171 protein-coding genes, 2 tRNA genes and 5 pseudogenes (1 of these 178 cut by a window edge) are annotated in these 163,739 nt (G+C 58.1%); 73 read left to right on the top strand and 105 right to left on the bottom strand.

Going from position 1 to position 163,739, the window contains the following annotated elements:
* Positions 1 to 923: 923 nt before the first annotated feature.
* From DFS28_RS13725 to DFS28_RS13680, 10 genes are all read left to right on the top strand, one after another.
* Positions 924 to 1,367 carry a CopD family copper resistance protein gene (locus tag DFS28_RS13725; protein WP_111450254.1) on the top strand — a complete coding sequence of 148 codons (444 nt, stop codon included), beginning with the start codon at positions 924 to 926 and terminating at the stop codon, positions 1,365 to 1,367.
* Between the two features lie 107 nt (positions 1,368 to 1,474).
* Positions 1,475 to 2,821, top strand: a complete 1,347-nt coding sequence (locus DFS28_RS13720; RefSeq protein WP_111450236.1) for a coproporphyrinogen III oxidase — start codon at positions 1,475 to 1,477, stop codon at positions 2,819 to 2,821.
* A gap of 21 nt (positions 2,822 to 2,842) precedes the next feature.
* Entirely contained in the window at positions 2,843 to 4,231 is a 1,389-nt protein-coding gene (hemN, locus tag DFS28_RS13715) for an oxygen-independent coproporphyrinogen III oxidase (RefSeq protein ID WP_111450235.1), read from the top strand.
* Between the two features lie 99 nt (positions 4,232 to 4,330).
* Positions 4,331 to 6,511, top strand: a complete 2,181-nt coding sequence (gene nosR / locus DFS28_RS13710; protein WP_178082210.1) for a transcriptional regulator NosR — start codon at positions 4,331 to 4,333, stop codon at positions 6,509 to 6,511.
* 53 nt (positions 6,512 to 6,564) lie between these two features.
* Positions 6,565 to 8,487 carry a TAT-dependent nitrous-oxide reductase gene (nosZ, locus tag DFS28_RS13705; protein WP_371922174.1) on the top strand — a complete coding sequence of 641 codons (1,923 nt, stop codon included), beginning with the start codon at positions 6,565 to 6,567 and terminating at the stop codon, positions 8,485 to 8,487.
* A gap of 27 nt (positions 8,488 to 8,514) precedes the next feature.
* Positions 8,515 to 9,804, top strand: coding sequence for a nitrous oxide reductase family maturation protein NosD (locus tag DFS28_RS13700; protein WP_111450232.1), 1,290 nt, complete (start codon positions 8,515 to 8,517; stop codon positions 9,802 to 9,804).
* Entirely contained in the window at positions 9,801 to 10,724 is a 924-nt protein-coding gene (locus DFS28_RS13695; RefSeq protein WP_111450231.1) for an ABC transporter ATP-binding protein, read from the top strand. Before DFS28_RS13700 ends, DFS28_RS13695 begins: the two co-directional genes overlap by 4 nt.
* Entirely contained in the window at positions 10,721 to 11,551 is an 831-nt protein-coding gene (locus tag DFS28_RS13690; protein WP_111450230.1) for an ABC transporter permease, read from the top strand. Before DFS28_RS13695 ends, DFS28_RS13690 begins: the two co-directional genes overlap by 4 nt.
* Positions 11,552 to 11,584: 33 nt before the next feature.
* A complete protein-coding gene (locus DFS28_RS13685; protein WP_111450229.1) occupies positions 11,585 to 12,088 on the top strand; it encodes a nitrous oxide reductase accessory protein NosL in 504 nt (167 codons plus the stop codon).
* A 109-nt stretch (positions 12,089 to 12,197) separates the two neighbouring features.
* Positions 12,198 to 12,941 carry an SDR family NAD(P)-dependent oxidoreductase gene (locus tag DFS28_RS13680; protein ID WP_111450228.1) on the top strand — a complete coding sequence of 248 codons (744 nt, stop codon included), beginning with the start codon at positions 12,198 to 12,200 and terminating at the stop codon, positions 12,939 to 12,941.
* Between the two features lie 210 nt (positions 12,942 to 13,151).
* Here DFS28_RS13680 and DFS28_RS13670 read toward each other — a convergent pair whose 3' ends face one another.
* The 11 genes from DFS28_RS13670 to nirS all read right to left on the bottom strand — a co-directional run bounded on the left by DFS28_RS13670 (position 13,152) and on the right by nirS (position 22,067).
* Complete coding sequence (locus DFS28_RS13670; RefSeq protein ID WP_111450226.1) at positions 13,152 to 14,645, bottom strand: cytochrome D1 domain-containing protein; 1,494 nt, start codon at positions 14,643 to 14,645, stop codon at positions 13,152 to 13,154.
* Positions 14,642 to 15,481 carry a uroporphyrinogen-III C-methyltransferase gene (cobA, locus tag DFS28_RS13665; RefSeq protein ID WP_111450225.1) on the bottom strand — a complete coding sequence of 280 codons (840 nt, stop codon included), beginning with the start codon at positions 15,479 to 15,481 and terminating at the stop codon, positions 14,642 to 14,644. The genes DFS28_RS13670 and cobA overlap by 4 nt, the downstream gene beginning before the upstream one ends.
* Positions 15,482 to 15,551: 70 nt before the next feature.
* Positions 15,552 to 16,730 (bottom strand): heme d1 biosynthesis radical SAM protein NirJ, encoded by a 1,179-nt coding sequence (gene nirJ / locus DFS28_RS13660; RefSeq protein ID WP_111450224.1) that lies wholly within the window; start codon positions 16,728 to 16,730, stop codon positions 15,552 to 15,554.
* A gap of 25 nt (positions 16,731 to 16,755) precedes the next feature.
* Positions 16,756 to 17,259 carry an Lrp/AsnC family transcriptional regulator gene (locus DFS28_RS13655; protein WP_111450223.1) on the bottom strand — a complete coding sequence of 168 codons (504 nt, stop codon included), beginning with the start codon at positions 17,257 to 17,259 and terminating at the stop codon, positions 16,756 to 16,758.
* A complete protein-coding gene (locus DFS28_RS13650; protein WP_111450222.1) occupies positions 17,234 to 17,677 on the bottom strand; it encodes an Lrp/AsnC family transcriptional regulator in 444 nt (147 codons plus the stop codon). Before DFS28_RS13650 ends, DFS28_RS13655 begins: the two co-directional genes overlap by 26 nt.
* On the bottom strand, positions 17,670 to 18,185 hold the full coding sequence (locus tag DFS28_RS13645) for an Lrp/AsnC family transcriptional regulator (RefSeq protein ID WP_111450221.1): 516 nt from the start codon (positions 18,183 to 18,185) through the stop codon (positions 17,670 to 17,672). The genes DFS28_RS13650 and DFS28_RS13645 overlap by 8 nt, the downstream gene beginning before the upstream one ends.
* Positions 18,182 to 18,640, bottom strand: coding sequence for an Lrp/AsnC family transcriptional regulator (locus tag DFS28_RS13640; protein ID WP_111450220.1), 459 nt, complete (start codon positions 18,638 to 18,640; stop codon positions 18,182 to 18,184). The genes DFS28_RS13645 and DFS28_RS13640 overlap by 4 nt, the downstream gene beginning before the upstream one ends.
* 1 nt (position 18,641) lies before the next feature.
* Positions 18,642 to 19,820: a cytochrome D1 domain-containing protein gene (locus DFS28_RS13635; protein WP_111450219.1), complete on the bottom strand. Its 1,179-nt coding sequence runs from the start codon at positions 19,818 to 19,820 to the stop codon at positions 18,642 to 18,644.
* Positions 19,817 to 20,140: a cytochrome c gene (locus DFS28_RS13630; protein WP_111450218.1), complete on the bottom strand. Its 324-nt coding sequence runs from the start codon at positions 20,138 to 20,140 to the stop codon at positions 19,817 to 19,819. Before DFS28_RS13630 ends, DFS28_RS13635 begins: the two co-directional genes overlap by 4 nt.
* 19 nt (positions 20,141 to 20,159) lie before the next feature.
* On the bottom strand, positions 20,160 to 20,474 hold the full coding sequence (locus tag DFS28_RS13625; RefSeq protein ID WP_008156292.1) for a c-type cytochrome: 315 nt from the start codon (positions 20,472 to 20,474) through the stop codon (positions 20,160 to 20,162).
* Positions 20,475 to 20,498: 24 nt separating this feature from the next.
* Positions 20,499 to 22,067 (bottom strand): nitrite reductase, encoded by a 1,569-nt coding sequence (nirS, locus tag DFS28_RS13620; RefSeq protein WP_256596882.1) that lies wholly within the window; start codon positions 22,065 to 22,067, stop codon positions 20,499 to 20,501.
* Positions 22,068 to 22,386: 319 nt separating this feature from the next.
* On the opposite strand from nirS, the gene DFS28_RS13615 reads away from it, so the two are divergent.
* The 6 genes from DFS28_RS13615 (at position 22,387) to DFS28_RS13590 (ending at position 28,039) form a co-directional block, all read left to right on the top strand.
* Positions 22,387 to 23,190, top strand: a complete 804-nt coding sequence (locus DFS28_RS13615) for a CbbQ/NirQ/NorQ/GpvN family protein (RefSeq protein WP_111450216.1) — start codon at positions 22,387 to 22,389, stop codon at positions 23,188 to 23,190.
* Entirely contained in the window at positions 23,174 to 23,761 is a 588-nt protein-coding gene (locus DFS28_RS13610; protein ID WP_111450215.1) for a cytochrome c oxidase subunit 3 family protein, read from the top strand. The genes DFS28_RS13615 and DFS28_RS13610 overlap by 17 nt, the downstream gene beginning before the upstream one ends.
* A 10-nt stretch (positions 23,762 to 23,771) precedes the next feature.
* Positions 23,772 to 24,029, top strand: a complete 258-nt coding sequence (locus DFS28_RS13605; protein ID WP_111450214.1) for a cytochrome C oxidase subunit IV family protein — start codon at positions 23,772 to 23,774, stop codon at positions 24,027 to 24,029.
* A gap of 218 nt (positions 24,030 to 24,247) precedes the next feature.
* On the top strand, positions 24,248 to 24,688 hold the full coding sequence (locus tag DFS28_RS13600; RefSeq protein WP_111450213.1) for a cytochrome c: 441 nt from the start codon (positions 24,248 to 24,250) through the stop codon (positions 24,686 to 24,688).
* Positions 24,689 to 24,691: 3 nt separating this feature from the next.
* The gene (locus tag DFS28_RS13595; RefSeq protein ID WP_111450212.1) at positions 24,692 to 26,119 is read left to right on the top strand and encodes a cbb3-type cytochrome c oxidase subunit I; all 1,428 of its coding nucleotides are present in this window, start codon (positions 24,692 to 24,694) and stop codon (positions 26,117 to 26,119) included.
* Positions 26,120 to 26,197: 78 nt separating this feature from the next.
* The gene (locus DFS28_RS13590) at positions 26,198 to 28,039 is read left to right on the top strand and encodes a nitric oxide reductase activation protein NorD (RefSeq protein WP_111450253.1); all 1,842 of its coding nucleotides are present in this window, start codon (positions 26,198 to 26,200) and stop codon (positions 28,037 to 28,039) included.
* 204 nt (positions 28,040 to 28,243) lie between these two features.
* On the opposite strand, the gene DFS28_RS13585 is transcribed toward DFS28_RS13590, so the two are convergent.
* The gene (locus DFS28_RS13585; protein WP_111450252.1) at positions 28,244 to 28,432 is read right to left on the bottom strand and encodes a protein DnrP; all 189 of its coding nucleotides are present in this window, start codon (positions 28,430 to 28,432) and stop codon (positions 28,244 to 28,246) included.
* Between the two features lie 5 nt (positions 28,433 to 28,437).
* On the bottom strand, positions 28,438 to 29,121 hold the full coding sequence (locus DFS28_RS13580; protein WP_008156275.1) for a Crp/Fnr family transcriptional regulator: 684 nt from the start codon (positions 29,119 to 29,121) through the stop codon (positions 28,438 to 28,440).
* 587 nt (positions 29,122 to 29,708) lie between these two features.
* On the opposite strand from DFS28_RS13580, the gene DFS28_RS13575 reads away from it, so the two are divergent.
* Both DFS28_RS13575 and DFS28_RS13570 read left to right on the top strand, forming a co-directional pair.
* On the top strand, positions 29,709 to 30,899 hold the full coding sequence (locus tag DFS28_RS13575) for an NnrS family protein (protein WP_111450211.1): 1,191 nt from the start codon (positions 29,709 to 29,711) through the stop codon (positions 30,897 to 30,899).
* A gap of 25 nt (positions 30,900 to 30,924) precedes the next feature.
* A complete protein-coding gene (locus DFS28_RS13570) occupies positions 30,925 to 31,365 on the top strand; it encodes a CopD family copper resistance protein (protein ID WP_111450210.1) in 441 nt (146 codons plus the stop codon).
* 75 nt (positions 31,366 to 31,440) lie between these two features.
* Here the strand turns inward: DFS28_RS13570 and ytfE are convergent, their stop codons facing one another.
* Positions 31,441 to 32,115 (bottom strand): iron-sulfur cluster repair protein YtfE, encoded by a 675-nt coding sequence (ytfE, locus tag DFS28_RS13565; RefSeq protein ID WP_111450209.1) that lies wholly within the window; start codon positions 32,113 to 32,115, stop codon positions 31,441 to 31,443.
* A 156-nt stretch (positions 32,116 to 32,271) separates the two neighbouring features.
* On the opposite strand from ytfE, the gene norR reads away from it, so the two are divergent.
* The 7 genes from norR (at position 32,272) to DFS28_RS13530 (ending at position 39,013) form a co-directional block, all read left to right on the top strand.
* Positions 32,272 to 33,801 carry a nitric oxide reductase transcriptional regulator NorR gene (gene norR, locus DFS28_RS13560; protein WP_111450208.1) on the top strand — a complete coding sequence of 510 codons (1,530 nt, stop codon included), beginning with the start codon at positions 32,272 to 32,274 and terminating at the stop codon, positions 33,799 to 33,801.
* A gap of 89 nt (positions 33,802 to 33,890) precedes the next feature.
* Positions 33,891 to 34,538, top strand: a complete 648-nt coding sequence (gene pdxH / locus DFS28_RS13555) for a pyridoxamine 5'-phosphate oxidase (RefSeq protein ID WP_111450207.1) — start codon at positions 33,891 to 33,893, stop codon at positions 34,536 to 34,538.
* Between the two features lie 251 nt (positions 34,539 to 34,789).
* Positions 34,790 to 35,344 carry a molybdenum cofactor biosynthesis protein B gene (gene moaB, locus DFS28_RS13550; RefSeq protein WP_111450206.1) on the top strand — a complete coding sequence of 185 codons (555 nt, stop codon included), beginning with the start codon at positions 34,790 to 34,792 and terminating at the stop codon, positions 35,342 to 35,344.
* Positions 35,341 to 36,576, top strand: coding sequence for a gephyrin-like molybdotransferase Glp (gene glp, locus DFS28_RS13545; protein ID WP_111450205.1), 1,236 nt, complete (start codon positions 35,341 to 35,343; stop codon positions 36,574 to 36,576). The genes moaB and glp overlap by 4 nt, the downstream gene beginning before the upstream one ends.
* 76 nt (positions 36,577 to 36,652) lie before the next feature.
* Positions 36,653 to 37,648: a peptidase U32 family protein gene (locus DFS28_RS13540; protein WP_111450204.1), complete on the top strand. Its 996-nt coding sequence runs from the start codon at positions 36,653 to 36,655 to the stop codon at positions 37,646 to 37,648.
* A gap of 10 nt (positions 37,649 to 37,658) precedes the next feature.
* Positions 37,659 to 38,549 (top strand): U32 family peptidase, encoded by an 891-nt coding sequence (locus tag DFS28_RS13535; protein ID WP_111450203.1) that lies wholly within the window; start codon positions 37,659 to 37,661, stop codon positions 38,547 to 38,549.
* On the top strand, positions 38,543 to 39,013 hold the full coding sequence (locus DFS28_RS13530; RefSeq protein ID WP_111450202.1) for an SCP2 domain-containing protein: 471 nt from the start codon (positions 38,543 to 38,545) through the stop codon (positions 39,011 to 39,013). The genes DFS28_RS13535 and DFS28_RS13530 overlap by 7 nt, the downstream gene beginning before the upstream one ends.
* Before the next feature lie 886 nt (positions 39,014 to 39,899).
* On the opposite strand, the gene DFS28_RS13525 is transcribed toward DFS28_RS13530, so the two are convergent.
* The 4 genes from DFS28_RS13525 to DFS28_RS13510 all read right to left on the bottom strand — a co-directional run bounded on the left by DFS28_RS13525 (position 39,900) and on the right by DFS28_RS13510 (position 43,580).
* Positions 39,900 to 40,298 (bottom strand): putative zinc-binding protein, encoded by a 399-nt coding sequence (locus tag DFS28_RS13525; protein WP_111450201.1) that lies wholly within the window; start codon positions 40,296 to 40,298, stop codon positions 39,900 to 39,902.
* Between the two features lie 74 nt (positions 40,299 to 40,372).
* A complete protein-coding gene (locus tag DFS28_RS13520) occupies positions 40,373 to 41,047 on the bottom strand; it encodes a Crp/Fnr family transcriptional regulator (protein WP_111450200.1) in 675 nt (224 codons plus the stop codon).
* Between the two features lie 86 nt (positions 41,048 to 41,133).
* Positions 41,134 to 41,781, bottom strand: coding sequence for a two-component system response regulator NarL (gene narL / locus DFS28_RS13515; RefSeq protein ID WP_111450199.1), 648 nt, complete (start codon positions 41,779 to 41,781; stop codon positions 41,134 to 41,136).
* A complete protein-coding gene (locus DFS28_RS13510; protein WP_111450198.1) occupies positions 41,778 to 43,580 on the bottom strand; it encodes a HAMP domain-containing protein in 1,803 nt (600 codons plus the stop codon). The genes narL and DFS28_RS13510 overlap by 4 nt, the downstream gene beginning before the upstream one ends.
* A 305-nt stretch (positions 43,581 to 43,885) precedes the next feature.
* Here DFS28_RS13510 and DFS28_RS13505 point away from each other — a divergent pair, with 305 nt between their 5' ends.
* The 13 genes and pseudogenes from DFS28_RS13505 to DFS28_RS13450 all read left to right on the top strand — a co-directional run bounded on the left by DFS28_RS13505 (position 43,886) and on the right by DFS28_RS13450 (position 60,250).
* Positions 43,886 to 45,190: a nitrate/nitrite transporter gene (locus DFS28_RS13505; RefSeq protein WP_111450197.1), complete on the top strand. Its 1,305-nt coding sequence runs from the start codon at positions 43,886 to 43,888 to the stop codon at positions 45,188 to 45,190.
* On the top strand, positions 45,168 to 46,565 hold the full coding sequence (locus DFS28_RS13500; RefSeq protein ID WP_111450196.1) for a NarK family nitrate/nitrite MFS transporter: 1,398 nt from the start codon (positions 45,168 to 45,170) through the stop codon (positions 46,563 to 46,565). The genes DFS28_RS13505 and DFS28_RS13500 overlap by 23 nt, the downstream gene beginning before the upstream one ends.
* Positions 46,566 to 46,634: 69 nt before the next feature.
* Positions 46,635 to 50,408: a nitrate reductase subunit alpha gene (locus tag DFS28_RS13495; protein WP_111450195.1), complete on the top strand. Its 3,774-nt coding sequence runs from the start codon at positions 46,635 to 46,637 to the stop codon at positions 50,406 to 50,408.
* Position 50,409: 1 nt separating this feature from the next.
* Positions 50,410 to 51,948 (top strand): nitrate reductase subunit beta, encoded by a 1,539-nt coding sequence (gene narH / locus DFS28_RS13490; RefSeq protein ID WP_033059086.1) that lies wholly within the window; start codon positions 50,410 to 50,412, stop codon positions 51,946 to 51,948.
* 2 nt (positions 51,949 to 51,950) lie between these two features.
* Complete coding sequence (gene narJ / locus DFS28_RS13485; RefSeq protein WP_111450194.1) at positions 51,951 to 52,706, top strand: nitrate reductase molybdenum cofactor assembly chaperone; 756 nt, start codon at positions 51,951 to 51,953, stop codon at positions 52,704 to 52,706.
* On the top strand, positions 52,699 to 53,379 hold the full coding sequence (narI, locus tag DFS28_RS13480; RefSeq protein WP_111450193.1) for a respiratory nitrate reductase subunit gamma: 681 nt from the start codon (positions 52,699 to 52,701) through the stop codon (positions 53,377 to 53,379). Before narJ ends, narI begins: the two co-directional genes overlap by 8 nt.
* A 10-nt stretch (positions 53,380 to 53,389) precedes the next feature.
* The gene (locus DFS28_RS13475; RefSeq protein ID WP_111450192.1) at positions 53,390 to 54,349 is read left to right on the top strand and encodes a peptidylprolyl isomerase; all 960 of its coding nucleotides are present in this window, start codon (positions 53,390 to 53,392) and stop codon (positions 54,347 to 54,349) included.
* 25 nt (positions 54,350 to 54,374) lie between these two features.
* On the top strand, positions 54,375 to 55,367 hold the full coding sequence (moaA, locus tag DFS28_RS13470) for a GTP 3',8-cyclase MoaA (RefSeq protein ID WP_111450191.1): 993 nt from the start codon (positions 54,375 to 54,377) through the stop codon (positions 55,365 to 55,367).
* Positions 55,368 to 55,628: 261 nt separating this feature from the next.
* Positions 55,629 to 57,644 carry a ribonucleoside triphosphate reductase gene (locus tag DFS28_RS13465; RefSeq protein WP_111450190.1) on the top strand — a complete coding sequence of 672 codons (2,016 nt, stop codon included), beginning with the start codon at positions 55,629 to 55,631 and terminating at the stop codon, positions 57,642 to 57,644.
* Between the two features lie 32 nt (positions 57,645 to 57,676).
* Positions 57,677 to 57,844 carry an anaerobic ribonucleoside-triphosphate reductase gene (gene nrdD / locus DFS28_RS13460; RefSeq protein WP_008153595.1) on the top strand — a complete coding sequence of 56 codons (168 nt, stop codon included), beginning with the start codon at positions 57,677 to 57,679 and terminating at the stop codon, positions 57,842 to 57,844.
* Positions 57,841 to 58,536 carry an anaerobic ribonucleoside-triphosphate reductase activating protein gene (locus DFS28_RS13455; RefSeq protein WP_111450189.1) on the top strand — a complete coding sequence of 232 codons (696 nt, stop codon included), beginning with the start codon at positions 57,841 to 57,843 and terminating at the stop codon, positions 58,534 to 58,536. Before nrdD ends, DFS28_RS13455 begins: the two co-directional genes overlap by 4 nt.
* A gap of 94 nt (positions 58,537 to 58,630) precedes the next feature.
* Positions 58,631 to 59,158, top strand: a pseudogene (locus tag DFS28_RS31195) (MCP four helix bundle domain-containing protein); the annotation flags it as partial.
* A gap of 30 nt (positions 59,159 to 59,188) precedes the next feature.
* Positions 59,189 to 60,250, top strand: a complete 1,062-nt coding sequence (locus tag DFS28_RS13450; RefSeq protein WP_371922173.1) for a methyl-accepting chemotaxis protein — start codon at positions 59,189 to 59,191, stop codon at positions 60,248 to 60,250.
* A gap of 30 nt (positions 60,251 to 60,280) precedes the next feature.
* Here the strand turns inward: DFS28_RS13450 and DFS28_RS13445 are convergent, their stop codons facing one another.
* The 5 genes from DFS28_RS13445 to DFS28_RS13425 all read right to left on the bottom strand — a co-directional run bounded on the left by DFS28_RS13445 (position 60,281) and on the right by DFS28_RS13425 (position 63,829).
* Positions 60,281 to 61,660 carry a 4Fe-4S binding protein gene (locus DFS28_RS13445; RefSeq protein WP_111450187.1) on the bottom strand — a complete coding sequence of 460 codons (1,380 nt, stop codon included), beginning with the start codon at positions 61,658 to 61,660 and terminating at the stop codon, positions 60,281 to 60,283.
* Positions 61,648 to 62,502 (bottom strand): FTR1 family protein, encoded by an 855-nt coding sequence (locus DFS28_RS13440; protein ID WP_111450186.1) that lies wholly within the window; start codon positions 62,500 to 62,502, stop codon positions 61,648 to 61,650. Before DFS28_RS13440 ends, DFS28_RS13445 begins: the two co-directional genes overlap by 13 nt.
* 22 nt (positions 62,503 to 62,524) lie before the next feature.
* Entirely contained in the window at positions 62,525 to 62,857 is a 333-nt protein-coding gene (locus DFS28_RS13435; RefSeq protein ID WP_008153600.1) for a cupredoxin domain-containing protein, read from the bottom strand.
* Positions 62,858 to 63,388: an iron transporter gene (locus tag DFS28_RS13430; protein WP_111450185.1), complete on the bottom strand. Its 531-nt coding sequence runs from the start codon at positions 63,386 to 63,388 to the stop codon at positions 62,858 to 62,860.
* A gap of 93 nt (positions 63,389 to 63,481) precedes the next feature.
* A complete protein-coding gene (locus DFS28_RS13425) occupies positions 63,482 to 63,829 on the bottom strand; it encodes a hypothetical protein (protein WP_111450184.1) in 348 nt (115 codons plus the stop codon).
* 172 nt (positions 63,830 to 64,001) lie between these two features.
* Between DFS28_RS13425 and DFS28_RS13420 the strand changes: the two genes are divergently transcribed.
* The 3 genes from DFS28_RS13420 (at position 64,002) to DFS28_RS13410 (ending at position 64,782) form a co-directional block, all read left to right on the top strand.
* Positions 64,002 to 64,223, top strand: a complete 222-nt coding sequence (locus DFS28_RS13420; protein ID WP_111450183.1) for a DUF3079 domain-containing protein — start codon at positions 64,002 to 64,004, stop codon at positions 64,221 to 64,223.
* Between the two features lie 203 nt (positions 64,224 to 64,426).
* Positions 64,427 to 64,500: transfer RNA gene (locus DFS28_RS13415), tRNA-Cys, on the top strand.
* A 195-nt stretch (positions 64,501 to 64,695) separates the two neighbouring features.
* A tRNA-Leu gene (locus DFS28_RS13410) sits at positions 64,696 to 64,782 on the top strand.
* 94 nt (positions 64,783 to 64,876) lie between these two features.
* Here the strand turns inward: DFS28_RS13410 and xerC are convergent.
* The 6 genes from xerC to DFS28_RS13380 form a co-directional block, all read right to left on the bottom strand.
* On the bottom strand, positions 64,877 to 65,911 hold the full coding sequence (xerC, locus tag DFS28_RS13405) for a tyrosine recombinase XerC (protein ID WP_111450182.1): 1,035 nt from the start codon (positions 65,909 to 65,911) through the stop codon (positions 64,877 to 64,879).
* Positions 65,912 to 66,124, bottom strand: a complete 213-nt coding sequence (locus DFS28_RS13400; protein WP_111450181.1) for a DUF4224 domain-containing protein — start codon at positions 66,122 to 66,124, stop codon at positions 65,912 to 65,914.
* A 61-nt stretch (positions 66,125 to 66,185) separates the two neighbouring features.
* Entirely contained in the window at positions 66,186 to 68,906 is a 2,721-nt protein-coding gene (locus tag DFS28_RS13395) for a toprim domain-containing protein (RefSeq protein WP_178082208.1), read from the bottom strand.
* Between the two features lie 86 nt (positions 68,907 to 68,992).
* Complete coding sequence (locus DFS28_RS13390) at positions 68,993 to 69,256, bottom strand: hypothetical protein (RefSeq protein ID WP_111450180.1); 264 nt, start codon at positions 69,254 to 69,256, stop codon at positions 68,993 to 68,995.
* Entirely contained in the window at positions 69,253 to 69,543 is a 291-nt protein-coding gene (locus tag DFS28_RS13385; protein WP_111450179.1) for an ogr/Delta-like zinc finger family protein, read from the bottom strand. The genes DFS28_RS13390 and DFS28_RS13385 overlap by 4 nt, the downstream gene beginning before the upstream one ends.
* Before the next feature lie 49 nt (positions 69,544 to 69,592).
* Positions 69,593 to 69,790, bottom strand: coding sequence for a DNA-binding protein (locus DFS28_RS13380; protein WP_111450250.1), 198 nt, complete (start codon positions 69,788 to 69,790; stop codon positions 69,593 to 69,595).
* A gap of 114 nt (positions 69,791 to 69,904) precedes the next feature.
* Here DFS28_RS13380 and DFS28_RS13375 point away from each other — a divergent pair, with 114 nt between their 5' ends.
* Positions 69,905 to 70,240, top strand: a complete 336-nt coding sequence (locus DFS28_RS13375; protein ID WP_256596879.1) for a helix-turn-helix domain-containing protein — start codon at positions 69,905 to 69,907, stop codon at positions 70,238 to 70,240.
* Between the two features lie 396 nt (positions 70,241 to 70,636).
* Here DFS28_RS13375 and DFS28_RS13370 read toward each other — a convergent pair whose 3' ends face one another.
* The 3 genes from DFS28_RS13370 to DFS28_RS13360 are packed head-to-tail and all read right to left on the bottom strand — an operon-like array spanning position 70,637 to position 72,325.
* Entirely contained in the window at positions 70,637 to 71,002 is a 366-nt protein-coding gene (locus DFS28_RS13370) for a hypothetical protein (protein ID WP_111450178.1), read from the bottom strand.
* On the bottom strand, positions 70,987 to 71,769 hold the full coding sequence (locus tag DFS28_RS13365) for a hypothetical protein (protein WP_111450177.1): 783 nt from the start codon (positions 71,767 to 71,769) through the stop codon (positions 70,987 to 70,989). The genes DFS28_RS13370 and DFS28_RS13365 overlap by 16 nt, the downstream gene beginning before the upstream one ends.
* Positions 71,770 to 71,779: 10 nt before the next feature.
* Positions 71,780 to 72,325 carry a PAAR domain-containing protein gene (locus DFS28_RS13360; protein ID WP_111450176.1) on the bottom strand — a complete coding sequence of 182 codons (546 nt, stop codon included), beginning with the start codon at positions 72,323 to 72,325 and terminating at the stop codon, positions 71,780 to 71,782.
* Positions 72,326 to 72,440: 115 nt separating this feature from the next.
* On the opposite strand from DFS28_RS13360, the gene DFS28_RS13355 reads away from it, so the two are divergent.
* Positions 72,441 to 72,728 (top strand): hypothetical protein, encoded by a 288-nt coding sequence (locus tag DFS28_RS13355; protein WP_111450175.1) that lies wholly within the window; start codon positions 72,441 to 72,443, stop codon positions 72,726 to 72,728.
* A 94-nt stretch (positions 72,729 to 72,822) separates the two neighbouring features.
* Here the strand turns inward: DFS28_RS13355 and DFS28_RS13350 are convergent, their stop codons facing one another.
* Positions 72,823 to 73,116 (bottom strand): DUF3077 domain-containing protein, encoded by a 294-nt coding sequence (locus DFS28_RS13350; protein WP_111450174.1) that lies wholly within the window; start codon positions 73,114 to 73,116, stop codon positions 72,823 to 72,825.
* 488 nt (positions 73,117 to 73,604) lie between these two features.
* On the opposite strand from DFS28_RS13350, the pseudogene DFS28_RS13345 reads away from it, so the two are divergent.
* The 3 genes and pseudogenes from DFS28_RS13345 to DFS28_RS30860 all read left to right on the top strand — a co-directional run.
* Positions 73,605 to 73,799 (top strand): annotated as a pseudogene (locus tag DFS28_RS13345) (type II toxin-antitoxin system HicB family antitoxin); the annotation flags it as partial.
* A 943-nt stretch (positions 73,800 to 74,742) separates the two neighbouring features.
* Positions 74,743 to 74,994 (top strand): hypothetical protein, encoded by a 252-nt coding sequence (locus DFS28_RS13340; RefSeq protein WP_111450172.1) that lies wholly within the window; start codon positions 74,743 to 74,745, stop codon positions 74,992 to 74,994.
* Positions 74,995 to 75,002: 8 nt separating this feature from the next.
* Positions 75,003 to 75,299 (top strand): hypothetical protein, encoded by a 297-nt coding sequence (locus DFS28_RS30860; RefSeq protein WP_111450171.1) that lies wholly within the window; start codon positions 75,003 to 75,005, stop codon positions 75,297 to 75,299.
* A 135-nt stretch (positions 75,300 to 75,434) separates the two neighbouring features.
* On the opposite strand, the gene DFS28_RS13330 is transcribed toward DFS28_RS30860, so the two are convergent.
* From DFS28_RS13330 to DFS28_RS13205, 26 genes are all read right to left on the bottom strand, one after another.
* Positions 75,435 to 76,628: a hypothetical protein gene (locus DFS28_RS13330; protein ID WP_132834036.1), complete on the bottom strand. Its 1,194-nt coding sequence runs from the start codon at positions 76,626 to 76,628 to the stop codon at positions 75,435 to 75,437.
* Positions 76,629 to 76,664: 36 nt separating this feature from the next.
* Positions 76,665 to 77,516, bottom strand: coding sequence for a DNA cytosine methyltransferase (locus DFS28_RS13325; RefSeq protein WP_111450169.1), 852 nt, complete (start codon positions 77,514 to 77,516; stop codon positions 76,665 to 76,667).
* Complete coding sequence (locus DFS28_RS13320) at positions 77,477 to 77,677, bottom strand: Com family DNA-binding transcriptional regulator (RefSeq protein ID WP_111450168.1); 201 nt, start codon at positions 77,675 to 77,677, stop codon at positions 77,477 to 77,479. The genes DFS28_RS13325 and DFS28_RS13320 overlap by 40 nt, the downstream gene beginning before the upstream one ends.
* Before the next feature lie 39 nt (positions 77,678 to 77,716).
* Positions 77,717 to 78,985 (bottom strand): phage late control D family protein, encoded by a 1,269-nt coding sequence (locus DFS28_RS13315; protein WP_111450167.1) that lies wholly within the window; start codon positions 78,983 to 78,985, stop codon positions 77,717 to 77,719.
* Positions 78,982 to 79,422 carry a phage tail protein gene (locus DFS28_RS13310; RefSeq protein WP_111450166.1) on the bottom strand — a complete coding sequence of 147 codons (441 nt, stop codon included), beginning with the start codon at positions 79,420 to 79,422 and terminating at the stop codon, positions 78,982 to 78,984. The genes DFS28_RS13315 and DFS28_RS13310 overlap by 4 nt, the downstream gene beginning before the upstream one ends.
* Positions 79,423 to 79,427: 5 nt before the next feature.
* Positions 79,428 to 81,980, bottom strand: a complete 2,553-nt coding sequence (locus DFS28_RS13305) for a phage tail tape measure protein (RefSeq protein WP_111450165.1) — start codon at positions 81,978 to 81,980, stop codon at positions 79,428 to 79,430.
* The gene (locus DFS28_RS13300) at positions 81,970 to 82,089 is read right to left on the bottom strand and encodes a GpE family phage tail protein (protein WP_111450164.1); all 120 of its coding nucleotides are present in this window, start codon (positions 82,087 to 82,089) and stop codon (positions 81,970 to 81,972) included. The genes DFS28_RS13305 and DFS28_RS13300 overlap by 11 nt, the downstream gene beginning before the upstream one ends.
* Before the next feature lie 8 nt (positions 82,090 to 82,097).
* Positions 82,098 to 82,418 carry a phage tail assembly protein gene (locus tag DFS28_RS13295; RefSeq protein WP_111450163.1) on the bottom strand — a complete coding sequence of 107 codons (321 nt, stop codon included), beginning with the start codon at positions 82,416 to 82,418 and terminating at the stop codon, positions 82,098 to 82,100.
* A 27-nt stretch (positions 82,419 to 82,445) separates the two neighbouring features.
* Positions 82,446 to 82,961: a phage major tail tube protein gene (locus tag DFS28_RS13290; protein WP_111450162.1), complete on the bottom strand. Its 516-nt coding sequence runs from the start codon at positions 82,959 to 82,961 to the stop codon at positions 82,446 to 82,448.
* Between the two features lie 15 nt (positions 82,962 to 82,976).
* Complete coding sequence (locus DFS28_RS13285) at positions 82,977 to 84,146, bottom strand: phage tail sheath protein (protein ID WP_111450161.1); 1,170 nt, start codon at positions 84,144 to 84,146, stop codon at positions 82,977 to 82,979.
* 119 nt (positions 84,147 to 84,265) lie between these two features.
* Positions 84,266 to 84,826, bottom strand: a complete 561-nt coding sequence (locus DFS28_RS13280) for a tail fiber assembly protein (protein WP_111450160.1) — start codon at positions 84,824 to 84,826, stop codon at positions 84,266 to 84,268.
* Positions 84,827 to 84,834: 8 nt separating this feature from the next.
* A complete protein-coding gene (locus DFS28_RS13275) occupies positions 84,835 to 86,184 on the bottom strand; it encodes a phage tail protein (protein WP_111450159.1) in 1,350 nt (449 codons plus the stop codon).
* Positions 86,177 to 86,800 (bottom strand): phage tail protein I, encoded by a 624-nt coding sequence (locus DFS28_RS13270; protein ID WP_111450158.1) that lies wholly within the window; start codon positions 86,798 to 86,800, stop codon positions 86,177 to 86,179. Before DFS28_RS13270 ends, DFS28_RS13275 begins: the two co-directional genes overlap by 8 nt.
* A complete protein-coding gene (locus tag DFS28_RS13265; RefSeq protein WP_111450157.1) occupies positions 86,793 to 87,710 on the bottom strand; it encodes a baseplate assembly protein in 918 nt (305 codons plus the stop codon). The genes DFS28_RS13270 and DFS28_RS13265 overlap by 8 nt, the downstream gene beginning before the upstream one ends.
* Positions 87,707 to 88,051 carry a GPW/gp25 family protein gene (locus DFS28_RS13260; protein WP_111450156.1) on the bottom strand — a complete coding sequence of 115 codons (345 nt, stop codon included), beginning with the start codon at positions 88,049 to 88,051 and terminating at the stop codon, positions 87,707 to 87,709. The genes DFS28_RS13265 and DFS28_RS13260 overlap by 4 nt, the downstream gene beginning before the upstream one ends.
* A complete protein-coding gene (locus DFS28_RS13255) occupies positions 88,048 to 88,620 on the bottom strand; it encodes a phage baseplate assembly protein V (protein ID WP_111450155.1) in 573 nt (190 codons plus the stop codon). The genes DFS28_RS13260 and DFS28_RS13255 overlap by 4 nt, the downstream gene beginning before the upstream one ends.
* Before the next feature lie 148 nt (positions 88,621 to 88,768).
* A complete protein-coding gene (locus DFS28_RS13250; protein ID WP_111450154.1) occupies positions 88,769 to 90,469 on the bottom strand; it encodes an AAA family ATPase in 1,701 nt (566 codons plus the stop codon).
* Between the two features lie 84 nt (positions 90,470 to 90,553).
* A complete protein-coding gene (locus DFS28_RS13245) occupies positions 90,554 to 91,012 on the bottom strand; it encodes a phage virion morphogenesis protein (RefSeq protein ID WP_111450248.1) in 459 nt (152 codons plus the stop codon).
* Complete coding sequence (locus tag DFS28_RS13240) at positions 91,009 to 91,485, bottom strand: phage tail protein (protein WP_111450153.1); 477 nt, start codon at positions 91,483 to 91,485, stop codon at positions 91,009 to 91,011. The genes DFS28_RS13245 and DFS28_RS13240 overlap by 4 nt, the downstream gene beginning before the upstream one ends.
* A gap of 45 nt (positions 91,486 to 91,530) precedes the next feature.
* Entirely contained in the window at positions 91,531 to 92,373 is an 843-nt protein-coding gene (locus DFS28_RS13235; RefSeq protein ID WP_111450152.1) for an N-acetylmuramidase family protein, read from the bottom strand.
* Entirely contained in the window at positions 92,370 to 92,684 is a 315-nt protein-coding gene (locus tag DFS28_RS13230; protein ID WP_111450151.1) for a phage holin, lambda family, read from the bottom strand. Before DFS28_RS13230 ends, DFS28_RS13235 begins: the two co-directional genes overlap by 4 nt.
* A gap of 37 nt (positions 92,685 to 92,721) precedes the next feature.
* A complete protein-coding gene (locus DFS28_RS13225) occupies positions 92,722 to 92,934 on the bottom strand; it encodes a tail protein X (protein ID WP_111450150.1) in 213 nt (70 codons plus the stop codon).
* Positions 92,934 to 93,395, bottom strand: coding sequence for a head completion/stabilization protein (locus DFS28_RS13220; RefSeq protein WP_111450149.1), 462 nt, complete (start codon positions 93,393 to 93,395; stop codon positions 92,934 to 92,936). Before DFS28_RS13220 ends, DFS28_RS13225 begins: the two co-directional genes overlap by 1 nt.
* A 103-nt stretch (positions 93,396 to 93,498) precedes the next feature.
* Positions 93,499 to 94,197: a terminase endonuclease subunit gene (locus DFS28_RS13215; RefSeq protein ID WP_111450148.1), complete on the bottom strand. Its 699-nt coding sequence runs from the start codon at positions 94,195 to 94,197 to the stop codon at positions 93,499 to 93,501.
* Between the two features lie 11 nt (positions 94,198 to 94,208).
* Complete coding sequence (locus tag DFS28_RS13210; RefSeq protein ID WP_111450147.1) at positions 94,209 to 95,219, bottom strand: phage major capsid protein, P2 family; 1,011 nt, start codon at positions 95,217 to 95,219, stop codon at positions 94,209 to 94,211.
* Between the two features lie 17 nt (positions 95,220 to 95,236).
* Positions 95,237 to 96,067: a GPO family capsid scaffolding protein gene (locus DFS28_RS13205; protein WP_111450146.1), complete on the bottom strand. Its 831-nt coding sequence runs from the start codon at positions 96,065 to 96,067 to the stop codon at positions 95,237 to 95,239.
* Positions 96,068 to 96,206: 139 nt separating this feature from the next.
* Between DFS28_RS13205 and DFS28_RS13200 the strand changes: the two genes are divergently transcribed.
* Positions 96,207 to 97,964 (top strand): terminase ATPase subunit family protein, encoded by a 1,758-nt coding sequence (locus DFS28_RS13200; protein WP_111450247.1) that lies wholly within the window; start codon positions 96,207 to 96,209, stop codon positions 97,962 to 97,964.
* On the top strand, positions 97,964 to 98,983 hold the full coding sequence (locus DFS28_RS13195) for a phage portal protein (protein WP_111450145.1): 1,020 nt from the start codon (positions 97,964 to 97,966) through the stop codon (positions 98,981 to 98,983). The genes DFS28_RS13200 and DFS28_RS13195 overlap by 1 nt, the downstream gene beginning before the upstream one ends.
* A 23-nt stretch (positions 98,984 to 99,006) precedes the next feature.
* Here the strand turns inward: DFS28_RS13195 and DFS28_RS13190 are convergent, their stop codons facing one another.
* Positions 99,007 to 100,083 (bottom strand): RelA/SpoT domain-containing protein, encoded by a 1,077-nt coding sequence (locus DFS28_RS13190; RefSeq protein WP_111450144.1) that lies wholly within the window; start codon positions 100,081 to 100,083, stop codon positions 99,007 to 99,009.
* 625 nt (positions 100,084 to 100,708) lie between these two features.
* Between DFS28_RS13190 and DFS28_RS13185 the strand changes: the two genes are divergently transcribed.
* On the top strand, positions 100,709 to 101,257 hold the full coding sequence (locus DFS28_RS13185) for a hypothetical protein (RefSeq protein WP_111450143.1): 549 nt from the start codon (positions 100,709 to 100,711) through the stop codon (positions 101,255 to 101,257).
* Between the two features lie 564 nt (positions 101,258 to 101,821).
* Here DFS28_RS13185 and DFS28_RS13180 read toward each other — a convergent pair.
* The 4 genes from DFS28_RS13180 to DFS28_RS31190 form a co-directional block, all read right to left on the bottom strand.
* Complete coding sequence (locus DFS28_RS13180) at positions 101,822 to 103,051, bottom strand: HEPN domain-containing protein (RefSeq protein WP_111450142.1); 1,230 nt, start codon at positions 103,049 to 103,051, stop codon at positions 101,822 to 101,824.
* A gap of 126 nt (positions 103,052 to 103,177) precedes the next feature.
* Complete coding sequence (locus DFS28_RS13175; protein WP_111450141.1) at positions 103,178 to 104,005, bottom strand: hypothetical protein; 828 nt, start codon at positions 104,003 to 104,005, stop codon at positions 103,178 to 103,180.
* A 455-nt stretch (positions 104,006 to 104,460) separates the two neighbouring features.
* Positions 104,461 to 105,642: a DUF4236 domain-containing protein gene (locus tag DFS28_RS13170; RefSeq protein WP_111450140.1), complete on the bottom strand. Its 1,182-nt coding sequence runs from the start codon at positions 105,640 to 105,642 to the stop codon at positions 104,461 to 104,463.
* Positions 105,643 to 105,840: 198 nt separating this feature from the next.
* Positions 105,841 to 106,152 carry a hypothetical protein gene (locus DFS28_RS31190; RefSeq protein WP_306109812.1) on the bottom strand — a complete coding sequence of 104 codons (312 nt, stop codon included), beginning with the start codon at positions 106,150 to 106,152 and terminating at the stop codon, positions 105,841 to 105,843.
* Between the two features lie 84 nt (positions 106,153 to 106,236).
* On the opposite strand from DFS28_RS31190, the gene DFS28_RS13160 reads away from it, so the two are divergent.
* Entirely contained in the window at positions 106,237 to 106,491 is a 255-nt protein-coding gene (locus tag DFS28_RS13160; RefSeq protein WP_111450139.1) for a hypothetical protein, read from the top strand.
* A gap of 92 nt (positions 106,492 to 106,583) precedes the next feature.
* Positions 106,584 to 106,829, top strand: coding sequence for a hypothetical protein (locus tag DFS28_RS30420; RefSeq protein ID WP_132834035.1), 246 nt, complete (start codon positions 106,584 to 106,586; stop codon positions 106,827 to 106,829).
* A 39-nt stretch (positions 106,830 to 106,868) separates the two neighbouring features.
* On the opposite strand, the gene DFS28_RS13155 is transcribed toward DFS28_RS30420, so the two are convergent.
* The 4 genes and pseudogenes from DFS28_RS13155 to DFS28_RS13140 form a co-directional block, all read right to left on the bottom strand.
* Positions 106,869 to 107,774 (bottom strand): amino acid ABC transporter substrate-binding protein, encoded by a 906-nt coding sequence (locus DFS28_RS13155; protein WP_111450138.1) that lies wholly within the window; start codon positions 107,772 to 107,774, stop codon positions 106,869 to 106,871.
* Between the two features lie 48 nt (positions 107,775 to 107,822).
* Positions 107,823 to 109,163 (bottom strand): putrescine-ornithine antiporter, encoded by a 1,341-nt coding sequence (gene potE / locus DFS28_RS13150; protein WP_111450137.1) that lies wholly within the window; start codon positions 109,161 to 109,163, stop codon positions 107,823 to 107,825.
* Positions 109,164 to 109,280: 117 nt separating this feature from the next.
* Entirely contained in the window at positions 109,281 to 109,412 is a 132-nt protein-coding gene (locus DFS28_RS30525) for a hypothetical protein (RefSeq protein ID WP_158539683.1), read from the bottom strand.
* An 11-nt stretch (positions 109,413 to 109,423) separates the two neighbouring features.
* A pseudogene (locus tag DFS28_RS13140) lies at positions 109,424 to 109,687 on the bottom strand (ornithine decarboxylase); the annotation flags it as partial.
* A 476-nt stretch (positions 109,688 to 110,163) separates the two neighbouring features.
* Here DFS28_RS13140 and DFS28_RS13135 point away from each other — a divergent pair.
* Positions 110,164 to 110,361 carry a hypothetical protein gene (locus tag DFS28_RS13135; protein WP_111450136.1) on the top strand — a complete coding sequence of 66 codons (198 nt, stop codon included), beginning with the start codon at positions 110,164 to 110,166 and terminating at the stop codon, positions 110,359 to 110,361.
* Between the two features lie 183 nt (positions 110,362 to 110,544).
* Here the strand turns inward: DFS28_RS13135 and DFS28_RS13130 are convergent, their stop codons facing one another.
* The 3 genes from DFS28_RS13130 to DFS28_RS13120 all read right to left on the bottom strand — a co-directional run bounded on the left by DFS28_RS13130 (position 110,545) and on the right by DFS28_RS13120 (position 112,498).
* Positions 110,545 to 111,294, bottom strand: coding sequence for an SOS response-associated peptidase family protein (locus tag DFS28_RS13130; protein WP_111450135.1), 750 nt, complete (start codon positions 111,292 to 111,294; stop codon positions 110,545 to 110,547).
* Positions 111,295 to 111,388: 94 nt separating this feature from the next.
* On the bottom strand, positions 111,389 to 112,165 hold the full coding sequence (locus DFS28_RS13125; protein ID WP_111450134.1) for a hypothetical protein: 777 nt from the start codon (positions 112,163 to 112,165) through the stop codon (positions 111,389 to 111,391).
* 123 nt (positions 112,166 to 112,288) lie between these two features.
* The gene (locus DFS28_RS13120; RefSeq protein WP_111450133.1) at positions 112,289 to 112,498 is read right to left on the bottom strand and encodes a hypothetical protein; all 210 of its coding nucleotides are present in this window, start codon (positions 112,496 to 112,498) and stop codon (positions 112,289 to 112,291) included.
* Positions 112,499 to 112,664: 166 nt separating this feature from the next.
* Here DFS28_RS13120 and DFS28_RS13115 point away from each other — a divergent pair.
* A pseudogene (locus DFS28_RS13115) lies at positions 112,665 to 112,886 on the top strand (TetR/AcrR family transcriptional regulator); the annotation flags it as partial.
* On the opposite strand, the gene DFS28_RS13110 reads toward DFS28_RS13115, so the two are convergent.
* From DFS28_RS13110 to DFS28_RS13070, 8 genes are all read right to left on the bottom strand, one after another.
* On the bottom strand, positions 112,883 to 113,167 hold the full coding sequence (locus tag DFS28_RS13110; protein ID WP_111450132.1) for a hypothetical protein: 285 nt from the start codon (positions 113,165 to 113,167) through the stop codon (positions 112,883 to 112,885). The pseudogene DFS28_RS13115 and the gene DFS28_RS13110 overlap by 4 nt on opposite strands.
* Positions 113,168 to 113,479: 312 nt before the next feature.
* Complete coding sequence (locus DFS28_RS13105) at positions 113,480 to 113,710, bottom strand: hypothetical protein (protein WP_007946177.1); 231 nt, start codon at positions 113,708 to 113,710, stop codon at positions 113,480 to 113,482.
* Positions 113,711 to 113,836: 126 nt separating this feature from the next.
* The gene (locus tag DFS28_RS30855) at positions 113,837 to 114,058 is read right to left on the bottom strand and encodes a hypothetical protein (protein WP_111450131.1); all 222 of its coding nucleotides are present in this window, start codon (positions 114,056 to 114,058) and stop codon (positions 113,837 to 113,839) included.
* A gap of 72 nt (positions 114,059 to 114,130) precedes the next feature.
* Positions 114,131 to 115,171, bottom strand: coding sequence for a DNA topoisomerase IB (locus DFS28_RS13095; protein WP_111450130.1), 1,041 nt, complete (start codon positions 115,169 to 115,171; stop codon positions 114,131 to 114,133).
* Positions 115,172 to 115,246: 75 nt separating this feature from the next.
* Positions 115,247 to 116,326 (bottom strand): molybdenum ABC transporter ATP-binding protein, encoded by a 1,080-nt coding sequence (gene modC, locus DFS28_RS13090; RefSeq protein ID WP_111450129.1) that lies wholly within the window; start codon positions 116,324 to 116,326, stop codon positions 115,247 to 115,249.
* A 3-nt stretch (positions 116,327 to 116,329) separates the two neighbouring features.
* Entirely contained in the window at positions 116,330 to 117,010 is a 681-nt protein-coding gene (gene modB, locus DFS28_RS13085; protein ID WP_111450128.1) for a molybdate ABC transporter permease subunit, read from the bottom strand.
* The gene (gene modA / locus DFS28_RS13080; protein ID WP_111450127.1) at positions 117,011 to 117,778 is read right to left on the bottom strand and encodes a molybdate ABC transporter substrate-binding protein; all 768 of its coding nucleotides are present in this window, start codon (positions 117,776 to 117,778) and stop codon (positions 117,011 to 117,013) included. It abuts the gene before it with no gap.
* A gap of 234 nt (positions 117,779 to 118,012) precedes the next feature.
* The gene (locus DFS28_RS13070; protein WP_111450125.1) at positions 118,013 to 119,077 is read right to left on the bottom strand and encodes a nitronate monooxygenase family protein; all 1,065 of its coding nucleotides are present in this window, start codon (positions 119,075 to 119,077) and stop codon (positions 118,013 to 118,015) included.
* Between the two features lie 189 nt (positions 119,078 to 119,266).
* Between DFS28_RS13070 and DFS28_RS13065 the strand changes: the two genes are divergently transcribed.
* Both DFS28_RS13065 and DFS28_RS13060 read left to right on the top strand, forming a co-directional pair.
* Positions 119,267 to 120,250 carry an MDR family oxidoreductase gene (locus DFS28_RS13065; RefSeq protein WP_111450124.1) on the top strand — a complete coding sequence of 328 codons (984 nt, stop codon included), beginning with the start codon at positions 119,267 to 119,269 and terminating at the stop codon, positions 120,248 to 120,250.
* 52 nt (positions 120,251 to 120,302) lie between these two features.
* Positions 120,303 to 120,791: a GyrI-like domain-containing protein gene (locus DFS28_RS13060; protein WP_111450123.1), complete on the top strand. Its 489-nt coding sequence runs from the start codon at positions 120,303 to 120,305 to the stop codon at positions 120,789 to 120,791.
* On the opposite strand, the gene ada is transcribed toward DFS28_RS13060, so the two are convergent.
* The 6 genes from ada to DFS28_RS13035 form a co-directional block, all read right to left on the bottom strand.
* Entirely contained in the window at positions 120,755 to 121,828 is a 1,074-nt protein-coding gene (gene ada / locus DFS28_RS13055) for a bifunctional DNA-binding transcriptional regulator/O6-methylguanine-DNA methyltransferase Ada (RefSeq protein ID WP_111450122.1), read from the bottom strand. The genes DFS28_RS13060 and ada overlap by 37 nt on opposite strands.
* 85 nt (positions 121,829 to 121,913) lie before the next feature.
* Positions 121,914 to 122,579, bottom strand: a complete 666-nt coding sequence (gene alkB, locus DFS28_RS13050) for a DNA oxidative demethylase AlkB (RefSeq protein ID WP_111450121.1) — start codon at positions 122,577 to 122,579, stop codon at positions 121,914 to 121,916.
* A 4-nt stretch (positions 122,580 to 122,583) separates the two neighbouring features.
* Positions 122,584 to 123,288 (bottom strand): 2OG-Fe(II) oxygenase, encoded by a 705-nt coding sequence (locus DFS28_RS13045; protein ID WP_111450120.1) that lies wholly within the window; start codon positions 123,286 to 123,288, stop codon positions 122,584 to 122,586.
* The gene (locus DFS28_RS13040; protein WP_111450119.1) at positions 123,285 to 123,791 is read right to left on the bottom strand and encodes a methylated-DNA--[protein]-cysteine S-methyltransferase; all 507 of its coding nucleotides are present in this window, start codon (positions 123,789 to 123,791) and stop codon (positions 123,285 to 123,287) included. The genes DFS28_RS13045 and DFS28_RS13040 overlap by 4 nt, the downstream gene beginning before the upstream one ends.
* Positions 123,792 to 123,917: 126 nt before the next feature.
* Positions 123,918 to 124,094 carry a hypothetical protein gene (locus DFS28_RS30515; RefSeq protein WP_158539679.1) on the bottom strand — a complete coding sequence of 59 codons (177 nt, stop codon included), beginning with the start codon at positions 124,092 to 124,094 and terminating at the stop codon, positions 123,918 to 123,920.
* 29 nt (positions 124,095 to 124,123) lie between these two features.
* A complete protein-coding gene (locus tag DFS28_RS13035) occupies positions 124,124 to 124,426 on the bottom strand; it encodes a DUF1883 domain-containing protein (RefSeq protein ID WP_024164534.1) in 303 nt (100 codons plus the stop codon).
* Positions 124,427 to 124,638: 212 nt separating this feature from the next.
* Here DFS28_RS13035 and DFS28_RS13030 point away from each other — a divergent pair, with 212 nt between their 5' ends.
* Together DFS28_RS13030 and DFS28_RS13025 are read left to right on the top strand one after the other, a co-directional pair.
* On the top strand, positions 124,639 to 124,995 hold the full coding sequence (locus DFS28_RS13030) for a hypothetical protein (protein WP_111450118.1): 357 nt from the start codon (positions 124,639 to 124,641) through the stop codon (positions 124,993 to 124,995).
* Positions 124,996 to 125,066: 71 nt separating this feature from the next.
* A complete protein-coding gene (locus DFS28_RS13025) occupies positions 125,067 to 125,297 on the top strand; it encodes a hypothetical protein (protein ID WP_111450117.1) in 231 nt (76 codons plus the stop codon).
* 11 nt (positions 125,298 to 125,308) lie between these two features.
* Here DFS28_RS13025 and DFS28_RS13020 read toward each other — a convergent pair whose 3' ends face one another.
* Together DFS28_RS13020 and DFS28_RS13015 are read right to left on the bottom strand one after the other, a co-directional pair.
* Positions 125,309 to 125,590 carry a hypothetical protein gene (locus DFS28_RS13020; protein ID WP_111450245.1) on the bottom strand — a complete coding sequence of 94 codons (282 nt, stop codon included), beginning with the start codon at positions 125,588 to 125,590 and terminating at the stop codon, positions 125,309 to 125,311.
* A gap of 139 nt (positions 125,591 to 125,729) precedes the next feature.
* Positions 125,730 to 125,918, bottom strand: a complete 189-nt coding sequence (locus DFS28_RS13015; RefSeq protein WP_111450116.1) for a hypothetical protein — start codon at positions 125,916 to 125,918, stop codon at positions 125,730 to 125,732.
* Positions 125,919 to 126,178: 260 nt separating this feature from the next.
* Here DFS28_RS13015 and galU point away from each other — a divergent pair, with 260 nt between their 5' ends.
* Together galU and gorA are read left to right on the top strand one after the other, a co-directional pair.
* Complete coding sequence (galU, locus tag DFS28_RS13010; RefSeq protein WP_074876936.1) at positions 126,179 to 127,018, top strand: UTP--glucose-1-phosphate uridylyltransferase GalU; 840 nt, start codon at positions 126,179 to 126,181, stop codon at positions 127,016 to 127,018.
* A gap of 129 nt (positions 127,019 to 127,147) precedes the next feature.
* Positions 127,148 to 128,506, top strand: coding sequence for a glutathione-disulfide reductase (gorA, locus tag DFS28_RS13005; protein ID WP_111450115.1), 1,359 nt, complete (start codon positions 127,148 to 127,150; stop codon positions 128,504 to 128,506).
* Here the strand turns inward: gorA and DFS28_RS13000 are convergent.
* Positions 128,503 to 129,522 carry a DNA-binding protein gene (locus DFS28_RS13000; RefSeq protein ID WP_111450114.1) on the bottom strand — a complete coding sequence of 340 codons (1,020 nt, stop codon included), beginning with the start codon at positions 129,520 to 129,522 and terminating at the stop codon, positions 128,503 to 128,505. The two genes, gorA and DFS28_RS13000, sit on opposite strands and share 4 nt — an antisense overlap.
* A gap of 178 nt (positions 129,523 to 129,700) precedes the next feature.
* Between DFS28_RS13000 and DFS28_RS12995 the strand changes: the two genes are divergently transcribed.
* From DFS28_RS12995 to ahpF, 3 genes are all read left to right on the top strand, one after another.
* A complete protein-coding gene (locus DFS28_RS12995) occupies positions 129,701 to 130,645 on the top strand; it encodes a site-specific integrase (protein ID WP_111450113.1) in 945 nt (314 codons plus the stop codon).
* 145 nt (positions 130,646 to 130,790) lie between these two features.
* On the top strand, positions 130,791 to 131,354 hold the full coding sequence (ahpC, locus tag DFS28_RS12990) for an alkyl hydroperoxide reductase subunit C (RefSeq protein WP_008155117.1): 564 nt from the start codon (positions 130,791 to 130,793) through the stop codon (positions 131,352 to 131,354).
* 123 nt (positions 131,355 to 131,477) lie between these two features.
* A complete protein-coding gene (gene ahpF / locus DFS28_RS12985) occupies positions 131,478 to 133,040 on the top strand; it encodes an alkyl hydroperoxide reductase subunit F (RefSeq protein ID WP_111450112.1) in 1,563 nt (520 codons plus the stop codon).
* 192 nt (positions 133,041 to 133,232) lie between these two features.
* Here the strand turns inward: ahpF and gloA are convergent, their stop codons facing one another.
* On the bottom strand, positions 133,233 to 133,754 hold the full coding sequence (gloA, locus tag DFS28_RS12975) for a lactoylglutathione lyase (protein ID WP_033055156.1): 522 nt from the start codon (positions 133,752 to 133,754) through the stop codon (positions 133,233 to 133,235).
* 166 nt (positions 133,755 to 133,920) lie between these two features.
* Between gloA and DFS28_RS12970 the strand changes: the two genes are divergently transcribed.
* Positions 133,921 to 134,424 (top strand): DUF4946 domain-containing protein, encoded by a 504-nt coding sequence (locus tag DFS28_RS12970; RefSeq protein WP_371922172.1) that lies wholly within the window; start codon positions 133,921 to 133,923, stop codon positions 134,422 to 134,424.
* A 174-nt stretch (positions 134,425 to 134,598) separates the two neighbouring features.
* Here DFS28_RS12970 and DFS28_RS12965 read toward each other — a convergent pair whose 3' ends face one another.
* Together DFS28_RS12965 and DFS28_RS12960 are read right to left on the bottom strand one after the other, a co-directional pair.
* Entirely contained in the window at positions 134,599 to 134,961 is a 363-nt protein-coding gene (locus DFS28_RS12965; protein ID WP_008155126.1) for a histone-like nucleoid-structuring protein, MvaT/MvaU family, read from the bottom strand.
* A 404-nt stretch (positions 134,962 to 135,365) separates the two neighbouring features.
* Entirely contained in the window at positions 135,366 to 136,238 is an 873-nt protein-coding gene (locus DFS28_RS12960; protein WP_111450109.1) for a LysR family transcriptional regulator, read from the bottom strand.
* A gap of 79 nt (positions 136,239 to 136,317) precedes the next feature.
* On the opposite strand from DFS28_RS12960, the gene DFS28_RS12955 reads away from it, so the two are divergent.
* Both DFS28_RS12955 and hppD read left to right on the top strand, forming a co-directional pair.
* On the top strand, positions 136,318 to 137,262 hold the full coding sequence (locus DFS28_RS12955) for a DMT family transporter (RefSeq protein WP_111450108.1): 945 nt from the start codon (positions 136,318 to 136,320) through the stop codon (positions 137,260 to 137,262).
* Between the two features lie 252 nt (positions 137,263 to 137,514).
* Positions 137,515 to 138,591 carry a 4-hydroxyphenylpyruvate dioxygenase gene (hppD, locus tag DFS28_RS12950; protein WP_111450107.1) on the top strand — a complete coding sequence of 359 codons (1,077 nt, stop codon included), beginning with the start codon at positions 137,515 to 137,517 and terminating at the stop codon, positions 138,589 to 138,591.
* 63 nt (positions 138,592 to 138,654) lie between these two features.
* On the opposite strand, the gene rarD is transcribed toward hppD, so the two are convergent.
* The 3 genes from rarD to DFS28_RS12930 form a co-directional block, all read right to left on the bottom strand.
* A complete protein-coding gene (rarD, locus tag DFS28_RS12945) occupies positions 138,655 to 139,542 on the bottom strand; it encodes an EamA family transporter RarD (protein ID WP_111450106.1) in 888 nt (295 codons plus the stop codon).
* A gap of 234 nt (positions 139,543 to 139,776) precedes the next feature.
* Positions 139,777 to 140,790 (bottom strand): aldo/keto reductase, encoded by a 1,014-nt coding sequence (locus tag DFS28_RS12935; RefSeq protein ID WP_111450105.1) that lies wholly within the window; start codon positions 140,788 to 140,790, stop codon positions 139,777 to 139,779.
* A 211-nt stretch (positions 140,791 to 141,001) separates the two neighbouring features.
* Complete coding sequence (locus DFS28_RS12930) at positions 141,002 to 142,312, bottom strand: MFS transporter (RefSeq protein WP_111450104.1); 1,311 nt, start codon at positions 142,310 to 142,312, stop codon at positions 141,002 to 141,004.
* Between the two features lie 169 nt (positions 142,313 to 142,481).
* Here DFS28_RS12930 and DFS28_RS12925 point away from each other — a divergent pair, with 169 nt between their 5' ends.
* From DFS28_RS12925 to DFS28_RS31180, 4 genes and pseudogenes are all read left to right on the top strand, one after another.
* Positions 142,482 to 143,612: a sugar diacid recognition domain-containing protein gene (locus DFS28_RS12925; protein WP_111450103.1), complete on the top strand. Its 1,131-nt coding sequence runs from the start codon at positions 142,482 to 142,484 to the stop codon at positions 143,610 to 143,612.
* Positions 143,613 to 143,786: 174 nt separating this feature from the next.
* Complete coding sequence (locus tag DFS28_RS12920) at positions 143,787 to 144,929, top strand: glycerate kinase (RefSeq protein ID WP_111450102.1); 1,143 nt, start codon at positions 143,787 to 143,789, stop codon at positions 144,927 to 144,929.
* Positions 144,930 to 145,267: 338 nt separating this feature from the next.
* A pseudogene (locus tag DFS28_RS31185) lies at positions 145,268 to 146,068 on the top strand (MCP four helix bundle domain-containing protein); the annotation flags it as partial.
* Complete coding sequence (locus DFS28_RS31180) at positions 146,063 to 146,926, top strand: methyl-accepting chemotaxis protein (protein WP_371922171.1); 864 nt, start codon at positions 146,063 to 146,065, stop codon at positions 146,924 to 146,926. The pseudogene DFS28_RS31185 and the gene DFS28_RS31180, both read left to right, overlap by 6 nt.
* 83 nt (positions 146,927 to 147,009) lie before the next feature.
* Here the strand turns inward: DFS28_RS31180 and DFS28_RS12910 are convergent, their stop codons facing one another.
* Positions 147,010 to 147,762: a hypothetical protein gene (locus DFS28_RS12910; protein WP_111450100.1), complete on the bottom strand. Its 753-nt coding sequence runs from the start codon at positions 147,760 to 147,762 to the stop codon at positions 147,010 to 147,012.
* 190 nt (positions 147,763 to 147,952) lie between these two features.
* On the opposite strand from DFS28_RS12910, the gene DFS28_RS12905 reads away from it, so the two are divergent.
* A complete protein-coding gene (locus DFS28_RS12905) occupies positions 147,953 to 149,140 on the top strand; it encodes a pyridoxal phosphate-dependent aminotransferase (RefSeq protein ID WP_111450099.1) in 1,188 nt (395 codons plus the stop codon).
* A gap of 123 nt (positions 149,141 to 149,263) precedes the next feature.
* Here the strand turns inward: DFS28_RS12905 and DFS28_RS12900 are convergent, their stop codons facing one another.
* The 5 genes from DFS28_RS12900 to DFS28_RS12880 form a co-directional block, all read right to left on the bottom strand.
* Positions 149,264 to 150,241: a D-glycerate dehydrogenase gene (locus DFS28_RS12900; RefSeq protein ID WP_111450244.1), complete on the bottom strand. Its 978-nt coding sequence runs from the start codon at positions 150,239 to 150,241 to the stop codon at positions 149,264 to 149,266.
* Between the two features lie 21 nt (positions 150,242 to 150,262).
* Positions 150,263 to 151,561 (bottom strand): MFS transporter, encoded by a 1,299-nt coding sequence (locus DFS28_RS12895; RefSeq protein WP_111450098.1) that lies wholly within the window; start codon positions 151,559 to 151,561, stop codon positions 150,263 to 150,265.
* Positions 151,562 to 151,606: 45 nt separating this feature from the next.
* Positions 151,607 to 152,671 carry a sugar kinase gene (locus DFS28_RS12890; RefSeq protein WP_111450097.1) on the bottom strand — a complete coding sequence of 355 codons (1,065 nt, stop codon included), beginning with the start codon at positions 152,669 to 152,671 and terminating at the stop codon, positions 151,607 to 151,609.
* Complete coding sequence (locus DFS28_RS12885; protein WP_111450096.1) at positions 152,664 to 153,446, bottom strand: sugar phosphate isomerase/epimerase; 783 nt, start codon at positions 153,444 to 153,446, stop codon at positions 152,664 to 152,666. The genes DFS28_RS12890 and DFS28_RS12885 overlap by 8 nt, the downstream gene beginning before the upstream one ends.
* Before the next feature lie 156 nt (positions 153,447 to 153,602).
* Positions 153,603 to 154,628, bottom strand: a complete 1,026-nt coding sequence (locus DFS28_RS12880; protein ID WP_111450095.1) for a LacI family DNA-binding transcriptional regulator — start codon at positions 154,626 to 154,628, stop codon at positions 153,603 to 153,605.
* Positions 154,629 to 154,872: 244 nt separating this feature from the next.
* Here DFS28_RS12880 and DFS28_RS12875 point away from each other — a divergent pair, with 244 nt between their 5' ends.
* From DFS28_RS12875 to DFS28_RS12865, 3 genes are all read left to right on the top strand, one after another.
* Positions 154,873 to 155,706 (top strand): hypothetical protein, encoded by an 834-nt coding sequence (locus DFS28_RS12875; RefSeq protein WP_111450094.1) that lies wholly within the window; start codon positions 154,873 to 154,875, stop codon positions 155,704 to 155,706.
* A gap of 76 nt (positions 155,707 to 155,782) precedes the next feature.
* The gene (locus DFS28_RS12870) at positions 155,783 to 157,810 is read left to right on the top strand and encodes a hypothetical protein (RefSeq protein WP_111450093.1); all 2,028 of its coding nucleotides are present in this window, start codon (positions 155,783 to 155,785) and stop codon (positions 157,808 to 157,810) included.
* Positions 157,811 to 158,072: 262 nt separating this feature from the next.
* Positions 158,073 to 160,217 carry an autotransporter outer membrane beta-barrel domain-containing protein gene (locus DFS28_RS12865; protein WP_158539677.1) on the top strand — a complete coding sequence of 715 codons (2,145 nt, stop codon included), beginning with the start codon at positions 158,073 to 158,075 and terminating at the stop codon, positions 160,215 to 160,217.
* 63 nt (positions 160,218 to 160,280) lie between these two features.
* Here DFS28_RS12865 and DFS28_RS12860 read toward each other — a convergent pair whose 3' ends face one another.
* From DFS28_RS12860 to DFS28_RS12840, 5 genes are all read right to left on the bottom strand, one after another.
* On the bottom strand, positions 160,281 to 160,748 hold the full coding sequence (locus tag DFS28_RS12860) for a hypothetical protein (RefSeq protein ID WP_132834034.1): 468 nt from the start codon (positions 160,746 to 160,748) through the stop codon (positions 160,281 to 160,283).
* A gap of 171 nt (positions 160,749 to 160,919) precedes the next feature.
* On the bottom strand, positions 160,920 to 161,537 hold the full coding sequence (locus tag DFS28_RS12855; protein ID WP_111450090.1) for a LysE family translocator: 618 nt from the start codon (positions 161,535 to 161,537) through the stop codon (positions 160,920 to 160,922).
* A 51-nt stretch (positions 161,538 to 161,588) separates the two neighbouring features.
* Positions 161,589 to 162,428, bottom strand: a complete 840-nt coding sequence (locus DFS28_RS12850) for an AraC family transcriptional regulator (RefSeq protein ID WP_111450089.1) — start codon at positions 162,426 to 162,428, stop codon at positions 161,589 to 161,591.
* Between the two features lie 76 nt (positions 162,429 to 162,504).
* Entirely contained in the window at positions 162,505 to 163,146 is a 642-nt protein-coding gene (locus DFS28_RS12845; RefSeq protein ID WP_111450088.1) for a DUF1345 domain-containing protein, read from the bottom strand.
* Positions 163,147 to 163,323: 177 nt separating this feature from the next.
* On the bottom strand, positions 163,324 to 163,739 hold the end of the coding sequence (locus DFS28_RS12840) for an efflux RND transporter permease subunit (RefSeq protein ID WP_111450087.1). Its footprint extends 2,683 nt past the window's final position; only the last 416 of its 3,099 coding nucleotides appear in the window; its start codon lies off the right edge, out of view — the gene reads right to left on this strand; it ends in the stop codon at positions 163,324 to 163,326.

The following is a 163,739-nucleotide window of genomic DNA, read 5'->3' as shown; positions in this document are numbered from 1 at the left end:
TTGCTCAAACCGCGCTAGAACTTCTGCCCACATCGTTTTCGTCACCCTGACTGGAATTTTGGGAGAGTTTAAACGAAGACCTTGAAAGGGCTGGCCCTTACGGCGGGTCACTTGGAAGAGCGCCAAGTAACCAAACGCTTTTGCCCCTGACGTACGGTGCCTCGCTATGGCTCGGCATACCCTCGCTCCGGTCCTGCTCCGTGGGCCCGCCGCCATCGGCCATCCATGGCCGGGGGCGGCTACCGCGGCATCCTTGCCGCGGTGCCCACTGCGCAGAACCTGCGCTCGGCCTTCCGACGGGGCAGATCAAGATCAAAAGCAAAAGCCAAAGCCAAAGCAAAGCAAAGCAACGGCCCGGCGTTGTACCTGTGGGAGCGAGCCTGCTCGCGAAAAACGTCCGGACACCGCGTTCATTCAGACAGCACGCGTAATCGTTCACATCTTTCGCGAGCAGGCTCGCTCCCACAGGGGAAATGCGTACGCTTGAAGAGGCAGGCCGGCCGGTAGGCCGCCTCGCGGTGCTTTTGCGGTACTCGCCCCCTCGAGAGGCCGAGTGGAGGTTCTGCGCAGTGGGCAACCCGGCATGGATGCCGGGTTAGCCGCCCCCGGCCATGGATGGCCGATGGCGGCGGGCCCACGGAGCAGGACCGGAGCGAGGGCATGCCGAGCCACAGCGAGGCACCGAACGACAGGGGCAAGAGCCCTTGGTTACTTGGGGCTTTTCCAAGTGACCCGCCGTAAGGGCGGAACCCTAAGCCGCCGTGACCGCAGAAACGGATATGCCCACGAGGGTTTTGCCGCTTTCTTGATCAGTGTCAACCGCATAACCAGACAGCCTCTGTAGTCTCCAGAGACCGACAGCCAGTGCGCTCACCCCAATGTTCGCCGTAGCGCCGGTTGCCTTGACCCAAGGCGAAAACACCATGATCTATCCGCTGATTCTGACCTTGCATCTGTTTGCCGCGCTGATCTTCATCGGCACGGTGTTCTTCGAAGTCTTGTTCCTGGAAAGCATCCGCAAACAGCTACCCGCCAGGGTGATGCTGCTGGTGGAGCAGGGTATCGGCCGCCGGGCCCGCTCGCTGATGCCGTGGGTGCTGCTGGTGTTGTTCGGTGCCGGGCTGGGCATGGTCTGGTTGCGCTACTTGCCAGCCCTGGCCTCACCACTGTCCTCATCGTTCGGCACCTTACTGGCGTTGAAAATCGCAGTGGCCGTGAGTGTGCTGCTGCATTTCCTCGGCGCCATGTTTCTATTCAAAAGCGGCCGAATGAGCCCGCGATACCTGCACTTCATCCACGCCAGCCTGTTCTGCCACATGATCGTTATCGTGCTGCTGGCCAAGGGCATGTTTTACCTGACGTGGTAATCGGGCCTGACCTCGTGCAGACACTTTGCTTGCGCTTGACGCAAATCAAGGAGCATTGATGGTTAAACCCGGAGACTGACAGTCCGCAGCCAGTCTCGGAGACCGCCATGCTCGATTTATTTCACAACCCAGGCGAGTTGATCGCTCGGTGCGATCAAGGCGTGCTTGACCCTAACTGTCATGCCGACACGCAAAAATTTCATCACGGTATCGGCTCTCTGGACCTGCTTCGTGCATTGCGCGTCAGCCGCCAGAAGTGCCGTCCGCTGTCCCTGAACGTGCAACTGCCTTCCAGCCTCAAGCCGTCTTCCTGTTCCCCGCGCGATATCACCGGCGAGCACAACGGTATCGAGCAGTACCTTCAGCATCTGGAGCGGGAAATCGACCTCGTCGGTTGTCACCTCGGTGCAGAGCAACGGGTCGAGCAGTTTCATCTGGGCGGCGGAACACCCGCGCCTGCCCATCTGGAACGGCTGATGAGTCATCTGCGTGGCCGGTTCAACTTTCTTGAACACGAAGGCGGCGACTACAGTGCCGAGGTCGACCTTCACCACACCGACTGGGCGACCATGGGGTTGCTGCGCGACCAGGGTTTCAATCATGTGAGCATCGGCGTTCCGGATATCGACGCCGACTGTGACAGGTCGGTGGCCTGCTACCAGAACCCGGCGCCGATCCAGTCGCTGATGGATGCCGCGCGCACCTTTGGTTTTCGATCCATCAACGTCGACCTGGGTTTTGGTCATGCCTGGCAGACGCCAGACAGTTTTGCGCTGAAGCTGGCGAGCATTATTGAACTGGAGCCGGATCGGCTGATGGTGTTCGATTATGCCCGGCCACCACGGCGCTATCGGCCGGTGCTCGGTGACAAAATCAGAGCGCTGTGCAGCCAGGACGATAAAGGCGCGATGCGCCAGATCTGCTTCGATCAACTGCTTGGTGCGGGTTATCACTACATCGGTCTGGGGCAGTTTGTCCGGCCTGATGATGATCTGGCTGTTGCCCAGGAGCGCGGCCGGTTGCGCCGTACCTGTGAGGGTTTCTCCCGTCACGGCTATTGCGATCATATTGGATTCGGTTTGGGCGCCATCAGCCAGATCGACGAGTTGTACACGCAAAACACCGATGAGATTGAACGCTATCAGCAGCAACTGGACATGAAGCAATTGCCGACGTGTCGAGGCTGGCGCTTCGAGGCAGGGGATCAGATCCGGCAAATGGTCATGGAACGTCTGGCCTGTGATCAGGAACTGGATATCCGCGCTATCGAGCGGCGCTACGGGCTGGTTTTTTCCAAGTACTTCTCCTCTGTCTGGCCGTTGCTGGAGCAATTGAGTCGAGACGGGTTGATTGAATTGTCAGACCGTTTCATCAGCATCCTTCCCGCCGGTCGGCCGGAAGTGGATGCCATCTGCAACCTGTTTGAAAAGGATTTGGGCGGTGCGAAGCATTAACCCCATGCGAGTTGATCGATCATGAACACGACATTTGATTTCAATCGCGCCCTGGTCGAAAAGTACGACCGCCCGGGGCCGCGTTATACCTCTTACCCCACGGCGCCGCAGTTTCATCAGGCGTTTGCCGTTGATGACTATCAGCGTGCCGCCCGCGACAGCAATCAGGTGGCCGCGCCGAAACCGTTGTCGGTGTACATCCACATCCCGTTCTGCAAAAGCCTTTGTTACTACTGCGCCTGCAACAAAATCATTACCCAGAAAACCCATCGCGCCGTCGAGTACCTGACGTACCTCAAGCGTGAAATCGCAATGCAGGCGGCCTTGTTCGACAGCACCCGCAAACTCACCCAGTTGCACTTGGGGGGCGGCACGCCGACCTATTTGACCAGCGAGCAGCTGGCCGACCTGATGGACTGCCTGCACCAGGCGTTCAACATGGATGACAGCGATAACCATGAGTTCTCCATCGAGGTCGACCCACGGACCATCAGCACCGAGCAGATTCAGTCATTGCGCCAATTGGGCTTCAATCGCCTGAGCTTCGGCGTGCAGGATTTCGACCCCGACGTGCAGGCAGCGGTGAATCGCCAGCAAAGTGAAGAGCAGATTTATGCGCTGGTCGCGGCGGCGCGTGAGGCGCACTTCAAGTCGATCAGCGTCGACCTGATCTACGGCCTGCCACTGCAAACCGTGCAGAGTTTCGACGTCACCCTCAGCAAGATCATCGCGCTGCGTCCGGACCGGATTGCCGCCTACAGCTACGCGCACTTGCCGGAGATGGTTCGCGCGCAACGGCTGATTCGCCCCGCCGACATGCCGCCACCAGAGCGCAAGCTGGAACTGCTCGAGCTGACCATCCGCCGCCTGACCGAGGCCGGTTACGTCTATATTGGCATGGATCATTTCGCCTTGCCGGATGACGAACTGGCGCTGGCCCGGGCCAATGGCACCCTGCAGCGTAACTTTCAGGGCTATTCCACCCATGCCGACTGCGATTTGATCGGCCTTGGGGTGTCGTCGATCGGCAAGGTCGGCGACAGCTACAGCCAAAGCGTCAAGGAACTTTCGCAGTACTACGCCCGTATCGATCAAGGGCTGTTGCCGGTGCATCGCGGTTACCGCTTGAACGCCGACGACCTGCTGCGCCGCGAGGTGATCAGCGACCTGATGTGCCATGGCCGTATCGCGTTCGACCAGTATGAAGCGCGTCATGGCATTCGCTTCACCGAGTATTTTGCCGAGGCGCTGGCGCAGCTGGGCGAGCATGTGCGCGATGGATTGCTGCAGATTCACCGCGACGAATTGGTGCTGTTGCCACAAGGGCATTTGATGATGCGCAGTGCCGCGATGGCGTTCGACGCCTATCTGGGCGGTGAACAAAAAGGCCAGTTTTCTCGCACGGTCTGAGAATACGAGCCCTCTATGGACTCAAGTTGATCTCAATCAAGGGCAGGGGGCGCAACGCTCCCTAACATGACCGCAAGCCCCTTTAAAATCAGCGAGCACATGACAATCCATCAGCCTTCGATACTCGGCAACCTGCGCGCCTGGGGTGTCGGTCTGGTGGTCATGCTGACGCTGATGCTCGCCACCTTCGAGGGGGCGCAGGCCAAGCAGTACGGCGACATTGAGCAGCAGCGCATCGAAAAAACCTTCCCTCAGACCGATTCCGTTTCCGCCCCCGAAGGGCGGTTCAAGGTGCGCACGCTGTCCGCCGCCGGCAAAGTCATCGGTTATGTGTTCCAGAGCCTGGACGTGGTGGATATTCCGGCTTACTCGGGCAAACCGATCAACACCCAGGTGATCCTCGATACTGCCGGCGTGATTCAGGATGCCTATGTGCTGGAACACCACGAGCCAATTCTGCTGATTGGCATTCCTGAGGCAAAACTTCACGGCTTCAGCGCCAAGTACAAAGGCGTCAAGGTCAGCCAGCGGGTCGTCGTCGGCCATTCCAGTGATCCGAATGCGGTCACTGTCGATGCCATCGCCGGCGCAACGGTCACGGCCATGGTGGTCAACGAGATCATCATGCGCGCCGCTCATGATGTGGCTGTCTCACTCAAGCTGATTGAAGACACGGGGGGTGTGGCACGCAAGCCCGCCACCGTGCGGCTGGACTTGTTCGAGCCCGCCACCTGGGAGCAACTGACCGGCAACGGTGCCATCCGCCGCTTGAACCTGACCCGTGGTCAGGTCGATGCCGCCTTCAAGGGCACCGACGCCGAAGGCGTGGAAAACGCCGCCGCCGATCAGGTGGATGAGACCTTTATCGAGCTCTACACCGCCGACCTGAATCCGCCGACCATCGGCCGTGCGCTGCTGGGCGACAACCAATATCGCTTCCTCATGCAAGACCTCAAGCCTGGCGAGCAAGCCATCGCGGTGCTGGGTCGCGGTCTGTTTTCCTATAAAGGCTCGGGGTATGTGCGCGGCGGGATTTTCGATCGGGTGCAATTGCGCCAGTTCGGCAACGTCATCAGCTTCCGCGACATGGACCATCAGCGGCTCTCGGATGTGTTTGCCAAAGGCATGCCCGAGTTCACTGAGATGTCTATTTTCATTGTGCGCGAACCGGCGAAGTTCGATCCGGGATCGCCTTGGTCTCTGGAATTATTGGTACGTCGCCAGACCGGCCCGGTCAGTGGCACGTTCAGCAGCTTCGAACTGGCCTATCAATTACCCGAGCCCTACCTTGAGCGCCCACTGCCCAGCGCCGAAGAACTGGCGGCCCTCGAGGAAGCCAGTCGGCCAATGTGGTTGAACATCTGGTATCAGAAATCCTTTCAGATCACCGTGCTCGGCACCGCATTGCTACTGCTGACGGCCATCCTGTTCCTGCAAGACAAGTTCACCCGCCGCCCGCATTTTCTGCACTGGCTGCGCCGCGGTTATCTGGTCTTTACCGTGGTGTTTATCGGCTGGTATGCCCTGGGGCAGCTGTCGGTGGTCAACGTCCTGACCTTTACCCATGCGCTGTTCGACCATTTTCGCTGGGAGCTGTTTCTCACCGATCCGCTGATCTTCATGCTCTGGGTCTTCGCCGCCGCGAGCATTCTGCTGTGGGGCCGTGGCGTGTTCTGCGGCTGGCTGTGCCCGTTTGGCGCCTTGCAAGAGTTGATCAACGAGGCCGCGCGCAAGCTGAAGATCCCTCAATACGAATTGCCCTTCGCGGTGCATGAGCGCTTGTGGGCGATCAAATACATCATTTTGCTGCTGCTGTTCGGCATCTCCCTGGAGTCGATGTCCACCGCCGAACTGTTCGCCGAGGTGGAACCGTTCAAGACCGCCATCACCCTCAGGTTCGACCGCCAGTGGTGGTTCGTGCTCTACGCGGTGGCGCTGCTGGTCATCAACCTCTTCACGCGCAAAGTCTATTGCCGCTACATCTGCCCGCTGGGTGCTGCGCTGGCGATCCCGAGCAAATTTCGCCTGTTCGACTGGCTCAAACGCCGCAAGGAGTGCGGCACGCCTTGCCAGCTGTGCGCCAAGGAATGCGAGATCCAGGCGATTCATCCTGATGGCCGGATCAATGCCAACGAGTGCCACTACTGCCTCGATTGCCAGATGACGTACCAGAACGACAACAAATGCCCGCCGCTGATCAACAAGCGCAAGAAGCGTGGCAAAGCGGCGCCCGCTGCTGTGCAACTGATACCTGTCGTGGAAGTGACCGCTCTGGAATGAACCCCGCGAGCGCTTGTCCGCAGTGACCGTTTTTATCCCTTCAAGGAAAACACCTGATGAACGACACAGAGTCCAAAAAAACCACTGAAGTGCCGGAATCGACCGGCCTCAGTCGTCGCGGCTTCCTGGGCACCAGTGCGGTGACCGGCGCGGTACTGGCCGGTGCCACGGCCCTTGGTGGTGCAGTGTTCACCCGTGAGACCTGGGCGGCTGCGGCCAAGGACGCGCAGTCGAAAATCCACGTCGGGCCGGGCGAACTGGACCAGTACTACGGTTTCTGGAGCGGCGGCCATCAGGGCGAAGTGCGGATCATGGGCATTCCGTCGATGCGCGAGTTGTTGCGCATTCCGGTGTTCAACGTCGATTCCGCCACCGGCTGGGGCCTGACCAACGAAAGCAAACGGATCATGGGCGACAGCGCGCACTTCCAGAATGGCGACTGTCACCACCCGCATTTGTCGATGACCGACGGCAAGTACGACGGCAAATACCTGTTCATCAATGACAAGGCCAACAGCCGCGTTGCGCGTATCCGTCTGGACATCATGAAGTGCGACAAGATGCTCACCGTGCCCAATGTGCAGGCGGTTCACGGGTTGCGCCTGCAGAAAGTACCGCACACCAAGTACGTGTTCGCCAACGCCGAATTCGTCATTCCACACCCCAATGACGGCAGCACCTTCGACCTGCAAGACAAGAACAGCTACACCATGTTCAACGCCATCGATGCCGAGAAAATGGAGATGGCGTTCCAGGTCATCGTCGACGGCAACCTGGACAACACCGACGCCGACTACACCGGCAAATACGCGGCGTCGACCTGCTACAACTCGGAGAAGGCCTACGACCTGGGCGGCATGATGCGCAACGAGCGCGACTGGGTGGTGGTGTTCAACATCCCGCGCATCGAAGCGGCGATCAAGGCCGGCAAGTTCATCACCCTCGACGGCTCGAAAGTGCCGGTGGTCGACGGTCGTAAAACCGATGGCAAGGACAGCGCGTTCACCCGATACATCCCCACGCCGAAGAACCCCCACGGCCTCAATACCTCGCCCGATGGCAAATACTTCATTGCCAACGGCAAGCTTTCGCCGACCTGCACCATCATTGCCATCGCCAAGCTTGACGATCTGTTCGACGACAAATTCAAGGACCCGCGTGACGTGGTGGTCGGTGAGCCCGAGCTCGGTCTGGGCCCGCTGCACACCACTTACGACGGCCGCGGCAATGCCTACACCACGCTGTTTATCGACAGCCAGGTGGTGAAGTGGAACGTGGAAGAAGCCATTCGCGCCTACACCGGCGAAAAGGTCAACTACATCAAGCAGAAACTTGACGTGCAATACCAGCCGGGCCACAACCACGCCTCGCTGACCGAAACCAGTGAGGCCGACGGCCAGTGGCTGGTGGTGCTCAGCAAGTTTTCCAAAGACCGCTTCCTGCCGACCGGCCCGCTGCACCCGGAAAACGATCAGTTGATCGATATCTCCGGCGATGAAATGAAACTGGTGCACGACGGCCCGGCCTTCGCCGAACCCCACGACTGCGTCATGGCCCGCCGCGACCAGATCAAGACCAAGAAGATCTGGGACCGCAACGACCCGTTTTTTGCCGAAACCGTGGTCATCGCTGCGAAGGACGGGATCAAGCTGGAGACCGACAACAAGGTCATCCGCGACGGTAACAAAGTCCGTGTCTACATGACTTCGATGGCCCCGGCCTATGGCCTGCCAGAGTTCACCGTCAAACAGGGCAACGAGGTCACGGTGACCATCACCAACATCGACCAGATTGAAGACGTGACCCACGGCTTCGTGATGACCAACCATGGCGCCAGCATGGAAATCAGCCCGCAGCAGACCTCATCGATCACCTTCGTCGCCGACAAGCCGGGGTTGCACTGGTACTACTGCAGCTGGTTCTGCCATGCGCTGCACATGGAAATGGTCGGCCGCATGAAGGTCGAGAAGGCCTGACCGTTGCCCATCGACAGGAGCGAAGCAATGACTGAGAGCAAGGGCAACCCGGTGAAGGTCATTGCGCTTGCGCTCCTGCTCATGTCTGGCAGCGTGCTGGCGGTGCAACCCGTCACCACGCTGCCGTTGACGGTGGACGCCGATCAACGCTGGCACCTGCCGGCCGGGGAATACCGTGGCTCGTTCAGCGTCGATCAACCGATGCAGATTGTCTGCGAGCCGGGCGCGGTATTTCAGGGGGAGGGGCAGGGCAACGGTCTGATCATCAGTGCGCCGGATGTCGGCATCGAAGGCTGCACGTTTCTGGACTGGGGGCACGACCTCACCGCCATGAATGCGGCGGTGTTTATCCAGCCCAAGGCCCATGGCGCGGTGATTAAAGGCAATCGCCTGCAAGGCCAAGGGTTCGGTATCTGGGTCGACGGTACGCAGGAGGTGAGCCTGATCGACAACCGCATTCAGGGTGATCCGACGATGCGCTCTCAGGATCGCGGCAACGGCATTCATCTGTATGCCGTGCATGGCGCCAAGGTTATTGGCAATCAGGTGCGCGACACCCGCGATGGCATTTACATCGACACCTCCAACGGCAACCTGCTGCAAGGCAATACCCTGGAAGACCTGCGCTACGGCGTGCATTACATGTTCGCCAACGATAACCAGTTGATCGGCAACACCACCCGCCGCACCCGCACCGGCTACGCCTTGATGCAAAGCCGCAAGCTCATGGTGATCGGCAATCGCTCCGAACAGGATCAGAACTACGGGATCCTGATGAACTACATCACCTATTCAACCTTGCGTGACAACTTCGTCACTGACGTGCGCGACGGCTCGACCGGCGACAGCATGATCACTGGTGCCGAGGGCAAGGCGCTGTTCATCTACAACTCGCTGTTCAACAGCATCGAACACAACCACTTCGAGCACAGCGCCGTGGGTATTCATCTCACCGCCGGCTCGGAAGACAACCGCATCGCCGACAACGCTTTTGTCGGCAACCAGCGGCAGGTCAAGTACGTCGCCACTCGCTTGCAGGAATGGTCGGTGGATGGCCGGGGCAATTACTGGAGCGATTACCTGGGCTGGGACCGCAACAACGATGGCCTCGGCGATATCGCCTACGAACCCAACGACAACGTCGACCGTCTGCTGTGGCTGTACCCGCAGGTGCGGCTGTTGATGAACAGCCCCGGTATCGAGTTGCTGCGCTGGGTGCAACGGGCCTTTCCGGTGATGAAATCGCCGGGGGTGCTCGACAGTCATCCGCTGATGAAGTCATCCCCTCAAACCCTGACCCAGGAGCCCACCTCATGAACGTCATCGACATCGAAGGCGTCAGCCAGCGCTATGGGCATGCCACCGTGTTGCATCAGCTCAACCTCAGCCTCGCTGAAGGCGAAGTGCTGGGTTTGTTCGGGCATAACGGTGCGGGCAAGACCACCAGCATGAAACTGGTGCTTGGCCTGCTCCAGCCCAGCGAAGGGCAGGTCAGGGTGTTCGGCCGTTTGCCCAGCGATCCCCACGTGCGGCGCCTGCTTGGTTATCTGCCGGAAAACGTGACGTTTTACCCGCAACTGAGCGGTGTTGAGACCTTGCGCCATTTCGCGCGACTCAAAGGCGCCGCGTCCGCTCAGGTGGACGTGCTGCTGGAGGAAGTCGGCCTGGCCGGTGCGGCGTATCGACGGGTCAAGACCTACTCCAAAGGCATGCGCCAACGCTTGGGGCTGGCACAAGCGCTGCTCGGCGAACCGCGTTTGTTGCTGCTCGACGAACCTACGGTCGGCCTCGATCCCATCGCCACCCAAGACCTTTATCGCTTGCTCGATCGCCTGCGCAGCCAGGGCACCAGCATCATTCTGTGTTCCCACGTATTGCCGGGCGTCGAGGCGCATATCAACCGCGCCGCAATTCTGACCCAGGGCCGCCTGCTGGCCCTTGGCAGTCTCCACAGTTTGCGCGAGGAAGCCGGGTTGCCGACGCTGATCCGCGCCAACGGCTTGAAGCACGTCGGGCCCTTGCAGCAACGCTGGAACAACGCCGGGCACGTCACCGAACGCTGGGGCGTCGAAGGCCTTGAAGTGGCCGCGCTCAATGGCAACAAGCTTGGGCTGTTGCGCCAACTGCTTAATGAAGACGAACCGGCCGACGTGGAAATCCATCAGCCGTCCCTGGAAGATATTTACCGCTACTACATGAGCCGGGCCGGTGCGGCGCCGATCGGGGAGGCCGTATGAACGCTGTCTGGAACATGGCCCGCAAGGAATTCAGCGACGGTCTGCGCAATCGCTGGTTGTTGGCGATCAGTGTTTTATTCGCGGTGCTGGCCATCGGCATCGCCTGGCTGGGCGCCGCGGCCTCCGGGCAACTGGGTTTCACCTCGGTGCCGGCCACCATCGCCAGCCTCGCCAGTCTGGCGACGTTTTTGATGCCGTTGATTGCGTTGCTGCTGGCCTATGACGCCATCGTCGGCGAGGACGAGAGCGGCACGTTGCTGCTGTTGCTGACGTACCCGTTGGGTCGCGGGCAGATTCTGCTTGGCAAGTTTGTCGGCCACGGGTTGATCCTGGCGTTGGCGACATTGATCGGTTTCGGCTGCGCCATGCTCGCCATCGCGGTGCTGGTGGACGATGTCGAACTGAGCCTGTTGCTCTGGGCCTTTGGCCGGTTCATGGCGTCGTCGACATTGCTGGGCTGGGGGTTTCTGGGGTTGGCCTATGTGCTGAGCAGCGTATCGGCGGAGAAATCCACGGCGGCCGGGCTGGCGCTGGGTGTCTGGTTCTTCTTCGTGCTGGTGTTCGACCTGGCACTACTGGCGCTGTTGGTACTCAGCGAAGGCCAGTTCAATCCCAAAGTCCTGCCCTGGTTGCTGCTGCTCAATCCGGCCGACATCTATCGCCTGATCAATCTCTCCGGTTTTGAGCCTGGCGCCGGTACCACGGGTGTGCTGACGCTGGGCAGCGATTTGCCGATGCCGGGCTCGATGCTCTGGCTGTGCCTGTTGCTGTGGGTGGCGGTGCCATTGGGTTCGGCCTGGCTGTTGTTTCGTCGCCGGGCGACATGAATTTTTACTTTGGTTTTTTGGGAGTAGTTGACGATGAATGCGTTTTATCTGACGACGATGCGCGCGGTGGCGGGCCTGATGATGTGTCTGTTGCTGACGGCCTGCGACAACCCGGCGCAGGCCACCTACAGCAGCGCCGCCACAGCCTTTCATCCCAGTGATGAATGCCATGTCTGCGGGATGATCATCAACGGATTCCCCGGGCCCAAGGGCGAAGTGGTCGAGCGGGCCGGGGTCAAGAAGTTCTGCTCCACGGCGGAAATGATCGGTTGGTGGTTGCAGCCGGAAAATCATCATGGCGATGCAAAACTGTATGTCCACGACATGGGCCGCAGCCCGTGGAACGCGCCGGATGACGCTCACCTGATCGATGCCAAGGACGCGTTCTACGTGGTCGGCACCCAACTCAAGGGCGCCATGGGCGTGGTGCTGGCGTCGTTCTCCAGCCGCGAGGCCGCTGAGAAGCTTGCCGCTGAACAGGGCGGTCGCTTGCTGCGGTTCAGCGAGATCACTCCGGCGCTGTTGCAGCAGCACTGACGCCGTCGAAAAATCCTGATCGCCGTCAAGTCGTTTTTTCTTCTCCTGTTCAAAGATAGGGCTGGCAATGTCCCCAGTGCTTGGCATCCGCGATGCCCAGGAGTAAATGATGAAAACCGAGTTTCAGGATCGTTTGGCGGTGGTCACGGGTGCCAGCTCCGGGATTGGCCTGGCACTGTGCGCCGCGCTGTTACCGCGCGGGGTCAAGGTGCTGGCGATGTCTCGGACCCTCGGTGAGTTGCCGGCATTGCAGCAGATCTACGGGGAACGGTTGCAGTGGTTTGCCGGGGATGTCACGAGTCAGCAAGACCTGCGGGAATTGTCCGAGCGGGCTGCGGCGATGGGCCCCGTGGACTATCTGGTGCCTAACGCGGGTATTGCCGAGATGGCTGACAGTCTGGATATGGCGGCCTTCCAGCGTCAGTGGGCGGTTAATGGTGCCGGGGCGTTGAATACCCTGGCGGCGTTGCGGGGGGAGTTGGCGAACCCGGCTTCGGTGGTGTTTGTCGGGAGTTTTCTGACCGGTTCGAGTTTTCCGGGGTTGGCTGCGTGCATTGCCAGCAAGGCTGCGCTGGCGGCTCAGGCGAGGACGCTGGCAGTGGAGTTTGCGAGTTTTGATGTGCGCATTAATCTGGTTTCGCCCGGGCCGACTGCGACCTCGATGTGGGATCACTTGGGGTTGAGCGAGGGGGAGCTTGGCGATGTTGCCGACACGCTTGGTAAACGTCTGTTGCCGGGGCATTTTCTTGATGCGGCGGCGGTGGCTAATGTGATTGTCTTTCAGCTGTCGCAGGGTGCTCGGGGTGTTTATGGCCAGGACTGGAAGGTTGATAACGGTTACACCTTGGGTTGAAGTTCGTTCGGGGTACATATCCGTTGCTGCGGTAACGGTCGCACCTGGCAAAAATCCAAATGTGGGAGCGGGCTTGCTCGCGAAGGCGGACTGGCATCCACCATTGATGTCGATTGACACGGCCCCTTCGCGAGCAAGCCCGCTCCCACAGGGGGAGTGCGTACGGTTGAAGAGGCAGATCGGCCGGTAGGCCGCCTCGCCACCCAAGGCCTAATGCGAAGTCCCCTCGGCAAACTCAATCTTGTTCCCCACGTTGTACTTCCCCGAAGGCTTGTTCATCGGAATACGTTTGATCTCCTCAAGCGTGTTGCTGTCGTAAACGATCAGCGCCCCGTCGGTGGCCCAGATGCTCAGCAGCAAGTAGCGGCCATCCCGGGTGAACTCAACATGAGCGGCAGTTTTCCCGGGCATCGGGCGCAGCGTGTGGGCAATTTCCAGCGTCTGCTTGTCAATCAAGTGGATCGCATCGTTATCAGGCCCAAAGAACACATCGCTCCAGGCATACCGTGAATTAACGTGACTGCGCATGAAAAACCCCGGCCCCAGGGTCGGGATTTCCTTGATCAGTTTCCAGGTCTTGAAGTCGATGACCGAGATCAGTCCCTTGCTGATGTTCGGTGTGGCGAACACCCACTCACCGTTGCGTTTCCAATAAGTCCCCGAGCCCAAATGCGGCATCCCCGGCAGCGGGATGTCGGTGATCACCTTGCCGCTGTCGAGGTCGATCACCTGACCGCCCTGGGCCTTGCGCGACGTCGCCAGCAGCTGTTTGTAGTCCGGCGAAAAAGAGAAGTCGTCGAGAACATCCCCGGCCGGGATCCGTCGTGGTTTGAAATCGGGTGTGCCAGCCAAGGACAGTTCCCAGACTTCCTTCACGTCCTTGAGCGCCACGATGAAGCTGTCCCGCGGCGGGGCGGAGTAAACCGCGCTGACCCGTGAGGCGGTACCGTCCTGGCCGATCGTGGGAATGGTTTTGACCAACGATAGATCGCGGGCATCGAGCACCACCACATTGCCGGGCAAATAGTTACCCACCAACACCCAGCGTCCATCCTTGCTCACCGCCAGGTTGCGGGTATTGAGACCGGCGCGGACCTCGGCGATCAGCTTCAGGTTGTGCAAGTCATACAGGCTGATCCAGCCGTCACGGGAGGCGAAGTAGACGAAGCGTCCGTCCGGCGAAAACTTCGGCCCGCCGTGCACGGCGAAGTGCGAAGCAAACCGCGCCAGCACCTCAAAGCGGTCACCGTCGAGGATGTCGATGTGATGGTCGCCGGCTTCCACCACCACGAACAGGTTCAGCGGGTCGGCGCCATGCTGGGGCGTGGTGGGCAATTTGCTGAGGTCCGCGAGCATCGAGTGACTGCCGAGAATGTCGTCATTGCTCCAGGTGGGCGGAGTGGCGGGCGGTTGCTGAAGGTAGTCCACCAGCGCTCCGATCTGCGCGGGGCTGAACACGTTGGCATAGCCAGCCATCTGGCTCGCGGGGCGACCGCTCTGGATCACGCTGCGAATTTCATCGGGTTTGATCCGGCTGAGACTCTCCGGCAACAACGCCGGCCCAGCACCGCCGAGACGGTTAATGCCGTGACAGCTCTGGCAATGCTGCTGATAGTTTTCCGCGGCGTGTTCAAGTGTCGGAACCGCTGCGCCGGCCTGGGCCGCAGTGATCCATAACAGGTGGGCAAGGAGCATGCGCCTCATATCGCCACCTTGGCGTGGCGTTGCAGTGCTTGCGCCGGGTAAAGCCGCGCCGGGTATTCCAGTTGTTCTGCGGCGAACAGATCGACCACGGTGCCGATCACCGTCAGTGTCGGAATGCCCGGTGGACAATCCAGCGCCAGGGTTGGCAATTGGTGCAACTTGCCACGGGCGACGTGCTGGTCGGGCCGCGTGCCGTTGCTGATCAGCGCCGCCGGCGTATCGGCCGGCAGCCCGGCTTCGATCAAGCGCTGGGCGATGATCCCCAGGTTCGACAAGCCCATGTAGAACACCAAGGTCTGGCTACTGTCGGCGAGGCTGCTCCAGGGCAGCGACAACTCGCCATCGCGTTGCAAATGGCCGGTGATGAACCGGCAGGAATTGACCAGGTCGCGGTGGGTCAACGGTATGCCTGCATAAGCGCTGCAGCCGGAAGCAGCGGTAATGCCTGGCACCACCTGGCAATCGATGCCGCGTTTGAGCAGGTGCTCCAGCTCTTCGGCGCCGCGACCAAAGATGAACGGGTCGCCGCCCTTGAGCCGGACCACGCGCTGCCCTTGATCGGCAAGATCGGCCAGCAGTTCGTTGATCTGTTCCTGGGGCAGGCTGTGGCAGCCGCTGGCCTTGCCGACGTAATGGCGGGCGCAGGTCAGGGGAATCAAGGTCAGCAGTTCGGGGCTGATCAGCCGGTCGTACACCACGGCGTCGGCCTGCATCAACAGGCTCCAGGCGCGCAGGGTCAGCAGACGGGGATCGCCGGGACCTGCGCCGACCAGGGCTACTTCGCCCGGTCGGAACGGGGACTCAAGTGTGGCCGGTATAGCAATCGATGGAGGCATGGGACGTCCTTGGTGCTTCATCAGGTTGGCCGGCCCCAGTCTGTGTCAGGTGGTTGGCCGGACGGGCTATTCAGTGGGTGATGCAAGGGATGGTCGTCACCGGCGGCACGCCGATTTCGTCATCGCTGAGGTGGCAGCCGGGGTCCTGGCCCCACAAATCACCCTCGGCCCAGGCGCGCGTGCGGGTGTTGCCGTTGCAGATGGGCAACCAGCGGCATTGCGCGCAACGGCCACCGACGGCGCGGGGATGTTCGCGCAGGCGCAGCAGCAGGGCATCCGGCTGATCCAGCCACAACGTGCGGAACGGCGTGCGCCGGACATTGCCCACCGAGTGCTGCCACCAGTAGGTGTCCGGGTGCACTTCGCCGGTGTTGTCGATGTTAGCGATGCCGCTGCCGGAGGCGTTGCCACCCCAGGCACGGAGCATGTTTTCCAGGCGTGGGTAATGCTCGGGAAGACGAAGGGCTGCCCATTGCAGCAGCAGAATGGCGTCGGCATCGTTGTTGCCGCTGACAAAATCGCTGTCGCGACCCTGTTGGATGTCTTCCCAGGCGCGCTCAAAGATCAGCGTCATGGCCTCACGGCTCATCTGCTGGTGTGCGTCGAGTTTGCGACTGCGTTTGCCGCGACCGCTGTAGTTGAGGTGCGACAGGTAAAACTTCTGCACGTCGTACTCGCGCATCAGCGCCAGCAGTTGGGGCAACTGCGGATGGTTTTCCTGGGTCAGGGTGGTGCGCAGCCCGACGCGAATGCCCTGTTCGCGACAGAGTCGGATCGCCTGCATGGAACGGGCGAAGCTGCCCTTGAGTTGGCGGAAGGCGTCATGGGTGGCTTCCAGGCCATCGATGCTGATCCCGACGTAGTCGAAATTCGCCGCGCTGATCTGCGCGATATTGTGCTCATCGATCAGCGTGCCGTTGGTGGACAACGCCACAAAGAACCCCTTGGTCCGGGCGTAGGCGCTGAGCACAAACAGATCCTCGCGCAACAGCGGTTCGCCACCGGAAAGAATCAACACTTTGACGCCGGCATCGTGCAAATCGTCGATCACAGTCAGCGCGGCGGCCGTATCCAGTTCGTCGCGAAAGACGCTGTCGGCCGAGGTGGCGTAGCAATGTTTGCAGGTCAGGTTGCAGCGCCTGAGCAAGTTCCAGATCACCACCGGCGCCCGATTGCTACCCGGTGGACTGGTTCTGGGCGCAGGCGCCTGGCCGGCCAGCGCACGCAGGTATTGGCTGATCCTCAACATGCCACTCTCCTTGAGTCAGGTGTGTTCAGCGTGAAGCGGGCGGCAAGCGCAAGCCGGTTTTCTTCAGGATGCGGCTGCTCACCAGCATCTCGTCGGCCCCACAGGCGTCACCCAACAGATAGCGCAGGTGCTCGCGGTAGCGGTTGATTTCATCACCGCTGCGGCCATGCACCATGGCGAACAGGTTGTAGCGCCAGTCGGCTCGGCGTGGGCGGCGATAGCAATGGCTGACGAAGGGTTGCGCGCCGATCAGCGCGCCGAGGCGCGGCATGTCGGTGTCGCGCACATCCCAGACCGTCATGCCGTTGTGGCGATAGCCGAGGCGGTAGTGATTGGGCACGGCGGCGATCCGCCGAATCGCGCCCTCGGCCTGTAGTCGCTTGAGCAGGTCCAGGGTGGCGTCGATGTTCAGCCCCAGCTGTTCGGCGAGCCACGCCCATGGGTCTTCCAGCAACGGCAGACCCGCCTGGGTCAACACGATCAGGCGCTGGATAAGGGTGTCTTCAGGCCGGGAAATACAGACCGACATGGTAGGTCTCCTCTTTGGGCAGGTTGAGCAGCGGCAAACCAGTCAGGGTCTCGATGCGCTGCAGCGTCTCGGCAATGTCTTGTTCGGACGCGCAGCCGAGCACGAACCACATGTTCCAGGCGTGTTCGCGTCGATAGTTGTGCGCCACTTCAGGCAGGCCCTGCAGTTGCTCGGCGACCTCTTCAAAACGTTCTTCCGGCACCGCCAGGGCGGCGAGGGTAAAGGCGCCGCCCAGGCGTTCGATGTCGAACATCGGGCCGAAGCGCGTGAGCACGCCGTCAGCGAGCAGGGCATGCAGTCGCTCGAGCAGTTCCGTGCTGCTGCTCTGCAATTCGGCAGCCAATACCCGCCAAGGCTGGCGCACCAGTGGCAGGCCCAGTTGCAAGCGATTGATCAGGCGACGGTCGAGGTCATCCATGGGTCGGTGCTCCTGTGCGCGAAGGCGCAAAGCGGCCGCCGCACTGCTTGAAGACCTGGGTGCTGAACAGCAATTGATGGGGCAGGTCGCTCAGCAGATGCTCTTCAAGCAATGCCTGAATCTGCGCCTCCACCTGCTCACGTTGACGCCCGTGCACCATGCAAAACAGGTTGTACCGCCACTGCGGCAAACGCCGGGGCCGTTGATAGCAGAGGTTAATGCCGGGCGCTTGCCCCAGGCGCTGGCCGACTTCGTCGATCAGCGCATCGGGAACATCCAGCACCAGCATGGCGTTGGCGGTAAAGCCCAGCGCGCGGTGGTGCAGCACCAGGCCGATACGGCGAAACAGCCCTTGCTCGCTCCACTGGCGCATTTGTTCGAGCACCTGGTTTTCGTCAGCGTTTATCCGTTCGGCGAGGGCCTGATAGGGGCGCGCTACCAGCGGCAACCCGCCTTCGAGGTGCCGGCGCAACGCCAGCGCTTGTTGGGGGCTCAATCCGGGCTTCATGATTGTTCTCCCAGGGCAAAACCGAGGTCGATGCGGTAGGCGGTCAACATCGGCAGGTCCAGCGGCATGAGGCCGGTGTCGTTCTCCAGTTCTTCGAGTACGCGGTCGATGTGTTGGCGATCAGGGGCGGTCAGCACAAACCACAGGTTGTAGAAATGCTCCCGTGCGTAATTGTGATTGACCTCCGGGTACTGACTGACGCGCTCGGCTACCTGTTGCAGGCGTTCGGCGGGCACGGCGAGGGCGGCGAGGGTGCTGGCCCCGGCGCGGCTGTGTTCGAACACCGGGCCGATGCGTGAGAGGGTGCCGGCCTGATCCATTTCTTCCAGGCAGGCCATCACTTGCGATTCGCGGCAACCGATAATCCGCGCCATCTCTTTGTACGGTGACGGGCACAGCGGCATGCCGTGCTGAAAGCGGTCGATGAGTTGGCGGCTGAGCAGCTCAAGGTTCATTTCAATACCCCATTTTCTGCGCGCGACTGCTGAAGAAGATGCCGCTTGGCGCACTGGCAGGCAGGGTGCTCAGCAGCTTCAGGCTGTACGGATCCCAGACTTGAACCTGATTGCCGTCGCGTAACGACAGCCACAGTTGGTCACCGCGCGCGGTGAATTCCATGTGCAGCACCGCCGGTCCTGGCTTCAGATCCGCGACCACGGCATGGGTTTCGGTGTCGATGACCTGCACCCGATCGTTGTCCGGGTAGGCGAAGTTGACCCACAGCTGCCGACCGTCCGGGCGCGAGGTGACGAATATCGGTTGGCCGGCGACCGGGATGACTGCGGTCTGCTGCCAGGTGCGTGAATCCATCACCAACACTTGATGCCGGCCAACGGCGGGCACGAAGGCCTGGTTGTCGGCGACGGCCCAGCCTTCCAGGTGCGGCATCTTGTAGACCGGCAGTTTCGCCTGGCCGCGTCCATAGTCGCCGAGGACGCGCTGTACCCCGCGCTCGGGATGCCAGAGGTCGAGTTGGGCCATGCCGTCTTCGCCGAACAGGCCGGCCATGTAATAGCGGCCGTCCGGGGTGATCAGGGCGTCGTAGGGTTGCGAGCCAATACCGGTGAAACGGCTGATTTGCGGGGTGCCGCCCTGACTGAAATCGGCGGTCCAGATCTCGCCGGTATCGAACAGACTGAAGACAAAACGTTGCCCCGGCGCGTCGACCAATCCAACCACCCGCGAGCGCTTGCTGCCATCAGCGAGCGGAGTGGCCGGAATATCCGCCACCTGTTGCAGGGTGTCGGCATCGAACACCTTGACCCCGCCGGGCACGTAGTTGGACACGGCGATCAACTTGCCGTCCTGACTGATGGCGCCGCCAATGCTGTTGCCGCCCTGAATGACGCGATGGTCAATACGCCGGGTCAGCAAATCGATTTTGCTCAGCCCGCCGTCGCGCCCGAACACATAGGCGTAGCGTTGATCCCGTGAGAACACCACCGAGGCATGGGAAAGGTCGCCGAAACCCTCGAGTCGGGCCAGCGCGGTGTGGGTGTCGCTTTCAATGATTTGCACGCTACCGGTGGCGCGCTCCACGACCACGCCCAAGTCGCCGGTGCCACGCAAGGGAGGCTGAACGCAAGCGGACAACAACAGCCCGGTTGCCGCAGACAGCAGGATTGTACGGATCATGAGGCGGGATATCCCTGGAGGAGAAGATCGACCAGCCAACGGATGTCACCGGGGCTGAGCAACGGCGCCCAACTAGGCATCGCGGTGCCGGGCCGGCCTTGGGTGACGGTGGCAATCAGGCTGTCCCGTGACTTGCCGGCCAGCGCCGCGCGTGTCAATTCCGGGCCTAGCCCACCGGTGAGGTGCAGCCCATGGCAGGCGCCGCAGTCCTGGGTCAGCAGGTGTTCGAGTTGCGCCTGACGCTGGGCGTCCGGCGCCGCAACCGCGGTTGCGCAAATGAGGAGGAGGGCCGCCAGAATCACAGCGTGTCGATAAACCATCGTGACGCCCTCCAGGCGGTTATTTGAGTGTCAGTACCCAGGTCGCGAGAATTTTTGCTTCTTCTTCAGTCACCGGATTGGCCGGCATTGGCATCGGGCCCCAATTGCCTTGTGTACCGTTCTTGATGTGGCTCGCGAGGGTGTCCACAGCTCCGGGTACGCTAGCGTTCTTGGCTGCTACATCCTTGAGCGCCGGGCCGACAATTTTGGTGTCGATGGAGTGGCAGGCTGCGCAGGGTTTGCTCTTGAACAGCTCCAGCGCGTCTTGGGCCATGGCCGGCTGCACACTCAGCGCAGCAGTCAGGGCGAACAGTGAGAACAGAGTGTTTTTCATGGTGTTTCCTTGCATTGATGGAGCTCAATAGATGTCGTGTTGGGTGTTGTAGACATTGAACTTCCCGGTGGGTGTGATCAGTCGTTTGTCCTTTATGACTGATTTGAGCTTCAGTGTTTTGTCGTCGATCACTACCAGCGCCGATTCCTCTGTCTGACCGCTCCAGACGGAGAACCAGACCTCATCGCCGGCCTTGTTGTATTCCGGCTGCACAACGCGCATGGCGCCTTGCTTGATGCCGGCGTATTCGGCGATGGGCAGCACGGTGTAACCGGCGTCGAGTTTGTCGAGGTTGAACACCGCCACCGATTGGCTGAGCTTGGCGTCCGGGTTGAGGGTGGTGTCGACATACAGGTGGCGAGACTTGGGATGGGTTTTGATAAACAGCGAGCCACCGCCCTGGCCCTTGAGCGAGGCGACCTGTTTCCAAGCGTATTGCGGGTGTTTGGCCGGGTCGGTGCCGATCAGCGAGATGCCGTCATCACCCAGGTGGCTGGTGGCCCAGACCGGGCCGTAGGTCGGGTGGTTGAAGTTGGCGCCGCGACCCGGGTGAGGGGTTTTGCCGACGTCCACCAGCGCGGTCAACTTGCGCTCCTTGGAGTCGATCACGGCGACTTTGTTGGAGTTGTTGGCGGCGGTCATGAAGTAGCGGTGCGTGCTGTCCCAGCCACCGTCATGCAGGAAGGGTGCAGCGTCGATGTAGGTGACGGTGAGGTTTTTGATGTCCTGGTAATTGACCAGCATGACCTTGCCGGTTTCCTTGACGTTGACGATGAACTCCGGCCATTCGTGGGAAGCGATGATCGCCGCGACCCGGGGTTCGGGGTGGTATTCCTGCTTGTCGACGGTCATGCCGCGGGTCGAAACGATCTGTTTCGGCTCCAGGGTTTCGCCATCCATGATGGTGAATTGCGGCGGCCAGTAAGAACCGGCGATGGTGTATTTGTCTTCGTAGCCTTTGAATTTGGAGGTCTCGACCGAGCGTGCCTCGATGCCCACTTTGATTTCGGCGACCTTGGTCGGCTCGACCGGCCACAGGTCGATCATGTCGATCCGGGCGTCTCGACCAATCACCAGCAGGTAGCGACCTGAGGCGGAGATCCGCGAGATGTGCACCGCGTAACCGGTCTCGATCAGTTTGACGATCTTCTTGCTGTCGCCATCGATCAGGGCGATCTTGCCGTCATCGCGCAACGTCACCGAGAACAGGTTCGGCAGGTTGAGTTTGCTCAGCTGCTTCTTCGGACGGTCCTCGGGTTTGACCAGCACCTTCCAGGTTTTCAGCGTCTCGGCCATGCCCCATTCCGGTGGCGTCGGCGGCGTGTGCTGAATGAACTTGGCCATGACCGTGATCTGATCCTTGGTCAGCGCATTGGACGTCCCCCAGTTCGGCATGCCCGCCGGGGAGCCGTAGGTAATCAAGGCTTCCAGATACGGTTGCCCGCGCGACTGGGTGATGTCTGGCGTCAATGGTTTGCCCGTCGCCCCTTTGCGCAGCACACCGTGGCAGCCTGCGCAGCGCTGGAAGTAGATTTCCTTGGACGAGTCGAATTCGGCCTGGCTCATGTCCGGAGCACCAGCAGTTTTGACCATGGGCGGGGTGGCCGCGACGGCGGGCTCTTCAGCGCTGGCGGTATGACTCACCGCTAGGGCCAGTGACGAACACAATGTGGCGAGGGTCAGGGCAAACGTTTTTCTATTGCTGATCAGCATTCCATTTCTCCTCAGGCAAGACCTTTGCGATGTGCTGAAACGGCAGCGCAGAACGCAGGTTCTTAGTGCCGTGCAAGGCTATGCCCGAGCAGGCCAATGTTCGCTTGACGACGATCAAGTTTGCCGGCCATCTCACTTGCCAGGTTGTCGCAGGGGCCCGTAGCGTGTTCGTTGAATCCGCTTTTGGAACAGGCAGCCCATGGACCGTACCCAGTCTTGCGAACACCCGACCGAACCCTTCTACCAACCGCTGAATAATGAGGAGGCGCTGTTCGAACAAGCCTGGCGACACGGCATGCCGGTGCTGATCAAAGGCCCGACGGGCTGCGGCAAGACCCGTTTCGTCCAGCACATGGCCCATCGGCTGAAACTGCCGCTGTACACCGTGGCGTGCCATGACGACTTGAGCGCGGCGGATCTGATCGGCCGTCACTTGATCGGTGCCCAGGGCACCTGGTGGCAGGACGGACCGCTGACCCGAGCGGTGCGTGAAGGCGGCATTTGTTATCTGGACGAAGTGGTCGAGGCGCGTCAGGACACCGTGGTGGTGTTGCACCCGTTGGCCGATGATCGTCGTGAGCTGTTCCTGGAACGCACCGGCGAAGTATTGAAAGCGCCACCGTCCTTCATGCTCGTGGTGTCTTACAACCCCGGTTACCAGAACCTGCTCAAAGGCATGAAGCCCAGCACCCGCCAACGCTTTGTGGCGATGCGTTTCGGCTATCCGCCGGTGGCCGATGAGGAACGCATCGTTGCCCGAGAAGCGCAGGTGGACAGCGCGCTGGCGGCGCAAGTGGTGCGGCTGGGGCAGGCGCTGCGCCGGCTCGATCAACATGATCTGGAGGAGGTCGCCTCAACGCGACTACTGATTTTCACGGCGCGGATGATCCGCTCCGGCATGAGCCCGCGTGAGGCCTGCATGGCCTGCCTGGCCGAGCCGCTGAGCGACGATCCGCTGACCGTTGCCGCGCTGATGGACGTGGTTGATGTCCACTTCGGCTGAGTCCACGGGCGTTTCGCAACGCCACTTGCCAGGCGATCTGGCGATGTGGTTTTTCATTCTGGCTGAGCTGTCGGTGTTCGCCATCCTGATCCTGGTGTTCGCCGTGACCCAGGCGCTCAAGCCGCAGATGTTCAGTGAAAGCCGTCTATTGCTGAACACCTCCACCGGTCTGGCGATGACCCTGAGCCTGCTCACTGCGGGCCTGTTCGCCGCGCTGGCGCAGGAGCAAGTCAGGCGCTCACGGTCCCGCCACGGCGCCGTCTTCCTGCTGATGGCGTTGCTCGCTGCCAGTGTCTACGTGGTGTTGAAGCTCACGGAATACCGGCACTTGCTGGGCTCGGGGCTGGGCATGGAGCACAACACTTTTTTCACCCTCTACTGGATTCTCACCGGTTTTCATTTTCTGCATGTAGTGCTCGGCATGGTCATTCTCGGGTGGCTGGCCGAGCGCTGTCGCCGTGGCCTGTACGACGCCAACACGCGCAGCGGGTTTGAATCCGGCGTGCTCTATTGGCACATGGTCGATCTGATCTGGGTCATGTTGTTTCCGCTGGTCTACGTGCTGAGTTGACGAGGTTCTCATGTCTGTTTCCAGGGTATTGCTCGTCTGTTGGGCGGCGCTCGCGACGTTAAGCGTATGCACGGTGGCGTTGGCCCACGTTGGCGCGACATCGCTGCTGACAATGGCCATCTTGCTGGTGGCGGTGGGCAAGGCGTGGCTGATCACCGACGGCTTCATGGAGATGCGCCACGCGCCGCGGCTGTGGCGCCGGTTGATGGTGAGCTGGGCGCTGGTGTTGGCGGTGGTGATCGGGATGACACTGATGTCGTTCCGCTGAAGGAATACTCATGTGGGAGCGGGCTTGCTCGCGAAGGCGGTGTGTCAGGCACATCAATTGCGACTGACACACCGCCTTCGCGAGCAAGCCCGCTCCCACATTTGATTTGCGTCGTCGGCAATACCCGACCAAAACCATCTGCCTTTCTTGATCGCCATCAAGCAGGTTTCAACCCTTCGCTTCCTATCATGGACGGGCCAAGCAAAGAGGAAGCGACCATGTCAGAGACCTTCACCAAAGGCATGGCCAGGAATATCTACTTCGGGGGAAGCATCTTCTTCTTCCTGATATTCCTGGCCTTGACCTATCACACGGAACAGACCTTTCCGGCCCGCAGCAATGAAGCGCAGCTAACCGAATCAGTGGTGCGCGGCAAGTTGGTCTGGGAGCAAAACAATTGCATCGGCTGCCACACTCTGCTGGGCGAGGGCGCCTACTTCGCGCCTGAGCTGGGCAATGTGTTTCAGCGGCGCGGCGGGGAGGCGGGCTTCAAACCCTTCTTGCATGCCTGGATGAAAATGCAGCCACTGGGCGTACCGGGCCGACGCGCGATGCCGCAGTTCAAGTTGAGTGACCAGGAGGTGGATGACATCGCCGAGTTCCTCAAATGGAGCTCGAAAATCAACACCAATGGCTGGCCGCCAAACAAGGAGGGCTAAGCGATGAGCATTGCTAATCCGCATCTGAAATTCGCCTCGCAAGCCGTGGCCAAACCGTACTTCGTGTTTGCCTTGATCCTGTTTCTCGGTCAGGTGCTGTTCGGTTTGATCATGGGCCTGCAATACGTGATAGGGGACTTTCTGTTCCCGATCATTCCCTTCAACGTGGCGCGGATGGTGCACACCAACCTGCTGATCGTCTGGCTGCTGTTCGGGTTCATGGGCGCCGCCTACTACCTGATTCCGGAAGAGGCCGACCGCGAACTGCACAGTCCGAAACTGGCGATCATCCTGTTTTGGGTATTCGCCGCCGCTGGCGTGCTGACGATCCTGGGCTACCTGCTGGTGCCGTATGCCGGCCTGGCCAAGCTGACCCACAACGAGCTGCTGCCGACCATGGGACGAGAGTTCCTGGAACAGCCGACCATCACCAAGATGGGCATTGTGGTGGTGTGCCTGGGCTTCCTCTACAACATCGGCATGACCTTGCTCAAAGGTCGCAAGACCACCGTCAGCATGGTGATGATGACCGGATTGATCGGGCTCGCGGTGTTCTTCCTGTTCTCCTTCTACAACCCCGGCAACCTGGCCCGCGACAAGTTCTACTGGTGGTGGGTGGTGCATCTTTGGGTAGAAGGCGTGTGGGAACTGATCATGGGTTCGATGCTCGCTTTTGTCCTGATCAAGATCACCGGTGTAGACCGGGAAGTCGTGGAGAAATGGCTGTATGTGATCATCGCCATGGCGCTGATTACCGGGATCATCGGTACCGGTCACCACTTCTTCTGGATCGGTGCGCCCGAGGTCTGGTTGTGGGTCGGCTCGATCTTCTCGGCACTCGAACCGCTACCGTTCTTGGCCATGGTGATCTTCGCCTTCAGCATGGTGAAGAACCGTCGCCGGCAACACCCGAACCGCGCCGCCACGCTGTGGGCCAAGGGCACTACGGTCACCGCGTTCTTCGGTGCAGGCGTCTGGGGTTTTCTGCACACCCTGGCACCGGTCAACTTCTACACCCATGGATCGCAACTGACGGCTGCTCACGGTCACCTGGCCTTCTACGGTGCTTACGCGATGATCGTGATGACCTTGATCAGCTACGCCATGCCGCGATTGCGCGGGTTGGGTGAAGCGGCTGACGAGCGTTCGCAGACCTACGAAATCTGGGGCTTCTGGTTGATGACCCTGTCGATGGTGATGATCACGCTGTTCCTCACTGCTGCGGGTGTCGTGCAGGTCTACCTGCAACGCTGGCAGGTCGATGGAGTCGCGCTGCCATTTATGGCCACGGTGGAACATCTGCAAGTGTTGTTCTGGGCTCGTCTGGGTGCCGGTCTCGGGTTCTTCGCCGGGCTCGCGTGTTACCTGTTCAGCTTCAAGCAGCGTGGCCGCGCAGCCTTGCGCGCCCCGGCTGCGGTGGTTCCGTCATGAGCCGCTGTAACGGCTAGAAAAGGTCGGCCCGGCTGATACAGCGGGCCGTTTTTTTGCTTTACAAAAAGGGCAATGACCATGGCCTTTACCGTCGAATTGGAAGAGTGGGTCGGCAGCGTCTGGCATCGCTTCATCACCCGGCGCGCAAGCCCGGACTTCCCCGAAGCACGGGTCGAGCTGGCCAGTCAGCAACGACCGCTGGCGCTGCTGTTTCGCGCCATGGGCGGCGCCAGTGGCATTGGTGTCGAAGCCGCCAGCGACCGCGACCTGCTGTTGCGACGCAACGTGCTGCAGCAGATCGCCGGCACCTGCAAGCAAGTGCCCTTGGCGTGGTGCGACGAGGCGAACCTGCGTCTGCCGTCGAGCCTGGCGGTGTTTCCTGAAGTCGCGCTGAACGAGGAACTCTATCGTTGGCTCGCATTGTTGGCGGCCCAGGCCGGCCAGATGCGGCACTGGGGGCGGGACAATCAACGCTGGACGCAACAGCTGTTGCGGCGCTATCCCGCGTTGCGTGCCCGGTACAAACGTTTGGTTGATGCCCATCTGCAACTACGCCCGGATCCGGCGACATTGAACCCCGGCGAAGCGGCGCTGGAACGAGCGTTATGCCAGGCGCTACGCGAGCCGGGCAGTGTCGAACATTTTCCCCGCAGCGAACGGGCCGCGTGGCCGCTGCCATTGTGGCTGTACCCACCGCAAAACCTCGCCAGCCCGCAGGCAGCCGACCTCGGTGACGAGTCGGAAGAATCGCTGACGACCCCGCCCGGTGAGCAGAAAGGGGGAAGTAAACGCGCCAAGCGGATTGATGAAGGCAGCCGCGACGGCGGGTTGTTGATCGTGCGCCTGGAGAACCTGTTCAGCTGGACCGAACACGTCGACCTGGATCGCTGGTCAGACGACAGCGAAGACCCTGACGCGGCCAGAGTCGCCGAGGACCTCGACGAGCTGAGCCTGTCGCGCACCCGTCTGCGCAAGGGCGGCGGCCTCAAGCTGCACCTGGATTTGCCACCGGCCGATGTCGACGATATTCCCCTGGGCGAGGGCATCAAGCTGCCGGAGTGGGATTACCGCAAACAGCAGATGCAGGACAGCTTCGTCAACCTGCAAATGATGGTGCCCCGCGACTGCGAGGCGCAGCCATTGCCGCCACGGCTGAAGGCCTCGGCGCACCGTCTGCGCCGCCAGTTCGAGCACCTGCGCAACGACCGCCAATGGTTACGCCAGCAACCTCAAGGGTCTGAACTGGACATGCAGGCCTGGCTGGATTTTCACGTTGAACGCGAGCATGGCCAGTGTGCGGAACGCGGTCTGTTCATGGAACAACGGCAGACGCGCCGCGACCTGGCGTGCCTGTTGCTGGCCGACGTGTCGATGTCCACCGACGCGCACTTGAACGATGAACATCGGGTGATTGATGTGATCCGCGACAGCTTGCTGCTGTTCGGCGAAACCCTGTCGGTGCTGGGTGATGATTTCGCCCTGTACGGGTTTTCCTCACTGCGTCGTCATCAAGTGCGCATGCAGGAACTCAAGTCCTTCACCCAGCGTTATGACGACAACACCCGTGGTCGCATTCAAGGGCTCAAACCGGGTTATTACACCCGCATGGGCGCCGCCATCCGCCACGCCACCCAACTGCTGGGCAAGAGCAAACGCCGCAGCAAACTGTTGCTGCTGCTCACGGATGGCAAACCGAATGATCTGGATCTGTATGAGGGCCGCTACGGCGTTGAAGACACCCGCGAAGCGGTGCTGGAGGCGCGGCGTCAGGGGTTGACGCCGTTCTGTATCACGATTGACCGCGAGGCCGGGGATTACCTGCCGTACATGTTCGGCGCCAATGGCTACACCTTGATCCGCCAGCCCGAACAACTACCCCTGCGCTTGCCGCAGTTGTATCGCCAGCTGACCCAGCCGTGATCTCCTTGGTCACCTGGGTCCTGTAGCTGTCTTGTGGTGAGGGGATTTATCCCCGTTGGGCTGCGAAGCGGCCCCTGTTTTTTTCCAGCCACACCGCGTCCAATGGATTACGACGGCTTCGCCGCCGAACGGGGATAAATCCCCTCACCACAGCGCCACAGCACCACAGGCTCGGCAGCTGCTACAGGGGAGATTTGCGGGGGATCAGGCGTTGCGCGGTAGCCAGAAAAACATCGTCACGCAGAAGATCGTCAGGCCAATACAGAACCACATGAATTGGCGCAGCCGGCGTTCCCCCGCCTGTGCCGCCAATGCCGGCAGGGGCATGCCGCATTGGCGGCACTCGGTTTCTTGTGCGGGGTTGGTGTGTTGGCAATACAAACAGACGGGCATGGCACTCACTCGAACTGTTCCAGGCGCAGACGATCGAGAATGGCGATCTGGCGGCCGTCCTGGGTGATGATGTTTTCATCGATCAGGCGACGGATGATCCGCGAAAAGGTTTCCGGCTGGATCGACAGATGCCCGGCAATCAGTTGCTTGGCCATCGGCAGCTCGAATTGGCTGTCAACGGTTTGCTGGCGCACCAGTTGCGTCAGCAGATAGCGCACGACCCGGTGGGTAGCGTTTTTCAGCGACAGGGTTTCGATTTCGTTGACCCGTTGATGCAGGCGAACGCAGAGCTTGCCGAGCAGCGCAAAGGTCAGTCGGCTATTGCTCTGCAGCAGGCGCATGTAGGTGTTGTTGGATAACCGATAGAGCTGAGTCGGGCAGATGGCTTCGGCCGAGGCCACATAGTTCGGGGTGTCCATCAGCATCATCGCCTCGGCGAAGGTTTGCCGATCGCCGATCACCTCAAACACTTTCTCCTGCCCATCCGGTGTCAGGCGGTAGATTTTCACCGCGCCGGCAATCACGAAATAGAACGAGTCTGCCGGTTCACCCTGGCGGAACAACGGTTCGCCCTTGTCGATGCTCAACAAGTGGCTGGTACTCATCAGTTCATCCAGCTGTTCTTCGTTCAACGGCTCGAACAAGTGATGACTGCGCAGAATCTGGTGATGGACACGATGAAGCACCATAAGAATTCATCCTGAAGATTGAGGAGGGGATAGCGATCAAGTCAAACGAGGCCCAGCGAGACGCCGCTGGCCAACGCCAGAACCGAGGTCAGCACCACAAACCAGGCCAGTGGCTGGATGACTTTTTTCATGACGACTCCTGGGGATCGAGAGGGACCAAGGTTTTTTTGATTGCTGAAAGCGTGAGCAAGACGCGGGCCATGCCTGGAGGCCTTTGTTTATTGGGGGTGTCAGAAATCAGGGTAAAAAAGACCACAAGGTTTAGGGTTCAAATAACCCTTAAATGGTCATTTGTACCCTGATCCAAACACCCTTGTGGGAGCGAGCCGGCTCCGGGCGGCGTTCCGACGATAGCGGCGGGTCAGTCGACATTGATGCTGAATGTTCCGCTGTCATCGCGAGCAGGCTCGCTCCCACAAGGACAAACGCCCTCGCCTCAGAAATACGAGAAAGCTGCAGGGCACGCCCCTTGCACACTTGATCTGCGACAAAGGCAATTGATCGCCAATACCCGATCATTGCCCCCGGACTTACCTCGACGCATGTGGATTGGCGTCAGGTCAGCAGCAAGGTAAAGGAGTGGCTTTATGCAAGTGCTTGACCGCCGTAAAGCGATGGCCATCGCGCCGCTGTTACGTTTGGCCTTTCGGCCATTTTTCCTCGCCGGCTGCCTGTTGGCAGTGCTGGTCATTCCGCTCTGGCTGGCCGCCTTCAGTGGTGCGCTGTCCGGTTGGCTGCCGGCGGGTGGGTGGCTGGGCTGGCATCGACACGAATTGCTGTTCGGGTTCGGCCTGGCGATCATCGCGGGTTTTCTGCTGACAGCGGTGCAGACCTGGACCGGTCGTCCCGGCCTCAGCGGGCGACCACTGGCCGCGCTGGCGCTGCTGTGGTTGTTGGCGCGCGTGGCCTGGCTGGTCAATGCGCCGTTGCCGGTGCTCGCCGTGCTGGAATTGGCGTTCCCGCTGGCGGTGGCCGCGCTCATGGGTTTCACCTTGTGGAAGGTGCGGCAGAAACGTAACTACCCGATTGCGGTGGTGCTGTTGTTGTTAGCGGCGGCCGACGGGTTGTCCCTGTACGGCCTCATCGAAGGTCATGAAGGCTGGCAGCGTCAAGGCGTGCTGACCGGCCTCTGGCTGGTGGCGGCGATGATGGGCTTGATCGGTGGGCGCGTCATTCCGTTCTTCATCCAGCGCGGCCTCGGCAAGGTCGATGGCGTGACCCCTTGGCCGTGGCTGGATTGGCTGCTGCTGATTGGCTCACCGCTGGTGGCGTTGTTATATGCCGCCGGACCTGCGCTTGACCCCAATCTCTGGGTCGGCCTGTTATTCGCCGTGTTGGCCGCCGGGCATCTGGTGCGTCTGGTTCGCTGGCATGATCGCGCCCTCTGGCACGTGCCGTTGCTGTGGTCGTTGTACCTGGCGTATGCCTGGTTGGCGGTGGCCTGTCTTGCAATGGCGCTGTGGCATTTCGGTGTGCCGATCAATCCGAGTCTGGCGGTGCATTGCCTGACCATCGGCGCCATGGGCGGCCTGGTGCTGGCGATGATCGCGCGGGTCAGCCTGGGCCACACCGGCCGAGCGCTGGAGCCGCCGTCGGGCATGACCCTGGCATTCATTTTGCTCAACCTGGCGTGTCTGAGCCGGGTCGTGTTGATCCTGTTCTTTCCCCTGCCTGCGTTGTGGCTGGCCGGTCTGTGTTGGGTGCTGGCGTTCGCGCTGTACGCCTGGCGCTACGGGCCGATGCTGCTGCGGGCCCGGGTGGACGGCCATCCAGGCTAAGCAAGCGAACTGACGGAGGCTGCCAGTGTTATATCCCTTTTTACTGGTCACCCACTTGCTGGCGGCGATTGCCTTCATCGGCACGCTGTTTTTCGAGGTGGTGATCTGGCACAACGCCCGCCAGCAAGTGGCGGTTACCGCGCAAACGGGCGCCGATCAAGCGATTGCAGTGCGTTCGCGCAAGGTGCTGCATGGCGTGGTGTTGCTGTTGTATGGCGCCGGCATCAGCCTGGCGTGGCAACACCGTGGCGTATTGAGTCAGCCGCTGGCCAGCAGTTTTGGCACGTTGCTGAGCCTGAAGATCATCCTGGCCCTGAGCATCATCGGCCATTACTTCCTGCTGGCGTACTGGCTGAAAAGCGCACGCCTGACCACGACTCGCGCCAGCTGGATTCGCCGCAGCATCCTCGGGCACATGGTGTTGATCGTGATCCTGGCCAAGGCCATGTTCTATTGGCACGGTTGATCGCCCGCCGTCCCTGACAGACAAAACCCGCGTCAACCGGAGGGCTGGCGCGGGTTGGGTGTGAGCGACAATCGATCAGTGACGACGGTTCAAGGCGTTAACAAACAACACGTTGTTTTCCAGATGGATGTGTTGCATCAGGTCATCACGAAACTCCACCAGCCCACGATACAGGGCACGCCAGGTGTTACAGGCATCGGCCGGCGGGGTGATGTTGTTGGTCAGCGCGAGCAGCTTTTCGAGGGCTTCGCCATGTTGATCATGTTCAAAGCGCAGCACCTGGATCGGCGGCGCGGCCTGAGGGCCGATGCCCTGTTGCAGCATCGGGAACAGCACTTGTTCTTCCTTGAGCATGTGGCCTTCGAGTTCTTGTTGCATGTCGGTCAGCAGATCGGCCAGGCCGTTGGGGCAGGTGCTGCGCGCACCGTGGACCTGCTCGACGCGACGGGCCAGGCGGATCAGTTCCGGCAGTTGCTCGCGATGGCGGGCGTGATAGCGCGCCAGAAGGTGGGCGATCAACAGCTCCGACGGTTCGCTGCGCCAGTCGTGCTGGGTTTCGCCGGTGTCTTGCAGCCGGTGCAGCGCATCGGCGATCAGCACCGGATCGAGGTCTTTGCCAGCGGCCGCTTCGCGCAGGCTTTTATGCCCGCCACAACAGAAGTCCAGTTTGAAGGTGTGAAAGATCCGCGTGGCGCCGGGAATATCGCAAGCCAGTTGGCCGAGGCTTTGTTCCAGTAGGGTCAGGCTCATCAGGGGGTTCCTTGTTTGGATTTCAACGGTTCCCCAGACTTATTGCACCCGGCATGCCATCTTTAACGTATTGAAAAATAGAGCTTTATTTTTAGTTGTGGTGATAGACACCCGGACGCTTTAGGGTGAATCCAACCATAGAGGGTAAAAACTACCATGCTGCGTGAAAGCCTGGCGGCCGACCTGATTGTCGAGTTGCCCAATGCTGTGCGGTTGCAACGATTGGTCCAGACCTTGCGCGAATACTTCAACAGTGGCGCCGTGGGATTGCTGCGTCTGGATGATGACAGCCTCAGGCCGGTCGCGACGGTGGGGCTGGTGCATGAAGCGTTGGGCCGTCGGTTTGTCATCGCCCAGCATCCGCGGCTAGCGGCGATCATGGCGTCGCGCGAACCCACCTGGTTCGAGCCCGACAGTCGCTTGCCGGACCCCTATGACGGCTTGCTCGACAATCACGCCGGCGAACCGATGCCCGTACACGACTGCATGGGCGTGAGCCTGTACGTGGAGGGTCGGATCTGGGGCGCGATCACCCTTGATGCGTTGCACGCCGGGACTTTCGACAGCCGTGCGCGAGAAGAACTCAAGCGCTGCACCTTGCAGATCGAAGCCGCTGTGCGAGTCACCCGGCTCGAGCAGGAAAACCGCAGCCTGCGCTTGTCCCGCAGCGATATTCAAGACGTGCGCAGGCCCGCTGATGAAGGCGAAATCCTCGGGCAGAGCGAGGTGCTGCATCTGTTGCTCAATGAACTGGACGTGCTGGCCGATTCCGAGCTGCCGGTGTTGCTGCTGGGCGAGACGGGCGTCGGCAAAGAGCTGTTCGCCCGGCGCTTGCATCGTCTGTCGCGCCGCAGTCATAAGCCGCTGGTGCAGGTCAACTGCGCGGCTTTGCCGGAGTCTCTGGCAGAGAGTGAATTGTTCGGCCATGTCAAAGGCGCGTTTTCCGGCGCCACCAGTGACCGTGCCGGGCGTTTCGATGCGGCCAACGGTGGCACGCTGTTTCTCGATGAAGTCGGTGAATTGCCATTAGCCGTGCAAGCGAAGTTGCTGCGCACCCTGCAGAACGGTGAGATCCAGCGCCTCGGCGCCGACAAGCCGTTGCATGTCGATGTGCGCATCATCGCCGCGACCAACCGGCACCTGCCGGACAGCATCCGCGACGGCTTGTTTCGGGCCGATCTGTATCACCGACTCTCGGTGTACCCGGTGCCGATTCCACCGCTGCGCGAGCGGGGTAATGACGTGTTGATGCTGGCCGGGCATTTCCTTGAACTCAATCGGGCACGACTCGGTTTGCGCGGTTTGCGTCTGTCACCGGCGGCTGAGCGTGCGCTGCTGACGTACAGCTGGCCGGGCAACGTGCGCGAGCTGGAACATGTGATCAGCCGGGCCGCGTTGAAACAGCTCAGTCGCGGCACCAGTCGTACGCTGATCATGACCCTGGAACCCGAGATTCTGGACCTCGACAGTGCCATGGGCGGGCAGGGCGCGGTCGTCGAAAGTCCCCTGGACGTGACGGCTGATGAGCCGTTCCAGCCCCTGGGTGAAGCGGTCGATGATTACCAGCGCAAGAAAATCCTCCAGGCCTTGAGCCTGTCCGGGGAGAACTGGGCCAGCGCCGCGCGGATTCTGGAAGTCGACCCCAGCAACCTGCACAAACTGGCTCGGCGTCTGCGCCTTAAATAAGGCTGGGCGTGCTAAGTGTTGATGGTGATCAAGGTGCTGTTGCGCAGTGTGTCGCACACTGGGCAGAACCCTTTTTGGAGATCACCGTCATGCCCCTTTCCCTGGCACAGATGCGCCGCAACTACACCCTTTTTGGCCTGCAAGACGACTCGGCGCTGGAGGACCCGATAGCGATGTTCCGGCAATGGCTGCAACTGGCCCGCGACACCGAGCGCGCGCCTGTCGAAGCCAACAGCATGGTGTTGGCGACGGTCGACAGTGAAGGGCGCCCGCACGCCCGGGTCCTACTGCTCAAGGGTTTGAGCGATGAAGGCTTCACATTCTTCGGTAATTACCAGAGCGACAAAGGCCAGCAACTGGCGGCCAACCCGCATGCCGCCATGACCTTTTTCTGGCCGGGGCTGGAGCGTCAGATACGTATCGAAGGCCAGGTCTCCAGGCTCGACCCGATGCTGTCGGATGCGTACTTCGATTCCCGCTCACAGGACAGTCGCCTGGGCGCCTGGGCTTCACCGCAAAGCCGGCCGTTGGCCAACCGGGCCGAGCTTGAATCGCTGTTGCTACAAACCACCCAACGTTTTGCCGGCAAGACCGTGCCGCGGCCCGAGCATTGGGGCGGCTACTGCTTGCGCCCTGAGCGTCTGGAGTTCTGGCAGGGCCGTGCGGACCGCTTGCATGATCGTCTCGATTACCGGTTGTGCGATGGCGCATGGCAACGCAATCGCCTGGCACCTTGAGCCCCACTGCGCAGGTCATGTAGCGACGCAGATCAACCGTGGGAGCGGGCTTGCTCGCGAAGGCGGTGTGTCAGGCAACATCAATGGTGACTGACACACCGCCTTCGCGAGCAGGCTCGCTCCCACAGGTTTTTGTGTGGCCAGCACAATCTTCATCTGTCCCTGTGGAGGTACCTCCTTGGAGGAATAGGCTCACCGGGGATTCCGGTTCAGGCTTTATCCCATACCCTCATTCACGGGAAGGCTTGGATATGGCCCATCTGGCGCAACGCACGTTTGAACCCCTGAACATCGCCGTGCTGACCATCAGCGATACGCGCACCTTTGACACCGACACCTCGGGGCAGACCCTGACGGATTTGCTGCAAACGGCCGGGCATGTATTGATTGACCGTGACCTGGTCAAGGACGACATTTATCAGATCCGCGCCAAGGTCTCTCACTGGATCGCAGACCCTCAGGTTCAAGTGATACTGATGACCGGTGGCACCGGTTTCACCGCGCGTGACAACACACCGCAAGCAGTCTTGCCATTGCTGGACAAACACGTGGAAGGCTTCGGTGAACTGTTCCGTCAGGTGTCCCTGGCGGAAATCGGCATGTCCAGTCTGCAGTCACGGGCGCTGGCCGGGATGAGCAATGGCGTGCTGGTGTGCTGCGTTCCGGGCTCGCCCGGCGCGTGTCGAACCGCCTGGAACCAGATCCTGCTCGAGCAATTGGACAGCCGCACCGGCCCGTGCAATTTCGCCCCGCATTTGAAGCCGCAAGGGCAACAGGTCATCGACGCCTGCGAGCCACGCTCATGACCGGCCGGGTGTGCGACCTCGGTAATCTGATGCCGGTGGACGAGGCCATCAGCCGTTTGCTGGATCAGGCACCGCCGCCGCCCCTGGCGCAAAAGATCGGTCTGGATCAAGCCTTGGGTCGGGTGCTGGCGGCGGACATTCATTCCCCCGTCAACCTGCCGGCCTGGGACAACAGTGCGATGGACGGTTACGCCCTCAGAGCCGCTGACCTGCCAGCGGACGGTGGCTACTTGCCGATTGGCGGACGAATTGCGGCGGGTGATCCGGCGTGCTCGCCGTTGCTCGCGCAGCAGGCGGTACAGATTTTTACCGGCGCACCATTGCCGCCGGGTGCCGACACGGTGGTGCCGCAGGAACGCTGCCGGATCGATGGCGAGCGCGTCTGGTTTCCGTCCGTAAGCGTTGGCGATCACGTGCGCAAGGAAGGCGAGGAGGTTCGCCGGGGAGATCTGTTGCTCCAGGCCGGTAAACGCCTGCGTGCGCAAGAAGTGGGATTGCTGGCCGGCGCTGGCATCGCGCGGGTCGAGGTTTATCGACCGTTGCAGGTGTGCTTGCTCAGCAGCGGCAATGAACTGCGTGAACCCGGCGATCCATTGGCGCCGGGGCAGATTTACAACAGTAATCGTTACTGCCTCGCGGCGTTGTTGAGCGGTTGGGGCGTCGAGGTGCACGACTATGGCGTGATGGCCGATGAGTTGGCCGCCAGCCGGCACGCCTTGAGCCTGGCGTCCTCGGAATGCGACCTGTTGTTGAGTTCCGGTGGCGTCTCGGTCGGTGAGGAAGATCACCTCAAACAGGCCATCGAGGAACTCGGTAGCCTGGATTTCTGGCGGCTGGCGATTCAGCCGGGTAAACCGCTGGCCTTCGGCGAAGTGGCCGGCAAACCGTGGATCGGCATGCCGGGCAATCCTTCAGCGGCGCTGATTACCGCGTTGGTGGTGGTGCGTCCGTTCTTGCTCAGGGCCCAGGGCGTGAAAGACGTGTTGCCGGTGCCAATGGCCGTGCCCGCCGGGTTCGACTGGTTGCAGCGCAACAAGCGTCGGCAGTACCTGCGGGCTCGACTGACCCCGGGTGCTGACGGCCAGTTGAGCGTGGAACTGCACCCTCAGCAAAGCTCGGCGATGTTGACCGCCGCGTGTTGGGCCGATGGGCTGGCGGTGATCGAGTGCGAACAGCAAGTGCTCAAGCACGACAACGTGATGTTCCTGTCCTTCGCCGACCTGATGCATTGATCGTAATTGATTGTCGTCAAGGCTCTGCCTGCCGGTCTCGCTAGACTGGCAGCGCGTTTTTCCATGAGGATTACCCATGCAACTGGTCTGCCCGGCAGGGAATCTGCCTGCGCTAAAAGCGGCGGTACGCGAAGGTGCCGATGCCGTTTATGTCGGCTTTCGCGATGACACCAATGCCCGGCATTTCGCGGGGCTGAACATGGACGACAAACAGTTCGACGCGGCGGTCGCTCACATCCGCCAGCATCAACGCAAACTCTACGTCGCGGTCAACACCTACCCGCAACCCAAGGGCTGGGAACGCTGGCAGCGGGCGGTCGATCGTGCCGCCGATTTCGGCGTGGATGCGCTGATCGCCGCCGACCCCGGGGTACTCAACTACGCCAGCCAGCGTCACCCGCAACTGGCGTTGCACCTGTCGGTACAAGGCTCGGCAACCCATGCCGCGGCGCTGGAGTTTTATGCGCAGCGCTACGGCATTCGTCGCGCGGTGCTGCCGCGGGTGTTGTCCTTGGCGCAGGTGCGCCAGGTTGCCGCGAGCAGCCCGGTGCCCATCGAAGTCTTTGGTTTCGGCAGCTTGTGCATCATGGCCGAAGGGCGCTGCCATCTGTCTTCCTACATTACCGGCGAGTCGCCGAACCTGCGCGGCGTTTGCTCACCGGCCAAAGCGGTGCGCTGGAGCGACGACGCCGACGGCTTAAGCGCGCGGCTCAGTGAAGTGCTGATCGACCGCTACACCCCCGATGAACCCGCCGGTTACCCGACCCTGTGCAAAGGCCGTTTCCTGGTCGGCGGTAAACGCTTTCATGCACTGGAAGAACCCACCAGCCTCGACACCCTGGACTTGCTGCCGGAATTGACGGCCATCGGCGTCGAGGCGGTCAAAATCGAGGGCCGGCAACGCAGCCCGGCCTATGTCGAACAAGTCACCCGCGTCTGGCGCGCGGCACTGGATGCCCATCGTGGCTCGCCGGGCAGTTTTCGGGTCAAGGAGGAATGGCGCAAGGTGTTGGCCGGTTTGTCCGAAGGCAGCCAGACCACCCTGGGTGCTTACCATCGATCATGGCAATGAGGGAGTCGACATGAAGCTCAGCCTTGGACCGGTCCTGTTTTATTGGGACAAAGAGCAACTCAGCAACTTTTACGCCGAGATGTCGGCCTTGCCCCTGGATGTGATTTACCTGGGGGAAACCGTGTGTTCTAAACGCCGGGCCTTTTCACTGGATCAATGGCTGGGGCTGGGGCGCGAGTTGCAGGAATGCAGCCAGGCGCAGTTGGTGATCTCCAGCCTGACGCTGATCGAAGCGGCTTCCGAACTCTCCAGCCTTCGCCGGCTCTGCGACAACGGCCAATTGTTGGTGGAAGCCAACGACATGGGCGCGGTGCAGTTTCTGGCCGAGCGCAAGTTGCCGTTCGTGGGCGGCCCGGCGCTGAATGTGTACAACGGTCATACGCTCGCGCAACTGCTGGACTGCGGGATGACCCGTTGGGTGCCGCCGGTGGAATGCTCGGCAGCGCTGATTGGCGATGTGCTCGATCAAGTGCGCGAACTGGGCCGTGAGGTGCCGGAAGTCGAGATCTTTGCTTATGGGCATTTGCCGTTGGCCTATTCCGCACGCTGCTTCACGGCCCGGGCGGAAAACCTGCCCAAGGACGACTGCCGGTTTTGCTGCCTCAACTACCCTGATGGCCTGCCGCTGACCAGTCAGGAAGGGCAGGCGCTGTTCACCATTAACGGTATTCAAACGATGTCAGCGGAGGTGACCAATCTGCTGGCGGATTACACCGGGCTGGTGGCCTGTGGCGCCGATCTGTTGCGTCTGAGCCCTCGCGCTCAGGGCATGGCCGAGGTGATCGCGGCCTATCAACGGGTTCGTCTGGGCGAGACACCGCCGCTGTTCGTCGACGGTTGCAATGGCTACTGGCATGGCCAGGCCGGCATGTTGCGCGTCGAGGAGGTCGGCCTGTGTTGAATCGTAAGAAGTGGTTGTTGAAAGGTGCCGACCGGTTGTTGCCATTGGTGCGCCGGGTGCCTTTTGCGGTGCAGCGCCTGGCGTTGCAGCAGGCGCTCAATCGCTGCCTCGCCGGACCGTTGCGCGATGGCGAGTTTGAAGTGTTGCGTGGGCGTTGGTTGTGTTTGCGGATTCCGGACCTGGGGTTGTCGTGGTTCCTGACGTTGACGCGTGACGGGTTGCGAATTGCTGAACGCGCCACGGCGCATGTAACCATCAGCGGTAACTGGCGCGAGTTTTTGTTGTTGGCGAGTCGTCAGGAAGATCCGGACACGTTGTTCTTTCGCCGGCGTTTGGTGATTGAGGGGGATACGGAGTTGGGGTTGGCGTTGAAGAACCTGATCGACAGTCTGGATCCTGATGTGTTGCCTGTGTGGTTGTGGCGCAATCTGGAGCGGGCGGGGAAGGGGTTGGCTGCGGGGTAATCGACATCGCTGCGATGGCGGCCGGTTAGCCGTATTTTTGGTCGGGGTACATATCCATTCCTGCGGTAACGGCGACTTAGGGTTCCGCCCTTACGGCGGGTCACTTTGGAAAAGCGCCAAAGTAACCAAAACGCTTTGGCCCCTGACGTACGGCCCTTCGCTTAGGCTCAGGGTACCCTCGCTCCGGTCCTGCTCCGTGGGCCCGCCGCCATCGGCCATCCATGGCCGGGGGCGGCTACCGCGGCATCCTTGCCGCGGTGCCCACTGCGCAGAACCTGCGCTCGGCCTTCCGACGGGGCAGATCAAGATCAAAAGCCAGATCAAAAGCCAAAGCGAGGCGGCCTGATAGCCGACCTGATGTCTGTCATGGTCATCGGCGGTGGACCTCTATGTCATGCCCGCCAAAAATCCAACTGTGGGAGCCTGCTCGCGAAGGCGGACTTACATTCAACATTGATGTCGACTGACAGGGCCTCATCGCGAGCAGGCTCGCTCCCACAGGGGGAATGCGCACGCTTAAAGAGACAGGCCGGCCGGTAGGCCGCCTCGCGGTGCTTTTGCGGTACTCGCCCCTATATCGAGAGGCTGAGTGGAGGTTCTGCGCAGTGGGCAACCCGGCATGGATGCCGGGTTAGCCGCCCCCGGCCATGGATGGCCGATGGCGGCGGGCCCACGGAGCAGGACCGGAGCGAGGCACCGAACGACAGGGGCAATAGCCCTTGGTTACTTGGGGCTTTTCCAAGTGACCCGCCGTAAGGGCGGAACCATCGGTTGCCGTTACCGCAACAATGGATATGTACTCCGACCAAAATCATAGGTCAGCGGTCAGCGGTCAGTGCGCTTTCGCGAGCAAGCCCGCTCCCACAGTTTTGATTTTCGTTGTCCCTTAGGCCATCGTTTCCTGCCGGCTTTCATGCTGCCGAGCATCACTGGCAATCAACTGCCTGATCTGTTCAAACAACTCATCACTCTCTGCCTCAGTGCAATCCTCGCCATAACGCTTACGCAACCCATAATGGCTAAGAATCAAATGCACATCCGCATGCAGATCATGCTGCTTCAGGCAATTTTCAACACATTGCAAGGGACACCCATCCAACGCAAAAATCCGCCGCCCCGAGCGTGCCTTGTTGACCAGCGCCGCCACATGCCCGCCGACCCCGACGATGCAGGACATTTCCGCCAGGCCGCTGCGATCCAGCCGCACGGCCAGGGTGTTGGCCAGTTGGGCGACGTTGGAGCAGCCTGAGCAGGAGTAAATCAGAGGCAAGGTTGAACGGGACATGAGCGCTCTCCATGGATGGACTTCTTCAGTGTGCAAGGCTGGTGGCATTGCGCATTGACTGCGGTCAATTCCGTCTATTGGAAGGCCGCGAGATCCTCTTCGGCGAGGATGCTGATGTTGCGTCGTTCCATGGCGATCAGGCCGCCGTCCACCAGTCGGTGCAAGATCCGCGAAAAGGTTTCCGGCTGGATGCCCAGCTTCGAAGCCACCAGGCGTTTGGACACCTGCAACACAATCAAGCCGCTGACCGGATTGCGTTCCTGGAGCAGAAAATTGATCACCCGCCGGCTCGCACTGGCCATGGTCAAGGTGTCGATGTCCCGCAGACGCAGGTGCAAGTGGACGCTCATGCTCGCGAGGATCGCCAGGCAAACTTTTGGCTGGTCTTCCAGGGCGTTGCGGTAATGGCTGCCCTCGATACTCACCAGCACGCTGTCCTTCAGCGCCGTGGCGCTCACCGGGTAGAGGCGGGCCTGGCTGAACAGTAAGGCTTCGGCAAAGGTCTGGCCCGGCTGGATGATCTCCACCAGGTTTTCCTGACCTTCGCCGGTCAGCCGGTACAACTTGATCTGGCCGCTGACCAGCAGGAAAAAGCGCTTGGCCGGATCGCCTTGGTGCATGAGTGTGCTGTGACAGGCCAGGCGCTTGAGCATCGCCAGGCCGCAGACTTCCTCGAAGATTTTCTCCGGTAACTGGCTGAACAGATGGTGACGACGCAACGATAAAACGATGGAAGGGTGGGTCAGCATGGCGTACCTCCGCTGACGCTCATAGTAGAGAGCGCCGGCCCGATGACCTATGCCTCTGCCGGCCTACCTCCAAAGAGGCATGCCCGTCATCCGGCATTGCGCAGATGCTCCATGGCCCACACCGCCGCCTCGACCCGCGAGCGCAAGCCGAGTTTGTGCAGCAGGTTTTTCACGTGAACCTTGACCGTGCCTTCGGTGATGCCCAGCTTGTGCCCGATGACCTTGTTGCTGAAACCGCTGGCGATGGTTTTCAGCACCTGGCGTTCACGCTCGGTCAGTTCCACCACGGTCTGGCGCTGCGGTGAGCGCAGTGCCTGGGCCATGACCTGGGTCAGCCCCGGGCTGATCACCAATTCGCCGTTCAAGGCATTGCGGATGTACTGAATCAACAGCTCGGGCTCCATGTCCTTGAGCAGGTAGCCGTCGGCATCCAGACGCAGTGCGTCGCGAATATCGTCTTCGGCGTCCGATACCGTAAACAGCAGCACCTTGCCGGTGTAGTGCATCGCCCGTAATTGGCGCAGGGTTTCAATGCCATTCATCAGCGGCATGTTGTTGTCGAGCAACACCAGGTCCGGTTGCAGCGGCTCGATCAGAGCGAGTGCTTCTTCACCGTTATTGGCTTCGCCGACGATCAGGAAATCATCTTCGAGTTCGAGCATCTGGCGGATGCCGTGACGCATCATCGGGTGGTCGTCGACCAGCAGGATGGTGTGTTGCAGGGACGGGTTCATGTGACGCTACCTTCTGTTTTCTGCCCGAGAAACTCCGGTTGGAATTCCAGTTGGACGCGGGTGCCTTGCGGCTCCCTGGAGACTATTTCGAGTTGGCCGCGCAAGCTGCGGGCGCGCTCATCCATGATTTTCAGGCCGTGGTGTTCGCGTTGGTCGACGTTGCCGCTGAAGCCACGCCCGTCGTCTTCGACGATGAGCCTGACGGTTTCACCGGCCTGACGCAGTTGCAGCCAGGCGTTCTGCGCGTGGGCATGGCGCAGGCAGTTGGAGAGCGCCTCGCGGGTGATCTGCAAAATGTGGATTTGCTCGCTGGCCGATAACTGAAAGGCCAGCGCGTCGACGTGCAGGTGCACCTGGAATTCGCCGCGACGGGAGAATTCCTCGGCGGTGTCCTTGAGTTCCTGCACCAGTCCCGCATCGTGAATCTGCAAGCGAAAAGTGGTCAGCAACTCGCGTAACTGGCGGTAGGCATTGTTCAGCCCCTCGCGCAGTTCGGCGGTGACGTTTTCCAGGGTTTCGACCGGTTCGCCACGGCGCATCAGAGTCTGCAGGCGGCTGACTTGCAGCTTCATATAGGACAAGGCCTGGGCCAGTGAGTCGTGCAGCTCGCGGGCAATGATCGTGCGCTCGTCGAGCAGCAGCAGGCGATGATCCTGTTCCCGTTGGCGCTTGAGCGACAGCGAGGTGCCAATCAGGTTGGCCAGGGCCTGGATCAGTTGGGTTTCCCAGGCTTGCGTCGGGTGCCCGTCGACAAAGTGCGCCTTGAGTTCACCCAGTTCACTGCCCTGATTGCTGATGCTGAAGGTTTGTGGACTGGCTTTATGGTGCTTCTGGCACGTGGCGCAATCGCTGCTGGCGCAGACTTCGCGGATGTTCGCGCCATGCAGGGCGAGCAACTGCTGGGCCGGTGCCTGCATTTGTCCTTGCAGGCACAGCGACAGACGCAAGCCGGGCAAGCGTTGCTGGAAGCGCCGGATCAACTCATCCAGGCCTTCGGCATTGGCCAGGCGTGTGGCCAGGCTTCGACTGCTTTGGTACAGCAACTCGAGGGCGGCATTGGCTTGTTGCAGGTTCAGGGTTTTTTGCTGGACCTGACTCTCAAGGGTGCGATGCGAATCTTCGATCGTCTCGGCCATGGCGTTGAAGCTCATGGCCAACTGGCCCAGTTCGTCCTGGGACTGATGATTGACCCGCACCTTGAAATCGCCGCGCCGAAAGCGCTGGGTCGCGTCCACCAACTCTTTCAAGGGCATGACGACCCCGTACTGCAATTCGTAGAGCCCAATCAGCAGGACGAACAGGGTGGTGAACAAAGCCAGGCCCTGGATCACCTGTTGCCAGCCTTGCTTCTGTTCGCTTTGGCGCTGCAACAGGTTGACGAACTGGTTCAGTTGTTCAATGAAGGGTAGGGCCTGGACCTGAAAATAGGCGGCGTCGCCGCGTTCCAGTGCCGGGCGCAAATCCTCGTTCCATTGCTGCTGGATTTGCCCGTAGCTGATTTGCAGCGCAGTGGTCGGGCCATCTTCCAGCACCGCCTTGAGTGATTGGCTGGTGAGACGGGTTTGCAGGCTGTCGGTGATGGCGATGATTTCTGAGGGCGTTGCACCCGCCGCCAGTTTCCAGCTCAGGTGGTAGGTCTCCATGCGCACCGAGCCTGCGGTGTTGATGGCGGCCGCATCGCCCTGGCTGAACCAGGCGATCAACCCGGCGCTCAACGAACTGGCGAGGGCGAGCACGGCGATCAGGATCACCGCCAGCCCGGCGCGAGCGGGCAGGGAGCTGCGCAACCAGCGGACCATCAGCGCAGGTCCCGGAAGACATCAGGAAAACAGAACACGTGGAGCTCCAGGAAGGGGTTTTGCCGCCGATCCCGGGCGCGCTACCTCTAAAGAGTTGTCGACTGATCCTTGTCAGCAAAAACCTTGGCAGAAAACCTCAAGACGCTGATAAACCAACGGTTTTAGGGTTTTCCTGCACTACCTCCTTAGAGGTAGACCGCGCAAGCATAGGCCTATGCCCCCTTGGGCTTCGTTGACATGGATCAAGTTTTTGCGGGGTTGGCCTCTCTAGTCTGCCGCCATGGCTAACTGACTGGAGAGCATTTGTGAACCAACCCCGTGTACGACAAGGCCTGGTGCTGGGCATGAGCACATTGGCCTTCACTGTCTGTTTCATGGTCTGGATGATGTTTGCCGTGCTCGGGGTGCCGATCAAGGACCTTCTCCAGCTCAACGAAACCCAATTCGGCCTGCTGGCTGCGACCCCGGTCCTGACCGGTTCGCTGGTGCGGTTGCCGCTGGGCCTACTGACCGACCGCTTTGGCGGGCGCAGCGTGTTCTTCCTGTTGATGCTGGCCTGCGTGACGCCGCTGTACCTGATCAGTCACGCCACCGCCTACTGGCAGTTCCTGGTGCTGGGCTTGTTCGTCGGCCTGGCCGGCGGCTCGTTCTCGGTCGGGATTGCCTACGTCGCCAAATGGTTCGACAAAGAGAATCAGGGCTTTGCGATGGGCATCTTCGGCGCCGGTAACGCCGGGGCCGCGGTCACCAAGTTTCTCGCCCCGGCGCTGATCGCTGCCGGCAGTTGGCAGCTGGTGCCGAAAGTCTTCAGCGCGATCCTCTTTATTACGGCGCTGTTGTTCTGGTTCCTCAGCGCTGAAAACAAGGACCACCGCAGTGCCACCGGCGCCACCTTGCGTGAGCAATTGAGCTCGCTGAAGGACCCGGCGGTGTGGCGCTACTGCCAGTACTACTCGATCGTCTTCGGTGGTTATGTCGCCCTCGCACTGTGGATGACCAAGTACTACGTGCAGGAATACGGTTTCAGCCTGCAAAGCGCGGCGCTGCTGGCGGCCTGTTTTTCCCTGCCCGGTGGCGTGCTGCGTGCGGTCGGCGGCTGGATGTCGGATCGCTGGGGTGCGCAGAGCGTGACCTGGTGGGTGTTGTGGGTCAGCTGGATCTGCCTGTTCCTGCTTTCGTATCCCCAGACCCAACTGCAAGTGCAGACCATCGACGGCCCGGTGGATTTCCACATCGGCCTGAGCCCCGCGCTGTTCACCGTGCTGCTGTTCGTCATGGGCATCGCCTTCGCGTTCGGCAAGGCCTCGGTCTTCAAATACATCGCCAACGACTACCCGAAAAACATGGGGGCGGTGTCCGGCATCGTCGGCCTCGCCGGTGGCCTGGGCGGTTTCGTGTTGCCGATCCTGTTCGGCGCCCTGGTGGACCTCACCGGCGTGCGCTCTTCCTGCTTCATGTTGATGTACGGCGTGGTCTGGGTCTCCCTCACCTGGATGTACTTCAGCGAAATACGCAAAAGCCCGGTGCTGGGTAAAGCGCCGCGGCTGACCCCGTCCCCGATTTCCAGCATTGCCCTAGGAGAAGAACATGTCCGTTCTGCAAAAGCCTGACAAAGGCCCGGTCATTCATGACTGGCGCCCCGAGGACCCAGCATTCTGGGGAAGTAGCGGCAAACAGACCGCCACGCGCAACTTGTGGATTTCCATTCCTGCGCTGCTGCTGGCCTTTGCGGTGTGGATGGTCTGGAGCACGGTGATCGTGCGTTTGAACGCCATCGGCTTCACCTTCACCACCGACCAGCTGTTCTGGCTGGCGGCGTTGCCGGGCCTGTCCGGGGCGACGTTGCGCGTCTTCTATTCCTTTATGGTGCCGATCTTTGGTGGCCGTCGCTGGACGGCCCTGAGCACCGCATCGCTGTTGTTGCCCTCGATCTGGATGGGCTTCGCCGTGCAGGACCCTAGCACCTCCTACAGCGTGTTCGTGTTGATTGCCTTGCTCTGCGGTTTCGGTGGCGGCAACTTTGCCTCGAGCATGTCCAACATCAGCTTCTTCTATCCCAAGTCGCAGCAGGGCACGGCCCTTGGCCTCAACGCCGGGCTGGGTAACCTGGGCGTTTCGGTGATGCAGTTCTGTGTGCCGCTGGTGATTACCTTCGGTGTGTTCGGCTTCATGGGCGGCTCGCCGCAAGCACTGCCGGACGGCGGTCAATTGTGGTTGCAGAACGCCGGCTTCATCTGGGTGCCGTTTATTGTCCTGGTGACGGTGCTGGCCTGGTTCGGCATGAATGACCTGTCCAGTGCCCGCGCTTCCTTCAGCGAGCAGGCCGTCATCTTCAAGCGCAAACACAACTGGCTGATGTGCTGGTTGTACCTGGCGACTTTCGGTTCGTTCATCGGTTTCTCCGCCGCGTTTCCGCTGCTGATCAAAACCTCGTTCCCGGATGTCATCGCCTTGAAATTCGCCTTCCTCGGCCCGTTGGTGGGTGCGCTGGTACGCCCATTGGGCGGCTGGCTGGCGGACAAGCTCGGTGGCGCGAAGGTGACCTTGTGGAACTTCATGTTGATGATCGTGATGGTCTTCGGTGTTCTGCACTTTCTGCCGCAAAGCGGCCAGGGCGGCAACTTCTACGGCTTCCTCGGTCTGTTCATGCTGCTGTTCATTACCACAGGCATCGGCAACGGCTCCACCTTCCGCATGATCCCGGTGATCTTCCGCACCCAGCACGAAAAAGCTTCCGCCGGAAAACCACCCGCCGTGCGTGAACAAGCGCTGAAAAATGCCGGCAAAGAGTCAGCCGCCGTCCTGGGCTTCAGTTCAGCCATGGGCGCCTTCGGTGCGTTCTTCATTCCCAAATCCTTCGGCTCTTCGATGGCCCTGACCGGCGGCCCGGAGATGGCTTTCTACATGTTCGTCGTCTTTTACCTGAGCTGCATCGTGGTGACCTGGTGGTGGTACGCGCGCAAAGGCGCCGCGACACCCTGCTGAGACGACCCGAATCCAACCATTGCGTGGGCGGGGCACAGACTCCGCGACAAAGCCTGAGAGGACTACACCGTGAGTCATTTACTGGATCAATTGCGGTTTTTCAACCGCAAGCAAAACGAGTTTTCCGACGGTCATGGAGAGACCCGCAAAGAGTCTCGCGACTGGGAGAACGTCTACCGTTCGCGCTGGCAGTACGACAAGATCGTGCGTTCCACCCACGGGGTGAACTGCACCGGGTCCTGCTCGTGGAAGATCTACGTCAAGAACGGCCTGATCACCTGGGAAACCCAGCAGACCGACTATCCGCGTACCCGTAATGATCTGCCGAACCATGAGCCCCGTGGCTGCCCGCGTGGTGCCAGTTACAGCTGGTACATCTACAGCGCCAACCGGCTCAAGTACCCGAAAATCCGCAAGCCGTTGCTCAAGCTCTGGCGCGATGCGCGGCAAACCATGGCGCCGGTGGAAGCCTGGGCCAGCATCGTCGAGGACAAGGTCAAGGCCGACTCCTATAAAAGCAAGCGAGGCATGGGTGGCTTCATTCGTTCCAACTGGGAAGAAGTCAACGAGATCATTGCGGCGGCCAACGTCTATACGATCAAGCAATACGGCCCTGACCGGATCGTCGGTTTCTCGCCGATCCCGGCCATGTCGATGGTCAGCTACGCCGCAGGCTCGCGTTACCTGTCGCTGATCGGCGGCGCCTGCCTGAGTTTCTACGATTGGTACTGCGACCTGCCACCGGCCTCGCCGATGGTCTGGGGCGAGCAGACCGACGTGCCGGAATCGGCCGACTGGTACAACTCCAACTACATCATTGCCTGGGGCTCCAACGTCCCGCAGACCCGTACCCCCGACGCGCACTTCTTTACCGAAGTCCGTTACAAGGGCACCAAGACCGTCGCGATCACTCCGGATTACTCGGAAGTCGCCAAGCTCACTGACCTGTGGCTGAACCCTAAGCAAGGCACCGATGCGGCGCTGGCCCAGGCGTTCAACCATGTGATCTTCAAAGAGTTCCACCTGGACAAACCGAGCGCCTATTTCACCGACTACGCCAAGCGCTTCACCGATTTGCCGGTGCTGGTGCTGCTCAAGCAAATGGTCGACAAGGCACCGGGCGCCGGTTACCAGCCAGACCGCTTCCTGCGCGCCAGTGACCTGACCGACAACCTCGGCCAGGAAAACAACCCGGAATGGAAAACCATCGCCCTCGATGTCAGCGGCGAACTGGTGTCCCCTCAGGGTTCCATTGGTTATCGCTGGGGCGAGAAGGGCAAGTGGAACATCCTGCCTCGTGAAGGCGGCGAAGGCCGTGAGATCGATCTGAAGCTGAGCCTGATCGGTCATGACGTGGTCGAAGTGGCCTTCCCGTATTTTGCCGGCGAGTCCCACGAGCACTTCCAGCACGTGGCCGGCGATGCCGTGCAATACCGCCGCGTGCCGGTGCACAACGTGGTGCTGGCAGACGGCAGCGTGGCCAAAGTCGCCACCGTGTTCGACCTGTCGGCCGCCAACCTGGCGATCGATCGCGGCCTCGGTGGCGAAAACGTGGCCAAGGATTACGACGACGCCTCGGTGCCTGGCACCCCGGCATGGCAAGAGCAGATCACCGGCGTCAGCCGTGAGAAAGCCATCCAGATTGCCCGTGAGTTCGCCGACAACGCCGACAAGACCAAGGGCCGCTCGATGATCATCGTCGGCGCGGCGATGAACCACTGGTACCACATGGACATGAACTACCGCGGGCTGATCAACATGCTCATGCTCTGCGGGTGTGTCGGTCAGACCGGTGGCGGTTGGGCGCACTATGTCGGTCAGGAAAAACTCCGTCCGCAGTGCGGCTGGCTGCCCCTGGCATTCGGCCTGGACTGGAACCGTCCGCCTCGCCAAATGAACGGCACCAGCTTCTTCTATGCCCACAGTTCGCAGTGGCGCCACGAGAAGATGAGCATGCACGACGTGCTCTCGCCATTGGCCGATAAATCGCAATTCCCTGAGCATGCCCTGGACTACAACATCCGCGCTGAACGCGCCGGCTGGTTGCCCAGCGCTCCGCAACTCAACACTAACCCTTTGCACATTTGCCGCGACGCTGCTGCGGCCGGCATGGACCCGAAAGACTACGTGGTCAAGTCGCTGCAGGACGGTTCGCTGCGTTTCTCCTGCGAACAGCCGGACAGCCCGGTCAACTTCCCGCGCAACATGTTCATCTGGCGTTCCAACCTGCTGGGCTCCTCGGGCAAGGGCCACGAGTACATGCTCAAGTACCTGCTCGGCACCAAAAACGGTGTGATGAACGAAGACATCGGCCAGGTCGGCGATTGCAAACCCGAAGAAGCCGAATGGGTGGACGAGGGCGCCATCGGCAAGCTCGATCTGGTCACCACGCTGGACTTCCGCATGTCTTCGACCTGCGTCTATTCCGACATCGTGTTGCCGACCGCAACCTGGTACGAAAAAGACGACATGAACACCTCGGACATGCACCCGTTCATTCACCCGTTGTCGGCCGCCATCGACCCGGCGTGGGAATCGCGTTCCGACTGGGAAATCTACAAAGGCATCGCCAAGGCGTTTTCCAGCATGTCCGAAGGGCACCTGGGCGTTGAGAAGGACCTGGTGACCATCCCGTTGATGCACGACAGCGTCGGCGAACTGGCCCAACCGTTTGGCGGCACCGATTGGAAAAGCGCTGGTGTGGCACCGGAGCCGGGCAAAAACGCGCCGAACCTGCACGTGGTGGAGCGTGACTACCCGAACATCTACAAGCAGTTCTCGTCCCTGGGGCCATTGCTGGAGAAAAACGGCAACGGCGGCAAAGGCATCAACTGGAACACCGAAGACGAAGTGAAATTCCTCGGTGAACTCAATCACAAAGAAGGCGATGCCGGTATCAGCCAGGGTCGGCCGAAAATCGACACGGCCATCGACGCCGCTGAAGTGATTCTGTCCCTGGCACCGGAAACCAACGGCCAGGTCGCCGTCAAGGCCTGGGCCGCACTGTCGGAATTCACCGGCATCGACCACAGCCACCTGGCGCTGTCCAAGGCCCACGAGGCCATCCGTTTCCGCGACATCCAGGCACAGCCGCGCAAGATCATTTCCAGCCCGACCTGGTCGGGGCTCGAAGACGATCACGTCAGCTACAACGCCGGCTACACCAACGTTCACGAAGGCATCCCATGGCGCACCATCACCGGTCGTCAGCAGTTCTACCAGGATCACCCGTGGATGCAGGCGTTCGGCGAGCAACTGATGAGTTATCGGCCGCCGGTCAACACTCGCACCATCGAAGGGGTGAAAGGCAAGCGCAGTAACGGCCACAAGGAAATCGTCCTGAACTGGATCACCCCGCACCAGAAGTGGGGCATCCACAGCACCTACAGCGATAACCTGCTGATGCTCACCCTCAGCCGCGGCGGGCCGATTGTCTGGCTCTCGGAGAACGACGCGAAAAGCGCCGGCATCGAGGACAACGACTGGATCGAGTGCTTCAACGTCAACGGTGCGCTGACCGCCCGTGCGGTGGTCAGCCAACGGGTCAAGGACGGCATGGTGATGATGTATCACGCACAGGAACGGATCGTGAACGTGCCCGGTTCGGAAACCACCAAGACCCGTGGCGGCCATCACAACTCGGTCACCCGCGTCGTGCTCAAGCCGACCCACATGATCGGCGGCTATGCCCAGCAAGCCTACGGTTTCAACTATTACGGCACGGTCGGTTGCAACCGCGACGAATTCGTCGTGGTGCGCAAAATGTCCAAAGTCGACTGGCTCGATGGTTCAAGTGGCGATGACCTGCCACGTCCGCTGCCGACCGATATTGAGGAGAACTGAGATGAAGATTCGCTCACAAATCGGCATGGTTCTGAACCTGGACAAATGCATCGGTTGCCACACCTGCTCGATCACCTGCAAAAACGTCTGGACCAGCCGCGAAGGCATGGAATACGCCTGGTTCAACAACGTCGAATCGAAACCCGGGATCGGCTACCCGAAAGAATGGGAAAACCAGGACAAGTGGAAGGGCGGCTGGATCCGCAATGCCAACGGCACGATCAACCCGCGCATCGGCGGTAAATTCCGCGTGTTGGCGAACATTTTCGCCAACCCGGACCTCCCGAGCCTCGACGACTACTACGAACCGTTCGACTTCGATTACCAGCACCTGCACACCGCACCGCTGGGCGAGCATCAACCCACCGCGCGCCCGCGTTCGCTGATCTCCGGCAAGCGCATGGAAAAAATCGAGTGGGGCCCGAACTGGGAAGAGATCCTCGGCACCGAATTCGCCAAGCGTCGCAAGGACAAGAACTTCGACAAGATTCAGGCGGACATTTACGGCGAGTACGAAAACACCTTCATGATGTATTTGCCGCGCCTGTGCGAGCACTGCCTCAACCCGACGTGCGCAGCGGCTTGCCCGAGCGGGGCGATCTACAAGCGTGAAGAAGACGGCATCGTCCTGATCGACCAGGAGAAATGCCGTGGCTGGCGGATGTGCATCAGCGGCTGCCCGTACAAGAAGATCTATTTCAATTGGAAGAGCGGCAAGTCCGAGAAATGCATCTTCTGCTACCCGCGTATCGAAGCCGGGATGCCGACCGTTTGCGCGGAAACCTGCGTTGGGCGCATCCGTTACCTCGGCGTGCTGCTGTATGACGCCGACCGCATCAGCGAAGTGGCGAGCACCGCCAATGAGCAGGACCTGTACGAGAAACAGCTGGAGATCTTCCTCGATCCAAATGACCCGGCGGTGATCCGTCAGGCTCTGGCCGATGGTGTACCGCAGTCGGTGATCGATTCAGCCCAGCGTTCGCCGGTCTACAAAATGGCCGTGGACTGGAAACTCGCACTGCCGCTGCACCCGGAATACCGCACCTTGCCGATGGTTTGGTACGTACCGCCGCTGTCGCCGATCCAGAACGCCGCCACTGCCGGCACCGTCGGCATGAACGGGGTGATCCCGGACGTCGACAGCCTGCGTATTCCACTGAAGTACCTGGCCAACCTGCTGACGGCGGGCGATGAAAAACCGGTCAAGCGTGCGCTTAAACGCTTGCTGGCGATGCGCGCCTACAAACGTTCCGAGCAAGTCGACGGGGTTCAGGACCTGCAAGTACTCAAGGATGTTGGCTTGAGCGTGGCCCAGGTCGAGGAGATGTATCGCTACCTGGCGATCGCCAACTATGAAGACCGCTTTGTGGTGCCGAGCGCGCACCGTGAAGACGCCATGAGCGACGCCTTCGCCGAGCGCTCGGGCTGCGGTTTCAGTTTCGGCAGCGGCTGTAGTGGCAGCTCCGACACCAACATGTTCGGTGCGAAGAAAGCCAACCGCCGCGACATTCTGAAAACCGTCCAGTTGTGGGAGGAATGAGCATGCAAATTCTCAAAGTGATTTCGCTGCTGCTCGATTACCCGACCGAGACGCTGATTGGCGGTCGCGATGAACTGGAGCAAGCGATCATCCAGTCACGGGAAATCAGCCCGAAGCAGCGCGGTGCGTTGTTCGAGTTGCTTGAACTGATCTGCGCCAATGACCTGATGGACGGGCAGGAGCACTACGGTGCGCTGTTCGGCCGGGGGCGCTCGCTGTCGCTGCTGTTGTTCGAACATGTGCACGGTGAATCCCGTGACCGTGGCCAGGCCATGGTCGACATGATGGCGCAATACGAAGAAGCCGGTTTTGCCATCGGCGTCAAAGAGCTGCCCGATTACATCCCGCTGTACCTGGAGTTCCTCTCCACCCGCGAAGACATCGAGGCCCGCGAGGGCCTGGCGGATGTTTCGCACTTGCTGGCCTTGCTCGCGGCACGTCTGGACGAGCGTGAAAGCGCCTATGCCAGCTGCTTCCGGGCGCTGCTGCAAATTGCCGGGGCCGAGCCGCATCAGGCGGTCGCCGACCTGCGGGCGCAGGTCGCGGCGGAACCTCGCGACGACTCCCTCGAAGCCCTCGACAAGATCTGGGAAGAGGAGGCCGTGGACTTCCTCCAGGCCGAACAGCAGGACCGTTGCAGTTCACTGCCTAGCGCACCGGGCAAGGCCCGTGAGGAAAGCGCAGTGCCATTGCACTGGGTGGATTTTCAGCATGAAGGGCTGGCCGCCGTGCCAGCCAAGGAGGTAGGCAATGTCTAAATGGAACCTGTTGTTGTTCGGGGTCTATCCCTATGTCGCCCTGGCGATTTGCCTGATTGGCAGCTGGGCGCGCTTCGATCTGTCGCAGTACACCTGGAAAGCGGGCTCCAGCCAGATGCTCAATCAGCGCGGCATGCGCGTGGCGAGCAACTTCTTCCACATCGGTGTGCTGTTCGTACTGGCCGGACACTTTGTCGGCCTACTGACACCAGCGTCGATTTATCACCACGTGATCAGCACCGAGAACAAGCAGTTGTTGGCAATGGTTTCCGGTGGGCTCTTCGGTCTGCTGTGCCTGATCGGCCTGCTGATGCTGGTTAACCGCCGGCTCAGTGATCCTCGGGTCCGTGCCACTTCCAGTCCTTCGGACATCCTGGTGCTGCTGGTGCTGCTGGCGCAATTGCTGCTCGGTCTGCTGACCATCGTCGCGTCCACCAGCCACATGGACGGCTCGGTGATGGTGATGCTCGCCGATTGGGCGCAGAACACCGTGCTGTTGCGTCCGGTGGAAGCAGCGGCGGCCATCGCGCCGGTCGGGCTGATCTACAAGTTGCACGTGTTTCTCGGCTTGACCCTGTTTGTGCTGTTCCCCTTCACCCGTCTCGTACACATGATCAGCGCACCGATCTGGTACTTGGGGCGTCGTTATCAAATCGTTCGTCAGAAGTACTGAGGAGACAATCATGTCAGGTGGATGTGGATGTGGTGGCGGTAACGGGGGCAGCGGTGGCTGCGGTTCTTCAAAAAAAGCCGAGGTCGTTCTCGACATCGCGCCGGTCGCACAGGCGCAGTTTGAAGCGCTGCCGGTTGAGCCTGCGGGGGCCGATGACGCCCCGGCGCAGTTGATCGCCAGCAGTGAACAGGAGTGGCCGATCATCAGCGTCAACGAGGTGTCGATCACCCCGGAGGCGATGGCCCAGGAGCTGCAATATCACCCGGCCGAAAGCCGCGAGGAGGCGGTCTTCCTGGCCGCCCGCGCGCTGGTGACCCGCGAGTTGTTGCAGCAGCGCATCACCGAACTCGGTGTGTCGCTGGAGATCGGCGCCGGTGAGAACGAAGAAGAAGCGGCCACGCGTTTGTTGCTCGAACGTGAGGTGAAAGTGCCGCAGTGCGACGAGGAATCGAGCCTGCGTTACTACGAAAACAATCGCGGGCGCTTCCACAGCGCGCCGTTGCTGGCAGTGCGGCACATCCTGCTCGAATGTGCACCGGACGATGTCGAGGCCCGGGAGCTGGCGCAGGGGCAGGCCGAAGTCCTGTTGCAGCAACTGGATGAATTCCCCGGCAGTTTCGCCGAGCTGGCCGTGAAATATTCGGCCTGCCCGTCGAAGGCTCAGGGTGGTTCTTTGGGACAGATCAGCAAGGGCCAGACCGTGCCCGAACTGGAGCGTCAGTTGTTCACCCTGGCACCGGGCCTGGCCAGCAAACCGCTGGAAAGTCGCTACGGCTGGCATGTGATCAGTGTCGATCAGCGAATCGAAGGCATGCCGTTGCCCTATGAAGTGGTGTCGACGGCAATCCGCACGCAGTTGCAGCAAGGCGTGTGGCAGAAAGCGCTGGTGCAGTACCTGCAAACCCTGATCGGTGCAGCCGATATTCGTGGCATCCACTTGCAGGGCGCCGACTCACCGCTGGTGCAGTGAGCCTCGAGGCAAACCGGGAGAAGTGATGAACGCTGTGATGCAGGATGGTTTTGGGCGGCAGATCGATTATCTGCGGATGTCGGTGACGGACCGCTGTGATTTTCGCTGTGTGTATTGCATGGCGAAAAACATGACGTTCCTGCCGCGTCAGCAGGTGCTCACGCTGGAGGAATTGCAGCGCTTGGCGACGCTGTTCGTCGGCCTGGGGGTACGCAAAATCCGCCTGACCGGTGGCGAGCCGCTGATCCGCCCTGGCATTGTCGGACTGTGCCGCAACATCGCCGCGTTGCCCGGTTTGCGTGAGCTGGTGATGACCAGCAACGGCTCGCAACTGGGCCGTCTGGCCCGGCCGTTGGTCGACGCCGGGGTCAAGCGGATGAACATCAGCCTCGATAGCCTGGACGGGCAGAAGTTTCGGGCGATCACCCGCAACGGCGATCTCGACCAGGTGCTCAACGGCATCGAAGCGGCGCGGGACGCAGGGTTTGAGCGGATCAAGCTCAACTGCGTGGTGATGAAGGGGCGCAACTTCGATGAAGTCCCGGCGTTGGTGCAGTACGCGATTGATCAGCGCATCGATATCAGCTTCATCGAAGAAATGCCCTTGGGCGACGTCGGTCGTTCCCGGGGCGAATCGTTCTGTTCCAGCGACGAAGTGCGCACGCTGATCGCCAGCCAGCATCGCTTGCTCGACAGCACCGAAAACAGCGGCGGACCGGCGCGCTACGTGCGTCTGGAACGCCATCCCGAGACGCGCATTGGTTTCATTTCGCCCAATAGTCATAACTTTTGTGGCAGCTGCAATCGGGTGCGGATGACCGTGGAAGGGAAGCTGTTGCTGTGTCTGGGGCAGGACGATGCGCTGGATTTAAGAGGATTGCTGAGGCGATATCCGTTGGATGATCTACCGGTGATCAACGCAGTGCAGAAGGCCTTGCGCGGCAAACCACTGCGCCATGATTTCAGTCCAGACGGGGAGGTACAGATTGTGCGGTTTATGAACATGAGTGGTGGTTGAACTGATCTTTAAAACACAGCAAATCCAATGTGGGAGCGGGCTTGCTCGCGAAGGCGGAGTGTCAGTCAACATCAATGTTGACTGACACTCCGCCTTCGCGAGCAAGCCCGCTCCCACATTAGATCTTCGCCGAAATCCGGCATTTTTTTTGCCGGCAAATCTTGATATCGATCAATTGCAGATCAGCACTTTGTCCGTAGCCTTCACTGCATGTTGTGGTTTAAAGCTTATTAAAGTCTATATGTAGTGTCTGGAGGCCAAATGCAGAGCACGCTGATCGCAGTAGGATGTAACCGCTTGCACAAACGCGATGGCAGTCAGGTCGCCTTCGATGCCGACAAAATCCGTCAGGCATTGATCGCCGCCGGCAAGGCGACGGGGGAGTACGGCGAGGTTGAGGTTGAAGGCTTGCTTCAGGCGGTATTGGCCAGGCTGGAAGGGGTGCCGAGGCTGCATGTCGAGCAAATCCAGGACCGTGTCGAGCGGGTGTTGATGGACGCCGGTTTTTTCCTCGCCATGCGCGCCTATATCGTCTACCGCGAACAGCACGGGCGCTTGCGCCGCGACCGCCGAACCATGGTCGAAGTGGCGACCTCGATGAACGAATACCTGGACCGTGAAGACTGGCGGGTCCAGGCCAACGCCAATCAGGGGTATTCCCTGGGTGGTCTGGTGTTGAACGTGTCGGGCAAAGTCACCGCCAATTACTGGCTGGACGAGGTGTACAGCGAGGCCATCGGCCAGGCTCACCGCGAGGCGGATTTGCATGTACATGACCTGGACATGCTCGCCGGTTACTGCGCGGGCTGGTCGCTGCGCACCCTGTTGCACGAAGGGCTCAACGGTGTGCCCGGGCGTGTTGAAGCTGGTCCGCCGAAGCACTTGAGCAGTGCCCTCGGGCAGATGGTGAATTTCCTAGGCACCCTGCAAAACGAATGGGCCGGTGCCCAGGCGTTCAGCTCGTTCGACACCTACCTGGCGCCCTATGTGCGCAAGGATCAGCTGAGTTTTCAGGAGGTGCGCCAGGCGATCCAGGAGTTCATCTACAACCTCAACGTGCCGTCACGCTGGGGCACCCAGACGCCGTTCACCAACCTGACCTTCGACTGGGTGTGCCCACAGGATTTGCGTGAGCAGATACCCGTTATCGGCGGTGAGGAAATGCCGTTTGCCTATGGCGACCTGCAAGTCGAAATGGAGCTGCTCAATCGCGCCTACATCGAAGTGATGCAGGCCGGCGATGCGAAAGGGCGGGTGTTCACCTTTCCGATCCCCACCTACAACATCACCCACGACTTTCCGTGGGACAGTGAAAACGCCGATCGCCTGTTCGAGATGACTGCGCGTTACGGCCTGCCGTATTTCCAGAACTTCCTCAATTCGGACCTGCAACCCAATCAGGTGCGCTCGATGTGCTGCCGTTTGCAGCTGGATGTCCGCGAGTTGCTCAAACGTGGCGGTGGCTTGTTCGGCTCGGCGGAACAGACCGGATCGCTCGGCGTCGTCACCATCAACTGCGCGCGGCTGGGCTATGTGTTCAAGGGGGATACCAGCGGTTTGCTGCAGCGCCTGGACACGCTGATGGAACTGGCGATGGAAAGCCTGGAGGTCAAGCGCAAGGTGATCCAGCACCACATGGATGCCGGTTTGTACCCGTACACCAAGCGCTACCTCGGAACCCTGCGTAACCATTTCTCGACCATCGGCCTCAACGGCATGCATGAAATGCTGCGCAATTTCACCGGTGACGAGGAGGGTATGCACACCGAGCACGGCCGGCAGTTTGCCCTGAAGATGCTTGATCATGTGCGTGCCACGTTGCTGCGATTTCAGGAAGAAACCGGCCACATGTACAACCTGGAAGCGACGCCCGCCGAGGGCACGACCTACCGCTTCGCCAAGGAAGATCTCAAGCGCTATCCCGACATCCTCCAGGCTGGCAGCGCGCAAGCGCCGTATTACACCAACTCCTCGCAACTGCCGGTGGGCTACACCGAAGACCCCTTCGAGGCGCTGGAACTTCAAGACGAACTCCAATGCAAGTACACCGGCGGCACGGTCTTGCACCTGTACATGGCTGAGCGGATTTCCTCGACCGAGGCCTGCAAGCAACTGGTGCGCAAAGCCCTTGGCCGCTTCCGCCTGCCGTACCTGACCGTGACCCCGACGTTCTCCATCTGCCCGGTGCACGGCTATCTGGATGGCGAGCATGAGTTCTGCCCCAAGTGCGACGAGGTCCTGCTGCTGCAAGAGCAGAAGCTCGGCACCGTTCATTGATTTCGATCCACTCAACTGCAAGGAGCTTCACCATGACTGCATCGCAAACATTGCCCCAGGCTCAACGTCAACGCTGCGAAGTCTGGACCCGGGTAATGGGCTATCACCGCCCTGTGTCGGCGTTCAATCCGGGCAAACAGTCGGAGCACCGCGAGCGCGTGCACTTTACTGAAGGCGCGGCACTGGCCGGGCGCCAATGAGTCGAACGCTTCGGGTCGGGGGCATGGTACCCCTGACCACTATCGACTATCCGGGACAGCTCGCCTGCGTGCTGTTTTGCCAGGGTTGCGCCTGGCGTTGTCGTTACTGCCATAACCCGCAGTTGATCCCGCCTCGTGGCACAGACGAGGTGGATTGGCGGCGGGTGTTGGCGTTTCTGCAACGGCGTCAGGACCTGCTCGATGCGGTGGTGTTCAGCGGTGGTGAGCCGACCTTGCAGGACGGTTTACTCGCCGCCATGGATGAGGTGCGGGCGATGGGATTTCGCATCGGTTTGCACAGCGCCGGGATCAAGCCTGCTGCATTTGCCAAGGCGCTGACCGGGGCCGATTGGGTCGGTTTCGATGTCAAGGCGTTGCCCGAGGATTGCCAGGCGATCACTCGGGTCGAAGGCAGCGGAACCGCCAACTGGCGCAGTCTTGAGCATTTGCTGGCCAGCGGTGTCGACTACGAATGTCGCACCACCGTGCATTGGCATCTGTTCGAGCCGGCGCGACTGCTGATCCTCGCCAAGCGCTTGAGTGAACTCGGCGTCAAACGCTTCGCTGTGCAGTTGGTCCGCACTGAGCGGATGTTTGATCCGCTGTTGCCAAGCGTCTCGGCACAAGCCTTGCTTCCGGACCTATGGGAGGCCATGCGCGAGTTGTTTCCAGCCTTCGTGTTACGGGGTTAACCGAGGCTGAGGTTTAACGTTCAACAGGGACATCCACCATTAGGTTTTCAAATGCGCTGCCCATCTGGCAGGTATCAAACGGGGAACATTTGATATGGCCAAATTAACCACAGCACAACGTATCGTCATCGGCTTTGCCATCGCGCCGCTGGCGCTGATGGGCATGGCGTTTTACGCGTTGCACGACCTGGCAACGCTCAAGGATCAGGCGGTAGTGATCGTCAAGCAGGACTGGCCGAAGATCGATCCGATCATGGTCATTGCCACCGGCGTGCGCGATAACGCCAGGAACACCCGGGATTTGTTGATCGATAAAGACAATCAGCAAGTGCAGCAGTCAATCGACACCACCAAGAAGCGGATTACCCAGGCGCTCGAAACGCTTGAACCGTTGTTCTATTTGCCAGAGGGCAAAACCGCTTATGCCGCGTTGAAGAAGAATCGCGAAGCCTACGTGGCGGCGTTCACTCAAGTGCAGGTGTTGATCCGGCAAGGGGCCTTCGATGACGCCATGGCACAGCTGAAACAAAAGGTCGTGCCGGCCGAACGCGAGGTTTATGGCAGCCTGGATCAGTTGATGGCTCTGCAAGGCAAAATATTCGCCGACCGGGAACAGTCGGCGCAGGCACTGTACAGCGATGCCCGGCGCAATATGCTCGGGTTGTTTTTGTTCTGTGTGGCGCTGGTCATCGCCGCGGCGGTGATCGTCACGCGCAGTGTGACCCGGCCATTGGGCGGCGAGCCGGACGATGCCGCACGGTTTTTGAGTCAGATCGCTCAGGGCGACCTGACGATTCAGGTGCCCGTTAGCTCAAGTGCCGGTGGCAGCGTGATGATGAACATGCATCAGATGCAGCAAAGTCTGAATGCCATGGTCAAGCACATCGCGACTTCGGTGGACCAGGTCGCCAGTTCCTCCGAAGAGCTGAGTGCGGTCAGCAGCCAGACCAGCAGCAACCTGCAATTGCAGGGGCTGGAGATCGAGCAGGCAGCCACCGCAGTGAACCAGATGACCGCGGCGGTCGATGAAGTAGCGCGCAATGCGGTGAGCACCTCCGAGGCCTCGCGGCAGTCCGAGCAAACCGCGCAGCGCGGGCGTGAACAGGTTCAGGAAACCGTGGTTTCAATCGGCGCACTGGCCGATGGCGTCACCGACACCTCACAGCGCATCGAGCAACTGGCGGGCCGGGTGCAGGACATCAGCAAGGTGCTGGAGGTGATTCGCAGCATCGCCGAGCAGACCAATTTGCTGGCCCTCAACGCGGCCATTGAAGCGGCCCGTGCCGGGGATGCCGGACGCGGTTTTGCCGTGGTCGCCGATGAAGTGCGCGCCCTGGCGCATCGCACGCAAGAGTCCACCCAGGAAATCGAGCAGATGATTGGCAACATTCGTCTTGATACCGGCCATGCAGTGACGGCCATGCAAAGCAGCAGCAACCTGGTTCGAGCCACCCTGGAAGTGGCGCAACGCTCGGGGGATGCATTGGACGAAATCACCCGATCAATCTCGCAGATCAACGAGCGCAACATGATGATTGCCAGCGCCACGGAAGAGCAGGCATTGGTGGCGCGGGAGGTGGATCGCAATCTGATGGGGATTCGCAACTTGTCCGAGCAGGTCTTGCTGGGTGCCCAACATACTCACACTGCGGGTCACGATTTGGCGCAGATGGCCGGGGCGCTGCACCAGACAGTGGCGCGCTTTAAGGTCTAGTTGATCCGGTGGGTGGTTGTGTCGGGGGGCTCAGTTCCAGCCCCAGAATTGCAACCACCAGCCGAACCCTACCAAGCTGATGGCGAGTAACAGGCAAGTGCTGCCAGCGTAGCGACGAACCTGGGAAAGGCCTTCGCGATCCAGCCGTTTCCATCCCAGCAACAGGCTCCAGCCCATCGCGGCCAGTAACAAACAGGCCCTGGCCGGTTGTACCCACTCCAGCAACAGCCCTTCATAGCGCAGCAATTTCACCGTTGTGGCCGACAGCCCGAGAAACAACCCCGCACCACCCAAGGGCGTGAGTGTCAGCGCCAGGGGCCAATACAGTGCAGGATCTTGCGCCAGTCGAGCCGTCAGGCGCAGAAGAATCATCAGCGCCGTGCCCAACACCATCGAACTCAAACTCAGATAAACGACGATGCTGAAACCGTCGAGCCAGCTGAAGCTGTCGTTGAGCTGCGGGTAATGGGTGAGCAACCACCAGGGTGCGTTGTCCTGCAGGGCCCAGAGTTGGTCGTGCTCGATTAGCCATTGGGCGAGGGTTTGTTTGAGGGCGACGAACCATGGGCTGACCGTCCACTGAAACGCGCCCATGGCCAGGCCAATCACGCCGAACAGCAGTAAGCGCGCATCCCACGGTGACAGCGTCTGCGCCGTTGCGTGAAGAACCTCTTGGTTGCTGGAGCGAGCGATCAGCTGAACAGCGCCGCGTTGTCCGCTGCAGCGTCCGCAGGCATGACAGTCACTGGCGCCTTGCATGCGACGGATATCGAGCAAGGGCGCGCAGTTGGGCGGCGGCAGGCGCGGTGCGGTGTTGTCCATCCAGCGTTGTTCGTCGACTTGAAAATGCACGGGAGCCAGGCGGGCGAGCAGGGCGAAGACGCCGCTGACCGGGCACAGGTAACGGCACCAGACGCGTTTGCCCCGGGCGAACAGCAACCCGACGGCGACCGCGGCGACGGTCGAGCCACCCAGAATCAACAACGCCGCCTGGGCGTAGTCGTAGACGCTGATCAACTGGCCGTAGAGGGTCGTCAGGCAGAACGCCAGGGTTGGCCAGCCGCCCCAGCGCAGCCAGCGCGGCACACCCAAGCCTTTGCCGTAATGGCTGGCCCATTCGCTGAGTGAGCCTTCCGGACAGAGAACGCCACACCAGAGTCGTCCGAACAGCACAATCGACAGCAGCACGAACGGCCACCAGATCCCCCAAAACAAAAACTGCGCGAACAGGGTCAGGTTATTGAGCATCCGTGCCTGGCTGTCCGGCAGCGGCAACACCGCCGGTACCACCAACAGCAACGCGTAGAACAGTACAACGGCCCATTGCACGGCACGAATGACACGTGCATGGCGACGCATGCCGTCGCCCAGGCGTTGGAGTAAACGATTGTGGCGACTCAGCTCAGGCATGGGACTTTTTCCGCTGCGCGTTGACGCAGCCAACCGCCGACGGCCAGCCAGTAACCGGCTAGCACCAGTAACGTCATGCCGCTGGGCGTCGCGCGATAACCGGCAAAACCGGCAAGGAAACCACCCAATCCATGGCTGTCGCTGAGTAATGCGCTGCTGTCCCAAAGCGCATCGCCAACGAGGCTGTACATCACTTCCGGCAAATCCATGGAAAGTAATTGACCGCCGATTCGCTCGGTGCCGCTGACTAGCAATGCCGCGCCGAGCACCAGCAAAACAGCTTCGCTGATAGCAAAGAATCGCTGCCACGAAATGAACCGGCGACTGCTGTGCAGCAAGGCAATGGTCAGCGCCGACAGTACCAGCCCCATGGCGCCGCCAAAGGCAAACAAACCGAGCTGCGGACCTCGTAACTGAGCGCCAGCGCCATAGAGAAAGACCACCGTTTCACTGCCTTCGCGGCTGACGGCGAGCATGGCCAGGAGTAACAGACCTGCGCCACCTTGCCGGGCCAGGTGGCTATCGGCGTGTCGTTGCAAATCGTGCTTGAGCGTGCGCCCGTGGTGGTGCATCCAGCCGACCATTTGCACGATCAGCAGGCTTGCCACCAGCGCGAGTGCGGCCTGGAACCATTCACTGGCCGAGCCGCTCATGGCCTCACCGGCAAACAGAATCAACACCGCCAGCAGGCCCGAAAGCATCAGCCCCAGCACGACGCCTGCCCACAAGTACTTCGCCAGTCGATCTCCCTGAGGCTGTTGGCTGACCCAGGCCTGGAGAATGCCGATCACCAGCAGCGCCTCAACGCTTTCGCGCCAGACAATGAACATTGATTGATTCATGAAAACTCCGTGTTTGAACGGGTTATTTCGCGAGGATGCCGCCTTCGGGCAGTTGCGGATTGAACTCGTCGAAGAAGGGGTAGTGGCCGGGCCTGAGGGGGTGAATGACGACGAAGGTTGTCACGCCCGGCGACAGCACTTTTTCAACCCGTAATGGCGTGCTCTCAAATTCGGCTGGGCCTTGACCGATATTTTTCAGGATGATCTTGAAGCGCTGACCGGCTGGAACCTCCAGCAAGGCAGGGGAGAAGTGGCCATCGCGCAGGCTCAGTTCATAGCTCGGTAATTCGGCATAGGCTGTGAGCGGCGCAACTGCTCCGGCAAGCATCAGCCAGGCGATCTGCAGGCGCTTCATTCAATAGCCGCCTTTTTTACCGATACCGGCGTAGATGAACTCGTAGTGCAATTCGCAGCGTTCAAACCAGGGGGCTACGCCGGTTTCCTTATCGGTATGGCGGCCAAGGGAACCATGACCGCCGGGCGGCAGGACGGTGAAGGTCAGCTGATATTTGCCTGGACCGAGCAGCTTTACATTGTCGCCATAGTGCGGGCCGTCATTGGCGACCATGGCGTGGAAATCGCCTTTGAGTTCGTTCTCGTTGCCCTGTTTTTTCAGGTTGAACGAGACATTGAGGTAAGGCACGAAACTGCCTTCCTGAAAGCCCAGTCGATTGTCCGCCGTGGCACGAATGTCGGCTTCCAGATGCACATCGGAATCCGCGGTGGCCCGCATCATTCCGGCAGGTGCCATCTCGATCGGCTGCAAATACACCGCCCCGACTTCCAGCCCCGGACACAGTTGAGGTTCCCCGATCGGGTATTCCTTGGCCTGGGCCAACGGAGTGAGCAAGAGCAGGGCGAGTGACAGCGAAAAGGTCGTACGCATGATGTCTTCCTGGGCACTAACGAGTAAGAACCCGAGTGTAGGAAGCTTTCCTGCGAATAATAATGATTGTTATCAAGTTTTCAGCGATTAAGCCTATGACTGGGAGCGCTTTCTAAACCGCTCGGCGCGGTCGACGCAGTCGTTCATCTGCGCAGCGGCGTGAATTGTCAGAGGATGCTGGGTGAAACCGGGCCGGGGTGAAATGTAGGCGGCCATTTCGCGGGCGATGGTTAACTGTTGATCCGAACCTTGCGTCAGTAACGCAATGACCAGGTTTTCCAGGGCAATTACGCGGACACGAAGGTGGACCAGTTCTGCATTGGTCAATTCGGGTGGAGAGGAAAATGCTTCTGCATCGAGTGATATTTGCGCGCCCTCATCATCCCAGGTCGACAATCGAACAGGGCTTTGTTCTCCGGCAGGTGTTTTTTTACCAGGCATAAGAAGCATCTCCAAGTGTTTTTATATGGCTGCCCAAGGGCCGGAAAAACGCTATGACGTAACCGATTTCCCGGCAGGGCAAAGCTTAGCCGTACCTTGATCCGTATCAAGGTCACCTTTGCGCGAGGGATGTAGGTTGGAGGCACATCCTAGCGACAAACCGGGGATCGACATGGCCAAGAATTTTCCCATCAGCCCCAAGCATCCCGAGCGCATTTGCTGGGGCTGCGACAGATACTGTCCAGCCAACTCCCTGGCGTGCGGCAATGGCTCCGACAGGACAATGCATCCGGCCGAAATGATCGGAGACGATTGGTATCTGCATGGCGACTGGGGCATTGAACCGTTGATCGCGGTAGAAGACGTGACAGACGAACCCGGCCTAAAGGGCTGAGCACCCCCTTTAAACATAGAAACCACCTGACGGAATTTTTTTTGAAATCAAGGGGTTGCCAGCCTCGGGAAATCAGTACATAATTCACGCCATCGAAAGCACTGACCGCTGAAAAAGCTCAATGTTTTCAAGGAGTTAGATCACGAATCTTACTCCAAGTTTGTACGCGTTTGATGTTGTGCTACATGACATCAGATGTTTGAGGCCGAGTAGCAAAATGGTTATGCAGTGGATTGCAAATCCACCTACGCCGGTTCGATTCCGACCTCGGCCTCCACTTTAAACGAGCTCCGTAGATCTATGATTTACGGAGCTTTTTTATTTGCACTGTCCTGCAAGATTTAGTCTTGAAAAGGCCAGTCGCAAACTTGCTTCACCGGAGCGGGATGTATATATTTCCCCCTCTGCTGCACAGGCGTCAGAACTGCCAGATCGTTATTTGACAGTCTTCAGACTGCTTCACCGCGCTACCGCCCGAATGGCGAAACTGGTAGACGCATGGGACTTAAAATCCCCCGCTCGTAAGGGCGTGCCGGTTCGATTCCGGCTTCGGGCACCATGAATATCAAGGGCTTGCGTGAGATACCTCATGCAAGCCCTTATTTCTTTGCTCCGCAAAAACCAATCTCTGCTCCGCAATTCGTTATCGTTGGTCATTTCGTAGGCGTGACTTTCATGCCTTTGCGCATTCGAATGTACTGCTCTGTCATACCGACGGTGGTGTGCCCAAGTTGATCGCGGGCTGCCCGTATATTGCCTGTCGATTCCTCCTTGTCCGTCGCCGCCTTTGCCCGCAAATCGCGCATCTGAAAGTCAGCTTTTGGAATGCCAGCGGCCTCCCGCGCATCATCAAATCGTTTTCTGAGCATGCTGGTTGTCATCGGCTGACCGTTTTCCATTACAACAAGTCGAGTTGATCGAATCTTGTAACCAGCTTTGCGGGCCATAATCCGGGCGATTACAACTTTCAATTCGCCGACTATCTCAATGCGCCGTTTCACGCTGGTTTTCCCTTGTCGAACCGAAAGCTGCCCATCACGAATGTCCCGCTCGTCCATCTTTAAAGTATCGGCAACCCTTTGTGCTGTGAGATAGAAAAGATCCAGGGCATCTTTCAGCGGTTGCTCTGCGTGCTGATAGACCTTTAATAGAAGGTCATCCTCGACATAAACATCCCGCCCTGTCTCTTTGTTTCCTTTTATCCCTGAGCAAGGGTTTGCCAGTGCGGTGTAACCGCTCTGACGCGCGAAATTCCAGATTGAGCTGAGCAGCGCCTTTTCACGATTTGCCCGGACAGGGGCAGTTTTTGAGCGGTACCGCAGATACTGCCTTACATGCTGAGGCTCAATTGCCTCAAGCGGGGCAGGTGGATCGTTGAAGAAAACGAGCAACTGCTTCAATTCTCGCGCATTGTCTTTCTGGGTCGCGGAAGCCTTCGTCGGTACGACTTCCTTCATATAGAGATTTGCCACATATTCGAAAGTGAGTACTGTTTTCGCCAACTCAACCGAGACCCGGGATTTCTCGAGTTTGGCGTATTCGAAGATGGCTAATCCGTAATCAGACCCGAGTGGAATCTCCCTACGAGGCTTTGATCCGGTGTCGTAGTAGTAATAAACAACTCCACTACGCTGTTTGCGCTGCCTTAAGCGAGCGATGCTGCCCGGGTTTGATGGCTTACGACCCATTTATAATGCTTTCCTTGGCTGCCAGGTGGCGGGCGCCACTGATTGGTTCTGTTTGCTGTCGATCAATGCGGCTGTAGTGACACACGGCCATCCATTTCGTTTGATCGTGTGGCGGATGCCGTTATTGCCCAATACAGCCAATTGACCGGCTTTCGTCCGTGCAGCGGTCAGCTCACAGACCTGATCGTGCGTCAAAAACTCAATACTGCTCACACCTCGCCTCCTTGGCTCTTTGCGTGTCGTGGGTGCATGGTCGTGCGCTATTTGCCCGGTGTCAGGCTCTTTTAAATATCCAGCAGCGCACGGTGGTTGGTTTCTTGAGCATTGGGTTGTTCGCCGCCTGCGAAGCGCGAACGGCGCTGTAAATGGCTTTATTGATCTCCTGCAACTTGTGGCTGCGGCTATCGACCAGCAACGCGCGCAACGTCTTGAGGTCGGTAAGGTTCTGTCGATGCTCACCCGCTTTCTCTGCAAGCTCGTTCAGATTGATAGCGATAAGTGTCGGGTCGGCGCTGTGATTGACCTGCGGACCTTCGCCCAGGCTTTCGAGGTATTCGTAGACCTCCCAAAACTCGGCAACCAGAGGATGGTCAGCGCTGATCGCGGATTGCCGCTCCAAGGCCATGGCAGTGAGTTGCTGGTGAGTCGTCACTACCTGGTTCTCATCCAGTGGGCAGATCAGGCACAGACAATCGACCAGGGCCATCATCTGGCTGTGGTTTTTGATGATCCGCTCAACACGGATTTCCTTGAGCTTGCGTAGGCGTTGTTCGTGCACCAGCACGCGCTCAGCGAATTTCGCCATGACTTGTGGTTCTGCGCGAACCGCCAGCACCAGAAAATGGCTTAGTTGTTCAACCGGGATCACGTTGAGGTTGTCAGCGGCTGCACGGGTTTCGGTGGTGACTTCCGGCCGCGCAAAATGTGATTTGATAATCCGGGTCAGGATGGCCTCAGACGCACTGACATCGGCATTCTGGCTGATGGCAATGACTCCGCGAAACGGCGGTTCATACGTTTCGTTACCGCTGGTTTTCATGCCCTTGGTGCCGAGCGTGCCGCCACCGAAGAAGTCTTTCAGCTCATCCCAGTCGAAGCTCTTGGCGTGTGCTTTGTCCGGCTCGTTACGGTCGCCCTCGATCAGCACCACCGGCATGTTCGACACCTGGCCCATGGCTCGCTGCCGACCGGCGCGGGTCGATTTTGACGGGTCGAATCCTTCGTGTTCTCGGCCCAACAATTTCCACAGAAAGGTCAGCAGCGTGGTTTTGCCGGCGCCGGCTTCGCCCGTGACTTCCAGAAACGGAAAGGATTTGTACTTGGCCCGTATCTGCTCGGCGAACAGCGAGCCAAACCAGAACGCCAGGGCAACGATTCCTTTGGCGCCAAAACACAGCCAGAGCATCGGCAGCCAGTCGGTTCGGTACTGCTTGTGATCCCGCTGAATATGCATCTTGATCGACTTCTGCAGCGTCTTGAGCCGCAGCTTTCCAAACTCGAAGAAGTCCTCCTTGTTCACCTCGCAAACCAGCCCATTGCGCATGGCCACATCACCGAATACATAAGCGCCGTATTCCTTGCTGTAACCCACGTAATCAATCGTCTCGACGGTTTTCAGGCCGTACAACTGGTCCTTTAGGATCTTGTCGAGCTGCTTGCCGCTTCCGGTGAATACCGCACCGGCGGCCATGCTCAGCAGGCGTTTTTTAAACTCGCTGGCCGCAGCCACCTGGCCACCGGTGAAGGTGTTTTTGACGCTGCCGCCGTCATGCGGGAAGTCGATGCGGTAGTAGTACCAGGACTCATCGGTGACGTCGTTGCGTTGGAAGTACAAAGCTTGGGGATAGCAGTTCGCAATCTCCACGACGCCACCGCACTGACGTAATGCTTTGGCCCGGCGCTGCTTATCACTGAGCTGTTGGTCCTCATGGCGCTCGGAGGTGTCCAGCGCCTGCATGGCTTTGTTGAATTTATCCAAGTCCATCTTGAACCAGTAAAGGCGGTTCTCGTACCCGAAGTGAAACTCATGGCTTTCACGCCATTCGTACATCAATACGCCTTTCTCGGCGGCGCTTTCGGCGATCAGTAGCGCGCCGTGGTGGCGTGCGGTCCGGAGGTCTTGTTCGACTTGCTCGGTGCGTTGCTCGCCGTCTTCGATAAATTGCCAACGCTGATGCAGGTCGTTCCAATCGATTTTACGGTTGTCGGGTTGCGGGATCTGCGCCGCGTCGCAGGTGTAACCCAAAGCGCGGGCTTCGCGGACCCAACGCTTGGTGTAGCGATGAGCGCCGGGTTCGTTATCCAGCGCCCAAACCAGTTTGGGGAGCTTTCCGCCTCGGTGGCGAGAGAGTTCTTTGAGTGACGTTTCGGGGAATACGTTGGAGGACATCGCCGACACGGCCGCGATGCCGTGATGGGCCAGGGCGATCGCATCGAAGATGCCTTCGACAATCCACAGCTCTTTGACCTCAAGCAACTCAACACAGGGCGGGCACCACCAGGTCCCTCGGTAACTTTCACCCGGTTGGAACCGGGCTTTCATCTTGCCGAAACGGTGAGGCCGATCGATCAACCGTTCCCAGTAACCGCCCTGATCAAGCGCAAAACGTACCGTCGCGCTGGCGGCATTCAATTCATCTGAGTAGTACGTCTCCTGGGTGAACCAGCCTTGGATCAACTCAAACCGAAAACCCCGGGCAAACTCCAGGTAGGCGCGGGCGGTCGCAGCGGGGAACTGATCGGAGGAGGGTGCGCGCTTGCTCCAGTCGTCGAACAGGTCCTCATAAATCTCCTTCAGGTGCCAACGCTGCCCACACTTACTCTCGCGACCACAAATGATCAGCCAAGGATTGGAGTGGCGGGTGTACAGTTCTTTTTTGCCGCAGGCGGGGCATTTGCCGCCGCGCATGTAATCGGTACTGAGGCGCCGCTTCAACCCATAATCGGCCGTAAGCCGTTGCAACACATCAGCGCGAAGCGCGTTAGAAAGCTCCATTGTCACTAAACCCTCAGAGACCTCGAATTTTGAGCGCACCTCACCCATACCCATCGCGGCATGGGGTGAGGTGTGTTGGGCGGGGGTTACAGCGTTCGGGCTAAATCGAAATCGATTGCGTCGAGCGGGAGTGGCTGATGCTCGTCGCCTTGAAGTTCACTCCACGCCAGGTGCACCAGCTTCGTCGCGAGGCTGGCCGGCACTTCAAGAGCGACGATCAAGTGACGTACGCCGTTTTCGAATAACTGCTCGGAGTCAGCCAAATGCTCTGCCCGATGTCGCAGTAGGTAGGCCCGGGCCGCGTGCTGCATGCAGGTGCGGTAGTCATGAGAGTTGTGGGAGGGTGTCATGGCGCTGTCTCCAGTCCTTGGTTCGGCAGTAGTTCCAGCTGATCGCTGGCTTGTTTCATGGCTTCACGACGCAACGCTGTGTCAGCCAGCGGGAGCTTGACGGTAGGGTTGGCCATACCGCTGGGGCTCATCTCATGAGTCATTTCGAATTCAGCGCGTACCGACCAGCCGCAGGCTTCATTGGTGCATTGCAGGTAAGCGACGCGCAGAAAAATGTGGGTCCCTTCGCTGGTGCGTATCCGCATTCGGGAAAGGCAGTGAGGGCAAACCAGTTTGTAAGTGCTCACTAAGTGCATCCTTGCGCTGTGCTGACAACGTGGTTGAGGGGGTGCCCCGTCAATCGACAGTGCCTTCCTTGATGCCCAGCAACACCGCGGCACGATGTGCCTGACCGCGCCGTCCCTTCTTCCGGCCATTGAGCAAATCACTGACTAGGTTGCTGTTCAGTTCGTGCTGGCGGGAGAACTCGGCGAGGCTAATACCTTTTCGATCAAGTGCTGCTCGGGCTTGCTCGGGTGTAAGGGTGGCGGGCATAGTGTCCATTCGTTGGCATCCGTGGTTATTTGGCGCCATTATGCCCAAACAATTTGGCCTGTAAAGGGTGAAAGCTTGAAAAGTTGTGCATCTAAAGAAGACTTGGACGTTAGCGTGGGTGACCGCCTGCGCGAGGAAAGGACGCTGCTAGGCCTCAATCAAGATGCCTTTGCGCAGCTCGGCGGCATCACCCGCAACACCCAAGGCAGCTATGAAAAAGGCGAGCGAAACCCTGATTCCGTCTATCTTTCGGCCGTGGCCAAGGCTGGGGTAGATGTGCTGTACGTCTTGACGGGCGGGCGTTTGCTGCGCGCTGTTGAAGGGCTGGATGAGGCCGAAGAACAGTTGATTCAGCAATTCCGGACGCTGTCTGATTATGACCAAAAAGCTGTGCATCGCATCGTCGGTGCGATGTCCGAAGTCACCAGCCTTTCAAACGCCAAGAAATAACTCGTGGCTATTTAGAACATTCGTTACGACGGATTTCATTTGGATTTTCTGCACTCCTAAGTAACGTTACGCCCGTAATGCACTTAACGGAGTAATGGGCATATTGGATCAAGAAGAAGAGAACATTCGCGGGGATATGACCACCAGCGAAAATTCTGAGCTAACACAAGATGAGTTGATGCTTCTTACATGGTATAGAAAACTATCCTACATAGACCGTGGTTATATTCTGCACATCGTACAGGCACTGGCGGGCGTGCTCCGATTGTAGCGATGATCGGCAAAGATTTTGGTCACAAATTCTTAGTGAAACTCAGCCACACTAAAGGGAACCCGGCTAGTGCCGGGTTCTTTTCTGAACAGCAGCGTCAACCGGCTTCGAGTGGAGCCCGTACCTCATTTAAGATCATGAGATTTCATGATCTCCTTCCAGATATAGCCGTAGCTGTAGCGTAGCCAAGTCACTTTCAACAGGTCGAAGCTGCGTCGAAGCCAACTGGTTTCTCGTGCGCTAATTTCTTTAGCTATCTCAGTTAACAGCCATTCATCTTGGAAGCCAGTCCACACTGGCGGGACGGGCGTTTCAAGGTTGCTAAAACAGACCGGTGCAACTTCTGAGTACAGGATGTCTTCTACGACCTTCAGGTCATAGCCCCGGATGCGTTCCGCTATCGAGGCATAGTCGACTTCACTGTCTACAAATGCCTCCGCTAACGCGATCTGGATACTCGCTCGTTCTGCGGGAGTCAGAATATGTCCCAATGGGCTAGCTCCTCTAGCTCGACGTCGAATGTATCGGCTGCGACTCCGCCTGCCATGCCACCGGCGATGCTTCCGATGAGTACAACGGCGATGGCGCAGGCAGGCGCCCCCGGACCACAAATAGCCGATATGCCGAGCCCCGCAAGAAATCCTCCCGCGGCACCGCTGCCCAAGATGGTGGCCTGACGAGCCGTTTCTTTGGCCTTGTCATCAGCATTCAGTATTTGGTAAGTCGCCAATACTGCCGTCATGATGATACCGACCTTGCCCATTACAGACATGATTTTGGTGCCAGAAGTGAACTTGGAATTGGCACTTCCCGACCGTTCCAGAGCTCTGTACAAGACTTCTTTCTGTTGGGCCTTTGAAAGTTGTTCGTAATTTTTGTTGAACTGGGTTTGAGATTTTCCGTTCAAGATCTCGCTATGTGTTTTCCCGGTTTTCTTCTTTTTTTGCACGATGGCCAGGCCCTGTGCTGAGGTCAGCTTTCGGTGTTCGAACATGATCTTGTTGCGCATTTCGTTGCTGAACTTGGAGGCGTCTTCAACACTGATGTTGCCTGCTTTTACCTCAGCAAATATTTGCTGTGACATACGCCGGATATTTCTCTCGTAGCTCGCACGGACGCGTTCGTCCTTGATGGCGTCGACGGAGAAACGGCTAGCCGCCCCCTCCATGCCCGCAACCGCCATCTCAAGGGGAGACTGGTTGAGCGTATGTTCACTTTTAACGATGTAGCTTCCGGTTACCAGATTCGGTTCCGTCACGAGAATATCCTTATCCCAAAATGTCGTTCAGTAGTCCGTCGATGCCTGAGGTTATGCAGGTGTTCTCGTGCTGCGCGAATGCCAGCGTATGGCAGGCCTTGCCGGTTGGGTTAGTGAATTTGACCGAGTTGCTTGAGTCGAATACTCCGGCCATGGAAGATCCGTCGTCAAAATGCGCTGTGCAAGCAAATCCTTCGTAGCTCTCTTCTGCAGGAATCTTGAAGCCGATCCAGTTCCCATGGATGATCATTGGGGTAGGGGATGTAAACGGCGCTGGCGTATGAGAGCTGCCGATGATGACGGTACCTGAGCCACCGATCACGACATCGCCATGGGTGCCGACAGTACCGACCAGTGCGGCATTTTGGCCGTTGATAAACACGGTAGCTGACACCTCCGAGGCTAAAGCGCTACCGCAGGTGCAGGTGTCATCTTTTCGTGCGGCTGCAAGCCCGTCGAAGAACACATCGGGAGAACCGGAGGCAATAGCTTTTGAACCGTGCCCAGGTATGGGGCAGCTGGTTGGGTCGGTGATACGTGCAGCTGGCTTTGCCATGCTTGACTCCCTGTCAATGAATTTACCAAGGCCGACTGTATCAGACTTGTTTGGAAAGGCGATTTACGGAAATGATTAAGACGCAGCTTCTACCGCCCCCTCGGCCCGTTACAGAATGAAGCTCCTATTATTTGTAAGCGCCCTTGCATTGTTGGCGGTGCTAAATATTGGCTACTACAACGAGGTCTCAGACGGTGAGGTCCATGCCGTTTTCTTCCTGAAGAAAACGCCTGCGTTGAGAATGCAATTTTTCAACGTTCACGCCAATGACGGAGACTATCGAAAAGTAGACAGGCTGACCGACGACTTACGCCAGGACATCATCGATTATTGCAAATACAGATTGGGTATTGAGACAGAAGTCAGAACGCAGGCTGACGTTGAAATGTGCGCGAAAATGTAAGTGTGTCGCTGCAGGTAGATTCGTTACTCATGCACTGCAGCAATTGCTCAGAGGCCCCGACACAGTCGGGGCAAAGATTTGGAGTGAATAGCCGCTATTTTGCGACTTTCATACTCGGTCTAACGGGGGGCGGTGTTACAGCTTTGACCACATCGTCAATCACCGCCTTTCCCATCGACGTCAAATAGTGCGCAGCCCATGAAAAGCGGTCGGTTTCTCTGTCATAAGCTGCGTCTTTTGAAAGCGCTTTGGCCAGGAACAGCAGATCGGATGCCATTGCCAAAGCCGCGTCGACAGGCACGCCCCCGTTGACACGGAATAATGGTTTGTCTGCGCAAAAGATGCAGGGTGTGATGCCGATGGTTTTTGCTTCTGTTGGTTCGGTCATTGATCACCTCCAAAGATGCAAAGGTGAAGAGGCGGGGAGTTACGCAGCGCAGAAAGAGGGTTAGTGATCGGACGAATTTCGGAAGGATCTATTTTGTTCATTATCAGTTCCCTTGATTGAGGAACTGCCACTTAGCTGTCTCAAAGCTTGGGTGGCAGCCGTGCGTGGTGTGAGACCCGGCAATCAAGGTAACCGGTAGGCCCGAAGGCCTTCCACGCACAGCCGCCATAAAACCTTATTGCAGACGAAAAAAAACGCCGCAATAGGTTTTTTGGCGCTTTGCGCCTTGATTGTCCCCGGGGTCTCACGCCCGATCGCTGAATATGCAGCGATGTCTGGAGAATATCCCGACAAAGATTGGACTAACAAGGCAGCACCGTGCCCAGAAGCACGGTTTACGTAACACCTTACGTAACTATCGGATTTTGCCTACAACTTCGACATGAAGCCACCCAATATTCTGAAAAGAACACACCAGGAGTGGAAAAGTGAACGAGTTGAAAGCCGGCGGTTACACCGCGCAAATCGAGTACAGCGAAGAAGATGGGCTGTTCATCGGACATATCGCGGGCATCAAGGACATCGTTGGCTTCCAGGGTGAGTCAGTCGATGCGTTGCAAGACGCGTTTGCTGAGGCGGTCGCGGATTACGTGGGGACATGCGCCAAGCTCGGGCGCACCCCATGACTGGAACATAAAGAAAGACAGCTCCGACAGCCTGCGAATCAAACCCTCGTCCACCCACTGTGCCGCGATGTGGTAGCAGTGTCCGAAGCGCAACGCGCATGATCAAGACCCAAACGACAGGCGAAAAAAAACCGCCTTTGCGGGGCGGTTCTTTTGTAAGCCTCAGTTTGCGGCTGGGGCTTAGCGCATCTCATGGGAGACATTGGCGTGGAGGCAATAGTATTAATCTTTGCTCATCCTTGCAATGTATTTTGCCAACACCGATTGACGGCATCTGAAGGTGCAGAAAGTCGCTGCTTGGCGTTGAATTCGAACCGGTAGACACTGACAGAAATAACGTTTTACAAAATTAAGCCTATCCATCGCTTGGGTGCCCAAAAGATCACCCATTTCCGACTGCCGCGTTTGGAGTTCTAGGTTAATATGCCGTCGCTCGCACGCCAGTGCAGCGATGAGGTTTGGCCGGTGACATAACAGTTTCGTCCCCTCTGACACGGTTTTGCACCCGTGCCGGAATGATGGCTCGGAGGGAACTCAACCGGCCGCCTCGTGGGAGTCATTGGCGTGTCTTCCCGAAGGCGCGCGTGATCCGGTAAGTGCGCTGGAGGTTTGGCCCCCAACCTGGAGGCCAAAACGTATGAAGCTTTTGCTGCGTACGCTGAGCCTCGTATGGAGATTGTTGAAAGCGTTTCGCTTTTACGAGTTCCTGCGAGACCACTTTGACGACCTGAAGTAACGGTCATAAATGTGGGGAAAAGCCCGTTTCAGTTTCGGCTGAGGCGGGTTTTTTTTGTCTTGAGCAAGCTGTCAAAAGTAGGATTTATACCCGGGTCATTCTCTGATGCCTGTAAGCCATTTCGTCGGCATCTGTAGGTGTTATCCGAAGACCATGAATATACTGTTTGTACATACAGTATTGTTCGCCGTGGAGTCCGTATCGATGACAAACACAATCACCGCCAAAGTCGCCGCCGTGCAAATGGATTTATCACACTGGCAAACCATGCTCGCAGACAAAGCCACGCTACTCGCCCAGCCAGGCGCTCATCACAAGGCGTTGCTGATGCAAGCTTATGCGCTGCATGAAAACAGGCTGATTGATAACGACGATCTTTGTGATCTGCTTGAGTTGGCTGATGGGGCACTAGCCTTCGCCGTGGAATCAATGCTCGACATTGATAGCGACGAGTAGGCCGCCACATGCACCTACTGGTCACGCCGATGAGGTCACGCGGCATCGCACTCGACGCTAAGTCACGACGCCGATACCTCGCGATCAAAGGCAATGTCATGGTGAGTTCATCGGTCTGCCAAGCGCTGGGACGAGCCACGAACGTCGCTCGTGTCGTGGTGGGAATGCCGCTGGATCCTGATCCACTTCCGGCGTTGCTGGACGCAACACTTGCAGGTATGACTGCGACCGGTTTTGTACTCAGTGGCATTGAGTTCATCGATGGCTGCGCGTATGCGCAATCCTGGTGGTGCCGGGAAGGATAGTTTCCGGCAGCGAAAGTCTTTGCAAGATCAGGCGCATCTAGTCCGAGGCAAAATCAATCATCTTTAGTCTCTCGCTGCCACTCAGTCACTTATCCAGTAGTTGGTAACCACTGTCCCAGGATATTCGTCGCGGGCCTAGATGCAGAAGTTGCCGTCCATAATCGAGCAAAATTGTATCGGACAAGATTTCGGACTGATTGCTCTGGGTGCGCTGAATCCATCAACTTTATAAAATAATCGATGAATTGATTTCATCGGTTTGCGTTCAATTTTTACAGGCTGAATTTCGCATTTTCTTTCCTGAAAAGTATATCCGAGCTCCCGATCAGGAGTGGCTAATAGAACGTTATCATCGTTAATGAACGCGATATATGAGTCGTTGTAAAATGTCTCTATTTTGCATGCGTCTGGGGGGAGGTGGAATGAGGCTGATACTAAAATTTTTCTTAGCGTCTTATCGACAAATTTTGAATCAGTGTTTGCAATAATACCGAGTAAAATTAGGCTTGTGTATGCAAGCCCAAGTAAAGATGCAAGTCCAAGATTAAAGTCGCGCACATTATTTTTTTTGAGATTTGTGCATGAATCGGCATAGCTTCGTTTGCGTTGTTTAAAATGATCGAGGACTTGGTTTTTGAATATGTGTAAAAATACAAGGATGAATGCTGGGAAAATTGCATACATTGCCAAATAAATCCAAAGCGCTATAGCTATCACTAAAATGAATATTTTCTGGGTGGTAGGGAATTTTGCAGGATCTGCGTGTGTGTAGTTTGCGATTGTTTCATCGGCTATCGAATCTGCGATAAGAGTGATTATTAAGGCTGTAAGGGTGGCGACTATTTTTAACAATCCGGAGTATTTTTGGTAAATGTTCACCAAGCTGTAATAGCTGATTGAAAAAATTATTGTGCTTGCGCAGATTATGAAAAAAACAGCACGAGGTATTATATATGGTATCTGGCCACCCATAAGTTTTAGTAGAACAATTATTAACAGTAGTCCAACGCTTGCAATAATTGTTGTTGCTGAGTAATCAGCTACTTTCCAGTCGTGAAAGCTATAGTTTAGTTTGAGTCTTGGGTTTTTTATCCATATTATTTTGTTTTTGAAATGTCGATCTGTGCAATAGAACACAGCGACTGCGAGAAAGAAGAACAAAATAATGTAAAGTATCAGGGTTGGGGAAGTAGGGTTCATTGAGATTGCAAGTCCATATGCGCATGCTGGTCGAGATAGTAGCCATATAATATCAGCAAGATCGGCGTATGTTAAAAATATTGCACTGAAAACAACCGAGGCACGGATAAGGTGCTCAAGAGTCCTCATAACGCGTTGAGGTCTCTGCCCAACGCGTTGACGAGTTCACTTCACCACAATCAACTTCCTCCCAACCCACTCCGCAACCTGCGTAACAACGGCGTTTCCGGCACCAAAAGCCTCTGCAAGGTTGGCCGCATCCAGTCCGAGGCAAAACCCATCATCCTCAGACGCTCGCTGCCGCTCAGCCATCTGATCCCATCCGTTCGCGTGAGCGACGAAAGTGGTACAGCCCAGAGAGATTTGGGAGCCGGCTTTGCTGGCCAATAGAGTATTGGCAGCCCAGGCATCCGCGGGGCGTGGCCACTGGATCGATTGAGACGCTGGAGGTATTGCGTCCACTGGCGCGGCGTCAGCCAGGAACTCGAAGGGGGGCATTCGTCGATAACCTGCGACCAGGAATACTCGGCGACGCTGCTGGGGGACTCCGAAATATTGAGCATTAAGCACTCGCCAAAATCCCACATACCCGCAGTCCGCAAGGGCCCTGATGACTGTTTCAAAGTCTTGGCTATCGTTGATAGCGAGCAGGTTAACGACGTTCTCAAGGACCACCCAGCGAGGTTGAATTTCTTTGAGGATTCGTATGACTTCCCAAAACAGGCCGCTGCGTTCGCCGCGTAGTCCACGGGTGGCTTGGTTGCTGGGTCTGGCACCGGCAATGCTGATGTCCTGGCAGGGGAACCCGGCGGTGAGGACATCGACGGGGGAGAGGTTATGGGCGCCGCACTGGCGCACGTCTTCAAATTGGCGTGCATGGGGAAATCGGTCGGCAAGCACAGCCCGGTTGACCGGGTTGAGTTCAACTTGCCAGGCGCTGCGGTAACCAGCGTTTTCAAATCCGACATCAAAACCTCCTATGCCTGCGAACAGGCTTCCAATGGTGGGTTGCTGCATTCATGAACTCGTAGTTCTGGATGCTCGCGGCACGCTAGGGGGAGGCTCTGGGCCTTCAAATGGTTCAGTGTCCGGCAACGCGGGCACTTGATTTGTAATTCAAGGAAGCCGCTGGCGGCGGCGAGTTTGCGGCCGCATTGGCCGCAACGAATGTCTTGCATGAAAATCGTCCTTGATGGGATCAGTCAGTTGTTAATCAGTTATGTTTTTTCTGCCTGCATCCGTTTCCACTCTCGATCCATCGCCCGCTTCGCCGCTTTCTCAGTGGAATACAACCATCGCAACCGCTTCGGCTTGCTCTGATCACCAGCCGTCACGGTCTTCTCCTTCCCGGTTTTCTTGTCGCGGTAATAGGCAACAATGCCGGTGAAGTCACCCTTGTCCTCTTCGGCCAGATCTTCGACGGTGTCTTCCGGTAGCTTGCTCTCCAGCTCCAGGCTGACGGTGTAGCCGCTGTCCGCGCTGAGGGTGTGCTGCACGTTACCGCCGTACCAGATGATTGCGTCGATCTCGTCCTTCACGCCCTGGAGCGTGTAAGTCAGTTCGGGAATCAGGTCCGGCCGTCCCAGTGCCAGCGTGTAACTGAGGGTGGCGCTGCCGCGTTGCAGGCGATTGAACTCGGCCCGGGCAGCACGCAAGGCTGATTGCCGATCGCTGTAGGTGTGGCGCAAGTCCTTGAGGTTTTCGCCGCCGCCGGCGATGGCTTCCTGTTTCTTGGCGCTGTTCACGTCGTAGAAGTAGGCGCGCACGCCGTCGTAGCTGTCGCGGTCGGCTTGCAGGTAGCGGTGTTGGTCACCGTCGGCGCGGGTGAGGGTGATGTGCGGCAGTTCGACGCCGCTGGCGGTCTTGCCGCCGCCCGCTGGGAGGCACAGCAGGCAGCCGGCCTTGATGGTGACTACCGCATCGAATTCTTCGCCGATGCGGCAGATCAGGTTGGCGTCGGACTCGTTAGCCTGGTCGAGCTGCAGGATGGGCAAGCTTTCAAGAGCGCCGGCAATGTTCGCGGTCAGACCGTGGCTCAGCGCGATGTCGCCCAGCACGTCGCCGAGGGTGGTGTTGCTCCAGCTGCGTTCGCGTTTGGCCTTCAGGCCTTTGCGCAGGTCAGCCGATCGGGCGCGGATGCTCAGCACGTCGGGCGCGCCGCTGTGTTCGGTTTCATCGACGGTGTAGGTGCCCTTGTCCACCAGGCCGGTATCGCTCCATCCCAGCCAGAGCCGAATGATCGCGCCTGTGGGTGGGATGGCCAGCAGGCCGTCATGGTCGCTGAGGGTAAGGCTCAACTGATCGGCTTCGATGCCGCGGTTGTCGGTCAGCTCCAGGCCCATCAGCCGCGGGCTGATCAGTTTGGCGATGTCGTTGCCATCCACTGTGATGCGGAACGCCGGCACTGGATACCCGGCTTCGCGGCGGTAGCGTTCGACGGCGTCATCCAGAAAACCGGTGACTCGGGACAGGGCTGCATCGATCACAGCAACGACCTCATGATGCTAATGCCTGCGCGAGTGCCGGCGCCGATCAGGTCGATCCGGTCGTCATCGATGCGTTTGAGGCTGAGGGTGAATTCGATGCGGCGCGGGGTGCCGTCGCGGAAGAAAAATGTCTTGGTCTCGCTCAGGCTTTCGATAACCCATAAGCCGTAAATTCGACCGCTGCCCTCGACCACGGGCCAGGCCTTGCCGGTGTTGGCCATCAGGCGCAGCGCGTCGAGGCTGAGGGGGCTGCCGGCCAGTTCCGGCAGGATGACGCCGGGGAGGGTGATCGCGTCTTCACCGCGGCCGACGAATTGCCGCGCGGGCGCCGCGCCGATGCGGCTATTGCTGGCGTGTCGCCAATCGGTCTGGCGTTGCAGCTCCTGGTAGGCAGCGGTGGAAAGGCTGAAGACGAACATGCCCAGGGCAAGCATCATGGGGATTACTCCAGGTCGGCGAGTCGGCTGCGTTGACGAGCGCTTTTCTCACGTTCAATGCGCGTCAGTTCGACGCGTACGGCGCGGGCGATGGCTTGTGCGTCCAGGCCAGGCGTTGCAGGGATGTGGATTTCGTAGGTGTCATGGCTGTCGTAAACGGCACTGCCGGCGTTGCTGATTGGGGCACGGCTATCGACCGTTATGCCGGGCAAAGACGTCATGCCCAATGCCATAGAACCAGCGGACGTGATTTGCTTGCTGATGTCGGTGATGACGTCTAATGGGCCGCGCTGGCCGTCCTGAAGACCTTGCGCCAGGCCGGCCATGGTGAAGCCACCCAGTTCGGCAAACACCCGCGACGGACTGTGAATGCCGAGCTTTTCCTTGAACCAGCCAATGGTTGCGTCGCTGATATCGCCCATGACGTTCTTGAGCTTGCCGAAGCTGGCTTTCAGTCCGTTCACCAAGCCGTCGATGAGCATGCCGCCGAACTCGGTAAAGCGCCTGGGCAGGTCGATGCCCAAGTAATTCATGACCGCCGCAAACGCCTGGTAGATCAGGCCAATGGGGCTGAAGTCGATCAGGACTTTAAGAATTCCACCGATTCCGTCACTGAACCCGGCTTTGATTTCGCGCCAGGCGCCGGTGAAATATGACTTCACCGCGTCCCAGTTTTTGTAGATCAGGTAGGCGCCGCCAGCGATGGCCGTGATCGCCAGGCCGATGGGGTTGAGCATCAGCGCACGGCCGACCATGAGCAGCGCTTTGCCCACAAACGGAAGTACTGACCTGCCGAGGCTCCATAACAGGCTGATCAAACCGGGCAGCCGAATCCCCAATTGCGCGAACATAAAACGCAATGCCACAAATGGCAGTAGCACGCTGGCCACGGTGATGAGCAACCCGCCCAGGGCGATGGACAGCGCGGCGATGACGGCGACGGTTTTGACGAGCCCAGCGGCGAGGTTCGGGTTTTCGCTGGCCCAGCTTTTGACCCCGCGGATGATCTCGGTGACTGACTGAATCAGCCCGCGCAACGGCCCATCCTGTTGCTCTTGCAACTCGATGCCCAGGTCCTGCCAGGCACTGCTCAAGGTCGTCAGATCGCCCTTGAGGTTGTCGGCCATCACTGAGGCCGTTTGCGCTGTTTCGCCCTGACTTTGGCGCAGGCTCGCGATGAGTTTTTGCAGCTCCCCGGTGCCGGCCTGCTCGACCAGTTGCGCCATGCCTTTAACCGCTTCCTCGCCGGAAATGGCTTTGAGTAACCCGCCTTTGTCGGCAGTGCCCAGGTCTTTGGTTTTGTCGTGGATCTCTTTGAGGATGTCCGGCAAGGGGCGCAGGTTGCCGTGGGCATCGGCAGTGGTGACCTTGAGTTTGGCCAAGGCTTTTTCCGCGGCCTTGGGCGGGGTGGCCAGGCGGTTCATGATAGTGCTGAGTGCGGTACCGCCCATGCTGCCCTGCAAACCGGCATCGCCCAATTTACCCGCCATCGAAGCGGCCACCTCAAGTTCGACGCCATAGGTCTTGGCCATGGGCGCGGCGTACTTCATGGTTTCGCCGAGCATCTGCAGGTTGGTGTTGGAGCGGGTGAAGGTGCCCACCAACACATCGCCCAGTTTGCCCATCTGGTCGGCCTGCATACCGAGTCCGGAGAGGATGTTGGAGGCGATATCGGCGGTCTGCGCCAACTCGGTACCACCGGCCGCCGCAAGATCGAGCATTCCTGGCATCGCGGCTTTGATGGCCGCAGGATCGAAGCCGGCCATGGCGAGAAAGCCCTGCGCGTCGGCGGCCTGGCCGGCGGTGAATTGCGTTGAGCCGCCCAGTTCCCGCGCTTGCTTGCGCAACGCCGCGAGCGCTTCTGAGTCTTTTCCCAGTCGGGAGATAGCCTGCGTTTTACTCATGCTGGCGTCGAAGTCGATGCCCGGCGTCATCAGCTTGGCACCCGCATACAGCGTTGCACCGCCGCCGGCTACGGCGGTGGCGCCTTTGCCGGCCATGTCGCTGGCGAGGTGTCTGGATTTATCAAAGGTTGCACGCGCCGCTGCCAAGCGTCTCTGTTGAGCGGTCAACGCGGCCAGTCGATTGGTTTGTTCGGTGATGCTGTGGTTGGTGGCGCGGACTTGCTCGCGTAGTTGATGCTCATGGTTGCCAAGGTTTTTGGTGCTGAGCCCGGCGGCCTGCAAGCGGGTGCGCAAGCCTTGGAGCTGTTCGCCCTGTTGTTGATGCTGCTGTTTGAGTTTCTGCGCTTCACGCACGGCAGTGCGGAAGTCCTTGGTCATGGCCTTGGTCGGCGCGCCGGTCGCGGCAATCTGCTGACTGAGTGTTTTGACTTTCTCGCGGGCGGCGTTCAGTGCCTGCTCGGTCTGCTGCGCCGCAGCGCGTTGCGTACGCCAGGCACTGACATCTTTCTGTTGGGCGTTGAGGGCCTTGAGCCGGTCGCGGGCGTCCTTGAGTGCACGAGCGGCGCCGATGCTCTCGTTGTTGATCGCCCTCAGCGGCCGCGTGGCCTTGTCGATGGCGTTTAGCAGCACCCGAAGTTTTAAATCATTCGCCATCGGCGACGCTCCGCACCCTGGCGCGCTCGCGCCATTCCATCAGCTCTTGCAGGCCCAACTGATCCATATCAGCCGGCGCCCAATGAAAGACCACGGCCAGGTCGGCCATGGCGTCCTCTACGCAACGAGGGAGGCGTCCGTCTTCACCGACTTCTGCAACAAAAAACCAGAAATCTTGCTGCCACAGGCGAGCAGGTCGGCCGGGTCCATACCGGCGGCTTCCGGGGCGGTGATGCCGGGGCTGGTGAGGCGCGGCAGGATCTTGATCAGGGTGGCCACGTCCATGTTCAACAACTCCACCAACTGCACGCCGCGCAGTTCGCCGGCCTGTGGTTTACGTAAGGTGAGGGTGTCGATGGTGGTCTTGCCGCGAGTGATCGGCGTGTCGAGGGTGACGGTGTTGTCTTCGGCGAGTGGTTGAATTTCGACGGTCTGCATAAGGTTTTCCAGATAGCTGCGGAAGGGTTAAAGGCCAATAGCGGCGCGCTGCTTTTCCAGCAGATCGACGCCGTTGACCTTCTCGATGAAGTTGAGCAAGTCGATCTCGATGATGTCTTCGTTGTCGACGATCAGCTTGTAGTAGGAACAGGTGGTGGTGATGCTGTGTTCGGTGTCTTCGCCGGGTTCGTGGTCACCCATTTCGATGGTTTCGTGGCGACCGCGCAGGACCACCTCCACGGCGCTGACATCGCCGGTGTCGTCCTGCTGAAACGAGCCGGCAAAGCGCAGCGCAATGCCCGAGGCATTGACGGCGCCGAATTGGCGCAGGGAGATCAGATCGAGGCCGCCGGTCTTCCATTCGAACTGGATGCCGTCGTCGGAGAAGCCCAGGTCGGCCTTCACGGGACCATTCATGCCACCGCCGCGATAGGCTTCCATCTTGCGTCCCAGGGGCGGCAAGGTGACCGACTTCACGACGCCGACATAGCTGTTGGCATCGTTGAACAAGTTGAGGTTTTTAAGTTTGCGCGGCATGGCCATGGCGCTGTTCTCCGGTTAGCGATTGATCTGGCTGGCGAAGTTGATGAGGTAGCGGTCGGTGATGCGCTGGCGCAGGGTGAGGTCTTCCAGCGGCGGGACCGGCGTGTAGTCGTAATCAAGCCAGAGCTTGCCGGCCTTGAGGGTGTCCTTGGTGTTGATATCTTCGGGGTACCAGCAACTTCCGCCGATCAGGTAACCAGCGGACACCTTGCTTCGGAACTCAGCGTTGACGCCTTCGATCATGTCGCGCACCAGGGAGGCGTGCAGCGGCTTGTCCATGGCCCACATCTGCGTGCCGGCCATGGTGTCGGCCAGCACCTGCGCGGTGCGGGTATAACTCTCGAAAGCAAACAACGGATCGTCGCTGCAGGTGCGGCTGCCCCAGAAGCGCAAACCGCCCTCATTGATCAGCGTGGTGACCTCTTGACTGTTGAGGTAGTTGGCATCGGTGGCGGGGTTTTGCAGGTCCCAGAACACGTCGGCGTTGATGCCGGTGACACCGTTGACGGCGATGTTGGAAAGGGTTTTGTGCCAACCGGTTTGCTGATCGATCTTGGCGCGCAATCCAAGTGCGCGAGCAACGGCCGTGGCGTTGACGGTCTTGTTGGTGGCGGTGTCCCAGCTGAGGAAATCCGGCCAGATGACCATGACTTCTCGGGCGCCGAAATGCTTGCGATAGGCGACCGCTTCCTCCTTGGTGTTGCAGCCCCAGGCGCTGACATAACTGAACGCCCGCAATTGCTGGGCGATGGACACGAGTGCGGTGGCGACGGGTAGGGTGTCCAAGCCTGGGACACCCAGAATGCGCGGTACCAGACCGAGCCGCGATTTAGCGGCCAGCAGGGCTTTCATCCCGGTGTACTTGCCGGTTTCGGTGGTGGTGCCGATCAGGGCGCTGGTGGTCTCGGCTTCATCCTGACCTTCCTTGACACGTACCACGATGACGTAGGGCTTGGTCTGGTCGGCAATGGCTTGCAGGCTGGCGGCGAGGGTGCCTTTCACACCGGCTTTGCCGATGGCGGTCTGGACGCTGGTGATCAGGACTGGGGTGTCAAACGGGAAGACTGTCGCGTCGGCATCGTCGGCGGTGCACACCATGCCGATCACGGCAGTGGGGATGGTGCGGATGGGGCGTGAGCCATCGTTGAGTTCGATGACGCGCACGCCGTGAAGATAGTCGGACATGGCTGATCTGCGTGGTGATAAAGGACACCACACAGGCTGCCGCGCTCATCACTCGTTGACGAGCCGCGGCGATTGTATCGGGCAGGCTAACAAAGTACCAAGTAGCATCGTGAATGAGGTCAATGCTTGTCCGTTGGAGACGCTGGCCACTCGGTATTCACAGGGAATCCGGGTTGCTGTTCAAGGCGATTGAGTTCAACGCAATAACGCATCCAGCCCAGTAAAGCTGCCTGTTCATCCGATGTAATCAACTGCAGTTGTTCGGCATATTGCAGCGGAGCGATGCGCAGTTGGGCGTGTTGCATCAAGGTGTCACGCTCCAATAGTACGTGTGCCTTTTTTTCCGCCAAAACTGCTGACTGATCGAGCAACCAATCATCACCTGTCCAGTGGTAATGGGTACCTGGCCAAGGTTTTGTAGTAACGGAGTCGGGCAGTTCGCCCACTTCATGCCATAGCAGCGATTCGCCGTTGTTTGTCCGGTAGACGAGACCGCGATGATCCACCCTCTGCTCAGGCAAGCCATCAACCAAAACCCAGACATAGCCTGGCTTTGCATTCTCCAGCGTCTTCGGCAGATGAACAGCATTGCTGGGTAACTCGAGTCCAAGGCCTGGAACGACGGGAAATTCGACCGGCCCTACCAAAACACCGGCGTTATCGATCAAGTAATTCTTCATGGCTGCTCTCAAATGATTTTGATCCGTCCGGGGTAGGCAATGTTTCGAGGTCGTGTTACTCCAACCGTACCGATTTGCCTGATTTGCGTTATGCCGGAATACTCACCCGCCAATATGCTCCCTCTGTAGTTCGACATTTCACCCAGGTCGAGGCCGTGAATGTCGTGAGCTTGTTTCTGCTCATCTTGACCGAGGCCCGTTACTAGTTGGGTCGCGCCGTCAGCCATGAAGCTGTAGGTTTGCCTCGTACCCTTTTGCCAAGTACCTGGTGTGCGTCCTGCATCAACGTTGCGTGAGTCGTCGAGAATTCTAAGAAACTCCCCCCGGCCTTCTGGCCCGCGAAAGGTCATTCCGTCGTCTTGAACAGTCCATCCACCTTCGTTGCCTATGCTGTGTTGCTCGGTGCTGAGCATTCCTGATTGCTGGGCGTGATCCCAAAGCCAAGGCCACTCCAAGCGTTGAAACGTTCGACGGTTCAGTGCGGCGTAACCGCCGGGGCTGAATTTGGTAGTGGTTTCAAAAACCGGATGGCCCAGCGGTAGCGTATCCAGGCGCCCGAGGGGCCACCAGTGACCCAATCCGTCAGCGCACAAGTGCCACCAATCGCCTGTGCCCATCAGTGTCAGAAACGAATAGCCGTTATCGGAAAGATGCGTATGAAACAGGATGCGATCTGTTCCGTTGGCTTCAACAACAAGTCGATGTCCGGAATGGTCTTTGCGACGTATCAGAATTTCTCGCCTAGCGAGTTTCGCATCAGAGGGCGGGAGTCTTATCGTCACGGCACTCTTGCTGGCATCGCAGAGTACCAAGCCCATGTGTTCGGAGGTGAGGGTTTTCCTTTCGCGAATCAGGGTGTAGGGGCGCGCATGTGCATTTCGTAGAGAACGCTCTACAAAGTCACGGGTTGCGAGCACTACAGAGGGGTCAATTTTCAACTGAATGTTGGCGGTGCCATTGGTGATGATGTGCATCCGCACCACCTGATTGCGCCCCGATCCTTGGGCCAGCAGCGGTTTATAGCTGGGCGCCAGATTCGCCACTGCTGAAAACACGCCGTCCTTATCTTCAAGGGCCAGTTCCGTCATCCACCAGCCGCCCACTTCAGGAGGCAACACCACTTCGGCAATCAACACATTCGAATCGGTGGGGGAGACGCGCAATTGATTGAGCTGCGCACGATGTACCTGATGGATCAGCCGTGTCTGTGACGGATCCGGTACCGGATCATCGCCGTACGCATCACCGATCAGCATATAACTCGGCTCCCAAGGAATGCCGAGGGCGTCGCAGTTGGTTTTCTTGGCGGCTCCGAGGGTGGTGAGCATGCCGCCGAAAAGGGTGTTCTTATCAACCATGAAGGTACACATCCAGTTCGTCGAGGGTGTAAATGCTGGCACCGCCATAGCCCTGAACGAACACATCGATGTCCGGGTTTACCCACGGATACACATCGATTTCGTCGCCGTCATCGATGGCCACTGCGGCATAGGTATCGACGCGGGTTTCCAGAATGATGTCGAGGCTGATCAGGTGGCGGGTGAGGGGCTTGGCGTCGTCGATGAGCCAGGTCAGTTCCTGGTACATCTCTTCGGTGATGCCGGTTTCGGAAACGCTGATGTTCAGGGCAAACGTGGCGCGGGGGCCGAGCGGGATGGTCTGCCACCACTCCACGACTTCAATCACAAATCCCAGCGGCTCGACGACGCGGCGCAGTGAGCCGAGGGTGCCTTTGCGCGAGTGGATGTAGTACGCGGAGCGGATGGCTGAACGCTTGGCCGCTTCGGGCCATTGGCTGTCCCAGCGGTCTACCGAGAAAGACCAGGCCAGATAGGGCAGTAAGGGCACGGGGCAGAGGTCTGGGTTGTAGAGCTGGCGCAGCGGGATGGGGACGCGTTGGATCTGGGCCAGGGCTTTAGCGGCTTGATGTTCCAATGGCGTGGCGTTGCGCGGGAGCAGTGACAGGTCAGTCATCATCAAGCCCCAGTGACAGGTCGATGTCGGTGCAGTACGGCGCCTGGTAGGGAGTGGCGACAATGTCGTCCCAATCGTCCAGCACCACTTTGCGCACACCCTCGACATGCAGCGAGGCGTGGAGGATGGATTCGGATATCTCCAGCCCCAGCCGACGGCGTTGATGAACAAATTTCAGCAGCCGTTCTTTGGCCGCTTTCAGGATCAGCTCTGACTCTGGCCCCGATGTTAAGAGGTAGAGTTCGGCGCTGATTTCATAGTTGATGATCTGCGCGCTTTGAACCCTTAAGCGGTCGCCCAACGGGCGGCGGTCATCGTCGCTCAGGTAGGCTTTAACGATGGCCAGCAGATCTGCCGAGGCGCTGCCATTGCCCAGTGCCGATTGCACGGTGATGACCGCTTCTGCGGGTTTAGGACTTTCTGCTGTGGCGTCGGCCACACGACCGTCGGCGGAACGTGCGTGGAATATGTAGCTGTTGCGCGGGCCCGCGGTGCTGAGACCTTCCCAGGCCATCTGCGCACGTTCGCGCAGGCTGTCGTCGCTTTCCATCAGCTTTGGAATGGGTGGTATGGCTGAAGGGCTGGCGACTTGAATGACCAAGCGCTTGACGTTGTAGTTGGCGGCCAGGTTCTCCAGGTCGGCGCCCTTGGCCAGGGCGAGCATGTTCGCCACCGATGCCTCATTGACCCGCTGACGCCAGATCATTTCGCGGTAAGCGTTTTCCTCGAGCAGTTTGGTCAGCGGTTCGGATTCCATGTTCAGGCGTGCCGCGATTTCGGACTGTTCCTCGGCTGGCCAAAGGCTGATGGCATAGGCCTTGCGCTCGGCAAGGATCTGCTCGTAATCGATCTGTTCGACGACCTGCGGTGCCGGGAGCTGGCTCAGGTCGATGGCGACGAAGGTATTCAAACGCTGCCTCCCAAACGCAGAGGAACACTGAGACTCAGCGGCTCGTTGGTATCGACAATGCTGCCCTCAAGGTCCAGGGTCGATTGGCCTGCCAATGTGGCGCCGAGTAACTGCACGCGACTGAGGCTGATGCGCGGTTCCCAGCGCATTAGCGCCATGACGGTGGCGGCGTAGGCCTGTAAACGGATGAAGTCGTTGAACGGCTGGTCCACCAGTTCGGGTAACAAGCTGCCGTACTCTCGGCGCATGACGCGGGTGCCGAGGCGTGTGGTCAGGATGTCGGTGACGGACTGGGTGATGTGTTCGACCAGGTCGATGGCGGCGCCGGTTTCTCGGTTCATTGCGGCTGTCCTGTGATGCCGCCGCCAGACATCACGCCGCCGTGCGGGTGTTTGACCAGGCTGATGTTGGCTGCGACTACGTCCACTGATGCAGTGATTTTTCCGGTGATGGTTTGATTGCCGATTTGGGTGTAGTCACCTTCGTGGGTGATTGGGCCAACGATGTTGATGCCGCCCTTGCTGGTCAGGTTGGTGGTGCCTTTCTCGGGCAGGGTGGCGTTCAGGTGGTGGGTGATGCTGTCGTATTCGATGACAGCGCCGTCACGGTAAGTGCGGCGGTGCAGGCCTTCGCGGTCGCCGTTGGCGGGGATGTGATCGCTGAACAGGCCGGTGAGGACAACGCCGTTGCCGAGCTGGCCAGAGGGGCTGAATAGGATGACCTGTTCGTTCACGGTTGGCGGGTTCCACTCGCGGTCGGCACCTGCTCGCGGGGCAATCCAAGGGAGCCAGCCGGTAGTCAGCGTGCCGGTATTGACTTGCACGCGTGGGGGCCTCATCTGTATATCGGCGATGGTGCCGAAGCGGATGAGGTTTGCGATCATGCGGGCAAGGGTGGCGGAGTCGTTCATGGCGTCAATAGTGACGCATTATGAATAAGCTCTCAGCTGTGAAAGGTTGTAGTTTGAAACTTTACAATTAGAAAGTGGTGAGGGGTAACCTGTTTCGGTTGGGTAATATGGCTGGCATCCATGCGAGCCATATTGTTCAGAATGACACTTAAGCTGGCGGATTTATTTCTGTGGCAATTCTTCGTAACTGTTCAACAGATAGTCCGGCTGAGGCTTGTGATAGTTCTATATTTCGACCAAGACGTTGTTGTATCTTTGATTTAACTAACCCGAGTACACCTTTGCCATATCTGTATCGGCTTGGGTTGGCGAGATAATCTCGATTTGATTCTGCTGCTATTCTTCCAGCGTTAGGTTCCGAACCGCCTCTATTTCGTGCTCGTTGTGCTTCCATCATTCGATGGTTGATACATTTCTCAACGGATTTTTCACGAGCTTCTTCTGTCGCCTCGATTATTAATTCTTCTAACTGATCTCTTGTGATTTCGGGGGCGATTTCAAATAAATGTTCAGCGCTGAGAAGATGACTTTCTACATCAGTTCCGGTAGTCAGAAAAACATCCAGACCCGCTGCGTGCAAATCTTGGGCGTATTGAGCCGCGCTCTCGTCACTCATGTAGTCGCGATCTCGATGAACTAAAACTCTAGTGCCTGGCGCATGCTCTCGAATAAAGTTTCCAAGCACCTTCGCGGACTGAACATTGCTGCAGCCCGCATATGACCACACATCACATATATCGTCGCCCAGGCCAGAAGATTGCAGCACTTTCTTTAGGTTTCCCATAAGAGAGTCTTCAGTAAGTACAACTAAAGGAGTATTTCCGTTCCTTAATTTATCACCTGCATCCAGAGCTCCTAGCCCCAAGAGAACGGATACTCGATCGCTATTTTCCGGATGCGGTTGACCACCCGAGAACCAATGGATAATAGCGTCAAGTTTAGAGAACTCATCAAGGAAATGTCGAGAATGAGTTGATATGATAACTTGCATTTGTGTTGTTGAGCTGAGTTCGCTGAGTAAGCGCGCAAGTCTGCGCTGGTTGTCTGGATGTAGGTGAGAGTCTGGCTCGTCGAGAATCAGGAGCTGAGGTTTATAAACTCCTATATAAGCTAGAGTTTGAATTGCCTGTAGAACGCCTGTGCCGCAAGAGTCTATGGGTAGATTTCCATCTTCCTTAATCACAATGGCAGAAATGACCTCGTCAACGCTTGCATCAAATACAACATCGATCTCGAGTCCTGAAAAAATAGTTCCTAGCCGAGTCTGAAATTGTTGCCACGCTGGCGTATCTTGTTTTAGTAACCAAAGAATATTTCTGAATACACCGTTTGCATCACCTTTTGCAGCTGCACGTTGAACTATGCCGGGTGAGCGATACTCTTCATATGCTGGTATACCAGCAAGTCCTGGCGCTACTACGCTGTAAGGATGTTCCATTTGCTCCAATCGAGAGCCTAATTGGCTGCCTTGGATGTTTACGGCAATATTTTTATTTCTGCCTCGACGCACTTGTATGGTAGAAGAAGAAAGATCGCTTGTTGTTAGGAGCACTTCAATGGCTTGATTTGCGTCTTGCCGTAGTTTTCCTCCAGGAGCTAGTGCGTGAACATCTCTTAACGGCGTATAAACAAGTTGTTGTGCAGATAAACTTCCTGAGAGATTGTCTCCATCCCATAACGAAACATTGTCAAGTCTTAAGCTTTGAGCGACAGAAACTGCGAACTGGATAGCGTGTAATAAAGAACTTTTCCCGGCGTTGTTTGGGCCGACAAGTAAAGTTACGTTGCCCAGAGAGATGGTCGCATCTGAAATTGACTTGAATCGCTGAACTCGAACACTTTGTAACATTAATATATCCTTATGGTGTCGTTGCGCTATCATGGCAATATATGCTGAGAGTTTTTCCTTTGCACGATATTTTTGCTGTACTTTTCAGCGAGTGAGATGAATGAGAACTCCATCGCGAATCAGATCTAGGTCGGAGCCTTCAAGTCCAAGCAATTTACGTTGCTTGTATCTTGAAAGTTTGGCGGTGCGTTCGGCACGGTCGTTCAGACCGTATTGGTGCACCATTGCAATAGATGCAATTCGGCCTGCGAAACCGATGCTGATAGCGTTGCCGTCACACTGAACCTTCAAAAAACGCGCTGAGCGTATCTTCTGGAACATCTGAACCTTCCGTTTTCCACGCCCTTGCTTCCCCCGCAGATTGCGCTGTTTGCGCGGTGCGTACTTGCTCCCGTCCGGGTTGCGCTGGACTAGGATTCGTTGCTGCTGGCTGCGTCGTAAAGCCCGGCCAAGGCTACGAGTCAGCCGATTGCGCGATGCCGGATCAAGTTGCTCGAGCAGGCCGGCCGCCCAATCCTCCAGCGCTTCCAGGCGATTGGTCATTGCGGGACTGCCCATTCGCTACCGGCGCCTTGGGCACCGGGTACCCAGTTCGGATGGAGGAACGCTGCGACCCGCTGTGGTTCACCTGGATGGCGAATGGTGGTGTTGCCTTCGTCATCCTTGCCCACCACCACACGTTCAGTCAGCGGCAGTGTCAAACTCATATCCACTTTGCTGTTGTCGAGAATATCCGCCTCGAACCGGATGCCGTCGGCGGACTTGTTCAGGTTCTCCAGCAACTCGGACTGATGCACGCTCAGCCAACCGAGCAGGGGCAGCATAACGCTGTCGGGGTGGCCGGCGAAGTCGGTCAGGATGATCTGCAGGTCGAAGCTGTATTCGAACGACAGGCTCGCCGCTGCGGTGCAGCGCACCTTGCCGTTGTCGATGAAGATCAACAATCGGTCAGGGTTGTGCTGGAGTTCGGCAATGGTGGCTAGCAGATGCGTGCGCAAGCTATCAGGTTTGTTCATGGTTGCCTGCGGGGCTAAGGTCGAAATAGGCGATGTACAGGCCGATCATGCGGCCACCAACTGACCACAACCGCAGTCCTCATGCCGCTGATAGGCGCGCTGAAGCTTGATGTCGTACAGGTTCCGTTGGTAGTCCGGTCCGTTGTAGAGCTTGGCAAACTCGGCCCATTTGCGTGCCTTCAATGCCTTGTACAACGCCGGTTCGGTTTCGATGAAGCGTACGAACGCATCGAACTGCTGCGATTCGTTTGTGCTCATGGCTGCGACGAAGTCTTGCGCGCCGGCATAGCCCAGGCGTTTCCAGTGAAAGCCCATAATTTGGAAAGCGCCCCAGGAAGCGGACTCCAGGGCGGCAATGTCGTGAAGCACGCGGGCGCTGCCCAGCCGTTGATGCTCGGCATTGCCGCCGACGTAGCCACCGGCTTTCGGGTTGACGATGCCCGGGTGAGCGGCGGCGAGTTGATCGGCGCGGCGTTTGAGGTCGGTGAGGTTATCGCTTTCATGGCGAACTTTCGAAAGCTGGCGGTACATGATGTGACGTTCGAACAGGATCACCGGCTTGCCGATGTCGAGAAAACCCATGCCCTTCGACTCGATTTCGTTGACCGCGTAGACGGCAGCCAGCGGCACGTCGAGACGTTTCGCGGCGTTGACCAGGTCGACGTTTTTCAGCAGTTGCTGGCAGTCATTGCCGGCGAGCGCTGCCTGTGTTTTGGGACCGGCGATGCCATCGGCCACTAGACCAATGCTCAGCTGATAGGCACGTACGGCCGCTTCGGTGGTGTCGCCGTAGTGCCCGTCAACGATCAGACGGGCGCCATTAGTGTTCAGGGTGGTTTGCAGGTGGCGCACCGCTTGCGAGCGGTCGCCGTGACGTAATGAAATCATCGTGAGGCTTCCTTGCGAATGAAAAATTTCCTGGCTGCAGCGCGGGTTCCTTCCACGCCGAGCAGGCCGATGATGCCACCAAAAAAAGGCGCAGTGGACGCGGAAACACCGAGCAACGGTAGGCCATGGCTGGCGGCCAATGCCAAGGCGCCGCAGAGCGGAGCTTCGATGGCGATACGGCGCCAAGTGCCACCGCCGTACATGATCCGAAGGGCGGCGATGATCAGGGCCAGGAGGCCGGCGTACAGGGTGGGCCAGTGTTGTTCGAGCCAAGCGGCGAGCCAGGCCCAGGTGTCGGGACGTTCGGGCATGTGTTTCCTTCCTTGGTCTAGGCGTGGTTGCAATGGGTCAGTCCCATAGGTTCACCATCTGCCTTTGCGGGGCGGCGGTTTGTGTTTCGGGCATTTGCACGGTCAGGCCCTGGGGCAATGTCGGGCCGTGGTCGGCGAGCCCGGGATTGGCTTGAAGTACGGCTTCGGTCACGCCAGCGGTCCGGCCGTAATGCCGCCAGCAGAGGGCATCGACGGTGTCGTTTTGTTGGGCGCGAACGGTGACGGGCATCAGATCAACTCCACGGTGGTGCGGCCGAGGCCGAGGAAGTCACGCACGGCCCAACGTTGGTCGCGGCGCAGTTCGTCGATGCTGGGGGTGAGGTCGTCGGCGTTCTGGTGGCCGCTGTTGGTGCTGTCGTAGGAGCGGTAGCGCTCGCAGATTTCGGCACCGGTTGCGGCATAGATCGCCCGTTGGTACAGGTGGACGAACTGCGATACGTTTTTGACCCGATCGGCGGGGACGTCGGTGAGGGTGGTGTAGCCGTCGGCCTGTTGGGTCCGGCGCCACTCGGCGAGCTCGCGGTTGACGCTGATGGCGGCGGCGATGGTCGCGGTTTCCAGCCGGATCGCGGTGACGCTGGCGTCGATCCGCAGCGTGCCGCGCACGTCGTCCAGGTTGATCGACGGCCAGAATGGGTCGGTGTTGATGTGGCCGGTGGGGGCCTTGCCGCCCGCGATGAATCCGCTCATTGCGCTGCACTCTGCAATAGGTCGCCGGTGGTCGGGGCTTCACGTTCAGGTACATGGCCTGGCCGATCCGCCCCGAGCCGGCGGGGTGCGTGGGGACGCTCGGTTAGCCGCCAGTGGCGGCGAGTTTGTTGAGCAGGCGTTCGGCCCGCTCCAGATCTTTTTTGCCACCGCAGGCGTCGTGTAGTTCGATGGCTTTTTTCAGCAGGTCGATGCCAGCCTGAACTTGACCCGGTTGGCCGGGCTGTTCTTCGGTGAGGCATTCCAGAGTGGCGCGGCCCATGGCGAGGAACAGCTTGGCGCGGGCCTGATCTGGCATGTCTTCGGTGTCGGTCAGTTCGGCAGCGCGATGCAGGGTGGCCAGGTCGAACGATTCGCTGACCTTCTGGGCGCTCAAGGCCGCCGTGGCGATGTCTTCGGCGACCAGGCAGCCCAACGTGCGGGCGAAGCGATCCGGCATGACCATCTTGTGTTTCAGCACGTACTCGGCGATGTCGAGGCCGCCGCTGAAGTCGCCGGCATCGAAGCGCCAGACCATGATGGTGGTCAGCACTTCGTCTTGGGCACCGAGCCCAGCTTCCAGAACGCCTTGCACATAGGGCATGTAGTCCGGCAACAATTGGCGTTTGAGTTCGGCCTTGCCCTGATTCGACTGGATCTGTTTCAGGCGCAGGCGGTCTTGCAGCAGCTGGTTGAGCTGATGTTCGTAGGCGGTCGCGCCGGCCATGGTCTGGTTGGGTTCGACCGCGGCCGCCTCAATGGCGGCCGTGACGCGCAGGAAGTGATGACGGCAGGGGTTGGTCATGGTCGTCTGCCTTAGGATGCGATTTCGATGTTTTCAGCGAGAGCGGCGCATTCCAGGTCCTCGATCACGTAGGCGTCGTTGACCGACTCGTAGTTCTCGATGCGGTCGCGTTTGGCGTTGTCGAGGACGGTGCGACGGCGGCTGCCTTCCTGCCAGTAGATCGACAGGTTTTCGAGCTTGGTCACCAGCAACCCTCGTGCCGGGAAATACGGCACGCGCACCGCCGGCAAGTTGCCCAGGCGTTTCTGGCTGGTAACGATGTCGGCGGCCAGCATCTCGCTCGGGGCGTTGTCCTTGTTGATGATCGGGAAGTATTTGTCGGCCAACAGTTGGCGGCCGCAGATCACCACCAGGTCTGGATCTTCCTGGTACCAGGGCGCGATGAACTCTTCGACCATGCTGAACACCAGGGCGTCGAGGTTGGTGAAGTCTTTGCCGGCGCCGATGGCGATCTTGCCCGAGCCTTCAACGATTTCCTTCATCACCCGCGCGGCGTTTTCGGTGCGCATTTTTTGCAGCCAACCGATGTTGACGTCCTGGCGCAGTGGGTTAGTCGCCGGGTTTGAGGTGGCGGCGCGGCTGGTGCCGTTCCAGCCGATCAGGATGCGGTCCAGCGCCTGGCGTTTCAGGATGGCGTCTCGGATGCGTGCCTGGAAGTCGGGGAACTTGGCCCAGGCATCCAGCTTGCTGTAGCGCAGGTGGGTGTCGAAGTTGGTCTGCGAGCAAAAGTAGCCGCGGTCATCGAGGGTGGTGATGTCGGTGGTTTCTCGGTCCTTCTGGGTGGTGTCGGTGGTCCCGGCGTTCGGCCCGCCGATGCCCATGCCGATCTTCTCGCCCATCTGCTCGGTGACACCGTAGATGTTGATCGCGCTGAGGAACTGACTGGATTCCTGCATGCGGGTTTCCAGCGTTTGGGTGACGCTGGGGGCGGTGGCGAATTTGGTGGTGACGTCGGGTACGCCGTGCAGTTTGGTCAACTGGCCGAGGTAGGCGTTGAAGAGGTTGCGGGTGTCGTTGCGCATGGAAGTCGTCCTTGGTGTCAGCAGTCGGTCATGACGTGGTTTCCGCCGCCAGTGACGGGAGGGCGTGTCTTTTGGTTGTGGTCCTGGGTGGTCGAGAGCTTGGTTTTCAGTTCGGTGAAGTCCTTGGCCAACCGGTCGAGCTGCGTTTTCAGTTCTGCGGAAAACTGTTTCTCCGCGGCCAGTTGGTCGGGCAAGTCTTTGACGTGTTCGGCGAGGGTTTCGACGGCTTGGCCGATCTGGGCGAACTCGCTGTCATCCTTGGCCTGTTTGCCTTTGAGCAGGGTTTGCACCTTGCTGAAGAGCTGGGCGCCGAGGCTGGGCTTTTCTTCAAACTCTTCGAATGTCAGTTCGGCTTCGACGGCCTCGGTGAACATCGAGGTTGCGGAGTAGTGCCGGTCTTTGAAGGGGCTGATGTCGGGCTTCTGCGCCGAGAAGGCGAGCACGTCGGTGCCAAGGCTGGCGGGGGAGTCCGTCACGGCCAGACCGACGATGTAGGCCTCCCCGGTGTCGGCAAAGCTGTCGTCGATTTCGATTGATGTGTAGATCTTTTGCTTGGCCTTGTTCATTGCGATCAGGTCGGCGGTGGGCTCGACCTGAGCGAACAGGGCCAGTTTCTTTTGGCCGTTGATGTCGATTTCTTCGGTCTTCACCGCGAGGACGTCGCCGTAAGCCTTGAACGGGCTGTCCGGCAGCAGGCTGCGGAAATGCTCCAGCCAGATGCGGGCCCCGTAGGTGGAGGGGTTGAAGTTCTTCGCGGCCTGTTCCAGCCAGTCGCGTTTGATGGTGCGTTTGTCCGAGGTGGCGCCTTCGACGGCGACGCGGAACCAGTTGCTGCGAAATTTCTTCATGCCGGGAATGCTCAGTGCGTTGCAATGAGGGGCATGTTCGGGACGCGCGCGGGCGGCGGCAACGAGGCGGGGCTGTAGGCGGGGAGGGTACAAGGGGCGGTGCTATTGAGTCGTGGGTCTGGGCGGCAGCATCGCAGCCATGACTACGACCGCGCTCTTGCCCATCGATCCCAGACGTCAATCCAAGTTCCTGTACTGGATGGGTTGGCGTGTCTGCGAGATCGCCGAGGCGACGGGCGAAAAGGAGAAGACGCTACACAGCTGGAAGGCCCGTGATGAGTGGGATCGGGCGGATAACGTGGAGCGCATCGGTGGGGCGCTTGAGGCGCGGTTAGTACAACTGATCCTCAAGGACGGCAAGACCAGCGGCGACTTCAAAGAGATTGATCTGCTGCATCGGCAGTTGGAGCGGCAGGCCCGCATTCAGCGCTTTCAGGGCGGCGGTACTGAAACCGACCTCAACCCGAACCTGGCCAAACGCAACGAAGGGCCAAAGAAGAAAAAACCGAAGAACGACATCAGCGAAGACCAGGTCGAGCTGCTTCGCGAAGCGTTTATCGATGGCTGTTATGACTACCAGAAAGACTGGTACCGGGCGGGCAATCAGCGCACCCGCGTCATTCTTAAAAGCCGGCAGATCGGCGCGACTTTCTACTTCGCCCGTGAGGCGTTGATTGATGCCCTGGAGACCGGACGCAATCAGATTTTTCTGTCGGCTTCGAAGAACCAGGCCTATCTGTTCCGGGGTTACATTCTGGCGTTTGCCCGTGAGGTGATCGGGGTTGACCTTACGGGCGACCCCATCGTCCTGCCCAACGGCGCCGAGCTGTATTTTCTCGGCACCAATGCCCGTACCGCCCAGGGGTACCACGGTAATTTCTACTTCGATGAATTCTTCTGGACGTTCAAGTTTGAGGAGCTGAACAACGTCGCCTCGGGCATGGCGATGCACAGTAAGTGGCGCAAGACCTATTTCTCGACACCGTCCAGCATGGCCCACGAGGCTTACAGCTTTTGGACCGGTGAACGCTTTAACAAGGGCCTGCCGGCTGCGCAGCATACGAAGGTGGACGTGTCCCACGGTGCGCTTCAGCAGGGGCGTTTTTGTGAGGACCAGCTATGGCGGCACATCGTCACGATTCTGGATGCGCGGCAGGGCGGCTGCGACAAATTTAACCTTGAGGAACTGCGTCGGGAGTACAGCGCCGAGGCGTTCGCCAATCTGCTGATGTGCGAGTTTATTGACGATGGGGCGAGCATCTTCCCGCTAACGCTTCTGCAGTCGTGCATGGTCGATAGCTGGGTTGAGTGGGCTGAGGACTACAAGCCGTTTGCCATGCGGCCGTTTGGCGATCGTCAGGTGTGGGTGGGGTATGACCCGGCTGAGACGGGTGATTGTTCGGGACTGGTGGTGGTTGCGCCGCCGTTGGTGCCGGGCGGGAAGTTTCGGGTGCTTGAGCGGCATCAGTTTCGGGGAATGGACTTTGCTGCGCAGGCGGCTTTTATCAAGGGTGTTTGCGATCGGTATTGGGTGACTTATATCGGGATTGATGTCACTGGGCTGGGGAGTGGTGTGGCGCAGTTGGTGCGTCAGTTCTTCCCGGCTGTAACTGCCTTTAGCTATTCGCCCGAGGTCAAAACACGCCTCGTGCTGAAAGCCTATGACGTGATCCACAAGGGGCGGCTGGAGTTCGATGCCGGCTGGACGGACATGGCGCAGTCGCTGATGGCGATTCGTAAAACGGTCACTGCTGGCGGGCGCCAGTACACCTACACCGCCGGGCGCAACGACAACACCGGTCACGCCGATCTGGCGTGGGCGCTTTTTCATGCTTTGCATAACGAACCGCTTGAGGGGCAGACGGCTGCCAATACTGGGCGGATGGAGATTTATTGATGACTGAACAGCTCGACAGCCAATCGCTGGTGCCTGCGACCACTCCCGCCAGCACGGGCACACAGGTTTTCAGCTTCGGCGAGCCATCGCCGGTGCTGGGTGGCCGGGAGGTATTCGACTATCTGGAGTGCTGGTTCAACGGGCGGTGGTATGAGCCGCCGTTGTCGCTGAACGGTTTGGCCCTGTCAGTCGGGGCCAGTGTGCATCTGCATTCGGGGTTGATGTTCAAGCGCAACCTGTTGAGCAAGACGTTTATCCCACATCCGCTGTTGTCGAGGGTTGCGTTTGAGCAGTTCGCTCTGGATTTTCTGTGCCTGGGTAATGGTTACCTGGAAACGCGGCGTTCGGTGCTGGGCAACACTCGGCAACTGGTGCCGCCACTGGCTAAGTACATGCGCGCAGGTCCGGATGGTAGCTTCTATCAGGTACAGGGTTGGAAAAATGAGCATGCATTTGAACCGGGCAGTATCTTTCACCTGCGCGAGGCGGACCTGCACCAGGAGATTTATGGGTTGCCGGAGTGGATCAGTGCGTTGCAGTCAGCGCTGCTCAATGAGTCGGCCACCTTATTCCGTCGCAAGTACTACGAGAACGGCAGCCATGCGGGGTTTATCTTGTACATGACCGACGCTGCGCAGACCGAGGCTGATATCGATGCACTGCGAAAGGCGCTGAAGGAGTCCAAGGGGCCGGGGAATTTTCGTAATTTGTTCGTGTACTCGCCGACCGGCAAGAAGGACGGGATTCAGCTGATCCCGGTCAGTGAGGTGGCAGCAAAGGATGAATTCAATTCGATCAAGAATCAGACACGGGATGACGTACTGACTAGCTTGCGGATTCCGCCGCATTTGATGGGTATCGTTCCACAAAATGCGGGGGGATTCGGATCGATCAGAGAAGCGGCGCAGATTTACGCGGCGAATGAACTGGAGCCTATCCAGACGCGGATGTTGCAACTGAACGATTGGCTGGGTGAGGAAGTAATTCGGTTTAAGGCTTATGAAATCGGTGGGGAGTGATGAGCTCCCCTTTCGAAGTCAATTTAATCTCCGCTATTTTCATATGTTGCTAAGTAGTTCGCAATGTCGGCAGGGTGGTCGTTGGGTACTCTTCCGAGTTTGTCGCAGGCGTCGTCTAGCAGCCGAATGAACTCCCTTGCATCCGAGAAGTAGTTTCGAAATGCTAATCTTACTTCTTCGCTCGAGTCGGCTCGTACCAAAACGATGTCCTTGTTCGGCATTTGTTTTTCTAAATCGAACAATGCGCGTAGTGCATCTGGCGCGTCTCGATAACTTTTTACTTCAAGCTCACCTGACTCAGAAAAAATCAAGATAGTATTTCGTTTGTCGGAAATCTCCCCTTTGGCTTCGTTTAGGCCGCGCAATGTTTGCAGAAGCGAGAGTTCCTTATCTAAAACAAGAAAGCTTTCAAGCAGTTCTCTGTTGGATAGGTCGGGGAATGGTCCCTTCAGTCCTTCATGCGCCCTAGCTAGTATCTCACTCGCTAGTGCCATGGCTTGTTCATATCTACGATCACCTTGCTTGAATTTAGGTTGGCTTTCGGTGATGAAACCTATCACTTCGATCGCTGTTGCCCAAGCATGTTGGACTAGTGTTCGATACTGGATTTCAATATATAAGCCAGCCAGGTTCTGGCCTGCAACTGAATTTACATCATATTCATAAACGTCATGGATTCCTCTGTATCCCGTGTCCTTTGGATTGTTTATGTAATGATACTTTTCTTCGTCGTTTCTTCTTTTGTGTTTGAAGCGAGCTTTGTGAAAACTTGCCCGAAAAGCATATAACTCGTCGAGGCTTTGAAATATTAACCTGCATCCTGCTACATCATCCATGCGAGCAAGTTTCATGCCGGGCAGACGTCGCAGTTTATTGAATATCGTGTTTTTCCGTTTGTGTCGCTGAGCAACAATTATGTCAGTAAACTTGGTCCGAGTCCTCAGAATAGCTTGGAAGGTGTTAAGCACCCCTCGATGAGCCGCTCGCCACTCTTCAATAGTATCTAAATCATCCTTGCTAGCGGCGTCAATTCGAACGTTGTCGCCTGCCCGACTCACTCGTTTTCTTGAACCGCCAGGGTAAATTGCTTCTTCAGCCATTTCCAAATCCTTTTATTGCCCAGTCTTTTATGTTGTGAGTTTGACACCGTCATAGTGCAGCTGTCGGGCATGAAACCGAAGCTACCTTGTACCGGAAAAAAATGATATTGCCATTAGCAAAAATCGCTAAAAGGTGAGTGGTCCTTTGACAAAGCCTCTACCGACACATGTGTGGCAATCATTCCTCATGCCCTCCGGGTTATGTATTCGGAAGTCGTGGTCGTCGAGGGCCGAGCGCCAATGCTTAGAGCCTGACCGCATTGGTCTGGTCGAAGCTCATGAAAATCAATCGCTGTTCAAGTGCTGGATGATTGCACAGTGGTCGAGCTGATGAGGGGGCGCGAGCACGAATCGCTGAGCTGCTCAGATATTCGGGCTGTTGGCGCGCCACAAGCGATCCGGCGATATGGTTCAAACTTGGCGCGCGCCGTCATCCCCCCACCTCGCCTGCAGGTTAAATAGGTCTTCTTTTCTGCACTGCTGCAACATGCTCATCGCTACCTAGACCAGGTTTCTAGACGGAGATTGCAGGGGAATAAATCCCTGCAAAACCCTGCGACCTGCTTTATACATAGGAAGATGTGACCTACTGCTTCGCGGTATTCCTCATCATCGAGTGCAAAAAATGTCCGGGCATCTGACCGTTTCAAAATTAGAGGTAGCTCAGCGGCAATTGAGCATCGCAATACGAATGCTATTCGCAAATGACGATCCAATAGCAGCACACACGTTAGTCGGGGCTGCTTCAGAGATTCTGAGTCGTCTGGTCGAGAAGCGTCATCCAGAAGAGTCGTGGGACAAGCTCGTGCAGGGGGCAAATAATCTGCCGCCAAAAGAGTACTTTTTTATCATGCGTAAGGCTCAAAACTGGTTCAAACACGCGGATATTGATCCTGATGGGATATTTGAGTTTGATCCGGCAGAGACCGAAGCCTTGACCTTTTGGGCCGTCATGAACGCGAGTCTGCTAGCGCCGTTGTCCACCGAGGCAATGATCTATCAAATTTGGTTCATCGCTTTGCAGGAGTCGCACGAAGATCTGGAGGCGAAATCGCGTGTAGCGAGCGAGCTTTTTGGGGATATACGTACGAAATCAAGAGCTGAAAGATTATTGTTGGGGGCCAAGGTGCTTCAGGAGCATTTGCTTCTGAAAAAGAATGTGGGAAGCCAATAATTTCAGAGGAGCCCTCGGAAAAAAGTAATTGTGTAGTTTGTGGACTGGCGGATCAGTGAAAGTCTTGTATTCATTGGCTCTGCTGGATTACTTCTAAAGGTAATCTGGAGTAATCAGAAAGGTAATGAGACCTTAAGCGATTGATTTATAAGGTATCTATGGAATAAAAAAATTACCTTTCGAATAGGTAATGATCTTACTTCTACCTTACTAAAAAATTACTTTGAATGATGTCGTCGAACGCCAATGAAATCGAGGCTTCGACGTAGGAGGGGGAAGGTCATACCAAAATTACTGGTTTCCGAGGGCGTTCCCGAAAACTGCGGGCTCTGCGCGTCTGCGTGAGCTTTATGCTCAATCGCATGAAAAGAGAAACTGTCACCAGTCTTGAGCAGCCAAGCTTCCATTCGGCTGGAAGCCTTGAAAATAGTGGAGCGGGTGAAGGGAATCGAACCCTCGTTATCAGCTTCGGAATCTCATAGCGAGGTTCCCTCTGAGGCAGACGACAGAATCGAAAGGACAGGTTCTAATAAACCGTTCTCAGCCAAAGGCGGAAGTCGGACGCTACCTACCACCTAGCAACAATTCGTCCCAAAAACTAGACGTCAGCTCCCCTCCTCGAAAGATGACTTCCTTAATTGCGCGCGCACATAATGGCAAGCCATCCTTAAGAGCAATTTCCGCTCGCGCCGCGTCCTTGGTTTTTTTTGAAAGTTTTCCAGAATGTGCAGCGGAAGATCTGCAGCTATATAGATCCCGCAGCAAACAATAAATAACCCGGCGCTCCGCAAAATCCTGCCCTAAAAGCCAAGCACCGCGGAGTCGAAGCGTTAAGGAAAGCTGGGCCGTATCGTCAAGCTCCGCCAGTAACAATGATTCCATCGCTACGCCAAGGTCGATAGCTCGATCCACCAAGTTGTCGTGACGAACAGCTTCATTGAGGCGATGAATCGGTACCTTAAGTTTTTCTCGCTGCACCCTTGGCAACGCAAAGTAGGCGCTGAGTGTTCGCCTAAAATCTTCCAACTCATCTAACGTCGCATCGTGCACCTGGCCAGTACCGGATTCTGAATATTTAGTTTCCCAGTTGCGAGCAGTAACTCCATATAGAAAGGCACCTTCCTGTAGCTCCGAATAGCTGCGGCGATTAACGACAATTGACGGCGACATAATCGTCAGCAACTCCGAAACATCTTTTAGATAATTAATGTCGTCAATATCGAAATGCTGCAATGCTGCATCATTAGGCTGGAGAAATTTCGGTCGCACTTTTGTAAGGCGAAACAACACCGAATCAGGACTTCCTGCAGAAGGTGTGTAATCCACCGGCATCGTCGGCGACATAAAATCAAAAGTCCCTTTCCTTTCCGCATATTCTTTCAAAAAATGCTTTAAGGTGGTTGAAGGAACTGCGTCTGGACTTGCAATAAAAACATCATCCGACAGCTTAAATGTACAAGGGACTTTTAAGCCGCGCAACAAAACCACTTCAATGCAAGGGTTATAGTCTTGCTCGATAAATTCAAACAAAGCATCAACTGATCTCTCGGCCCCAGCCTCCAACCCCCTACGAACGAGTGCCTCGCCGATACTCGATAAATTCAGTGTGCCTCGCATATTTACAAGATTCAAAATTTGGCCATCGTTTTCTTTTATATGAGGGAGGTGCGACAACATTAACTTGTACTTATCAGGAACAATAAATCGATCGCTTTCACCGGGGAGGTTGAATCTTAGTTCCTCATTAAGCTCCGTCTTCACAATATCCACAATAAGATCACGTAAATTAGACATCCACTTTCCTTATTCAAAACGAGCCCATTGGGTCCGAGAGTAAAAACTATCTGCGCGTCCAGCCCCGTGTATGCCGCTAGTCCCGTACCGCATCCTTAGAGCCCATTAAATGCCATTGGCGTGAGATCAATAGCCAGTTTCCCATTTTTCTACCTCTTGAACGAAACAAAATATCATCTCGGACAAGCAGGCATGTAGAGCTGCTGTTTTTCTTTCTAAGATTTTACTAAGTAGTGTTGGTTCCGCGGAACTTAGAAACATGTTTTCACCTCCGCCAGCAAAAACGATACCCATGGGCGTCAAGTTTAGTACCCCGGCTGGCACAAATTGATAATGAGCGATTGTATCTCGTACTGATCTTGCCCCACCTTCGGACATAACAAATTCAAAGTTTTTTATGTGTTTAGCATGAACCTCTGCAAGTGGAAGGGCTACCTGTTGGATTTTTCGCGATTTAAGATATTTGTCGAATGTGCGAAAAGAATTTGCCTGGTTTTTGAAAAACGTCGAAAGCGCGTTAGCAAATTGATCAAGGCAGCGGCGATAGGTTAATACGTAAGCTTGGTACTCATAATCCCATTTTTGAGTGTTTCCAATCATCATTGATGAGTTTCCGAGTATTTTTTTGAAATCAACTTGTTCAACGCATTTCACCATTTCCATTTCGATGTTGGTTATATTCTCCTGATGGTACTTGAGGCACCCATATGTGCCTTGAGTGGTATGTAGTATTCCATCAACCAGCTTTATATAAAAATGTTCGTTTTTAGGGTCTTTTCTCCAGTTCGTTATGTATTTCGGTTGAGGGTTAGTGATGTGGTTGTGAAAGTGTAAAAACGGTGTCCGCTCCTCTTCCGTTATATGGTAGCCGGCAATTTTTGATATCCCGGCAAAGCACGAGGTAAGCTCCGTATACCCTAGGTGAGAGAAAAACGCTTTAAGTAAATCGAGCATTGTTTGTCCATTAGTTAATTTTTGGGAAGCGTTCGGAGCGAAAGCACTATGTTGACGGCTTAGCATATGCATTTTTTGCGATTATCGGTTGATATGTGATGAAAAAATTGCGGGCACACAGTGCCTCGGATTGGAGCCGAAACCAGTTGCTTAAAATTTGCTACATCGGATTAGATAGGGGCGGGATCTCAGTGCTCACGAATGGTATTGGTACGAAAGTGGTACGGGTGATTTTAAGAAGCCCTGAAGGCCTTTGTTTGCTGGAGGATGGCAGTTAGTACGCTCAATCCATCATAGGATCAATTAAGGCGGCCAGGCTCGAGTCGAGAGGTACTAGCTCCCTTATTGAGGCTCCGTCGGAAGAGGTGGTTGATCGACATGTTGCTGCAAGGCGTGCCATTTCCGCTTCACCGCTGATGCTTGACGAACAGATTCTAACTCGTACTTAGTCTCGGTCAGCTACCAAAGGGGGATATTGGTTTGAAGATTCCCGTTTTGCTCATCTGGCGTCGAAGATCAAAGCGCGTAAGAGATTCAACGACGTCAATTTTCGATAATTGGTTGAAATCGATTTTTCCCCAGTCGCTGCGGCTGACCTGAACGGAAAAAAGGTATTCGTCACCGACTCGCCCGGTCGTTTTATCTGGGCGTTGTGAATAACCGGATAACACAACCTGCTGCAAATTCGGCAGGGCTGCAAAAGCTTCCCCTATAAGCCTGAAAGCCACGGCGTGGACGTGCGACATATACAGCTTCTGGATGGCTGTCGCTGACATTTCTTTAAGGCTTATGCGTAGGCCTCGTACTTGTGCTGTAGCCGTCTGGGAAGGCATCTGCTCAAGCTCTGGAAGGTCAACATCGAGTAAAACACGTCGACCGTCTTCAAGTATGTCGAAGGAGACTGCAGTCTCACGCGGCCAATGAATATCTTGAAAATTGTCCTCAAGCCAGATTTCCATATCGGCGACACAGCGATATATGCCGCTCTCGACTAGAGCTTTCCTTGACTGCACGAGTTGCAAAAAAGAGGATTTTTTATCTTGCCAGTTGAGATGACGCGCTGCGAAATCATCTTGTGCTGCTGCGTTTTCTATAGCAATACGCTGCATTCTTTTTTTAAAAAGCTTGTCGAAAAAAGACGGTTTACGCGGTTGGGGACGCGTTGGCTCAGGATGCTCGAAGGCTACAGGTTGGAAAGCAGGCGCGACCGTGCAGTCTGGGGTATCCAGGTGGATTTTGCCCAGCATTTCAATGGCGTCATTGATGTCATCACATTTTCGCTGGATCAAGCTGAGAATGGCGTCTCGATTCTGTTTCTTGGCAATCTCGACAAGATGCTCGGGCAACTCATTGCCTTGGGTATCCATGAAATGCATGTTGCCAGCATCATCAATAGAACAGCTCAGCGTCAGCTCTACGGGCGCAGGCCTTCTGTTCTCAGATGAGGTAGGGCGAGAAGGGCCGTATAGCTTTTGACTACTTGAGAAGCCCATAAAGCTAGTGTTTAGGTGAGCTCCACGCTTGCCTATTCCGACTGTTGTCCCTCTGGGACCGAGCGTCCAACCGACCCCTGATCCGCTCAAGTTCATACGAATGCCAGGTGCTAGCTTGATTGATTTGCGGAACCGGGTGGCCATCGCATCGTTTCCTTTGCTGTGTGGACGTTTCTATCCGTGATAGGTGGCAGGGGCCTGTTAAAGGACTATCTGAATTTGTCTTAGCTAAGGAGTATTGCTTACAAGAGGCTTACGCGCACTGGACGTTGTAGAAAAGGTGCGATTTTGCACCGCAACTAGGATGGATATACCCGATTACAAAGGCCTGTAGGCCAGCAATCAAACGTGGATTGAGGTGCGGTATATGGCATATCTCATTGATAAATAGAGAAAAACTACCGGACTTAAAATCCCCCGCTCGTAAGGGCGTGCCGGTTCGATTCCGGCTTCGGGCACCATGAATATCAAGGGCTTACGCTTAACGGCGTAGGCCTTTTTCGTTTCTGAGTGGTTTTTGTCCGGGTTGTTCTTCGTGTGCCACTCAACGGCTGCTGACCAATGGTTTGCTGCCCAGAGTACTTGCAGGCCGGCATCAACCCCGCCTCGGGTCCATCCGCCAAACTCGGAAAACAAATCGATTGCTGTGAACATAAGTGATCCTCGCCGGCTGGCGTGATTCGTTGAAGTGGGGTATTTGTGTTCGGCCCGGCATGGAGCCGGATCAAGGAGATCGAAATGGTGTTAGTGGATAGGCCGTACCCAGTTGTCTATGAGCATCGAGGCGTTAAAGCGAAGATTGATTTCGAATGGGATAGCGACAGTGATTCTGTGCCAACAGGACTTAGAATCGCTGTAGAGAACAAAGAAAGCCGGGTTGAAGCAATCCGTGAAAATGCCAAGTACAACAGCTTCAATGAGGCGTTAGCTCGCGGTAAAGCATTGGCGAGGCTAGACATCGATTTGACTCTTGGGCCTGATCTTTCGGCTTGAAAACAGTACTCAACGCAATAGGTGAGGGCGGGTCAAGCGGCTGCTGTCGATTCCGGCGAGTAGTCCAGCCACGAAAGTTTGGTGGGCGACTTTTGCCTCAAGTCGTTTTGCGGCAGCTTGATCTTCGCCCTGATGATGACATCGCGACACCGCCCAAGCTTACGGATGCGGTCCGCGTAATCAGCCGCGTACTGGAGGGCGTCGAACATGCTGCTGAGTTGGGCGACACCGAAGTGTTCATTCCGAAAACTGCAAATGTGCTCATGACTATCTCCAGGCAGACGCGATTCATGGTGATTGCAGTCGAAGTTCGTGGTGTCCGGATGAGAGCCATATGAAAAAGGCCGCCCGCAAGCGGCCTATTGCTGACGATGTCACTAGGGCAATGCATAAATCCTGAACAGTTTTTTCACGGTATCGTCGGTACCGCCCAGGTACTGGTCGTATCCCTTTTCTATGGCGCCGGAGGAATAGGCTTCGCTCAGGGCCGTATCAACCAGCAAGCGGAAGTCTTCGTCGTTGCGATCCACCATCATCGCCACCGGCGAGTACTCGAAAATGCGGTCCAGGACCATCAGGTTCCTGGCCGCGCCCTCCTTCGTGATTTCGTTGCGCAGCAGCATGCGTTCTGAGAAAAAGGCATCGGCCTTGCCCTCGGCGACCAGTTTGACGCCCTCGTCGTTGTTGGCCACGGTCACCAGCGAGGCGATCACGTTGAGCAGGCGCATCCGTTCGCGAATCCAGTCTTCGGTCACTCCTCCCTCAAGGGTCGCGTAGGTTTGGTTGGCCAGACCATTGTTGATGCTGGCACGCCAGGTCGGACCGGTGTAAGCGACCTGGCCGTTGAGCACATTGAGCAAAGGCGCGGCAGCATCCTTGCGCACCACGACCGAGAGGCCAGCGGTATAGATCGGTATGGAGTAACTGATCATCTTGCGCCGCTCCAGGGTTGGCGGAGTCGGCGTGCAGAGGATATCGACCTTGCCCTGGCTCACAGCACTGACCTGGTCCGAAACCTGTACCGGCTGATAGCGCACTTTCAGGTCGGGCAGACCCAACTCGCTCTTGAGCTTGTCGGCGACTTTCAGGCACAGGTCGATGGCATAACCGCTGGCCTTGTCGCCTTCGTGCTTGCTGAAGGGCGCCAGGTCCGGCATGTAACCCAGCGTAAAGGTGTGGCTGCTGCGCACGCGTTCAAGGGTGTTGGCGCCGGCCATTAGCGGCAGCGTCGAGAGAGCGAGGGCAAGCAGCAGCCTGGTGGTTGTGGCAAATGGTACGTTCATGTCCGGTTTCCCCGTATGCAGTTGTCTGTGCAGTCCTGTTGGCAGCGCCTAAGGGTTTACGGCCCTGGCCTGGTTGGTGGCTGGCGCTTCGGTGAAGCGCTTGGCGAGGAATCCATAAAGCAGGTAGCCGACCGCGAGTACCAGGGTGCCGCCCATGACTGCGTCCTTGCCGCAGGCATACAGGGCGTACAAGCAGTACGTGACTGCAATCAACAAAACCACCACGTTACGCGTATGAATGGCTGATGAGACTCCTGCCTTGTGCATGATCACCAGCAGGCCCGTCAGCGCAGTGATATAGGGGATCAGGTTGGTGACCGCTGCCAGGCTGACCAGCTTGCTGAACTGGGCGGCGGCATCGGGCGAGATGGTCGAAAGAGCCATGAGGGTCTGCAGCACGCCGCAGACGATCATGCCAACGACAGGCGCATTCATGGAGTTGACCTTGCTGAACAGCTTCAGAAACAAATTCTGGTCAGCCGTCATCTTGGCAGTTTGCGCCAGGGTAAATTGCCAGCCCAGCAGCGAGCCGACACAGGCCATGACCGCCAGGGCCATGACGATATTGCCCACCATCGGGCTGAACATCGTGGCGTAGACCAGCGCAAAAGGCGCCGAGGATTTGGCCAGTTCATCGTTGGGAATGATGCCCTGGATGACGGTGGTCGACAGCACATAAACCACCGCGGCTCCGAGGGTGCCGAACAGGCAGGCCAGCGGTACGTTGCGCTTGGGGTCTTCCACGGCATCGGTGGCCTGGGCCGCGGACTCCATGCCCAGGAATGCCCACAGGGTCAGGGGTATGGCTTTGCTGACGGCTTCGGAAATCGCCAGGTTGTTGGGATTCCAGGCGGCGGCCAGCACATCCGGCTTGAACCAGAACCAGCCGATGATGCTCAGGCCGGCTACCGGAATGATCACGCCCCACACCGTGAAAGCGCCAATCTTGCCGGTGATGCCAGGGCCACCGAAGTTGGCGAAGGTGGTCAGCCAGATCAGCCCGATCGTGCCGACGCATAACGGAATGGCACCCGTGCCGAGCCAGGGCACGAAGGCCGTCATGTAGCCCACCGCCGAGATGGCCACGGCCACGTTGGCGATGGCCAGGGACAGGAAGTACAGGTACGAACACAGGAAAAAACCGGACTTTGAATGGGCTTCCTCGGTGTAGGCGGACAAGCCGCCTGAACGCGAACAAAAGACGCCGCACTGGGAAAAACAGTAGGCGATGGCCATCGAACCGATTGCGGTGAAAATCCATGACAGCAGCGACACGGCCCCCAACTGAGCCATATTAGTGGGCAACATGATGATTCCCGAGCCCATCATGTTGACTGTTACCAGCGTCGTGAGCCCCATCAGGCCCATTTTTTTGCTTGAATCAGCCATCGCAAACTCCTTGCCTTGTGCGAAGTTTTGAACCTGGGTTCGGCAACGTGCAGCACGCGGCCGGACAGGGGCTAATGCCTCATGCGTATCTCCTTGTGCAAGGATGAGGGTGCAGCATCAGGCCTTGAGTACGTAACCGTAGGCACGGGTTCGACCGCCTTCGTGTTTCAGGTAGACGCCCTGAAATTCAGGGGTGAAGCCGGGCGGGCGGTTGATGCCTTCTTCCAGCGCCAGGAAGTACTTGAGCACCGCGGCGCCCCATCGTCCCACAGGCGCAAGCCGCTGCGGCCTGAGTGAATACGCGCATTCACATCCAGCGAGGCGAACAAGGGGTAAAACGGGCTGGTGGATGCCTGGGCCATGAAAGCGTTGTTCAGCCGTGCGTGATTGCAATAACGCGGCTGGCCCTTGATGTGTCGGTCCTTCTTGTGAATTTGCGAGGCCTGGGGAAAACCGGGCTGCTGTTTATGCACCGATTGCGTGACGAAGATCCTCGGGTCGTTCTCGTCCAGATCGAGCAACATGGACAGACCGCCCTGGTGGCCCGGGCAGATTTTCAAAGCGTTCATAACCAGAATTTCTCGGTCTGTTTGACGTTGAAGTTCCTGGGACGACGATCTTCAAATGGCATCAGGTCCCGGAGTCAGTAGCGATTTTCCCTATTGGGTATAGTTCATTTTTATATTTTGTTGCTCATTAGTAGTTTTTTTGGGGACAGCTTCGGGTCGAGGATGTGTAAAAACGTTTTGGAGCAGGTTTGGCATTCAGGACCGGAACGAAAATCGCTTTCCTACGAGAATTTCCGGCCTGCTAATTAACCAAACGCGGATAGATTTTAGGTGGCAAAGGTCCGCTATTTTTTGCCACTGGATTCAGCCTTGTCCGTACCGGCTCACCGGTTACCTCTATTCGCCGTTTGTCCAAAGTTAGGCACTCACAATGCTCTGGCAACTCTCAAGTACAAGCACGGATATCCCGCGCATCAACACGGAGAGCCAGCATGGACATTGACGAGAATGCTCCTGGAAACAAATCTCAGCAGGGCGTAACGGGCGGCACTGATAACGAAACAGGCCATGATCCTAAGAGGAAAGAACCTGAGGTTCCGTTGCCTCCGGACGACGAAGCACCTGTCGATGAAGAAATGGTCGATGTGGACGCCACCAACTCGGTGTCCAGCGAGTATCCCAAACCCTAATGCTTTCCCAGTTAATGAGCCCGACCACCGTGTCGGGTTTTTTATGCTTCCGAATTTACACCGCAGCCAGGGCGGTCTCACGCAGGCCCGGACGTCGATAGCCGGATAGTGCGACGTACGGAATCAATACCGATAGTCCACGCATCCTGATTATCAACACCTGGCAAGAGATTGAATCTGTGCCTAAGTCTCGGAGCGCTGGTGACGTGCTGAAGCTGATCCCCCGTTACCTTTCTCATCTCCGCTGGTAATTTCTCCAATGGGCTCGATCAGTTCGGGGCCTTGATTTCGAACATTGCCCACAGCTCGGTCCACCGGGTACCACTCAAACGCCTCGGTGGGCTCGCCCTGGAACAGCACAATTTCCTCGGCGCGCTCCTTCGGCATGGCGGGGACCAGCCATTCGCGAGCGAGCTCGGGTGACAGCGTCACCGGGCGGCGGTCATGAATGTCCACCATACCGCCGGCGCTGTCTGCGGTGATGATAACGAAGCCGTCATGCTCGCTCGGTTCATGCTCGGCGACGGGGTACTGACCGATTGCGGCACACAGGATTGGCGTCCGGTCACGGTGGCGAATCAGGTAGGGCTGTTTCTTCGGTCCGCCTTCATAAACCCACTCAAACCAGTTGTCGATGGCGATGATCGCCCGGTGGGGCCAGATCGCTTTAAAGAATGGGCCATGGGCTACTTTTTCAACTCGAGCATTGATCGGTGCGACGCGATCTTTGGCCCAGTGTGGGCGCCAGCCCCAGCGAACCATGTCGGCCCGCAGAAACTGACCTTCTTGGTGAAAGAGGGCAAGTTGCGTAGTCGGTGCGGCGTTATAGTGCTCGAAAGGCTGGTCGCCGGCATAGTTGATCAGTGCGTTGGGAATGCTGAGCGCCGCGACGAAGTCGTGAATTCCCCGGTACTGTGAAAGGCGTCCGCACATGGTTGAACCCTCCGGCTGTACATTCAGGGTAGACCAGTGGCCGCCGCCTTCGTTACAAATCCTCTGCCAGCGCAAGTCGGGCAATCTTCACGTCTCATGGATCAGGCGCACAGCGCCAACCGCCCGCTGGAATGAATGTGCCGAGTGAAGACATGACGGCTTCATTGGCGAAAATATCCGGGGCAAACGGGTCCACCGATGCTGGCAGCAGGCATTGGCCCGTTTTGGCGGGGAGTGTTGAGTACTCGATTTTCCATGGGGTTTCCCCGGCGTGATGCCGGCCAAAAGACAGTTCGCAGGCGAACAGGGAAGCAGGGTTTATTGAGCTATCGGATTGGCTGAACGTTTCGCGCAAATGAATGCCCGGTGTCAGTGGTGTGGGACGGCTGGCGGCGAACAGAAAATAGTCCCCGGCCAATAACAGACAGCCCTGACGCGATGGCTCATCCATCGCTTGCAACCATTGGCCACGACAAGCGCCGAGGGAGTCAGGCAAGCGTTCCCATATTTCGTAGTAACTTTCGTCCAGAGCGGTTTCGATCAGGCACTCACTGGTTTCAAAGTGCATGCGACCAATGTCTTCAGCGCCACTAGCCGGCTGATAATCCATTTTGCGATGCCATTGGCAAATGTCGGCGTTTATCTGGGTTACCCCGGCAAAACCTTTCTGTTCACACAGCACCAGACGTTGAGAGTGGCTGAGTTCTTCGAGCGCCAGATTTGGGAGCGGATTGGGGGGGATTCGCAGGTCGGCAAACAGTCGCGGTGTCTGTAGCCAATGCACGGCCGTTTCGCTGTCCGAAAGCCCTGAGCGGTGCTGGATCAAACGCCGCTTCCATACGCCAAGATAACATTGCGCAACCTGATGCATTGATACTCCCCCGGAGTGCCAGGTCGATTCCGGTGTAAGGAATGCTATTAAATCAAGGGTTTGCGAGCTATATCTGATGCAAACCCTTGTTTGTTACTGGCTTGCTGTTTTAGCCAGTGGCAGTTATTGACCCGGGCCGCCAGCCCTTGGATTAGCGCCGCGTCGATCTTCACCAGAAGGGCTGCCGGTATCGACAAGCCTTCTCTCGAGCAAGACATTTTGCAGGGCCTGGCGGGCTGCCGGATCGAGCTGATGCTGTCTTTCTTTGAGTTCAAGCAAGATAGGGCTGGACCAAGTGCGATAGGTTTTCTCAGCAATACGAATAGGTGTCATCGGTCTCCTCCTTGATCAAGGCCCGCCAACGCAGCCGGCGCCATTTCAATTCGATAGAACCCTAGTCGAGAAATCTGCTTGCCGCCAAGCTGCTTTGAGTTCATCCCTCATTTGCCCAGGCGCCCGTAGCCGCCGTGCGCCGAACATAGTCGGAAAAGTCCCGTGCCGGCCGACCTGGTCCGGGATGCAGGCGGACAAACAGCTCATGGCGTTGGAACTGCAGGAGAGTCGTATTGCGGGCGGGTTGTTGGCCGACACGATGCTGCGGGTATTCCCCGACAGCGATGCGTCGCGGGTCGAGGCCTTCAAACGCATGTCGTTGCTGGAAATCATGGCGCCAGCGGCCGGATCGAGTGAACTCGATTCCGCCGCCGATGCTGTCAGCTAAACGAAAGGCTGACCGGTGAAACCACGAGGCAATCGTTGCCGTCCTTCCATGGCGGTGAGCCGTTCGACCCAGGCCGCGCGCCAGTCATTGGCGGTATGCGTAACTTTAGCTTTGCGTGCGGCGCGGCGTGCAGCGTTGCGCTGTTCTTTGCGCGCATCCTTGAACGCGTCGGTGTTGCGACAGCTTCTGCATTTCACCCGGGTCAGTTCGCTGGTTGAAACGAGTTTGCTGCCTTTGTGACCGCAGGCCAGATGCCCGCCGATTTTGAAGTGAGTGACCATAAGACGCCTCCTTCGTGACGTGTGATTGTTTGACCTCCAGCGTGCGGTGAACGTTCGTTGTCTGTGCAATGCGGACAAAAAAAGGCCCGCATGCGGGCGGGCCAGGGGGATTCTTCAAAGGAGTCCGGTCACTGTAGGGCGTGAGTTGTGAACACAGCGTGAAACAGGCTGCGCAGTAATAAAAAAAGCCCAGCGTCAGGCTGGGTTGGGGATGCCGCAGAAAGCGTTCACGCAAGGACGCACCCGGTGACGATAAGGTCGCCGTTCATGCGTCCTGAATCAGGCCGTGTCCTTGAGATTGTCCAGATCGAATCATCTGAACCGCGGCAGGGGCGGGTCGACAGGTTTGAGCGACGACAGCGTATTGCGAATCAGTGGCGTGTCCTTCTCGATGTCGTTCAGACGATCACGGATTCTGAGGGCCGTCGGGTGCCCACCTTGATGATCGACCCAGTCGGCAATTTCCTTGCATGCCGCTGCCAGGCGAGCCTGACGGGAGTCGAGCAGGGTGAGCAGTGTGGTGATGGACTCTTTTTCGGACATGGCAAACACCTCCGTTCAAGAAACCTTTAACTGGCAGCAAAAAGCCCGCGGAGAGCGAGCTGTCTGCCGATGGGTCGCTAATCCTTCAGCCGTTTTTCAGTATAGACCCGTGAAAGGCAGGTAGCATCAGCCTTGTCGGGCCGTCACTTGCGACCTGGCATTCAGCTGCCGGCATTCGCGCCGGGCGTCTTCTTCACGATCGAAACCGTCCCCGATGAAGCCGCGGGTTCGAGTATCGGCGATGCGATACCAGACAGCGGCGTCAGGTGGTGGATGATCGGTTTCTCCGGCTCGGCGACCATGGATGATGATCTTGTTACATCGCTTCACAACGAAAATGTCTTCCATGGCGTCACCGCAGCTAATTCAGGTTCACAACAACTATAGAAGCCATTTGCGATCGTGCAAAAAATAGACAGGTCAGTTCGTCGCTTCAACGGTTGCGATCATCTTCTCCAAAAACACCGCCAGCCCGACTTCCTCCGCCCTGAGCCCTTTGCGCGCTCGAGGCTTGGGCAGTTCAGCCAACGTACCCAAAAGAAAACCATCGAGCACCGCCGGGTGGATGTAGCACTTTCGGCAGACGGCCGGGGTGTTGCCCAGTTGTTTGGCGACGTTCTTGACCATCTCCACCACATGCCGCTTTGCATCCGACTCGGACTCCCACTGCAGTTCCCGTAACACCGCCAACGCCAACGCGCTGCCGGCCCAGGTTCGGTAGTCCTTGGCGGTGAAGTCGGCACCGGTGAGGGTTTGCAGGTACGCGTTGACGTCGGAGGAGCTGACGGTGTGTCGCTCACCGTTTTCATCCAGGTACTGAAACAGGTTTTGCCCGGGAATTTCCAGGCAACGTTTGATGATCCGCGCCAGGCGTCGGTCTTTCACGGTGATCTGGTGCTCGACGCCGCTTTTGCCACGGAACTGGAACTGGATCGCGGTGCCGTTGACCTCGACATGACGGTTGCGCAGGGTGGTCAGGCCGTAGGAGCGGTTGTCCCGAGCGTACTGGGAGTTGCCGACCCGGATCAGCGTCGCATCAAGCAAGGTGATGACCGTGGCCATGACCTTGTCGCGACTGAAACCGGGAGCCGCCAACAGCGTTTCAAGCTGTTGGCGCAGTTTCGGCAGGGCCAGGCCGAAGTCCCGCAAACGTGAGTACTTATCGGCATCACGCACCTCTCGCCAGCGCGGGTGATAACGGTATTGCTTTCGACCTCTGGCATCACGACCGGTGGCTTGCAGATGGCCGCACGGGTCGGCGCAGATCCACACATCGGTGTAGGCCGGCGGTACGGCGAGGGCATTGATGCGTTTGATCTCGTCTTGATCGGTGATGCGCTGACCCGTAGGGTCGTAGTAGCAGAACTTGCCGCGCAGTTTCTTGCGGGTGATGCCGGGCTGGGTGTCATCGACGTAATGCAGGTCGGATGGCAGCACATCGGGCAGCGCGCTATCGGGCATGGCGGTAGTCCTTGGCGGTGGATCAGGGGCCGTTACAGCCATTGACCGCACGCTGTTGCAGTGGTGCCAGCGGATTTACGCCAGCACCGCCACCGCCTTGATCTGTGCCCAGAGTTGCTGGCCGGGGTGCACGCCCAATTGGTCCCGGGAGTAGCGGGTGATCCGCGCCAGCAGCGGCGTGCCGCCAGCATCCAGGCGGATCAGCACGTGGGCGGCGTTGTCCGCACCCAACTCACTGATCACGGTGACCGGCAGGCGATTGAGGATGCTGCTTTGCTCGACACTTTGCAGGCTCAGGCTGACATCCCGTGCCTGAACCTTGCAGCGCAGCGCCTGACCCGGGGTCATCGGTGAGTGAGCCACGCGAATGTTCAGGGTCGTGTTCGGCAGTTGCAGGGTCAGTAACTGATAGTCGGCATCATAAGCACTGACGTGCCCCTCGATCACCACGCCGGCATCGTCGCCCAGCGCCAGGGGCAGGTCGAGACGGGCCAGCGTTTCGCCAATAGCGCCGCTGGCCAGCGCTTTGCCATTGCTGAGCAGAACGAGGTGATCGGCCAACCGCGCAACTTCATCCTGTGAATGGCTGACGTACAGCACCGGGATGTCCAGCTCATCATGCAGTCGTTGCAGGTAAGGCAGGATTTCGTTTTTGCGTTGACTATCCAAAGCCGCCAGCGGCTCGTCCATCAGCAACAGTTTCGGGCTGGTGAGCAGGGCGCGGGCGATGCCGACTCGCTGCCGTTCACCGCCGGAAAGGTGCTGCGGATGGCGATCCAGCAAATGGCCGATCCCGAGCAGTTCGGTCGCTTGAGCCATGTCGACCCGTCGCTGTGGGCGAGGAATGCGCTTGAGGCCGAACTCCAGATTGGCCAGCACCGACAGATGGGGAAACAGGCTGGCTTCCTGGAAGACGTAACCCAGCGCACGTTTGTGTGGCGGCACGAAAATCTTCTTGTCGCTGTCCTGCCAGATTTCATCGTTGACTTGAATGAAACCCTGCTCGGCCTTCTCCAGGCCAGCAATGCAGCGCAGGCAGGTGGTCTTGCCCGAACCGGAATGGCCGTAAAGCGCAGTGACGCCGCGGCCGGGCAATTGCAGATCCACCTCCAGGGCGAACCCTGAATACTTCAGTTTCAGACGCGTATGAATCATCGATCAGCTCCAGCCCGCTTTGGTTTTACGGCTGGAGTAAAGCGCCAGCAACACCATAAAGCAGAACACCAGCATCGCCCCGGCCAGCCAATGGGCCTGGGCGTATTCCATGGCTTCGACGTGATCGTAGATCTGCACCGAGACCACGCGGGTTTTATCGGGAATGTTGCCGCCGATCATCAGCACCACGCCGAACTCACCGACAGTGTGGGCAAAACCGAGAATGGCAGCGGTGATGAAACCGGGGCGAGCCAGCGGCAGGATCACGCTGAAAAACGTGTCCCAGGGATTGGCGCGCAAGGTCGCGGCCACCTCCAAGGGGCGAGTGCCGATGGCGGAAAAAGCATTTTGCAGTGGCTGGACCACGAACGGCATCGAGTAGAGCACCGAGCCGATCACCAGCCCTGCAAAACTGAACGTGAGGGTGCCGAGCCCCAGTGATTGGGTGAAGTGGCCGACAAACCCGTTAGGGCCAAGCGCCAGCAACAGATAAAAGCCAATCACCGTTGGCGGCAGTACCAGGGGCAGGGCGACGATCGCCCCGACCGGGCCGCGCAACCACGAGCGAGTGCGCGACAGCCATAACGCAATCGGAGTGCCGATGACCAGCAGAATGACTGTCGTCAGCGACGCCAGTTTCAGGGTCAGCCAGATGGCGGAAAAGTCAGCACTCGATAGCGTCATTTAGAGTTGGTAACCGTAGGATTTGATGACAGCGGCGGCTTTCGGACCTTTGAGGTAGTCAACCAGCGCCTTGGCAGCCGGGTTGTCCTTGCCCTTGTTGAGGATCACCGCGTCTTGTTTGATCGGGTCGTGCATGTTGGCCGGAACGATCCAGGCCGAGCCGCCGGTGACTTTGCCGTCTTTGTAGATCTGCGACAAGGCCACAAAACCAAGTTCGGCGTTGCCGGTGGACGCGAACTGGTAGGCCTGGGTGATGTTCTGGCCTTCAACGATCTTGGTTTTGACCTTGTCGGTCAGGCCCAGCCTGGCCAGCACCTGAGTGGCGGCCAGACCATAAGGCGCGGCTTTCGGGTTGGCGATGGACAGGTGCTGATACTGGTTGTCGCTCAACACTTTGCCCTTGGCATCGACGTAACCTTCCTTGGCCGACCACAGCGCCAGGGTGCCGATGGCGTAGGTGAAACGCGAGCCTTTGACGGTGTCGCCTTCGGTTTCGAGTTTTTGCGGGGTGGTGTCATCCGCCGAGAGGAGCACTTCGAACGGTGCACCGTTCTTGATCTGGGTGTAGAACTGGCCGGTGGCACCATAAGCTGCGACCAGTTTATGCCCGGTGTCTTTTTCGAAATCGGCGGCGATCGCCTGAATCGGTGCAGTGAAGTTGGCGGCGACAGCAACCTGGACTTCATCCGCCTGGGCGGACCCGAAAGCGAACACTGCGATCAGGGTTGCCAGGCAGGTGGGGGCAAAACATGAGGCACGAATGGTCATGAAACGGCTCCGTTGTAGGCCAGTGCAGCGAGGGGGGAGTAAACGCTATATAGCGGAATATATAGCGAAATGCCTGCAAACGGAACTTTGTAAGAGCGAGAGACGTTCAGTTGTGACGAGGGGCTTACTTGTGGCGAGGGGGCTTGCCCCCGTTGGGTCGCGCAGCGGCCCCAAAAGCTTTGCGACTGCTTCGCAGCCGAACGGGGGCAAGCCCCCTCACCACGGGTTTTGCGCCTAGCGTCGAGTCAATTTAGCCAATCCTTCCTCAGCCAGGCGCCGGGTCAGTTCAGCCGTGGTCATTTCAACGCCCAAGGTGAATGCCTGACCTGCCCAGAGATTGCTGAAATCCGCTTCTCCCTTGGCCCGCAATGGCATCAGCGCACCACCCGCCAGCGGGAAGGCCGGTGCTTTGGCGCTCATCGGTCCGAGTTCGCGCATTACCCGATTGAGGATGCCGCGCGCCGGGCGTCCGGTGAAAATGTTAGTGACGGCGGTTTCACTTTCCTTGGCCGTGCGCAACGCCTTGTGATGAGACGCACTGACCTTGGCCTCTGGCGTGAACAAATACGCCGTGCCCACTTGCACCGCCGAAGCCCCCAACAGGAACGCTGCCGCGACGCCTCGTGCATCGGCAATCCCGCCGGCAGCAATCACCGGTACTTTCACCGCATCAACGATCTGCGGCACCAGCGCAAAGATCCCCACTTGGCTGCTCAGATCATCACTGAGAAACATGCCCCGATGGCCGCCGGCTTCGTACCCCATGGCAATGATTGCGTCACAACCGTGCTGTTCGAGCCAAATGGCCTCATCAACCGTGGTGGCCGAGGAGAGCACTTTCGCCCCAGTGGCTTTCACGCGGTCCAGCAGGGACTTTTCCGGCAGGCCGAAGTGGAAACTCACGACTTCGGGGCGAAATTCTTCGATCACTTCGCAGGCCGCGTTATCGAACGGTGCTCGATTGGACACCGGCGTCGGCGCGTCGAAGTCCACGCCAAGTTCCCGGTAGTAGGGCTCCAGCAGATTCTTCCAGTCCCGAGCGCGTTGCTCATCGGCGGCGGGCGGCTGATGGCAGAAGTAGTTGACGTTGATCGGGCGCTGAGTGTGTTGGCGAATCGTTTTCAGCTCCTCGCGCAACTGATCGATGCTCAACATGGCGGCGGGCATCGAGCCCAGGCCGCCGGCATTACTGGCTGCGATAACCATGGCCGAAGTGGTCGCGCCGGCCATGGGGGCCTGGATGATCGGCAGCTCAATGCCGAGCAGGTCAAGAATGCGGGTATCTGGCCATTTGCTCATTTGAAGGGTTCTCCGACGTCATAACAGGGCAGGGACGGTAGGACCGATTTTGTAACAGCTATGCCTGACATAAGGCCAGTCGAGTTTTTGTTCCGTGTGTCACTCTTGGCTTAAAGTCGAGTACGGTGAAATGTTGCTATATGTTATTTCAACGGCACGACAACTGAGTGATTCCATCTGGAGGCAGCAATGTTCCAAGGCATTTTGATCGATAAAGACGACAGCGGTTACCGGGCCACACTGCAAGAGATCAATGACGATCAACTGCCCGAGGGCGATGTGACTGTGCGTGTGGCGTACAGCACGCTGAACTTCAAGGATGGCCTGGCGATCACCGGCAGCAGCCCGGTGGTGCGAAAATTCCCGATGGTGCCGGGCATCGATCTGGCAGGCACTGTCGAATCCAGTGAGCATCCAGACTACAAGGTCGGTGATCAGGTCGTACTCAATGGCTGGGGTGTTGGTGAAGGGCATTGGGGCGGACTGGCGCAGAAGGCTCGCTTGAATGGCGACTGGTTGATTCCGCTACCCAAAGAGTTCACTGCGGCGCAAGCGATGGCCATCGGCACGGCGGGTTACACGGCGATGCTGAGCATCCTGGCGCTGGAACATAATGGCGTGACGCCGGAGCAAGGCGAAGTGTTGGTCACCGGCGCCAATGGCGGTGTAGGCAGTTTCGCCATCGCACTGCTGAGCAAGCTCGGCTATCGGGTGGTTGCATCCACCGGCCGAACCTCCGAGCACGATTACCTCAAGCAACTGGGCGCCAGCGAAATCATCGACCGCGCCACGCTGTCCGAACCGGGCAAGCCCTTGGCCAAGGAGCGTTGGGCCGCGGTCATCGACTCGGTCGGCAGTCACACCCTGGCCAACGCCTGTGCCAGCACCAAGGCCAACGGCACTGTCGCCGCGTGTGGCTTGGCGCAAGGCATGGACTTCCCGGCTTCAGTCGCACCGTTCATTTTGCGTGGCGTGACCCTGGCCGGGATCAACAGCGTGACTCAACCCAAAGCCAAGCGGATACTGGCCTGGAATCGTCTGGCCAAGGATCTCGACTTCGCCTTGCTGCCGTTGATCAGTCACGAAATCGGTTTGAGTGAAACGATCGAGGCCGCACCGCGTTTGCTCGCTGGTCAGTTGCGTGGTCGGGTGGTGGTCGATGTCAATCGTTGACTGTTGCACCATAATTCAAACAGACAAATGACAGAGACAAGGACTATTGACCATGGATGTAAAGCAGCGTGAAGTACGGCCCTTTAGCGTCTCGGGCCTGCAAGTGCGCACTTGCAATGCCGCAGAGCAGCAACCAGGCACTGCGCGCATCGGTCCGATGTGGGAACAATTCTTCGTTGAGGGGATTTTCGACAAGATCCCCCACAAACAGCCGGATTCCTTCATGTACGGCGTCTACTCCAACTACGAGTCCGATGCTTCAGGCCACTTCGATGTGACGGCGGGTGTGGCAGTCACCGCGCCCTCGGAGGGCTTTGCGCAGGTTCAGGTGGAGGGGGGCGATTACCTGGTGTTCAGCGCCAAAGGGGCGATGCCGGACTGCGTCATTCAGGCGTGGGGCCTGATCTGGGCTTACTTTAAGGACAACCCGCAGGTTTGCCGCTCGTTCGCCACAGACTTCGAGGTCTATACCAGCGCGGATTCAGTGTCGGTCTATATCGGCATTCAGGACTCAGACGGGTTTTCGCGCTCAAGCAACTGACGCTTGCGCTCCACACCCCAGCGATAGCCCGACAGGTTGCCGTCGCTGCGCACCACGCGGTGGCACGGAATCGCCACCGCCAGGTTGTTCGCGCCGCAGGCTTGAGCCACGGCGCGCATCGCTTTTGGCGCGCCGATTCGCTGAGCGATATCGGCGTAGCTGGCGGTGCAGCCGACGGGAATCTCCCTCAGGGCTTGCCAGACCCGTTCCTGAAAAGCGGTGCCGCGAACGTCCAGCGGCAAGTCCAGGCCAAGGGCCGGCGCTTCGATAAAACCAACCACCTTGGCGATCAGTTGCTCGAACGCTTGGTCGGCGCCAATCAGATTGGCGCGCCGAAACTTGTCCTGCAGATCGCAGACCAGTTGGTGCGGGTCATCGCCCAGCAGGATCGCACAAACACCACGCTCACTCTGCGCCACCAGAATCGCGCCCAGGGAACACTGGCCGACGGCAAAACGAATGTCGTTGTTCTGACCGGCCGCACGGTAATCACCGGGTTTCATGCCCAATAGCTGATCGGCGGATTCATAGAAACGGCTGTTGGAGTTGAAGCCGGCGTCATACAGCGCGTCGGTCACCGAGTCTCCGTCCGCGAGGCGCTCACGGACCCTGCGTGAACGGTGGGCCGCAGCGTAACCCTTGGGCGTCAGACCGGTCACCGCTTTGAACACCCGATGGAAGTGAAAGCTGCTGAGGCCCGCCGCAACAGCCAGTTCGCTCAGGACAGGCGGATTCTCAGCGGTTTCGATCTGGCGGCAAGCGGCCGCCACGGTCGCGGCGTGTTGCGCGGCGATGTCGCTTTGATCCTTCGCGGCGCGTTTGCTGGGGCGATAACCCGCCGCCTGGGCCTGCTCGGCCGTGTCGAAGAACTCGACATTCTGCGGTTTCGGCAAACGCGCCAGGCTGCTGGGGCGGCAGTAAATGCCGGTGGTTTTCACCGCGTATACAAACTGTCCGTCTGCCCGGGGATCACGCGCGACGACGGCAGCCCAGCGAGGATCGTTCTCGGTGGCAATCTTTGTCGAATGGCTTGTCATGGCTTCATGTCCTGACCTGTTTCATGCAGATTAACCAGCCGACGGGGTCGCTGCACCCCGGGTCTTGCGGTCGAATTCGAAGGCTTTATCCGGCGGTACGAAAGGTGAAGTTGATCCGTTGTTCGCCCAGTCGCGGGTGTTGGCCGTCCTTGATCGGCAAGACCCCGTGATAACGCAAACGATCCACGCCACCCCAGACCACGATGTCGCCATGGAGCAGCGGTACTCGTTGGCTTTTATCGCTGCGCTCGAAGCCGCCGAACAGAAACATCGCCGGCAATCCCAGGGACACTGAAACAATGGGCGCTGCGTAGGAAACTTCGTTTTTGTCCTGGTGCAACGACATCTTGGCCCCGGGAACATAGCGGTTGATCAGGCAGGAATCCGGCACGAAATCTGTAAACCCCGCTTCCCGCGCCGCCGCTTGTGCCAGTTCGAGAAACACCTCGGGCATTTTCGGCCAGGGTTTTCCGGTCAGCGGATCATCGCGGGTATAGCGATAGCCGCTGCGGTCGGTGGTCCAGCCCAGCACGCCGCAACTGCTCAAGGCGACCGACATGGTAAAGCCCCCGGGCGTGATCATCTGCCGAAACGGTGCCGCCGCCAGAACCGTGTCCAGTGCGGGCAGCAACTGATCCAGCCAGGGCAGGGCAAAGCCTCTGAGGACGCAGGATTGTTCGCCGATATGATCGAGCCTGGGTTGCTGCTCGGGTTCCGCGTCGGCAAACAAGTCGAAGGTGAGCGGGTTCATGGGGTCATAGCGCGTCGTGAAAGATGATTCCAAGGGTATGCCGTTTTCCACTGTGCAGGCGACTCACGCCGTGGCGCAGGGTGACTCGGTAATAGCCACGAACGCCTTTGACCGGTCGTTGGTTGACGGCAAAGATCAGCCCGTCGCCTTTCTTCAGGCCAATGACCTGAGGGCGCGACTGCATCCGCGGGCGCTGTTCCGTCAGCACGAACTCGCCACCGATGAAGTCGTCGTCCGGCTCTGACAGCAGAATCGCCACTTGCAGCGGGAAGACGTGTTCGCCGTACAGGTCCTGATGCAAGCAGTTGTAGTCCTGCGGTCCATATTGCAGCAACAACGGCGTCGGGCGTTCCTGACCGGCGGCATGACAGCGGTCGAGAAATTCCTCATGGGTTTGCGGGAAACGGGTCGGCAGGTCCATGTGCTCGTACCAGCGATTGGCAATGGGCACCAATCGAGGATAGAGCGCACTGCGCAAACGGGCGACGATATCCGGCAACGGGTATTTGAAGTATTTGTACTCGCCACGGCCAAAGCCGTGACGAGCCATGATCACTTGCGAGCGAAACGGTTCGGGACTGGCGTACAGAGCGCTGATTTCATCGCACGTCTCGTCGCTTAAAAGCGACCTGATGATCGCGCAGCCATCCTGATCGAGTTGCTGTGCCAGCGCTTCCCAGTCCAGTCCATCGAGAGAATGCTCGCTCATCGCTGCGCCTCACGATCCAGCAGTTGCCGTTTGCGCTCCAGCCCCCAACGGTAGCCGCCAAGGCTGCCATCCTGACGCAGTACTCGATGGCACGGCACGATCACCGCCAGCGGGTTGGCTCCGCAGGCATTGGCCACCGCCCGAAAAGCCGTGGGTTGACCCAGTTGTCGCGCGATATCCAGATAGCTGGCGGTTTCACCCACGGGTATTTGCCGCAGGGCATCCCAGACTCGCTGTTGAAACACGCTGCCTGTCAGATCCAGCGGCAAATCCAGAGTGGTGCGCGGGTCTTCGAGGTGGCGCAGGGTTTGCACCAGCGCAGGCATCAAGCCTTCATCGCGTTGCGGTGCTTGTTGGCCGGGGAAGCGTTGCGAAAGATCGCGTTCCAGTAATGCCAGATCATCACCGATCAGCAGTGCACACAAACCCTCGGCGCTGAACGCCAGCAGCAAGATGCCAAGGCTGGAAGTGCCGCTGATGAAGCGAATCGAGGAAGTAGACATGTTCTGACTCCTTAACCAAAGGTTGAGGTGGCCAGTCTAGGGAGCGGGGACTTCGTTAACACTCCGGCGCTTGCGGTTGAATTCCAGAGACAGGAGCAGACGTCCATGTTGTCGCTCCGGATCCCGTTACAGCGCTTTGCTGACGCTGATGTCGCTGATGACGTCTTCGCTCGTACCGTGAAGAGCATCCAATGCGGCCTTGGCTTCTTCTTCGGTGCCTTTTTCAAGCTGGGCAAATTCGAAGCGACGCTCACCATTGAGTTTGTACTTGATGACGTACTTGGTCGTTTGGGCCACGGTCATACCTGCTTGTCTTGGTGTTTGGGTGTCACTCAGCTCAGTTTCGTGCTGGAGCGGCGGATGATCTTGATGGTGTGAGTCAGGGTCGGTTTGCGAGTCACGCTGATCGGCCGGCGGTTGACCGTGTCGATAGTGATGTTCCAGAAACCGGTGCTCGGTGCAGTAATCCGGGCTGGGAAGGTGTCGAATGCACCACCGTGATAAGTGTGGCGGCCGCCATTTTTGAAACTGCGGAAATTGGCGTCGTTCATCAAGCGGATATTGCATGTTTGGGAGCATTGAATGACGACGATGTCGTCTTCGTTGAGGTGCTCGCGTTGGTGGATAAATTTCATGAGGCGCCTCCAGAAGGGCTTTTTCTACAAAATCAAAACGATAGCATGTGCGATTGGCGCAGTTTATCAGCCCGAACGGGTTATTATCCGGTCGTCGAGGTCTGCTTTGACAATTAAAAACAGTTATTCGGAATTCTATGAGCGATAAATGCAGCATGCCTCGGAGAAAAACAGTATTTGTACTGTCGGAGTGTCTTTATCGGAGGTGTTGTATGAAGTGGGGTGTGCTGTTCCTGCCTATGGCAATAGCGATGAGTGGTTGTGCGAGTGTCTCGGAGATCAATGAGTCGCTACCGACCATGAACGTAATTTCAGGCAAGAAGCCTCATGAGTACGCGCAATGCCTGACCGAAAAACTGGCCGGCAGCCGGGGAGCCCTGCAAGTCGAGCCGCACAAGGATGGTATGCGAGTCATCGTGCCGCAGAAGTTCTCGTCGGGGCCGGCCGCGGTATTTGATATCGAAGACCGCTCCACTGGCAGCAGCATCAAATTGCATGAGCGTATCTCCAATGTACCGTTGCGCCCCATGGATGTACGCAATGCCGCTACGGCGTGCATTTCCGGCTGATAGACTGTCGCCCGTCAGCACGATGCCGCCAAAGCAGCGCTTTGGCGGCATTGTCATTTCTGGAGTCGAGCATGAAGCGAGAGCAGGTACAGCAGCGCCATGCAGAGGGTCACATCTCTGCCACCCACGTGATTCAGAATCCGGCGAATCCGGGCGAATGGATCGTGTTTTTCAAGAAAAGCGCCGGGCGCAGTTATTTTCTGGTGGATGAAAACGATGAAGTCGAATCCTTCAGTAGCCTCGATGAATTGATCGAGACGGTGCGCGGTCTCGGGATCAAGTTCGCCGAAATTCACATGTAGGGCAGGGCGCCTTACTTGCAGACCACCACGACGCTGCGGTTCTTGTAGTTGCCGACGTCGACGCCCAGCGTCTTGTCGCTTTCCTTGGTCGAAGGTGTTCCGTCGGTACCGACGATCCGATAGCCGGTGCCGGCGCAAGAGGCATCGGCTTTTTCGTAGCAGGTCGCCCAGGAATTGGCTTCCCCGGAGCAGTCGATGGCCAGGCCTTGCTCGCCGTTGTTCAGGTAGGTCGTTTCGGAAGTGGCGCAGCCGCTCAGGGCCAGTGCCGCAATCAGTGGCAAGAATTTAATCATGTCGTTGTCGTCGTCAGGATGAAGGGGCTGAGCCTGTGACAGCGCTGGCATCAAAAGGTTATAGCGAATGGCCACTTAGTTGCAGGCAATCACAAAAAAGCCCTGCGCAAGGCAGGGCTTGGGCCGAGTCCGGTACTTCTCAGGACTTGTCCTTGCCGCGACGCTTCGGGGCTGGGTGTTCGAGCTCCAGAACGGATGCCACTTCAATCGCCAACGCTTCGGTAGGGAAAGGCCCGGCGATATTTTCGCCGCCTGCACTGTCTACCCACCACTGGCCGTCTTTCGCCTGATTGATCAGGAACCCGTTGACACTTTTTGCTTCCGACATCTATCTGCCTCGTTGGCTGGTTCAATCGCGCAATGATAGCGCCAAATGCACTCAACGGGTGCTGATGGTGTAGGATTCGCGGCCGTGCAGATCTGATGGTCTGTGCTATCTATATAAGGCTGCGGAGTTATCTCGGGAACTATCCGCGAGAATATTTCTCTATGATGGCATCGGTTAGCCAGCGCGGGGGCATTGTAAGGTGCACGCCGCCTGATTAGACTGCGCCGAAACTCGTACACACAGCCCTATCAAGGACTTATATGATCAAGAAATGCTTGTTCCCAGCAGCCGGTTACGGTACTCGCTTCCTGCCAGCGACTAAAGCCATGCCCAAAGAAATGCTGCCGGTGGTAAACAAGCCACTGATCCAGTACGGCGTCGAAGAAGCACTGGACGCTGGGTTGACCGAAATCTCCATCGTCACCGGTCGCGGCAAACGCGCCCTGGAAGACCACTTCGACATCAGCTACGAGCTGGAAAACCAGATCAAAGGCACCGACAAGGAAAAATACCTGGTCGGCATCCGCAAACTGTTGGACGAGTGCTCGTTCTCCTACACCCGTCAGACCGAAATGAAAGGCCTGGGCCACGCGATCCTGACTGGCCGCCCGCTGATCGGTGACGAACCGTTCGCGGTAGTGCTGGCGGACGACTTGTGCGTCAACCTCGAAGGCGACGGCGTCCTGACCCAGATGGTCAAGCTGTACGAGCAGTATCGCTGCACCATCGTTGCGATCCAGGAAGTGGATCCAATGGAAACCAACAAGTACGGCGTGATCGCCGGCGAGCTGATCGCTGATGATTTGTACCGCGTTCGCAACATGGTCGAAAAACCAGCCCCGGAAGACGCACCGTCGAACCTGGCAATCATCGGTCGTTACATCCTGACGCCGGATATTTTCGAGCTGATCAAGCAAACCGAGCCAGGCAAAGGCGGCGAGATTCAAATCACCGACGCCCTGATGAAGCAGGCGAAAAACGGTTGCGTGATTGCCTACAAGTTCAAGGGCAAGCGTTTTGACTGCGGTGGCGCTGAAGGCTACATCGAGGCCACCAACTTCTGCTTCGAGAACTTCTACAAGACTGGCAAGGCTTACTGATAGCCTCTGACCCACTTGTATCGAAAGCCACCTTCGGGTGGCTTTTTCATTTTCCGTCCCCATATCGTTTGCAGCGCTTGCCCAACGGATGTCTGCGGGTATGCTTGTGGACTGCCGAGGAGATTGAAAATGGCCTACGATTTTGACCTTTATGTGATTGGCGCCGGTTCCGGCGGTGTGCGGGCTGCGCGTTTTGCTGCCGGTTTTGGCGCGAAAGTGGCTGTGGCCGAGAGCCGCTATCTTGGCGGCACCTGCGTGAACGTCGGCTGTGTGCCGAAGAAACTGCTGGTCTACGGCGCACACTTCGCCGAAGACTTCGAGCAGTCTTCGGGTTTTGGCTGGACGCCGGGCGAAGCGAAGTTCGATTGGGCGACACTGATCGCCAACAAGGATCGCGAGATCAATCGCCTGAACGGCATCTATCGCAACCTACTGGTTAACAGCGGCGTGACCTTGCATGAAGGCCACGCCAAAATCGTTGATCCGCACCAGGTCGAGATCAATGGCGAGCGCTACACCGCTAAAAATATCCTGATTGCTACCGGTGGCTGGCCACAGATTCCGGAAATTCCGGGGCATGAGCATGCAATCAGTTCCAACCAGGCGTTCTTCCTCAAAGAGCTGCCCAAGCGCGTTCTGGTCGTAGGCGGTGGTTACATCGCCGTCGAATTCGCCGGGATCTTCCACGGTCTGGGCGCCGACACCACGTTGCTGTATCGCGGTGAGCTGTTCCTGCGCGGCTTCGACGGTGCGGTGCGCAAACACTTGCAGGAAGAGCTGACCAAGCGTGGCATGGACCTGCAGTTCAACGCCGACATCGAGCGTATCGACAAGCAGTCCGATGGCAGCCTGAAGGTGACCCTCAAGGACGGTCGTGAGCTGGAAGCGGATTGTGTGTTCTACGCCACCGGTCGACGTCCGATGCTCGACAATCTTGGGCTGGAAAACACCGGGGTCAAACTCGACAAGAAAGGTTTCGTCGAAGTCGACGAGCAGTATCAGACGGCTGAACCGTCGATCCTGGCGCTTGGCGATGTCATTGGTCGGGTTCAGCTGACGCCGGTCGCTCTGGCCGAAGGCATGGCCGTGGCGCGACGTTTGTTCAAGCCTGAGCAATATCGCCCGGTGGATTACAAGATGATCCCGACCGCGGTGTTCAGCTTGCCGAACATCGGCACGGTCGGTTTCACCGAGGAAGAGGCGCGGGAGGCCGGTCACGATGTGGTGATCTTCGAAAGCCGCTTCCGTCCAATGAAACTGACCCTGACCGAATGTCAGGAGCGCACCCTGATGAAACTGGTGGTGGACGCCAAGACCGACAAGGTTCTGGGCTGTCACATGGTCGGTCCGGAGGCTGGGGAAATTGTTCAGGGCTTGGCGATCGCCTTGAAGGCGGGTGCCACCAAGCGCGACTTCGATGAAACCATCGGCGTGCACCCCACTGCCGCCGAAGAATTCGTCACCATGCGCACGCCGGTCGCGGGTTAATCGTCCTTTTTGGGCTCTGATGCGTCTGGCGCTGTCGCAATGACGGCCGCCAGGCGCACGCTCTCATCGAGATTCGCCTGAGTCTTGAGTAACTCAATTTCCAGCGCTTTGTTTATCTGCGACTGCTCATCGACGCTCTGTTTCAGTGACTGGCTTTCCAGCAGGGCAGCGCGCAAGCGTTCCTGGAGGAGGGTGCGTTCGTTGTCGATACGGTTGACCTGTTCCAGTAACTGATCCTGTCGAGCGTTGGTTTGCTTGAGTTGATCCTGCAGCAGGCTCAATTCTCTCAATGTGCCACGGTTCTCCGTCAGCAAACGCTCGTTGTCGCGGTGCAATTGCGTGATCTCATCCTGACGCACCAATGCGCTTTGCTGGGCCTGGCGCAACTCCATTTGAATCTGCTGCACCTGGCTTTCGTGGCGACGTTGCTCCTGCTCGCGCTGTTCTTTGACAGCGTTGCGATAATGTTCCAGGGCATCGCGAGCGTGTAGGTGCTTTTCTTCCAGTGAGCGGATCTGCTCATCCTTGTCTTGCAAACGTAATTCGAAATCCGCCAGCGCCTGGTTCAGTCCGGCGTTGCGGGTTTGCTCGGTCTGCAGCATGGCGCCGGTTTCTTGCAGGGCCTCGGACTCTTGAGTCAGTGCCAGGCTTTGAATCTCGTACTGCTGCTGCAATTGCGTGTTGGCTTGTTGGGCTTCATGCAGTTGCGTATCCAGCGCTTTCTTTTGTTTATCGAACTGCTCGCGGGCCTGATCGATAGGCTCCTGAGCCTGCTCCTTGAGTCTTTGTGCCAGCCGCGCGACCAGTCCCGCCAGTTCGTCATCAATCGGTTCTGGCGGCACTTCGGTGTGCTCGGTGCCGTTATCCAGCTCCTTCAAATAGCGATGAATTGTGGTTTTCGAGCCCGTGTTGCCCATCTCGATCCGTACCGCATCGATGCTTGGGTTTTCACCGCGCGCCAGAATTGCCAGGCGCGCCGCTTGCACCACCGCTTTGTTTACACCGCCACGAGCCATGAGTTCTCCTACGATTTCGTACTGTGGTACATGCCACCTAAGTACATAATGTACCACGCAACATAAAAACTTAAAATACGACAAGTATTCAGGCGGGATATACTGGTATTACCCCGCGTGATAAGCCCTGTAGCGCGTTTTCACCCGCCAAAGCGGTACGTTTTAGAGAGTTGAGCCCATGACTGAGCTGGATCGTTACCTGCAAGCCGCCACCCGCGACAACACCCGTCGCAGCTACCGGGCGGCTATCGAGCATTTCGAAGTCAGTTGGGGCGGTTTCCTGCCGGCGACCAGCGACAGCGTGGCGCGTTACCTCGTCGCTCATGCGGGTGTGCTGTCGATCAATACCTTGAAATTGCGTTTGTCAGCGCTGGCGCAATGGCACAACAGTCAGGGTTTTCCTGATCCCACCAAGGCGCCGGTGGTGCGCAAGGTCTTCAAGGGCATTCGCGCGCTACACCCGGCTCAAGAAAAACAGGCCGAGCCGTTACAGCTTCAACATCTGGAGCAAGTCGTTGCCTGGCTGGAGCAAGAAGCGCACACCGCAAAATCCGAACACGATCAACCGGCTCTGTTGCGGGCCAGGCGCGACAGGGCGCTGATCCTGTTGGGCTTCTGGCGCGGTTTTCGTAGCGATGAGTTGTGCCGGTTACAGATCGAGCACGTGCAAGCGGCTGCCGGCTCAGGCATCACGCTGTATTTGCCGCGAACCAAGAGCGACCGCGAAAACCTCGGCAAGACTTACCAGACGCCAGCGTTGCAGCGCCTGTGCCCGGTGCAGGCGTACATCGACTGGATCAGCGAAGCCGCATTGGTTCGCGGGCCGGTATTCCGGGGCATCGACCGTTGGGGCCACCTGAGTGAGGAGGGGCTGCACGCCAACAGCGTGATCCCGTTACTGCGCCAGGCGCTGGAGCGCGCCGGCATCCCGGCCGAGCACTACACCAGCCACTCCTTGCGGCGCGGCTTTGCCACGTGGGCGCATCAGAGCGGGTGGGACTTGAAGTCGTTGATGAGTTACGTGGGCTGGAAGGATATGAAGTCCGCCATGCGCTATGTTGAAGCCAGCCCGTTTCTCGGGATGACACCGCTCGCGGAAAAAACCATTGGCGCTGCCAAGTAAGTTTTCTTCTATTAATACGTTCGACTAATAGCGAAAACCAATGAGCAGCATGAGCTTTGCCAATGAGCCATCCGGCAATCGAGTCGGTAGGATCCACTCCATCAACTTCTCAACCAAACTTTTCAACCCTGACGGAGAGTCATCGATGCCTATCATCAACAGCCAAGTTAAACCGTTCAAAGCTACCGCCTACAAAAATGGCGACTTCGTACAAGTGTCGGACGCTGACCTGAAAGGCAAGTGGTCTGTCGTGTTCTTCTACCCAGCCGACTTCACCTTCGTTTGCCCGACCGAACTGGAAGACCTGGCTGACAACTACGACGCGTTCCAGAAGCTGGGCGTCGAGATCTACAGCGTTTCCACCGATACCCACTTTGCCCACGCTGCCTGGCACAACACTTCGCCAGCCATCGGCAAAATCCAGTACACCATGATCGGCGACCCGACTCACGCCATCTCCCGCAACTTCGACGTGCTGATCGAAGAAGCAGGTCTGGCTGACCGTGGCACCTTCGTGATCAACCCTGAAGGCCAGATCAAAATCGTTGAACTGAACGATGGCGGCGTTGGCCGTGACGCTTCCGAGTTGCTGCGCAAAATCAAGGCTGCTCAGTACGTCGCTGCTCACCCAGGCCAGGTTTGCCCAGCCAAGTGGAAAGAAGGCGAGGCCACTCTGGCTCCGTCCCTGGACCTGGTCGGCAAGATCTAAGTCTGTGGATCGCATCATCAGGGCGGGTTTCCGCACCTAAGTAAGCTGCAACCGCCCAATAAAAACGCCCGGGCGAGATTCGCTCGGGCGTTTTTTTTCGAATTCAAAAAGGAAATCGCCCGTATGTTGGACGCCAATCTTAAAGCCCAGTTGAAGTCATACCTGGAACGGGTCACCCAGCCGATCGAGATCGTTGCATCCCTCGACGACGGTGCGAAATCCCAGGAAATGCTCGCATTACTCAAAGACGTTGCCAGTCTTTCTACTCAAATTACCTTGCTCGACAACGGTGACGATGCCCGTAAACCATCGTTCTCGATCAACCGCCCGGGTGCCAATATCCGCCTGCGTTTCGCCGGCATCCCGATGGGCCACGAATTCACATCCCTGGTGTTGGCCTTGCTGCAAGTCGGCGGTCACCCTTCGAAAGCCAGCGTTGAAGTGATCGAGCAGATCCGCTCGCTCAAAGGCGAGTTCAGCTTCGAGACTTACTTCTCGCTGTCCTGCCAGAACTGCCCGGACGTGGTCCAGGCACTGAACCTGATGGCCGTGCTTAACCCGAACATCCGCCACGTCGCCATTGACGGCGCGCTGTTCCAGGCCGAAGTCGATGACCGTCAGATCATGGCTGTGCCAAGCGTTTACTTGAACGGCGTGAACTTTGGCCAGGGTCGTATGGGCCTCGAAGAAATTCTCGCCAAGATCGACACCAGCGGCATCGAGCGTCAGGCCGAGAAGATCAGCGCCAAAGAAGCTTTCGACGTACTGGTCGTCGGCGGCGGTCCGGCCGGTGCTTCGGCCGCGATCTACGCTGCCCGTAAAGGCATTCGTACCGGTGTGGCGGCTGAACGTTTTGGTGGGCAGGTGCTCGACACCATGGCCATCGAGAACTTCATCTCCGTGCAGGAAACCGAAGGGCCGAAACTGGCTGTGGCGCTGGAAGAACACGTCAAGCAATACGACGTCGACATCATGAACCTGCAGCGCGCCGACAAGTTGGTGCCGGGTAAAAATGGCGAGCTGCACGAAGTCCACTTCGCCAGCGGCGCGACCCTGAAAGCCAAGACCGTGATCCTGGCGACCGGTGCGCGGTGGCGTGAAATGAACGTCCCGGGTGAGCAGCAATACCGCAACAAAGGCGTGGCGTACTGCCCGCACTGCGACGGTCCGCTGTTCAAAGGCAAGCGCGTGGCGGTGATTGGCGGCGGTAACTCCGGCGTCGAAGCGGCCATCGACCTGGCGGGTATCGTGTCTCACGTAACACTGCTGGAGTTCGACGTGCAGCTGCGCGCCGATGCGGTCTTGCAGCGCAAGTTGCACAGCCTGCCGAACGTCACCGTGATTACCAGTGCCCAAACCACTGAGGTGTTGGGCGACGGCCAGAAGGTCAACGGCTTGCGTTACAAGGATCGTCAGTCGGACGAGTTGCGTAGCGTCGAGCTGGAAGGGATCTTCGTGCAGATCGGTTTGCTGCCCAATACCGACTGGCTCAAAGGCACCATCGAGTTGTCGCCTCGCGGTGAGATCATCGTCGATGCCCGCGGTGAAACGTCGATGCCGGGTGTGTTCGCTGCCGGTGACGTGACCACCGTGCCGTACAAACAGATCGTGATTGCGGTGGGCGAGGGCGCCAAGGCCTCCCTGAGCGCATTCGATCACTTGATCCGGACCTCGGCTCCGGCATAAAACCCGACGCTGAAAACACAAAAACCCCATGAGTGATCATGGGGTTTTTTGTGTCTTGCACATTCCCAATGTGGGAGCGGCGGTGCGGCGATCCGACTTGCTCGCGAATGCGGTTTGTCATTCAGCAGTGATGTCGCCTGACAGTCCGCATTCGCGAGCAAGCCCGCTCCCACAGGGGGTCTGCAGTGGGGCTTACATCGGTGCAGGCTGGATGATCTCAACCCAGTACGCATCCGGGTCTTTGATGAACGCCAGGCTCTTCATACGGCCGTCATTCAAGCGCTTCTGGAAATCGCAGCCCAGCGCTTCGAAGCGCTCGCACGCCGCGACGATATCCGGCACTGAGATGCAGATGTGACCGAAGCCACGCGGGTCGGTGTTGCCGTTGTGGTAAGCGAAATCCGCGTCGTTCTCGGTGCCGTGGTTGTGGGTCAGCTCGAGAATGCCGGGGATCGACTTCATCCACTCGGTGCGAGCAGCAGCGTCGGCCGGGATCTGGTTTTTATCAACCAGCGCCAGGAAGTACAGGCTGAACTCGGCTTCCGGGAAATCGCGCTTTTCAACCAGCGAGAAACCCAAAATGCGCGTGTAGAAATCCAGCGACTTGGTGATGTCCTTGACCCGCAGCATGGTGTGGTTGAAGACGAACTTCTGGGTGGCGGTGTCAGGTTGGGCAGTCACGCCTGGGAAGGTGTTCAATTCGTGCAGGCTCATGGGCCCTCCGGAAAATAAGTGGGGCTAACGAATGGCGACAATGATACGCAAGGGCTCTGACATCACCAAACCCAAACAGTCGGCTATTGCCTGACCGACGGGCGAGGCTCAGACTTTACGGTTCAATCCGTGAGTGTTCATTGCAATGATGCGTTTTTGTAAATCGATGTTCGTCCTGATCTGTGTGCTTGCAGGTGTTAACAGCGCTCACGCAGACGAGCCAATCATGACCTGGCCCAACGGCTGGGAGGTCGAAGCTGTCCCGCAAGATCACGCCAACGCCCAGGTATCCCGCCAGCGCGCGGTGAAAAACGATCAGGGCGGCACGCCGGTGATGGTGATGGAGTTGACCATGACTCAGGTGGAAAGCGGTCATCAGGTAAATCTGCAAGGCGTGTTGCTGGAGATGCGCAAGTCGGTGCAGAAGGACTTCTTTCAAGGCGGCTATCAAAGTGTCTGCAACAAGATTCACCCGACGACCTTGAGCCGCTTATCAGCGCTGGAAACTACCTGCACGATCACGCAGAACGGAAGGCATGTGCTCTCTCAAACATTGGTTGCCGCCGTGGATGGAGATAAGGCCTATGTTCTTTCCTACGCGGGGCAGGCAGAGGTTTATAAGGCAAGTCAGGATGAAATAGAGACAGCCCGTAACAGCTTGAAACTTTAGTTAAAGATTTCAATGGCTGCCGGTTTCAGCGCATTCTGAAATTTTTAGATACCCAAACGGATTAAGCACAAAGTTACTCAACAAGTAGCGAGTTGATCGACGCCAATCGTTGCATTTAGAAGGCGTCCATGAAAAAGCCCTGCATTGGCAGGGCTTTTTGGTCACCGCGAATGCTTAGCCGCGCAGCCAGGAATCAACGGTAGCGGCACCGTATTGTTCCTTCCAGGCTTTCAGGCCGCGGTGGTTGCCACCCTTGGTTTCAATCAGTTCACCGGTGTGCGGATTCTGATAAACCTTGACCACGCGAGCGCGGCGGGTTTTAGGTGTTGCCTGTTGCAGACCGGATTTGGCCGGGTTCGGATCGAGAATGGCGATGATGTCGCGCAAGCTCTTGCCGTAGGTTTTCATCAGCCCCTGGAGCTTTTCTTCGAATTCGATTTCTTTCTTGAGCCCGGCATCATTCTTCAGGGTTTCCAGCTGTTTGAGCTGCTCTTGAAGGGCCTTTTCAGCTGCACGAAATTCAGCGAGTCTGGACAATATCTTTACTCCAATAGTGTGTTTGGCTGATACCAACCGCAAACAAAGCTATAAGCCAAGAGCCTTGAAGCGACCCGGTGATAATGGCTCACCTGCCAATCTAGTGCAGGCATGAAAAATTGTAGTAGTTAATTGGCCAAGAGTAAATCCTGTCTTTTTCTTCATGTAACAACAGTAGTCTTTTGATTCAAATTGGTGCGCGATTTCCTTGTCACGTCGCTGAGCGCCGCTAGTTAATGGTGACTTAATGCGTTAATGAAGTCCGCGCCGGGCATTGGCCGACCGAACAGATAAGCTTGCAAGAAGTTCACGCCGTGGGCGATCAGATAATCGGCTGGACCGGACGCCTTCCAAAAAGAGTTCAGGTAGAAGCCATGATAGTTGGCCCTCGGCGCGTGCGCCGCTCAACGGTCGTTCAGTCGCTCTGCCAGTTTGATAAAGGCCAGCGTCGCGGGTGATGACTGGCGCAGATCGAGCACTGCCAGACCCACCTGGCGTGTGACCGTTGGCGACAGCGGTTTTTTCACGTAGCGACTATCGCGATCATCGGGCAATGAGCTTTCGGCGACGACCGTCAGCGCGTCGCCTCGGCCAACGGTGTCCAGCGTGCTCAGTAGTTGCGAGCAGCGATAGCGGATGTTCGGTGTCAGCCGCGCGGCGCTGAACAGTCGCGACACCAGTTCCGACGAACCGGCCTCGGTCAAGACAAAGGGGTCGTTGCACAAATCGCTCAAGCTAAGGCTGTCGCGGCGGGCCAGCGGATGATCGACGGGCAGCAGCGCGACCATTTGGTCTTCGATCAGCGCAAAGGTGTCGAACCGCTCCTCGGGCAACACCACGAAACCGACATCGATGCGCCGTTCCTCCAGCCACTGGATCACCTGTCGGTCCGGGCCTTCATCTATATGGACCTCGATGCCCGGGTGAGCTACGCGGTAATGCTGCAGGATCAGCGGTAGCAGTTTGATCGATGAGGTCGGGCCGAACGAGCCGATGCGCAACGTGCCGCGTTTCATCCCGCGAGCATCCTCTGCTTCCTGGCGCAGGGTGTTGGCCAGGCCCAGCATCGCCCGGGCGCGCAGCAAAAGCTGTTGGCCGATGTCGCTGAGTTCGACCCGGGACTGATGCCGGCGCAGCAGCTCGACGCCCAATTCCTGTTCCAGCGACTTGAGGGCGTGAGAGACCGCGGATTGGGAAATCCCCAAGCGATTGGCTGCCGCGGTAAAACCGTGAAGCTCGGCGACCAGAGAAAATATCTCCAGTTGGGTTAGTGTCATGAGTGTTTACTCATTTTACGATGAGAAGGTATTAGCCGAATGATACGTCATCTCTCCCGATTTCTCGTTCTGGAAACCTATGACGACCTATGAACAAAGCCTGTCCAGCCCTTCGGATGTCCCGGTTTATCTGAAACTGGCCGCCGTCACCATGATCTGGGGCGGCACCTTTGTCGCCGGGCGGTTTCTGGCCGACAGCCTCAGCCCCTTGTTTGCCGCCAGCCTGCGATTCTTGCTGGCCAGCATGGCGTTGCTGGTGTTTCTGCTACTGGCTCGTGTGCCTCTCGCAAAGCCCAGCCCCAGGCAATGGCTGCGATTGGCGCTGCTGGGGTTCTTCGGGATCTTTTTCTACAACCTGTGCTTCTTTTATGGCCTGCATTACATCAATGCCTCACGGGCGTCATTGATCGTGGCGTTGAACCCGTCTGTGATCGGGCTGGCGTCGTGGCTGTTGTTCAAGGAGCGCTTGAGTCGAGCAAAAGTTGTCGGAATCGCGATCTGTATTGCCGGGGCGAGCCTGGTGATCGTCAGCCGTAACCCACAATTGTTGGCCGGCAACGCTGACGCGTGGATCGGCGATCTGTTGATCTTCGGCTGTGTGCTTGGCTGGGGCGTTTATTCGCTGTTTTCCAAAGATTTGAATCACACCCTGGGGCCGGTGCAAACGGTGACGTACTCGATTCTGTTGGGCACGCTGATGCTTTGGGTGACCAGCGCTGTTCGTGGTGAGTTGAGTGTGGCTGCACTCGCCAGCCTCGGACCCACGCAATGGATGAGCCTGATGTACCTGGGCGTATTGGGTTCGGCGCTGGCCTATATTGGCTATTACGACGGCATTCGCAAAATCGGCGCGACGCGTTCAGGCGTGTTCATTGCCCTGAACCCGCTGACGGCGGTGATCCTCGGTGCGCTGCTGTTGGGCGAGCAGTTGACTCTGGCGATGTGCCTGGGAGGAGGGCTGATCCTCGCAGGGATTTTCCTGTGCAACAAACCCCTTGCGCGAGCAGGGAAAAAGGGGATTTGATACAGAAGGCGGACAAACCTATTTACGCTGTGTAGAATCGGGTTACGCATATAAGAATAATCGTCTTCTGGCAGCAGAAGCCTCGCCCGCAAGAGCCTTGGGTCGACAATGAAGAGTTTTGGGTTTCAATTGATCTACGGTGACTTCCTCGCCCGCAGCGTGCGGGGCATCTCCTGCGCGCCACCCGCCGGTCTCAGCATTGCTAGCAACTAACGATCCGTTAATTGACAAGAAAATGATGAGGCGCCAACCATGGCAGATTTATACGAAAACCCAATGGGCCTGATGGGCTTTGAATTCATCGAATTCGCATCGCCGACCCCGAACACGCTGGAGCCGATCTTCAAGATCATGGGCTTCACCAAGGTCGCGACCCACCGTTCCAAAGACGTGCACCTGTATCGCCAGGGCCAGATCAACCTGATCCTCAACAACGAACCCCACAGCGTCGCTTCGTACTTCGCGGCCGAGCACGGTCCATCGGTGTGCGGCATGGCGTTCCGCGTCAAGAATGCCCAGCAGGCGTTTGCCCGGGCCCTGGAACTGGGCGCCCAGCCGATTCATATCGAAACCGGCCCGATGGAACTGAATCTGCCCGCGATCAAGGGCATCGGCGGCGCGCCGCTGTACCTGATCGACCGTTTCGGCGAAGGCAGTTCGATCTACGACATCGACTTCGTGTTCATCGAAGGTGTCGACCGCAACCCGGTCGGGGCTGGCCTGAAGATCATCGACCACCTGACCCACAACGTGTACCGCGGTCGCATGGCCTACTGGGCCAACTTCTACGAGAAGCTGTTCAACTTCCGCGAGATCCGTTACTTCGACATCAAGGGCGAATACACCGGCCTGACCTCCAAGGCCATGACCGCGCCGGACGGCATGATCCGCATCCCGTTGAACGAAGAATCGTCCAAGGGTGCCGGGCAGATCGAAGAGTTCCTGATGCAGTTCAACGGCGAGGGCATCCAGCACGTTGCCTTCCTGTCCGATGACCTGATCAAAACCTGGGATCACCTGAAAAGCATCGGCATGCGCTTCATGACCGCGCCGCCGGAAACCTATTACGAAATGCTCGAAGGTCGTTTGCCGAACCACGGTGAGCCGGTTGATCAACTGCAATCGCGCGGCATTCTGCTGGACGGTTCGTCCGAGTCAGGCGACAAGCGTCTGCTGCTGCAGATCTTCTCGGAAACCCTGATGGGCCCGGTGTTCTTCGAATTCATCCAGCGTAAAGGCGACGATGGTTTCGGCGAGGGCAACTTCAAGGCGCTGTTCGAATCCATCGAGCGCGACCAGGTTCGTCGTGGCGTGCTCTCCACCGACTAAGCCATTTCAGATGTAAAAAAGCCCGGTCAGCAGCAATGCTGGCCGGGCTTTTTCGTGCCGGTCCTACATCGATTTTCGTCGATGCCGGACCAGGTGTTTGAACCCTTCAAACACCAGAACAACCACCGCCAACCAGATCGGTATGTAGGTCAGCCACTCACCGGGCTTGATGCTTTCCCCCAGCAGCAATGCGACGCCGAGCAACAGCACCGGCTCGACGTAACTCAACAACCCGAACAGGCTGAACGGCAACAACCGGCTGGCGATGATGTAAACCACCAGCGCCGAAGCACTAATGACGCCGAGCAACGGAATCAGCAGCGAGAGCCACGGGTGTTGATCGAACACGGCGAAACCCTGTTCACCGCCCTGAACGAACCAGAACGCCAACGGAATCATCAAGGCCATGTCCATCCACAAACCGCCGAGGTTGTCGGTCGCCAGTCGTTTGCGCAGAATGAAGTAGAGCGGATAACCGATGACGACCAGCAAGGTCGCCCAGGAAAAACCGCCGACCTGATACAGCTCGTTGAGCACGCCGAGGGACGCAAAAAACACGGCAACCTTTTGCAGGTAAGACAGTCGCTCGCCATAGGCGAACCGCCCGGTCAGCACCATGGCCAGCGGCAACAGGAAGTAGCCCAGGGACACGTCGAGGCTATAGCCATTGAGCGGTGCCCACATGAACAACCAAAGTTGCAGGCCAAGCAGCGTCGCGGAAACGATCAGGCCGGCAAGCAGTTTTGGTTGGCCAACCAGCCGTCGAAACAGGGCGACGACGCGTTTCCATTCACCGGAAACCACCATGAACACGGTCATGCAGGGCAGGGTCAGCAGCATTCGCCAACCGAAAATTTCCACGCCGCTCAAAGGCGTGAGCAACGACGTGTAGTAATACATGACGGCAAACAGCACCGAGGCTGAAACCGATAGAGCGATACCTTTAGACAAACTGTCCTCGCGAAGTTGAACGTGAAACGGGTGCGGAGGATACGTGGTTTTTGTGCTGAATATTGGCCGATCGATCAACACAAACCTAATGTGGGAGCGGGCTTGCTCGCGAAGGTGGAGTGTCAGTCAACATCATTGTTGCCTGACACTCCACCTTCGCGAGCAAGCCCGCTCCCACATTTGACCGTAATCGACAAACGCCCCCTGTGGGTGCGAGCCTGCTCCCGATCAATCTCAAGCCAGACGCGGTTTGCGTCCCGACACAAAGTGGCTCACATCATTAAACCCCGGCGTCGACGCATGCCCGGGCACCACCAGCGAATCGATGAAGGCTTCATCCTCAGCCGTAATCTTCACCGCTTGAGCCTTGGTGTAGGCATCCCATTGTTCTTCAGTGCGCGGCCCTACGATGGCCGAGGTGACGGCGCTGTTGTTCAGCACCCAGGCGATGGCGAATTCGACGATGCCCACGCCGCGACCCTGGGTGTACTGCTGGATCTGCTGAGCAATGCGCAGGGATTCGACGCGCCATTCGGTTTCCAGAATACGTTTGTCTGCACGTCCGGCCCGGCTGTTGGCATCCGGCTTTACGTCCGGCGCGTATTTACCGCTGAGCACACCACGCGCCAGCGGACTGTAAGGCACCACGCCCAGGCCATAGTTCTGCGCGGCGGTGATCTGCTCGGTTTCCGCCTGACGGTTGACGATGTTGTACAGCGGCTGACTGATCACCGGCCGGTCGACGCCCAGTTGATCGGCCACACGAATCACCTCGGCGATGCGCCAGCCGCGGTAGTTCGACAAACCCCAATAGCGAATCTTGCCCTGGCGGATCAAATCGCCGATGGCCGACACCGTGACCTCCAGCGGCGTATTGTGGTCTTCGCGGTGCAGGTAATAGATGTCGAGATAGTCAGTGCCCAGACGCGTCAGGCTGGCGTCGATGCCATTGAACAGGTGCTTGCGGCTCAAACCGCTGCGGTTCGGAACGCCGTCCACCGGGCCGAAACCGACCTTGGTCGCCAGCACCCATTCGTGGCGGTTGCCGGCAATCGCTTCGCCGACGATCTCTTCGGAGCGGCCGTTGGTGTAAACGTCTGCGGTGTCGATGAAATTGATGCCCTGGTCCCAGGCCTTGTCGATGATCCGCAGGGAATCTTCGGTGCTGGTCTGTTCGCCGAACATCATGGTGCCCAGAGTCAGGGTGGAAACCTGTAAACCCGAATGACCCAGCGTGCGATAGCTCATGACGAAATCCTTTTACCGGTGGGAGAAAGGCTCAATCAAATACCAGAATGACTGCCCAGAGCAAACGCAAATCTCAAACACCCTCAGATCAAATGTGGGAGCGGGCTTGCTCCGGGCGGCGTTCCGACGAAGACGGAGTGTCAGTCAACATTTTTTCGGCTGACACACCGCTTTCGCGAGCAAGCCCGCTCCCACAGGGGATCTTCGGTGATCAGACGCGAAGCGTACGGGTCATGCGCAACGCCAGCAAACTCCCGCACACAATCACGCCCGCGAGCAGGTAAAGCGCGGCATCGGTCGACCCGGTGCTGTCCTTGACCCAGCCCACGAGATAGGGGCTGAGGAACCCGGCCATCTGCCCCATGGAGTTGATCAACGCCAGACCACCCGCCGCAGCGCCCGCGCTCAGCAGCGCAGTCGGCACCGGCCAGAACATCGGCAGGCCGGTGAGGGCGCCCATGGTGGCGATGGTCAGGCCGAGGATGGCAATGGCCGGCGTAGTCGCAAAGTTCACAGCGATCAGCAAACCCACCGCGCCCATCAACATCGGCACCACCAAGTGCCAGCGGCGTTCTTTGCGCAGGTCCGCCGAGCGGCCGACCATCAACATGAACAGCGCCGCCAGCAGGTACGGAATCGCACTGAGCCAGCCGATCACCAGGTTATCGCTGAAGCCCAGGTTCTTGATGATCGACGGTAGCCAGAAGTTGATCGCGTAGACGCCGCTCTGGATGCAGAAATAGATCAGGCCGAAGGCCCAGATCGCCGGGTTCTTGAACACGGCCAGCAGCGAGTCGGTGGTGGTTTTCGGTTTGTTGGCCAGGTCGATAGCGTGGTCGGCTTCCAGCACCGAGCGCTCGAACGGCGTGAGCCATTTGGCGTTGGCGTAACTGTCGCTGAGCAGGAAGTAGGCGAGGGCGCCGAGGATCACGGTCGGAATGCCTTGCAGCAGGAACATCCACTGCCAGCCCGCCAAACCTGCCTGGCCTGCGCCGAAGTGGTTGAGGATCCAGCCGGAAAACGGGCTGCCGAGCAGGCCGGACACCGGGATCGCTGACATGAACAGCGCCATGATGCGGCCACGGCGGAAGGTCGGAAACCACTGCGAAAGGTAGAGCACCACGCCCGGGAAGAACCCGGCTTCAGCCGCACCGGTGAACAGGCGCAAGGTGTAGAACTCGGTCGGGGTGGTGATGAATAGCAGGCAGGTCGAGAGCGAGCCCCAGACGATCATCATCAACGCGATCCAGCGGCGCGGGCCGAATTTGGTCAGGGCCAGGTTGCTGGGGACGCCGCACAACACGTAGCCGATAAAGAAGATCCCGGCCCCGAGGCCGTACACGGTTTCGCTGAACTTCAGCGCGTCGAGCATCTGCAGTTTGGCAAATCCAACGTTCACCCGGTCGAGGTAGTTGAACAGGTAGCAGATGAAGATGAAGGGGATCAAACGCAGGGTAATGCGTTTGTAGACGGCATTTTTTTCGTCAACGATGGCCTGGGTAGCGGCGGCGCTCTGTGACATGGCGGGCTCTCTCTTTATTATGATTTTTTGCGATGCAAGGGTAACGTTGACCGCCCGCTGAGTCTCGGCCACCGCTTGGGTCATTGTCTTTGTGCCTGAGCACAGGGTTTGCAACCAAGGCCTGTGCGGGTGAACAATCCGCTCCATCACGCTTTCAAGGATCCGCGCTATGTTCGAACTCGATCACGACCTGGCCCAGGACATCGTCGACCGGGCGATGGCCATCCTGCCGTACAACGTCAACGTCATGGACAGCCAGGGCCTGATTCTTGGCAGCGGCGAACCGGAACGGGTCAACACCCGGCATGAAGGTGCGCAACTGGTGCTGGCCAACGGGCGAGTCGTGGAGATCGACGCCCAGACGGCGATTCATTTGAAAGGCGTGCAGCCGGGCATCAACCTGCCGTTGTTGCTCGATCAGCGCTTGATTGGCGTGTTGGGCATCACCGGTGAACCCGAGCAATTGCGCACGTATGCCGAACTGGTGCGGATGACCGCCGAGATGCTGGTCGGCCAGCGCAATCAGCAGGCCGAACAGCAATGGCGGCGCCAGCGTTGCGACGATCTGCTGGCGCTGCTGCTCAGCGAGGCCGGGGATTCGCCGCGGTTGATCGACGAAGCGCAGCAGCTGGGGCTCAAGCCGCAGATGACGCGGGTGCCGTACCTGTTCGAGTTAGGGATGGAACACGGGCCGGGGCAAACCGTCGAGGCGCTCAGCGCTTGGCTGACCTCGCGCTACCCGGACAGTTGGTGCGTGAGTTCGGCCAAGTCATCGTTGCTCTGGTGCCGACCGGCGGCGCAGGCGATCGAGAATGACCGGCTGCTGGAAAAACTCGACGGCCTCGGCTGGAACATTCTGCGCATCGCCGTGGGCGGGCAGGCGGATGGATTGTCCGGGCTGCGTCGTTGCTATCGACGCGTGGGCGATTTGCTGGCCTATGGACGAGAGGTGTTGCCGCATTCCCGTTTGCTGACGCTCAACCGTTATCGGTTGCCGGTGATGCTCTGGCGGCACCGCAACGACGACGCGCTGGACGAGTTGCTCAAACCGCTGCGCAAAGTCATCGCCAAGGATGGCAACGGCCAACTGCTGGCGACCCTACGCAGCTGGTGCGATCACGATGGTCAGAGCCAGGCCTGTGCCGATGCGCTGGGCATCCATCGCAACAGTTTGCGTTACCGGATGGAGCGGATTGCCGAGCTCAGTGGAGTTGATCCGCTAAGACTCGACGGGATGCTGGCGCTCTACCTGGGTGTCCAGCTACTCCCACAAACCGACGCACCGAACACCAATTTGTAGCAGCTGCCGTTGTGGCGAGGGGATTTATCCCCTCGCCACAACGGCTGCAACGGACGGTGTGGAGGGAGGTTTTGTGGGAATGAACAATAATCGTCATGACCGCTTGTGCAGCGGACCGGCGTTATTGTTCTTGCCTGCTGGCAGCATGGAACGCATTGGAACTGGAGAATTCGCATGAAAATCGTCATCGCCCCCGATTCGTTCAAGGACAGCCTGAGTGCCCAGGGTGTGGCTGACGCCATTGCTCTGGGGTTGGCGCAGGTGTGGCCCGATGCGCTCCTGGTCAAATGCCCGATGGCGGACGGCGGGGAGGGGACCGTCGAGTCCATTCTGGCGGCGTGCGAGGGCGAACTGCGCCGCACCCAAGTCCGTGGGCCGCTCGGCGCAACGGTTGAGGCCGCTTGGGGCTGGCTGCCCCAGAGTCACACCGCGATCATCGAAATGGCCGAGGCCAGTGGTCTGCAACTGGTTCCGCCGGGCAAGCGTGATGCCTGCATCAGCAGTACATTCGGCACCGGCGAGTTGATCCGCGCGGCGCTCGATGTCGGGGCGCAACGGGTCATTCTGGCGATTGGCGGCAGCGCCACCAACGACGGCGGGGCGGGTGCGATGCAAGCCTTGGGCGTCAAACTGCTGGACGCCCAGGGGCAAATACTGTCACCGGGCGGCTTGGCCCTCGCGCAACTGGCGCGAATCGACATGAGTGAAATCGATCCGCGTCTGGCCGAGGTGCAATTCGACATCGCCGCCGACGTCAACAATCCACTGTGCGGCCCTCACGGTGCCTCAGCGATTTTCGGCCCGCAAAAAGGTGCATCAGCCGAGCAAGTCCAGCAACTGGATCGCGCGCTCGGGCACTTTGCCGAACGGTGTGCTCAGGTCCTGAACAAAGATGTACGTGACGAACCGGGTAGCGGTGCGGCAGGCGGTCTCGGGTTTGCCGCCAAGGCGTTTCTGGGGGCGCAGTTCAAGGCAGGGGTCGAAGTGGTCGCTGAACTGGTCGGCCTGGACGATGCGGTCAAGGGCGCCAACCTGGTGATCACCGGTGAAGGTCGTTTCGATGCTCAGACCCTGCGTGGCAAGACGCCATTTGGTGTGGCGCGTATTGCTCGGCAGCACGGCGTGCCGGTGATCGTCCTCGCCGGAACACTGGGTGAGGGTTATCAGGCGCTGTACGAACATGGCATCGATGCCGCGTTTGCCTTGGCCAGTGGACCGATGACGCTGGAACAGGCGTGTGCCGAGGCACCGCGGTTGTTGCGGGAACGGGCGAGTGATGTTGCGCGGGTTTGGCGAGTGGCTTTGCGTAAGGCTTGAGTGTCGCGTTGGATTTTAGATCCACCCCTCACCCCAACCCTCTCCCCAGTGGGGAGAGGGGAAAGGGCGCTGATCTTCAAGCTTTTCAGAGCCTGAGTTCGGCTCAAAACTTTCAGGTCGCAGAATCCCGGAAGAACCACGCGATCAGTCCCCTCTACCCTCTGGGGAGAGGGTTAGGGTGAGGGGCGGTTCCAAACTTGAAATATATTTCTCAACGCCCCGCAAAAATACTCATCTCCGGCCGATACAGCCAATAGGCCCACACAAACCTATTCCAACAGTGGCGCCAAACTGAAAGCGCGTGCGCCGCCGCCCGCCATTTCAGCGATCACGCAAGGATGCTCGTAGCCCCATCACCCGAGAATCATCCTATGTCACTGCGTAATCTGAATATCGCGCCTCGAGCTTTCCTGGGTTTTGCCTTCATTGCCTTGCTCGTCATCGTGCTGGGTGTGTTTGCCGTGAACCGCATGACGAGCATCCACCAAGCCTCCATTGACATGGAAACCACGCAGCTGCCCAGCGTCGGGTTTCTCGGCAACCTGACGGAAAACGTACTGCGCATGCGCATTCTCTCATTCCGGGTGTTGGTCAATCGTGATCCAGCCGCGTTGCAGGAAGCCCAGACGCGTATCGGCGTGCTGGTCGACAAGGTTCGCAGCGCACAATCGAGTTATGCCGCGTTGTCGGCCTCACCGGAAGAAGCTGCGCTGTACAAGACGTTCACGGCCACGCTGGACAGCTACATGCAAGCCCAGAACCAGATGCTGGAGCTGTCGCGACAGAACAAGCTCGATGAGATGCGCACGCTGATCAACACCCGGATCAAGGAAGGTACGGACCAGATGGGCGAGCAACTGAACAAACTGGTGGCGCTGAATAGTTCCGATGCGAAAACCGCATCGGCCACAGCGGGCGAGCAGTACCGCAGCGCCATTACCGGCATCATCGCCGTGGCGGTCATCGCGGCGCTGATGACCGTGCTGCTGGCCTGGTTGCTGACCCGCAGCATCGTCACACCGCTGAACCGTGCGTTGCTGGCGGCGCAAACCATTGCCGGCGGCAACCTGACTAACGTCATCGAGGTCGACGGCACTGACGAACCGGCCCGCTTGCTCGGTGCCTTGTCCGCGATGCAGGCCAGCCTGCGCAAAACCATCGAACAGATCGCCGGTTCCGCCACCCAACTGGGGGCCGCTGCTGAAGAACTCAGCACGGTCACCCAGGAAGCGTCCCGCGGTCTGCAACAGCAGACCAACGAAATCGAACAGGCCGCCACCGCGGTCAACGAAATGACCGCCGCCGTGGAAGAAGTGGCACGCAACGCAGTGTCGACATCCGAAGCCTCGAACCAGTCGACCCAGGCCGCCCGCGAAGGTCGCGACCGTGTGGTGGAAACTGTCGGCGCGATCCAGACCATGACCCACGATGTGCAAAACACTTCGGTGATGATCGAGGGCCTGGCCGCTCAGGGGCGCGACATCGGCAAGGTGCTGGACGTGATCCGCGCCATCGCCGAGCAAACCAACCTGCTCGCACTGAACGCCGCCATCGAAGCCGCCCGTGCCGGTGAAGCCGGACGCGGTTTTGCGGTGGTGGCCGACGAGGTCCGGGCGCTGGCCCATCGCACCGCGCAATCGACCCAGGAAATTGAAAAAATGGTCGCCGGCATCCAGAACGGCACCGGCCAAGCGGTCTCCTCAATGCAACAAAGCAATCAACGCACCCAAAGCACCCTGGAAATGGCCCGCGCCGCTGGTGTGGCGCTGGAGCAGATCACTCAGTCGATCCAATTGATCAACGAGCGCAACCTGGTGATCGCCAGCGCGTCCGAAGAACAGGCCCAGGTGTCCCGCGAGGTCGATCGCAACCTGGTGAACATTCGTGACCTCGCTACGCAGTCTGCCGCTGGCGCCAACCAGACCAGCGCCGCGACGCACGAACTGTCGCGCCTGGCCGTGGATTTAAATGCCATGGTGGCGCGGTTTGTCATTTAAAGTCGCAAAGTGAACGCGGTTCCTGCACTCGCCGAGAGGAACCGCTAGCCCTTCCGTATATAACCGCGTGGGCTCGTTGGAGGTTAAGTATCACTCTCGCGCGGCGGGAAGTTGACCCGTATAAACTTCCCCGTCGACAGTTCTGTCTGGGCTCCCGCACGACTTTCGAGTCGGTAGTGCAACAGGTACACGCCATTCTTGAGGGATTCAAAAACATACCGGGGGAGTGCCACTACGGTTTCGCTGGCGCGAACATCGATCAATGCTTCAGCTACCGGAGGTGGGTTAAGCGGGCCAAAAAGAATGCTGACGCGATCTCCCTTCTTGTACCCCAGATAGCCGGGAATCCTGACTTTCACCACGTCGCAATTGGCTTTTAGATAACCCTCGGTGACACCGGGGCCGTCATACAGCGGCTCATCCACAATTGGCGTGGGTGGGCGTTTGTCCAGTGGAATGCGTTTATCGATCGTGAACGCCGCAGGCTCGGACTCGTATACGTTTTGATTGTGGGTGCGCACCCGGAAAAAAATACGGCTCTCTCCCTCCACCAAATGTTGGTTGTCCAGCTCAAGCTTGAGGGGGAATGTAATAAGGCCCTCCAGAGAGCGTTGATCGACCTGTTTGAATTCGCCGCCAGGTTCGGCAAACAGTATCTCTACAACGTCCGTTTGTCCTGCTACAGCGGATTCGGGCCAGGGCCTCAAGACCTCTAAGTGCAGATCGAAACGGCTGGCCCAAATCGGCAACAGGTTTTTTTCCGGATAGACCGGGTCGCTTGATTCGCCGTAGATGCCAAGTGCATCGACGATACGTAAAGCCGGTAGAGCATCCATACGAAGTCCCTCCATGGGAGTGATCGAAAAGCGCTGCCCGCACCTTCGAAACGATGCAAGCCTCGCCGTAATTAAACACGCCTCGACATCACCACGATACTGTCAAACATGACAGGTAGACGAAGATACTGGCACGTTGCACGATTTCAGATAGGGTTGTGGCTTGGAACCTGCGCGACTGGAGAATTACATGCGCTATTCAGCCTTGACCAAACGAATCGCCGGTGACGGCGCTGCGGCCTGGCAGATTCATGACCGAGCACTGGAATTAATTGAGCAGGGGGTTGATGTGCTGTTGCTATCGATCGGCGATCCCGACTTCGATACGCCGCAGCCCATCGTTCAGGCGTGCATCGATAGCTTGTTGGCCGGTGACACCCACTACCCGTCAGTACGTGGCAGTCGGGGGTTACGCGACAGCATTGCCAAGCGCCATCGACGTCGCAGTGGTCAAGCGGTGGAGGCCGATCATGTGATCGTGCTGCCGGGCGCGCAGTGTGCGGTGTATTCGGTCGCGCAGTGCCTACTCGACCCGGGCGATGAAGTGATCGTCGCCGAGCCGATGTACGTGACCTATGAAGGCGTGTTCGGTGCCTGCGCGGCCAAGGTGGTGCCGGTGGCGGTGCGCCCAGAGAACGGCTTTCGGGTCGATCCGGCGGATGTCGCGGCGCTGATCACACCCAAGACCCGTGCCATTTTGCTCAACAGTCCGAACAATCCTTCCGGCGCCAGTTTGCCGCTGATGGTCTGGCAGGAACTGGCATCGCTGTGTGTTCGTCACGACCTGTGGCTGATCAGCGACGAGGTCTACAGCGATCTGTTGTACGAAGGCGTGCACATCAGCCCGGCGAGCCTGCCGGGCATGGCTGAGCGCACGGCGACCATCAATAGCCTGTCCAAATCCCACGCCATGAGCGGTTGGCGCGTGGGCTGGGTGATCGGGCCGAAACCTTTGGCCGAACACTTGGTGCACCTGTCGTTATGCATGCTGTTTGGCATTCCGGATTTCATTCAGAACGCCGCGCAATTGGCGCTGGATGAGGACCTGCCGGAAGTGGCGTTGATGCGCGAGGAGTATCGCCAGCGTCGCGACCTGGTGTGCGCGCGTCTGAGGGATTGCCCGGGCATCCGGCCGATCCGGCCTGATGGCGGGATGTTCGTGATGATCGATGTACGCCAGACCGGGTTGTGTGCCCAGGGTTTTGCCGAGCGGCTGCTGGAAGGTTATGGCGTGTCGGTGCTGGCGGGTGAAGCGTTCGGGCCGAGTGCGGCGGGACATATTCGACTGGGGTTGGTGGTGGATCAGCTGAAGCTGGCGGATGCGTGCCGGCGGATTGCGTTGTGTGCGGCGGACTTGCTGGAAGCGCGTCGGGCCTGAAAGCTGTATTGCCATTGCCGGCCTCTTCGCGAGCAAGCCCGCTCCCACAGGGATCTCTGGCGTTCACAAAACCCTGTGGGAGCGGGCTTGCCCGCGAAGGCTGCCTGACAGGCGCCGAATTTCTTAAGCCTTCCACGCCCCGACATTCACCAGATTCTTCGGCCGCTCACCCGCCAGCGCCGCCAGCAGATTGTCCACCGCACACGTGGCCATCGCCTCCCGCGTTTCATGCGTCGCCGAGCCAATGTGCGGCGTCGCCACCACGTTGTTCAGCTGCAACAGCGGAGAGTCAGTGTTCAGCGGTTCACGCTCGAATACATCCAGCCCCGCGGCGCGAATCTGCCCCTCACGCAAGGCCCGGATCAGCGCCGCCTCGTCCACCACCTTGCCCCGTGAAATGTTGATGAAGATGGTTTCGGGGCGCATCAAGGCAAACTGCTCGGCCCCGATCAGCCCTTCGGTTTCAGCGGTCAGCGGCAAGGTCAGGCAAACGAAATCGGCCTGCTGCAACAGCTCCGGCAAGCTGCGGTATTGCGCATTGAACCGCTGTTCCACCGCCGGTTTCGGCGAGTGGCTATGGTAAATCACCGGCATACCAAACCCGAAATGCCCACGCTGGGCCAGCGCCTCACCGATCCGTCCCATGCCAATGATGCCCAGGGTTTTACCGTGCACATCGGTACCGAATTGTGCGGGACCGACATTGCGCTTCCACTGACCGGCGCGAACCATGTTCGCCAGTTCCACCACGCGCCGGGCGGTCGCCAGGATCAGCGCGAAACCGGTATCGGCCGTGGTTTCGGTGAGCACGTCCGGGGTGTTGCTGAGCAGGATCCGTCGTTCGGTCAAGTAGTCGATGTCGTAGTTGTCGACCCCAACGGAGACGCTGGCGATGGCTTCCAGATCAGGTGCCAGATCCAATAATCCGGCATCCAGTTTCAGGCTCGCACCGAGCAACCCGTGGGCGCGGGGCAGGGCCTCGCGCAGCGCTGCCAAGCCGTCGGCATTGAGGTTGTCGATCAGCGTCACCTCGGCCTGCTCGTGAAGGCGAGCCATCAGCAGCGGCGAGAGTTTCTTGTACAGCACAACGTGCTTTTTCATCGTCATCATCTCAACTTCAATTCAGGAATGAGCGGCTGTGGACCGTTGCACAACGGCCTTGGCCACGACCCGGTCACTGGCGCCGGGCTTGAGGAAAATCGTCAGCACCACCGAGAGCATCAACGCGCCGCTCATCAACAGGTAAGAAGCACCCGGCGAGCCAGTGGAACTGTTCAGGTAACCGACCAGATACGAACCACCAAACGAACCGAGCGCGCCCATGCTGTTGATCAGCGCCATGGCGCCACCCGCGACGTTGGCCGGAAGGATTTCCGGAATAATCGCGAAGAACGGACCGTAAGGCGCGTACATGCAGGCGCCAGCAATCACCAGCAGGGTGTAGGACCACCAGAAGTGTTCAGCGCCCAAGGCGTAGGAACCATAGAAAGCAATCGAGGCGATCAGCAGCGGTGGCCAGACGAAGCGTTTGCGCTTCTGCATTTTGTCCGAGCCCCACGACACCAGCAGCATGCCAATCACCGCGGCCAGGTACGGCAGTGCCGAGAGCCAGCCGGCTTCGATCATGTCCATCTGTGCGCCAGCCTTGAGGATCGACGGCAGCCACAACACGAAGCCATAGACGCCGATGCTCCAGCAGAAAAACTGCAAGGCCAGGATGATCACCTTGGGCGAACGGAAAGCTTCGGCGTAGTTCTTCACCGCTTTGATGCCCACCTGTTCGGCGGCCAGGGCGCTTTGCAGATCGTGCTTTTCCTGGTCGCTCAGCCACTTGGCTTGAGCGGGACGGTCATCGGCCAGATGCCACCAGATAAACGCCCAGAGCACCGCCGGCAAACCTTCGATGATGAACATCCAGCGCCAGCTGTAATGCTGCACCAAATACCCCGAGACCACCGACATCCAGAGCATGGTCACCGGGTTGCCGAGGATCAGGAAGGTGTTGGCGCGCGAGCGTTCGGCACGGGTGAACCAGTGGCACAGATAGATCAGCATCGCCGGCATCACTGCCGCTTCGACCACCCCGAGCATGAAGCGAATCACGATCAACCAATAGGCGTTGGAGACGATCCCGGTCAACGTGGCCAGGCCACCCCAGAGAATCAGGCTGACGAAAATCAGCTTCTTCACGCTGTGCTTCTGGGCGTAGATCGCGCCCGGCACCTGGAAGAAGAAGTAGCCAAGGAAGAACAGTGCGCCGAGCATCGACGACAGGCCCGGTGTGATCATCAGGTCGGCGGCCATCCCGGAAGCGGCGGCGAACCCGTAGTTGGCGCGGTCCAGGTACGCCAGGCTGTAGGTGATGAACGCGATCGGCATGATGTACCACCAGCGGCGGGCGGCGAGTGTTGCGGTTTTCATAGTGGTGCTCCTGAGCTTGTTGTTTTTGTCGCAGCAGGTAACGGGTTAAATCTTCAGGGACTGTGCGGGCCTCTTCGCGAGCAAGCCCGCTCCCACATTTGAATCTGTGTCATACACAGAATGGGAGGGCGAATCCGATTGAATGTGGGAGCGGGCTTGCTCGCGAATGGCGGCCTCAAATTCGGCGGACATCTCAAGTCGATTGGGCAACCCCTCCATATCCCCACGGCTCTGCACCGCGCGGCTGCCAATCCAGTTGGCACGCTTCACGGCGTCGGCAAAACTGTGGTTTTCCAGCAGGGCACTGATCATACCAACGGCAAAACCATCGCCGGCACCGACGGTGTCGACCACCGTTTCCACGGGCACGCCCGCCACGAACCCCTGGTCCAGATGGGTGCGGTAATACGCACCGTGCGGACCCAGTTTGATCGCCACGGCTTCTACGCCTTGGTCGAGGTAGAACGCTGCGATGTCGGCCGGGTCTTCGAAACCGGTCAGCAATCGGCCTTCGCTCAACCCCGGCAGCACCCAATGGGCGAGGGTAGCGAGGCGGTTGATCTCGGTAATCATCTGTTGCTCGCTGGCCCAGAGGCTCGGGCGCAGGTTCGGATCGAAGGACACGCTGCGCCCGGCCTCGCGCATGCGGGTCATCAATTCGAAAGACATTTCCCGCGCCGTTTCGGACAGCGCCGGGGGAATGCCGGTGGCGTGCAAGTGCCGGGCGTTCAGTAATTCAGGCGCGATCGACTGCCGCGACAGGTGACTCGCCGCGGACCCACGGCGGAAGTACTCGACCACCGGATCGCTGCCGTCGTCGGTGCGCGACTTGAGCTGAAAACCGGTGGGGTGCGCGGTGTCGATGGCGACGTTGCTGCAATCCAGCCCTTCTTTTTCCAGCGTGTCGATCACGAACCGTCCCAGCGAATCAGCGCCCACCCGGCTCAACCAGGCCACGTTAAAACCCAACCGCGACAAGCCAATCGCGACATTGCTGTCAGCGCCGGCAATGCGTTTGTGGAAACGGTCGACGTCGGCCAAATCACCGTTCTGCTCAGCAACGAACATCGCCATGGTTTCGCCGAACGACAGAATATCGATCTCAGACATGAGCGCTCTCCAACCGGGTTTGACCGAGGCGGGCGAGGGTGGCGACGTGCTCGGTTGTCAACTGCACAAGGTCGTCGCCTTGCAGCGGATATTCCGCCGCCCGCATCACGCCTTGGGCCATGTGCCGCAGCAGTTGTTCCCACAGATGCAGGTCACTGGCGGCCGGCGGCATGGCGACCAGTTTGCCGTCGGCCCGGCGCGACACGGCTTTGCAGTGCACATAGCCGACGTGGCGACCGAGCAACCGCGCGGCGCTGGCGGCGGACTGGTCTTGCCAATGCCAGTTACCGATGTCGAAGGTCATTTTGACCGGCAGCTTATGTTGCTCGATTTCAGTGAAAAAGCGCTGGAACGGTTCGATGCGGCCGCCGTGCAGGGTTTGATCGTTTTCCACCAGCAACTGCACCGCACTTTTGCCCAGTACGCGGGACAAGGCCTTGAGGTCGCTGTTGTCGGTGAAATAACCCAGGGACACTTTCAGCCATTTGGCACCGAATGCCTGGGCGCGCTGGAGCGCAGAGATCAGTTCGGGATTGGGTTTTGACTGGCCGGCCAGCCACAACTCCATCGGCGAGGAATACACGCTTTCGAGGCCTTGGGCCAGCGTGGCATCGGCTAGTTGCGCGGGGTCTTCGACGGTCAGCAGTTCTTCGCGCCATTCGATGCGCGTGGCGCCCGCGGCGGCCAATACGTCGATGAAGCTGCCTTGGCCGCGTTGGCGAACAAGGTCGGCGCCGTAGCTCGACAGGCTGATGGAAACGGGTGGTTTATTCATTGTTGTATACCTCTGAAACCGGTTTCATTTTTGTTCAAAAAAATATTGATGATGTTTTGTGGTGAATTTACCGGCCTCATCGCGAGCAAGCCCGCTCCCACCTTGGAACGCGGTGCACTTGTGGGAGCGGGCTTGCTCGCGAAGAGGCCAGTCCAGTCACCGAGAATGTCCATCGGTCGACCCCCGCACAATCAACCGCGCCGAAAAATCCAGGGTCCGCACCGGCCCGTCATCACCACGCAAGCGCTTGAGCAAACACTCAAACGCACTGGCGCCAATTTCAGCCGTCGGCTGGGCGAGGGCGGTGATCCCGCTTCCCACCAGCGGATACCAATCCAGATCATCGAGGGCAATCAGGCCGACGTCCTCGAACAGGTTGCACTTCAGTTCACGCAACGAATGGGTGCTGGCCAGCGCGGCGATTCCGTTGGCGCAGAACAGCGCTTTCGGGCCGGGGCCGGGCGTGTCGAGGAAGGTTTTCAAACGTGTGCTCAGATCGCTGCCGGTCTCGGCGATGGTCCCTTGAAGCGTCGGACGTTGCTCGATCTGCGCCTTGAAGCTGCTGACCCGCTCGATCCGCGAACTGGTGCCGTCATAGGGTTCCGTGACCAACAGCACATCGCGATAACCGCGTTCTTGCAAATGGGCGAGGGCCATTTCAACGGCGGCCGGATTGTCCAGGCCGACCAGATCACTCTCCAGCTGCTCGACCTTGCGATCCACCAGCACCAGCGGCATTTCCCGGTGCAGTTCACGTAACTCGTCGCGGTGATGGCCGAGGGTGTTCACGATCAAGCCTTCGATGTTGTACGAGCGCAACAACGCCAGGTGCTGACGCTCTTGCTCGTCATCGCGGTCGGTGTTGCACACCACCAGGCTGTAGCCGTGCTGACGGCAGGCGGTTTCCACCCCGTGCATCACGGCAATCGAATATGGGTTACGGATATCGGCCACCAGCATGCCGATCAGGCGAGTGCGCCCGCGCTTCAAGCCACGGGCCATCTGGTTCGGGCGATAACCCAGTTCGGCAATAGCCTGTTCGATGCGTAGGGCAATGGCATCGGAGAGCAGGGCGCGGTCGTCGCCGATGAAGCGCGAGACGCTGGCCTTGGAGACCTTGGCGTGTTCGGCGACGTCGAGCATGGTCACGCGGCTGCGCTGGGCGGCGGAGAAATCGTTCACGGAATTGGGCCTTGTTCTTGTATTCGATTTTATTGGGCTGAAACCGGTTTCAGTAAGCGCCAAAAACTGATTCTTCGTCAAGTTTGATTAAGGAAGGGGTCGCGAAAAAACCGACAGACGGTCGTTAAACCTGTCAGATATGACAGTAGACCAGTCGATAAAAGTCGCGCTTAATCATTTCAAATGAAAACCAAAAGAAATTAAAACTTATCGAGATATTAATACGTCTCGGCATGGAGCATTAATGGCCACTTCGAATGACAAAATTAAAGAGGCGGAAAATTCATCCTTGTCAGCGGGCGTTGACGAATACGATGCGCCTGAAGTTGTTGGTGTAGATGTTGACGACCCGGAAGGGATAATACCTATAGAACTTATCACCAAGGGATTAGATGTAATAGTTAAACGGTGGGAGAATTATCCGGACAAACCGCCTAGAAAAGACCGCTTAAAGGTGGCCTGGGAATCCGCTGGCACGGTCACGTGGGTGTTTGATGAACTGATTTATCCGATCCCGCCAGAGCAGTTAATTATAAAAATTGACCCGAGCTTTTTGGCGGAAGATGGCGTGGCATATTTAAGGTATGTAGTTTCTCTGGAGGATCTCAATCCCGTTTGTTCTGCAAAACGAAAGTTGACAATAAACAGCGCTCCATTTGATCTTCTTGCGCCAGAATTTCCGAGTGCGAATCTCTACGGGTATCTGAATTGTGACGCTGACCCTCCATTGTGGGATGGTGTCCGAGTAAAGGTGCCACCAGATCCAGGCTTTGAACTTAGGGATGTGCTTATCGTTAATTGGGAAGGTTTTAAAAGCCCTAATGGTAGTGGGCAGCCAATCGCTAACACCTATAAGCAGATACGCAAGACAATATTGACACTGGAAGAGCTGGATAAAGGTGTTGAAGTGTTGATTGAACCATTCGTACCTCACATCGAGCCAATGATAGATAAGGCGTCTGCACTCGCTCGATATTCCCTTGAAAGGAATGGTCGAATAGTAAGGAGGTCAAAAACTGGGCTGGTGCATATTGATAGAATTATTTCAGGGGAGTTGATTCCCTGTGGTCCAGCCTAAAGGAAAGGGTGTTTTGAGTAAGTTGAGTTTCGAAGAGTGGTTGGTCGGGAATTAATTATATTGGAGTGATGAAAAAATGAATGACATGACTAATGCTGGATCCCGAGTTATTCGTCCGGCAAGCAGTCGGCGGCGTACACCGGGGCTTTTGGCAGAAAAAGCTCCAGAGGTCCCAGGGGTTCTTGTGGATGGAACACTGCCGGTAGCTCTCATTCCTGTAGGTAGCCCATTACCAGTAATTATTCCGAAGTGGGGTAATGAAAATCCAAGTGACTTTATTGAATTCAGAATTATCAAGGACAACCCCCCCGCGGATCCTTTCACCGACGGAGATATTCTGGATGAAAAAGATGCTGGGCCAATTATTGATCGCCCCGTTAATGTAGAGGTAACGCCCGATTGGTTAAAAGAGGACCCGAACGTACCCGGCCCCGCCACGTATTACATCTGGGCAGTCATCTGGTTAGCTAATATCAACCCCATAGAAACCCATTCCACCAAGATCATCGTTGACCGCACGGCACCGTATCAAAGCAAGGCGACGGGCGTGAAAGCTCAACCTAAAGTGGCAACATGGCCCGCCGACTTATTGAACAACCCAATTAACGATACATTTATTGCAAACAACCCAGGCGGGTTGGTTATGACAATCCCTAAGGATTACGACAATCCTTTGTCACCACCTTATGGTGATACTTACGAATGTTGGATGAGCGCGAGTTATTCGGCTACGCCGACATTTTTACCCGTTAGTTCGGGAGAGTTGCCAGCAGACGGAAAAGTCACGATTCCAATTGAAGAAGTGGCAAAACTGCTGGGTCAGACGGTGTACGTCTGGTACCAACTCACTGATTTCGCAAAAAATGTGAGCGCAACTTCAGTGCCTGCAGGAAAGGCCGTGCAGTTGCTGCCTCCGCCGGTGTTGAAAGCAATCACCGTTCCGAAGGCGGATCCTGTTATCAATATTCAGGATTGCGTCGACGGTGTCACGGTCGAGATGCAAAGAGGGGACAATGTACAGAATACTGACCATTACGTAGTTCAATATGGAGACGAAATCATCTATGACGAAGAAGCAGGAACTGCGACTTCGTATTCGATACCTGTCGATAAGGCTGACGTAGCCAAAAAGTACATTGACGCAACAGGTGGCGATCAGTCTTTAACCGTTAAATGCAGTTTGTCGCGGGGGCCTATCAAAGTTGGCAATGAGGTAACGGTCGACATTCTCGTGAACCTGGAATATGCAGGTCCGACAAACCCTGATCATCCTAGCGATGTGAACCCTGCAATGGTTCCCTTGGAGGTTTACGGTGTTTTGGATTTGAAGAATGAATTAACACCCGAAGATTTTGAGAAAGAAGCGAGGATGGTCATAAAACTATGGGATGAACCTGGCAGGCAGCCACAAAATGGCCAAGAGGTTAAAGTCTATTTTGATGGCAAGTTTGTTCCGCCCGTTATATTTTTGAATGATGGCGATGAGGGGAAAGAGCTGACGCATAAACTTCCTTGGGATAGCGTTAAAGATTCCGTGCCGGGTGAAATCAAGGCTTATTGGACTGTCACTACAATCGGCAGTGTGAATACACCGGAATCAAACAAAACAGACGTGACATTCGGCGCTATTAAAATAGAACTGAAAGAGCCTACGGTAGAATTTTCAAGGGGCGGGAAGATTGGTTGTCCAACCTTGGTTGCGCCTGATTATGAAATCAGCATCGTGGTGCCACCTAATCCAACTTACTTGAAAGAGAATGCGGAGGTGACAGTTTTCTTTAAGGGATATTCGGATTTCCCAGGGGTTACTCCCAATCCAGATGCTAACCCCTTTAGTGTGCTACACACAGTATCGAAAGCAGAGGAGACTACAGGGTTCAAGGTTCGCGTGACTCCGTTCAATCCTGTTATTAAATACTCCACCGCCGAGCCTGATGTAAGTGTACCGGGTACTTACTCTGGTGCAGCCAAGGTGTGGTATGAGGTTAATATAGGTGGGTCGCCCACACCGACGCCTTCACTAGAGTCTGATTATGAAGTGATTCTGATCAGGGTGGATTTTACATACTGTGATGGGACGAAATATGACGACGACAAGCCATAGTTGAATGAAGCGTGTGATTGGGGAGGGTTGCCGCCGTCCCCTTTTGCGCTTATGGATGACGATCAGGGGTGTCAGTACATTTCCGATGCATTTAGGGATTATTCCTACATACCGTGGTTGATCCGGTCGATATTCTCGCCGCCAATTACAGGGAGAGCGGTTGCTATCGCTCTTGAACTGGCCATCATAGGGGATCGCTATGTCACTCAGGTTAAAATACACTTTCGGCCATTTATCTTCGCGTTACATTATGTTGGTTGTCATGCCGTTACTGGTCAACAACCAGGCCTTCGCCAGAACACTTCTTCCAGGCGAAACTGCCGTTGTTTCAAATCCTTCTCCGGCTGAAACATGGAGTGCCGGGCAGCGTAGTTCTCTGACGATAAACGGCGGAAACACACTTAGCATCGCTGCCAGCGGTGCGTCATCTGTTGTTCTTAATGGCGTTACAACGACTGGCAGCAGCGGTGTGAGTGCTGTTCAGATCACCAACAGCACTGCAGATATATTCGCGAGCACCATAGTGGGCAATCGAATGGGGCTGCAGGCCGCACGCACCGCCAACAGTTCGACCGGCTCGGTAGTTAATGCGAACGACAGCGTTATTTCAGGCGTTATCGGAGGAGCCGCCGTTTCTTCCTACAGCATACTTAATCTTTCCAATACTCGCGTCGAGGGCACAGGGGCCAACAGTTTCGGCCTCGCGTTGTCGGGTGGAAGTGCCAATGTTGCGGCCGATAGCCGCATTGTGGGTGTACAAAACGGCGTTGTCTTTAATGCAGACCCAACCGATACACAATCCAGTCGACTGATCCTAAACCACTCACAGGTCGAAAGTAGAAACGGTGCAGCCATTCTCGTCGACGTGCCGAGCATTTCCGGTTCTACCGTGCAGATCGACGTCAATGATGGTTCGTCGTTGGTGGGTGGTAACGGTGTCATTCTTGATGTCAGGGGGGGAGCCATCGCGACGATGAACGTCGATCGCAGCACGTTGACAGGTGACATAGTGAGCGATTCTGCGAGCAGGACTTCTGTTGTCCTGGGCGATGAAACGCTGCTCAATGGACGAATGGAAAATGTAGCCAATGTCACCATCAATGGAACGGGACAATGGAATGTGACGGGTAGCAGCAACGTCGGTTCGCTGGAGATGAACGGTGGGACGGTGTCGATGCATTCAACCATTGGGTTCTATCAGTTGAATCTCAACAGCCTGGCTGGAAGCGGTGGCAATTTTGAATTGAAAACCGATTTTGCAACAGGTGACACCGACAGCCTAAACATCCGTGACGAGGCCTCAGGCAACCATAAATTGGTCGTCTCCAGTAGCGGCAAAGACCCAGCCAGCGGACAACCCATCACATTAGTTCGTACAGGCGGCGGGGATGCGCAGTTCAGCTTGAGCGACGGGGCTGTTGATCTTGGTACTTTCAGGTACAAGCTGGCAAACAGTGGGAATGAGTGGTTCCTTGACCCTACGACGAGCACTGTGAGCCCTGGCGCGCGTTCAATTTTGGCATTGTTTAATACGGCAATCCCTGTTTGGTACGGCGACATGGCACCTGTTCACACCCGACTGGGTGAATTGCGCAGCAGTGAAGGCAATACAGGTGCCTGGGGACGGGTTTACGGGAAGAAATACATCGTGGCAGATGGCTCCGGCGTGGGGTACCAGCAGACACAACAAGGTTTCTCGTTAGGGGCTGATGCTCCGTTACCCTTCGGTGATGAGCAATGGGTGATTGGCGTGCTTGCAGGGCAGAGTCGGTCGAACCTGAACCTTGATTACGGCACCTCCGGCACAATCAATAGTTACTATTTGGGTACCTACGCTACGTGGATTGACAGGGCCAGCGGTTACTACTTTGATGGCTTACTGAAATTCAATCACTATCGCAACGAGTCAAACGTTTCCTTGAGCGATGGAACCCGGACCAAAGGCCACAACAATACCTCAGGCATAGGCTGGGAAAGCGAATTCGGGCGACACATCATGTTTAGCGACACATCCTTCATCGAGCCATTCGCGAGGCTCTCGGCAGTGGTTATTCAGGGAGATGATTTCAGTCTGGATAATGGCATGGAGGCCAAAGGCGATAGCGCCCGTTCTTTGTTAGGAAGCGTCGGGATGAGGGTCGGTCGTACATTCAACTTTGAAAAGGGTGTTTCGGTGGAGCCCTATTTGAAGGGAAGTTGGGAACACGAGTTTGAAGAAAATAACCAGGTAACGGTCAACAATAACGTGTTCGACAATAATCTGTCTGGCAGTCGCGCTGCATGGGGAACTGGTCTTGCGGTATCGATGAGTCAGGCGCTGCAAGGTCACGCAGAATTTGACTACATCAAAGGTAAAAATTTCGAGCAGCCTTACGGCATCAGTTTGGGATTACGTTATCAATGGTAGCGCTCGTGATTTACTAAACAGGCGAAAACCGGAGCAGCATACAGGTGCATGCTCCGGTCTTGTTCAGCCCTGCTTTCCAGACACTAGAAAGTCGATGATGGCAATCGCAAATGTTCCACCGCCGTCGCTACCTGAATTGTCCATGATTGCATTCAAATTACCTGTAATTGAATTCGACTGCTCGTCGAATGAGAATTCCAAAGTGCCGCCAACGCTCTTGTGAGCAGTGGGGTTTTCGGGGTCGGAGTAATTGACATAATCAACAAAAATGTTTTTGTTCATTCTGGCTAACTGATGCTCTCCGCCTTCCAGGTTAGCAGGGATGTAAATGCTTATCTGCTTATAAGTAAGGTCGCTCGCTCTATGGTGCACGCGAACCACCAAGCGATCACCAATTGGATCAGGATGAGGCTCCATTAGCAGATTAAAATAGTTTGCTTTATAAACTATTCCATCCACTGTTCCTTCGAATCGGCTTTCCTGGTTGTTTCTGACTCTGGGTGAGAATACACGTTGCGCTGTTGCGGTCATGATGGGAATCTCCAATTTAGATAGAAGTTATCCTGAAGCGCTGGGTGCCTTGTAACTGGCATGATCATGGAAGCGCAATATAGGTGACCTGTAAACTGTCAAGACTGACAGTTTACATAGCCTTGTTAATGTGTTTTTTATTTGGCGGTTCAAAGCGAAAGGAAGATTTTATTAACCCATCCATGCACTTAGCCACGTCGAGCCCGCCAGCAGTAACCCCATGGACCGATTAAAGTTTCGCAGGGTTCTGGTCGACCGAAGCCATTGATTGACACTAGATCCCAGTACTGCCCAGATCGTCATACAAGGCAGAGCCGTACCGAAAAACGCCAAACTTAAAAAGGCGACGTGATTCGCCCGATGGGCACCATTGTCGGCAAACACGCTGACGACGGCCATGGCCATCATCCAGGTTTTTGGGTTTATCCATTGCAGGCCTGCGGCGGTCAAAAGGCCCGGACGTTTTTGATTGCCGGATACATCGGGATCGAAGGTCTCGGTCGCAGAATGGTAAATCTGCCAGGCCAGGTAGCTCAACCAGGTAACACCTAGCCACTGCATGGCGTATTGCAGCAATGGAATCTGTTTCAGGGGTTCACCCAAACCATAACCTACTAGCAGGACGATGGCTGCAGCACTGGCGCAGGCACCGAAGATGATAGGCAAAGTAGCCTTGAAGCCATATCGGGCGCTGTTGCTCAGCACCAGAATATTGGTCGGTCCCGGCGTGATGGACGTGACGAAGGCGAACAGCAAAAACGGCAGCAGGCTGGGGAAGGTGGACAACATGATAATGGGCTCCTTGAGTAGTCACAGGAGCCGATCTTCACAGCGGGGGATTCAGGCGTCTGGAAGATTTGAGCAGCGCTTGCGATACAACGCCGGCGTCAAGCCATATGCCCGGACAAACCAGCGGCCCAGATGGCTCTGATCGGCAAACCCCAACTCCATCGCCACCGTCGCCGGTTGCTCGCCACGGGCCAGCATTCTCCGGGCGGTCGCCAGGCGCAATTGTACGAGGTAGGCGTGGGGTGCCATGCCATAAGCGGCCTTGAAGGCGCGGGTCAGGCGGAAGCGATCAACTCCGGTGACGGCGGCCAGTTGATCGAGGCCGATGTCGTATTGCGCGTTGGCGTGCAGGTACTCCCGTGCCTTCTGCGCCACCAGCGGCAGGCGCGGATCCTCGCCATAGCGGGCGCGCCAGTGCAGGTGACTGGTCAGGCGTTCGAGCAAACCGTCGAGGGCGGTCTGGCGGACGATTTTCAGCTCACCGTGATGCAGGGTTTGAAACGCCAGGCTGGTGGCGTGGGCGAGTCGCGAGTCGCTGGCCAGGGTGTTGGCGAAACTCAATTGACTGTTGTCGGGGGCGTTATCGAAGACGGTACTGAGTTCACGTTTCAGCCACTGCGGGTCGAGGTACAGCATGCGGTAGGTGAAACCGTCTTCGTTCGGTGCTTCGCCGTCGTGGATATCGCCCGGTTCGAGCAGAAACACCTTGCCCGGCGTGCTTTGGTGCTTTGCTCGCCGACAATTAAACTGCTGAACCCCTTGTTCGGTGACGCCCACCAGATAGCTGTCATGCCAGTGCGGATCGTAGGCATGGCCTTCGAAATGCGCGCGCAGGGTCTCGATGCCGGTGTCGGCGTCCTGGGCCAGATCGATCCAGTTGTGAGAAGTCATGCTGCACCTGCGAGACGGATTACCGACTTATTTAACGCCCGCGCCGAGAGTGATGACTAGAACGTTTGTGCACTGATCAGTTGAACAGTCCCGCTGCGATGTTGATCGAGAACCCCAGAATGGCCGTGTTGAACAGAAAGCCGATCAGCGTCTGCGCCAGGACAATCTTGCGCAAATCCCGAGTCGCCACGCCGACATCGGACGTCTGGACTGCCGCGCTGATGGTGAAAGAGAAATACAGGAAGTCCCAGTAGTTGGGCGTTGTCAGACCTTCAGCAAAACGTAGCGCAGGGTCTTTGCCCGTCCAGGTGTAGAACAGACGGGCGTAGTGCACGCTGAAAATCACCCCGATCAGCAGCCATGAACCGATCACGGTCAATGCCGTAAAGCCGTAGTGCAACAGTTTGCGGGTGGTTTCCAGCTCCCTGCTCCCGGCCAGTTCAAAGGCGATGGTCGCCAGGCTCGCTATCGCGGCGATGCATACAACAAACAGCACCAGCCCGGCATTTTCGTCTTCGACCTCGGCAATGCGTTTCACATCCGGCGCTTTGGCGCGCGCGGTGAGCCAGAGCATCAGGATCAGGTAAGCCCAGACGCCGGCGTTCCAGCCGAAGAGGATTTTGCTGATGATCGAGTCGGCCGGCGCCAGAATGCCCACGGCAATGCCAAGTGTGGCGGCGGAGGAGAGACGAGGGTGGGTGCGGGCGAGGAAGGGCATGTGAACTCGATGGGCCTGGGTATGTAAACACCTTAGCCCAGCGCAGTCCTGAAACCAATGAGATCAAAATGTGGGAGCGGGCTTGCTCGCGAAGGCGGATAGTCAGTCAACATTGATGTTGAATGTGATGGCCCCTTCGCGAGCAAGCCCGCTCCCACATTCGAAATGTCTTGTTGGTTAGATATCCTTATGTCTTTTGCGCACCAATTTCATCACCACCAAAAAAAACACCGGCACAAACACCACCGCCAGCGTCGCCGTAATCATCCCGCCAATCACCCCGGTGCCGATGGCTTGCTGGCTCGCCGAACTGGCCCCGGTGGCAATCGCCAACGGGACCACACCCAGAATGAACGCCAGCGACGTCATCACAATTGGCCGCAGTCGCAGGCGCGCAGCTTGCAGCGTGGCGTCGATCAGGTCATGGCCTTCGTCGTACAGACTCTTGGCGAATTCGATGATCAGGATCGCGTTCTTCGCCGACAGCCCGATGATAGTGATCATTCCAACCTTGAAGAACACGTCGTTGGGCATCCCGCGAAAAGTCACGGCCAGCACCGCGCCGAGCACGCCAAGCGGCACCACCAGCAGCA

This window comes from Pseudomonas sp. 478 (assembly GCF_003254125.1).
GTDB lineage: Bacteria > Pseudomonadota > Gammaproteobacteria > Pseudomonadales > Pseudomonadaceae > Aquipseudomonas.
Note: the sequence above shows the minus strand (reverse complement) of the source record. Positions and strands in the feature narration are given on the sequence as shown.

What these genes read in the sequence shown, in the direction of transcription:
- DFS28_RS13725 (WP_111450254.1), top strand. Translation starts at nt 924, where the DNA reads ATGATCTATCCGCTGATTCTGACCTTGCATCTGTTTGCCGCGCTGATC.
- DFS28_RS13720 (WP_111450236.1), top strand. Translation starts at nt 1,475, where the DNA reads ATGCTCGATTTATTTCACAACCCAGGCGAGTTGATCGCTCGGTGCGAT.
- hemN (WP_111450235.1), top strand. Translation starts at nt 2,843, where the DNA reads ATGAACACGACATTTGATTTCAATCGCGCCCTGGTCGAAAAGTACGAC.
- nosR (WP_178082210.1), top strand. Translation starts at nt 4,331, where the DNA reads ATGACAATCCATCAGCCTTCGATACTCGGCAACCTGCGCGCCTGGGGT.
- DFS28_RS13700 (WP_111450232.1), top strand. Translation starts at nt 8,515, where the DNA reads ATGACTGAGAGCAAGGGCAACCCGGTGAAGGTCATTGCGCTTGCGCTC.
- DFS28_RS13695 (WP_111450231.1), top strand. Translation starts at nt 9,801, where the DNA reads ATGAACGTCATCGACATCGAAGGCGTCAGCCAGCGCTATGGGCATGCC.
- DFS28_RS13690 (WP_111450230.1), top strand. Translation starts at nt 10,721, where the DNA reads ATGAACGCTGTCTGGAACATGGCCCGCAAGGAATTCAGCGACGGTCTG.
- DFS28_RS13685 (WP_111450229.1), top strand. Translation starts at nt 11,585, where the DNA reads ATGAATGCGTTTTATCTGACGACGATGCGCGCGGTGGCGGGCCTGATG.
- DFS28_RS13680 (WP_111450228.1), top strand. Translation starts at nt 12,198, where the DNA reads ATGAAAACCGAGTTTCAGGATCGTTTGGCGGTGGTCACGGGTGCCAGC.
- DFS28_RS13670 (WP_111450226.1), bottom strand. Translation starts at nt 14,645, where the DNA reads ATGAGGCGCATGCTCCTTGCCCACCTGTTATGGATCACTGCGGCCCAG.
- cobA (WP_111450225.1), bottom strand. Translation starts at nt 15,481, where the DNA reads ATGCCTCCATCGATTGCTATACCGGCCACACTTGAGTCCCCGTTCCGA.
- nirJ (WP_111450224.1), bottom strand. Translation starts at nt 16,730, where the DNA reads ATGTTGAGGATCAGCCAATACCTGCGTGCGCTGGCCGGCCAGGCGCCT.
- DFS28_RS13655 (WP_111450223.1), bottom strand. Translation starts at nt 17,259, where the DNA reads ATGTCGGTCTGTATTTCCCGGCCTGAAGACACCCTTATCCAGCGCCTG.
- DFS28_RS13650 (WP_111450222.1), bottom strand. Translation starts at nt 17,677, where the DNA reads ATGGATGACCTCGACCGTCGCCTGATCAATCGCTTGCAACTGGGCCTG.
- DFS28_RS13645 (WP_111450221.1), bottom strand. Translation starts at nt 18,185, where the DNA reads ATGAAGCCCGGATTGAGCCCCCAACAAGCGCTGGCGTTGCGCCGGCAC.
- DFS28_RS13640 (WP_111450220.1), bottom strand. Translation starts at nt 18,640, where the DNA reads ATGAACCTTGAGCTGCTCAGCCGCCAACTCATCGACCGCTTTCAGCAC.
- DFS28_RS13635 (WP_111450219.1), bottom strand. Translation starts at nt 19,820, where the DNA reads ATGATCCGTACAATCCTGCTGTCTGCGGCAACCGGGCTGTTGTTGTCC.
- DFS28_RS13630 (WP_111450218.1), bottom strand. Translation starts at nt 20,140, where the DNA reads ATGGTTTATCGACACGCTGTGATTCTGGCGGCCCTCCTCCTCATTTGC.
- DFS28_RS13625 (WP_008156292.1), bottom strand. Translation starts at nt 20,474, where the DNA reads ATGAAAAACACTCTGTTCTCACTGTTCGCCCTGACTGCTGCGCTGAGT.
- nirS (WP_256596882.1), bottom strand. Translation starts at nt 22,067, where the DNA reads ATGGTCAAAACTGCTGGTGCTCCGGACATGAGCCAGGCCGAATTCGAC.
- DFS28_RS13615 (WP_111450216.1), top strand. Translation starts at nt 22,387, where the DNA reads ATGGACCGTACCCAGTCTTGCGAACACCCGACCGAACCCTTCTACCAA.
- DFS28_RS13610 (WP_111450215.1), top strand. Translation starts at nt 23,174, where the DNA reads ATGTCCACTTCGGCTGAGTCCACGGGCGTTTCGCAACGCCACTTGCCA.
- DFS28_RS13605 (WP_111450214.1), top strand. Translation starts at nt 23,772, where the DNA reads ATGTCTGTTTCCAGGGTATTGCTCGTCTGTTGGGCGGCGCTCGCGACG.
- DFS28_RS13600 (WP_111450213.1), top strand. Translation starts at nt 24,248, where the DNA reads ATGTCAGAGACCTTCACCAAAGGCATGGCCAGGAATATCTACTTCGGG.
- DFS28_RS13595 (WP_111450212.1), top strand. Translation starts at nt 24,692, where the DNA reads ATGAGCATTGCTAATCCGCATCTGAAATTCGCCTCGCAAGCCGTGGCC.
- DFS28_RS13590 (WP_111450253.1), top strand. Translation starts at nt 26,198, where the DNA reads ATGGCCTTTACCGTCGAATTGGAAGAGTGGGTCGGCAGCGTCTGGCAT.
- DFS28_RS13585 (WP_111450252.1), bottom strand. Translation starts at nt 28,432, where the DNA reads ATGCCCGTCTGTTTGTATTGCCAACACACCAACCCCGCACAAGAAACC.
- DFS28_RS13580 (WP_008156275.1), bottom strand. Translation starts at nt 29,121, where the DNA reads ATGGTGCTTCATCGTGTCCATCACCAGATTCTGCGCAGTCATCACTTG.
- DFS28_RS13575 (WP_111450211.1), top strand. Translation starts at nt 29,709, where the DNA reads ATGCAAGTGCTTGACCGCCGTAAAGCGATGGCCATCGCGCCGCTGTTA.
- ytfE (WP_111450209.1), bottom strand. Translation starts at nt 32,115, where the DNA reads ATGAGCCTGACCCTACTGGAACAAAGCCTCGGCCAACTGGCTTGCGAT.
- norR (WP_111450208.1), top strand. Translation starts at nt 32,272, where the DNA reads ATGCTGCGTGAAAGCCTGGCGGCCGACCTGATTGTCGAGTTGCCCAAT.
- pdxH (WP_111450207.1), top strand. Translation starts at nt 33,891, where the DNA reads ATGCCCCTTTCCCTGGCACAGATGCGCCGCAACTACACCCTTTTTGGC.
- moaB (WP_111450206.1), top strand. Translation starts at nt 34,790, where the DNA reads ATGGCCCATCTGGCGCAACGCACGTTTGAACCCCTGAACATCGCCGTG.
- glp (WP_111450205.1), top strand. Translation starts at nt 35,341, where the DNA reads ATGACCGGCCGGGTGTGCGACCTCGGTAATCTGATGCCGGTGGACGAG.
- DFS28_RS13540 (WP_111450204.1), top strand. Translation starts at nt 36,653, where the DNA reads ATGCAACTGGTCTGCCCGGCAGGGAATCTGCCTGCGCTAAAAGCGGCG.
- DFS28_RS13535 (WP_111450203.1), top strand. Translation starts at nt 37,659, where the DNA reads ATGAAGCTCAGCCTTGGACCGGTCCTGTTTTATTGGGACAAAGAGCAA.
- DFS28_RS13525 (WP_111450201.1), bottom strand. Translation starts at nt 40,298, where the DNA reads ATGTCCCGTTCAACCTTGCCTCTGATTTACTCCTGCTCAGGCTGCTCC.
- DFS28_RS13520 (WP_111450200.1), bottom strand. Translation starts at nt 41,047, where the DNA reads ATGCTGACCCACCCTTCCATCGTTTTATCGTTGCGTCGTCACCATCTG.
- narL (WP_111450199.1), bottom strand. Translation starts at nt 41,781, where the DNA reads ATGAACCCGTCCCTGCAACACACCATCCTGCTGGTCGACGACCACCCG.
- DFS28_RS13510 (WP_111450198.1), bottom strand. Translation starts at nt 43,580, where the DNA reads ATGGTCCGCTGGTTGCGCAGCTCCCTGCCCGCTCGCGCCGGGCTGGCG.
- DFS28_RS13500 (WP_111450196.1), top strand. Translation starts at nt 45,168, where the DNA reads ATGTCCGTTCTGCAAAAGCCTGACAAAGGCCCGGTCATTCATGACTGG.
- narH (WP_033059086.1), top strand. Translation starts at nt 50,410, where the DNA reads ATGAAGATTCGCTCACAAATCGGCATGGTTCTGAACCTGGACAAATGC.
- narJ (WP_111450194.1), top strand. Translation starts at nt 51,951, where the DNA reads ATGCAAATTCTCAAAGTGATTTCGCTGCTGCTCGATTACCCGACCGAG.
- narI (WP_111450193.1), top strand. Translation starts at nt 52,699, where the DNA reads ATGTCTAAATGGAACCTGTTGTTGTTCGGGGTCTATCCCTATGTCGCC.
- DFS28_RS13475 (WP_111450192.1), top strand. Translation starts at nt 53,390, where the DNA reads ATGTCAGGTGGATGTGGATGTGGTGGCGGTAACGGGGGCAGCGGTGGC.
- moaA (WP_111450191.1), top strand. Translation starts at nt 54,375, where the DNA reads ATGAACGCTGTGATGCAGGATGGTTTTGGGCGGCAGATCGATTATCTG.
- DFS28_RS13465 (WP_111450190.1), top strand. Translation starts at nt 55,629, where the DNA reads ATGCAGAGCACGCTGATCGCAGTAGGATGTAACCGCTTGCACAAACGC.
- nrdD (WP_008153595.1), top strand. Translation starts at nt 57,677, where the DNA reads ATGACTGCATCGCAAACATTGCCCCAGGCTCAACGTCAACGCTGCGAA.
- DFS28_RS13455 (WP_111450189.1), top strand. Translation starts at nt 57,841, where the DNA reads ATGAGTCGAACGCTTCGGGTCGGGGGCATGGTACCCCTGACCACTATC.
- DFS28_RS13450 (WP_371922173.1), top strand. Translation starts at nt 59,189, where the DNA reads ATGCTCGGGTTGTTTTTGTTCTGTGTGGCGCTGGTCATCGCCGCGGCG.
- DFS28_RS13445 (WP_111450187.1), bottom strand. Translation starts at nt 61,660, where the DNA reads ATGCCTGAGCTGAGTCGCCACAATCGTTTACTCCAACGCCTGGGCGAC.
- DFS28_RS13440 (WP_111450186.1), bottom strand. Translation starts at nt 62,502, where the DNA reads ATGAATCAATCAATGTTCATTGTCTGGCGCGAAAGCGTTGAGGCGCTG.
- DFS28_RS13435 (WP_008153600.1), bottom strand. Translation starts at nt 62,857, where the DNA reads ATGAAGCGCCTGCAGATCGCCTGGCTGATGCTTGCCGGAGCAGTTGCG.
- DFS28_RS13430 (WP_111450185.1), bottom strand. Translation starts at nt 63,388, where the DNA reads ATGCGTACGACCTTTTCGCTGTCACTCGCCCTGCTCTTGCTCACTCCG.
- DFS28_RS13425 (WP_111450184.1), bottom strand. Translation starts at nt 63,829, where the DNA reads ATGCCTGGTAAAAAAACACCTGCCGGAGAACAAAGCCCTGTTCGATTG.
- DFS28_RS13420 (WP_111450183.1), top strand. Translation starts at nt 64,002, where the DNA reads ATGGCCAAGAATTTTCCCATCAGCCCCAAGCATCCCGAGCGCATTTGC.
- xerC (WP_111450182.1), bottom strand. Translation starts at nt 65,911, where the DNA reads ATGGGTCGTAAGCCATCAAACCCGGGCAGCATCGCTCGCTTAAGGCAG.
- DFS28_RS13395 (WP_178082208.1), bottom strand. Translation starts at nt 68,906, where the DNA reads ATGGAGCTTTCTAACGCGCTTCGCGCTGATGTGTTGCAACGGCTTACG.
- DFS28_RS13390 (WP_111450180.1), bottom strand. Translation starts at nt 69,256, where the DNA reads ATGACACCCTCCCACAACTCTCATGACTACCGCACCTGCATGCAGCAC.
- DFS28_RS13380 (WP_111450250.1), bottom strand. Translation starts at nt 69,790, where the DNA reads ATGCCCGCCACCCTTACACCCGAGCAAGCCCGAGCAGCACTTGATCGA.
- DFS28_RS13360 (WP_111450176.1), bottom strand. Translation starts at nt 72,325, where the DNA reads ATGGCAAAGCCAGCTGCACGTATCACCGACCCAACCAGCTGCCCCATA.
- DFS28_RS13355 (WP_111450175.1), top strand. Translation starts at nt 72,441, where the DNA reads ATGAAGCTCCTATTATTTGTAAGCGCCCTTGCATTGTTGGCGGTGCTA.
- DFS28_RS13350 (WP_111450174.1), bottom strand. Translation starts at nt 73,116, where the DNA reads ATGACCGAACCAACAGAAGCAAAAACCATCGGCATCACACCCTGCATC.
- DFS28_RS13340 (WP_111450172.1), top strand. Translation starts at nt 74,743, where the DNA reads ATGACAAACACAATCACCGCCAAAGTCGCCGCCGTGCAAATGGATTTA.
- DFS28_RS30860 (WP_111450171.1), top strand. Translation starts at nt 75,003, where the DNA reads ATGCACCTACTGGTCACGCCGATGAGGTCACGCGGCATCGCACTCGAC.
- DFS28_RS13330 (WP_132834036.1), bottom strand. Translation starts at nt 76,628, where the DNA reads ATGAGGACTCTTGAGCACCTTATCCGTGCCTCGGTTGTTTTCAGTGCA.
- DFS28_RS13325 (WP_111450169.1), bottom strand. Translation starts at nt 77,516, where the DNA reads ATGCAGCAACCCACCATTGGAAGCCTGTTCGCAGGCATAGGAGGTTTT.
- DFS28_RS13320 (WP_111450168.1), bottom strand. Translation starts at nt 77,677, where the DNA reads ATGCAAGACATTCGTTGCGGCCAATGCGGCCGCAAACTCGCCGCCGCC.
- DFS28_RS13310 (WP_111450166.1), bottom strand. Translation starts at nt 79,422, where the DNA reads ATGATGCTTGCCCTGGGCATGTTCGTCTTCAGCCTTTCCACCGCTGCC.
- DFS28_RS13305 (WP_111450165.1), bottom strand. Translation starts at nt 81,980, where the DNA reads ATGGCGAATGATTTAAAACTTCGGGTGCTGCTAAACGCCATCGACAAG.
- DFS28_RS13300 (WP_111450164.1), bottom strand. Translation starts at nt 82,089, where the DNA reads ATGGCCGACCTGGCCGTGGTCTTTCATTGGGCGCCGGCTGATATGGAT.
- DFS28_RS13295 (WP_111450163.1), bottom strand. Translation starts at nt 82,418, where the DNA reads ATGCAGACCGTCGAAATTCAACCACTCGCCGAAGACAACACCGTCACC.
- DFS28_RS13290 (WP_111450162.1), bottom strand. Translation starts at nt 82,961, where the DNA reads ATGGCCATGCCGCGCAAACTTAAAAACCTCAACTTGTTCAACGATGCC.
- DFS28_RS13285 (WP_111450161.1), bottom strand. Translation starts at nt 84,146, where the DNA reads ATGTCCGACTATCTTCACGGCGTGCGCGTCATCGAACTCAACGATGGC.
- DFS28_RS13280 (WP_111450160.1), bottom strand. Translation starts at nt 84,826, where the DNA reads ATGAAGAATTACTTGATCGATAACGCCGGTGTTTTGGTAGGGCCGGTC.
- DFS28_RS13275 (WP_111450159.1), bottom strand. Translation starts at nt 86,184, where the DNA reads ATGGTTGATAAGAACACCCTTTTCGGCGGCATGCTCACCACCCTCGGA.
- DFS28_RS13270 (WP_111450158.1), bottom strand. Translation starts at nt 86,800, where the DNA reads ATGACTGACCTGTCACTGCTCCCGCGCAACGCCACGCCATTGGAACAT.
- DFS28_RS13260 (WP_111450156.1), bottom strand. Translation starts at nt 88,051, where the DNA reads ATGAACCGAGAAACCGGCGCCGCCATCGACCTGGTCGAACACATCACC.
- DFS28_RS13255 (WP_111450155.1), bottom strand. Translation starts at nt 88,620, where the DNA reads ATGAACGACTCCGCCACCCTTGCCCGCATGATCGCAAACCTCATCCGC.
- DFS28_RS13250 (WP_111450154.1), bottom strand. Translation starts at nt 90,469, where the DNA reads ATGTTACAAAGTGTTCGAGTTCAGCGATTCAAGTCAATTTCAGATGCG.
- DFS28_RS13245 (WP_111450248.1), bottom strand. Translation starts at nt 91,012, where the DNA reads ATGACCAATCGCCTGGAAGCGCTGGAGGATTGGGCGGCCGGCCTGCTC.
- DFS28_RS13240 (WP_111450153.1), bottom strand. Translation starts at nt 91,485, where the DNA reads ATGAACAAACCTGATAGCTTGCGCACGCATCTGCTAGCCACCATTGCC.
- DFS28_RS13235 (WP_111450152.1), bottom strand. Translation starts at nt 92,373, where the DNA reads ATGATTTCATTACGTCACGGCGACCGCTCGCAAGCGGTGCGCCACCTG.
- DFS28_RS13230 (WP_111450151.1), bottom strand. Translation starts at nt 92,684, where the DNA reads ATGCCCGAACGTCCCGACACCTGGGCCTGGCTCGCCGCTTGGCTCGAA.
- DFS28_RS13225 (WP_111450150.1), bottom strand. Translation starts at nt 92,934, where the DNA reads ATGCCCGTCACCGTTCGCGCCCAACAAAACGACACCGTCGATGCCCTC.
- DFS28_RS13220 (WP_111450149.1), bottom strand. Translation starts at nt 93,395, where the DNA reads ATGAGCGGATTCATCGCGGGCGGCAAGGCCCCCACCGGCCACATCAAC.
- DFS28_RS13215 (WP_111450148.1), bottom strand. Translation starts at nt 94,197, where the DNA reads ATGACCAACCCCTGCCGTCATCACTTCCTGCGCGTCACGGCCGCCATT.
- DFS28_RS13210 (WP_111450147.1), bottom strand. Translation starts at nt 95,219, where the DNA reads ATGCGCAACGACACCCGCAACCTCTTCAACGCCTACCTCGGCCAGTTG.
- DFS28_RS13205 (WP_111450146.1), bottom strand. Translation starts at nt 96,067, where the DNA reads ATGAAGAAATTTCGCAGCAACTGGTTCCGCGTCGCCGTCGAAGGCGCC.
- DFS28_RS13200 (WP_111450247.1), top strand. Translation starts at nt 96,207, where the DNA reads ATGACTACGACCGCGCTCTTGCCCATCGATCCCAGACGTCAATCCAAG.
- DFS28_RS13195 (WP_111450145.1), top strand. Translation starts at nt 97,964, where the DNA reads ATGACTGAACAGCTCGACAGCCAATCGCTGGTGCCTGCGACCACTCCC.
- DFS28_RS13190 (WP_111450144.1), bottom strand. Translation starts at nt 100,083, where the DNA reads ATGGCTGAAGAAGCAATTTACCCTGGCGGTTCAAGAAAACGAGTGAGT.
- DFS28_RS13185 (WP_111450143.1), top strand. Translation starts at nt 100,709, where the DNA reads ATGTCCGGGCATCTGACCGTTTCAAAATTAGAGGTAGCTCAGCGGCAA.
- DFS28_RS13180 (WP_111450142.1), bottom strand. Translation starts at nt 103,051, where the DNA reads ATGTCTAATTTACGTGATCTTATTGTGGATATTGTGAAGACGGAGCTT.
- DFS28_RS13175 (WP_111450141.1), bottom strand. Translation starts at nt 104,005, where the DNA reads ATGCTCGATTTACTTAAAGCGTTTTTCTCTCACCTAGGGTATACGGAG.
- DFS28_RS13170 (WP_111450140.1), bottom strand. Translation starts at nt 105,642, where the DNA reads ATGGCCACCCGGTTCCGCAAATCAATCAAGCTAGCACCTGGCATTCGT.
- DFS28_RS31190 (WP_306109812.1), bottom strand. Translation starts at nt 106,152, where the DNA reads ATGTTCACAGCAATCGATTTGTTTTCCGAGTTTGGCGGATGGACCCGA.
- DFS28_RS13160 (WP_111450139.1), top strand. Translation starts at nt 106,237, where the DNA reads ATGGTGTTAGTGGATAGGCCGTACCCAGTTGTCTATGAGCATCGAGGC.
- DFS28_RS13155 (WP_111450138.1), bottom strand. Translation starts at nt 107,774, where the DNA reads ATGAACGTACCATTTGCCACAACCACCAGGCTGCTGCTTGCCCTCGCT.
- potE (WP_111450137.1), bottom strand. Translation starts at nt 109,163, where the DNA reads ATGGCTGATTCAAGCAAAAAAATGGGCCTGATGGGGCTCACGACGCTG.
- DFS28_RS13135 (WP_111450136.1), top strand. Translation starts at nt 110,164, where the DNA reads ATGGACATTGACGAGAATGCTCCTGGAAACAAATCTCAGCAGGGCGTA.
- DFS28_RS13130 (WP_111450135.1), bottom strand. Translation starts at nt 111,294, where the DNA reads ATGTGCGGACGCCTTTCACAGTACCGGGGAATTCACGACTTCGTCGCG.
- DFS28_RS13125 (WP_111450134.1), bottom strand. Translation starts at nt 112,165, where the DNA reads ATGCATCAGGTTGCGCAATGTTATCTTGGCGTATGGAAGCGGCGTTTG.
- DFS28_RS13120 (WP_111450133.1), bottom strand. Translation starts at nt 112,498, where the DNA reads ATGACACCTATTCGTATTGCTGAGAAAACCTATCGCACTTGGTCCAGC.
- DFS28_RS13110 (WP_111450132.1), bottom strand. Translation starts at nt 113,167, where the DNA reads ATGGTCACTCACTTCAAAATCGGCGGGCATCTGGCCTGCGGTCACAAA.
- DFS28_RS13105 (WP_007946177.1), bottom strand. Translation starts at nt 113,710, where the DNA reads ATGTCCGAAAAAGAGTCCATCACCACACTGCTCACCCTGCTCGACTCC.
- DFS28_RS30855 (WP_111450131.1), bottom strand. Translation starts at nt 114,058, where the DNA reads ATGGAAGACATTTTCGTTGTGAAGCGATGTAACAAGATCATCATCCAT.
- DFS28_RS13095 (WP_111450130.1), bottom strand. Translation starts at nt 115,171, where the DNA reads ATGCCCGATAGCGCGCTGCCCGATGTGCTGCCATCCGACCTGCATTAC.
- modC (WP_111450129.1), bottom strand. Translation starts at nt 116,326, where the DNA reads ATGATTCATACGCGTCTGAAACTGAAGTATTCAGGGTTCGCCCTGGAG.
- modB (WP_111450128.1), bottom strand. Translation starts at nt 117,010, where the DNA reads ATGACGCTATCGAGTGCTGACTTTTCCGCCATCTGGCTGACCCTGAAA.
- modA (WP_111450127.1), bottom strand. Translation starts at nt 117,778, where the DNA reads ATGACCATTCGTGCCTCATGTTTTGCCCCCACCTGCCTGGCAACCCTG.
- DFS28_RS13070 (WP_111450125.1), bottom strand. Translation starts at nt 119,077, where the DNA reads ATGAGCAAATGGCCAGATACCCGCATTCTTGACCTGCTCGGCATTGAG.
- DFS28_RS13065 (WP_111450124.1), top strand. Translation starts at nt 119,267, where the DNA reads ATGTTCCAAGGCATTTTGATCGATAAAGACGACAGCGGTTACCGGGCC.
- DFS28_RS13060 (WP_111450123.1), top strand. Translation starts at nt 120,303, where the DNA reads ATGGATGTAAAGCAGCGTGAAGTACGGCCCTTTAGCGTCTCGGGCCTG.
- ada (WP_111450122.1), bottom strand. Translation starts at nt 121,828, where the DNA reads ATGACAAGCCATTCGACAAAGATTGCCACCGAGAACGATCCTCGCTGG.
- alkB (WP_111450121.1), bottom strand. Translation starts at nt 122,579, where the DNA reads ATGAACCCGCTCACCTTCGACTTGTTTGCCGACGCGGAACCCGAGCAG.
- DFS28_RS13045 (WP_111450120.1), bottom strand. Translation starts at nt 123,288, where the DNA reads ATGAGCGAGCATTCTCTCGATGGACTGGACTGGGAAGCGCTGGCACAG.
- DFS28_RS13040 (WP_111450119.1), bottom strand. Translation starts at nt 123,791, where the DNA reads ATGTCTACTTCCTCGATTCGCTTCATCAGCGGCACTTCCAGCCTTGGC.
- DFS28_RS30515 (WP_158539679.1), bottom strand. Translation starts at nt 124,094, where the DNA reads ATGACCGTGGCCCAAACGACCAAGTACGTCATCAAGTACAAACTCAAT.
- DFS28_RS13035 (WP_024164534.1), bottom strand. Translation starts at nt 124,426, where the DNA reads ATGAAATTTATCCACCAACGCGAGCACCTCAACGAAGACGACATCGTC.
- DFS28_RS13030 (WP_111450118.1), top strand. Translation starts at nt 124,639, where the DNA reads ATGAAGTGGGGTGTGCTGTTCCTGCCTATGGCAATAGCGATGAGTGGT.
- DFS28_RS13025 (WP_111450117.1), top strand. Translation starts at nt 125,067, where the DNA reads ATGAAGCGAGAGCAGGTACAGCAGCGCCATGCAGAGGGTCACATCTCT.
- DFS28_RS13020 (WP_111450245.1), bottom strand. Translation starts at nt 125,590, where the DNA reads ATGATTAAATTCTTGCCACTGATTGCGGCACTGGCCCTGAGCGGCTGC.
- DFS28_RS13015 (WP_111450116.1), bottom strand. Translation starts at nt 125,918, where the DNA reads ATGTCGGAAGCAAAAAGTGTCAACGGGTTCCTGATCAATCAGGCGAAA.
- galU (WP_074876936.1), top strand. Translation starts at nt 126,179, where the DNA reads ATGATCAAGAAATGCTTGTTCCCAGCAGCCGGTTACGGTACTCGCTTC.
- gorA (WP_111450115.1), top strand. Translation starts at nt 127,148, where the DNA reads ATGGCCTACGATTTTGACCTTTATGTGATTGGCGCCGGTTCCGGCGGT.
- DFS28_RS13000 (WP_111450114.1), bottom strand. Translation starts at nt 129,522, where the DNA reads ATGGCTCGTGGCGGTGTAAACAAAGCGGTGGTGCAAGCGGCGCGCCTG.
- DFS28_RS12995 (WP_111450113.1), top strand. Translation starts at nt 129,701, where the DNA reads ATGACTGAGCTGGATCGTTACCTGCAAGCCGCCACCCGCGACAACACC.
- ahpC (WP_008155117.1), top strand. Translation starts at nt 130,791, where the DNA reads ATGCCTATCATCAACAGCCAAGTTAAACCGTTCAAAGCTACCGCCTAC.
- ahpF (WP_111450112.1), top strand. Translation starts at nt 131,478, where the DNA reads ATGTTGGACGCCAATCTTAAAGCCCAGTTGAAGTCATACCTGGAACGG.
- gloA (WP_033055156.1), bottom strand. Translation starts at nt 133,754, where the DNA reads ATGAGCCTGCACGAATTGAACACCTTCCCAGGCGTGACTGCCCAACCT.
- DFS28_RS12970 (WP_371922172.1), top strand. Translation starts at nt 133,921, where the DNA reads ATGTTCGTCCTGATCTGTGTGCTTGCAGGTGTTAACAGCGCTCACGCA.
- DFS28_RS12960 (WP_111450109.1), bottom strand. Translation starts at nt 136,238, where the DNA reads ATGACACTAACCCAACTGGAGATATTTTCTCTGGTCGCCGAGCTTCAC.
- DFS28_RS12955 (WP_111450108.1), top strand. Translation starts at nt 136,318, where the DNA reads ATGACGACCTATGAACAAAGCCTGTCCAGCCCTTCGGATGTCCCGGTT.
- hppD (WP_111450107.1), top strand. Translation starts at nt 137,515, where the DNA reads ATGGCAGATTTATACGAAAACCCAATGGGCCTGATGGGCTTTGAATTC.
- DFS28_RS12935 (WP_111450105.1), bottom strand. Translation starts at nt 140,790, where the DNA reads ATGAGCTATCGCACGCTGGGTCATTCGGGTTTACAGGTTTCCACCCTG.
- DFS28_RS12930 (WP_111450104.1), bottom strand. Translation starts at nt 142,312, where the DNA reads ATGTCACAGAGCGCCGCCGCTACCCAGGCCATCGTTGACGAAAAAAAT.
- DFS28_RS12925 (WP_111450103.1), top strand. Translation starts at nt 142,482, where the DNA reads ATGTTCGAACTCGATCACGACCTGGCCCAGGACATCGTCGACCGGGCG.
- DFS28_RS12920 (WP_111450102.1), top strand. Translation starts at nt 143,787, where the DNA reads ATGAAAATCGTCATCGCCCCCGATTCGTTCAAGGACAGCCTGAGTGCC.
- DFS28_RS31180 (WP_371922171.1), top strand. Translation starts at nt 146,063, where the DNA reads ATGCAGGCCAGCCTGCGCAAAACCATCGAACAGATCGCCGGTTCCGCC.
- DFS28_RS12910 (WP_111450100.1), bottom strand. Translation starts at nt 147,762, where the DNA reads ATGGATGCTCTACCGGCTTTACGTATCGTCGATGCACTTGGCATCTAC.
- DFS28_RS12905 (WP_111450099.1), top strand. Translation starts at nt 147,953, where the DNA reads ATGCGCTATTCAGCCTTGACCAAACGAATCGCCGGTGACGGCGCTGCG.
- DFS28_RS12900 (WP_111450244.1), bottom strand. Translation starts at nt 150,241, where the DNA reads ATGAAAAAGCACGTTGTGCTGTACAAGAAACTCTCGCCGCTGCTGATG.
- DFS28_RS12895 (WP_111450098.1), bottom strand. Translation starts at nt 151,561, where the DNA reads ATGAAAACCGCAACACTCGCCGCCCGCCGCTGGTGGTACATCATGCCG.
- DFS28_RS12890 (WP_111450097.1), bottom strand. Translation starts at nt 152,671, where the DNA reads ATGTCTGAGATCGATATTCTGTCGTTCGGCGAAACCATGGCGATGTTC.
- DFS28_RS12885 (WP_111450096.1), bottom strand. Translation starts at nt 153,446, where the DNA reads ATGAATAAACCACCCGTTTCCATCAGCCTGTCGAGCTACGGCGCCGAC.
- DFS28_RS12875 (WP_111450094.1), top strand. Translation starts at nt 154,873, where the DNA reads ATGGCCACTTCGAATGACAAAATTAAAGAGGCGGAAAATTCATCCTTG.
- DFS28_RS12870 (WP_111450093.1), top strand. Translation starts at nt 155,783, where the DNA reads ATGAATGACATGACTAATGCTGGATCCCGAGTTATTCGTCCGGCAAGC.
- DFS28_RS12865 (WP_158539677.1), top strand. Translation starts at nt 158,073, where the DNA reads ATGCCGTTACTGGTCAACAACCAGGCCTTCGCCAGAACACTTCTTCCA.
- DFS28_RS12860 (WP_132834034.1), bottom strand. Translation starts at nt 160,748, where the DNA reads ATGACCGCAACAGCGCAACGTGTATTCTCACCCAGAGTCAGAAACAAC.
- DFS28_RS12855 (WP_111450090.1), bottom strand. Translation starts at nt 161,537, where the DNA reads ATGTTGTCCACCTTCCCCAGCCTGCTGCCGTTTTTGCTGTTCGCCTTC.
- DFS28_RS12850 (WP_111450089.1), bottom strand. Translation starts at nt 162,428, where the DNA reads ATGACTTCTCACAACTGGATCGATCTGGCCCAGGACGCCGACACCGGC.
- DFS28_RS12845 (WP_111450088.1), bottom strand. Translation starts at nt 163,146, where the DNA reads ATGCCCTTCCTCGCCCGCACCCACCCTCGTCTCTCCTCCGCCGCCACA.